The sequence below is a fragment of the Stenotrophomonas rhizophila genome (assembly GCF_020857975.1).
In the GTDB taxonomy this organism is placed as follows: Bacteria; Pseudomonadota; Gammaproteobacteria; order Xanthomonadales; family Xanthomonadaceae; genus Stenotrophomonas; species Stenotrophomonas rhizophila_C.
The window spans coordinates 1-161,520 of the sequence record NZ_JACWUO010000009.1 but is presented as its reverse complement, the minus strand read 5'-3'; the positions used below and the strand labels follow the sequence as shown (position 1 = coordinate 161,520).

Sequence of the window (161,520 nt, the reverse complement as noted above, 5' to 3'; positions counted from 1 at the left end):
CGCAGTTGGCGGCGAAGAAAGATAACATCAGCACCGGACTCTAAACCCGCCCACTACTCAAGCCGGGGGGACGTCGGGGCATCACAAGCAATGGTAAAGCATCATCAAGCAGCGGCGGGCAAGCTGAGGCCGTCAGCAGAGTTCCGCCACAGGCACCCGACTCGGTCAAAGGCATCTTGGCGGCAACCGGTGCAGGGACTAGACAGGCTATTACCAAAGATGCCGCAGTGAACCCAGGATCGGGACAAATCACATGGGACGCAAAAGGACACAAAGAAGGCCAAAACCCGTGCGGTTGTGCAGGATTTCAGCCTTTATAAGACGACATAGGATGTTCAATTGGTGGGCCCACCAGGACTCGAACCTGGAACCAAAGGATTATGAGTCCTCTGCTCTAACCATTGAGCTATAGGCCCTTGCGGCTGCCAAGTGTAGTGGAGGCACAGGGACGCTTGCCACTGCCCGGCGCCGTCACCCCAAACGCTGGCCCATCATCTTCGCCCGCCGGGCGTTCCCGGCCGCCAGTTCCTGCTGGGGCGCTGCGCGCAGCAGTGCCGGGCCGGCCAAGCGCTGCCGGTGGCCATTACCGCCAGGCCAGCCCTCACCGCTCCATCAACTCCATCAACCGCTCCATCGGCGCGCGGTTGCGGTAGACCCCGCGCAGCGTGGCGGCCGGTGCCGGGCAGTGACCGTTGTCGGCCACCACCAGGTGCATGCCCTGCAGCGATACCCGCGTCTGGCAATCGCCCTGTTCGAGCAGGAGTTCGCCGCTGATTTCTTCCGGCGTTGCGCTGCCGATGCGCGCCGAGGCCGCCGCGCCCGCGGCGCCGGGCACGCTCAGCTCGAGCATGTCGCCCTTGAGCACGATGTCGATGGCACGCCCGCCGCTGCCCTCCCAGTGCGCGATCCAGTCGCTGAACTCGTTTTCGGCGCTCTGGCCGGTTTTCATCACGCGCTGTGCCGGCGCCCAGCCGACCACTTCGTTGCCGGGCTCCAGCGATTGCACGCAGTAGTGCTCGTTCCAGCGATTGCCGATCGCCAGGCTGGTGCCCGGTTCGATTTCATCGCCACTGGCGCAGCCGGCGCGCTCCTCATTGAGGCATCCCGAGCCTTCGCCCAGCAGCAGCACCTGGCCCGTGTCCACGACACGGCCGACGGTGTAGTCGAACTGGGTGCTGAAGAAGTCGTCCCGGTTGCACGGCGGTTGCTGCGGCGTGTCGGCCAGTCCGGTGAGGGGAGACAGTGCAAGCAGCAGGAGCAGCGATGTGTTCGGCATTCCATTGACCCGTGGTAAAAAGCGACGCGCATCCTACCGCACTACATCACCCCGACGTGGGTGTCGCGCACAAAACAAACCCCGCTTGCGCGGGGTCTGTGTTTGCTTCAACGCGGGCAGCCTGGGATCAATCGATGTCCAGGAAGCTGCGCAGCTGCTCGGACCGGCTCGGGTGACGCAGCTTGCGCAGCGCCTTGGCTTCGATCTGGCGGATGCGCTCGCGGGTGACGTCGAACTGCTTGCCCACTTCCTCGAGGGTGTGGTCGGTGTTCATGTCGATGCCGAAGCGCATGCGCAGCACCTTGGCTTCCCTCGGGGTGAGGCCGGCCAGCACGTCGCGCACGGTTTCAGACAGGTTGATGTTGGTGGTGTTCTCGATCGGGGACTCCACGTTGGTGTCCTCGATGAAATCGCCCAGATGGGAATCCTCGTCGTCGCCGATCGGGGTTTCCATCGAGATCGGCTCCTTGGCGATCTTCATCACCTTGCGGATCTTGTCTTCGGGCATGTCCATTTCCTTGGCCAGCTCCTCCGGCGTGGCCTCGCGGCCGTACTGCTGGAGCATCTGGCGGGAAATGCGGTTCAACTTGTTGATCGTTTCGATCATGTGCACCGGGATACGGATGGTGCGCGCCTGGTCGGCGATCGAACGGGTGATGGCCTGGCGGATCCACCAGGTCGCATACGTGGAGAACTTGTAACCACGACGGTATTCGAACTTGTCCACCGCCTTCATCAGGCCGATGTTGCCTTCCTGGATCAGGTCGAGGAACTGCAGGCCGCGGTTGGTGTACTTCTTGGCGATGGAGATCACCAGGCGCAGGTTGGCTTCGACCATTTCCTTCTTGGCCTTGCGCGCGCGCGCTTCGCCATAGGCCATGGCACGGCTGATTTCCTTCAGCTCGTCCAGTTCCAGCCAGGTGGCCTTTTCGATGTCGATCGTGGCCTGCTGTTCGGCGATGATCTGGTCCTTGACGTCACGCAGGGCCGAAGACCACTTCTGCTTGCGCTTGAGGGCGTCTTCCACCCATTCCAGGTTGGTCTGGTTGCCTTCCCAGGAACGGATGAAGTCCTTGCGCGGCATGCGCGCGGTCACGGTGGCCAGGTTCAGCACGCGGCGTTCGTGGGACTTGATGTCGGACATGACGTCGCGCAGCTGCTTGACCAGCACATCGGTCAGCGGCAACGGCAGCTTCAGGGTCACAAACACCGCGGCCATGTCGTCGCGCAGCTTGCCCAGCGGCTTGCGGTCGCCCTTGGCGGCGGCCTTCTTGAACGCGGTGTACGCGTCGCTCAGGGCCTGCATGCGGCGCGCGACTTCTTCCGGGTCCGGACCGGTCGGGCCGGCTTCTTCCTCGACGTCGTCGCCGTCTTCTTCGTCGTCGGCGTCGTCCTCGGCATCGTCGCTGGTGTCTTCCGCGACGACCGGGGCCGGCACTTCCTCGACCAGGTCGTTGAAGCCGACGATCACTTCGGCCAGGCGCTTCTTGCCTTCCTTGTGCGCGTCATAGTCGGCCAGCAGCGACTCCACCGACACCGGGAAGGTGCCGAGCGCGGCCTGGACCTGTCCCAGGCCTTCTTCGATGCGCTTGGCGATGGCGATTTCGCCTTCGCGGGTCAGCAGCTCCACGGTACCCATTTCGCGCATGTACATGCGCACCGGGTCGGTGGTGCGGCCACCTTCGGTATCCAGCGCGCTCAGCGCGGCGGCAGCTTCTTCGGCCGCGGTGTCATCGACCTCGCGGTTGCCGGTGTTGCCATCGTTGAGCAACAGGGTTTCGGCATCGGGCGCCACTTCATGGACATCAATGCCCATGCCGTTGATCATGCCGATGATGTCTTCAATCTGCTCCGGGTCGACAATGTCGTCGGGCAGGTGGTCATTGACTTCGGCGTAGGTCAGGTAGCCCTGTTCCAGGCCCTTGCTGATCAGAAGCTTGATGTCGTTTTGCTGGGCAGGACGTTCGTTGGCCATGTAGTGCTCGCGCCACCGGCAGGGAGAGGAATAGAACCTAGCATTATACCAGCCCGGCGCCCCGCCGGCCCGGGCGGTGGTCCCGGCGGTCAGGGTCTGAGCAGGAAGGTCACTGGACCATCGTTGACCAGGCTGACCACCATATGGGCGCCAAACCGGCCGGTTTCCACCCCTGCGGCGTGTTTTTGCCGGCAGATCTCCACCAGTTGGTTGAATCCGCGTTCAGCCTCCGCCGGCGCTGCGGCGGTGCTGAAGCCCGGGCGCATGCCACTGGCGGTGTCGGCGGCCAGGGTGAACTGGCTGACCAGCAGCAGCCCGCCGCCGGTGTCGGCCAGCGACAGGTTCATCTTTCCGCCAGCATCGGCAAAGACCCGGTAGCCCAGCAGCCGGTCGGCCATGCGGGCGATCTGCGCGGCGCCATCGCCCGGCTCCATGCCGACCAGGGCGAGCAATCCCGGGCCGATCCGGCCGACCACGGCACCGTCCACGGCGACGCTGGCCTGGGTGACACGCTGGATCAACACGAGCATCGGCGGGGCTTCCGGGGGTGGGGGCCGGCTACCTTACCGCGCCCGGCCGGCGCCGGGCAGGGCCGCCAGCGGCTAGACTTCACCGTGATGAAACCGCATACCACCGCCCGCCTGGCCTACCGTGCCGCCGCCCTGTTCACCCGCCTGCCCTGGTCCTGGCTGCGCGGCTTTGCCGCCGTGCTGGCCTGGCTGTGGATTCGTCTCAACGCCCGTGAGAGCCGGGTGACCCGGCGCAACCTGGAGCTGGCCTACCCCGACCTGGGCGCGTCGCAGCGCGCGGCCCTGCACCGCGACGTGCTGCGCTCCACCGCGCTGCAGGCGGTGGAGACCCTGCGCCTGTGGACCCAGCCGCGGCAGCGCAACCTGGACTGCCTGGTCCAGCGCCACGGCGAGGCGCTGTACGACGCGGCGCTGGCTGCCGGCAAGGGCGTGATCGTGGCCGCCCCACACTATGGGAACTGGGAACTGCTCAACCAGTGGCTGGCCTCGCGCGGGCAGATCGCCATCGTCTACAAGGCCCCCGACGAAGCGGTGGGCGATGCCTTCCTGCAGCTGGTGCGCGGCGGCGACAACGTGCGCCAGGTGCGTGCCGAAGGGCCGGCGGTGCGCCAGCTGTTCAAGGTGCTCAAGGACGGCGGCGCCACCGGCATCCTGCCCGACCAGCAGCCCAAGGCCGGCGACGGGGTGTTCGCGCCGTTCTTCGGCGTGGAGGCGCTGACCATGACCCTGGTCAACCGGCTGGCCGAGCGCACCGGGGCGACCGTGCTGTATGGCTGGTGCGAACGGATCGGGCCGGACATGCAGTTCGCCCTGCACATCGAACCGGCCCCGCCCAGCGTGGCCGACCCGGACCCGCGCACCGCCGCCAGCGCCCTCAATGCCGGCATCGAGCGCATCGCCCGCCGCGACCCGGCGCAGTACCAGTGGACCTACAAGCGGTACACGCTGCGCCCGCCGGAAAGCGGCGAGGTCGACCCCTACGCCACCGCCGAACACCCGCACTAGAGCGGGTGCGACGATTGGATCCCGGCGCTCGATTGAATCTGTCGGTTCCGGCCCCCACTGTGAACACCATGATGTCCCCCCACGGCCCCTGCCATGTCTGATCCCGCTTCCTCCCTGTTCGGCGACCCGGCCGCGATCCGCTGCGAACGCGCGGTGGGCGAACTGCGCGCCGGGCGGCCGGTGGTGATCGACGATGGCAGCGGCCAGCGGCTGGCCTTCATCGCGCTGGACAGCAGCACCCGCAGCAGTTTCGGCGCCTTCGCCGCGGCCGCAGGGGGGCGCCACTACCTGTTCCTCACCGCCACCCGCGCGCGGGTGCTGGGGGTCAGTGCCGACCACGGCGCCCGGGTGCCGCTGGCCGGGGTGGATTTCGACGCCCTGCCCTCGCTGAGCTACCTGCGCGACCCTGAAACCATGCCGCCGGGCTGGAGCGCCGGCCAGGCGCTGGATGATGGCGCGGTGGAAATCGCCCGGCTCGGGCTGCTGCTGCCGGCCATGGTCGGGGTGCTGCTGGACGCCGGGGACCGCCGTTTCGACGACTGCGCCCAGGTCTCGCTGTGCGACCTGCGGCAGGGTGCCGAGCAGGCCGCCCATGCCTATGAGCTGGTGGCGCGCTCGCCGGTGCCACTGCGCGAGGTGGGCATGACCGAATTTGCGGTGTTCCGCGGCGGGGTGGCCCAGCGCGACCAGGTCGCGATCATCGTCGGCAACCCGGACCTGTCGGCGGTGGTCCCGGTGCGGGTGCATTCCTCATGCCTGACCGGCGACCTGTTCGGGTCGCTCAAGTGCGACTGCGGCGACCAACTGCGGCGCGGCCTGCGCAAGCTCACCGAACTGGGCGGCGGCGTGCTGCTGTACCTGGACCAGGAAGGCCGTGGCACCGGCATTGCCGCCAAGATGCGCGCCTATGGCTACCAGCACGATGGCCTGGACACGATCGACGCCGACGCGCAGCTGGGTTTCGGTGCCGATGAGCGCCGCTACGGCAGCGCGGTGGCGATGCTGCAGGGCCTGGGCGTGAGCCGGGTGCAGCTGCTCAGCAACAACCCGACCAAGGCCCAGCGCCTGCGCAATGCCGGCATCGAGGTGGTCGACTGCATTCCGGTCACCGGCGACATCACCGCCGAGAACGAACATTACCTGCGCACCAAGGCCGAGCGCGCCGGCCACCTGCTCGATGTGGACGCGCTGATCCAGGCCGCGCAATAGCGCGCGGCAACCTGCTACCGTCTGCGCCACGGGCGTTCCACGCTGCAGCATGGCGCCCGGCCTGTTTCCTCCCGCCGAGCGCCCTGACTTGCCCGACCTTGCCGACGCCCTGCCGATGCCCTCCCCGCCACCGCTGCCCGGCGCCGCCGCCGACTGGCAGCCGTTGCCGCTGCGCGCGGCCACCATTGCCGCGGCGGCCGGCGCGATCAGCGGCGCGATCGTGATCGGCGGGGCGCTGGGCGCCGGCTGGGTCATGCTGGAGCTGCCGATGCGCTGGCTGGGCGCGGCGGCGATGCTGGTGGTCGGTGCGCTGGTTGGCGCCGGCTTCGGCTTCCGCCGCCAGCGCCGCACGTTCTGGCGGCTGGATGGGCAAGGCCTGGGCGTGCGCCGCGACCTGATGTGGCAACTGGAAACCCATGTGCCGATCTCGCGCGTGCAACACCTGGACCTGCGCCGCGGCCCGATCGAACGCGGCGCGCGGCTGGCCACGCTGGTGGTGCATACCGCCGGCAGCCGCTTCAGCGCGGTGACCCTGGGCGGGCTGGACAGCACCGATGCCGAGCATCTGCGCGACACCCTGGCCCACCAGCTGGACCAGGACGACGACGCCCTGTGAGCAGCGCAACGCCGGACGATGCCGCGCCGGACCAGCGGCTGCACCCCTGGTCGTGGCTGTTCGTGCTGCTGATGCAGCTGCGCCAGTTCCTGCTGCCGCTGGTGGCGCTGGTGGTGTTCGGCAACCGCGGCGATCGCGATGAAATGTGGAGCTACCTGGCGGCGGTGATCGTGATCGCGGTGCTGGTGGCGATCTCGATCCTGCAGTACCTGACCTACCACTACCGGATCGGCCGCGACGGCATCAGCCTGCGCAGCGGCGTGGTATCGCGCAACCGGCGCGAGATCCCGTTCGCGCGCATCCACAACGTGGTGGTGCACCAGAACCCGCTGCATCGCCTGTTCGGCGTGGCCGAACTGCGCCTGGAATCGGCCGGCGGGCACCGGCCCGAGGCGGAAATGCGCGTACTCAAACTGTCCCAGGCCCTGGCGCTGGAGCAGCTGGTACGCCAGCGCGGACAGGCGCTGGCCGCGCCGGCGCAGGCCAGCGAAGCGGCGGCGGCGCCCGACGATGAGGTGCTGCTGCGGCTGCGCGCCGCCGATGTGGTGCGCATCGGCCTGCTGTCCAACCGCGGCTGGGTGGCGGTGGTGGCCGCGCTGGGTGCGATGTTCCAGTTCTTCCCGCGCGGTGCGGTGTCCGAGGCGATCGAAAACGGTGGCCGCCAGGCGTTCGGCTATGCCAGCCACCTGCATACCGCCGCCTGGGTATGGGCGCTGCTGGCGGCGTTGGCGGTGATCGGTTTCTGGCTGCTGCTGCGGGTGCTGTCGGTGGCGTTGGCGCTGCTGCGCTATCACGGCTTCCAACTGAGCGAACACGAGCGCCGGCTGACCGTGGTCAGCGGCCTGCTGACCCGCCTGCGCAGCAGCGTGGCACGGCGCCGCATCCAGGCCTGGACGCTGCGCGAAAGCGCCCTGCACCGGTGGGCCGGGCGGCGCCAGCTGCGCATCGACATCGCCGCCGGGGTGGCCGTGGAAAACCAGCGCCGCGACCTGCGCGAGCTGGCCCCGCTGGCCACCCCGCAGGCCTGCGATGCGCTGGTGCAGCACTTGCTGCCGCAGCTGCAGTGGCCGCCGCCGCGCTGGCAGCCGGTGCAGCAGCGCGGCTGGTGGCGGCTGTGCCTGGGCGCGCTGCTGTGGCTGCCGCTGGTGGCCGCCGCGGCGGTATGGAACGGGCATGCCTGGGGCGCACTGGCGCTGCTGTGGCTGCCGTGGTCGGCCTTGCGCGCGCACCGGCAGATGGCGCGCATGGGCTATTACCTGGACGATCAGTACGTGGCGGTGCGCGGCGGCTGGTGGCAGCGCTGGTGGCGTTTTGCCGAACTGGACAAGCTGCAGAGCCTGCGCCTGAGCCGCTCGCCGCTGGACCGCTGGCTGGGCACGGCCAGCGTCTGGCTGGACACCGCCGGCGCCACCGGCAGCATCGCCCTGTGCCTGCGCTATCTGCCCGAAGCCGAGGCCCGCGCGGTGCATGCGCAGCTGGGCCACGCGCTGGCGCAGCGGCGCCTGCACTGGTAGCTACCGACCGTTGGTCGGTACACCGTCATCCCGCGGGTCGGTACACCGTCATCGCTTCGCCGGCCCCCAGTACCCCAGTTCACGGCGGATCTGCAGCCCGCGCGTCCACGCCCCGAACGGCTTGCGCTTGAGCGTACCCAGCTCGCCGGCCAGGAAATCCTCGGTGGCCGCGATCACCCGCTCGCTGGAATACCCGTCGCGGTAAGGATGGATGGCATCGGCATAGCGCTGGATTTCGGCGATCAACGCCGGTTCGGGGTCCAGCGCGCGGGCCAGCATCGTCGGCAGCGCGTCCGCATCGTCGAAATCGATCATGTGCGGCTGCGGCACGCGGTTGCGGAAGGTCACCACCGGTTTGTGCTGCACCACGAACTCGGACACGATCGACGAGGTATCCGACACCAGCACATCGGCCGCACGCTGGGCGGCCATCACCTGCTCGGCCTCGACGAAGGCCGCGTTCGGCCCGGCCAGCGCGCGGTAGCGGTCGAACAGTTCCGGCGCGCACTTGGGATGCAGGGTCAGCAGCCAGTAACGTTCGCCACCGGCGATGTCGGCGGCGATCTGCGCATGCAGGTGCGGGGCCGCGCTCAGGCGCTCGGTGAAGGTGGACCCGAACAGGATCACCGGGCGCCCGGCGGCCGGTGCACGCAGCGCAGCGCCGGCCCCGCCGTCGTCGCGGAACAGCGGGTCCAGCTTCGGCCAGCCGGTTTCGGCCACGGCGAAGTGGCCCTCGCGCGCGGCCAGCTCACGGAACGGCGCGGTCGTGGCCGGGCCCTGGGTGCAGTACAGGTCGAACAGCCCGCGCACGCGGAAATGGCCACGCGCACTGTCGCGTTTCTGCACATTGAAGCCGTGGAAGACCTGCACCTTGGCCCCGGCGATGAACGGCGGCACCCAGTTGGCGGCGCTGAACACCGCCCGCGGCCGCAGCGCCAGGGCTTGCCGGAGGTCCACGTTGGGCACCCCCGGCAGGCTGGATCCGGCCGCGCCGTCGGCGAACCAGGCCGACACCGATTGACCGGACGCGTGCAACGCCTGGGCCAGTGGGGCGAGAATGGGCAGCGCATAACGCTCCGTCGCAAACAGCAGGTACTCGGCCATCATGTCCTCCACGACCGCTCCCACTGAACGGCCTCGCATCTCGGCCTGCATTATCGCGTTCAATGAAGCCGACCGCATCGGCGACTGCCTGGCCTCGCTGGCCTTCTGCGACGAGATCATCGTGGTGGACTCCCATTCCACCGATGCCACCGTGGCGATCGCGACCGCCGCCGGGGCATGGGTGCTGCAGCGCCACTTCGATGGCTTCCGCAGCCAGAAGGCGTTCTGCGTCGAGCAGGCCACGCACGACTGGGTGCTGTGCCTGGATGCCGACGAACGCATCAGCGACGACCTGCGCGCGGCGATCCTGGCCGCCCAGGCCAATGGGTTTGCCGGCCACCACGGCTACCGCTTCGCGCGGCTGTCGAACTACTTCGGCAAGTTCCTGCGCCATGGCAACGCCTACCCGGACCGGGTGCTGCGCCTGTTCGACCGCCGCCACGGCGGCTGGCGCGGCAAGCGCGAGATCCACGAGGCGGCCAGCGTCGATGGTGCGGTGGGCACCCTGCGCGGCGACCTGATCCACTACCCGTACCGCTCGCTGGAGCAGCAGCTGCTCAAGACCCAGCGCTATGCGCGGATGATGGCCGAGCACGAATTCGCGCGCGGCAAGCGCGCCACCCTGGCCAAGCTGGTGCTGGCCCCCAGCTGGCGGTTCTGGCGCGGCCTGCTGCTGCGCGGCGGCTTCCGCGATGGCTGGCACGGGCTGGTGTACGCCTATGTGCGGGCCAACTACGTGCGGCAGAAGACCATCATGCTGTGGATGCTGCAGAACGGGCAGCCGGTCAGCGACCCGCCGCGGCGCAGCGACGCCGCCTGAACATCGCTGTGGCAGACTTCACGGGCGTTTTACCCAAGGCCCGCATGAAGATCCTCTATACCAACTTCCATTCCGGCGATGGCGGTGGCCACACCACCTACCTGGTCTCGCTGGCCCGCGCGCTGTCCGGGCGCCACCAGCTGTTCATGGCCGCGCCGGCCGACAGCCGGGTGATCCGCGTGGTCGGCGAGGAAGCCCTCGCCACTGCGCTGCCGGTCGCCTTCAGCAGCGGCCTGCCCACCCTGGGCCAGCAGTGGGCCGATATGCGCCGGCTGCGCGCGCTGGTGGTGGAACAGGGCATCGATATCGTGCATGCCAACGGCGCGCGCGACCACCGGGTGGTGATGGAGGCGGTGGCCGGGCTGCGCCGCCGCCCCAAGCTGGTGTTCACCAAGCACAACAGCAAGCCCAGCAACACCGTGGGCAACGCGCTGCGCGCGCGCTGGGGCACCGACCGGGTGATCGCGGTGTCCGCGCACACCCGCCAGATGCTGCTGGACAGCCCCTACCGGCGCTGCCCGATCGATGTGATCCGCAACGGCGTGGACCTGCAGAAGTTCGTCCCGCCGGCGCCCGCTGCCGGCCAGGCGCTGCGCGCACGCTGGACCAGCGATCCCGACGCGCTGGTGCTGGTCAGCAATGCCGGCACCGACGCGCACAAGGGCTGGATCGACCTGGTCGAGGCCCTGGCCACCCTGCCACCGGCCATGCGCGCGCATATCCACGTGGCCATCGCCGGGCGTGAACCGGACCGGGATCTGCGCGAGCGCGTGGCCGCGCTCGGCCTGGCCGACCAGGTGCATTTCGCCGGGCTGGTCGACGACATCCGGCCGTTCGTGGCCAGCGGCGATGCCGGTTTCGTGCTGTCCTACGACGTGGAAACGATCTCCTTCGCCTGCCGCGAAATGATGGCGATGGGCAAGCCGGTAATGGTCAGCGACTACGCCGGGCTGCCGGAAAACATCGAGCACGGGCTGGACGGCTGGATCGTGCCGGTACGCAACGTGGCCGCGATCGCCTCCCAGGTAGCTGCGTTGTACGAGCAGCGCCAGCGGCTGCCGGCGGTGGGCCAGGCCGCGCGCCAGCGTGCGCTGCGTGCGTTCGGGTTGGACGACTTCAGCCGCCAGACCGAGGCCAGCTACCACGCCGCGCTGCAACCGCGCAGCTGAGCGCAGGTCAGCCGGCCGCCCCCGGCCAGCGCAGCCGTGCCGGGTCGGACAAGGCCAGGAACAGCGCCACCCAGGTGGCGTAGAACGAGGCGGTGCGCATGTCGCGGAACATCATTTCGGTGAAGCCGAACACCATGAAGCCGACGCAGATCATCAAGCCGGCCCCGGCAAACAGCCGCGCCGGGCCATCGTCCAGGCGCAGGCGCCGCAGCAGTACCCAGGCCGGCGAGAGGTACATCAACACCAGGCCCAGCCCGCCCAGCACGCCATAGGTGGCCAGGAAGTACAGCAGGTCGTTGTGGGTCTCGCCAAAATCGCGCGCGACCATCGGCGAGACCAGCTTGGCTTCGGCCAGGTTGCGCAGTTCCTGGCGGAAGCGGTCGCCGCCGCCGATGCCGAACACCGGTTCGCTCTGGATCATGTACCCGGCCGCGCTCCACAGCTGCAGGCGGATGCATACCGAGGTATCGGCCAGGTGGCTGACCTGGCATTGGTCGAACTCGTTCACGCCCAGCTGGATGCGCTGGCGCATGGTGCCGTCGCCGGCCACGATCAGGCCCAGCACGCCCAGCAGCACGGCTGCAGCCAGCGCCTTGTAGCGGTTCAGGCGCCGGCCCTGCACCAGCAGCGCGATGAAGATGAAGAAGGGAATGGCCAGCAGCCCACCACGGGTCTGGGTGGCCAGGAAGCCGCCGACCCCGGCAATGCCGGTGATCAGCTTGAGCGCGAATTCGGTGCGGCGGAACCGGGTGATTCGGTAGCCCAGCAACAGGAATGCCAGCATCGAGAACAACAGGGTCAGGTCGCCGTAGGTCACCGCGTTGAACTGGCGCGTGGCCGGGCGGCCACCGGTGCTCAGCGCCAGCCAGGCGACGTTGAGCACCGCATACCAGATACCCAGCAGCAGGCCGAACAGCGCATGCGCCAGCGTCGCACGCGGAATCCGCAGCGCCGCCGCCAGTACCAGCACCACGGTGAGGAAGCGCACCGCCTTTTCCACTTCCGAGCCCTTCCACAGCCCATGGAACAGCTGGCTGGCCAATACCCCCACCAGCATCACCGCCATGCCCAGGCCCAGCCACACATACTCGCGGCGGTTGGCGCACCAGGCATGGCCCGGCGCCGGGGCACGGACCACCGCCAGCACGACGAAGCTGAGCAGGATCAACAGGTAATAGCCCGCGCTGCCGCCATCCATGGTGGACATCAACAGCACCGGCGACAGCCCCAGCGCGATCGTGAACGCCCATGCCAATACGGGGTTGGCGGCGGCAGGGCGGGAAAGAGGCATGGTCACGTTCTGGGCGGCGCGGCGGGGCAACGGGAAGAAGGGATCACCGGCACAGCACTGCGCCGGGGGGCGGCAGGAAGCGCGCACCGGCATGGCGCCGGGGCCGGCCCGGTGTCAGGCAGGCGGCCGGCATTGTCGCCGATCGACCTGTAATGATCCATGAGGCCGCGCTCATTGCTCGTCCTCGTCCTGGCCCTGTTCGCGCGCGATCCGCGCCAGTTCGGCAGCGCTGGGACGGCATACGCCCCCGAACGCCGGCGCCGGCACCAGCCACCAGCCGCGGCGGTTGGCCACCCCGACCCGCTCGGCCGCGTTGCGGTCGATGCAGCCTAGTACCGCGTCTTCCTGCACCAGCAGCCAACGGCGCTGCGGCTGCTGCGCCTGCCAGGTGCGGGCGTCGTGCAGCTGCCGGTACCAGCGGCGTTTGAAACCGAAGGTGGCCGCCGGGCGGTCGGCCATCAGCAGGTTCTGCTCCTTCCAGGCCACCAGCCCCAGTTCGGCATCCGGCCCGATCCGCTGGCCCACCTGCTGCATCAGGCCGCGCGCCGAACTGGAATCGTTCAGCAGCGGATAGCCGATCAGCCCATAGGTGACCCAGACCCCGGCCAGGATGGAGGCGGCGGCCAGGTGGAACCGGCGCCGCCCGCAGGCCAGCAGGCCGATCACCCCCCAACTGCCCATCGCGATGCCGGCCCAGCCCAGCGCGGCGGTCACGTGCGTGCCCACGCCGCGCTGGCCCATCAGCCGGCGCTCGAAACCCGGGTCGCCGGCCAGCATGCCGATCCCGGCCACCAGCAGCGCCAGCGCCAGCAGTGCGGTGAAGGCGCCCAGCAGCCACTGCACATCGCGCCGGCGCAGCAGGCCCGGCAACAGCGGCGCCAGCGCCAGGCAGAACATCGGCAACGCCGGCAGGATGTAGACGTCACGCTTGCCGTGCGGGATCGAGAAGAACAGCACGATCAGCAGCCACCAGCCCAGCAGCAGCAGGTAGCGCGGATCGCGCCGGCGCAGGCGCCGCCACCAGGCCGGGATCGCCCACGGCAAGGCCAGGATCGCCGGCACCCACATCGACGGCATGGTCGCCAGGAAGTACCACCACGGCTGGTGGTGGTCCCAGGACTGCGCGTAGCGTTTGGCGGTCTGCCGGAACAGGATGTCGTCCAGGTAGGCGCGGTATTCGGTCGAACCGCTGGACAGCGCGGTCCAGGCCATCGGCAGCAACCACAGCAGGGTGGCCAGCACGAACGCCAGCGGCCCCAGCCAGAAGCGCCAGTCGCGCACGTGCAGGCGCACCCGCGGCCAGCCCAGCAGCGACGCCAGCGCGGCCGGCACGATCATCAGCAGCGCGATCACCCCCACGCCCTTGGTGATCACCCCCAGCCCGGCGGCGAACCAGCCCAGCCACCACCAGCGCCACGCCGGCCCGCACAGCAGGTGGCGCAGCAGGCCGTAGTTGGCCAGGGTGATGAACAACACCACCAGCGGGTCGATCTGCGCCTTCTTGGCCTGGAAGCTGAAGTGCACCGCAAACAACAGGGCCCAGGCCGCGTACACCCCGACCCGGCGCGTCCACAGCCGGCGGCCCAGGTCGTACACGCAGGCCAGGGTGCCCAGCGCGGCCAGCAGCGACGGCAGCAGGAATGCCACCCGCCAGTTGCCGAACACGCTGTACAGGCTGGCCTGCCACCACATCAGCATCGGCGGCTTGTCCGAATACAGCTCGGTGCCGCGGTGCGGGAACAGCCAGTCCCCGCTGTCCACCATCTGCTTGGCGACCAGGGCAAAACGCGGCTCGTCCGAGGGCCAGGGATCGCGCAGGCCCAGGCCGGTACCCAGTACCAGCAGGGCCATCAAGGCAAGCAACCAGAACTCTCGTGACGCACGGGTGTTGAGCATGGGACGCATGTCGGGCGGTGGTGGCTCAGCCTTTTTTCAGCAGACGAGCGTAGAAGAATCCGTCGGCGCCGTCTTCCCCCGGCAGGCGCTGGCGCCCGGCCCAGGAGTCGTGGCCGAAGGCGTCGTCCAGCGGCAGGAAGCCGGCGCGCGGGGTCCGTTGCAGGAAGTCCTCCACCTGGAACTGGTTCTCTTCGCGCAGGATCGAGCATGTCGCATACAGCAGGGTGCCGCCGGGGGCGAGCATCCTGAAGCAGGCATCCAGCAGCCGTGCCTGCAGCGCGACCAGCGCCTCGATATCGGCCGGGCGGCGGTGCAGCAGCACGTCGGGCTGGCGGCGGATGATGCCGGTGGCCGAACAGGGGGCGTCGAGCAGGATGCTGTCGAACGGCTGCCCGTCCCACCAGCTGTCCGGGTCGGCGGCATCGGCGGCCCGCACCTGCGCGCCGGCGCCCACGCCGGTACGCGCGAAGGTCTCGCTGATGCGCTTGAGCCGGCGCGGGTCGATGTCCAGCGCCAGCAGCTGCAGGGTCGGGTCGCGTTCGAGCAGGTGCGCGGCCTTGCCGCCCGGCGCGGCGCAGGCATCGAGCACCCGCGCGCCCGGGCGCGGGGCCAGCGCATCGGCCACCTGCTGCGCCGACAGGTCCTGTACCGACAGCGCACCGTCGGCGAAGCCGGGCAACGCCGACACCGCCACCGGTACCGGCAGGCAGATCGCGTCGCTGCCCAGCGCGGCGGCCTCGGCGGCGATGCCGGCCGCTTCCAGCTGCGCCAGCATGGCCTCACGCGTGCCCTGCTGGCGGTTGACCCGCAGCCACAGCGGCGCGGCTACCAGGCTGGCGGCGAAGATCGCCTCGGCCTGCTCCGGCCAATCCTGGTCGATCCTGGCGGCCATCCAGTCGGGGAAGGCCTCGCGTGCCGGCGCGCGCGGAATGCCTTCGCGCTGGGCACGCCGCAGCAGTGCGTTGACCATGCCGGCCTGGCGCTCGCGGCCCATCGCCCGCGCCGCATCCACGGTGGCCGACAGCGCGGCGTGGGCCGGCAGCTGCAGCGCATCGAGCTGGGCGAAACCGACCTGCAGCAGCGCGCGCAGTTCGTCTTCACGCACGCCCAGCGGGCGCGGCATCCATTGCGCCAGGGCGGCGTCATAGGCGCTGCGCCGGCGCAGCACGGCAAAGCACAGCGCTTCCAGCAGGGCGCGGTCGCGGCTGTCATCGAGCTGCGGCAGGGCGTGGGTCAGTTCGGCCTTGAGCGAACGGCCGCGGCCGACCACCTGGGCCAGCACCTTGGCGGCGAGCACGCGGGTGGGCACGCCGGGGGCGAGATGGGCGGCCGGCCTGGCCGGCGTTGCAGGGGGCGGGTTGCTCATCTCAGGCGCCCACGGCCAGGTCGCGGCGGGCGTTGAGGTAATCGGCCGCGGTGATCGCCTTGCCGCCCTCGCGCTGCAGCACGCGCACGCGCAGCGCGCCCTGCCCGCAGGCGATGTCGATGCCGTCGCGGCCGGCGGCCAGCAGCGTGCCGGGGGCACGGCCCTGGTTGTCGGCCAGCGCCACCGCACCATGGATGCGTACCCGCTCGCCGGCCAGCTGGGCCTCGGCGATCGGCCACGGGTTGAACGCACGCACGGTGCGCTCCAGGGCCTGGGCGTCCTGCGCCCAGTCCAGCCGTGCCTCGGCCTTGTCCAGCTTGTGGGCATAGGTCACCCCGGCCTCGGGCTGCGGCTGGGCGATCGGCTTGATCCCCGCCCGCAGCAGGCCCAGGCCATCGGACAGCACCTGCGCGCCGAGCGCGGCCAGGCGGTCGTGCAGCTGGCCGCCGGTCTCGTTGGCACCGATCGCCAGTTGCTGCTGGAGCAGCACCGGGCCGGTGTCCAGGCCGGCCTCCATCTGCATCAGGCACACCCCGGTGTCGCTGTCGCCGGCCTGGATCGCGCGCTGGATCGGCGCGGCGCCGCGCCAGCGCGGCAGCAACGAGGCATGCACGTTCCAGCAACCGTGGGTCGGGATCGCCAGCACCGCCTTGGGCAGGATCAGGCCATAGGCCACCACCACCATCAGGTCCGGCTGCAGGTCGCGCAGCTGCTGCTGGGCTTCGGGGGTCTTCAGCGATTCAGGCTGGAACACCGGAATGCCGCGCGCAATCGCCTCCAGCTTCACCGGCGAGGGCGCCAGGCCACGGCCGCGCCCGGCCGGACGGTCAGGCTGGGTGTAGACGGCCACCACTTCGTGGTGACGGGCGGCAGCGCGCAGGCTGGCTACGGCGAACTCCGGCGTACCGGCAAACACAATCTTCATGGCGACCCCACTTGCAGAAAGAAAAACGGCGCCGTTGGCCGGCGCCGAACAACCCGTTGCGGCGCGCGGTCAGCCCGCGCGGCCGTGCTGGTGACCATCTCAGGCAACGTGCTTGCGCGCCTTGGCCAGCTTCTTGCGCACCATCTCGCGCTTGAGCGGGGACAGGTAATCGATGAACAGCTTGCCGTCCAGGTGGTCCATCTCATGCTGGATGCAGACCGCCAGCACGCCGTCGGTGGTCAGTTCCTGGGCCACGCCCTGGCGGTCAAGGTAGCGCACGGTGATCTGGTTGGCGCGGGTGACGTCGGCAAAGATGCCCGGCACCGACAGGCAGCCTTCCTGGTAGACCTGGCCGCCGTCGTGGGCGGTGATCTCCGGGTTGATGAACACCCGCGGGGTGTCCTTTTCCTCACTGACGTCGATCACCATGAACCGCTTGTGCACGTCCACCTGGCTGGCGGCCAGGCCGATGCCGGGGGCGTCGTACATGGTGTGGAACATGTTGTCGATCAGTTCCTGGAAGGCCGCCGTGGTGACTTCGGCGGCATCGACCAGCGCGGCCTTGGTGCGCAGGCGCGGATCGGGAAACTCGAGAATGGGCAGGATAGCCATGACAAATACCGGTAGGGGGCGCCGGTCAACGCGGCGTATGCGGCAATTCTATCGCCAACGCTTGCCCTGCGCCCCGGTTTCTGGACTATAGTGCGGACACCTGTTGGGGAATCAGGCACTACATCTATGTTTGAACGTACACGTACGGTCGTCGCCGTGGCGATGCTGACCGTTGCCACCTATGCTACCGCCGTTGAAGTGAATGGCGGGCACCCGGAAACCTACGTCGTCCGCAAGGGCGATACCTTGTGGGACATTTCCGCGCGCTTCCTGAAAAAGCCGTGGCTGTGGCCGGAGATCTGGCAGGCCAACCCGCAGGTCAAGAACCCGCATCTCATCTACCCCGGCGACGTACTCAGCCTGGCCTACCTGGACCGCGTCGTGGCCCAGCCCGGCCCGCGCCAGGAGGCCCCGATCAACGGCATCCCGCTGGATCAGGTGGAACCCTTCCTGAAGCAGCTCAGCGTGGTCGACGAGGTCAAGTCGCTGCCGTTCGTGGCCGGCCTGGAAGACAACCGGCTGCGCGCCACCAGCGGCCAGACCGCCTATGTGCGCGGGCTGGACGGGGCCGAAGTGGGCCAACGCTACGCCGTGGTCCGCCCGACCGTGCGCTACGCCCTGCCCAAGCCGACCGAGGACCTGACCGCCAACGGCGATGTCACCCCGGGCAGCGGCAACCTGTGGAAGAACTTCATTGCGCCCAGCAAGCGCAACCAGACGCTGGGCTACGAGCTGGCCCAGGTCAACATCGGCACGGTGACCAAGGTCGCCTCCGGCAACGTGGATGTGACCTCGATCGCCCTGCAGACCCAGATCGGCGGCCGTGAAGTCCGCGTCGGCGACCGCCTGGTCCCGGTCGAGGCCACCCCTTACGACCTGCAGTTCTTCCCGCACGTTCCGGCCGCCCAGACCGAAAGCCTGGACATCCGCGTGCTGGCGGTGACCGACATGTTCCTGGCCGGCGGCCCGCGCGATGTGATCGCCATTTCCGCCGGCAGGGCCGACGGGGTGGACAACGGCACGGTGGTGTCGCTGTGGCGCCAGGGCCGCTTCGTGGCCAACAAGATGAAGTACCCCGGTTCGTCGCGGATGGACGATTCGCTCACCGACGGTGCCGGCCGGATCGCCATGCCCGACGAGTACGCCGCCCACGCGATGGTGTTCCGCACCTTCGACAAGGTCAGCTATGCGCTGGTGATGCAGGGGGTCAAGCCGGTCCAGGTGGGTTATTCGGCCAAGCACCCCGACGCGCAATAAACGCGGCAAATCCCTACGCAACACTCCGACGGCGCCCCAGGGCGCCGTCGGCATTTCAGGCCTAGCCTGAGCTCCATGCCCCCTTCCGCCGCCCACGATCCGGAAGCCCTGCTGCGCCTGATCCTGGCCGGCGGCCCGCTGCCGCCGCGGCAACGCCTGCTGGACGCGCACGGCCAGGCCGAGCAGGCCCTGCGCGCTGGCCCCGCTGCCTGGCGCGCGGCCGGCTGCAGCCCGGAACAATGCGCCGGCCTGGCCCGGCCCGAGCCGGCCGCGCTGCGCCGCGGGCTGGACTGGCTCGCCCGGCCCGGCCAGCACCTGCTGGCGCGTACCGATGCCGACTACCCGGCCCTGCTGCAATCGCCCGACCCGGCGCCGCTGGGCCTGTTCGTGCAGGGCGACCCCAGCCTGCTCTGGCACCCGGCGGTGGCCGTGGTGGGCAGCCGCACCCCCTCGCCCAGCGGCGCCGAGCTGGCCGCCGACTTCGCCGCCGCGTTCGCGCGCTGCGGGCTGTCGGTGGTCAGCGGGCTGGCGGCCGGCATCGACGGCCGCGCCCACCGCGCCGCGCTGGACACCCCCGGCGGGCTGACCGTGGCGGTGGTGGCCACCGGCCTGGACCTCACCTATCCGCCCCGCCATGCCGGGCTGCAGGCGCGCATCGCCGCGCGCGGGGCGCTGGTCAGCGAGTACCCGCCCGGCACCGCCCCTCGGCCCGGGCAGTTCCCGGCGCGCAACCGGATCGTGGCCGGGCTTGGCCTGGGCACGGTGGTGATCGAAGCGGCGCTGCGCTCCGGGGCGCTGATCACCGCCCGGCTGGCGGCCGAGGCCGGGCGCGAGGTGTTCGCCCTGCCCGGCTCGGTGCGCAACCCGCGCGCCCACGGCTGCCACCGGCTGATCCGTGACGGTGCCCTGCTGGTGGAGCACCCCGAGGAGGTCATCGCCGGGCTGGCAGGGGTGGCCCGGGTGCTCGGCCAGGCCTTGCGAACCCGGCTGGGCGCCCCCACTGAACAGGCACGAGCGGCGCCGGGACGCGCCCCGCCCAGTTCCGACCCGGACTACCAGTGCTTGTGGCAGGCACTGGACGACAACCCAACCGGTATGGATTCATTGATCCAGCGCAGCGGATTGACGACGGCCCGGCTGTCGGCCATGCTGCTGGTCATGGAACTGGATGGAAAGGTGGTTGCCGCGCATGGCCGCTACTGTCGAAAACCCTAGTTTCTTCACCTCCACAGCGTCGCTGACGCAGGCCGAGGGGCAATGAAAGAGAGCATTCTGGATGTCCTGCTGTACCTGTTTGAACACTATTTCAGCGAGGACGCGGACCTTGTCCGTGATCGCGACACCCTCCAGAACAGCCTGATCCAGGCCGGATTCAGCCCCACCGAGATCAACAAGGCATTCGACTGGCTCGACGCCCTGGCAGAGCAGCGCCCGGCAGTGACCCTGGCCCGGGTCGATGGCCCGGTGCGGATTTTCCATGGCCCGGAGCTGGACAAGCTTGATGTGGAAGGCCGTGGGTTCCTGATGTTCCTGGAACAGCACGGCATCCTGGACGCCAACCAGCGCGAGCTGGTGCTGGACCGCGCCATGGCCCTGGACCAGGACGAACTGGACCTGGACGACCTCAAGTGGGTGGTGCTGATGGTGCTGTTCAACCAGCCCGGCGCCGAGGCGGCCTATGCCTGGATGGAAACCCAGATGTTCGTGGACGAACCCGAACCGCTCCACTGACCGTACACTGGGCGCCTTGCGCATTCAGGAGCGGACCGGTGAGCCAGTGGTTTTATGCAGAAGGAAACCGCCAGCAGCGTGGGCCGCTGGCGTCTGAAGAGCTGATCGCGCTGTACCAGTCCAGCCGCATCGCGGCCGATACCCTGGTCTGGCGTGACGGCATGGCGCAGTGGCAACCGCTGGGCGAGGTGGCCGACCAGATCGGCCTGGTGATCGCCCCGCCGCCGGCCCCTGCTGCCCCGGAAGCCGACGCCGACAGCCCCGTCGAGGCCGCCGCCGCGCCCGAGCCCGTCCCGGCACCGGTATTGCCGCCGCAGATCCCCGTCCACACCCCGCCCAGCCCGGCCGCTGCGGTGCACGCGGCCGTGCCGCCGCGCAAGGGGCTGTCCGGCTGCGCGATCGCCGCCATCATCGGCGCCGCCGCAGGCGTGGTGCTGCTGGCCATCCTCGGCGTACTGGCGGCCATCGCCATGCCGGCCTACAAGCAGTACACGCTGCGCGCCAAGACCAGTACCGCGGTGGCATCGCTGGCGGTGCTCAAGACCCAGGTCGCCGCCTTCGCCGATGCGCACGGGCAGTGCCCGGTCAACGACGACGAAGGCTTCGGCAGCGCCGAAAGCTATGCCGGCAACGGCCTGGCCGCGGTCCGCATCGGCCGCTTCGACAACCATCACTGCGGCATCGAGGCCGAACTGTCCGCGCCGGGCGAAGCCAAGCTGGACGGCAAGCTGCTGTGGCTGGATTACGACAGCGAGCAGCAGCAGTGGGAATGCACCGCCGAGCCGGATGACACCTTCCTGCCGCTGGAATGCCGCGGCTGATCATTTACGCATGTCCATGGAAGACCCAAAGGGGATCAAAGCAATGACTGAGTGGTATTACGCCGATGGCCAAGAGCGCCAGGGACCGTTGACGGCCGAGGAGCTGCGCCTGCGTTTCCAGCGCGCCCAGATCACCCTGGCCACGCTGGTATGGCGCGAGGGCTATGCGCAGTGGAAGCCGCTGTCCGAAGCGGTGGAAGAGCTGCAGCTGCAGACCCTGGCCGCCGCCGCGGACAACGCCGGCACCGGCATCGACCTGCGCGGCGACTACACCGCCATCGACAATGGCACCGCGCCGTTGCCCGGTACCGGCGGTGGCCTGCATTCGCCGTATACCGCCCCGGCCGCGTCCGCCAGCTACGGCGCAACGGCCGTGGTCGACGGCCATGAAGTGGTCTATGCCGGGTTCTGGAAGCGCTTTGCCGCGGCCAGCATCGATGGCCTGATCATGAGCAGCGTGCTGCTGGTGGTGTTCCTGGTCGGGGTACTGATGTTCGGCGGCTTCGCCAGCTTCACCGGCGGCCTGGGCTCGCCCGACGCGTCGGCCGGCATGGTGATCTTCCTGGTCGTGGGCATCTACATTTTCCCGATCATCGTCCAGGCGCTGTATTTCACCTGGACCCAGGCCTCGCTCAGCCAGGCCTCGCTGGGCAAGCGCGCGGTCGGCATCAAGGTGGTACGCACCGATGGCCAGCGCATGAGCACCGCGCGCAGCTTCGGCCGCTGGGCCGGCATGTTCCTGTCCTACCTGGTCAGCTGCGGTGTCGCCTACCTGGTCTCGGGCATCATGGCCGGCGTGACCATGCGCAAGCAGGCCCTGCACGACCTGGTCTCGGACACGCTGGTGGTGGACAAGTGGGCCTTCACCGAATACCCCGAGCGCCAGCGCCGCGAACTGGGCACGGTGACGCTGGTGGTCATCGGCCTGGCGATCCTGGCGATCGTGGGCTACGTCTGCCTGATGGTGTTCAGCGTGATCATGGCCGCCTCGCAGGCCTGAGCCAGATTGGGGCGGAAGCGGCGCCACGGGGCCCGCGCAGGGTGTGCGCCAGATCACGGTCGTGGCGCAGTCCTCACACCCGGCCGCTTGACACAAGCGGCCCGCTCGTGATCTCTCTCTGATGCAAGAAAGCTGAACGCCCGGCGCATACCCGGGCGTTCGGCTTATGGATATCGCCCGCTGCCCTTCACTAATGCGGCCATTTGCTCCACCCTAGCGCCCTCCCCCGGGCTGCTGCCCACAGAATATCGATGCCATGCCCAAGCACCTGCTCATCGTCGAATCGCCCGCCAAGGCCAAGACGATCAACAAATACCTCGGCAAGGACTTCACCGTCCTGGCCTCGTATGGGCATGTGCGCGACCTGGTGCCCAAGGAGGGCGCGGTCGATCCGGACAACAACTTCGCGATGCGCTACGACCTGATCGAGAAGAACGAGAAGCACGTCGATGCCATCGTCAAGGCCGCCAAGGGCGCCGACGACATCTTCCTGGCCACCGATCCGGATCGCGAGGGTGAGGCGATCAGCTGGCACATCGCCGAAATCCTGAGGGAACGCGGGCTGGTCAAGGACAAGCCGATGCAGCGGGTGGTGTTCACCGAGATCACCCCGCGCGCGATCAAGGAAGCGATGGGCCACCCGCGCGAGATCGCCGGCGACCTGGTCGATGCCCAGCAGGCGCGCCGCGCGCTGGACTACCTGGTCGGCTTCAACCTGTCCCCGGTGCTGTGGCGCAAGGTGCAGCGCGGCCTGTCCGCCGGCCGCGTGCAGAGCCCGGCGCTGCGCATGATCGTCGAGCGCGAGGAGGAGATCGAAGCCTTCATCGCCCGCGAGTACTGGAGCATCGATGCCGCCTGCGCGCATCCTTCGCAGCCGTTCAACGCGCGCCTGATCAAGCTGGACGGCAACAAGTTCGAGCAGTTCACCGTCACCGACGGCGACACCGCCGAAGCGGCGCGGATGCGCATCCAGCAGGCCGCGCAGGGCGCGCTGCACGTCACCGACGTGGCCAGCAAGGAGCGCAAGCGCCGCCCGGCCCCGCCGTTCACCACCTCCACGCTGCAGCAGGAGGCCTCGCGCAAGCTCGGCTTCACCACCCGCAAGACCATGCAGGTGGCGCAGAAGCTGTACGAAGGCATGGCCATCGGCGAGGAAGAAGGCACCGTCGGCCTGATCTCGTACATGCGTACCGACTCGGTCAACCTGTCCCAGGATGCGCTGGCCGAGATCCGCGACGTGATCGCGCGCGACTACGGCATCGGCTCGCTGCCCGACCAGCCCAATACCTACCAGACCAAGTCCAAGAACGCCCAGGAAGCGCATGAAGCGGTGCGCCCGACCTCGGCGTTGCGCACCCCGGCCCAGGTCGCGCGCTTCCTCACCGACGACGAGCGCAAGCTGTACGAGCTGATCTGGAAGCGTGCGGTGGCCTGCCAGATGATCCCGGCCACGCTCAACACGGTCAGCGTGGACCTGTCGGCCGGCAGCGAACACGTGTTCCGCGCCAGCGGCACCACCGTGGTGGTGCCCGGCTTCCTGGCCGTCTACGAAGAAGGCAAGGACACCAAGAGCGCCGAGGACGACGACGAAGGCCGCAAGCTGCCGGCGATGAAGCCCGGCGACCGCGTGCCGCTGGACCGCATCGTCACCGACCAGCACTTCACCCAGCCGCCGCCGCGCTTCACCGAAGCGGCGCTGGTCAAGGCGCTGGAAGAATATGGCATCGGCCGCCCGTCCACCTACGCCTCGATCATCCAGACCCTGCTGTTCCGCAAGTACGTGGAAATGGAAGGCCGCAGCTTCCGTCCGTCCGACGTGGGCCGGGCGGTGTCCAAGTTCCTGTCCAGCCATTTCACCCAGTACGTGGACTACGACTTCACCGCCAAGCTCGAAGACGAGCTCGATGCGGTATCGCGTGGCGAAGAAGACTGGATCCCGTTGATGGCCCGCTTCTGGGAACCGTTCCACAAGCTGGTCGAAGAGAAGAACGAGTCGGTCGACCGCGCCGAAGCCAGTGGCGCGCGCGAACTCGGTACCGACCCCAAGACCGGCAAGCCGGTCAGCGTGCGGCTGGGCCGGTTCGGGCCGTACGCGGCGATCGGCAGCACCGCCGAGGACGCCGAGGACAAGCCCAAGTTCGCCTCGCTGCGCCCCGGCCAGTCGATGCACACCATTTCCCTGGAAGACGCGCTGGAACTGTTCCTGATGCCGCGTGCGCTGGGCCAGGACAAGGATGAGGACGTCAGCGTCGGGATCGGCCGGTTCGGGCCGTTCGCCAAGCGCGGCAGCACCTATGCCTCGCTGAAGAAGGAAGACGATCCCTACACCATCGACCTGGCGCGGGCGGTGTTCCTGATCGAAGAGAAGGAAGAGATCGCGCGCAACCGGATCATCAAGGAATTCGACGGTAGCGAGATCCAGGTGCTGAACGGCCGTTTCGGCCCGTACCTGAGCGACGGCAAGATGAACGGCAAGATCCCCAAGGACCGTGAGCCGGCCTCGCTTACCCTGGCCGAAGTGCAGCAGCTGATGGAAGAAACCGGCAAGCCGGTGCGCAAGGGCTTCGGCAAGAAGGCCGCCAAGAAAGTGGTGGCCAAGAAGGCTGCGGTGAAGAAGGAAGCCGCGCCGAAGAAGGCCGCCGCCAAGAAGGCCCCGGCCAAAAAGGCTGCAACCAAAAAGGCCGCAACCAAGAAGGCGGCCAAGAAAAGCGTTGCCAAGAAGGCGGTAAAAAAGCAGGCCTGACCGAAACCGGGCATCCACGCGCCTCTGCGCTTTGCACCGCGCAGGCGGATAATGCAGGCCCCACCCGGCCTGCTACCGCCATGAACCTATTGACCCTGGACACCGCCCTGCCCGTGCTGCGTGCCGGGGGCGTTATCGCCTACCCGACCGAAGCGGTCTGGGGGCTGGGCTGCGATCCCGGCGCCGAAGCGGCGGTGATGAAACTGCTGCAGCTCAAGCAGCGACCGGTCGAGAAGGGCATGATCCTGGTCGCCGCCGAACTGTCGCAGCTGGAGGGCTGGGTGCGCCTGCAGGCGCTGCCGCCGGCACGCCAGGCCGACGTGCTGGCCAGCTGGCCCGGCGCGCATACCTGGATCCTGCCGGCCGGCCCGCAGGCACCGCGCTGGATCAGCGGCGCGCACAGCGGCATTGCGGTGCGGGTCAGCGCCCACCCGCTGGTGGCGGCGTTGTGCCGGGCCTGGGGCGGCCCGCTGGTGTCCACCAGCGCCAACCTGGCCGGCAAGCCACCGGCACTGACCCGCGCCGGGCTGGACCCGGCCCTGCTGCCGCTGCTCGATGGCGTACTGGACGGGCAGACCGGCGGCCTGGCCCAGCCCACCCCGATCCGCGACGCGCTCACCGGGCAGATCCTGCGCAGTTGAGCCCGGCCCGGGTTTTGCGCGGGTGCCGATAAAGCTGCACACTGCGGCCATGCCCCGTCGTCCTGCCCTCCTGTGCCTGTCCCTGCTGCTGATCGCCGCCAGCCCACCGCTGCTGGCTGCCCAGGACGCCGGCAATGTACGCATCTACCGCTGCGTCAGCAGCACCGGCACGGTATCGCTGCAGGATGCGCCATGCAGCAATGGGCGCCAGGAAGTGCGCGACATGCAGCGCCCGCGCGATCCGCCGCCGCGGGCGGTGCGCAGCGACGCCGACCCGGCCAGCCCGCCGGCCCCGGCCGCGCCGCAACGCGAAGTCCGCCACGTCTATGTGCAGCCGCCGCAGCCGATGTACGAGTGCACCCGCGACGACGGCAGCCGTTACACCAGCGACAACGGCGAGGGCAACCCGCGCTGGGTCGCGATCTGGACCAATGTGTACCGGCCCTATGGCCCCGGCCACGGCCACGGCCACCACCACCGTCCGCCGCCGCCCGACGGCGGCGGCACCCCACCACCGCGCCCGCTGCCGCCGATCATGCCGATGGGCAGCGGCTCGGTCACCTCCAGCGGCGGCGCGCTGTCGGTTTCCGGCGGTGGCGCGCGGGTGGGCGGCAGCGTCAGCATCGGCAGCGGCAGTACCCACTGGCAGGGCGGTGGCCAGGCCTACCCGGGCAGCTACAGCGGCGTGGCGGTGCCGGCCGGCAACGTGCTGGTCCGCGACCAGTGCACGCTGCTGCCGCCCACCGACGTCTGCTCGCGCCTGCGCGACCGCCGCTGGGAATTGATCCGGCGCTACAACAGCGCGCTGCAGAGCGAGCGCACCACGCTGGACCGCGAACAGCGCGGCATCGACGCGCGACTGCAACGCGACTGCAACTAGCGCGGCGTTCTACACTGCGCCGATGAAACCGTGGTGGCTCCTGCTGATCTGTGTCTGCCTGCCGGCCTCGGCCGAGGAGGTGGTGTTCTTCCGCTGCACCGCGGCCAACGACGCGCTGACCATCCAGACCACGCCCTGCCCGCCCGGCAGCAGCCAGCGCATCCAGCGCATGCCCGCGCCCCCGGCGCAGGCGCCGGTGCAGGCGCCAGCCACCAGCGCGGCGACCACGCTGGAACCCACCGCGCTGCCGGCGCTGCAGGCCGGCGCGGACGCCAACGCAGCCGATGCGGGCAACGCCATCCTCGACAGCGACGTGCTGCGCCGCCAGGCCCGGCAGCAGGCCGCGCCACCGGCCCCGGCCGATGCCCCGGCCACGCTGCCGCTGCCGGAAATCTACCAATGCCAGGGCGCCGACGGCAGCCGCTACCTGCACGAACGCGAGCCGGCGCCGCCGCATTGCGTGCTGATGCAGGTCACCGGCCTGGGCGGCAACACCCCCACCAACGCCGCCGGCTGCGAGGTGATCCGCGATCAGTGCCAGGCGGTGCCCGAGCCGCAACGCTGCAGCAGCTGGCAGCAGCGCTTCCGCGACGCCCGCGGCAGCGAACGTTTCGCCGCGCCGGAGAAACGCCCGGCCGCTACCACCGAGCGCGAACGGCTGCAGGCGCTACTGGCCGCCAGCGACTGCGCGGTTCCCGATTGAGGCGGAACCGGGGCGGGTGGCGCGCCTGCGGTAGCGCGGGTTGCCGGCAACACGAACCGACCAACGGTCGGTTGCTACCGGCATCGTTTCCGCGCCGACCAAGGCGGTTCCTGCCCGCGCGCCCACGCCCGGTCGCTGCCGGGCGCTGCGGTCAGAACCCGTAGCGCAGGAAGCCGCCGTCCACCGCGATGCATTCGCCGGTGACATAGCTCGATGCCGGCAGGCACAGGAAGGCCACCGCGGCGGCCACTTCCTCCGGCTCGCCGATCCGGCGCATCGGCGTGCGGTCGATCACCTGCTCGTAGTAGTCCGGGTCCGACAGCGGGCCGGAGGTGCGCCGAGTGCGGATGTACCAGGGCGCCACCGCGTTGACCCGGATCCCGTCCTCGGCCCACTCCACCGCCAGGTTGCGGGTCATCTGGTGCATCGCCGCCTTGGTCATGCCGTACACCGCGCCGCTGCGTACATGGGTCAGGCCGGACACGCTGCCGACGTTGACGATCGCCGAGGCGGCATGCCGGGCCAGCATCGGGTGCGCGTAGCGCGACAGCTCGAAGGCCGAGAACAGGTTGGTCTCGAAGATCCCGCGCCACTCGTCTTCGGTGTATTCGGTGGCCGGCTTGCTGATGTTGCCGCCGGCGTTGTTGATCAGCAGGTGCAGGCCATCGCTGTGGTCTTCGACCCAGTCCAGGATTTCGCGGCGGTCCTCGTCGTCGGACACGTCCGCGGCCAGGCCATGGATCTGGCGGTCGGGATGGGCATCGGTCAACTCGTCGCGGGCCATCTCCAGCGCATCGGCGTCGCGGCCGACGATCAGCAGGTCGGCGCCCAGGCCGGCCAGTTCCCGTGCGATCGCCAGGCCGATGCCGGCACTGGCGCCGGTGATCAATGCGGTCTGTCCATCCAACCGCCAACGTTGCGCGCTCACATGCTTCTCCTGCGTGGGGCCCCGGCCCCGTGGTGCTGCGCGGCACACCATGCGCCACGCGAAGGTCAGGATAGCGCAGCGCCCGCGCCGGGTCGGCCACGGCCGTTGCGCCCATCACACACCGGCTGGCGCAACGGTGCGAAACTGCGCTCCCCGGCCCATCGAGGAGCGCGCCATGAACATCCGAGCTGTCCTGCCACTGGCCACCTTGCTGGCGTTGGCCGGCTGCAACCGCCCGGTGCCGCCGGCACCGGACAAACCGCCGGAACCGCAGGCCGGGGCGCTGCGCGACGCCATGCAGCAGCCGTTGGACAAGGCCAAGGCCGCGCGCGAAACCCTGGAAAAGGCGCCGGATACCCGCGCGGCCGACGAAGCGGAACGGTAGAGCCACCCCACGGGTGGCTGCGCGCGGTATCTGATCGCAAAGAGCATCCACGCATGGCGTGGATCTACGGCGCATGAGCAATTCCCGATGGGATCATCAACCGTGCCAGGATGCACGGAGCATGAGGGAGATCCACGCCGCGCCGTATGAGGGAATGACGCGCGACGGGGATGGACGCGTCGCCACGCGCCTTTCTTCTGCCGCGTTACCCGGGCATGGCGGTCAGCGTGACGACCGCGCGCAGCGCGGCACAGGCATTCGTAGCCGGGACATCGCAAGGGCCTGCATCCCACCAACGTTGAACCCGCGGCGAGGCACAAAAAAGCCCGGCTTGCGCCGGGCTTTTTCCTGTTTCATGCCGCCGTCAGAACCCGCAGAAGCAATAGGCCAGCGCCTTGACCGGGGCGCTGCTGCGCGGGTCGCGGGCGGCGTCTTCGACGAAGCGCAGCTGGGTGTCCAGCTCGGGCATCGAGCGGGCCAGCATCAGCCGTGCCATGCCCGATTCGCCCAGCATCCAGGCACCGGCACGGCTGCCGGCAAAGCCGCTCATGAACTGCGCGAACGGCGTGGCCGCCTTCTCGATGTAACGCACGCGGACCTTGTCGACATCGCCCAGCTTGGCGCGCTTGGCCGCATCGGCGACGGCCGCCTTGAGCCCACCGAATTCGTCCACCAGGCCGCGCTCCCTGGCCTGCGCACCGCTCCACACGCGGCCGCGGGCCACTTCATCGACCGCTTCGACCGGCTTGTTGCGCGCATCGGCGACCTTGCCGGTGAAATCGGCGTAGCCCTTGTTGATCACCGACTGGATCACCTGGCCTACGGCCGGGTCCATCGGGCGGGTGATGTCGAAGGCGCCGGCGAAGCGGGTAGTGCCCACGCCGTCGGTGTGCACGCCGATCTTGTCCAGCGAACGGGCCACGTTCGGGATCATGCCGAAGATGCCGATCGAACCGGTGATGGTCGAGGGGTCGGCATAGATGCGGTCGGCGTTCATGCTGATCCAGTAACCACCGGAGGCGGCCAGATCGCCCATCGACACCACCACCGGCTTACCGGCGGCCTTCAGCGCCACCACTTCGCGGCGGATCTGCTCGGAGGCGAATACTTCGCCGCCCGGCGAATCCACCCGCAGCACCACCGCCTTCACGTCCTTGTCGTCGCGCGCTTCGCGCAGCAGCGCCGAGGTCGACACGCCACCGATACGACCGGCCGGCAGGTCGCCACCGGCGATTTCGCCGGCGGCCACGATCACCGCCACCTGCGGACGCGAATCCACCGGCGAACGGCGGGTATCGAGCACCGACAGGTAGGCATCCAGGTCGACGCTGCGGAAACCGCCGTCGGCGTCTTCATCGGCCACGCCACGGTCGGCGAGCAGGTCCTCGACTTCCTCGCGGGTCTTCAGGCCGTCCACCAGCTTCTGCTGCAGGGCGAACTTGGCCAGGTCGCCACCGGCGGCGGCAATGCCCTCGGGCATGGTGTCGATGCCGGCGCCCAGCTGCGCGGCGTCCAGCTTGCGGGCCTTGGCGATGTCGCCCAGGTAGCGCTGCCACACATCGTTCATCCAGAACAGGTCCGCTTCCTTGGCCTGCGCCGAGGCGGCGTCGAGCACGTACGGCTCGGCGGCGGACTTGTACTCGCCCACCTTGAACAGGTGCACGTCCACGCCCAGCTTGTCCTGCAGGCCGGCGCGGAAATACTGGCGGTAACGGCCCAGGCCCTCCAGCACCACACCGCCCATCGGGTCCAGGTAGACCTCGTTGGCCTGCGCGGCCAGCAGGTACTGCGACTGGCTCATGTTCTCGCTGAACGCCACGACCTGCTTGCCGGAAGCGCGCAGGCCCTGCAACGCGGCCACCACTTCGCGCATCGAGGCGAAGCCGCTGGGCTGCAGCTTGTCCAGTTCCAGCACCACTCGCTCGATCTTCTTGTCATCGCGCGCCGCTTCGATCGCACGGATCAGGTCGCGCAGCTGCACTTCCTCGGCGCTGTTGTCGCCCACGGCCTTGGACAGCGCGCGGCTGACCGGATCGGCGCTGTACTGCTCGACCAGCCGCCCTTCCGGCGCGATCACCAGCGTGGTGCGCTCCTGCAGCGAGGTGCCCGCGCTGGCGCCCTTGCCCATCGCCACCACGAACAGGATCAGCACCAGCAACAGCAGGCCGAAGAACATCAGGTTGAGGATCAGCCTGCGGGTAAAGTTCATCACATCCCACAGCGCGATGAAGAAGCTGGCGACAGGATTGCGACGCGCGGGTTGGTTCATGGGGGAAACTCCAATTGGCTTCTTGCCGTGGTGCCAGCATAGCCGCTGCCGGGCGGGCCGGCATCGGACACAAGTCAGGGGGTCGTCAGGCGGTGCGGTTCGGCACCGTCGGCGTCGGGGGTGGTTGCGACACGGCGGGCGCTGACGCGCAACCGCCAGGCCATCAGGATCGCCGCGGCGGTCAGGCCCAGGATCAGGCCCAGCCACATGCCCTGCGGGCCCATGCCCAGCCCCAGTCCCAGCCCGGCGCCAAGCGGCATGCCCAGGCCCCAATAGGAGAACATGGCGATGAACATCGGCACGCGGGTGTCCTTCAGCCCGCGCAGCGCGCCGGCCGACAGCACCTGGATGCCGTCCGGGAACTGGAACGCGGCGGCATACAGCAGCAGCGTGGAGGCCAGCGCGGCCACGCCCAGGTCGGCGGTATACACCCCGACGATGGCGTCATGGCCCAGCAGCAGCACCAGCGCCGACAGGGTCTGGGTGCCGAGGATGATCAGCAGCCCGGCGATCGCCGCGCGGCGCACGCCCAGGCCGTTGCCGCGGCCGACCGCATGGCCCACGCGCACGGTGGTGGCCTCGGCCACGCCCATCGGGATCATGAAGCACAGCTGGGCCACGTTGATGGCGATCTGGTGCGAGGCCGCTTCGGTCGCGCCCAGCCGCCCGATCAGCAGCGCGGTGACGATGAACAAGCCGCCCTCCATCAGCACGGTGATGCCGATCGGCAGGCCGGTACGCAGCAGGTCCCAGATCGCCGACCAGCGCGGCAGCTCGAAGTGCGAGAACAGCTGCAGGTGGGCGAAGCGCTTGGTCGTCCACAGGTAGCCGGCAAAGCACAGCGCCTGGATCCACATCATCGTCGCCGAGGCGATGCCCAGCCCTTCGGCGCCCATTTCCGGGAAACCGAACTTGCCGTAGCACAGCACGTAACCCAGCGGCGCCAGGATGAGCAGGCCGCCGAAGCCCAGGATCATGGTCGGCAGCGTCCAGTGCATGCCTTCGCTGAGGTAGCGCATGCAGAAGTACAGGGTCAGCGCCGGCCCGCCCCAGCGCACCGCATGCAGGAACGCGGTGGCGCCCGGCACGATGTCCGCGGCGATGCCGAAGGCCGGCAGCAGCGGCGGCACTACGCTGAGGAAGGCGAACATGATCAGCCCCAGGCCCAGCGCCAGCCACAGCGCCTGGCGGAACAGCGGGCCGATCTCGCGGTCGCGGCCGGCGCCATGCAGCTGCGATACCGAGGCGGTCAGCGAAATCAGGGTGCCGATCGGGATCAGCATCGGCAGCCACAGCAGCGCGGTGCCGATGGTGACCGCCGCCAGCGTCTGGGTGCCGTGGTGGCCGGCAATGACGTTGTCGACGAAGGAAATCAGGCCGGTGGAGACATGGCCCAGGACCAGCGGCAGCGCCAGCAGACCGGTGGCGCGCACTTCCTGGGAAAGGCGCGGCGAGGGAGTAACGGTGGACATCGGGATCACGAACGGCAACTGCGGTTGCGCGCGGAGGGCACAGGCACCGGGTTGCGGTGCGCCATCTTACGCGTGCGGCATGGGCAAACCCAGGATCGCGGGTGAATACCGCCGGCTGGCGCAGGCGATCTGTGGCCGGCGTCACCCTGCGCCGATGCCGGCGGTCAGTGCCCCACGTGCTCCTTCAACCACGCATCGCGTGCGCCCGGCGCCAGGGCCAGGAACTGGCTGCGCACCTGGTCGCGTTCCTGCGGCGGCGTGCGCTGGGCAACCAGGCTGAGCTGGGCCAGCTGGTCGATGTTGAGCTGGCGCAGGCTGGCCAGCGCCGCATCGCGCTGCCCGGCCGGCAGGTAACCGAACAGGCCCTGCAGCTTGGGGAACCATTGGCCCAGCTGCGGGCCCAGCAACCAGCCGGCGCGGAAGCGCTGGTCCTGGCTGGCGAACTGCTCACGCAGGGCCTGCTGCCGGGCCGGTGGCAAGGCCGCCATGCGCTGCGCGGCGGCGTGCACGGCGGCGCGTTCGGCGGCGGGCAGGGCCTGCCAGAGGGCATAGCGGTGGCGCAGGTCGGCCAGCTGGGCCGGGTCCAGCGCCGCCGGCGTGGTCGGCATCGCCGGCACCCCGGCCGGTGCCGGCGCAGCGCCCTGCGCTACCGGCAGCGGCAGCGCCACCGATTCGGGGGCAGCGTGCGCGGCCAGCGTCATGCCCAGGCCGAGGGCCAGCAGCAGCGGCTTACTCATCGGCGGTGGTCTCCAGGCCGGCGGCGGCGGGTTCGGGGCGGCTGGGCTGCGGTTGCGATTCATCCACCGGCACCGGCCCGCCGGCGGCGAACCAGGCATACAGGTCGGCATCGCGGGCCAGCCCCAGCTCGGGGTCGGCCAGCATCGCCGCATCGCTGGCGGCATGCGCCGGGTCGGCCGGGGCAGTCACCGGCAGGTCTTCGGCCGGGAGGCGCTCCACCTGCACCGGGCCGGCATCGCCAACGGCGCCCTCAGGCACGCTGGCGGCCGGGCCGGCACCGTCGCGCGCATGCTTCCACCACGCCGCCCCGCCCAGCAGCACGCCGGCGGTGGCCAGCACGATCAACATCCCCTTCCAGGGCAGGCCGCGCCCGCGTCGACGGGGCCGGGCCGACGTGGCCGCGGTCCGGGCCGGGGTCCGCCAGGACGCGGCATCGGGCGCCGCCGCCGTCGCGGCAACCGGTTGCTGCAGGCGCTGCAGGCGCGCCAGCGGCAGCTCGCGCAGGCGCTGCTGCACCTGTTCGGCCAGCGCGCGCCAGCGGCCGGCATCGGGCTGCCCGTGGGCATCGCGGGGACAGGCTTCGGCCAGTGCCTGCTGGTAGTCGGCCACCGGCAGGTCCAGGATCTGCGCGGCGGCCGCCTCGTCCAGGCCGCCGCCGATACGCAGCAGCAGGGCCAGCCGGGCCGGCGGCGCCAGCGCCGGCAGGTGCGCCAGTTCCGGCGGCCACTGGCCGCCGGCGGCCGGGCTGCGGATCGGGTTGCGGTGTGCCAGCAGGATCCAGAAACGGTCCGGCCATTGCGCCATCGGCACGTCGCTGGCGATTCCGGCAAAGGCCCGCATCACCGCGACCAGGGCCTGTTCGGCCACGGTCGGGTCGCCGCATTGCAGCTCGGCCACCACCAGGGCACGGCGCTCAACGCCACGCAGGAACGCCGACAGCGCGCCGGCTGCGGTAGAGGAAACGGGGGCGGTCGCAGCCGTCATAGCAACTCCATCAAGTGCGGAAATGATAGCGATTGCATTGCCTGCCGGGCATGCCGATGTAGGCCGCGCGTGAAGGCCGGCACCTGCCGATGGGGCTGCAACGGGCGCAGGTTGTGCACAGCATCAAGAAAAACCGCTGGGCAACCCCGGTTGTACTGCCCCGCCGCCGTGTTTCAACTTTGTTTCACAGCTATCCATTTGTTTTTATTGAACATTGTTGTGTGGCGATTTTTTGACCAAGTTGAGCCAAAGGTCGGAACTTCCTGACCCAGCGCCCGCGGATCGAGAGTGGCGCACAGACTTATCCACAGAAGATGTGGATAAGCCTGAATCTCCCATCAGAACCTATATTTAGGTGCGATTTAGGTTGCTCCACCCCGCGCCGGGCCGCCCTGCAGAGGCGCCACCCGGGTCCGGTCGGACCGCTACACTGGTCCGATGCCCAGCTCCGATCCGGCCCCTCTCCTGTCGCTCAGCGGCGGCCCCGCGCCCCTGCTGAATGCGCCGACCCTGCGCGTCGCCCTGCCGGTCCCGCTGCCGCAGTGGTTCGACTACGCCCCGCCGCCGGGCCAAGCTCCGCACCCGGGCATGGTCGGGCGCCGGGTGCGGGTGCCGTTCGGCGCGCGCGAACTGGTCGGCGTGGTCGCCGATATCGGGGTGGTCGCCGATGGCGGCACCCTGCGCGCCGCGCTGGACTGGATCGATACCGAGCCGCTGCTGGCCGGCGAACTGTGGGGGTCGCTGCAGTGGCTGGCGCGCTACACCCACGCCCCGCTCGGCGAGGTGGTCAGCACCGCGCTGCCGGCGCCGCTGCGCCGCGGCGAGGCCTTGCCCGACACCCACCGCTGGGGCTGGCAGCTGACTGCCGCCGGGCGCGACCCGGGCACCCGCCTGCGCGCCGGCACCCGCCCGCAGCGGCTGGCCACCTGCCTGGCCGAGGGCGTGGTCGAGGAGGACCAGTTGGATGGGGTGATCGACGACTGGCGTACCGCCGCGCGGGCGCTGGCCAAGCGCGGGCTGGTCGAACGGGTCGCGCTGGAACACCAGGCCGGGCCGCCCAGCACCCGGCCGGGCCCGGTCCCCCATCCAGAACAAGCCGCCGCCATCGCGGCGATCACCGCCACCGACGGCTTCGCCGCGCTGCTGCTCGATGGCGTGACCGGCAGCGGCAAGACCGAGGTCTACCTGCAGGCGATCGTGGCCTGCCTGGCGCGCGGCCGCCAGGCACTGGTGCTGGTGCCGGAGATCGGGCTGACCCCGCAGACCCTGTCGCGCTTCCGCAACCGCCTGGGCATTCCCGTGCATGTGCTGCATTCGGGCTTGAATGACAACGAGCGCGCACGGGTCTGGGCGGCGGCGGCGCGTGGCGAGGCCCAGGTGATCGTCGGCACGCGTTCGGCGGTGTTCACCCCGCTGCCCAATGCCGGGCTGATCGTGGTCGATGAAGAACACGATGGCAGCTACAAGCAGCAGGACGGCATCCGCTACCACGCGCGCGACTTCGCGCTGGTGCGGGCCAAGGCCCTGGGCGTGCCGGTGGTGCTGGGCAGTGCCACCCCGTCGCTGGAATCGCTGCACAACGCCCAGGCCGGGCGCTACGCCCACCTGCGCCTGAAGGTGCGCGCCGGCGAGGCGCGGCCACCGCGGGTGCGGGTGCTGGATGTGCGCAAGCGGCCGCTGCGCGACGGGCTGTCGCCGGAAGTGCTGCAGGGCATCGCCGACCACCTGCAGGCCGGCCACCAGGTGCTGGTATTCAAGAACCGCCGTGGCTATGCGCCGGTGCTGCTGTGCCACGACTGCGGCTGGACCGCGCCCTGCCAACGCTGCGATGCGCCGATGACCGTGCACGCCGGCGGCCGCCGCCTGCAATGCCATCACTGCGGCGCGCGCCAATCGGCCCCGCTGGCCTGCCCCGATTGCGGCAGCCTGGCCCTGCAACCGCAGGGGATCGGCACCGAACGGCTGGAAGAACATCTGCTGCAGGCGTTCGCCGACTATCCGGTGATCCGCATCGACCGCGGCACCACCCACCGCCGCGACGCGCTGGAAACCCAGCTGGCCGCGCTGGGCGACCGCGCCGGCATCCTGGTCGGCACGCAGATCCTGGCCAAGGGCCACGACTTGCCCAAGCTGACCCTGGTGGTGGTGGTGGGGATCGACGAAGGGCTGTTCTCGGCCGATTTCCGCGCCAGCGAGAAACTGGCCCAGCAGTTGATCCAGGTCGCCGGCCGCGCCGGCCGCGCCACCGACCCCGGCGAGGTCTGGCTGCAGACCCACCACCCCGGCCATCCGCTGCTGGAGACCCTGGTCAACGGCGGCTACCACGCCTTCGCCGAGGCCGAACTGCAGCAGCGCGAAGCGGCCGGCTTCCCGCCGTTCGCGCACCTGGCCCTGCTGCGCGCCGAAGCCCAGCAGGTGGAGCATGCCAATGCCATGCTCGCCGCGGTGCGCGCGCTGATCGCCGAGGATGCCGCGGTGGAACGCTACGGTCCGATGCCGGCACCGATGCCGCGCCGCGCCGGCTACCAGCGCACCCAGCTGCTGCTGTCGGCGCCCTCGCGGCGCCCGCTGCATGCCGTGCTCGACCAGATCACCCCGCAGATCCATGCACTGCCGCAGGCGCGCAAGGTGCGCTGGTCGCTGGATGTGGATCCGACGGACCTGTATTGAGGTGCGCCATCGCGTGCGCGCTGACGCCCCACGTTTTGCTGCGCTGGATGCTGCCGCAGCCGTATTGCCCGGACGCGTGGCGACGCGCTCTTCATCACGCGATCGTTGGGGCTATCGGGGCGCGGCATCGCCTTGTCGGCATCCACACCGCGACCTTGGAGGTCAGGTCAGTTCGGTCATCACGCCGCGCTGGTAGGCGGGGCGCTGCTTGAGGCGTTCGTACCAGGCCGCCAGGTGCGGCAGGTCGGGGCGCTGGATCGGCATTTCGAACCACGCATAGGCGAACGCACCCAGCGGGATGTCGCCCATCGCGAACCGTTCGCCGGACAGCCACGGCTGCCGTGCCAGTGCCGCGTCGGCCATCGCCAGCAGTTCGCCCGAGCGCACCAGGGCCGCACCGATGCGTGCCTCGTCGCGGTCGGCCGGGGCGGTGCGCAGCGTGCCCCAGAACAAGTCGCGGAACGCGCCGGAAAAGGTCGAGGTAGTCCAGTCCATCCATTTTTCCGACTGCGCCCGCTCGACCACGTCTTCCGGGTACAGCGTGCCCAGCGCATAGCGCGCGGCCAGGTAACGCACGATGGTGTTGGACTCCCACAGCGGCAGGCCATGGTCTTCGATGACCGGCACCAGCCCGTTGGGATTCATCGCGCGGTACTCCGGCGACTGGGTGCCGCCGAATGCGCCACCGACCTGGATCGACTCGTACGGCACCCCGGTTTCCTCGGCGCACCAGAGCACCTTGCGCACGTTGCTGGAATTGTGGCGGCCCCAGATCTTCAGCATGGTTGGTTTCTCGCGGTTGGATAAGGTAGGCGGCGCCGGGCCGCGCGATGGCGCTACGATACGCCGGTCGGCACACGGTTGGGTTGGCCCTTGGCCAGCCGTTGCACGGCCGACGTTCGATGTCGGCGCGGCAGGCCAACGAAGCCGGCGCCGCAGGCCCCGCGCCATGTCGACAGTTGTCATGCGCCACCGGGCGCGGCGGGATTGTCGGCAGTCGTCTGGCGACCGACCCTACCAGGGGCGGATTGCGCCGCTCCCGCCGTACCTATTTGGCCGGCTTGGCCGCGCTCTTCTTCGGCAGCGCGCGCACGTAGGTGGATTTGCCTTCCTTCTTCATCTCGAACAACCCGGTCGCCGCCAGCAGTTCGCTGAGCTTGCCGTAGCCGTAGTTGCGCGAATCGAACGAGGCCTGGTTGCCGATCTGGCTGCCCACCGGCCCCAGGTGCGACCAGCCATCCTCGGCTTCGGCCGAAGTCACCGCGCGGCGCAGCATCTGCACCAGCCGGGTGTCGTTGCGCAGTTCCGGCCCGCTCTTGCGCGGCCGGGTTTCCTCGTTGTCCTGCTCCAGCTCCGGGTCGGTGGCGTGGCCCTGCCCCAGCGCTTCGAGGTAGGTGAACTTGGAGCAGGCATTGACGAACGGCTCCGGCGTCTTCTTCTCGCCAAACCCATACACCTTGACCCCATCGGTGAGCAGCCGCATCACCAGCGGGGTGAAATCGGCATCGCTGGACACGATCGCAAAGCCATCCAGGTTGCGTGCGTACAGCATGTCCATCGCATCGATCACCATCGCCATGTCCGAGGCGTTCTTGCCGCGGCTGTAGGCGAACTGCTGGATGGGGCGGATCGCATAGGCATGCAGCACCGATTCCCAGCCCTTCAGCCGCGGACTCTTCCAGTTGCCGTAGGCGCGGCGCACATTGGCCACCCCGTAACGGGCCACTTCGGCCAGCACCACGTCAATCTTGGATGAAGGTGCGTTGTCGGCATCGATCAACAAGGCGATGCGCTTTTCCGGTTCGGTCATCGTCATTCTCCAGCACGGGGATGGATCGGCCGCCGGCAAGCGCGACGGCCCCTGAACCCAGTATCGGCCATCCAGGTGAACACCCCGCTTCACGTGCGAGGATAGGCGGTGTCGACCATGAATCCATGGGGCCGGAGGGCCGGCCCCCGCCAAGGAGTCCTTGCATGACCCGCGATCCCCTGCCCCACCTGGTCATCATCGGTGGTGGTTTCGCCGGCCTCTGGGCCACCCGCGCATTGGCCAGGGCGCGCATCCGCATCACCCTGGTGGACCGCCGCAACCACCACCTGTTCCAGCCGCTGCTGTACCAGGTGGCCACCGCCGGGCTGTCGGCGCCGGATATCGCCGCGCCGCTGCGCCACATTCTGGGCGACCAGCGCAACGTCGAAGTGCGCCTGGGCGAGGTCACCGCGATCGACAAGCAGGCCCGGCAGATCACCCTGGCCGACGGCAGCCAGCTCGGCTACGACACCTTGATGCTGTGCACCGGCGCCACCCATGCCTACTTCGGCCACGACGAGTGGGCCGCCGACGCGCCCGGGCTGAAGACCCTGGACGATGCGATCGCGCTGCGCCGCAAGCTGCTGCTGGCCTTCGAGCGCGCCGAAGCCGAACCGGACCCGGCGCGCAAGGCGGCCTGGCTGAGTTTTGCCGTGGTCGGCGGCGGCCCGACCGGGGTGGAGCTGGCCGGCACCCTGGCCGAAATCGCCCGGCACACGCTGCGCAACGAATTCCGTCATATCGACCCGGCCAGCGCCAAGGTGCGGCTGGTGGAAGCCGGACCGCGGGTGCTGTCCACCTTCCCCGAGGTGCTGTCGCTGAAGGCACGCCGCCAGCTGGAAAAACTGGGCGTGGAAGTACTCACCGGCACCCCGGTCAGCGACATCAACAGCGACGGCTTCCAGCTGGGCAACCAGTTCGTGCCGGCACGCACCGTGGTCTGGGCCGCCGGCGTGGCCGCCTCGCCGCTGGCACGCACCCTGGAGGTGCCGCTGGATCGCGCCGGCCGCGTGCCGGTACGGCCGGACCTCACCCTCGACGGCCACCCGGAGATCTTCGTCGCCGGCGACCTGGCCGCGCTCAGCCAGGCCGACGGCAAGCCGGTACCGGGCGTGGCCCCGGCGGCCAAGCAGATGGGCAGGCACGTGGCGGCCATCATCGGCGCGCGGCTGGAAAACAAACCCGCGCCGGGCCCGTTCAAGTACCAGGACTTCGGCAACCTGGCCACGATCGGGCGCATGGCCGCGATCGTGCACCTGGGCCGGTTGCAACTGTCCGGCGTGCTGGCCTGGTGGTTCTGGCTGGCCGCGCACGTGTTCTTCCTGATCGGCTTCCGCAACCGCCTGGTGGTGCTGCTGAACTGGGCCGTGGCGTACTGGAGCTACCAGCGCAGCGCGCGGATCATCTTTGGGGACGACCGCGAGGATCGGCGACCAAGGCAACCGACCGACACCCACCAGGGCCCCACCGCATGAGCAACCTGGAAACCTGCCCGCGCTGTTCAACGCGCTTCGATTCGCGCAAGGCACTGTTTCGCAGCGGCGTGCCGATGTTCTTCAATGCCATCACCGCCCGAAACGTGCAGATGGTGGTGCGCTGCCCGAAATGCGGCTACCGCTTCGACGGGCAGGACGTGCGCCTGTTCGGCTTCCTGCCACCGGAGGGGTTGCGCTGGGTGCTGGTGGGCCTGCTGGCGCTGTGCGTCATCCTGATGTTCGCGCTGCCGCCGCGCTAGGGCGATTACGCACCTGGCAGAATCCCTCCACCCGGGCGGTATCGGCGATCTGCGTGGCCGTCCAGTGCCGGGTGATCCAGAGTACCGATCAGTACCACCGCCAGCAGCAGCCCAGCCCAGGCCTTGCCGGCCGCGCCCACCGCCTATGGCGCCTTCGGTTTGCTGTACCACAGCGCGTTGACGATGATCCAGCGCTCGCCGAACCGGCCCATGTGGAAGTAGTCGACGAACCAGGGCGTTTCCAGCCGCACCGAGCCCGCGTTGCCGGTGACATCGAGCACCTTGCAGCTGCGGTTCCATTGGTCCCGGGGCGTCTTCAACGCGCCCTGCCGGGTAAGCGCCACCAGTTCTTCCTTCGACATCCGGCGCAGGCCCAGGCGCTCGTCCGGGGTGTCGCCGAGGATCGCGCGCTTGGCCAGGTCCGGGTGCAGCGAACGCGCCACCCGGGCCGGATCGCCTTCGAGCTGGCCGTCCACGTAGTCCAGGCAGGTGGCTTCGATCGCGGCACGCGTGGCGGGATCGATGGCGGGGGCGGCAGGTGTAGTAGCGCCGGCAAGGGCGAGCAACAGGGCAAGCGGGGTCATCGCAGGGTTTCCCTCGGGTAAGTGGCGCAGCTCATTCCTCGCGGAACAGCTCCAATTCGGTCAGGCCCAGCTGCATGTACATGAAGGCGGCCGCCTCGTCGCTCATCGGCTCACCCGTGCGAAGACCGTTCAGCCAGGCCGTGATTGCCCCATTGTGCGGGGTGACCGCATCGGCCATCGCCTTCTTCTTCGCCGGGCTCTCCCCCTCCTGCATCATCTCGCGGAGGACGTCGTCGCCGATGCCCCAGTATTCGGCCAGCGGCACCAGGCCACGAAGGTGGGCGGGCACGTTGGCCGGGTCGAGCGGCGTTCGCGCGGCCGCGATGGCATCGGGGCGTAGGCGGCACGGAAGGAATCGGCCGGGGCGATGTCGCCATACCGCAGTGCGTTCACGGGCCTGGCCGCCGATGCGGGCGCGGCGATCACCAGGCCGAGCAGCAGCGCGGGGAGCGACAGGAGCCACGTCGTGCGCGTTCCTGTCAGCGGCTTTCGTTGGAGATCGAACATCCTGGTTCCCTCCCGGTGGTCGGCTGATTGTGGCCTACGCCGTGACGGCGAGCCAGCGTCACGCGCAGCCGGGCAGAGCCCGGCTCTACGGGCTGTCCTGCAGCCACGCCAGCTTGCGCCCGCGTGGCTGGCGCTTGAGCTGCCATTCGGCCTTCGACGCCGCCGCCCGGTCCGGGTAGGCACGCATCGCCAACACCTTCAACGGCGGGTTGGCGCGGGTGTAGCGGGCCCCTTTGCCGGCCAGGTGGGCCTGGAAGCGGGCCTCCACGTCGTTGCTGATGCCGGCGTAGTAGCTGCCGTTGCGGCATTCCAGCAGGTACACATACCAGGGGGCGGGTTCAGCGGGCATACCGGGATTATCGACCAACCGGGGCGCGGCGGCTGCTAGAATCCGCCCCGGATGCAGGAGAGAGGCGCCGCGCTGGCGCCCGCCGAAGGCGCAGGCTCCCATAATCGCTCAGGCCGGTGGCGTGATACGCCACCAACCATGCATCCGACACGCCGATCTGGAGAGAGGTCTTCAATGACCCGCCGAAGGGGCACGTGGCCTTGGCCACCGAACTCTCAGGCAAAAGGACAGCGGGAGCGGCAACGGAATCTCACCCTCACGCCCGTGCACCGCACGGGTGTGCCGGCTGCGTGTTTCCGCCTTCCGCCTGACGTGTCCGGAGTTCCCCATGCTGCTCTCCCTGATCTACCTCATCGCCATTTCCGCCGAAGCCATGACCGGTGCGCTGTCGGCCGGGCGGCGGCGCATGGACCTGTTTGGCGTGATCATCATCGCCTGCGTCACCGCACTGGGCGGTGGCTCGTTGCGCGACATCGTGCTGGGCCACTATCCCCTGGGCTGGGTCAAGCACCCCGAGTACCTGGGCTTCACCATCTGCGCGGCGTTGATCGCCACCTGGGTGGCGCGCTGGATGCATCATTTCCGCCGCACCTTCCTGGTGCTGGACGGGCTGGGGCTGATCTGCTTCACCCTGATCGGCTGCGCGGTGGCACGCGAGGGCGGGCACGCCGCGCCGATCGTGCTGATCGCCGGCATGTTGACCGGCGCCTTCGGCGGGGTACTGCGCGATGTGCTGTGCAACGAGGTGCCGCTGATCTTCCAGAAGGAGCTGTACGCGGTGATCACCCTGCTGACCGGCGCGGCGTGGCTGGTGCTGCTGGAACTGGGCGTATCGCTCAACGCGGCCACGCTGTGGTGCCTGGGCGGCGGCTTCCTGCTGCGCCTGCTGGCGATCCATTTCAAATGGGAAATGCCCAAGTTCGTCTACCGCGACGAGGTGCATTGAACGGGACGTTCAATGCACCGGTAGCGCCCGACCGTTGGTCGGGTGAGGTGGTGTACCGACCAACCGTCGGTACCTAGGCCGCTTCGCTCACCCGCGCCGCCCGCCGTGCCCGCACCGCGCCGGCCAGGCTTTCCAGCACCGCCAGCGAGCTGTCCCAGCCGATGCAGCCATCGGTGATGCTCTGCCCGTAGAACAGCGGCTGGCCCTCGACCAGGTCCTGGCGCCCGGCCACCAGGTGGCTTTCGATCATCACCCCGACGATGCGCTCCTCCCCATCGGCCAGCTGCGCGTTGATGTCGGCGATGACCCTGGGCTGGTTCTCGGGGTTCTTGCTGCTGTTGGCATGGCTGGCGTCGATCATGATGCGCGGTGCCAGCTGCGCCTTGGCCAGGGTCTGGCAGGTTGCCTCGACGTGGGCGGCATCGTAGTTGGGGATCTTGCCGCCGCGCAGGATCACGTGGCAATCCGGGTTGCCGACGGTGGCGACGATGGCGGTGTCGCCCTGCTTGGTCACCGACAGGAAATGATGCGGATTGGACGCTGCGCCGATCGCGTCGGCGGCGATCTTGATGTTGCCGTCGGTACCGTTCTTGAAGCCCACCGGGCACGACAGCCCCGAGGCCAGTTCGCGGTGCACCTGGCTCTCGGTGGTGCGCGCGCCGATCGCGCCCCAGGCGACCAGGTCGGCGATGTACTGCGGGGAGATCACATCGAGGAATTCCACGCCGGCCGGCAGGCCCAGCTTGTTGATGTCGCGCAGCAGGCCGCGCGCCACGCGCAGCCCCTTGTTGATGTTGAAGCTGCCGTCCAGGTCCGGATCGTTGATCAGGCCCTTCCAGCCCACCGTGGTGCGCGGCTTTTCGAAGTACACGCGCATGACGATCTCCAGCTCATCGGCATAGGCATCGCGCAGCGGCTTGAGGCGCTGGGCGTATTCGATGGCGGCCACCGGATCATGGATCGAGCACGGGCCGATCACCACGGCCAGGCGGTCGTCGCGGCCGTGCAGGATCTCGTGCAGGGCCGCGCGCGAGGCGCTGACCGTATCGGAGGCCTGCTCATCGCAGGGCAGCATCGCCAGCAGTTGGGCCGGCGGGGTCAACGGTTCGATCTTGCGGATGCGCAGGTCGTCGGTGTGCGGGGGCATCGGGGAAACTCCTTGGAAGTGGGGGCCCCAGCGCGGCGGCAACAAAAAAGCCGCCAGGTGCGCTGGCGGCTTTCGGGTATGCGTCTGAAGCTTTCTTCAGGGTGAGCGCATGCCTTCCTCCGCCGGTGGCTTCGGAAAGTAATACCAAAAGTAGGAATTGGCGTGGCGTGCGTTCATTGGGGAGTATTGATAGCACAGCTTCTGCGCAGCGCAAAATGTTTCAAACGCAACTGGAACCGCATGTTCAGCCGTCGCCGCTGCCTCGCTTACGCCTTGGGCAGCCCCGCCAACTCGGCCAGGTGCTGCTGCAACCCGCCGGCGGTGCCGGCGACGTGGGTGGTGGTGAAATAGGTGTGCCAGCCGGTTGCTTCGATTGCCGCCAGCAGGGCATCGGCGTCCTGGCGCGCGCTGCACTGCCAGACCGCGTAGAACTGCTCGGCACTGGTATGCGGCACGTTATGGTCCAGCGGGCCCATCGCCAGCGGCGTGATCCGGGTGGGATCCACGTGCTGCATGCCGGCGCCGATGCGGGCGAACAAGGCCGCACGCGACAACGCATCCAGCGCGGTCCAGGCGGGGGTGGCGGTGTAGAGCTCGATCAACATGTACGACATGGCGCTTCCTGGGGTCAGAGCGAGCGCAACGCGCGCTTGCGGATATGGGTGTTGGCCGGATCATCGGCATGGCATTGCTGCCAGCAGGCGCACAGCGCGCGCACCCAGTCGGGCTGGCTCTTGCCGGCGTCGTTCAACCAGTTGCCGACCGCGTCCTGCACATAGCGCGACTGATCGCAGCACAGCGCCTCCAGCAGGCCCTGCGCATGCTGCGGCTCCTGCTTGAACAGGGCGATATGCGCGGCCCATACGCCGCGGGGGCGCAGCGCTTCGCAGGCGAAGCGGCGCACATTGGCCGACGCATCGGCGGTCCACGGCTGCAGATGCGCCAGCACCCGCAGCGGTTCTGCGGCGATGTGCGGGCGCACGGCCAGCCAGGCCCATTCGCGCACGCCAAAATGACCGTCGTCGGCCAGCGCGCGCAATGCATCGAGCTTGTGCTCCAGCGACAGGCGCGGGTCGCTGCCGATCAGGTAGCAGGCCCAGCCGCGCACGGTGTCGCTGCGGTGCTCGCGCCACTGCGCGGCATCGCCCAGTGCATGCGCGCGCAGCAGGGTGGCTGCGCCCTGCATGCGCACGGTGATACCACTGCCGGCGGCCTTGCCCATGCTGGCCAGCGCGGCAGCCGGCAGCGCGGGGGCGACGCTGCCCAGCAGCCTGGCGAAATCCACCGCGAGGATTTCGGCCAGGTGGGTGGTTTCGGCTTGGCCGGCATCGAGCAGGACACGCCGTTGCCGCGACATTGGCTGCGCCGTCATGCCGCCCTGCCCGCGTCGGTGCGCGCCCAGATGCGGCCCAGCAGCCCGCTGAGCACGCTGCGCTCGAGTGCGCTGAGGTCGGCGAACAGATCGCCGATCCATTGGGTGTGCCGGTCGAACAGGTCCGCCGCCAGTGCCGTGCCGGCCGCGCTCAGGCGCACGTTGACCCGGCGCCTGTCGTCCGGATCGGTATGCCGCTCCAGCAGCGCGTCGCGCTCCAGGCCGTCCAGCAGGCCGGTGACGGTGGCGCGGGTGACCCCGGCGCGTTCGGCAAGCTGGTGCGGCGACAGCGGTGCCTGCGCGCCGTGCAGCAGGAACAGCAGCACGAAGCGGCCCTCGCTCAGGCCCAGCGGTGCGAGCCGGTTGGCGCAGTCCTGGTTGATCGCAGCGGCCAGCGACAGCAGCTGGAAGCACTGCTCCAGGCCGGCCAGTTCGGGCTGGCCTCGGCGGCGAAGCTCGGCCAGGAAGGCGTGGTGTTTGGGTTCTAGCACGGGTGTCGGCAATATGATTAGTCGCCTAATCATAGCGCCTATCGCGCCGACTGCAATGCCCCTTGCCGCGCGGCCGCGCAGGACTGCTGCCACCGGCTTTCCATCGCCCACAAAAAACCCCGCCTTGCGGCGGGGTTTTTCTTGTGCGGCCGATGGTGTGTGCCGACCAACGGTCGGCACCTACCGGACCGATGCGTGCCGGCCAGCGGCCGGCGACGGCATCAGAAGTCCATGCCGCCCATGCCACCCATACCGCCCATGCCACCGCCAGCTGCGCCGGCGCCGTCATCCTTCTTCGGGGCATCGGCCACCATGGCTTCGGTGGTGATCATCAGGCCGGCGATCGAGGCGGCGTTCTGCAGCGCCGAACGGGTCACCTTGGTCGGGTCCAGGATGCCGAATTCCAGCATGTCGCCGAATTCGCCGGTGGCCGCGTTGTAGCCGTAGCTGCCGGTGCCTTCCTTGACCTTGTTGACGATGACCGACGGCTCTTCGCCGGCGTTGGCGACGATTTCGCGCAGCGGGGCTTCCATCGCGCGCAGGGCGATCTGGATGCCGTGGTTCTGGTCTTCGTTGGCACCCTTCAGGCCGGCCAGTGCGGTGACCGCACGGACCAGGGCAACGCCGCCGCCCGGCACCACGCCTTCTTCAACGGCTGCACGGGTAGCATGCAGGGCGTCGTCGACGCGGTCCTTCTTTTCCTTCATTTCGATTTCGGTCGAAGCGCCGACCTTGATCACGGCAACGCCGCCGGCCAGCTTGGCCACGCGTTCCTGCAGCTTCTCGCGGTCGTAGTCCGAGGAGGTGTCTTCGATCTGGGTCTTGATCTGGGTCACGCGCGCTTCGATGTTGGCCTTCTCGCCGGCGCCATCGATGATCGTGGTGTTTTCCTTGGAGACCTGCACCTTCTTGGCGCGGCCCAGGTCCTTGAGCGTGGCCTTTTCCAGCGACAGGCCGATTTCCTCGGAGATCACGGTGCCGCCGGTCAGCACGGCCATGTCTTCCAGCATCGCCTTGCGACGGTCGCCGAAGCCCGGTGCCTTGACGGCCACGACCTTGACGATGCCACGGATGGTGTTGACCACCAGGGTCGCCAGCGCTTCGCCTTCGATGTCTTCAGCGATGATCAGCAGCGGCTTGCCGGACTTGGCCACGCCTTCCAGCACGGGCAGCAGGTCGCGCACGTTGGAGATCTTCTTGTCGTGCAGCAGCACGTACGGATCGTCCAGGTCGGCGGTCTGCGACTGCTGGTTGTTGATGAAGTACGGCGACAGGTAGCCGCGGTCGAACTGCATGCCTTCGACCACGTCCAGCTCGTTGTCCAGGCCCGAGCCTTCTTCAACGGTGATCACGCCTTCCTTGGTCACCCGGCGCATCGCTTCGGCGATGATGTTGCCGATCGATTCGTCGGAGTTGGCCGAGATCGTGCCGACCTGGGCGATCGCCTTGTCATCGGTGGTCGGCTTGGAGATGTTCTTCAGCTCGGCGACGGCGGCGATCACGGCCTTGTCGATACCGCGCTTGAGGTCCATCGGGTTCATGCCGGCAGCGACGGCCTTGGCGCCTTCGCGGATCAGGGCCTGGGCCAGCACGGTGGCGGTGGTGGTGCCGTCGCCGGCATCGTCGTTGGTGCGCGAAGCAACTTCCTTCACCATCTGCGCGCCCATGTTCTCGAACTTGTCGGCCAGTTCGATTTCCTTGGCCACGGACACGCCGTCCTTGGTGATGGTCGGGGCGCCGAAGCTCTTTTCGAGCACGACGTTGCGGCCCTTCGGGCCCAGGGTGGCCTTGACGGCATTGGCGAGCACGTTGACGCCGCGCACCATGCGCGAACGGGCATCTTCACCGAAACGAATATCTTTGGCAGCCATTGCGATTACCTTTTCTGTAGAGCCGGGCGCTGCCCGGCCGTATGTAATGAGGAACGAAGAACGACAGCGGCGAACCGGGCACGGCCCGGTTCAACCGGCTCAGCCAACGATGGCGAGCACGTCGTCTTCGCGCAGGACCTTGTACTCGACGCCTTCAGCCTTGTAGCTGCTGCCGGCGTACTGGCCGTAGATGACCTTGTCACCGACCTTCAGCGACGGCGCGCGCACGCTGCCGTTGTCCAGCGGCTTGCCCGGGCCCACGGCCACAACTTCGCCCTTGGTCGACTTTTCCTTGGCGGAATCGGGGATCAAGATGCCACCGGACGAGACTTCGTCGGCTTCGATCGGCTTGACTACGACGCGGTCATGAAGCGGCTTGATACTCATGTGAGACCTCTTAAGTTGTTGATTGGTCTTGGAAAGTCTGGCGGCGTTAGCAGTCACCCAGGGCGACTGCCAACCACGCTCACGAAAAAACCCGACAGTGCGGGACAGAGCAGAGATGAGGCTGGCCGGGAGCCTTTCAAGGGGTAGCCGGCAAATTTTTGCTGCTCCACCCCAACGCCGCAGGTCCAGGCCGCGCCCGCAGGGAGCCGGGGCGGAACACGGCACGGCCGGCCAGACTTCGTCCAACCCGCGGGGCTGACCTGCCATCCGGGCACCGCACCGCCCCCTGTACCGTCATTTTCTTGACGCACGTCTCAATGCTGGTGGCCGATACCGACATATCGATAGATGTGTCATCTGAATTGATTAGATTCGGCCGGCGATACCCAATCACAAGGAGACGTAGATGAGGTTGCTCACACCGCTGTCCCTGGGGTGCCTGCTGGCATTGACCGCCGGCGCTGCCCAGGCAGACGTATTCATCAATGAACTGCATTACGACGACAACACCGCCGCCGGCGACGTCGGCGAGGCGATCGAAGTCGTCGCCACGGCCGGTGAGGACCTCAGCAGCTATCGGCTGTACCTGTACAACGGCAGCACCCCGTCGGCGGCCACCGTATACGCCAACAACCCGGTCCCGGCCGGCACCGCCGCCAGCTGCGGCAAGGCCACCTTGGCCACGCTCACCTACCCCAGCAACGGCCTGCAGAACGGCGCCAACGACGGCATCGCACTGGTCGATGGCAGCGGCAAGGTCATCCAGTTCATCAGTTACGAAGGCACCATCACCGCCGCCGGCGGCCCGGCCGCCGGGCTGACCAGCCAGAACATCCCGGTCAGCGAGAGCAACGGCACCGCCCCGGGCACCTCCCTGCAGCTCACCGGCAGCGGCAGCCAGTACACCCACTTCAGCTGGGCCGCCTCGGCGGCGCAGACCTTCGGTGCCTGCAACGCCGGCCAGAGCTTCAGCGGTAGCGGCGGCACCGGCCCCAACACCCCGCCCTCGGTACGCACCACCACCCCCGAACAGGGCGCCAGCACCTTCCCGGCCGCGGCCGACCTGGACGTCACCTTCAGCGAAACCGTCACCCTGGCCAGCGGCGCCTTCGTCCTGAGCTGCGGCCAGTCCGGCAGCGTGCCGCTGACCCACGCCAGCAGCGGAACCCGCTTCACCCTGTCGACCAACACCGCGCTGGTCGCCGGCGAAGCGTGCCGTTTCGACGTCCGCGCCAGTCGGGTCACCGATGCGCAGGGCGCCCATCCGGCCGCCGATACCCGCATCGCCTTCACCGTGGCCAGCGGCGGCACCGGGCCGGACCCGGATCCGGGCAGCTACTACTCGCGGGTCAATACCAGCTCGCCCAGCCAGCTGCGCTGCTCGCTGCACGAAACCATCAAGGGCCACACCGCCTACCCGTACAGCGGCACGGGGACCAGCACCTGGACCATCCTGGAGATCGCCGACGAGGATCCCAGCAACAGCGGCCGTATCCTGGATGCCTACCGCAACCGCAGCTACACCAAGGTGGCCGACCGCGCCGGCACCGGCAGCGGGCTGACCTACAACCGCGAGCACACCTGGCCGAACTCGCTGGGCTTTGCCAGCACCACCGGCGACAAGGGCCTGCCGTACGCCCCGTACACCGACACCCACATGCTGTACCTGACCGATGCGCAATGGAACGCCGAGCGCGGCAACAAGCCGTTCGCCAAGTGCGACAGCAACTGCGGCGAGCGCGTCACCGAGGCCAACAACGGCTTCGGCGGCGGCAGTGGCGGCTACCCGGGCAATTCCAACTGGGTGCGCACCCCCGACGGCAACACCGGCAGCTTCCAGGTGTGGGGCCATCGCAAGGGCGACATGGCACGGGCGGTGCTGTACATGGCCATCCGCTACGAAGGCGGCAAGGACGCCAGGACCGGCCAGTCCGAGCCGGACCTGGAACTGACCGACGACCGCAGCAAGATCGTCAAGACCTCCGCCTCGCCGGCCTACATGGGGCTGCTGTCGACCCTGATCGACTGGCATCTGTCCGATCCGCCGGATGCGGCCGAACGCGCCCGCAATGAAGTGATCTACAGCTTCCAGGGCAACCGCAACCCGTTCATCGACCACCCCGAATGGGGCACCCCCGGCCTGTTCACCTCGGCCAGGCCGGCCACCTGCCAGCTGGCCAACTGAGCCACCCGGCCGGCGCCATCGCGGCGCCGGCCGGACCCTGCGGCCCCGACGGACCTATACTCGGCGGTCATGTCGACCGTCGATCCCGTCTTCCTGCTGTTCACCACCTGCCCCGACGCGGCCACCGCCACGCGGCTGGCGCACGCACTGGTGGAGGAACGCCTGGCGGCGTGCGTCACCCGCCTGGACGGGGCGCACTCCACTTACCGCTGGCACGGGGAGATCAACGAGGACCATGAGGTCCAGCTGCTGATCAAGACCACCGGCGGCCGCCTGGACGCGGCCATCGCGCGCGTGCAGGCCCTGCATCCGTATGAACTCCCCGAGTGCATCGCGGTCGAAACCCACGCCGGGCTGCCGGCGTACCTGGATTGGATTCGGGCGCAGACCCGTGAGGAAACTGATTGATGACGCTGTTCCGTCGTATTGCCGCGCTGTGCGCGCTGCTCGTGGTGTCCCTGCCGGCGCTGGCCGTCAGCGAGAAGGACCTGCTGCCGGTGGACGAGGCGTTCGCGCTGACCGCCCTGGCGCGTGACCGCGACCGCATCGAGATCAGCTGGAAGATCGCGCCGGGCTACTACCTGTATCGGCACCGCACCACGGCCAAGCCTGCCGCCGGGTTCAGTGCCCAGGCGCTGCAGATGCCGGCCGGCAAGAAACACCACGACGATTTCTTCGGTGAAGTGGAAACCTACCGCGAGCGGCTGACCGCGGTGCTGCCGGGCAAGGCCGCCGATGGCACCGACACGGTGACGCTGGAAGTGCGCTACCAGGGCTGTGCCGATGCCGGGGTGTGCTACCCGCCGCAGAAGCGCAGCGTGCAGGTCAAGCTGCCCGCCGGCAGCGGCGGCAGCGATGCGGTGGCGCCGGCACCGCTGGCGGGCGCTGCGTCCTCGCCGTTCAACAATCCGCTGGCCGGCAATGCCGGCGGTGGCCTGCGCCTGCCCGGCGCGGCCAATGCACAGGCACTGCCACTGCCGTCCGAACGCGCCTTCGGCTTCGATGCGATCGTCGCCAACGGCAACACCGTGCTGCTGCGCTTCACGCCGGCCCCGGGCTATTACCTGTACCGCGATCGCACTTCGTTGAAACTGGAAGGCGCCAGCGGCATCGACGCCGGCAAGCTGCAGTGGCCGGCCGCCAAGTCGCACCGCGACGAGCACTTCGGTGAGGTGGCGGTCTACTTCGACCAGGCCGAGGTCAGGCTGCCGCTGCATCGCAGCCGGGCCGACGCCGCCGAGACCACCCTGGTGGTCACCTTCCAGGGCTGCCAGACCGATGGCATCTGCTACCCACCGATGACGCGCCGGGTGCAGCTGTCGTTGCCGGCCGGCACGGTCAACGCCAGCGCCGGCCAGGCCGCCGCCAGGAACGAGGTGATCGCGCCGCTGCCGGGCCGCGACAAGCGTGCACAGGCGCGCGAGGCCGCCGGGGGCGCCACCCAGCCGATGCTGATCCGCCCCAACCAGCCCGCCGCGGCCGGGCCCGATGGCAACGCCGCGACCCCCGACGCCAGCGCCGACAACGCCCAGCGCACCCGCCCGCCCGGCAACGGTGCCGCGCCCACTACCCTGCTGGCCGCGCTGCTGCTGGCCCTGGCCGGCGGCCTGATCCTCAACCTGATGCCGTGCGTGCTGCCGATCCTGTCGCTGAAGGTGCTGGGCGTGGCGCAGAGTGGCGAAAGCCGCCAGCGCGCGCGCAGCCATGCGCTGTGGTACACCGCCGGCGTGCTGGTGGCCTTTGCCGGCATCGGCGCGCTGGTGCTGGCCCTGCGCGCGGCCGGCCAGGCCGCAGGCTGGGGCTTCCAGCTGCAGCACCCGTGGTTCATCGCCGCGCTGGTGTACCTGATGTTCGCCGTCGGCCTGAGCCTGTCCGGGCTGTTCACCCTGGGCGGCAGCCTGGGCGGGGTCGGCCAGTCGCTGGCCGCACGCAGCGGCCCGGTCGGCGATTTCTTCACCGGCGTGCTGGCCTGCGTGGTGGCCAGCCCGTGCGTGGCGCCGTTCATGGGCCTGCCACTGGCCTATGCGTTCACCGCACCGCCGCTGCCGGCGATGCTGGTGTTCCTGGTGCTGGGCCTGGGCCTGGCGCTGCCGTTCCTGCTGATCGGCTTTGTGCCCTCACTGGCCAAGCGCCTGCCGCGCCCCGGTGCCTGGATGGAAACCCTCAAGCACGTGCTGGCCTTCCCGATGTATGCCACGGCGATCTGGCTGTTGTGGGTGCTGGGCAAGCAGCGCGGCGTGGACGCGATGACCCTGGTGCTGGGCGGCCTGGTAGTGCTGGCACTGGCGTTGTGGTGGTTCGAACGCAGCCGCTGGCGCAGCCAGCGCGTGGCCGGCGCACTGGCCATGCTGCTGCTGATCGCCTCGCTGGTCCCGGTGTGGGGCGTGACCCGCCTGCCGCCGCCGGCCAGGGCGGCGGCGGCGACCAGCGACAACGTGGTGGCCTACGCGCCGCCGCTGCTGGACCGGCTGCGCCAGGACAACCGGGTGGTGTTCGTCAACATGACCGCCGACTGGTGCGTGACCTGCAAGGCCAACGAACGCGCGGTGCTGGGCACCAACGCGTTCCACGACACCCTGCGCCGGACCAACGCGGTGTACATGCGCGGCGACTACACCAATGTCGACCCAGACATCACCGCGTTCCTGGAAGAACACAAGGCAGTCGGCGTGCCGCTGTACGTGGTGTACGGCCCCGGCGCCCCGCCGACCGTGCTGCCGACCGTGCTGACCCAGGCGATCGTCGAAGAAGCCCTGCTGCGCACCGCCCGATGAGCCGCTGGCCGCCGCGCCCGACGGTGGTGGTGGGCGTGCTGGCGGCGCTGCTGGGCGCGGCGGCCGGCGCGTGGTTCTTCAACCGTAGCGTGCCTGCGGCCGCGCCCCTGCCGCCACCGCGCCCGGCCGTGGCCGCCGCGCGGCCCGGCGATGCGCTGCCGGCGATCACCCTGCCCGACCTCGACGGCACGCCGGTGGCGCTGGCAGGTTTCGGCGGCCGCCCGCTGCTGATCAATGTATGGGCCAGCTGGTGCGGCCCGTGCGTGGAGGAGATGCCGGCCCTGGCCGCCTTCGCCGCCACGCAACCGGCCGACGGCGTGCAGGTGCTGGGGCTGGCGCTGGACAGCCGCGACGGCGTCCGCGATTTCCTGGCCCGGGTACCGGTGGGCTACCCGATCGTGCTGGATACCCCCGGCCCGGCCGATGCCAGCGTGCGGCTGGGCAATACCCAGGGCCTGTTGCCGTATTCGGTACTGGTCGGCGCCGACGGGCGCATCCTCAAGCAGAAGCTGGGGCCATTCGGGCCCGGTGAGATCGAGGCCTGGGCCGCGCACTGAGGGGCGGCGACCGGTGGCGTTGCGGCGGCTTCATTCAAACCACCGCCGCAGGAAGGCGGCGGTGGCGCTGCCCTTGGCACGGCTGACCTGCGCCGGCGTACCGGCAGCCACGATAGCGCCGCCCTGCTCGCCCGCACCGGGGCCGACATCGATCACCCAGTCCGCATCGGCCACCACGCGCAGGTCGTGCTCGACCACCACCACTGTGTTGCCGGCATCGACCAGCCCGTGCAGTTGCGCCATCAGCTTGTCCACGTCGGCCGGATGCAGGCCGGTGGTCGGCTCATCCAGCACGTACAGGCTGCTGCCGCGCTGGCTGCGCTGCAGTTCGGTGGCCAGCTTGATCCGCTGCGCTTCGCCGCCGGACAGTTCGGTGGCCGGCTGGCCCAGCCGCAGGTAACCCAGGCCGATATCGTGCAGCAGCTGCAGCACGCGCTGCACCGGTGGCTGGTCGGCAAACAGCAGCAACGCCTCGTCCACCGTCATCGCCAGCACCTGGGCGATGTTGTGGCCCTTCCACGACACCTCCAGGGTCTTGGCGTTGTAGCGCTGGCCGTGGCAGGTCGGGCACGGCGCGTACACGCTGGGCATGAACAGCAGTTCCACATGCACAAAACCCTCGCCCTCGCAGGTGGCGCAACGGCCCTGGGCGACATTGAACGAGAAGCGCCCGGCGCTGTAGCGGCGACTCTTCGCCATTGGCGTAGCGGCGAACAACGTGCGTACGTGATCGAACAACCCGGTATAGGTGGCCAGGTTGGAACGCGGGGTGCGCCCGATCGGTTTCTGGTCGACGTTGACCAGGCGCCTGATCGCGCCGGCGCCGACGTGCAGGCGGCCGCGGGTAGGCGCGATGCGGCTGGGCACCGGCAGCTCGCCGTCGACCTCATCGGCCACCGGCTCATGGCCCAGGTGCGCACCCACCAGCTCCACCAGCGCCTGGCTGACCAGGCTGGACTTGCCCGAGCCGGACACCCCGGTGACCGCGGTGAACGCGCCCAACGGAAACCGCGCGTCCAGCCCGTGCAGGTTGTTGCGGTGGATGCCACGCAGTTCCAGCCAGCCTGCCGGCGTGCGCGGCGTGCGCCGTTGCCCGCGGCCGCTGCCGAACAGGTACGGCGCGGTCAGCGATGCCTTGACCGTGCGCAGCCCTTCCGGCGGCCCGCTGTAGAGCACCTGCCCGCCGTGCTGGCCGGCGCCGGGGCCGACATCGACCAGCCAGTCGGCACGGCGCAGCATGTCCAGGTCGTGCTCCACCACGAACAGCGTATTGCCGGCCGCCTTGAGCTGGTCCAGCGCGCGGTACAGCGCCTGCCCATCGGCCGGATGCAGCCCGGCGGTGGGCTCGTCGAGCACATACACCACGCCGAACAGGCTGGAGCGGATCTGCGTGGCCAGCCGCAGCCGCTGCAGCTCGCCCGGCGACAGCGTCGGGGTGGTGCGGTCCATTGACAGATAGCCCAGGCCCAGCGCCTGCAGCGTGCCGATGCGTTCGACCAGGTCGCCGGCGATGCGCTGGGCGGCGATGCGTTTTTCGGCGGACAGGTCCGGCGTGCGGCGCACGTCGCTGCCGCCGGCATGCCGGTGGCCACCGGCGGCGACCCGCACCGCATCGGCCTTGCGCCCGGAGGCGCGGCTGCGCGGCGCCGCCGTGGCCGGCGCCTGGAAATGGCCGTCGGCGGCCGGGCGCAGCACCTCGGCCATGGCACTGAGCGACAGCTGCGACAGCGCGCCGATATCGTGCCCGGCGAAGGTCACCGACAAGGCCTCGCGCTTGAGCCGCTTGCCGTCGCAAACCGGGCACGCGGTGCCGACCATGTAGCGGGCCACGCGCTTTTTCATCATCGCGCTCTGGGTGCTGGCGAAGGTATGCAGCACGTAGCGGCGCGCCCCGCTGAAGGTGCCCATGTAGCTGGGCTCCTGCTTGCGGCGCAGCGCGGCGCGGGTCTGCGCCGGGGTGAAGCCGGCATACACCGGCACCACCGGTTGTTCGTCGGTGAACAGGATCCAGTCGCGCTGCTTCTTCGGCAGCTCGCGCCAGGGAATGTCCACGTCGTAGCCGAGCGTGACCAGGATGTCGCGCTGGTTCTGCCCGTGCCAGGCCGGCGGCCAGGCGGCGATGGCCCGCTCGCGGATGCTCAGCGACGGGTCGGGCACCATCGACTGCTCGGTCACCTCATACACATGGCCCAGCCCGTGGCAGTTCGGGCAGGCGCCCTGCGGGGTATTGGGCGAGAAGTCCTCGGCGTACAGCATCGGCTGGTCGGCCGGATAGGTGCCGGCCCGCGAATACAGCATGCGCAACAGGCTGGACAGCGTGGTCACGCTGCCCACGCTGGAACGCACGCTGGCGGTGCCGCGCTGCTGCTGCAGGGCCACCGCCGGCGGCAGGCCCTCGATCGCATCCACGTCCGGCACCCCGACCTGGTCGATCAGGCGCCGCGCGTACGGCGACAGCGATTCCAGGTAGCGCCGCTGCGCCTCGGCATACAGCGTGCCGAACGCCAGCGACGACTTGCCGGACCCGGAGATGCCCGAGAACACCACCAGCGCATCGCGCGGGATGTCCACGTCCACATCGCGCAGGTTGTGCTCGCGCGCGCCACGGACGCGGACATAGCCGGATGCATCGGCGCGGGCGCCGGTCTTGTTTCGGGTACTCATCCGCGCAGGATAGTGGCGTCCACCGCACGCGGCCAGTGAAGGCCGCGCAACGGTGGCGTACCGGCCCCGCTACCCGGCGCGCGCCAGCCCGGCGGCAGCGGCGGCGCCCGGCGCCCGGCGCTTCCAGCACGAACGCAGCCACCGCGGCGCGCAACTGCGCCGCCTGGCGCTGCATGGCCTGCGCCGAGGCCGATGCCTCTTCCACCATCGCCGCGTTCTGCTGGGTGCTGCCGTCCATCTGCAGCAGGGTCTGGCCCACCTGTTCGATGCCGGTGCTCTGTTGCTGGGACGCGGCGGAAATGCCGGCCATGATCGTGCTTACCTGCTGCACGCTGCCGACGATGCGGGCCATGGTGGCACCGGCCTGGTCGACCTGGCGGGTGCCGGCAGCGACCGTGCCGACCGAATCCTCGATCAGGCCCTTGATCTGCCGTGCCGCGTCGGCACTGCGCTGGGCCAGCAGCCGCACCTCGCTGGCCACCACCGCGAAACTGCGGCCCTGCTCACCGGCGCGCGCTGCCTCCACCGCCGCGTTCAATGCCAGGATGTTGGTCTGGAAGGCAATGCCGTCGATGACCGCGGTGATGTCGCCGATACGGCGCGAGGATTGCGCGATGTCGTGCATGCTGGCCGCCACCTGCGCCACCGAGGCGCCGCCCTGGCGGGCGATGCCGGTGGCGTCGATGGCCAACTGGTTGGCCTGCTGGGCGGCCTCGGCGTTGTGGCGCACGGTGGCGGTCAGCTGCTCCATCGACGCGGCGGTTTCCTCCAGGTGCGCGGCCTGGCGTTCGGTACGTTCGGCCAGGTCGGCGTTGCCGGCCACGATCTCGCCGGCCGCGCCATTGATCGCGGCCGAGGCCTGCTGGATGCGCGCGACGATGTCGGTCAGCTGCTGCACGCTGGCATTGGCATCGTCGCGCAGCTGCGCGAACACGCCCTGGAACCGGCCCTGCATGCGCACCCGCAGGTCGCCGTGCGCCAGCGCCGACAGCACCGCCTGCAAGCCGGACAGATTGTCCTGGAAGGTATCCAGCAGGCCGTTGATGCTCACCGCCAGGGTATGCACGAAGCCCTGCTTGCCATCCACCACGATGCGGCCGTGCAGGTCGCCATGCGCGGCCGCGTCGACCAGCGCGGCCACTTCGGTTTCCACCGTGGTTTCCAGCGCGCGGCTGCGCCATTCCACCGCCGCGCCGAGCCATTGGCCGTCATCGACGATCGGGTTGATCACCAGCTGGTAACGCGTGCCGGCGTGCTCGATCTCATGGTCGCTGGCATCGGCGCTGTGCAGTGCCCGCGCCAGCCGGGTGAACACCGGGTGCAGCGCCGACGCCGGCTGCCCGCGCCACTGCACCGCATCGATGGCCAGTTCGGCCAGCAGCGCGCGGTTGAGCAGGGCGATACGGCCGTCCGGGTCCAGTACCATCAGCCCGGTCTGCGCGCTGTCCAGCGCCTGGCGGGCCTGCGCGTTGTCGCGCGCGGCCGCGCGTTCGGCCTGGATACGTTCGCGCAGGCGCTGCTGCATGTGCACCAGGCGCTGGGCCAGCTGGCCGATCTCATCGTGCGGGTTGTGCACGGTCAGCTGCGTGTCCAACCTGTCCTCGGCGATGTCCTCGGCAAAGCGCAGGGTGTCGGCGATCGGCTGGCGCACTGCGCGCAGCACCAGCACCAGGCTGGCGATCAGCACCAGCGCCACCACCAGCAGGGTCAGCGCGAACACCACGCCCATCGCCCGCGCCTGCGCCTGCTGGTGGCGGCGTGCCTGCTGCAGCGCCCCGGCCTGGGCGCGCTGCAGCTGCTGCAGCGCCGGGGTGATCTGCGCGGCGGTGTCGGCCAGTGCCTGCGCCTCCACGTCCAGCCCGACCCGCGCGGCGGTATAGGCCAGCAAGGCGCCCTGATAATCGTCCATCCGCGCCGGCAGCTGGTCCTGTGCGGGAAGAGGCAGGCCGGCGCCGGACAGCGTCAGCTCGAACGGCAGCTTGGCCTCGCTGGCACGGTCGGCGTGCGCCGCATCGCCGGTCAGCAGCAACAAGGCTTCCTGGCGTCGCATCGCCTGCCACTGCGCCGCCAACGCCGGGCGCGCGGCGGCGTCCAGCGGCTGCTGGACGGCCTCGGCGGCGGCATCGAGCTGCGCGCGCAGGCCGGCATCGCCACGGCCCATTTCATCGGCACGCGCGTTCAGCGCGGCAATGCCCTCGGCGAATTCGCCGGTGCGCGCAGCCAATGCGTTCAATGCGCCGGCGGCACCGGCGTCGTGGCGCTGCGCCCGCAGCTGCGCCAGCGTCGCCTGCAGGCGTTGCTGGGCCTGCTGCAGCGCCGCGCGGTCGGCATCGGCGAAGCTGATGGCATAGCGGGTCTGCAGGCGCCGCGCCTCGGCAACCTGGGTGGCCAGCGCCGCCGCCGTCGCGGCCTGCTGCTGGTGCGCGGCATAGGTAGCGGCGGCACGCGCGCTGTTGTGGCCGGTCCAGGCATGGACCACGGCCACGCTGACCAGGCCGAACCCGCACACCACCAGGCAGGCCTTGAGCTTGCGCGCCACGCTCAGGCGCTGCAGCATCGCCCATCCGTGACGGGGATCGGGCAGGGAAACACGCCGGCCACCGAAGTGGGCGGCCAGCAGGGACAGGCGGCGGGGGATGGCCGACATCACGCACTCCAGACGGAAGGACGCATCGGTATCGGCCGACCGCGGCCGGACTTGAGGGCCGTATCTGCATCGGCCACCGCGCCACGCTGCGCACAGCGCCCGTTGTAACGGCCGCAGACGACGGCACGATGACGGCGCGGCGGCCACTTCGGCGGCGCGGGCACAGCGCATTTATCGGCCCCGGGAAGTCCGTGATGCCGGTGGGGTGGACGGTGGCTTCACGGGCTTGATGCTGAACTGGTGCCGTTGCCGGGGGAGCAGGCGGGTTGCCCTCCAGCGCACAGGCCAGCCGCAGCCGCCGAGGCACCGCAATGAGCACCGCATTCAAAATCTTCCTGCTGGTCGGGGCCCTGCTGTACGGGCTGCCCGGGATCGTGTGGTGGATCAACCATCGCCGCGCCAAGCGCGCGCGCCAGACGCTGGCAGCCACCGCTGCCGACGCCGCACCGCAATAACACCGACCGGCCTGGCCGGTACCTGCCGCCTGTCGCACGGGTCGGGCTGTGCCACGGCTGCCGCGCTCCACCCCACCGGAATTTCCGCAACGGCAGGCTCGCTGGCATGTCAGCCGGCGCCAGCGGGGCGCGAAAGGCAATCCATGGCACCCGTGTTGACCTGTGGCGCTTGGAGGACGCACGCTGGGCGCCTCTGCCGGGACGGGTACCAAAGGGGCACTGGGCATGGAAGTGAAGCGCGGTTTCGCGGTAGGCGACGTATTGGTCTCGCGGCGTCAGGATGGCGATTGGATGGCGGTGAAGATTCTGGCCGTGGACGCCTGGCCGGATGAGGACGACACGCTGCATTGCCTGGTGTTCCAGCCAACTGCCCAGATGCCGACAGCAGAGTCGTTCCGCTCCCCGGACGATCACGGCTGCCACGGCCCCATCAGCGCAGCCGGGTTCGCCGAGGGTTGGGAGGTGCTGTGCACCTCGCCCGTTGAAGACGACGACATGGTCGGCTTCATCGAGTACCTGAGGATGACCGACTTCCGGCGCTATCTGGAGGTGACCCAGCAGGATGGAGATGCACTTGTCGCGCAGGCAAATGCGCACTATCAGGCCGCGCTTGCCCTGGACAACGACGGTATGAAGCTGGAGGCGATCGACGCCTACACCCAGGCGATCGAGCTGTTCCCGCTCTTCTTTGAAGCCATCGACAATCGCGCCTTCCTGCATATGGAACTTGGCGACTACGCCACCGCGTTGAGCGGCTTCGAAGACTCGCTCCAGGTCAATCCGGACGGAAATTCGGCATTCTTCTCTCGTGGCGAATGCCTGCTGAGGCTGGGCAGGCTGGAGGAAGCGCAGCAGGTATTTGAAGAAGGAAAGCAGCGTTTCCCCGAACACCAGGATATGTACATCCGCTACTTGGCAGAAACCCTGGAGCAGAAGCGGAAGCGGGTAGGCACCGGAGCCGCCGAGGCCGTCGCCAGGTCCACCGTCAAGAAGCGCCCGTGGTGGAAGCCCTGGAACTGACGGCAAACGCCCAGCCCTGCACCGGGCACCCAACCCGGGAGACATCGCCGGCCAGCATGCTTTGAGAGCGGCATCAACGCCTCCACTGGCGCCCAATCCCTGAATCGGGCCGGACGGCAGATCTCAGCGCACGATCAGGTGGGTTTGGCTCGAATCAAGTGGGCTGTCGCCCTTGTCCGAGCCGGACACAGTTCCGCGCACACTGTCGCCGGCGGCCTCCAGCTGTCGAACGATCGCAGCCACCACGCCACGGGTGGATTCCCAGTTCATGCCGGTAATCAGCCGGCCATCGGCTTCCACATGCGATGTGCCGCGGGCCCCATGGTGGAAGCGGCCCTTGCTGCTCCGCAGGCGTTGTTCGATCGAGAACGGAAACGTCTTGTAGTAGGCCGCCCCCCTGTCCTCGAACGCATCGGGATAGCCGGTGACACGCTTGCCGCCGACCAGCGCCGAGCCATCGGACAAGGTCAGGTTCACCAGCCCGGCACTGCCGTGACACACCGCCGAGACGACACCGCCCTGCTGCTCGTAGATGCGCACCGCCAGCGCTTGCAGGCCGGGGTTCTCGGCAACGCCGTACATTGCGGCGCTGCCACCGATATACATCAGCGCGGCGTAGTCGCCGGCGTTCACCTGGTCGGGCCGGCGCGTATTGGCCAGCGCCCACATGAAATCGCCGTCGTAGATCATCGCCTTGTGCTCGGCATTGCGGGTATCGATGTAGGCCAGCGGCACTGCACCGCCTTCGGGGCTGACGAACTGCACGCCGTAGCCGGCCTCACGGAAGCCGGCATAGGCGTGGATCAATTCGGAAAAGCTGTTGCCGGCGCTGAGGCGGGTGCCGGGCATGGTGTCTGTATTCGATACCACCAACAGCACCTGGCGGCCGTGGGCGGGCGCCGATTCGCGGGTCGCAGTCTTGCTGATGACCTGCCACTGCCCGCCCAGCTTCTTCAGCAGGAACAGATCGACGAAGCGGGCCTGGTCCTTGCCGACCAGAATCTCCGCCTTGGCGGTCGCGATGTTGCCGTCGACCTGGACGCCGAGCAGGCGACCGATACGGCCGTTGAACTGTCCCGGGCGCTTGCTGAACCACCCGGCGTACTCGGCGATGCCGACCTCGCGCATGCCATCGGCTCCCTGGCTCAGGTACAGGCGCGCATCCGGGTGGAAGGCGCGCCTGAGCTGTTCGGGCTGGTTGTAGGAACTGCCGTGCAGGTAGTCCTGGATGACGGCGGAGACCTCACGTCCATCGCTGACCGGATCGGCATGCGCCGTTGCACCGCACAGCAGCGCGACGCAGGCGATCGCGACCCCTCTGATGAGACGGGCTGGCAGCGAAGTCACGCCGGCGCCAGCCGGCTTGCAAAGGGGTTCTGACATGGGACGGGGCTCCGATGGATGTGTGCCCCGAACTCTGTCAAATTCCCTTTTGGATCAATACGGTAAAGCGTGTTTTGCGACTGCCAAAACGCGTTTCAGGAGGCCCCGTGCAGGCGTAACTGGGCCTGCCGCCATGCGCCGGGGGTCGTTCCCTCCACCTTGCTGAAGCACCTGTAGAAGGTGGAGGTGGACAGGAATCCGGAGGCCTCCGCCACCTCTTCCATCGATACCGCCGTCTGGGCGCGCAGCACCTGTTTGGCTGCCTCGACCCGGACCTGGGCCAGGTACGGCTTGAACGCGGTCTTGTGGTTGTCGTTGAGCAGCTGCGACAGCCGTGCCGGGGGCATGTTGAGACGCCTCGCCAGTTTGGCCAGGGTCAAACCAGCATCCTTGTACAGACCCTCGTCGACCATCAACGCGTTCAGGGCGCGCAACGCCGCGTCGGCTTCGGTCTGCGCGATCTTGCGGTCACGGTAGGGCTCGGCGGCGGGGCGAGGCGTGCGCAGGGCAAGCGCCACGCTGACGCTCAGGTACAACACCAGCGAGAACGACAGCGCGCCGACGATGTAGGACGTCAACCCGGCCGTGGCGTAGGCCAGCCAGATCACCGCTACGCCCGCGATCACCGAGGCGACATGGGCACGGGTCAGTGCGCCGGGCGCCCCATCGGCGCGACCTTGCCGGGCGGCGTGCAGGAACAGCACCGCGGCCACCAGCAGACACGCCAGCCAACCGGCCTGGATGAAAGCCCAGACCGGCCCGGCCCACAGACGTACGTTATCGGTGTAGGGGTAAGCGAGACCGAACACGGTCGCGAGCACGAGCAGGCCGAGCGCGACCAGCGGATCGTGCCGGGTCTGTCGGCGATCAGGATCGAGCCAGGCGCGCACGAAGCCGACCAGGCAGATGCCGATAAGGAAACAGGCGGTCAGGCCAATCTGCAGGACCAGCTTGGAGATGTCGGGCCAGAAGTAGAACAGCACGGACTTTCCGGTCCGCAGGCTCAGCATCAGCACCAGCGCCGCCAGCCAACGCTGCGCCGGGCGAACGGGTTGACGCAACAGCAGATATACCGACAGGGCCACCCCATTGAAGGCGCCCAGGCCGGCGAAGAAGAACAGCACGTAGGACGCTAGCATGGGGCGCGGATACCCTGGAGGAAGCGGACGGTTCTAACTGGAATCGGCGTCCGGGAGTATGCCCGCTTCGGGTCATGGCGTCCTCAGGGTCAGGCAGGCGTCCAAACTGGCGGGGCGATTTCTGACGTCGGCATTTCCCCCCCTCCCCGGCTACCAGAAGGTGGGCTGATTGTCCTGCATGAGGTCACCATCGCTATCAGGGTTCTGATGCTGGGCGCATGGGGACGGCAGCCACGAGAACAGCGGACCGGCTGACGCCTCGTCTCAGGGGAGTGGGGCGAGATGTCCCGCCGGATGCCCCTATCCTCGCCGGCGTGGATTGAGGGCCGCTTCCGGCCAGAAGCGGACGTTCGAGCAGTCAAGCATCCGGGACGTCGAGTCGCATGCACTCGAATTCCACAAAGCCTGTGCACGGCAGATCGCCAAGTTCAAGCACAAACCCGAGAACCTCGACTAGCCCGGCCGCCTGATCCGCGACTCGGCCACATCCTCGATAGGCGAAACCCTCAATCCGGTCAAGACGCTCGATTGAGCGCTCGGACTTCAGGCTTTCCGGCCAATCCGAAAGGTATGCGGCTGCCACATGTTCAGTCATGCCGTGCAAGAGGTTCGGCACGACTTGCCCGACCGAAAGGTCGCACGGATGGCTGAAGGCGATGATCTCGCCCTTGCCACTGTCCAATGTGACCTCAGCCGAATCCCCATAACGTTGGATCGCCTTTACGACGAGAGTATCCATAAGTCCCCAAGTTCCCATTGCTAATGTCCGCTTTGGGTCGATAGCGGACGTTAGCACCAGCCCAAGCGTCGTGAGAGCCCCGGGGTCCGTTAACGGCCAATAGCGGACTCGCTTATGCACCAGCGAGCGCTTCGCTCATATGGCAATGAGAACTTTACCCGTGACAGATCCCGCCTCAAGTGCCAGGTGCGCTTCAGCGATCCTTTCCAGAGCCACCGTCAAGCCGAAATGGGGCACATAGGCGCCGCTGGCAAGGCACGCGTTGATGTCCCTGATCGCGTTGTCTTTCGCTTCTTGAGGGACCGAATAGATGTATACGAAGCGGAGCACGCATCCGTGCACCATCGCACGCAACAGCGGCAGTGAAAGCGCATCGGTTGCCTGTGCTGTTGCATAAGCGCTGATAACTCCACCGGAGGCGAGGCATGCGAGGTCAAGATCGAGGTTTGCCTTCACATTGACGTCTACGATGCGGTCCACGCCTGCATTCCCGGTATGCGCGTGGATCGCGCCGGCGACATCGTCGTTCAGGCGGTCCAGCACCAGATCGGCTCCGGCCGCCCGGGCAATGATTGCCTGTTCGGGATTCATGACCGTGGCCACGACCCAGGCTCCCGCCCACTTTGCCAGCAGGATGGCGGCGGTGCCGACCACGCCCGCACCACCGTGCACCAACACCCTTCGGCCGTCGATGTCGCCATCGGCGAAGAGGCAGCGATGGGCTGTCAGTGCCGGGATGCCCAGGGATGCACCCACCTCGAAGGAGACATCGTCAGGCAGCGGCACGGCGTGCCCTGACGGCACCACCACGAACGCTGCTGCCGTCCCGCTCGCCCTGCCGTACTGGGCCTCATAGATCCAGACCCGCTGCCCAACACGGCCCACCGCTTCCGCGTCGCCAACCGCATCGATGACACCTGCCCCGTCCTGGTGGGGAATGATGCGTGGAAACGGCATCGGCGAAGAGAACCCGGTGCGGGCCTTGAGGTCGGTGGGATTCAGCCCGGACATGTGCACCCGAACCCGAACTTCGCCTGGTCCGGGTTGCGGGATCGGCAGCTCGGCGACACAAAGCACCTCATCGGCCGGGCCTTGGCGGTCGTAGTACGCAGCTTTCATGGGCTTTCTCTCTGATTGCGAAGGGACTCCCTCCGGGCCAGCACTATCAGAGGCAAGCATCCGTTTTACAACCAGGCACACTTTGTATATATAGGGATACAAAGTATCCCATTGGAGCAGTCATGCCCCGTAGCGCGCCTTCCGAGTACCGATGTGCCGTGGAAATCACCGTCGACATCGCCGGTGGCAAGTGGAAACCGTTGATCGTTCACTACTTGCTGAGCGGCACCAAACGGTTTGGGGAACTGCGAAAGCTGATCGGCGGAGTGACCCAGCGCTCGTTGACCTTGCAGCTGCGCGAGCTTGAAGCAAGCGGCATCGTCCGGCGCGAAGTGTTCGCAGAAGTTCCACCACGCGTGGAATACACGTTGACAGCGCTGGGCACCACGCTGGCGCCTACGCTGGAAGCAATGAAGTCCTGGGGGGAGCACTATCTGGCCAGCAGGGACGGCGGGCAGCAGAAAGCTTGAGCCCTTCTGCGCGCACAGCAGGTAGCGGAGCTGGATCGCGCTATCGACGCGCTTCGGCCTGGCCGTCCTCCGACCAGCCACCGCCGAGCGCCAGGAACAGATCCACCTGGCGGTCGATCAACTGCGCGCGCGACGCGGCCAGCGTTGATTCGGCGTCGGCCAGGGCGGCCTCGGCGGACAGCACATCGATGAAGCCGATCCTGCCGAACCGATACAGTTGCCCCGCCTGGCCGCTGGCGCGGGCCGCATCGTCGCGTGCCCGGGCAAGGCTGCCTTCGCGGTCCACCTCACGGGAATAGGCCGAAAGCGCGGTTTCGGCCTGCCGCAGGGCCTGCAGCACCGCGCCGTCGAACGAGGCCAATGCGGCATCGGCGTCGGCGCCGGCCGCATCGATACGTGCCTTGGCCACCCTGCGATTGGGCCAACGCCATGACAGCAATGGGCCGATGCTTGCGCCGAAGGCATTTGCCGACAGGCCCTGCCGCAGCGGGTTGGCCACGCCTGCCGATGCACCGATGCTCACCTGCGGATAGAGCGCGGCGGTTGCCACCCCGATCGTTGCGGTGGCAGCGGCCAGGCGGCGCTCGGCCGCGCGGATGTCCGGGCGGCGCTGGATCAGCTGCCAGCCATCGCCGACCGGGATGGTCTGGCGCAGGGCAGGCGGCTGCTGGCAACCGGCCACGTCCGGCGGGTAGTCCGCCGGCAGCCGCCCCATCAGCGCGGCCAGTTCGAACAAGGCCGCCTGCCGCTCGGCAACCAGGTGCGGTATCGCGGCCGCGCTTCGGTTGACCGCGGCCCGGGCCCGGCTGACGTCGAATGCGGTCCCGCGCCCGCCTGCCGCGAGCCGGTGGGTGGCATCCAGCGTGGCGCGCTGGGTATCCAGCACCCGCTGCACGGCCGCCAGGGTCAGGTTGGCCGAACAGGTACCGACATAGGCGCGGGTGACCGCCGCAGCGACGGTCACCCGGAGATGGTCGCGGGCCGCTGCAACCGCCTGCGCGTCGGCGCTGGCCGCTTCGATGCCGCGGCGGATGCCGCCGGCCAGGTCCAGCGGATAGGACAGGTTGATGCCGAGCGCATACGCCTGTGGCGAGGACGCGGGCGGCGTGTAGTTCCCGGCATGGGACAGCGTGGCAGACGCGTCCGCGTCGGTGCCTATCGTCCCCTGCGCACGGTACTGGCGCACCATCGCCGAGGCACGCCGGAGATTGGCGTCTGCGGTGCGCAGGTCGGTGTTGGCCCGCAGCGCTTCGGCGACGTAGGCGTCGAGGCGGGGATCGTTGTACAGCTGCCACCAGCGGTCCGGTGGCGCGGCCAGCGTGAACGCCGCCTCCTGGCCCGAGACGAACGCACGCCGGGCCTGCGGGGCGGCGGCAACCGCGCTGGCCGGAAGCTGGTAGTCCGGGCCGGACACGCAGCCGGCCAGCGCCAGCATCATCGCCATCGCCATCGCGCTCAAGCGGGAAACCCTGCCGGTCATTCGCAGGCCTCCGGCGCACGCGGGGTAATGGTCACGCTCGCGGTCCTGCCGACGATGAGCCGGGTTCCCGGAGGGACATCATCGATGCGGATGCGGACCGGAATGCGTTGCGCCAGCCGCACCCACGTATAGGTCGGCGTTACGGCGGGCAGCAGGTTGTGGGTGCTCGCGCGCTGGTCGTCGGCGATACCGGCGGCGATGCTCTCCACATGCCCGCGCAGCTGGCGGCCATCACCCATCAGCCGGGCCACGGCGACGTCGCCTTCGCTGATGCAGTTGAGCCTAGTTTCCTCAAAGTAACCTTCGACCCTAAGGCTGCCGGTATCGATCAGGGCCATGGCCTGTGCGCCGGGCTGCAGGAAGTCGCCGGTGTGCAGGTCCAGGTTGGTCACGATGCCGTCGGTGGTGGCGCGCACCTCGGTCCGCTGCAGGTTCAACAGCGCTACCCGCCGCTCCGCATGTGCCTGCGCCAGGCCCGCCCGCTCGGTATCGACCCTGGCGGCGTTACGCTCGCGGGTTTCGGAGGCGACCAGGTCGCCCAGGGCGTTGTCCCGTTTCGATTCGCGGCGGGCCAGGTCGAGCGTGGCATGCGCGCTGCGCACCGCGGCGTCGGCTTTTTCCAGCGCGGCGGCCGAGCGTGGCTGGTCCAGCAACAGCAGCAGCTGGCCGGCTTTCACCTGCTGGTTGTCGTGCACCAGTACCCGGGTAACCAACCCGCCCATGTCCGAGGCAACGCGCACCACATCGGCGCGCACCCGGCCATCGCGTGTCCACGGCTGCCGTTCGTATCTGCTCCAGACCGACAGGGCCGCGATGACGGCGATGGCGAACACGCCAAGCGTGGCGCTCCAACGCCCGATGACAGCAAGCATGTGCTTCATTTCATTTTCTCAAGCAGGGGGACGAGCCGCACAAGCAACTCCACCAGGATCACGAACAGCGACAGGCCCACCAGCGGCCGATAGGCGAAGAACCGGTACAGGCCAAGACGTGCCAGCAGCCCGGAGGCGATCAATGTCAGCGCCAGCGCGACCAGCGCCACCGCCAGCAGGCCGGGAACAAGAACGCCATCGATGGAAAGATCGGCAACCATCGCATCAGTTCCCGTGGGCGATCAGCGGCGCCAGCAGGTCGCGGCGCAGGTCTGCGAGCAGCGAGAGCAGGCGTTTGGCTTCGGGCTCCCGGCCCGCGATGGCCGCCTCGCGCATGCGCTCAAGCGCGTCCAGCAGGCGCCTGTCCGGGCCCTGCCGGGGAATGGCACGGGTACGGAAATGGACCACCACCGCGTCGATCAACCCGGCGTGGCAGGCGCGGGCACCATGCCCCACCAGGCCCGGACCCAGCGCACGCAGCGCGGCCACCGTGCTTGCCGCGCGCATGTCGGCAAACATCGTCCGCAGGGTGTGGGCTGCGCCTGGCCGGCCGCTCAGGCGCGGGGCAAGCAGCCCGAGCCGGTCCAGCATGCGGCTCAGCCAGTCGCTGGTGATCGGCCCGCGCCCGGAAACGCGGCGCGCGATCTCATGCCTGATCGAACCCAGCAGCCTGGCACGGCTGCGATCGGCATCGAGGGTCTGGAACAGGCGCATGCTGCACAGCGCCGCGGCGGTACCCACGAACAGCGCCACGCTGCTGTTGAGGGCGCCTGCGATATGGATGGCATTGGTTGCGCCCAGGCCGGCGATCAGCGGGAAGGTAAGCACCACTCCCAATGCGACCATCATCAAAGGCGGGCGCGCCAGCAACGAACCGCATACCAGCAGCACCGGCGCCAGGGCGGTGGCCAGGCCCATGAAATCGGACAGCGCCGGGAACACCACCACGCCATAGAGCAGCCCGACCGCTACGCCGATGGACGAGCCGGCCAGATAGCGCATGAGCTGGCCGCCAGGGGCCTCGATGGTTCCAAACAGTACGCACGCCGTGCCAATGATGGACACCGCCGTCGCACCGTCGGACCAGGCCGTGGCAATCCACGCCGCGCAGCTCAGCACGATGCCGATGAAGGCACCGAAGGCAGCGCGCAGGGCAAGGCGGTGATCGCGGTGCAGGACGTGGCCGTGCGCCTTTTCCGCTGCAATCGGCCGCCGCCAGTTCGCGCTGTCGGTGCGCAGCTGGTCTTCCAGCACGCGGCAATCGCGGTGCGCGGCGTCCAGCGCGGAAAGGTCCGCGGCCAGATTGGCCTGCAGCAGTTCGCGCCAACCGCTCGGGTCGGCCGTGGCGTGGGATGGCGGGCCGTGTTCGGCTGCGCGCAGTTCTGCCAGCGAATCGTCCACGGCACTGGACAGCATCAGCACCGCGAGCATCCGCTCATGCAGCGCGCGCAGCAGCGCTGCCTGGGCCGGGCCATGGGCACTGTCGAAGCGCAGGTGGATGGAAAGCGTGTGCAGCTCCAGCAGGTCCACCGCCGCCTTGGCGCGGTCCTCGGCCAGCACTGCGTCCCCGGCACCGGCATGCATATCCTGCGTCCAGCGCTCGGCATCGGACAGGATCGCCGCGACACGCGCCTGGACGCGGTGCCAGACCCGGCGCGGAAGGACCAGCCCATGGACCAGCGTGGCGGCAAGGATGCCGATGGATATTTCCTGCACGCGGGTGATGGCGATGCTGAAGACGTCACCGGGCACCATCACGCTGGGGAACCCGATCAGGCTGGTGGTGTACCCGGCCAGAAGAAAGGCGTAGGAACGCGGGGTCCGGTCGAGCATTGCCAGGTACAGGCACAGCCCCATCCAGGCCGCCAGCGCCACGCTCAGCACCAGCGGCGCGTTGGCCAGGCGCGGCACCAGCAGCACCGTGGCGACCGCACCGCCGATCGTTCCCAGCAGACGGTACAGGCCACGGCTCAGCGTTGCCCCGGACAGCGGCTGGGACACCAGGTAGACGGTGCCGATCACCCAGAACGGGCGGGTCAGGCCGATCCGCAACGACAGATACAGCCCGAGCAGGGCGGCGGCCAGGCACTTGAGGGAGAACAACACGGCTTCCCGGTCGGCCTTCAGCACCGGTGCCTTCAGCAGCGTGGGCAGCGACGGGAGGAAGGAACGGATGGGAGGCGCCGGCGTTTGCATGGGCTCATCGTATTGAACGCCGCGCCTGCCGAATTTCGCTAGAATGCCAATCTCTCGCTAAAACAGGCCAGACGAGTGACCCGCATCGTGCTCCCCGGCTTCGACCTGGACCCGGACCAGACCGATCGGCCGGCGGTTGCCAGCCGGCTGCAGGTGGCCGACCACGACGCCGAGATCCCGGTCCACGAGCACCGCAAGGGGCAGTTGATCCTGGCCCTGCACGGGGCCGTGACCTGCCAGGTCGAACGCGCCCTGTGGATCGTTCCACCGCAGTGCGGGGTATGGATTCCCGGCGGCATGCCGCACAGCAACCGCGCCACCGCCAACGCACGCCTGTGCTATCTGTTCGTCGAACCCGGCGCGGCGGCGCTGCCGCGGCACTGCGTCACGCTGTCCATGTCGCCGATGGTGCGGGAAATGATCCTGCACCTGGCCGACGCCCCGCTCGACTATCCGCGCGGCGGGCATACCGATCGGCTTGCGCGCGTGCTGCTGGACGAACTGGTACAGATGCCGGCCGAGCGGGTGTACCTGCCGATCAGCCATCACCCGAAGGTGCGGGCGCTGGCCGATGCGCTGTCGGCCAATCCGGCCGACCGCAGCACCATCACCCAGTGGGCCAGGCGCTTGGCGCTGGGGGAACGGACGTTGACGCGCCTGATCGCCCACGAAACCGGCCTGTCCTTTGGCCGGTGGCGGCAACAGCTCCACCTGCTCGTCGCCATCCGCGAGCTTGCCGGTGGCGCTCCGGTCCAGCGGGTGTCCGAAAGCCTGGGCTACGAGTCGGTCACTGCCTTCATCACGATGTTCAAGAAGGCGCTTGGGCTGTCGCCCACCCGCTATTTCGCGGCGCGTTCGCAGCATCACCCGGCGGGCGACCCACAGCGGAGGTGAGCCTGCCGCCCAGCCGGGCGCGCATGCCGCTTCCATGCAGGCCCCTTGCACCGACGGGATCAATCCGGCGACCGGCGGCCGCGCCGGTCATCGATCAACGGTGCAGCGCGTCGATGATCAAACCGGTAGCGATTTCCACCAGCAGATACTCGCTGTCGGACTGGCGCACCCAACGTTGACCACGGCCGGGATCGCGCAGCTTGTAGTGCGCGTAATCGTCCACCCAGTAGCGGCGGTCCACTTCGGCCCAGGGCAGGCGCTCGCCACGGCGCCACGCCTTCTTCTGCCAGCCCGGCGGCGGCGCCTTGCGGCTGTGCGGCCCACCGGCGTGGGCCGGGGGGCCATTGCCCTTGGCATGGTGCGGCGGATCGGCCCAGGCCGGGGCAACGGCCAGCATCGCCGCCGTGGTCAATGCAACGCCCAGCAGTCGTACGGTTTTCATGGAAATCTCCCTACCCGGCCGCGGCGTGCGGCGTGTTGGCACCGAATATAGGTCAGGCGATGTGAAAGAAACCAAGCGGCCGCGGGCCGGGGGTTGCGCAATTGAACGCTACCGCCGCGGTCGGCAATACTGGGCCGACGGTACCTACCTCCTGGCCCTGGGCAATGTTTCTCCCGTGACCGAATCGCCGCCCACGCCCGAGCCCCTCGATACCGCGCCCCCCGCCGGCACCGCCGCCGAGGTATTCGGTGTCTTTCTCACGCTGGGGCTGACCGCATTCGGTGGCCCGATCGCGCATGTGGGCTATTTCCGCCAGGAAGTGGTGCAGCGCCGTCGCTGGCTGGACGAGGTCCAGTTCGCGCAGTTGCTGGCCGTCTGCCAGTGCGTGCCGGGGCCGGCCAGCAGCCAGATGGGCCTGGCCATCGGCCTGTTCCGCGCCGGCTGGCGTGGCGCGGTGGCCGCCTTCGTCGCCTTCACCCTGCCCTCGGCGCTGCTGATGTTCGGCGTTGCCGCCCTGGCCTCGCGCCTGGACCATGGCATCGGTGCGGCGGTGGTGCATGGATTGAAACTCGTGGCCGTGGCGGTGGTCGCCCATGGTCTGGTGGGCATGGCACGGCAGTTGGCGCCGGATGCGCCGCGTGCGCTGATCGCTGCCGCCGCGTGTGCGTTGATTGTGCTCACAGGCAATGCCTGGGCGCAGCTGGCAGCGGTTGCGGGCGGCGGCGTGCTGGGTCTTTGGCTGTGCAGGCGGGTGAGCGGTCCGGCGGCGGCGGTGTTTCCGGTGCGCTTTGGCAGCCGAAGCGCAGCGGTGTTCCTGCTCCTGTTCCTGATCGGGCTGGGCGCGGCCCTGGTCCAGCCTTCCTACGGGACACCCACGATGGCCAGCCTTGCCGGCGCGTTCTACCAGGCCGGCGCACTGGTCTTCGGCGGCGGGCATGTCGTCTTGCCGCTGTTGCAGCAGGCCGTGGTCGACACCGGCTGGGTCGGCGCGGATACATTCCTGGCCGGCTACGGCGCGGCCCAGGCGATGCCCGGGCCGATGTTTTCGCTGGCCGCGTTCCTGGGCGCCGAAGTGCCTTTGGGTTTGCCGGCGGCGGCCGGCGCGGCGGTGGCGCTGCTGGCCCTGTTCCTGCCCGGTTTCCTGTTGCTGCTGGCGGTGTTGCCGGTCTGGAGCGGGCTGGCGCGGCGGCGCTGGGCGGCCAGCGCGATGGCCGGGATCGGTGCAGCCGTGGTCGGCCTGCTGGCTGCCGCATTCCATGACCCGGTATGGACGCAGGGCGTGCACACCCCGGCCGACATCGCCATCGCGGTGGTCGGCTTTGCGCTGTTGGCCATCGCCCGGGTGTCGGCGCTATGGGTCGTGCTGTGGGCGGTGACCGCGGCGGTGGCGGTACAACAGGTGCTGTAACGCCAGCGCACGACGCGGCTGCGCGAACCGGCCTGCATCGCGGTGGGCCGGCGCGGGAACGCACCGGCCCACCGCCCGCGCACCGATCATGCGTTGGCAACCGCCTCGGCAACGAAGTCCTGGTAGGTACGCAACGGGCGCCCGAGCAGGGACGCCAGCTGGTCCGCGGTGCCGTCCGCCGCCCGCATGCCGAAGGTCTGGATGCCGGCCATCATCAAGCGCATGTCATAGGCCAGCCACGACGGGGCGTAGGCGGCCAGCTGCGCCTCGAACGCGGCCACATCGTCGCCGCCGTAGGCAACCGCACGCCCCAGCGCCGCGCTCCAGGCCTGCGCCGCCGCAGCCCCGGTGCTGTTTTCCCAGCTGGCCATGGGGCGCATCGCCGCCGACTTCTGCGCGGCCCATCCCGAGGTGGCCATCGAGGTGGTGGCCGAGGACCGCATGGTCGACCTGGTGGAGGAGCAGTTCGATGCCGTGATCCGGATCAACCCCAGCCCGGACAGCAGCCTGGTCGGCCGCTGTTTCGCACGGGACCGGCTGGTGGTGGTCGCCGCCCCCGGGCTGGCGGTGCCGGCGCCCGGCGCGGTCCGGCCGGTGCCGGGCATCGTCGCCTCCACCTTCCAGCCCGGCCCGTGGAACCTGGACCAGGGCCGCCTGATCCTGGAGCCCATTCCGCGGCTGCGGTTCTCCTCGTTCCTGATGATCCGCGACGCGGCCCTGGCCGGCGGCGGCGCGGCGCTGATCCCGCAGTCCATCGCCGGCCATCACCTCGCCCGCGGTGAGCTGGTGCAGTGGGGCGTGCTCACCGGCGCCGAGCCGGCGCTGTGGGTGCTGCATACCTCCAGGCGCCTGGCCGCGCCGAAAGTACGCGCGTTCGTGGATTTCATGTGCGCCAGATACCCGGACATGGCGCTGGTGCTGGAGGGATAGGCGGGCAGGCGTGGCCGTGGCTAATGTCGGCGCGGTAGCGGCGCAAGGCGCGGGCCGAAACGGCCACCAGGAATGCGGTCACATCTCCTCGCCCCACTACCCGGCCGAACCCGCCTGCAGACGCGCCATCGCCCAGGCCACCCCGCGCCACACCACCCATCGGCTCACCGCCGAGATCAGCATCGGCACGCAGGCCACCATCGCCGGCAGCACCGGCCCGAAGACGAAGGTCATTCCCAGCACGAAGCCGAACAGATATTCGGGGCGGTATGCCGGGAGCAGCACGCTGGCAGCCAACACCGCCAGCATCACCTGCGTGGCGGCAGGCTCGCCGCGGGTCACAAAGGCCACCGAGAGCACCAGGCCGGCCGCCAGTGCGCCGACAAAACCGGCAACCGCGGGGACAAGGGCACGCGGTTGTTCGCGCATCCGCCGGGTGACTACCCAGCCGGCCAACGCGCCAAGCAGCGGCAGCACCACTACCCCCCACGCATTGGAGATGGCCGGCAGGCTTGCATCATTGAACAGGTGGTGGCGCAGGATGCCGCCGTGGGTCTGTTCCCAGCCCAGTTGCAGCAGGGCGGCGGCCATGCCTGCCATCACCGCGCACGGCAGCAGCCAACGGGATTCCAGCATTGCCATCGTCGATTCCTTTGCCGGTGATACGGGTTCCGATGCGCGAGCATAGGAAACACGCACCTCCCCTGCATGTGTCGCGCGACATCATGACCAATGGCGGCCATCGTCGCCGCAGTATCGCGCCGTGGAAACCAGCAGCAGGGTGCGCCTGCACACCTTGGCCGAGCGCCTGGACCGACAGCACCAGGTCGCCGTCGGTGTATGGCCGCCAACCATCGCCTCAGCGCAGTACGTCGTCGGCGTCCACCAGTTGCAAGTCGTGCATCTGGTTGAGGTAGGCCTCGTAATAGGGCTTGTGCGATGCACCGACGATGGCCAGCATGCGCATGCCCGGTGCCTGCCCCAGCACATCGCGGATATTGGCGACCATGCGCAGGTTGCGGGTTTCCCAGTAACCCACATAGCCGCGCCCGAAGCCCTGCGGCGAGGGTTCGACCAGCGCCGCGCCGAAGTCGCTGTGATAGGCCTGCAGCGCGGCATCCGCTGCGTTGTAGGCGCGGTAGATCGCCAACAGGCCGTCTGGCTTGCCCAGATCGGCGTGCAGCGGAATGTCCGCAGCGGCGCGGGCCCGGGTGTACGGGTTGTCCCAGGCCTTGGCGATCGCCTCGCCGGCGGCCTTTTCGAGCGCCTTGGGCGTAGGCGAATCGGCGGTATGGTCATCCACCGCCCAGACCCGTTCCAGCCCCAGCCGTGCGGCCAGTGTGGCCGCCACCAGCACCGATTCGTCGCGACGTTGCAGGCGCTTGTCCAGGTAGGCCACCAGCTGTTCGCTCAGGCCGTCGGCGGCAATGCGTTGCCCGATGGGCAGGCGCAGCCATTGCACCAGCGCCGAATTGCGCTCACCGGCGGCCAGCCACACAGCGGCCAACCGCCGCCGCTGTGCCGCACTCGGCGTGGCCGGCCAGGCCGCCAGCAGCCGCTCGGCCTCGGCGTTCGCCGCTGGCACATCCAGTCCGGTGGCGGCCTGCGCCGGGCCGGTATCCACGCAGTAGCTGCCGACGCTGTCGGCATACCGCGCGGGATGGCGGCGCATGAAGTCGCACTGCAGACCGGACACCGCCTCCACCGCGATGGCCTCCGGCTTCCAGGCCGCCAGACGCCCCAGCAACGGCTCCAGCTGGGCCGGCGCGAAGCTGTCCGGCAGTGCCGACAGGTGCGGCGACCCCAGCACCAGCACATGGTTGGGTCGGCCCGCCGGCGGGCCCTTCAGTTGTTCCGGGTGGAAGGTGGGCCGATAGCCAGGGCCGGCGGCCAGCGCGCTGGCGCTGCACAGCCCAAGGATGAACATACTGCCGATGCGTCTGATCATGCCGCCTTCCTGCAATGGCCGATGCCTTGCCCGGACCCGATACTGGTCGACAGACCGGGCGCGGGTAACCCCCGTTGGTCATGGCAACCTTTGCGCGCTTTACTGCATCGCCAGCCGCCGATCAGGGCCGCGCCGGACCGGAAGACGGGATCGGCGCCATCCACGGCCGTGCCCGCGTATTGGAGCCTGTGGCCGAGTGCGGCCAGCAGCGGCTACTGCGCCTGGGCCGCCGGGCCTCGACGCGGCATCACCTTGCGTGAGCCGCCGGACCAGGCACGCCGCACTGCGGGCCAGCACGGCTGGCCCGCAGCCGCGGATGCCTGCGTCACCCCAGGCAATCAGCCGCGGGCGTTCTTCTTTTCGTTCTTCTCCGCCTTCTTTTCCTTCATGGTCTTGGCGGGCTGCTTCTTGGTTTCTTTCTTCTTGTCCAGACTCTTGGCCATTACGGCATTCTCCAGTAGGTTGAGACAGCAGCAGCATGGCACATCCGGGGCCTGCCACCCAGCGGCCGGGGCGCCCATTCATCGCCGCTGCGGGCGGTCCGCGACCGGCCCGTCGCCCGCGCCGGGGTCTGCCGACACCGCCCTGCCCCAAGGCATGCGCCACACTTTCAAACGAACGCTTGAAACACGCGCAACTTCGTCGAACTGGACACGATCAGCAGGTTCCGCCAGACTGCCGCCCTTTCCCGTCGTTCGGCACTCATGGCGAAACTGCTGGTCCTGCATGGCCCCAACCTCAACCTGCTCGGCAGCCGCGAGCCGGGGGTGTATGGGCACACCACGCTGGCGCAGATCGACCAGGCCCTGCTGGCCCAGGCGCAGGCCGCCGGGCATACGCTGGACCGCCTGCAATCCAACGCCGAACACATCCTGGTGGACCGGGTACAGGCTGCCCGTGAAGACGGCACCGCCTTCATCCTGATCAACCCGGCGGCGTTCACGCATACCTCGGTGGCCCTGCGCGATGCGCTGGCCGCGGTGGACGTGCCCTTCATCGAAATCCACCTGTCCAACCCGCATGCGCGCGAGCCGTTCCGCCAGCACAGCTATTTCAGCGACAAGGCGGTCGGGGTGGTCTGTGGTTTCGGCGCGGACAGCTATCGCTATGCGATGGACGCCGCGTTGACCCGGCTGGCGGCTGCGGTCGCGTGATGGCCATCGTGCGCGTCGTTGCCAGCGTTGTGCTGTGGGCCGGCCTGTGCGCCAGCGCTGCGGCGTCCGACCGCCGGGACGAAGGCATCGACTGCGCGCATCCGGTCACCACGATGGAGAGCGACCTGTGCGCCTCGGACGTGGCCGCCGCCGCCGATGTCGAGCTCAATGCCGTCTATCTGCAGGCGCGCCGGCAGCTGCGCAGCCCGGCCGACGGCGGCGCCTGCAGCTGGTGCGGCAACGCCGAGCAGCAGCTGGTGCAGGCGCAGCGCGCCTGGGTGCAGCTGCGCGACCACGACTGTGACGCGGTATACGCCCTCAATTCCGACGGAACGGCGCGCAATGGCGCGCAGATGCGTTGCCTGATCACGCACGCCCGCGACCGCACGCGGCAGCTGCGCGATTTCTACGACTTGCTTTGACCCGAGCGCACCGCGCTTCCCACTACTAACACCACGAGCCAAAGAGGCCCCTATGGATCTCCGCAAAATCAAGAAGCTGATCGACCTGCTGGAAGAGTCGAACCTGGCCGAAATCGAAATCAAGGAAGGCGAAGAATCGGTGCGCCTGTCGCGCGCGCCGGTGTCCGGCTACGGCATGATGCAGGCCCCGCAGATGATGATGGCGCCCGCGCCGGCCCCGGCCCCGGCCCAGGCCGCTGCCCCGGCGATGCCGATGCAGTCGCCGACCGAAGCCTCCACCGGCGGCACCGCCAAGGCCGGCAACGCCCTGCCGGACGGCCACGTGCTGCGCGCGCCGATGGTGGGCACCTTCTACGCCTCGTCCTCGCCGGACAAGCCGGCCTTCGTGTCGGTCGGCCAGGCGGTCAAGGCCGGCGAAACGCTGGCGATCATCGAAGCGATGAAGATGTTCAACCCGATCGAGGCCGACGTCTCCGGCACCATCGTCGCCATCCTGGGCGAAAACGGCCAGCCGGTCGAATTCGACCAGCCGCTGTTCGTGATCGGCTGAGGATTTGCCCATGCTCGACAAAGTCGTCATTGCCAACCGAGGGGAGATCGCACTGCGCATCCTGCGCGCGTGCCATACCCTGGGTATCCGCACGGTCGCCGTGCATTCCACGGTCGACCGCAACCTCAAGCACGTGGCCATGGCCGACGAGTCGGTCTGCATCGGTCCGGCACCGTCCTCGGAGAGCTACCTCAACATTCCGGCGCTGATCGCCGCGGCCGAAGTCACCGACGCCCAGGCGATCCATCCCGGTTACGGCTTCCTGTCGGAAAACGCGGATTTTGCCGAGCGCGTGGAAGAATCCGGCTTCATCTTCATCGGCCCCAGGGCCGAGACCATCCGCCTGATGGGCGACAAGGTGGAAGCGATCCGTGCGATGAAGGCCGCCGGCGTGCCGTGCGTGCCCGGCTCGGGCGGCCCGCTCACCGACGACATCGTGGCCAACACCAAGATCGCCCGTGAGATCGGCTACCCGGTCATCATCAAGGCCTCCGGCGGTGGCGGCGGCCGCGGCATGCGCGTGGTGCATGCCGAGGCATCGTTGAAGGCGGCGATCGAGACCACCAAGTCCGAAGCCAAGGCCGCCTTCAGCAACGACCAGGTGTACATGGAGAAGTTCCTGGAGAATCCGCGCCATGTGGAGATCCAGGTGCTGGCCGACGGCCAGGGCAACGCCATCCACCTGGGCGAACGCGACTGCTCGATGCAGCGCCGCCACCAGAAGGTGGTGGAAGAAGCACCGGCACCGGGCATCAGCGAAGAGATGCGCGAGCAGATCGGCAAGGTCTGCGTGGAAGCCTGCATCCGCATCGGCTACCGCGGCGCGGGTACCTTCGAGTTCCTGTTCGAGGACGGCCGTTTCTACTTCATCGAAATGAACACCCGCGTGCAGGTGGAACATCCGGTGACGGAGATGGTGACCGGCATCGACCTGGTCTGCGAGCAGCTGCGCATCGCCGCCGGCCAGAAGCTGAGCATCAAGCAGAGCGATGTGGTGCTGACCGGCCATGCGATCGAGTGCCGGATCAACGCCGAAGACGCTGAAACCTTCGTGCCCAGCCCCGGCCAGATCACCGCCTTCCATCCGCCCGGTGGCCCCGGCGTGCGCGTGGACACCCATATCTACAGCGGCTACCGCGTACCGCCGAACTACGACTCGATGATCGGCAAGCTGATCGTGCACGGCCCGGACCGCGAAACCGCGATCGCGCGCATGCGCGTGGCGCTGAGCGAGATGGTGGTGGACGGGATCAAGACCAACGTCGCGCTGCAGCAGCGGATCATGCGCGACAAGGGCTTCCAGGCCGGTGGGCAGAACATCCACTACCTGGAAAAGCGCCTGGCCGAACGCAAGAACAAGTCGATCGCGTTGACCTGATCGCCACGTTCAGCGGCACCACGGAAAGGCGGGGATTTCCCCGCCTTTCTGCTTTCTGGCGATCGGCCCAACGCACCGGTAGTGCCGGCCGCTGGCCGGCAACCTCATTCATCCATGGCCCGGTAGTGCCGGCCGCTGGCCGGCAACCTCATTCATCCATGGCCAAGCGCAGCGTCTTGCCTCTCCGCGCGGGAGGAGGACGACATCGCACAAACCACCCGCACGAACCCGGCAATCACCGTCGCAGCCGCCTCCGGGCGGGCCTGCAGCATCAGGTGCGGGCCGTCCAGCGTGGTGCTGGCCTGGGCCGGCAGCAATGCGGACAGGTGGCGCTGGCAGCGCGCCGGCAGCAGGCGGTCGTGCGCGGCATGCAGGCACAGCGTCGGCAGTACCTGTGCACGCGCCTGTGCGGCGACGTCCACGCCGAGTGCGGCCATCGCGCGCCTGCGCAGGACATCGGCATCGACGCTGGCCAGTGCGGCCCCCAGCGCGGTGCGCAGCGCCGGGCTGCTCCAACGCCCGAGCAGCAGCCACGACAGGGCCGGCATCGGCAGCATCCGTACCGGCGCCACATGCAGCAGCGCCTGCAGGCGCCGCCACATCCGCCAGGGCGAGCGCGCAAAAGTGGTGGAGAGGATCAGGCCGCGCAGGCGCGGCGGCGGCGTGGCCGCGATCGCCATGGCCAACGGCCCCGAGAACGACTCGCCCAGCAGCAGGTAATCGGTGCCGGTCGGCAGCGCCTGTTGTATGAAGCCGGCCAATCCAGCGTAGTCCAGCGCGCGGTCCAGCGGATAGGCGATCACCGTGACCGCCACGCCATGCCGCCGTATCGCCGCGCTGAAGGCGGCGTGCTGGCTGCCGGTGGCATCCAGCCCCGGCAGCAGCACCCGCGGCAGCAGGCGCGCGGCCGGCGGGGCCGCCGTGGCATCGCGCGTCAACGCGCGACGTCGGCGGCCGTCACCTGGGAATGCTTGACCGGCTCGGCGCCCAGCGGCGAAGTCGGGTCCATGATCACCATGGTTTCGGTCGAGCCATCCGGCCACACCACCTGGAAGGTGCTGCCGGCCGGCAGCGAGGCGAACGGCATGCCGCTTTGCGCGCGATACACCGCAGCGACCTGGCTGGCCCCGGCACGGCGCACGTCGGCACCGGCCTTCACCGAGGTCAACTGCACCTTGGACAGGCTGCGGTAACGATCCTCGTAGGTATCGATCATCACCAGGCCGACCGCGCCGGCCGAGTACGCCACAAACAACGCCACCCAGAACCAGAATTTGGCGCCATGCAGGATTCGACGGTAGTTCATCGCCTTTTCCTCTGCTTGATCAGTTGTTCCACCAACGCTTTCATCTTCCCCGCACCTTGCCGCGATACCGCGGCGTCATACACGAATGTGCCAAAGTCCTGCCCACCATCGAGCGAACAGATCCCTCCGTTCGCGCAGAAATTGTTCATCAATACGCTGTCCGGCCCGCAGGCCATGCCCAGCTCGCACGCCGCCAGGCGCCATGCCAGTTCGCTGAATTGATCGCCGGCCACCAGCCCATCGAACGCACGGTCGCCGCTGGCGCGGGTGCCCATGCCGGTGGACAAGGCCATGTACGCCTCGGGGTCGCGCGAATCCAGCACGCGCTCGACCAGGCCGCGGCGGTAGCCGGGGCTGTCCTGCAGCGGCTGGCCTTCGGCGAACAGCGAGGCCTCGGCGGCCAGGTTGCCGGCCCGGGCCGCCTGCCGGCGCTGGGTCAGGATCAGCTCGCGGCCCAGGTGGTCGCTGCTGACGAACCCCGAACAGCGCCGTGCCACCCGCTCGCGCGCGGCCACCATCGGCGCCGATGCGCTCATGCCCATGCCGGCCAGCAGGGCGTTGTCCAACGGGTAGCCGCCGGGGTCCATCGCATATACCGCGCAGTAGTCGTAAACGCGGCTGGCCATCCACGCCGCTTCGGCATTGCCGTTGGCCGCCTGCAGCTGCAGGCGCTGGGCATAGGCGAACAGATCGGTGTCGCCTTCGATGTCGGCGCGGATGTCCAGCGCCAGCCCGGAGGGCACCTGGTTGCCGCGTTCGCTGCCGAGCAGTTGCCGCGCCAGCTGCCGGGCCTGTTGCGGCGCGCCGGTGCTCAAGACCCCCTGCACCGGCTCTGCGTCCACGGCAAGCGGCGCCTCCTGGCGCGCCGGGCCACCGGCGCGGTAACCCACCGCCCCCAGCAAGGCCAGGGCCGGTACCACCAGCAGCCAGGTTTTGAGAGGCACAAACGGCATGTGCGGGGCCGGAAGCTGCCCCGGCGGGCAGCGGAACGCCAAGTCTAGCAATGCCTTGGCGCGCTGTCTGGGCGCCACGCCGTGCCGCGTCTCGCCGTACCGGGAGACGCCCCTCCCGGCAGGACGCCGCCGCAATGGTCTAGCATGCACGGTTTTCCGCAGGACTCTCCCCGCCATGCCGTTCCTGGAACTCACCCTCCATTGCACCGAAACCACCCAGCCCCGCTACGAGAATGCGCTGGACGACGTCGGCGCGCTGGCGGTGACCCTGCTCGATGCCGACGCAGACACCAGCAACGAGCGCGCGATCCTGGAACCGGGCGTGGGCGAAACCCCGCTGTGGAACGACCTGGTGCTCACCGCCCTGTTCCCGGCCGAAACCAATGCGCTGGCGTTGCTGGCCGCCCTGGAAGCCTTCGACCCCGGCCTGGACTGGTCCAATGCCAGCTTCGGCACGGTCCAGGATGAAGACTGGGAACGCGCCTGGCTGGACCAGTTCCAGCCGATGGCGTTCGGCGAGCGCACCTGGATCGTGCCGTGGAACCACGCGCTGCCCGAGGCCGCGCAGGCCGCCGATGCCGCCGTGATCCGGCTCGACCCGGGCCTGGCGTTCGGCTCGGGCACCCACCCCACCACGGCGCTGTGCCTGCGCTGGCTGGACGGCCTGGGCGCCGACGGCGTGCTGGCCGGGCAGACCGTGCTCGACTTCGGCTGCGGCTCGGGCATCCTCGCGCTGGCCGCACTGAGGCTGGGTGCCGCCCACGCGGTCGGCGTGGACAACGACCCGCAGGCGGTGATCGCCACCGGCGACAACGCCGAACGCAACGGGCTGCAGGACCGGGTGCAGGTCTACCTGCCCGAGAACGAACCGGCGGCGACCTATCCGGTGGTGGTGGCCAACATCCTGGCCTCGGCGCTGGACGCGCTGGCCGAGGTGCTGGCCGCACGCGTGGCAGCCGGTGGCCGCATCGCCCTGTCGGGCATCCTGCACGGGCAGGAAGGCGAACTGCTGGAACGCTACGCGACGTGGTTCGAGCACCTGGAGGTGGCACAGGACGGCGACTGGATGCGCATCACCGGCATCCGCCGTGCTTGAATAGCTCGTCCCCCGCCCGGTCCTGACGTGATGTCCGAGCCCAAGCCTCCAACGCGCCGCCCATTGGCCACGTTCCTGCGTGCCAGCAGCGACGCCGCGCCCGCCGCCGATCCAGCGGCGCCCGACGTGATGGCCGAACCGCCCCTGGCGCAGCAGGACGTGGACGACCACGACCAGGTGTCGGTGTTCGACCCGCCGCCGGGCGAACATGGCGACGAGCACGGCGAAACCAGCGCGTTCACCACCGCCGAGCCATTGCCGCCGGCGTCCGGCGGCGACGATGACGTCGGGCCGGCAGGCAGCACGCGCCGCGCCGACCCTGACGATACGCTGCGTGCCGCCGCCACCGCGCCCAGCTTCCTGCGCCTGCCCGGCGCGCGCCTGCGTACTCCACGTTGGCAATGGGGCCTGGTCGCCGGCCTGGTCGCGCTGCTGCTGTTGCAGATCGCGGTGGCCGACCGCGCGCGGCTGGCCGCCGATGCCGGCAGCCGGCCGTGGATCGCCGGCCTGTGCGGCGTGCTGCGCTGCAGCCTGCCGGCCTGGCATGAGCCGGCCGCCTTCAGCATGATCAGCCGCGATGTGCGCCCGGTGCCCGGCCAGGCCGGGGCACTGCAGGTGCAGGCCAGCTTCCGCAACGATGCGCGCTGGGCCCAGCCATGGCCGTCGCTGCGGCTGTCGCTGTCCGATGCCGACGGCCGCGTGATCGGCACCGGTGTGTTTGCGCCCCGGCACTATCTGGACCCGGCGGTGAAGGCCGAAAGCGTGCTGGAACCGGGCCAGAGCGCGCAGATCGCCTTCCGCGTGCGCGAGCCGGCCGCCTCCACCGTCGCATTCACCTTCGAATTCCTGTAACCGGCTTTCCTGCCGCCCAGCGTGGCGGGTTGCCGGCGCACGCGCTAGACTGACCTCCACCATTTTTCCGCCAGGGGCTGTCGTCCGCCCCGGCATCTGCACCGGGAATCTCCTTGAACGCTGTCCTTTCTCGTCCTGACAATAGTCGTGGCGCGCCCAAGCCACCGCTGCGCGAACATGTGGCCCAATCGGTCCGGCGTTATCTGCGCGACCTGGATGGATGCGACGCCGACGATGTCTACGAGATCGTGCTGCGTGAAATGGAAATCCCGTTGTTCGTGGAAGTGCTCAACCACTGCGAGGGCAACCAGAGCCGCGCCGCGGCGATGCTGGGCATCCACCGCGCCACCCTGCGCAAGAAGCTGAAGGAATACGGCATCACCACCTGATGCCGCGCATCGACCAACGGTCGATGCCTACCGCGATCACGCACCACCCACGATGCCGCGGTTGCCGGCGTCGCATCGACCGACGATCAATGCCCGCCCTGCCGCACCTGCGGTAGGTGCCGACCGTGGGTCGGCACGCCGCCGCAATCACGCGCTCCAGAAATAGCGCACCAGGTGGAAGAACACCGGTGCGGCGAAACACACCGAGTCCAACCGGTCGAGCATGCCGCCATGCCCCTCGATCATGTGGCCCCAGTCCTTGATGCCGCGGTCGCGCTTGATCGCCGACATCACCAGGCCGCCCCAGAACCCCATCAGGTTGACCACCAGCGACATCCCGAACGCCTGCCACGGCGTGAACGGGGTCAACCACCACAGCGCCGCGCCCAGCGCGCTGGCCGACAGCACCCCGCCGATGAAGCCTTCCACGGTCTTGGATGGCGACAGCTTCGGTGCGATCAGGCGTTTGCCGATCAGCTTGCCCCAGATGTACTGCAGCACGTCCGAGGACTGCACCACGATCACCAGGAAGGCGAACAGCAGCAGGTTGCGCGCCGGCTCCACCCCGGCCAGCTTCAGGTTCAGCAGCGCCGGCACGTGCGAAATGCAGAACACGCAGATCATCAACCCCCACTGCACCTTGGACGTGCGTTCCAGGTAGTCGGTGGTATCGCCACCGATGGTGGCCAGGATCGGCAGGAACAGGAACGCATACACCGGGATCAGCAGCGCGTACATGCCGTACCAGTCGGTCCACACCAGCCAGTACTGCCACGGCAGCACCACATAGAACGCGGCCAGCAGCGCGTAGTAGTCGCCGGCGCGGGTGGGCGTGAGGGTGATGAACTCGCGCAGCGCGAACAGCGACACCACCGCAAACAGCAGCACCACCCCGGTACGCCCGAAGAAGAACGCCAGCGCCACCACCGCGGCCATCACCCACCACGCGCGGATCCGCGACACCAGGTTGGCCAGCACCGTGCTCGGCGCATGCCGCGCGCGCCAGCGCAGGGTTTCGGCGATCAGCGTGGCCACTACCAGCACCGCGGCGATGCCGGCAAACAGCAGCCGGGTCTGCGCATGGGTGGACAGCTGCGCCACCTGGCTGGCCAACGCGGAAAACAGCAGCGGCATCATGCGCGCTGCCTGCGCGGCTGCGGGTCCAGGGCCAGCAGCGACATCCGCGCGCGCTCCAGGAAGCGGTCCTTGTCTTCATCGGCCTTCAGCCGCAGCGGCTCGCCGAAGGTGGTGGTGCACAGCAGTGGCAGCGGCAGCCAGCGGCCCTTGGGCATCACCCGCTTGAGGTTGTCGATCCACACCGGCACGAACTCCAGTTCCGGGCGCTGCCGGGCCAGGTGGTAGATGCCGCTCTTGAACGGCAGCACGCCCTCATCGGTGTTGCGGGTGCCCTCGGGAAACAGGATCAGCGAATTGCCCTCGTCCACCGCCCGGCACAGGCAGGCGATCGGATCGTCATGCCGTTTGGCCGGGTCGCGTTCGATCAGCACGCCGTTGAATACCGCATGGATCAGGTAGCGGCGCAGGCCGTCGCGCTGCCAGTAATCGGCCGCAGCCACCGGCCGCACCTGGCGGCGCAGGCTGTTGGGCAGCGCCGACCAGATCAGCACGAAATCGCCGTGGCTGGCGTGGTTGCCGTAGTACACACGGTGCTCGCTGGACGGCGCGCAGCCCTGCCACAGGGCACGCGCGCCGGTCAGCGCGCGGATGGCGCCACTGCAACCGCGCGCGATCAGGTCAGCAAACATGCCGGGGGCTCCTGCCGGAAGGAATGGTGCCACTACTCATGCCAGGCTCCGCAACAGCAACGCGGCCAGCAAGGCCAGCGCCTGCAGCGCCAGCCACAGGCACTGCCCGCGCAGCAGCGCGCGCATGCCCTGCCAGCGCGCGTCCCAGCCGCGCGTCAGGGCCGGGGCGCGGCGCAATCCCAGCGCATGCAGGGCCGCATCCAGCTGCGCCGGCGCGGCCTGCGGGTCGGCGTCGTCCAGCGCCTGCAGCAGCTGCCGGTCCAGGCCGATGCGCACCGCGTAATAGGCCTGCACCAACCCGGCCAGCAACGACAACGCAGCAGCGGCCACCACCCTTCCCGCGGGCGGCGCCAGCAGCACCAGCAGCAGCGCGGCAGCGGCCAGCAACCACGACACCTGCGCCGGCAACCGCGCCTGCGCCAGCACGGCCGCCATCGCCCGCAGCTGCAGCACCGGGGTCATGCGCGCACCGGGGCCAGGCCCTGCGCTGCGCCCAGCTGCACGGCCTGGTCGATCGCCTGCCGGTGCCGCTCGTGCAGCACGATCCAGGGGCAATCCAGGCCAAGCAGGCGGACCGCGGCCTCGGCGTTGTCGGCGTGCCCGCTGCGGCACAACCAGGTGGCCACCGCCGCGGCGCTGCGCGAATAGCCCAGGGCGCAGCACACCAGTACCTCGCCGCGGCGCTGCCCATGCGCGATCGCCTCGGCGGCACGGTGCAGTGCTTCGGGCGAGGGCGTGGCCAGGTCCAGCATCGGCACGCTGCGGTAATGGCGCGCGCCGGCATGGAACGGCAGTTCGGCACACACATCCACCACGGTAGGCATCGGCAACGCCACGCCGGCCGACGGCATCCGCCCCAGCCAGACGCCATCGATCACCCGGTGCGGGCCCGGCGCACGCCGTGTCCACCAGCGCGAGTTCAACCACGCCGCCAGCAGGTACGGGGCCAGCAACCAGCGCGCCGCCATGCTGTGGCGCCCGTTCTCCTGCTTCTGGAACACCGCCGTGCCCAGCCCGGCATAGGCCAGCGCCACCAGCAGCAGCGACAGCGCCGGCCAGCCCAGCCACAGCGCCCAGCCACCGATGCTCAGCGCCAAGCCGGTGCACAGCGCGCTGCCCAGCGCGTACACCGCCGCCAGGCCCCAGCGCGCCGGCTCCTGCGCGGTGCGCCAGTGGCGCAACGGCGAGGGTCCGTGTGCCGGCCACAGCCACACGCACAGCCAGCCCACCGCCACGCCGGTGGGCACGTCGACGAAATGGTGCTGCCAGGTGGTCAGCACCGAAATGCCGATCAGGGCGAACCACACGTGCAGCGCGGTGCGCCACCAGCCCCGCAGGTGCTGCTCAAAGCGCACCCATAGCACCACCAGCAGCACGATGTGCAGCGACGGGGCCTGGTTGAACGGCTTGTCGAAGCCCAGCAGCACATCGAACAGCCAGCCGAAAACGCCGGCGGTTTCCGGGCGTTCCAGGCTGAAGCGCAGCGGCCACAGCAGGAAGCACCCCACCGCCAGCAGCTGCGCGGTGAACAGGCGGCGGGCGTGCATGTCCAGTTCGGCGCGCCGGGTGCAGATGAAGAACGAAGCCACGTAGAACAGGTCGATCGACCAGTACGGCACGATCGTCCAGGGCTGGAACGGTATCTTCGCTTCCCAGCCGAACACGATGGTGGGCACGTACGGCAGCCGCCCGGCCAGCGTGTTGGCCAGGCCGTAGCTGAGGAAGAAGAACGGCCCCAGCAGCGCCAGCCACAGCAGCGCACGCCGCCACGGACGCGCGCCCTCAGTCATGGCCCACCCGGCGCGCCAGCGATACGGTGAAGATGCCGAAGCGGTCGATGCGCTGGGTGATCTTCTCGAACCCGGCCAGGCGTACCAGTTCGTCCATTTCCTGCTGGGTACGCCGGCGCATCACCCAGGCCGCGCCTTCGCGGTGGCTGGTCAACGCGCGCGCGATGAACTCCAGCTGCGGGTGCCAGGGCTGGCCGGTGTAGACCAGGTAGCCGCCTTCGCGCATCGCCGCGGCAATGCCCTGCAGTGAGCGCGCCACCGCATCGTTGTCGGCGAACAGCTCGTACAGGCCCGACACCGTGGACAGGGTGGGCGCCACCGGCAACGCGGCCAACGACGCGGCGTCGAAGGCATCGCCCTGCTCGAAGGTGGCGATGTCGTCGGCGCCGAAGGCGCTGATCAGTTTGCGCCCGTCGACCACGTTGCGCTCGCTGAAATCGCGCAGGGTGATCGCCGCTGCGCGGTGTTCGCCCTGGGCCAGCGCATCGAGCACGTAGCGGCCATGCCCGGCGGCCACGTCCAGCACCCGCACCGGGTGGCCTTCGCCGCGCAGGTGCAGCGCGGCCAGCTGCAGTAGTTCGCGCACATGGGTGCGGCGGATGCGGATGCCGCGCCAGCCGATCGCATCCAGGTAATTGCGGTCGATCATCCGCCCCAGCGGGCCACGCCCACGGGCCTGGTCGCGGTAGATGTAATCCAGCGTGCTGCCCGAGTCGAAGCCGCTCTCCAGGCCCAGCGCGATGCCTTCGGACAGCTTCCCGCCAACGCGCAGCCCGGCGCGGGTGAAGCGCCAGTACAGATCCTGCAGGCTGTTGCGCTGCGGCGGCCAGGCCAGGATTTCCGCTTCGTCGAAGCTGGGCCCGTGGCGGTGCGCCTGGCGCAGGCTGGGCCGTACCAGGGGCGCGGCGAAGCGCTCGCCGATGAAGCGCCGGATCGCCGCGATCGCCGGGGCGCGGTCGCGCTCGCCGAGGGTGTCGTGGAAAAAGCCGGGCAGCAGGTTGCGTTCCTTGATCGGCGAAGACAGACCCTCGTAGAACCGGTCCTGCGGTGCGCGGTGCACCACGAAATCCGCCCCTGACACCAGCAGCTGGGTCGGCACGGTGATCGCCTGCGCATCGCCGACCACACGCTCGGCCGCCTCGTACAGGCCCAGCAGCACGCGCACCGAAATCGGCCGGGTGATCAGCGGATCGGTGCGGTAGCTCTCCACCCGCGCCGGATCGTGGGTGAGCCATTGCGGCTTGACGTAGCTGTTGACGAAGAAATTGCCACGCAGCTTCTGCATCAGTTTCAGGCCCGGCACCGCCAACGGCACGTACAGCTTGACCTTGAACGCCGGCGAGGCCAGCACCAGCGCGCGCAGCGGCGGGGCGTAATCGTGCACCCAGGTCGCCGCCACCACCGCGCCCACGCTCTGGGCGATGATCACGATGTCCTGTACGGCGATGCGGTGCTGCTGGCCGATCCAGGCGATGAAGCTGTCCAGGTCGCGCACCAGGGCCTCGAAGCCGGGCGCATCGCCGCGCTCGCCCGGCGACTGGCCGTTGCCGCGCGCATCCCAGGCGAACACCGCGGTATCGGGCAGGTCCAGCTCATCGACCAGATGCGCCACCCGGCCCGAGTGTTCGTGCCCGCGGTGCAGCAGCACCAGCGCGCGCGCTGGCGCATCGGCCGCGCTGGCCGGCCAGTGCCGGTAGAACAGTGGTTGGCCATCGAAACTGTGGAACTGCAGCTGTTCCTGTACGCGCATGCATCACTCCGTTGTGCATCCGACGGGATCCGGCCAGGTCAGCCGGTCTCCGCCAATCCTTGCCGGACCCGTCGCCAGCCGGTCAGCACGCACAGTGCCGCCGCCGCCCACGCAATCCAGCCCACCACCGCGCCGTCGATCCAGCCCAGCGCCAGCAGTACGCCCACCACTCCCACTACAAAGGCCCGGTCGCTCTTGCCCATCGGGCCGTCATAGCGACGGCTGGCGCCCACCATCAGCCCCAGCACCCCAGCGTACTCGCAAACCGCGGCCATCCATGTCAGCGCCCACAATGCGGTGGGATCGACCCCCGGCACGCTGAGCAGGCTGAGGTAAAGGGCGGCGTCGGCGACGATGTCGCATAGTTCATTGAGATATGCCCCCAATCGCGACTGTTGGCCGAACTCGCGCGCGAGCATGCCGTCCACGGCGTTGAGGGCCATGCGCAGCAGCATCCACAGGGGCAGTGCGAGGTACAGCAGCGGGTGGGCCGGTGCCCACCAGCACACGGCCGCGGCCACCAGCAGCGACACCAGCGCAGCCGCCACGGTGACGGTGTTGGCGGTGACGCCCGCGCGATACAGGCCGCGTACGCCCGGGCGCAGCAGATCCTGGAAGCGCCCCTTCAATGCATAGATCGACATGCCGTACCGTCCTCCTGACCGTGGCTAATCTACCTGCCCGCGCAGGGGCAGGGAAACGCTCGACGACCGTCTATTCACCCCGCCACCAGCAACTGCCGCCACAGCTGCAGGAAGCGGTCGGAATACCAGTAGCCTTCCTTGCGCATCAGCTGTGTCGGCAATGCCTGGTCCAGCCGGTAACGGCCGGAAAAACGCTGCTCGAACTGACGCTTCAGGCGCGCCGACTGCGCCGGATCGCTGTCCAGCATCGCGCAGGCGAGCAGCCCCAGCCAGCCGTCCACGTCGTCCGGCTCGCGGGTAAAGGCCTGGTCGAACAAGCGCTTGGCATCCTGCGGGCGGCCCAGGTCCAGCAGCATGAACCCATAGTTGCGCTGCGCGTCGATGTTGTCCGGCTGCGCCTGCAGCAGCTGCTGCATGCGCAGGGCAGCCTCGCCGGTGCGGCCCAGGTGGAACAACACATAGCCGGCGTGTTCGAGCAGGGCCGGGTCAGGCTGCGCCTGCTCCGGCTGCGCGCGTTGCAGGGCGTCCAGGCGCACCCACGCCGCCTCGAAGTCGGGCCTGGCCGCCGCCGGGTCGCCTGCCGACAGCGCGGTTGCGGCACGGTTGAACCACGGCCGGTAGTCATCGGGCGCCTCGTCGATGGCGGCCTGCAGCGCGGCACGTGCGCCGGCGGCATCGCCGCTGTCGGTGAGCGCACTGGCCAGGTTGAGGTGGATGCCCATGCGCTGCTCGCGCTGCCCGGCGGCGTCCAGGTCCGGCGCCGACTGCAGTGTCAGCGCGGTGCGGTATTCCAGCACGGCCTTGCGCGGTTGCCTGAGCTGCTGCAGGTACAGGTTGCCCAGGTTGTAGTGCGCATCCAGGCGCGCCGGCTGCAGCCGCATCGCGGCGCGGTAGGCGTCTACCGCCAGGGCATGCTGGCCACTGTCGCCCAGCGCACTGCCCTGGTTGAGGCGCAGGCCATAGTTGTCGGGGAAACGGGCCACGCCGTTGCCGGCCACCACCGCCGCCTCGCGCGTATCGCCCAGCTGCAGCAGCATGGCCGCGTAGTTGATGAAGGCATCGGGCGACAGGTTGCCGGGCAGTTTCACCAGCTGGGCGTAATGGCGCCGCGCCTTGTCGGTCTGCCCGGTGCGGCTGTAGTAGTAGGCCAGGCGCTGCTGGATGTCCAGGTTGCCCGGCTCCAGCTGTGCGGCCCGCAGCAGGTCCTTCTCGGCCGCGTCATCATCGCCGAGTTCGTGCAGCACATTGGCGCGGTTGAGCAGGCCGAGGGTCTTGAGCGGGGCGCGCTGGATGTAGTCGTTGAGCGTATCCAGCGCGCGCTGGTGCTGCCCCAGCCTGGCCTGCGTCACGCCCAGGTTGAGCCAGGCAGTATCCAGGCCGGGATCCAGCCGTACCGCCTGCGCGAACAGGTCCGCCGCGGCCTGCCACTGCCCTGACCGGACCTGCGCCTGGCCCTGGTTGAACAGCAGCTGCGCCTGGTTTTCGGCCGGCAGCGCAGCGGCCTGCGCGGCCACGGCCGCGCTGTCGCCCTTGCCCAGCAGCCAGAGCCGGTTGGTCAGCACCTTCGGATCGCCAGGTTCCTTTGCCAGCGCGCGGTCATAGGCAGCCAGCGCCTCGCGCGTGCGCCCACGCGGTCCTCGGCCACGCCGATGTTGAGCCAGGTATCGGCATCGTCCTTGCCCAGCGCCAGCGCCGCCTTGAAGTCCTGCAGCGCCCCGGCCGCGTCGCCCATGTCCAACCGGGTCACGCCACGGTTGTAGGGATACAGCGGCTCGGTCGGGTCGAGCTGCATCGCCCGCCCATCATCGGCCAGCGATTGGCTGGATCGGCCCAGCGCGTGCTGGGCCAGTGCGCGGTTGCCGTAGTAGCCGGCCACCTGCGGCGATTGCGCGATGGCCTGGTCCAGCAGTTCCACCGCGCGCCGCGGCTGGCCCAGGTGGTGGTAGGCCTGCGCGGCATGGAACGGAATATCGGCATGCTGCCCGGTGCCTTCGGGGTCGCTGCGGTACGCCGCCTCGTAGGCGGCATGCACCTCCAGCATCCGCGCGTTGTCGTGCTGCTGGTTGAGCAGGAACAGGTAATTGCGGAACAGGGTGCTGCTGTGCCCGCCGGCCTGCAGGGCGGCGGCATAGTCGGCCAGTGCCGCCGGCGTGTCGCCTTGCTTGGCCCGCGCAGTTCCACGCAGCTGCAGGCTTTCAGCGTCACCCGGATCCAGCTGCAATGCCTGCGCCGCAGCGGCCAGCACCGCGGCGTTGTCGTCGCTTGCCGCGGCGATATACGCCTTCAGCCGGTACAGGCTGATCTGGCCTGGCGCCAGCGCGATGGCCTGGTCGATCAGGCGCCGGGCCTGCGCCCAGTCCTGCGCTTCATAGGCGTCATAGGCCTGCCGCTCCAGGTCGTCGCTGCCGACGGCCGCATCGGGCAGACCGGCCTGGCCCTGGGCCGGTACCAGCACTTCCACCGCCGGCACGGCGTCTGCGGCAACGGCCGCCTGCTGCGCCGCTGCCGGCCCGGTGACCCCGGCCCATGCCACGATGCCGGCAAGCAGCGGCGCCTTCCATGTTGCTGTCGACACCATGCTGAACCTGCAACTCCCTGGCAGAGCGCCCAGCCTACCCCAGGGCCGCCGACTTGCGGCGGCCCGGTCGGCGGCCCGGCGGGCTGGCAATAGGGCCGCCAACGGCGATATCGCCCCGGCGGCGCCCGGCAGCGGGCCCCACCGCCTACAATATCGGCCCTGCTCCGCTGCCGATTGCCCTGTCCCCATGACTGCTGATCTGTTGCCCGTCCGCCGGGCCCTCCTGTCCGTCTCCGATAAAACCGGCCTGATCGACCTGGCCCGCGCCCTGGCCGCGCGCAACGTCGAACTGCTGTCCACCGGCGGCACCGCCAAGGCGATCCGCGAGGCCGGCCTGGCGGTCAAGGACGTGGCCGAGCTCACCGGCTTCCCGGAAATGATGGACGGCCGGGTCAAGACCCTGCACCCGCTGGTGCACGGTGGCCTGCTGGGCCGCGCCGGGCTGGATGATGCGGTGATGGCCGAACACGGCATCGGCGCGATCGACCTGCTGGTGCTGAACCTGTACCCGTTCGAGTCGGTCACCGCCAAGGCCGACTGCACGCTGGAAGACGCGGTGGAGAACATCGACATCGGCGGCCCGGCAATGCTGCGTTCGGCGGCCAAGAACTTCGCCCGCGTGGCGGTGGCCACCGACCCGGCGCAGTACGCCGAATTGCTGGCCGAACTGGAGGCCAACGACGGCAAGCTGTCGGCCGCCAGGCGCTTCGCCTTCTCGGTGGCCGCCTTCAACCGCGTGGCCCAGTACGACGCGGCGATCGGCAACTACCTGTCGGCGGTGACCGCCAGCGACGCGGCGGTGCCGGTGCGCAGCGAGTTCCCGGCGCAGATGAATTCCAGCTTCGTCAAGGTGATGGACCTGCGCTACGGCGAGAACCCGCACCAGAGCGGCGCGTTCTACCGCGACCTGTACCCGGTGCCGGGCACGCTGGCGACCTTCCAGCAGCTGCAAGGCAAGGAACTGAGCTACAACAACCTGGCCGACGCCGATGCCGCGTGGGAATGCGTGCGCCAGTTCGACGCGCCGGCCTGCGTGATCGTCAAGCACGCCAACCCGTGCGGCGTGGCCGTGGGTGCCGGCAACGGCGATGCCTACGAGCTGGCCTACGCCACCGACCCGACCAGCGCGTTCGGCGGCATCATCGCGTTCAACCAACCGCTGGATGCGGCTACCGCCCGGGTGATCCTGGACCGTCAGTTCGTCGAGGTGCTGATCGCGCCGGACTTCGAGCCGGCCGCGCTGGAATACGCGCAGAAGAAGGCCAACGTGCGCGTGCTGCGCATTCCGCATGGCAAGGGCCGCAACAACTACGACACCAAGCGGGTGGGCTCGGGCCTGCTGATCCAGAGCGCCGACAATCGCGGCATGGCGCGCGACGAACTGAAGGTGGTCAGCAAGCTGGCCCCGACCGAAAAACAGTTCGCCGACCTGCTGTTCGCCTGGAAGGTGGCCAAGTTCGTCAAGTCCAACGCGATCGTCTACGCCAGGGACAACCGCACCATCGGCGTCGGCGCCGGGCAGATGAGCCGGGTCTATTCGGCGCGCATCGCCGGCATCAAGGCCGCCGACGCCAACCTGGTGGTGGAAGGTTCGGTGATGGCCTCCGATGCATTCTTCCCGTTCCGCGACGGCATCGACGCGGCCGCGGCCGCCGGCATCAAGGCGGTGATCCAGCCGGGCGGTTCGATGCGCGACAGCGAAGTGATCGCCGCCGCCGACGAGCATGGCCTGGCCATGGTGTTCACCGGCGTACGTCATTTCCGTCATTGACCCCTGGAGCGACACGGATGTCTGCCATCGCACGCACGCCCCTGATCCTGCTGGCCCTCGCCGGCACCGCCGCATTGGCCGGCTGCAAGCCGGCCGCCGAACCGGCCCCGGCCGCCACGCCCGCACAACAGGCGACGGCGACGGCGGCGCAACCGGCCGCCCATGTCAGCCGCACCGCGCGGCTGCAGGCGTTCCTGGTCAAACGCTATGGCGCCGAGGCGTCGCTGTCGCAGGGCTGGCAGGGCAGCTGGACCCAGGACGGCGCCAGCCGCGCCACCGACTGGCAGGTCTGCGCCGAACAGCCGGTGGTCAGTGGTGACAGCTGGCAGCAGTTGCTGGCCGTGTGCGGCGCGCTCAGCGAGGGCGGCCACGCCGACCCGGGCACCGTCGATTTCTACGTGCTGCGCCCCAGCGGCGAAGGCTTCGAGGTGGTGGCCGAACTCACCGGCGGCACCTACGGCAGCAGCGGCCGCCCCGGCACCGTGCAGGTCATCCGCGCCGGCAGCGATTTCTACGGCTTCCGCAGCGAGAGCGGCTGGTTCGGCCAGGGCCATTCGCTGGAAACGCAGACGCTGATCCTGCCCGGCCCGAAGGGCCTGGTCGATGCCGGTTCGCTGCGCAGCCATATCGACAACGGCGCGGCCTACGACTGCGACGATGCCGAGTTCGCCGAAGACTGCCGCACCCGGGTCTTCAATATCGATTTTTCCTACCGCTTCGACGACAGCGACCGCAGCGCGCGCATCTGGCCGCTGCTGATCGAAGAGACCGGCAGCGAGTGCGGCGGCAAGCCGGTACGCCGCGAGCATCGCTTCAGCCTGGACGCCCAAACCTGGACCTACAGCTTCCCCGAGTCCCTGCAGCGCGAAGGCTGCCGGTGAGGTACCGCCGGCCGTGATGCGCCGCAGTGACCCGCCCCTCCAGCGCCGGTGCCGGTATACGGCGGCGCTGCTGCTGGCGGCGCTGCTGGCCGGCTGCGGCGACCGCACGCCCACGCCCGGACCAGGCAAGCCGCGCCGGGTGCTGGACAGCACCGCTGAAGTAGTGGACACGCTGCACCTGGGCGGCAGCCACGAGCAGCGCCTGCTGGCCTTCCTGCGCAGCCGCTATGGCGCCGCTGCCCGGCTGGATGCGCCCTGGCAGGACCAATGGGACGACACCGACGTGCAGGCGCTGCGCCCGGTCACCCGCCAGGTCTGCGCGCGCGGGACCGTCGACACCGACGGCCACCTGCAGCACCTGCTGGCGGTGTGCCAGGCCCTGGACCAGGCCGCCAGCGTCGAACCCGGCCGGGTCGATCTGTATGTATTGCGCGATGGCGAAGAACACGCGCTGGACAAGGACCACCCCGTCGCCGGCTTGTTCGGCCCGCCGGGCCGGCCGCTGCTGGTGATCGCCCAGCGCCTGCACGGCGAGTACGGTCGCCACGGCGCGCCCGGTACGGTCCAGATCGACCGGCTCGGTCCACAGCGCCACGCCTTCCGCATCACCCACGATGGCTCCGGCCGCGGCCATGCGCAGCGCTCGCGCACCTACGTGGCCGTGCACAACGACCGCCTGCGCGAGGTCGCCCTGCTGCGCGAGCACGTCGACAACCTGGCCACGCCGCACTGCGACGACGCGCCCGATGACTGCGCCGATGCGGCGTTCAATGTCGACTTCACCACCACCGTGGGCGACAGCGACGCGGTGGACGGCTACTGGCCACTCACCGTACGCAGCACCGGCCAGGACTGCACCGGCCCGGCCCACGCCTATGACCACCTGATCTTCGACCCGCGGACCCGGACCTACCCGGTACCCGGCGATCTGCAGCGCGAAGGCTGCGGCGAGGACTGACCCCGGCCGCTGCGCCGGGGCCGATGCAGGCACCGCCGGCACCGCGTAAAATCGCCGTTCTGCCCCCCTTACGCGAGAACTGCATTGAAGATCCTGGTCATCGGCGCCGGCGGCCGCGAACACGCCCTGGCCTGGAAGCTGGCCCAGTCCGCGAAGGTCAGCGAGGTCATCGTCGCCCCCGGCAATGCCGGTACCGCGACCGAGCCGGGCTGCCGCAACGTGGACGTCAAGGTCACCGACCTGGACGGCCTGCTGGCCCTGGTCGCCGCCGAAGGCATCGGGCTGACCGTGGTCGGCCCCGAGGTGCCGCTGGTGGCCGGCGTGGTCGACCGCTTCCGCGCCGCCGGCCACCGCATCTTCGGGCCCACCGCCGCTGCCGCCCAGCTGGAAGGCAGCAAGGCCTACGCCAAGGACTTCCTGGCCCGCCACAACATCCCCACCGCGTTCTATGCGGTGCACACCGAACTGGCACCGGCGCTGGCCTACCTGCGCGAGAAGGGCGCGCCGATCGTGGTCAAGGCCGACGGCCTGGCCGCCGGCAAGGGCGTGATCGTGGCGATGACCCTGGCCGAAGCCGAGGACGCGGTGCGCGACATGCTCTCGGGCAATGCGTTCGGCGATGCCGGCGCGCGCGTGGTGATCGAGGAATTCCTCGACGGCGAGGAAGCGAGCTTCATCTCGATGGTGGACGGCACCACCGCGCTGCCGATGGCCACCTCGCAGGACCACAAGCGCGTGGGCGATGGCGATACCGGCCCCAACACCGGCGGCATGGGCGCCTACTCGCCGGCCCCGGTGGTCACCGAGGCGGTGCATGCGCGGGTGATGCGCGAGGTGGTCAACCCCACCGTGCAGGGCATGATCGCCGACGGCATTCCGTTCACCGGTTTCCTTTACGCCGGTCTGATGATCGATGCCGAGGGCGCGCCGAAGGTGATCGAGTTCAATGTGCGTTTCGGCGACCCGGAAACCCAACCGGTGATGCTGCGCCTGCAGTCGGACCTGGTGGATCTGCTGGAGGCCGCCATCGACGAACGTCTGCACCAGGTACAGGCCCAGTGGGATCCACGCCCCTCGCTGGGCGTGGTGATGGCCGCAGCGCCGTACCCGGAAACCCCCATCACCGGCGAGGTCATCCACGGGCTGGAGGCGGTGCCGGCTGCGGCCAAGGTGTTCCATGCCGGCACCGCGCTGGACGCGCAGGGCCAGGTGGTCAGCGCCGGCGGCCGCGTGCTGTGCGTGGCCGCGCTGGGCGACAGCGTCGCCGATGCACAGGCCAGTGCCTATGCCGGCGTGGCGAAGATCACCTGGGCGCATGAGTTCCACCGCAACGACATCGGCTGGCGCGCGATCGCACGCGGGTAGGTCCGAGCCATGGTCGGACGGCGTAGGTCCGAGCCACGCTCGGACAACACGGTGCCGGAACGCAACGTGTCCGACCTTGGGTCGGGCCTACTGCACGGATCTATCTGGCGATGACCACCGGATTCGCAGGCAGCATCAGCAGCGGCGAAAAATCCACTTTCCAGACCTCCAGCTCATACAGATCGCCCGCGTTGTCGATGGTCAGCGTGGCCATCACTTCCACGCCGTCGATGTCGTTGAACCATATCTGGGCGATGTCCTCGCCAAGCACTCTGGCTTCATTGGCCGATGTGAAGACCAGCCCCTTCATGCCGCCGTCGTCGGCCTCTTCAACGGTAATGCCCGCCAGGGAGTCGAGGTAACCGTCTCCGCACCTGCTGCGCTTCAGCATGAAGGTCAGGAAACACTGCTCGGTAGTCGTCAAACCTCGTGCCATGCCTTCTTCCTACGCTATTGCGCCTTGCAGTACCAACTGTCAGAAGCTGACCACGATGGTCGCATCAAGGGCTTCCAAGGTTCCGGCTTTCAGCCCATCTTGGCGCCACGCGCCTGGATGCCCTGCTGCTCGCGCTGGTCGTGCACCTGCTGCTCCACCTGCAGCGCCTGCAGGCGCTGCTGCTCGCGGCCCACCACATCCAACTGGTGCAGCGATGCCTCCACAGGCGTCTGGACGGCCTGTTCGGTGGGCATCAACGCGCGCTGGTGGGCCGGGTTGTTCGGCTCGCCCTGTACTACAAATACATTGTGAGCGGCTGGATGCTGGGGAGTGGCATTGCTGAGCAGCACATGGTCCACCCGCTCCAGCCCGTTGCTTCTGGCCAGCACCAGCAGGCTGGCGGTCATCCGCTCGCTGCTGGCGTCGAACTCGCGGCCGTGCCTGGCGTCCAGTGCCGCCACGCCGTCACGGACCTGCTGGTAGAGCGCGTGGTCGGGATGGCCTGCCTGCATCGGCGTCAGCGCGGGCGGTGGCGCAACGGCAGGGCCGGGTGCGGCCGACGCTTGCCCCTCGTGCATCTGCGGCGGCTGTCCCGAGGCGCCTCGCCCTGGCGCGTCGGGCGCCGGCGCTTCCGGCTGCAGGTACCGGGCCCGGATCTGCTCATAGGTGGCATTCAACTCATCCCGCACATTGCCGTCGGCGTGGGAGTCGTAGATCAGCCCGTCATGCTTCCACTGGCCCTCGGCCGTGCGCTGGTAGGTGCGCCCATCCGATGCCATGACGTGGTCCGGATGGCTGCGGGTCCAGGCCACCGCATCGGGGATCGGCCCGTGCTGCGACCAGCCCTGCTGCGCGTACGCCTGTTCGTACTGCTGGACATAGGCTGCCGAACTCCGCGCCGCATTGAGCGCGACGGTGGCCTGCGCATATGCGTCCAGTTCGGCCGCCTTGTCCGCACCGGCCACTTCCACCGTTGTCCGCTGGATACCGCGGTCATAACTCTGCAGGACCACTTCGCGCTGCCAGGTGCCGCGTTCGGCATCGCGCTCCCAGGCGCGGGGATAGAGGCTGGGTGTATCGGTGATATCGCCGGCAATGCGGTAGGGATCGACCGGAACATCGGGCTCGGCCAGGCGCAGTGCCACCGCCCGGCTGGAAGCCTTGTAGTTCAGTTCCTGGGTCAGGCCGGCATCGGCCGTGAAGTGCTGGGTTGCCCCGTATATCGGGCGGTCCACCTGGGTGCCAACGGTACCGATCACTTCGCGCGCGCTGCGCGTCCAGCCGGCATCGGGCTGGGTGGGGTCGTAGGTCCAGACATTGCCGAACGTATCGCGCTGGTTGTTGATCCGGTACTTCTCGATCCAGTCCACCACTTCACCGGCGCCCCATGCACCGAGCCCGGCGCCGACGATGCCGGTGACGATCGCCCCGGGCCCGGACTCGATGCCGATCAGCGTGCCGGCCTTGGCACCGACGATCGCGCCGGTCCACCCGCCGACGCTGCGGGCACCGAAGTTCAGCAGCGCCGATTCGGCCCCGGTCGCATTGTCGCGGGCATACAGGTCGGCCACCTTGCGGCCTTCGGTGCCGGCCTCGTAGACCGTGGCGGCGATCCCGCCGACCGTGGCGCCGCGGACCATGTTGGGATGCACCCGGACGGTGTGATCGATGCGCGTGGCTTCTGCGGTTCCGCGGGCCACGCCTTCCACCACCCGCAGGTTGCCGCGTTCGGTGAGCAGCGCCGCGGCGGTGGGTGGAGCGACCCGGGGATGCTGCTGGAGGGTATCGGGCAGGTCCTGGTGCCAGCGGGCCTGGTCGCGCCAGCCATCGCGGGTAAGGTGGGTGATCCGCGGGTTGTGCAGCCGCGCCTCGCGTTCGGCTTCCAGTACCGGGCCTGGTGGACGCGGGTCGGTCCGGCTGTCGTACAGTTCCGCGCCTTCGCGGCTGTAGAGACGGATCGGAATCCCGGTTTCGGCATGAACCTTGTCCAGGTTGCCGGGGAGTGCCGAGTAGACATGGTTGCGGACGTCTTCGGGGACGTAGCGGCCGTAGCCTTCGTCGCCCAGCTTGTCGGCAAAGCGCCGATCCACGCCCAACTCGCTTTCCATGCGATGCGCTACCACCGCACGAACCTCAACCTCGTAGCCTTTTCCGCGGAGTCCATTGATCAGATCAACCGCACCATTGCCGTTGCCCAGCGTCGTGTCAATGATGATGTTCTTGCGACCGTCTATCGCCGCTTCCCGGAGTTCCTTGGCCCAAAGGCTGGCGTCCTTGTGAGTGTGATCAGACCAGGTGTAGGGGTGCTTCCTGCGGAAATTTTCTACCTCAGGATGAGAGTCGCGGAGTTCGTCAGGGTCTACTTTTACGACATCATCAGAAAGCTCGTACTCTGCCGCTTGCGCCAGCCGGCCTTTCCCGGCCCCCGGCTGGCCCGCCAGGATGACGGCCCTTGGTTGCTCATGCGTTTTCGCGTAACCCAGGTTGCTTTCTGGCCATACAACATCATTGAAAACAGCGAAATGATCCAGATTGCTCAACTGGGCTTGGGGCGAGCTCATTTAGAACGCCTCCTTATTCTTCTCGAAGTACTCCCACAGATCGTGCAACCCTTTCATCCCCCCATTTCCAGAGCGCGCCCTGAACATCAATCTGAACTTGTCATCAGCACGCGAGATCATCTCGGAATCACCATCCATCTTGGCGACATTGAGCTCTTCGCGAGCTTCGGATATGAACGTTCCCAGCCTTCCTTCCAGTGCGGATATCGCATCATCAAAAGGCATTAACGGAAGCCGCTTGGATCGCTCCACGGATCGGATAAGCACTTCCTGCAATCGCTCGATATGCCCCGGGTAATCCTTGAGCATTTCGCGCAGCTTCGCTGGAACAGGGGGCGGCGGAAGCGACATGATGGGTGTCCTTTTCATGGAGCGGATGCTTGCGAAACCAGTTTGGCAGATGTGAGGGGAGCGTTCTGCCGATTCCATCAATAAATCTGCAGCCGGTCTTCTTGCGGTAGGCGGCCGTCATTAAGAGAGTTCATTGGAATCCCCCCACACTCGCTGGATGTACTCCCACAGCTCATCCAGATCAGCCATGCCAATGTTGCTGGATCGAGAAAACTCCATGAGACGCTCTTTCTCTTTGGCCTCGGCAATGGCCAATGAATCACCAGACGCCTCCGCCATCTTCAACTCGTCACGGGCCTCAAAAATGAAGGTTTCGAGCCTTCCCTCAAGTGCCGAGATCGCATCATCAAACGGCATCAAAGTAAGCCGCCTGGACCTATCGACGGATCGAACAAGCACCTCCTGCAATCGCTTGATATGCCCCGGGTAGTCCTTGAGCATTTCGCGCAGCTTTGCTGGAACAGGGGGTGGTGGAAGCGACATGATGGATGTTCTTTTCATGGAGCAATCGCCGTATCGGCAGCAACGTCAAGCCGACCATTCAGAGGCTGCATCAGAAGCGATCCTTTGGGCGCTCAAAGTACTCAGCCAAGTCACTAATATCGAGCATTCCGCCGCCCCCACTTCTTGCCATGCGCATCAACTTCCACTTTTCCTGGGCGGCGGCAATGGCCAATGGGTCACCAGACAACTCCGCCACCTTCAACTCGTCGCGCGCTTCAAAGATGAATGTCTCAAGGCCACCCTCCAGAACCCAGATTGCGACTTCAAATGGTGGGGTGGCTTTGGATGGCTTCTCAACTACCGTATTGAGCACCTCCTGCAATCGCTCGATATGCCCGGGATAGTCCTTGAGCATTTCGCGCAATCTTGCTGGAACAGGAGGCGGAGGAACATGCATGACAGGCATCCCTTTCTTCGTGGGGCTGATGCTTGCAAAGAGTGTCGCAGACGTTGAAGGGCTCGTTCTGCAGATTCCATCAATAAATCATGGGCTGGCTTACCAGCACAGCGAATGGTGGGCAGCCAATGAACCGCGTGACATCGGGGTGACCCCAAAACGGGTGGCGGAAATCCCAAGGGGACTGCACAACACCCCATCGCGATGGTGCCCAATGCGGTTGCCATCGGCGGGGTCCGCACGCTGCCGGGCATGCCCCCCTGGCGTGGCGCGGGCATGAAAAAGCCCGGCATTGCCGGGCTTTTTCACTACTACGTCGTGCCACCGGTCAGGCGGTGAACAGCGCCTTCATCTTCTTCAGCGCGTTGGCTTCGACCTGGCGGATACGCTCGGCCGAGACGCCGTATTCGTCGGCCAGTTCCTGCAGCGTCACCTTGCTGTCGGCATCCAGCCAGCGGCGGCGGATGATGTCGCGCGAACGCGCATCCAGTTCGGCCAGGCCTTCGCGCAGCAGCTGCAGCTGGTTGTCTTCGCTGTCGGCACGCTCGTAGGCCATCGACGGGTCTTCGGCGTCGGCCATCAGGTAGGCCGCCGGCGACGGCGGCGCGTTTTCGTTGTCCTCGTCGCTGGGCGCATCGAAACCGATGTCGCGGCCGGACAGGCGCGACTCCATTTCCATCACTTCGCGCTCGGAAACGTTCAGGTCCTTGGCCACCGCGCTGACTTCGGCCGCGTTCAACCAGCCCAGGCGGGTCTTGGACTTGCGCAGGTTGAAGAACAGCTTGCGCTGCGCCTTGGTGGTGGCGACCTTGACGATGCGCCAGTTCTTCAGGATGAACTCGTGCATTTCCGCACGGATCCAATGCACCGCGAAGGACACCAGGCGCACGCCCATGTCCGGGTCGAAACGCTTGACCGCCTTCATCAGGCCGATGTTGCCTTCCTGGATCAGGTCGCCCAGCGCCAGGCCGTAGCCGTTGTAGCCACGGGCAACGTGCACCACGAAGCGCAGGTGGGAATGGACCAGTTCGCGCGCGGCGTCCAGGTCCTGCCCGTCGCGGAAACGGCGGGCCAGGTCCTGCTCGTCATCGACCGACAGCACCGGGATCTGGTGCACGGCACCGATATAGGCGTCCAGCGAACCAAGCGCACTGGGAACCGGGAGATTGTTTGCCACAAGGGCAGTAGAGGTGATCTGGCTCATAGGGCTCATCTTAGCAGTCGGGAACTTGGACTGCTAAAGGACAAAGAAGTTCCAGCGTTCTGCTGATGAAACACTGGCGCGGAATACCCGCTTAACTTAGCGCGAAATGATGACAGTGGCGAGCAGGCTGGAGGCTTCGATGCAACGCTTACAAATCAACTACTTGCCGGGATAAATGGCCCGATCTGGTGTCGTTTTCGCTGAACGGCCTGCCCACGAGCCCCATTCAGATCCATTGGGTTGCCAGCCGTTCAGCCGGACGGCGCCAGGCGTTTCTACCCGGCCACGTCCAGCGCAGCGCGCGGCGGCAGCGACCAGTCGATGCGGCCCAGGTTGCGGCGCGCGAGATAGTCGTTGGCCGCCGAAAAATGCCGGCAACCCAGGAAGCCGCGATGCGCCGACAGCGGCGAAGGATGCGGCGCCTTCAGCACGCGGTGGCGGCCGGTGTCGATGACCTTGCCCTTCTGCTGGGCATAGCTGCCCCACAGCAGGAACACCAGGCCTTCGCGTTCGCGGTTGAGGGTATCCACCACATGGTCGGTGAAACCTTCCCAGCCGCGGCCCTGGTGCGCGCCGGCCTTGCCCTCTTCCACGGTAAGCACCGCGTTGAGCAGCAGCACGCCCCGGCGCGCCCATGGCAGCAGGCAGCCATGGTCCGGGCGCGGAATGCCCAGGTCGGCCTCGATTTCCTTGTAGATGTTCAGCAGCGACGGCGGCACCGGCACCCCGGGCATCACCGAGAAGCTCAGGCCATGGGCCTGGCCACGGCCGTGGTACGGGTCCTGGCCGAGGATGACCACCTTGACCTGGTCGAACGGGGTGGCATCGAAGGCGGCGAAGATCTGCGGCCCCGGCGGGAACACATGCGCCCCGGCGGCCTTGCGCTGGCGCAGGAAGCTGGAAAGCTCGCGCATTTCCGGGCGCAGCAGCCAATCGCCGACACGGGCCTTCCAGCTCGGTTCCAGCTGGATACTGGGTTGTACGTCGTCGTTCATCGCACCACGGGTCTGTCGTTGAGGCGCGCCAGCCGCAGCTGGAACAGCACCTTGGTCACCAGCAGGCGCTCTTCGATCGGCTTCTGCACCAGATCGTTGGCACCGGCCTGCAGCAGGCTGGACTGGTTGTGGGGGTTGCCGTCGCCGGTCATCACCAGCACCGGCAGGCGGCGCTTGCCGTAGCCGAAGTCCACCCGCACCCGCTCGACCACATCGCGGCCGCTGAGCTCGCCCTTCAGGGTGACGTCGGTCAGCACCAGGTCGATGCGGTGGCTGCTGCGGCCCAGCGATTCGGCGGTGAGCAGCGCGAAGGCCTCCTCGGCGGTCATCACGTGCAGCACCCGCAGGCTCTGGCGTTCGAGCATGCGCTTGGTCGCCTCGGCGACCACGCGGCTGTCCTCGACATACAGGATGGTGGCGCCGGGAATGGTTTCCGGCTGCACGTAGCCGCGGATGAAGGTGGCCAGGGCTTCATGGCCCAGCGCCTTGTCGAAATAGTCGGTGACGTATTCGGTGAAGCGGCGCTGCTCCAGGTGCTGCTGCGCATCGCCGGACACCACGATCACCGGCACATAGGCCTGCCCGGCGGTGTCGCGCACGATCCGCGCCAGGGCCAGGCCATCGCCGTCGCTGAGGGTCAGCGAGGTGGTGACCAGGTTGACCGGGCCGGCCGCCAGCGCCGCGCGCGCCTCTTCGATGCTCGCGCAGCCCACCACGTCCACCGCCGGCAGTTCGCGCTGCAGCACATCGGCGATCAGCTTGCGGACCAGCTTGGAGCCGTCGACCACCATCACGCGCGGTGCGTCGTCGGCCAGGTGCTTCAGGGACTGCGGGCGCATGCGGGCCTCAGGTTTCGGTAGGCCGGGTCTGGCGCAGGAAATGTCCCGTCACCAGCCACGCACCCAGCCAGCCCAGCACCACGGTGCCGACCAGCACGAACGATGAATGCAGCAGGTCCAGCCCATGCAGCACGAACGGGCTGGCATAACTTTCCGACAACGCCGCCAGCGGCGGGCGCAACGCCAGCCCGGCCGCACCGATCAGCGCCAGGGCCAGCGCACCGGCGCCCAGGCCGTACCACGCGCCCAGGTACAGGAACGGGCGGCGGATGAAGCCGTCGCTGGCACCAAGCAGCTGCAGCACGCCGATTTCCTCGCGGCGGGCCTGGATGTCCAGGCGCACGGTGTTGCCCACCACCAGCGCCGCGCCCAGCCCCAGCAGTACCGACAACACCTGCACCAGCCGCGTGCCGAAGCCCAGCCAGGCATCCAGGCGCTTGCGCCACAGTGCGTCGTGCTGGACCAGGTCGGCCTGCGGCAGGCCTTCCAGCGATTGCGCCAGGCGCGCATCGTCGGTGCCGGCGCGCGGGGTGACGATCAGCAGGGTCGGCAGCGGGTTGTCGTGCAGTGCATCGATCGCCTCGCCCAGGCCGGCGCCCTCGCGCAGTTCGGCCAGGCCCTGTTCGGGGGTCTGCACGGTGACATTGGCCACGTCGGCACGGCCGCGCAGGGTGTCGGCCACCTGGCCGGCCGCCGCGGCGGTCACGTCGGTCTTCAGGAACAGGTTGATATCGCGCGACTGCTGCACGCTGCCGGCGAAATGCTTGAGGTTGTCCAGCGCGATCGACAGGCCCAGCGGCAATGCCAGCGCCAGCGCCATCACCATCACGGTGAGCAGGGTGGCCCACGGCTTGCGCCAGGCGCGGCCCAGGCTGAACACCACGCTGTGGCCATGGTGGTGCAGCCACACGCCCAGGCGCGACGGTGCCGCAGCGTCCTTGTTGGTGGGTGCGTTCATTCGGCCAGGTCCTGCGGCGAGATGTCGTCGATCAGCTTGCCGTGGTCCAGGATCAGCACGCGCTTGCGCATGTGCCGCAGCAGGGCCAGGTCGTGGCTGACCACCAGCACGCTGGTGCCGCGCTCGGGCAGCTCGGCGAACAGGGCCATGATTTCCGCCGCCAGGGTGGGATCGAGGTTGCCGGTGGGTTCATCGGCCACCAGCAGCTTGGGCTCGCCGACAATCGCGCGGGCGATGCCGACGCGTTGCTGCTCACCGGCCGACAGCTGCGAGGGCAGCGCCTTCTCGCGGTGGCCCAGGCCCATCCGCTCCAGCACCGAACGCACCCGCTTGCCGATCTCGCCACGCCGGGTACCGCGCAGGATCAACGGCAGCGCCACGTTCTCGGCGATGCTGCGGTCCATCAGCAGGCGGTGGTCCTGGTAGACCGCACCGACCTGGCGGCGATGGCGCGGGATGCTGCCGCCGCGCACCTTGAGCAGGTTGCGCTCATCGAAGATCACCGCGCCGCGGCTGGGCCGCTCGTCGAGGTGGATCAACTTGAGCAGGGTGCTCTTGCCGGCACCGGAATGGCCGGTGACGAACAGCATTTCCCCGGGCGCGACATCGAAGCTGACGTCCACCAGTGCCTGGTGGCCGCCGGCGTATTGTTTGCTGACATTGTCAAAACGCAGGACGCTCATTGCCTGATTATGCAGGACGAGGGTGGCTGCGTGGAGGTGGGGTGTCAGACGGCAGGTGCCGATCGTTGGTCGGGGGGAGCGACATCGCATTCGCGCTGTCGCCCCACGGTTCGCTGCGCAAACCGTGGGCCCCGGCTTATCGGCACCCGAGCCCCCGCCGCTTCGCGGCCGCCCCCTTACCAAGGGGAGAGCGACATCGCATTCGCGCTGTCGCCCCACGGTTGGCTGCGCAAACCGTGGACCCCGGCTTATCGGCACCCGAACCCCCGCCGCTTCGCGGCCGCCCCCTTACCAAGGGGGCTGTGCTCCAGACGAGGCATGCCACCGACCAACGATCGGGGGCTACCTGCACCGGGCCTTACGAACCGGACAGCATCCGGCGGATCTTGCGGCCGATGCGGGTCAGGAACGACGCGCTCGGGTCGGCGGCCGGGGTGCCGCGCATCGGCTTGGCGGTGACCTGCACCGGGGTTACCGGGCCGGTGGCTGCCGCGCCTTCGGCGCCTTCGACCGGACGGCCGTGGCGACGGCGGCGACGCTTGCGCGGTGCTCGCTCGCCTTCCACCGCCGGGCTGTCGGCCGCGCTCGGCGCGTCGACCGGGGCCACCACGTCCTGCGGCTTGGCGGCTTCTTCGGCCAGCGGCTGCTCGCCTTCCACGCGCGGCTTGCGCTCACGGCGCGGCTTGCCATCGGCACCGGTGCCGGCGCTGCGCTCGCCCGGACCACGGCGCTCGCCGCGGCCGGCCGACGACGGCTTGCCACCGCGGCTGCTGCTGCCACCGCCACGGCGCTGTTCCTCGGCGGCACGCGCTTCGCGGGCCTCGCGGAAGATCTGGCCGACGCTCTCGTTCTCGTCGCCTTCTTCACCCGGCTCGGCCGGTGCGCGCTCCGGGCGCGGCAGCGAGGTCAGGATTTCGCTGGTGACCGGCTCGACCGGGATCTTCTGCTCGATATAGGCCTCGATGTCCGGCAGGCCCATCGCATAGCGTTCGCAGGCGAAGCTGATCGCATCGCCTTCCTCGCCCAGGCGGGCGGTACGGCCGATGCGGTGCACGTAGTCTTCGGCATCGAACGGCAGGTCGTAGTTGTAGACGTACTTGATGCCGTCGATATGCAGGCCGCGGGCGGCCACGTCGGTGGCCACCAGGATTTCCAGCTGGCCCTTCTGGAAGCGGTTGAGCAGGCTTTCGCGCTTCTTCTGCGGCACATCGCCGGACAGCACGCCGACCCGGTAACCGGCCTTTTCCAGCGAACGCGCCACGCGCTCGACGAATACCTTGGTGTTGACGAACACCATGGTGCGCGCGCCTTCGCTGCGCGACAGCAGGCCCAGCAGCAGCGGGATCTTCTCTTCGTCGGCCGGGAAGTAGATGCGCTGGCGCACCCGCGCGGCGGTGATCGACTCGCTCTCCACCACCAGCTTCTGCGGCTCGTTCATGTGCTCATAGGCCAGCTCCAGCACGCGGTGGCTGAGCGTGGCGCTGAACAGCAGGGTCTGGCGCGTGCTGCGCTCGGGCATGCGTCGCAGCAGGAAGCGGATGTCCTTGATGAAGCCCAGATCGAACATGCGGTCGGCTTCGTCGAGCACGCAGATCTCGCAGGCGTGCAGCGAGACCACCTTGTGCTGCTTGACGTAGTCGATCAGGCGGCCGGGGGTGGCGATGATCACATCCACGCCCTGCTGCAGGATCTCGCGCTGCTTGTCGTAGTCCACCCCGCCGTAGACCAGCGCAAAGCGCAGGCCCAGGTCCGAGCCGAACTTGACCGCGTCCTTGTGGATCTGGATGGCCAGCTCGCGGGTCGGGGCCAGGATCAGCGCGCGCGGGTCTTCCGGCTTGCGGTCGGCCAGTGCCGGACGGGTCAGCAGGCGATTGATCACCGCGACCAGGAACGCCAGGGTTTTGCCGGTACCGGTCTGGGCCTGGCCGGCGACATCGCCCCCGGGCAGTGCCACCGGCAGGGTCAGTGCCTGGATCGGCGTGCAGCGGGTGAAACCAGCCGCCTCCAGGCCCGCAAGCAGGGTCGGATGCAGGTCGAAAGTGGAGAAGGTCAAATCGGTCAGCGGTTTGTCGCTCATGTGTCCGTCTTGGTAAGGCCAGCCCGGCAGAGGTGCGGGTGGCTTGCAATCTTGGGGAGGGCACCGTCGCCTTAGCGGCCCCTGCGCCGGGGAAGGCGGGGCCGGACCTGGGTCCTGGGGCGCCGCACAATGTCCCAGTTTAGCGCAATGTCGGCGGCAAACCGCCGTCGGGCGTCTCAAAACCCGACGAGACAGCAGGCAACGCTCCCGATGCGCGCCGCCGGCCGCGTATTCACCGCGCCTGCCGGCAGTTGAACAGGCCGGCCGGAGGCGCTGGAAGCGGTCGCCTTCGCCCCCTATATAGAACCTGCCAGCTACCGGCACGCGGGGTGGCGATGGCAGGACGCTTCTTTCCAGGGCACGCCTGTCCGCCCGCGACGATAGGGGTACACTGCCCGCCGTGAGCGTCGGGGCAGCCCCTTGACGCACCGCTGGCCGCCCGCGCGGCCAAGAGGCAGCAGACGAAGATGGCGCCGGTCGGCGTCGTCCAGGTTCAACCTCCTCCGGCCCGGCCGGGTGCACTCCAAACGAGAGACCAAGATGAGCGACAAGGTTGTACATGTCGGCGACGCCGACTTCGATAGCGCAGTGCTGAATTCCAAGGAACCGGTGCTGGTCGATTTCTGGGCCGAATGGTGTGGCCCGTGCAAGATGATCGCCCCCGCCCTGGACGAACTGGCCGACGCCTACAACGGCCGCGCCAAGATCGCCAAGGTCAACGTGGACCAGAACCGCGCCCTGGCCGCCAAGTACCACGTGCGCTCGATCCCGATGCTGCTGGTGTTCAAGGACGGTGAAGTCCAGGCGCAGCAGATCGGCGCGGTCGGCAAGGCCCAGCTGGCCGGCATGCTCGACAAGGCCCTGGCCTGATCGACGCAGGCAGCCGGCCCACCCCCGGCTGCCACGCGGGCCCATCGCCCGCATGAATGACCCTGCCCCACCCGGCTTGCGCGCCGCCGCGAGCCGGTGTTAGTGTCGGCATATCCGGCCGCATTCGCGCGCCGCACCTTCTGGACGCCGTTCTCTCCAGATCCTTTCCCAACGTTCGCTGCCCTGCCGGGCGCTCGCACCTTCTAGCGAGGAATCCAGCACTTGTCCGATATCACTACTTCCGAACCCGGGAGCGCCGACGCGCCTGCCGAGAAGCGCGTGCGCAAGCCCCGCGTTGCCAAGGCCGCCACCGCTACCGAGGCAGGCTCCCCCCCCGCACAACATGGCCTGCCCCTGGCTGCCGCGCCTGACGCGCCGGCGCCGGTTGCCGCTTCGTCGGCGCCGCAGCAGCAGGCTCCGGCCGGCGATGCATCGCATGGCCAGGGCGGCGCGCAGCAGGACACCAGCGACGGTGGCCAGCGCAACCCCAATGGCAACAACGCCCCCAAGGGCGGGCAGAACCCGTACCAGGGCCAGGGCCAAAACCAAGGCCAGAACCAAGGTCAGGGCCAAGGCCAAGGTCAGGGCAACCGCCGCGACCGTTTCCGCAATCGCCGCGACCGCAACCGCGGTGGCGATCGCTACAACGACGACGGCATGCCGCAGGACAACAACGAGCCGCAGCAGCCGTTCGTGCGCAGCCAGCAGGCCAACGTGCCCGAAGGCTTCCCGGTCTATTCGCTGAGCGACCTCAAGCGCATGCCGGCGCAGAAGCTGCTGGAAATCGCCGAGCAGCTGCAGATCTCCGAAGGCGTGGCGCGCGCCCGCAAGCAGGACGTGATCTTCGCCCTGCTCAAGGTGCTGACCCGCCATGGCGACGGCGTGGCCGCCGACGGCGTGCTGGAAATCCTGCCGGACGGCTTCGGTTTCCTGCGCGCCGCCGAAGCCAGCTACCTGGCCGGCCCGGACGATACCTACATTTCGCCCAGCCAGATCCGTCGCTTCAACCTGCGCACCGGCGATCATCTGTCCGGTCGCATCCGCTTCCCCAAGGACGGCGAGCGCTACTTCGCGCTGTCGATCGTGGACACCATCAATGGTGAGCCGCTGGAAGCGTCGAAGAACAAGGTGCTGTTCGAGAACCTGACCCCGCTGTTCCCGCGCAAGCGCTTCACCCTGGAACGCGGCAACGGTTCGTCCGAAGACATCACCGGCCGCATCCTCGATCTGATGGCACCGCAGGGCAAGGGACAGCGTTCGCTGATCGTGTCCCAGCCCAAGGCCGGCAAGACGATGATGATGCAGCAGGTGGCCACGGCGATCACCACCAATCATCCGGACGTGCACCTGATCGTGCTGCTGATCGACGAACGCCCGGAAGAAGTGACCGAAATGCAGCGCACCGTGCGCGGCGAAGTCATCAGCTCCACCTTCGACGAGCCGGCCGCCCGTCACGTGCAGGTTGCCGAAATGGTGATCGAGCGTGCCAAGCGCCTGGTCGAGCACAAGAAGGACGTGGTGATCCTGCTCGACTCGATCACCCGCCTGGCGCGCGCCTACAACAACGTGGTGCCCAGCTCCGGCAAGGTGCTCACCGGTGGTGTGGACGCCAACGCCCTGCACCGTCCCAAGCGCTTCTTCGGCGCGGCGCGCAACGTTGAGGAAGGCGGCAGCCTGACCATCATCGCCACCGCGCTGGTCGATACCGGCAGCAAGATGGACGAGGTGATCTACGAAGAGTTCAAGGGCACCGGCAACAGCGAAGTGCACCTGAGCCGCCGCATCTCCGAAAAGCGCGTGTTCCCGGCCATCGACATCAACCGCTCCGGCACCCGCCGCGAAGACCTGCTGATCGAACCGGAACTGCTGCAGAAGATCTGGATCCTGCGCAAGCTGCTGCATCCGATGGATGAAATGGCCGCGATGGAATTCCTGCTCGACAAGATGAAGAACACCAAGTCCAACGACGAGTTCTTCGGTTCGATGAAGCGGTAACTCCACCGAACGCGACACCTTCAGAAACCCGCCATGCGAATGGCGGGTTTTTGTTTGCTGGATTGCCCAGCTTGCCGGCCAGCGACCGGCACTACGATTGCGGGCCGGCCCGTGGCCGCGGCTTCACCCACGCGCCTGCGGAATCCGCAATAATCCGCGGCAAGATCTGTTGTCCGCCCGGGGGCGGGGTCGTCGTGGAACGGGCGCGCAGGCGCGCCGGATCGACGCCACGCAGTGCGCTCCTGACCGCTCCATCGTTGCCGTTCCATCCGCATTCCCGGTTGGCGCAGCACCTGCCGGCTACTCGACCGCATGCCTCCGTTGTCCTCCCGCCTGAACCTGGGAAAATTGATCCTTGGCCTGGCCCTGCTCAGCGCCGTGGTCACCCTGGCCAATACCCTGCACGCCAGTTACCGGGTGCAGCGCGAACAGCTGATCGGCAATACCCTGGAAGCCAACCGGGTATACGCCGGCAAGCTGGCCGAGACCACCCAGAACTTCATCCTGTCGGCACAGCAGCAGCTGGCCTACAGCGCCACCACCCTGGGCCGGCGCGCGCACGACCGCGACGAACTGGCAGCGGAGGCCGCGCGCCTGCAGCTGCAGACCAACAGCTTCAACTCGGTGCTGGTGGTGGATGCGGCCGGCACCGTGCTGGCCACCTCGCCGCAGAGCCTGGCGCTGCAGGGCGTGGTGCTCAACAGCCAGGGCAACGCCGAAGCCCTGGAGCGCCGCGAACCCTACATCAGCAACCCCTACCGGTCGGCCACCGGGCGTCTGCTGGTGGCGATCTCGCACCCGATCTTCAATACCCAGGGCGCGTACCAGGGCTACGTCAGCGGCACCATCTACCTGCGCCAGCGCAGCATCCTGCAGACCCTGCTGGGCAAGCATCACTACCGCGACGGCTCCTACCTGTACGTGGTCGACCGCAACGGCCGCATCCTGTACCACATCGATCCGCAGCGGATCGGCCAGTTCGCGCTGGAGAACCCGGTGGTGCAGGCGGTCAGCCAGGGCCATAGCGGTGCGCAGCAGGTGCGCAACAGCCGCGGCGTGCCCATGCTGGCCGGCTATGCGCCGGTGCCCAGCGTGGGCTGGGGCGTGGTCGCCCAGCGCCCGACCGCGGCCACTCTGGCGCCGCTGTCGCGGCTGATGTCGGCGGTGATCTGGAACGCGATTCCGCTGGGCGTGCTGTCGCTGCTGGTTACCTGGTGGTTCGCGCGGCGCATCTCGCTGCCGCTGTGGCAGCTGGCGCGCAACGTGCAGAACCGCGACACCGGCATCGCCATCGGCCATGTCGCCGGCATCCGCGCCTGGTACTACGAAGTGGCCCACCTCAAGCAGGCGCTGCTGTACAGCTTCAACCTGCTCCAGGACCGGATCGGCAAGCTCAACCGGGCCAGCATGACCGACCCGCTGACCGGCCTGCAGAACCGCCGCGGACTGCAGCAGGGCCTGGAGGACTGGCAGGCGCGCGGGCAGCCGTTCGGGATCGTCGCGCTGGACATCGACCGCTTCAAAGCCATCAACGATCGCTTCGGGCATGCGGTCGGCGATGCGGTGATCCTGCGCATCGCCCAGCTGATGCGCGACGATTCGCGCGATACCGACCTGCTGTGCCGCAACGGCGGCGAGGAGTTCCTGATCCTGCTGCCGGGCATCGACACCGCCACGGCGGCACAGATCGCCGAGCGCCTGCGCAGGCAGGTGGCCGCCGAACATTTCGACGAGGTCGGTGCGGTCACCATTTCGTTGGGCGTGGCCCACTACCCCAGCTACCACGAAGATCCGCTGCAGGCGCTGCGGCTGGCCGACAAGGCGCTGTACATGGCCAAGGAACAGGGCCGCAACCGCACCGTGGTGTATCCGGCCGCCGGACATTCCAGCGCCGGCTGAGGCCGGCAGCCGCCGCGCAGGCCCGTCACCGGCAACACCGTTGCCGCCTCCAGGTACGATTCCTCGTGCTGACGGAGGGCCAGCCTGGCAAAACGACCCTGGCCGGTTTGCGAAAAAAGACTCGTGCGGATCAGCCGCCCAGCGGGGTCAGCAGTTGCGGCCCCTTGCTGGCCGCATCGGCCATGAACACGCCACCGGCCGGCAGCAGGTCGGCATTGGGATCGGCGCCCAGCGCCTTGTCGGCGCGCCACGGCGCCTGCTGGCGCGGGCCGGGAATGTAGGCATCCCATTGGCCGTAGCGCATCTGGTCGCCATGCAGGGCAAATGTCACCGGCACCCGCACGGTCCAGCTGGCATCGTCCTTGTTCTGGCCGGTGGTAGGCGGCTTGAAGGTCCACTTGCGTGCGGCCGCCATCGAGACCCGGGAAAGCGCATCGCGCATCTGGCGCATGATCGCTTCATTGGCCACCGTGCGCAGGTTGACCTGCTCGGTGGCCACATCGATCACCTTGCCGTCGCGTCCCACCTGCAACAGCAGCAGCACATCACCGCGCCCGCCCGATCGATAGACGGCCTCGGGGTAGGACGGCGGCGCAAACGTCAGCCGGGTCACCTCGTCGGTAGCAGCCGCATCGTATTCTTCAAAACTGGCCGCCAGCAGGCTGATCTGCTGCCCGCCATCGGCAAGCATCTTGCCGCCCAGGCGGATGCTGACCGGGCTGCGCGCACGCACCGCGCGACCGTCGACCAGTACTGGCTCGAAACGCCAGGCCTGCACCTGCGCATCGACAAACCGGGCAATCCCCGGGTTGACCTGATCGCGCCGGTCCAGCTGGAAGCCCTCGACCTGGCCTTGCGTGCCGATCTCGATCTGGCCGCTCAGCACCATGGCGGCCTCGGCCTGCGCGCGCACCGCGCGCCGGTTCTGTGCCGCCGCATCGTTGGCCACGGCCATGCCGGCACCGCCGAAGGCGAGGGCCAGCGCAAGAATATGGGATGAACGCATCGCACCTGCTCCTTGTGTGATGGCAGCAAGCCTAGCGCAGCCCTGCCGATCAAGCCAAGCGATGGCTGGCCGCGTACGGCGGGGTGTCCGGAAAATCGCCGGCCGCAAAGCGGGCCTGCAGGCCCTGCCACCACGCCGGGTCGAACAGGTGACCGAAATGTTCGCGCACTGCGGCCAAGTCTGCCGCCGGCAGGCCCATGAACATCCAGAAGCGTTCCGGGAAGACATCGCGCGGGCCGATCTCGAACCACGGCTCGTCGGCCAGGGCCTCCTGCGCATCGCGTGCGGCAGGCCAGGCGCGGAAGTTGCAGTCGGTCACCAGGCACAGCTCGTCGTAATCGTAGAACACCGCCCGGCCATGCCGCGAGACGCCGAAGTTCTTCGGCAGCATGTCGCCGGGGAAGATGTTGTTGCACGCCATGTCGGTGATCGCCTGGGCGTAGTCCAATGCCGCGCCACGCCGCGCCGTTGCCGCCTGCTCGCGCAGGTACAGGTTCAACGGGCGGAAACGGCGCTGCACGTAGCACAGCGCGATCACCAGCTCATCGCCCTCTTCACGGACACCGCCGCTGCACTGGCTGAGCAGTTCCTCGCGCAGCATCGGCGAGAACCGGGCGCGCGGGAAACGCAGGTGCCGGTACGGCTGGGCATCCAGCAGGCGGCCGACGCGGTCCAGGTTGAACACCAGCGCGTATTTTTCCTCGACCTGGTCGCGGGTCATGCGCTTGGGCCAGGCGAACCGGTCGCGGATCAGCTTGAACACCAGCGGGTAGCTGGGCAGGGTGAACACCGCCATCACCATGCCCGGGGTGCCGTCGGCGTGCACCAGCTGCTGGTCCGGGTGGTCGTGGAAATGCCGGAAGAAGGTACGGTAGCGCTCGGTCTTGCCCTGCTTGGCGCGGCCGAGCACGGTGTAGATTTCATCGATCGGCTTGGCCGGCAGCAGGCTGCGCAGGAACACCACCGCATCGCCGACGGTGGCCAGGTCGGCCTGGAAATAGCTGCGCGACACCCCGAACAGATGGGCCACATCGCGGCGCCGGGTCAGCACCGCGTCGGCCCGCAGGCCCTTGTCATCGTTGACCAGCGCGATCACGCACGGCGAGAAGCGATGTTCGCCGAACACACGGCCGACCAGGTAGGCGCGGCGTTCGCGGTAGAACACCGTATCGAGCAACTCGATGCTGCGCGCCGGGTAATCGCCCCAGTGCGCCAGGTCGTCCTGCAGGCGCACGGCGATCGCCGCGGCGCAACGCAGCTGGTGCGCATAGGGGACATCGAAGCGGTAGTCGCCCAGTACCCGCATCAGGGCGTCGGCCGGCCGCGTCGGCGACAGCGTATAGCTGCGCCGCGCCACCGGATGGGTGATCGCATCGGAGGGCTCCACGTCGATCGCCATGAACTCGATCGCCGCATCCACGCCCTGGGTGGCGAACAGGCGCCGTGCCAGGGTGTTGTAGAAGGTCTTGTACAGCTCGGCATCGATCAGCCCGTCCAGCAGCAGCGCATAGGCCGGGTGCACCTGCCGCCACAGCGCGCGGGTGCCGACCGCATCGCCGGCGGCGCGGCGCAGGGCATCCACGGTCTCGGCGATGCAGCGGTCGTACAGGCCGATGCGCTCCACCGCATCCTGCCGCGCCCCGGCCCAGTCACGGGCCTGGAAACGCTCGCGCGCGCGCCGTGTCACCGCCGCGAAGCGCGCATGGTAGGCCTCGAAACCATCGCGGATCAGCATCGCCAGGCGAGCGGCCAGCGCGTTCATCGCAGACCTCGCCGCAGGCAGATTCGACAGGGGCACCCGGGACCACGCATGCATCGGCATCCACATGACCGGCCCCCACCATACGGCAGCGGCTGGTGGCTTGCACAGGGCCTGCGGTGACCACGGCCAACCCGTCGCCCATAACGAGCGATAGCGCGGTACATGGGCGAAGAAAAAAAGCCGCCGGCCGCCACCACACAGCGACCGACGGCGGAGGGAACCTTACAGCGCCAGTTCGGCTTCCACGTCCTGCACCTTGCGCCGCGCCAGCGCCAGGTTGGACTTGTTGCGGTCCAGCACCAGATACAGGAACAGGCCCTTCTTGCGCGAGACCGGGCGCAGGATGTGGTACGCCTTGCCCAGCGAAATCAGGATGTCCTCGATCGTGTCATTGAGGTTGAGCGACGCGGCCGTCTTCATCTTGGCCCGGATCACCTCGGTATTGCCCGCCGCCGCTACTTCCATATCCATCCCCGAACCGGCCTCCCCCAGCAGCATGCCGCTTTCGCAATCCACCAATGCCACTGCCTGCGCACCATCGATGGTCATCAGCGCGTTCAAGGTTTCGTCGAGTCCTGCCATGTTGCACCCCATTGGTTGTCGAGCCCGTTGTGCCCCGGCGGATCGGCTCGTGATCCGCTGAGTTCGGCCATGATGTTGCGGCCACATTCCTTCGCACTCCACAGCACCTTGCCGATCACGCAGCGCGCATCGCATGCGGTCATCAGCAACAGCGGTACCGGCAGCGTCGGCAGCGCGAGCATCAATACCTTGCCCTCGCCTGCCTCCAGCATCAGCACTTCCAGTTCGCCCAGCGACAACTCGCGGCCCACTGCGGCGGCCAGGGCCAGCATCGCGCTGGTCATCGCCGCCAGGCGTTCGCCGTTGCCGTGCCCACCTACCGCCGGCACCACCGCAAAGCCATCGACGCTGGCCAGCACCGCGCTGCGCACGCCGTTGAGCTCGGCAGTGAAGCGGCGCAGGTGGCCAACCAGCCGTTCGCGCAACGCCTCGTCCAGGTGCCGCGCATTGTGTCCATCAGCCATGGGCCATCACCAGCTCGGACGTTTCCATTTCGCTCATCAGCACATCCATCAGGCACAGGCCCTGGTCGCGCTCGCGGGTGTCCACCGGCACCACCGGCAATGCCCGTTCGCCGATTGCGGCGTGTTCGGCGCAGACGTCCAGCGCAAAGCCCGGTGCCAGGTCCAGGTGCGATACCCCGATCACCGCCGGCACCTGCACCGCGTGTTGCCGCAGTACGTCCAGATAGGTGTCCAGTTCGGCCACCGCCGCCTCGCGCCGTGCATCGAGCAGCAGTACCACGCCGCTGGCGCCCTGCAGCAGGATCGGCCACAGGAAATCGAACCGCTGCTGGCCCGGCGTGCCGTACAGGCGCAGGCGGTCGCCATTGGGCAGGTCGATGTCGGCATAGTCCATCGCCACCGTGGTGGAGGCCTTGTCGGCACCGCGACGGTCGCTGTTGGGCACGTCGGTGTCGATCACCGCGCCTTCGGCGATGGCCCGGACCAGGGTCGATTTGCCGCAGCCCATGCTGCCCAGTACCACGATCTTGTATTCGCGCACGTTACTCCCCGCCCCGTCGGCGCAGCCCGCGCCACATGCGTGCCAGCAACGAACCGCCGGCCGCGCCGGCTTCGCGTGCCGCCCAGCTTCCCGATGACGGTGCCTCCAGCGCGGCATAGCCGCACAGGAAGGCCGGGTGGACGAACTCGCGCACGGCCGCGCCGGGCATGTCGAGCAGGCGGCTGCATTCGTCCACGCTGCAGGCGCGCTTGAGCAGCAGCGAGCACAGCCGGAAGCTGTCGTGCTGGTGGGCCAGCACGCGGAAGTCCGGCCAGCGCAGCAGCTTGACCCGCGCGTGCTGCTGCAGCTTCCTGTCCAGGTCCTGCCAGGCGGTCCCCAGCTGCCCCCATTGCCACAACAGCGGGCGCAGCGGCAGGCGTTGCTGTTCGGCCGCCAGCTGCTCGTAGCGGCGTGCGGACAGCCCGTGCAGCGACAGCTCCTCGAACGCGTCGGCCAGGGTCTGTGCCAGCCCGCCGGCGTCGCCGCCGGTGGGCATCACCATCTGGTCGCGGATGAAGTCGATCAGTACCAGCGGTTCGCCGCGCAGGGCCAGCAGCGCGTGGCCCTGGCGGCTCTGCAGGCTGCCGCGCAACGCGCCGGTCACCGCCTTGGCACCGCGGGCCTGGCTGGGTTCTTCGAGCGGGCCCGGAGAGGCGGGCATATGCCAGAGCGCCTGGCGTATCGCGCTGTCGTCCATCGCCGGGGCGTCGTCGCGCTGGCCCATGCGCAGATCGCCGCGCTGGTCTTCAACCCAGAACTGGATGCGCGGATGTTCGCGCACCATGCGCAGCGCCGCGTTGCGCAGTGCCGGGGTGTCCTTGATGACCAGCAGGTCGCAGTCGTCCAGATCGCGGCAGCTGCGTACGCTGCCGGCCGGCAACGAGGACGCATCGCGCAGCCGCTGCAGCAGGGCGTGCTCTCCCTGGATATCCGATCCGACCACCAACACCCTGGCCATGACTGCTCCCCTGTTGCTGGATTCACCCCTCCAGACCCACAGCCTATGTGAACGCCTCCGGGCCGATAGTGATGGGTTGCACAGATTGGATGGGACTACACAAAGGCAGGGGCATTTTCCGACAGAGCACGACGCGACAGGCAAGTTTCATGCCCTCTTGACATAAAGTTGGGCGTTGCACGCCGATGACAGTCGCTGACGGACATCACGCTTTGCGCACCCTTGCCTTCGCACTGCGGCAGGCAAAGAAAAACCCGCGCCGGGGCGCGGGTTCGTCTTCGCTGCAACAGGGACGTGCCGATCAGCCCTTCAGGGTATCCAGCGCGGTGTTGAACGTGCTGCTCGGGCGCATCGCCTTGCTGGCCTTGGCCACGTCCGGGCGATAGTAGCCGCCGATATCGACCGGCTTGCCCTGCACGGCGGCCAGTTCGGCCACGATGGCCCGCTCGTTGTCGGCCAGGACCTTGGCCAGCGGGGCGAAGCGGGCCTTCAGCGCGGCATCGTCGTCCTGCGCGGCCAAGGCCTGGGCCCAGTACAGCGCGATGTAGAAATGGCTGCCGCGGTTGTCGATGCCGCCGAGCTTGCGCGAGGGCGACTTGTCGTTGTCCAGGAACTGGCCGTTGGCCTGGTCCAGGGTACGGGCCAGCACGCTGGCGCCGGCGTTGTCGTACCGGTTGCCCAGGTGCTCCAGCGATGCGGCCAGGGCCAGGAACTCGCCCAGCGAATCCCAGCGCAGGTAGTCTTCTTCGACGAACTGCTGCACGTGCTTGGGCGCCGAGCCGCCGGCACCGGTCTCGAACAGGCCGCCACCGGCCATCAGCGGCACGATCGACAGCATCTTGGCGCTGGTGCCCAGCTCCATGATCGGGAACAGGTCGGTGAGGTAATCGCGCAGCACGTTGCCGGTCACCGAGATGGTGTCCTCGCCCTTGCGGATGCGCTCCAGCGAGAACGCGGTGGCTTCCACCGGGGCCAGGATGCGGATGTCCAGGCCGGTGGTGTCGTGGTCCTTCAGGTAGGTTTCCACCTTGGCGATCACCTGCGCATCGTGCGCACGCGCCGCATCCAGCCAGAACACCGCCGGGGTGCCGCTCAGGCGGGCACGGTTGACCGCCAGCTTGACCCAGTCCTGGATCGGGGCGTCCTTGGTCTGGCACATGCGCCAGATGTCGCCGGCCTGCACGGCGTGCTCGAAGATCACCTTGCCGGTGTCGTCGGTGACGCGCACGCTGCCGTCGGCCGGGATCTGGAAGGTCTTGTCGTGCGAGCCGTATTCCTCGGCCTTCTGCGCCATCAGGCCGACATTGGGCACCGAGCCCATGGTGGCCGGGTCGAACGCGCCGTGGGTGCGGCAGTCGTCGATCACCGCCTGGTACACACCGGCGTAGCAGCGGTCGGGAATGACCGCCTTGGTGTCCTGCAGTTTGCCCTCGGCATTCCACATGCCGCCCGAATCGCGGATCATCGCCGGCATCGAGGCATCGACGATCACGTCGCTGGGCACGTGCAGGTTGGTGATGCCCTTGTCGGAGTTGACCATGGCCAGACCCGGGCGCTTGCCGTACTCGGCAGCCAGGTCGGCCTTGATCGCTTCCTGGGTGGCTTCGGGCAGCTGCGGCAGGCGCGCGTACAGGTCGCCGATGCCGTTGTTGGGATCGAAACCGGCCTGCTTGAGCACCTCGGCGTGCTTGGCCAGCACGTCCTTGTAGAACTCTTCGACGACCACGCCGAACATGATCGGGTCGGAGACCTTCATCATGGTGGCCTTCAGGTGCAGCGAGAACAGCACGCCCTTGGCCTTGGCATCGGCGATCTGCGCCTGCACGAACGACGCCAGCGCATTGCGGCTCATCACCGCGGCGTCGACGATCTCGCCGGCCTTGACCGCGGTCTTGTCCTTGAGCACGACGCTGCTGCCATCGGTCTTGTGCAGTTCGATCTTCAAGCTGCCGGCGGCGGCCAGCGTGGCCGACTTTTCGCTGCCGTAGAAATCGCCGCCGTCCATGTGCGAGACATGCGACTTGGATTCGGTGGACCACTTGCCCATGCGGTGCGGGTGCTTGCGGGCGTAGTTCTTGACCGACAACGGCGCGCGGCGATCGGAATTGCCTTCGCGCAGCACCGGGTTGACCGCGCTGCCCTTGACCTTGTCGTAGCGCGCCTTGATGTCGCGCGAGACGTCGTCGGTGGGCACGTCGGGGTAGTTCGGCAGGGCGAAGCCCTGGTCCTGCAGTTCCTTGATCGCCGCCTTCAGCTGCGGCACCGAGGCGCTGATGTTGGGCAGCTTGATGATATTGGCATCCGGCGTGGTCGCCAGCTGGCCCAGTTCGGCCAGGTGGTCGGTTTCCTTCTGCTCGTCCTTCAGGTAGTCCGGGAACAGCGCCAGGATCCGGCCGGACAGCGAGATGTCACGGGTCTCAACGGCGATGCCGGCGGTGGCGGTGTAGGCCTCGACGATCGGCAGCAGCGACTGGGTGGCCAGGAACGGGGCTTCATCGGTAAGCGTGTAGAGAATCTTGGGCGTATTCGACATGGGGGACTGGTGCTCTCTTGCAGATCTGATGAGTGATGGCCGGCGGCGATGCCGGCCCGCGTGCAACCGTGTCGCGTGCGGGCCACGCAGGGTGCCGGTCCGCACTTTCCCCGTGGATCGCGCCGGCCGGCGCGCGCTGCGGGAAACCCCGGCATTGTCGCGTTTTCAGCCCCCCGGAGCAAAGCCGGGCCATACGCGAACGTACGCAACGCTGTGGTCTGCACTGTGTGGCTTGCCCCGCGCACGATCGCCCCAACGCCGGGCTGGACGGTATCGACTGCAACCACCCGGCCGGTGCGCCCGGATGGAGCCGCAACCGGGAACGGGCCGCCCCTGCCTGGGCCACACGGTGCCAGCGCCCTGCACCCGACCGTGGATCGGCCTGCCGATGTTCTCGTTGACCTGCGCCCATAAAAAAGACGCAGCCTCGCGGCTGCGTCCATCGTGAGCCAGTTGCCGGGAGAGAATCGGCGCGGGCTTACTTGACCTCGAACTCCTGCGGCGTTCCAGCCGCCTTGCCATCTACCGTGACTTCCGCGCGGTACTTGCCCGCCGGCCAGCCCTTGGCATTCTTGAACGTGATATTGGTGGTATCAGCCGCGGTGGTGTTCAGCGTCTGGGAGTTCTCACCGGCCACCTGGCCATCCTGGTAGGTCAGCTTGGCCCCCACGTTGGCGTTGGTCGCCGTGCCGTCGGTGCGCACCGAGACGATGATGTCGTCCTTGGGCGCGAACAGCGCAGTACTCGCTACCGACTTGTCGGCCGCGGCGGTCTTGCCCACGGTGACACCGGTCACGCTCACCGCCGCAGCGGCAGCCATCGGCTCGGGCGCGGACATCGGCGCCGGTGTCGGTTCGGCCGGAGTGGTCGCGGCCGGCTGGGCATTGTTGTCGGCGGTGTCTTCCTTCTTCTTGCAACCGGCCAATGCCACGGTGGCCAGCAGGGCAGCGAGTACGGCAGTACTGATGGACGTCTTCTTCATGAAATTCCTCCCAGGAATCAGTGAACTACAAGCAAGGGTGGCTCAGCCTTTCGGCGGCAAGGTGAGGGTCTGGCCCGGGAAAATCTTGTCCGGGTCGTCCAGCACGTCGCGGTTGGCCTCGAAGATCTTCTGCCAGGCGTTGGCATCGCCCAGTTCCTGTTTGGCGATCTTCGACAGCGAGTCGCCCTTCTGCACGGTGTAGGTGCCTCCGACCTTCTCGGCAGTGGTATCCACCGATGAGGTCACACCGGAGAAATCGGCCTTCTCCACCTTCTGCGCGGTGGTGTCCACGCTGGAGGTGACCCCGGAAAAATCGGCTTTCTTATCGGTACTCATCCACACGCTCCCGTCTTCATTGACGACATGGGAGGCACGGTGTCACAGCCGGTGTTAATGGGGCATGGCGTGGATGTGAAGACGCGACAACGTCTGCCGGGCGTGGGTCGGCCGTCCGGCTCCGGGGGGCCGGGGTTTGATCGGCCGGGCGGGGTGCCTGCATCGGCCGACGGTCGATACCTACCCGCATCGACCAACGGTCGATGCCTACTGGCGCAGGTCGCGTACGGTGCGGGTGGGATGGGCGATGCCCGGGCTGGCCCGCCAGGGGTTGATGTCCAGGCCGCCGCGGCGGGTGTAGCGTGCCTCCACTTCCAGCCATTGCGGGGCGCAACGCTGGGTGATCTCGCTGAAGATGCGCTCCACGCACTGCTCGTGGAACTCGGCATGCTCGCGGTAGCTGACCAGGTACTTCAGCAGCCCCTCGCGGTCGATCTGCGGGCCGTGGTAGCGGATGCTGACGCTGGCCCAGTCCGGCTGGCCGGTGACCGGGCAATTGGATTTCAGCAGTGCCGAGCTCAGGGTCTCGGTCACCAACTGGTCGGCATCGGCGCTGAGGAACTCCGGCGCCGGCGGACCATAGCGTTCGATCGCCACCTCCAGCCCGTCCAGCGACTGGCCCTCGGCGTCCTCGACCAGCACCGGCACCCCGAAGCGCACCGTCACCACCGCACCGGCACAGGCCGACAGGTCGGAGGCGATACAGTGCCGCGCGGCCTCGTCATCGTCGAAGCGGGTGCTGTTGAGCGAATTGAGGTACAGCTTGAACGACTTGGATTCGATCAGGTTCGGCGAGGTACACGGCACGCTGATGGTGGCCACCGCCACCCGCGGCTTGCCGCGCCGGTCCAGCCAGCTCAGCTCATAGGCCTGCCAGCGGTCATGGCCGACGAACGGCAGCGCCGCCTCGTCCAGGCCGATCTCCTCGCGGGCGCCGCGGCGTGGGATGGGGAACAGCAGCGCGGGATCGTACTGCGACGGGTAAGCAACCTCGCGGCCGAGGCTGGAGTCCTGGGGGGTATTCATCCGGGCATTTTACGCCGGTAGGCCTCCGGCGTCCGGCGTCCGGCAATGAACGCACGAGGCCCCGGCGACCAGGGTATTCGTCCCCGGCGCTACGCCGACAGCACAGCAACGGTAGGCGACCACCGTTGGTGGTCGCACCACCCCGACCAACGGCCGGGGCCTACCGCCGGTCGGGTGCCTCAGCCCGCCGCAGGCGCAGCCACCGCGGTTCCGTTCAGATAATCCAGACTCACCTGCAGCAGCGCGCGCAGGCCCACGTCCAGCGCCTTTTCATCGAGCAGGAACTTCGGCGAATGGTTGGCCGGCGCGGTGGCCGGGTCGATCCCCGCGCCGGTGGCGCCGACGAAGAAGAACAGCCCCGGCACCTCCCTGGCATACAGCGAGAAGTCCTCGGCGCCCATCTGCAGCGGCGGCTCGTACACATTGTCCTTGCCCACCACCGCCTGCAGGCTGGGCAGCATCCTGGCGGTCAGCGCCGGGTCGTTGACCGTGGCCGGGTTGCCCTCGGACTCGTAGATGTCCGTCACCGTCTTGGCCCCGTGGGCGGCGGCGGTGTGCTCGGCGACGTTGCGCAGGTCGGCGAAGATCTGCTGGCGCATGCCTTCATCGAAGGTGCGGATGGTGCCCACCATCTCCACCTCGTCGGGGATGATGTTGTAGCGGATGCCGCCCTTGATCGCGCCGAAGGTCAGCACCGCCGGCTGCTTGGACAGGTTGGCACGGCGGCTGACGATGGTCTGTGCGGTGCCGACCAGGTCGGCGCTGGCCACGATCGGGTCCACCCCGTTCCAGGGCGCCGAGCCATGCGTCTGGCGGCCGATCACCTTGATCCCGAACCGGTCCGAAGCCGCCATCAGCGGGCCGCCACGCACCGCGATCTGCCCGGCCGCCACGCTGGAGAACACGTGCAGGCCGAACACCGCCTCCGGCTTGAAGTCCTTGAACAGACCTTCCTTGAGCATCAGCGCCGCACCGCCCTCCTCCGGCGGCGGCGCGCCTTCCTCGGCGGGCTGGAAGACCAGCATCACTTCGCCCGGCAGGTCGTCGCGCATCTTCACCAGCGCCTCGGCCACCCCCAGCAGGGTGGCGGTATGGGCGTCATGGCCGCAGGCATGCATCACCCCCACGGTCTCGCCGCGGTAGGTGCTGGTGGCCTTGGAGGCGAATGGCAGGCCGGTCTGTTCGGTCACCGGCAGCGCGTCCATGTCCGCGCGCAGCGCGATCCGCGGGCCGGGCTTGCCGCCCTTGATGATCGCCACCACGCCATGGCGGGCGATCCCGGTCATGGGCTTGAGCCCCATCGCGCGCAGCTGTTCGGCCACTTTGCCCGAGGTGCGTTCCTCGCGGTTGGACAATTCCGGGTGCTGGTGGAAATCGCGTCGCCAGTCGACCACCTTGGCCTTCAGACGGGCCGCCGCGGCGGTGACTTCCGGGCGTTCGGCGGGGGCGGCCGCGGCCAGCGCGGGGCAGGCAAGCAGCAGGGCGGACAGCAGCAGCGGCAGACGGGGCATTGCGGATCTCCACGGGCGTTCGGGACGGTCGAATCTGAATGTAGGCCATCGGCGCGCCCGGCGCTGTAACTTTCTGCGCCCGCAGGCGTTGCTGCATGGAACCTGGCCGGTCACATCCGGTCTGATCGACCGTCCCATCGGTCATGCATGAAAGGCAACGGTGCACGGGTATGCTTTGCATCCAGTCAACCGGGCCGTCCCTGCCCTCCGCCAGCCTCAGGAGTTTTGAATGTCGCGTTTCTGGAAGATCGTGCTGCTGGTGGCCGCAGTGCTGGTGGTGGCCGTTGTCGGCATGCACATGCTCGGCGGCGACAAGCCCAAGGGCGATGCAGCGGCAACCTCGGCCGGTGCCGACAAGGGCGGCAAGGACGGCCGGGATCGCGACGCCGGACCGGTTCCGGTTACCGTGGTCCAGGCCCTGCGCCAGGACGTGCCGGTCTACGCCAGCGCGTTGGGCACGGTGGCGGCCATGAACACCGTCACGGTGAGCCCGCAGGTCGGCGGCCAGCTGATCAGCCTGAACTTCAAGGAAGGCCAGGAAGTGAAGAAGGGCGACCTGCTCGCGCAGATCGATCCGCGCACCCTGCAGGCCAGCTACGACGAAGCCGCGGCGGCCAAGCGCCAGAACCAGGCCCAGCTGGCCACCGCGCGCTCGAACTACCAGCGCTCCAATTCGCCCGAGTACCGCCAGTACGTGGCCAGGACCGACCTGGACACCCAGCGCAACCAGGTCGCCCAGTTCGAAAGCGCGGTGGCCGCCAACGAGGCCAGCATGCGCGCCGCCCAGGTGCAGCTGCAGTACACCCGGGTCACCGCGCCGATCAGCGGCATCGCCGGGATCCGCGCGGTCGATGCCGGCAACATCGTCAGCGCCGGCACCGCGCTGGTGACGCTGACCCAGATCCATCCGATCCATGTGGTGTTCAACCTGCCCGAGCGCCAACTGCCGGCCGTGCGCCAGGCCCAGGCCGCCGGCGTGGTGGATATCGCCGCGCTGGACCGCAACGATGCGCACGTGCTCACCGACGGCGGCACGCTGGACGTGGTCGACAACCAGATCAGCAGCGACAGCGGCACCTTCCGCGCGCGCGCCCTGTTCGACAACGAAGACAATTCGCTGTGGCCGGGCCAGTTCGTCAATGTCCGCATGCAGCTGCGCACCATCGCCGGCGGCGTGGTGATCCCGACCCAGGCGGTGATGCGCGGCCCGGATGGGGAGTACGTCTATATCGTCAAGCCGGACAGCACCGTGGCCATGCAGACGGTCAAGAGCGGCGTGGAAGTCGGCGACAGCCAGGTGCAGATCACCGACGGCCTGAAGGGTGGCGAGCGGGTCGTGAGCGAAGGCCAGTTCCGGCTCAAGCCGGGCGCCAAGGTCACCGCGCTCAAGCCGGGCGAAACCCCGGCCGCGCCGACCGAAGCCGAGCTCAAGGCCGCCCAGCAGCAGGGTGGCGGTGGACGCCGCGGCGGCGGTCCGCGCTGATCGCGCCCGCCCCACGTTCCTGACGCCGGTCCACCTGCCGGCGTTCGCCTGATCCAACGCAGCACGACGCACCAGCAAGGACCCGCCCGTGGGCTTTTCGACGATTTTCATCCGCCGCCCGATCGCCACTTCGCTGCTGATGGCGGGCCTGCTGCTACTCGGCATCCTCGGCTACCGCCAGCTGCCGGTGTCGGCGCTGCCCGAGATCGATGCGCCCAGCCTGGTGGTGACCACCCAGTACCCCGGCGCCAACGCGGTCACCATGGCTTCGCTGGTGACCACGCCGCTGGAGCGCCAGTTCGGGCAGATCTCCGGGCTGGAGATCATGACCTCCGATTCATCGGCGGGGCTGTCCACGATCATCCTGCAGTTCTCGATGGACCGCGACATCGACATCGCCGCGCAGGACGTGCAGGCCGCGATCCGCCAGGCCACCCTGCCCTCCTCGCTGCCCTACCAGCCGGTCTACAACCGGGTGAACCCGGCCGACGCGGCGATCGTCACCCTCAAGCTCACCTCCGACACGCGGCCGCTGCGCGAGGTCAACAACTACGCCGACTCGATCCTGGCCCAGCGCCTGTCGCAGGTGCAGGGCGTGGGCCTGGTATCGATCGCCGGCAACGTGCGCCCGGCCGTGCGCATCCAGGTCAACCCGGCCCAGCTGTCCAACATGGGCCTGACCCTGGAGGAACTGCGCAGCGCGCTGACCCAGGCCAACGTCAACGCGCCCAAGGGCTCGCTCAACGGCAAGACCCAGTCCTACTCGATCGGCACCAACGACCAGCTGACCAGCGCCGCCGAGTACCGCGACACCATCATCAGCTACAAGAACAGCCGCCCGGTACGCCTGTCCGACGTGGCCAACGTGGTCGACGGGGTGGAGAACGACCAGCTGGCCGCCTGGGCCGATGGCAAGCCGGCGGTGCTGCTGGAAGTGCGCCGCCAGCCCGGCGCCAACATCGTGCAGACCGTCGAGCGCATCCGTGCGCTGTTGCCGCAGCTGCAGAACGTGCTGCCGGCCGACGTGCACCTGGAGATCTTCAACGATCGTACCGAGACCATCCGCGCCTCGGTGCATGAAGTGCAGTTCACCCTGATCCTCACCATCGGCCTGGTGGTCGCGGTGATCTTCGTGTTCCTGCGCCGCCTGTGGGCGACCATCATTCCCTCGGTGGCGGTGCCGCTGTCGCTGGCCGGCACCTTCGGCGTGATGGCGTTCGCCGGCATGTCGCTGGACAACCTGTCGCTGATGGCCCTGGTGGTGGCCACCGGCTTCGTGGTCGACGATGCGATCGTGATGATCGAGAACATCGTGCGTTACATCGAACAGGGCAAGAGCGGCCCGGAAGCGGCCGAGATCGGGGCGCAGCAGATCGGCTTCACCGTGCTCTCGCTGACCATCTCGCTGGTGGCGGTATTCCTGCCGCTGCTGCTGATGCCCGGGGTCACCGGCCGGCTGTTCCACGAATTCGCCTGGGTGCTGAGCATCGCGGTGACGCTGTCGATGCTGATCTCGCTGACGCTCACCCCGATGATGTGCGCTTACCTGCTCAAGCCCGATGCGCTGCCCGAAGGCGAAGACGCGCACGAGCGGGCGGCCGCGTCCGGCAAGGCCACCGTGTGGTCGCGCACCGTCGGCCTGTACGAACGCAGCCTGGACTGGGTGCTCGAGCATCAGCCGCTGACCCTGGCCGTCGCCGCCGGTGCACTGGTGCTGACCGTGGTGCTCTACATCGTGATCCCCAAGGGCCTGCTGCCCGAGCAGGACACCGGCCTGATCACCGGCGTGGTCCAGGCCGACCAGAACATCGCCTTCCCGCAGATGGAGCAGCGCACCAAGGCCGTGGCCGAGGCGCTGCGCGGCGACCCGGCGGTGACCGGCGTGTCGGCCTTCATCGGCGCCGGTACCATGAACCCCACGCTCAACCAGGGCCAGCTGTCGATCGTGCTGAAGGAGCGCGGCGACCGCGACGGGCTTGATGAAATCCTTCCGCGCCTGCAGAAGGCCGTGGCCGGCATCCCCGGCGTGGCGCTGTACCTCAAGCCGGTGCAGGACGTCACCCTGGATACCCGCGTGGCCGCCACCGAGTACCAGTACTCGCTGTCGGACGTGGACAGCGCCCAGGTCGCGCTGCAGGCCACGCGGATGACCGAGGCGCTGCGCCAGCGCCCGGAACTGGCCGACGTGGACAACAACCTGTCCAACCAGGGCCGCGCGCTCGAGCTGACCATCGACCGCGACAAGGCCAGCGTGCTCGGCGTGCCGATGCAGACCATCGACGACACGCTGTACGACGCCTTCGGCCAACGCCAGATCTCGACCATCTTCACCGAGCTCAACCAGTACCGCGTGGTGCTGGAAGTGGCGCCGGAATTCCGCACCAGCACCGCGCTGATGAACCAGCTGGCGGTCGCCTCCAACGGCGCCGGCGCGCTGACCGGCAGCAATGCGACCAACTTCGGCCAGGTGACCTCGTCCAACTCGTCCACCGCCACCGGCATCGGCGCGCAGAACACCGGCATCCCGGTCGGCGCCGGCAACATCATCCCGCTGGCCGCGCTGGCCGAAGGCCGGGTCACCAGCACTCCGCTGGTGGTCAGCCACCAGCAGCAGCTGCCGGCGGTCACGGTGTCGTTCAACATCGCGCCCGGCTACTCGCTGTCCGATGCGGTGAAGGCGATCGAAGAGACCAAGGCCAGCCTGGACATGCCTTCGCAGGTGCACGCGCAGTTCATCGGCAAGGCCGCCGAGTTCACCGGCAGCCAGACCGACGTGGTGTGGCTGCTGCTGGCCTCGCTGGTGCTGATCTACATCGTGCTGGGCGTGCTGTATGAGAGCTACATCCACCCCTTCACCATCATCTCCACCCTGCCCCCGGCCGGCGTCGGCGCGCTGCTGGCGCTGATGGTGTGCGGGCTGCCGTTGTCGGTGGACGGCATCGTCGGCATCGTGCTGCTGATCGGCATCGTCAAGAAGAACGGCATCATGATGGTCGACTTCGCGATCGAGGCCCGCCGCACCGGGGCCAACGCGCATGAAGCGATCCGTCGTGCCTGCCTGCTGCGCTTCCGCCCGATCATGATGACCACCGCTGCCGCGATGCTCGGTGCATTGCCGCTGGCGCTGGGCACCGGCATCGGCTCGGAACTGCGCCGCCCGCTGGGCATCGCCATCGTCGGTGGCCTGCTGCTGTCGCAGCTGGTCACGCTGTACACCACGCCGGTGATCTACCTGTACATGGAACGCTTCTCCGAGCGGCTGCGCCAGCGTCGCGAACAGCGCGCGCTGCGCCGCGGCCATGGCCCGGCGCGGGAGCCGCAGGCGTGATGATGCGCACCGCAGACCGCTGCGGAGGCGTTCGATGAACATCTCCGGCCCGTTCATCCGCCGCCCGATCGGCACCGCCCTGCTGGCCATCGGCCTGTTCGTGGTGGGTGTGATCTGCTACCTGCAGCTGGGCGTCTCGGCGCTGCCGAACATCCAGATCCCGGTGATCTTCGTGCATGCCAACCAGGCCGGCGCGGATGCCACCACGATGGCCTCCACGGTGACCGCGCCGCTGGAGCGCCACCTCGGCCAGCTGCCGGGCATCGACCGCATGCGCTCGTCCAGCTCCGAAGGCAGCTCGCTGGTCTTCATGATCTTCCAGAGCGACCGCGACATCGATTCGGCCGCGCTGGACGTGCAGACCGCGATCAACTCGGCGCAGTCCGACCTGCCCGCCGGGCTGGGCACGCCGATGTTCCAGAAGGCGAACCCGAACGACGACCCGGTCATCGCGATCGCCCTGACCTCGGAAACGCAGTCGGCCGACGACCTCTACAACGTGGCCGATTCGCTGCTGGCCCAGCGCATCCGCCAGATCACCGGCGTGTCCTCGGTGGATATCGCCGGCGCCTCCACGCCGGCCGTGCGCGTGGACGTCAACCTGCGCCTGATGAACGCGCTCGGCCTGACCGCCGATGACCTGCGCAACGCCGTGCGCGCGGCCAACGTGACCTCGCCGACCGGCTTCCTCACCGATGGCAACACCACCACCGCGATCATCGCCAACGACTCCGTCGCGCGCGCGGCCGATTTCGCCCAGCTGGTGATCAAGACCGCCGACGATGGCCGCGTGATCCGCCTGCAGGACATCGCCAACGTCTACGACGGGCAGCAGGACGCCTACCAGGCCGCGTGGTTCAACCACAAACCGGCCGTGGTGATGTACGTGTTCACCCGCGCCGGCGCCAACATCGTGGAGACCGTGGACCGGGTGAAGGCGCAGATCCCGACCCTGCGCGACTACCTGCAGCCGGGCACCACGCTGACCCCGTATTTCGACCGTACCCCGACCATCCGCTCCTCGCTGCATGAAGTGCAGATCACCCTGCTGATCGCACTGGCGATGGTGGTGCTGACCATGGCGCTGTTCCTGCGCCGTCTCGCCCCGACCCTGATCGCCGCGGTGACCGTGCCGCTGTCGCTGGCCGGCGCGGCGCTGGTGATGTACGTGCTGGGCTTCACCCTGAACAACCTGAGCCTGCTGGCGCTGGTGATCGCGATCGGCTTCGTGGTCGATGATGCGATCGTGGTGATCGAGAACATCATGCGCCACCTCGACGAGGGCATGACGCGCATGCAGGCCGCCCTCACCGGCGCGCGCGAGATCGGCTTCACCATCGTCTCGATCACCGCCTCGCTGGTGGCGGTGTTCATCCCGCTGCTGTTCGCCAAGGGCATGATGGGCGCGTTCTTCCGGGAGTTCACCGTCACCCTGGTCGCGGCCATCGTGGTCTCGATGATCATCTCGCTGACCCTGACGCCCGCACTGTGCAGCCGCTTCCTGAGCGCACATGCCGATGCCGGCGCGCCGAGCCGCTTCGGCCGCCTGCTCGATGCCGGCCACGACCGCATGCTGCGCATCTACGTGAAGCTGCTGGATTTCTCGCTGCGCCATGCGCTGCTGCTGTCGCTGACCCCGCTGCTGTTGATCGGTGCGACGGTGTTCCTGTTCGGCGCGGTCAAGAAGGGCGCGTTCCCGGCCCAGGACACCGGCCTGATCTGGGGCCGTGCGAATTCCAGCGCGACCGTCTCCTTCGAGGACATGGTCAACCGCCAGCGGCGCATCACCGACATGCTGATGGCCGACCCGGCGGTGAAGACCGTGGGCGTGCGCCTGGGCAGTGGCCGCCAGGGGTCCAGCGCGCAGTTCAACGTCGAATTGAAGTCGCGCAAGGACGGCCGCCGCGAGACCACCGCGCAGGCCTTGGCCCGCCTGAGCGCGAAGGCCGACCGCTACCCTGACCTGCAGCTGCGCCTGCGCGCGATCCAGGATCTGCCCAGCAACGATGGCGGTGGCGCCAGCCAGGGCGCGCAGTACCGCGTCTCGCTGCAGGGCAACGACCTGGCCCAGCTGCAGGAGTGGCTGCCCAAGCTGCAGGCCGCGCTGAAGAAGAACCCGAAGCTGGCCGACGTCGGCACCGACGTGGATGCAGCCGGCCTGCGCCAGAACATCGTGATCGACCGCGCCAAGGCCGCACGCCTGGGCGTGTCGGTCGGTGCGATCGACGGCGCGCTGTACGGAGCCTTTGGCCAGCGCCAGATCTCCACGATCTACTCGGACATCAACCAGTACAGCGTGGTGGTCAACGCCCTGCCCGAACAGACCGCGACACCCGGGGCGCTGGACCAGATCCACGTGCGTGCCGGCAATGGCGAGATGGTGCCGATCACGGCCGTGGCCGAGCAGGTGCCGGGTCTGGCCCCGTCGCAGATCACCCACGAAAACCAGTACACCACGATGGAGCTGAGCTACAACCTCGCCCCCGGCACCAGCATGGGCGAGGCCAAGGCCATCATCGACAGCACGGTCAACGGCATGCGCATGCCCGGTGACATCCGCCTGGCCGAGGACGCCGGCTTCGGCTTCGATTCGGACCCGATGGCGATGCTGATCCTGGTGATGGCGGCGATCATCACCGTCTACCTGGTGCTGGGCATGCTCTACGAGAGCCTGATCCATCCGGTCACCATCCTCTCCACGCTGCCGGCGGCGGGCGTGGGCGCGCTGCTGGCGCTGTATGGCACCGACACCGAGCTGTCGGTGATCTCGATGATCGCGCTGGTGCTGCTGATCGGCATCGTCAAGAAGAACGCGATCATGATGATCGACTTCGCGGTGGTGGCGCAGCGCGAACATGGCAAGAGCCCGCTGGAAGCCGCACGCGAAGCGAGCATCGTGCGCTTCCGCCCGATCATGATGACCAGCATGGTGGCGATCCTGGCGGCGGTGCCGCTGGCGATCGGCCTGGGCGAAGGCTCCGAACTGCGCCGCCCGCTGGGCATCGCGATGATCGGCGGGCTGCTGTTCTCGCAGAGCCTGACCCTGCTCAGCACCCCGGCGCTGTACGTGATCTTCTCGTGCCTGCGCGAGCGCTGGGTGGCGCGGCGTGCGCGCCGGCGCGAGAAGAAGCTGAGCAAGCGCGCTGGAAGCGCGTAGTGCCGGCCGCCGGCCGGCTCCCCACGATCTGTCCACCCGTTGGTAGTGCCGGCCGCTGGCCGGCTCCCCACGATCTGTCCACCCCCTGGTAGTGCCGGCCGCTGGCCGGCTCCCCACGATCTGTCCACCCCCTGGTAGTGCCGGCCGCTGGCCGGCTCCTCGCACCTCCGTCCAGGATCATGAGAGCCGGCCAGCGGCCGGCACTACCGGGTACGCTCCATCCGGCGCGACGCGACGCTTTTTGACGTTGAACGTTCGACGCTGTCCCCTTCACCCGCTACCGGCAATAATGGGGCCGCCCTGCACGCCGAGCCCGCATGACCGCCCGAGAATCCCGCCTGAGCCGCCTGTGGGCGCATGAAAAGGCCAGCTATGGCCTGCGGGTGTTCATTGCGTTGTCGGTGGCGATGGGCGTGTGCTGGCACCTGGACCAGCTGCCGGCCTTGCCGGGGGTGTTCCTGGGCATCATCGCCAGCGCCATCGCCGAGACCGACGACAACTGGTGGGGCCGGACCAAGTCGGTGGCGCTGTCGCTGCTGTGCTTTGTCGCCGCCGCAGCGGCGGTGGTCGAACTGTTCGCCTGGCCGTGGCTGTTCATCGCCGCGCTGGCCGCCTCCACCTTCGCTCTGACCCTGCTCGGTGCACTGGGCGAACGCTATGCCTCGATCGCCCAGGCCACCGTCACCCTGGCCATCTACACCATGATCGGGCTGGAGCAGCACGGCGCCAGCGACCGCGCCCAGGCCATCACCGCGGTCAGCCACCTGCTGGCCGGCGCGCTCTGGTATGGCCTGCTGTCGATCCTGTGGACGGCGCTGTTCGCCAACCGCCCGGTGCGCGAACGGCTGGCCCGGCTGTACCTGGAACTGGGCCGTTACCTGCAGCTCAAGGCCGACCTGTTCGAACCGGTGCGCGAGGCGGACGTGCAGCAGCGCCAGCTGGCCCTGGCCGAACAGAACCGGCGCGTGGTGGAGGCCCTGAACATCGCCAAGACCGCGATCCTGGCGCGCTTCGGCCGCTCCGGCCGGCCCGGCGTGCAGTCCGGCCTGTACCTGCGCCTGTACTACATGGCCCAGGATTTCCACGAACGCGCCAGCTCCTCGCACTACCCCTACGGCGCGCTGACCGAGGCGTTCTTCCACAGCGACGTGCTGTACCGCTGCCAGCGCCTGCTGGCGCTGCAGGGCGAGGCCTGCGCCAACCTCGGCCTGGCCATCCGCCTGCGCCGGCCGTTCCAGTACGGCGAACGTACCCGCCAGGCCACCGCCGACCTGACCGATTCGCTGGCCTGGCTGCGCGCCCAGCACAACCCGCAATGGCAGCGGCTGCTGTCCTCGCTGGAACTGCTTGGCCACAACCTGCAGAGCATCGAGCGCCGGCTGTCGGACGCGGTGCAGTCCGAATCCACCCTGGACAATGTCGATACGCGCCTGCGCGATACCAACCCGCATACCCTGCGCGAAATGGCGGTGCGCATCCGCCAGCAGCTTACCCCCGGCTCGGTGCTGTTCCGGCATGGCCTGCGCATGGCGCTGGCGCTGGTGGCCGGCTTCGCCGCTATCGCCCTGTTCGATGCACAGAACGGCTCCTGGGTATTGCTGACCATCGTATTCGTATGCCGCCCGCATTTCGGCGCTACCCGGCAACGGCTGGCCCAGCGCATCGCCGGCACCCTGATCGGGCTGGTGCTGACCTGGGCGCTGATGCAGCTGTTCCAGGACCTGCGCATCGAACTGCTGATCGCGTTGCTGTCGGCATTGCTGTTCTTCTTCACCCGCAGCGACCGCTACCTGGTCGCCTCGGCGGCGATCACGGTGATGGCGCTGACCTGCTTCAACCTGATCGGCGACGGTTTCCTGCTGATCTTGCCACGGTTGGTGGACACCCTGCTGGGCTGCGCGATCGCCGCGGCGGCCGCGTTCCTGATCCTGCCCGACTGGCAGGGCCGACGCCTGAACCTGGTGATGGCGCGGGTGCTGGCCAACTGCGCGCGCTACCTGGATGCGGTGCTGGGCCAGTACGGCAGCGGCATGCAGGACGACCTGGCCTACCGCATCGCCCGCCGCGACATGCACAACGCCGACGCGGCGCTGTCCACCGCGTTGTCGAACATGCTGCGCGAACCGGGCCATGTGCGCCGCAACCTGGACGCCGGGTTCCGCTTCCTGGCCTTGTCCAACACCCTGCTCGGGCATTTGTCGGCACTGGGCGCGCACCGCGCGCAGCTGGACAGCTATGCGCAGGATCCACTGGCGCTGTCCGGCGGGGAACGGGTGGAACAGGCCATGCAGCAGATCGCCGCCGCGCTGGAGCAGCGCCAGCCGGTGGACGAGGCCGACAACGACGGCGACCGCGCCCTGGCCGAACAGCTGGAGCAGATCACCGACGCGATGCCGCCCAAGCTGCAGCTGATCCGCACCCAGATGGGGCTGATGCTGCGCCTGCTGCCCAAGCTGCGAGACGCCGCCAACGAGGCCGCACGCACCTTGCGTTGATGGGCCGCAGCGGGGCAGAGCCCCGCTCTACGGCGTAGCGCCGGGCTCTGCCCGGCTGCGTGATAAGGTGCGCCGGTCCGCAAGGAGTTTCCATGTCCGGCCACAGCCAGTTCGCCCTGCTCAAACAGCGTCGTTTCCTGCCGTTTTTCATCGTCCAGTCGCTGGGCGCGTTCAACGACAACGTGTACCGGCAAGCCATCATCGGCCTGCTGTTCTACCTGGGCGTCAGCCAGGAAGAACAGTCGCTGTACACCACGCTGGCGCCGGCGATCTTCATCCTGCCCTACTTCCTGTTCTCGGCCCTGGCCGGCCAGATCGCCGAAAAGCTGGAGAAATCCCGGCTGATCGTGATCACCACCGGCATGGAGATCGCGATCATGTCGCTGGCCGCGGTCGGCTTCCTGACCCAGAGCATGCCGGTACTGCTGGTGGCGCTGTTCTGCACCGGCCTGCAGTCCACCCTGTTCGGGCCGGTCAAGTACTCGGTGCTGCCCTCGGTGCTCAAGCCCGAAGAGCTGACCGGCGGCAACGGCCTGGTCGAGATGGGCACCTCGATGTCGATCCTGACCGGCATGATCAGCGGCGGCAGCATCTTCCTGCTGGCCAGCAGCCATGGGCCGGTGGTGGCGGCCACGGCGGTGATCGCGCTGGCGATCGCCGGCAACATCACCGCACGGATGATCCCCAAGGTCGATGCCGGCGCGCCGGACCTGAAGATCCGCTGGAACCCCATCCCCGAGTCGCTGGCGGTGCTGCGCCTGGCCAGGAAAAAGAAGTCGGTGCGCAACGCCATCCTCGGCGTGTCCTGGTTCTGGTTCGTCGGCACCATGCTGACCTCGCAGCTGCCCACCTATGCGGTGGTCAATCTCGGTGGCAGCTCCAACCTGTACATCTTCGCCCTGGCGCTGTTCTCGGTGGGCACCGGCGTGGGCTCGCTGCTGTGCGAGAAGCTGTCCGGGCGCACGGTGGAAATCGGCCTGGTGCCGCTGGGCGCATTCGGCATGACCGCCTTCATGCTGGACCTGTACTTCGCCCGCGCCGGCACCGCCACCGCGGCCGGACTGAGCGTGTCGGCCTTCGCCGCCGCGCCCGGCAGCCTGCGCATCATCGTCGACCTGGTCGGCATCGGTCTGTTCACCGGTTTCTTCGTGGTACCGCTGTTCGCGCTGATCCAGAGCCGCACCCCGAAGTCGGAGATGTCGCGCGTGTTCGCCGCGCTCAACATCCAGAATTCCGGCTTCATCGTCGGTGCGGCGTTGATCGCCCTGGCCACCCAGAAGTTCCTGCACTGGACCATCCCGCAGCTGTTCCTGGCGCTGGCCATCGCCAATGCGGTGGTGTCCCTCTACATCTTCACCATCGTCCCCGAATTCCTGATGCGCTTCCTCAGCTGGGTGATGGTGCGCACCCTGTACCGGCTGCGCGTGCATGGCGTTGAAGCCAACGTACCCGATGAAGGCGCCGCATTGATCGTGTGCAACCACGTCAGCTACATGGACGCGCTGATCCTGTCGGCGACGATCCCGCGCCCGGTGCGCTTTGTCATGTACTACAAGATCTTCAACATCCCGGTGATGCGCTGGATCTTCCGCACCGCCAAGGCGATCCCGATCGCCGGCGCGCGCGAGGACCCGGCGCTGATGCAGGCCGCCTTCGATGAAGTGGACCGGGCCCTGGCCGATGGCGAGCTGGTCTGCATCTTCCCGGAGGGCGCGCTGACCCGCGACGGCGAGATGGGCCCGTTCAAGTCCGGCGTGGAGAAGATCCTGGAGCGCCGTCCGGTGCCGGTGGTGCCGATGGCGCTGCGCGGGATGTGGGCCAGCATGTGGAGCCGGCGCGACACCCGCCTGGGCCGGATGCGGGTTCCACGCCGCTTCCGCGCGCACCTGGAGGTCGCCGCAGCCCCTGCCGTGCCAGGCCAGGGCGCCAGTGCCGGGCAACTGGAACAATTGGTCAGGCAGCTGCGCGGCGAGCAGGGCTGAGCCGCCGAGGCTGTAATCGCATACATCGCTGCGACGACATCGGTTAGATTACCGTCCAGCCATCCCGCCCACGCTGGCCGGCGTGGGCCGTCACCTGCCGGTAACGCCGCGTGCGGGGATCGGTGTTCCAGCATGCGCTGCGCCGGATCCACCCTGTTGAACGAAAACCCACCCTAGACCCTGGAGCTTGCCCCATGAATGCCACCGCCCCCCTGCCGCCCGCCTCGGGCAGCATCCCGAACCACCTGATCTGGTCGATCGTCGTCACCGTGCTGGCCTTCTTCGTGTGCTGCCTGTCGTGCCTGAGCTTCCCGGGCATCGTCACCGGCATCGTGGCGATCGTGTTTTCCAGCAAGGTCAACGGGCTGCTCAACCAGGGCGACCTGGAAGGCGCGCGCCGCGCGTCCAAGAACGCCAAGATCTGGGCCTGGGTCACCACCGGCTTCCTGATTGCCGGCGTGCTGCTGTTCGTGATCTCGCTGGCCACCATGGGCGTTGATGGCTACATGCAGCAGATGCAGCAGTTCCAGCAGCAGATCGAAAGCGCCAGCTGATGGCCATGCTGCACGGCAGGCGCTGGTTGCTGGCACTGGTCCCACCGGCGGCGATAGCCGCCGGTGCGGGGTTCTGGGTGCTGCGGCACTACGATCCCAACAGTGCGCACAGCCCGTTCCCGCCGTGCAGCTTCCTGGCCGTCACCGGCTACTACTGCATCGGCTGCGGGCTGACCCGCGCGCTGCATGCCTTGGCCCACGGCGATCTGGCCACGGCGTTGTCGATGAACCCGCTGGCGATGGTGATGCTGGCCATTTCGCCGCTGGTGCTGGGCTGGGCGCTGGGCTGGCGCCCACGCTGGCTGCAGCCGCTGATCACCGTGCTGACCAAACCGGCGTTCTGGTTGACCCTGCTGCCGCTGTATTGGATTGCACGCAACCTGCCCTGGGCACCGTTTACCTGGCTGGCACCGGGCGGGTGATCCAAACGGGTAGAGCAGACTGGTAGTCGGCTGCCGTTGCATCAGAAGCAAAAGCATCCGGCCAACGGCCGGCACTACCAAATCAAAAGCAACCGCAGCCGGGCAGAGCCCGGCTCTACGAGCAAAAGCTCGGCTTTCGCGGCAGGTAACAGGCGCATGGCGATGCGTTCATCGGATCGGCGCCCGCCGGTCCGACGGCGCGGCAGAGCCCGGCGCTACGAGCAACCGCAGCCGCCTATCAGGTCACCCAACCGGCGATCACCAGCAGCGCCAGCGCCGCCATCCACAGCAACAGCATCCGCCATACCAGGCTCATCGCATCGCGCAGCTCGGGCAGCCGGCGCCATACCGGCACCATCCCGGCATCGCTGTAATCGTGCGCCTCCTCGCGCAGCTCGGCGCTCACGCTGGCCCGCGCCACCGCGCCCAGGAAGACCGTCGATGCCGCCCACTGGTTGCCATGGGCCTGGCGCCAGGCCTTGTAGGCGGTATCGAAATTGCCGACCAGCGCCATCGACAACGACATCAGCTGCGCCACCGGCCATTCCACCCAGGACAAGGCCACCCGCGCTCCGGCCACGGTGTCCACTGCCGCCAACGCGCGCATCGGGCCCTCGGCCAGCAGCGCCAGCAGGCGGTACGCCAGCGCGCCCACCGGGCCCAGCAGCAGGAACCAGAACAACACCGCGAACCAGCGCCGCAGCGCGTTGAGTACCGTGGCCTCGACCAGCGACGGCAGGTCCTGGTGCATGCTGCCGCCGGCCGACTGCAACTGGGCGATCGCCACATGCCGGGCCGGCGCGTCATCGGCATCGATCACCGCCTCCACGTCGCGGTCCAGGTCGCGCGGGCCCCAGCACATCGCCAGCGTGGCGATGCCCAGCAGCAGCGACGGCAGCCCGAACAGATGACCGTCCAGCGCCCATTGCAGCAGTCCCAGCACCACAACAAGCGGCAGCACCGCCAACAGCCAGCCCTGGCCACTACGCCAGAAGCCGGCCCCGGCCGCGTGCGCGCCCAGCCATTGCAGCCAGCGCCGGTACAGCGCGAACCGGCGCAACGCCACCGCCACGGCAGGCGCCACATGGCCCAGGGCCAAGGCGACCAGCACGGCGACCAGGGTGGTGAACATGTAAGCCTCCGGCTCGGTTTCTGCCCGCTACTATGCCTTGCGGCCCGGCAATTCCCCGGGCCGTTGGTGATGTACGCTGCCACGTGTTCAGCCAGCGGCAACGCCGGGCCGGTATCAGCCGACCTGTTGCCGGTACCAGTGCTCGATCAGGCTGCGCGAAATCGAAATCGGCGGCGACAGGCGGATGCCCTGGCCGTCGTCTTCGACATCCCGGGCCAGCGCCGCGCCGACTTCCTCGGCGGTGAACCAGCGCGCGTCCTCCAGCTCGCCGTCCACGGTCGGCACATCGTCTTCGGCGGTGGCGGCAAAGCCCAGCATCAGCGCCCCGGGGAACGGCCATGGCTGGGTGCCCAGGTAGTGGCACTGGCGCACGCGCACCTTGCTTTCCTCGAACACCTCGCGCACCACGGTCTGTTCCAGCGATTCGCCCGGTTCGACGAAACCGGCCAGCACCGAATAGCGGCGCGGCGCCCAGTTGGCCTGGCGGCCGAGCAGCAGGCGGCCGTTGTTTTCCACCGCCACGATCACCGCCGGGTCGACCCGCGGGTAGTGCTCGATGCCGCATTGCCCGCAGCGGCCGACAAAGCCGCCGCGACTGAACGTGATGGCGCCGCCGCAGACCCCGCAGAAGCGGGTGCGCGACTGCCAGTACGACATCCCGCGCGCATAGCAGAACGCGCTGGCATCGGCCGCCGACCAGCTGGTGGCCGACTCGCGCAGGTCCACCCGCTGCGGGGCGGTGACATCCACCGCGGCTGCTTCCAGCGAGAACCAGGCCTGCTGGCCACGCAGCCCGAGGAAGATCGCGGTGCCCGGGCCGCCGCCGACCTGCGCGCCGGTCAGCGCCAGCGGTTGGCCATCGGCATCGGCCAGGGCGCGGCCATCGGGTTCAAGGACGAGCACCTGCGCCTGCGGCCACAGCCGCGACAACGCATCGGCGTCATCGCGCAGGCTGTCGGCGCGTTCAAGCGGGTCGGTGGTGAAGGCGAAACCGGAAAGCGGCGAAGAAAATCTGGACATCGGCAGAGCCTGCCCAAGTTCGACGACAGTGGCAAGCGGCATCGATCCGTGCGGACCGATGCGTGCGCTGCTTACATGCTGAAACTGGAGCCGCAGCCGCAGGTGGTCTTGGCGTTCGGATTGCGGATCACGAACTGCGCGCCGGTCAGGCTCTCGGTGTAGTCCACCTCGGCGCCCATCAGGTACTGCAGGCTCAGCGGGTCGACCAGCAGGGTGACCCCGTTCGTGTCCACGGCCAGGTCGTCCTCGGCCCGGTTCTCGTCGAACTCGAAACCATACTGGAAGCCCGAACAGCCGCCGCCCTGGATATAGACGCGCAGGGCGAGCGAGGTGCTGGCCTCGTCCCGGATCAGTTCCTTCACTTTGGCCGCAGCGGCCTCGGTGAAGTTCAGCGGACGGTCCAGCGACTGGTAGTTCGGCGCGGGCGCAGGTGCGCCGGGCAGGGAAACAAGCGTGCTCATGCCCCCAGCATGGGGGTGCATGGGCACGCTTTCAAGCACTCACGCGTTCAGGCCATGGCCTCGGCGAGCTTCTTGCGGGCCGCGCCTTCCTTGCCCTTGTCCGCGGCGTCCTCGGCCGGCGGCGGCAGGGCCGCCATCTGGCCGGTACCGTGGATCAGGCGGCCGGTCAGCTGGGCGCCGGCGTTCATTTCCACCACCTGGTAGTGGATGTTGCCGCTGACCCGTGCGGTGGGAGTCAGTTCAACCCGCTCGCTGGCATGGACATCCCCGTCCAGCCGGCCGCTGATCACCACCACCTGGGCGCGGATCTCGCCCTCGATGTTGCCCTGCTCGGCCAGGGTCAGCGTGGCGTTGGCCGCGCCGTCGGCGGCAATCACCTTGCCCAGGATGGTGCCTTCCACATACAGGCCACCACTGAATTCCACGTCGCCGCGGATCACCACCTGCGCGCCGATCAGCGCATCCACGACCAGATGTCCGTCGCGGTTGGACTTGTTGCTGCCAAACATGGGCTTACTCCCCTTCATTCGCCGATGGTGCAGCCGGTGCTCCGGCCTGCTTCCAATCAAAAACCTGGGTGGCGCCCCCTGCACCGGATCCCAGCGTGACCCGCACACGTTGCGGGGTGAAGTCTTTCGGCAGGATGATGCTGCCGGTGAGCTGCTGGAAGTACCGGAAGGAATATTCCTGGCCCGGCACCTTGGTGCGCTGGTGCAGCTCATCCCAGCTGACCGAGGTCAACTTGCCACCTTTGACGCCTTCCACCGTGAAGCGCATCTGCCCCTGGCTGATCGCACCACGGTTCAGGTTCTGGGTCAGCACCACCGCGTACTGCCAGGTGCCGCCGGTTTCCGGGCTGAATTCCACCGAATGGGTGTTCAGGCCCTTGCGCTGGCTGGTCGCCCCGACCAGCCGCTCGTAGAAGGCCACATCGGCGCGCAGGCCGGCGATTTCCTCGTCGCGCTCGCCCAGCGAGGCCTGCACCTCGTTGTTGGCGGCGCGGCTGATGCGGTCCGACGCCTGCAGCGTGGCCTGGCGCTGCTGCAGCTCGACCACCTGCTTGTTCAGGGCTTCGGCGCGGCGTTCGGCGGCGCTCAGCTGGGCACCGACATCGCCGCCGGGGCTGGCCGTCCAGCGCCCCAGCAACACCGCCAGCACCAGGCTGAACAGCCATATCCCGGCCAGAATGGCCAGGCGTCGGCGATCCTGCACGGGCGGCGTGCCGGGCCGGCGGATCTGGATACGGGAAGGCGTCGGGTGGTTCATGGCAGATTTCCGCGGGACCGCCACTGCGGCGATACCGCCACGGCCCCTGTTGGAACGAGCGACTGGCTAGTGTAAGTCAGGGCCGGCCCATTTTCCGTGTTCGGCAGCCCTGCGGCGGTGGCGTTCATCGACGTCATCCCCGATAGTGTGGGCCTGTGCACACTTTACGGCCGGAGCGCGTGCCATGACCGAAGCCCACTTGTTCGTTGTCGGCATCCTGCTGGCCTGGCTGGCCGGCATCCGCGTATACCTGACCGTGTTCGGGGTCGGCCTGGCCGGCCTGCTCGGCTGGGTCGAGCTGCCACCGGCACTGCAGGCCACCGAGTCGTGGTGGGTGCTGGGCACCTCGGCGGCGCTGGCCATCGCCGAATTCGTCGCCGACAAGATTCCCGGGGTGGATTCGGTCTGGGACCTGGTCCAGACCCTGGCCCGGGTCCCGGCCGGCGCATTCCTGGCCGCGGCCACGCTGTCGCCCGATGGCGAACTCGGCGGTACCGCGCTGGTCGCCGGCGCCGGGGTGGCGCTGGCCAGCCACGGACTCAAGGCCGGCACCCGCGCCCTGCTCAATACCTCGCCGGAACCGGCCAGCAACTGGATCGCCTCGGCCGCCGAAGACACCGTGGTGATCGGTGGCCTGGCCCTGGCGCTGGCCCATCCCTGGCTGGCGCTGATCGTGGTGGTGGGCTGCAGCCTGGCCGGGGCGCTGGTGGTCTGGCTGGTCTGGCGCACGCTGTGGAAGGGCATGCGCTGGCTGCTGCGGCAGGCGGGCGAAAACCCGCTGCCCAGCCCCGGCGTGCTGGCCGACCGTGATGCCCCGCCACCGTAAATTGGTTCATGCACGGCATAATTGCGCCGCAGACTGGGAGTACTGATGGCCGTCCACGACAACGCTGTTGCATCCACCCGCGCCGTACGCGCTGAAACCCCGCCCGCCGACCACTGGCAACGCTGGGCCGGTGCAGCCGCGCCCGAGCCGGCGCCCAGCAACGTGGTGCCGCTGACCGCGGGCACGCCGATCAGCGCCACCCCGCCGCCACCGCTGCCGGCCGCCCCGGTGGCCGTGGACGAGGCCCCGCTGCCGCCGCTGGGCCTGGATGCGCCGTACCGGGTGCTGATCGTCGAGGATGACCGTTCGCAGGCGCTGTTCGCGCAGAGCGTGTTGCATGGTGCCGGCATGCAGGCCACCGTGCACAGCGATGCCGAAGGCGTGCAGCAGGCGATCGCCGAGAACCGCCCCGACCTGATCCTGATGGACCTGCACCTGCCCGGCCTGGACGGCATGCGCCTGACCGCGCTGATCCGCCAGCAACCGGGCCAGCAGCTGCTGCCGATCGTGTTCCTCAGCGGCGACCCGGACCCGGAGCGCCAGTTCGAAGTGCTCGACAGCGGCGCCGACGATTTCCTCAGCAAGCCGATCCGCCCGCGCCACCTGATCGCCGCGGTCTCCAACCGGATCCGCCGCGCGCGCGCACAGGCGGCCACCCAGCCCGGCGCGCACGGCGCCCCGGCGATGAACAACCCCGAGACCGGCCTGCCCACCCGCCACCATGTGATGCAGCAGCTGGGCGCGTGCCTGGCCCACCGCGACCATGGCGGCCTGTTCTTCATCGAGGTGGCCAGCGCGCTGGGCCTGCGCGAACGCTACGGCTATGCCGCCTTCGAACGGTTGATGATCCAGGCCGCGCAGCGCCTGGCCGACACCGCGCACCCGCACCTTCTGGCGCGTTTGAACGACAACAGCTTCCTGGTGCTGGCCCGCGGCATCGACGAGGAAGGCCTGGACGCGGTGGCGCGGAACCTGCGCGAACAGCTGTCCGCGCGCGCCTTCGTGATCCGCGACGACGAATCGGTGCACCTGCGCGGGGTGGTCGGCCATGCGCAGCTGTCGCTGGGCTTCAGCGATGCCGGCGCGGCACTGGAAGCGGTCGAACGCACCACCCTGCAGGCGCGCCTGCTCAGTGCCGGCGTGGCCGCGCACGTGCGCCGCGAGGACGTGGCCGCACAGGAACACCTGGCCCTGCTGGAAGGCCAGCTGGAACTGGCCTACCAGCCGATCGTCGCGGTGGCCGGTGGCAACACCGCGCAGTACCAGGTATTGCTGCGGCTGCGCCAGGCCGACGGCAGCGTGCTGGCCGCCGGCCAGGTGATTCCGGCCGCCGAGGCGGCCGGGCGCATCGCCGACCTGGACCAGCAGGTGCTCGACCACGCGCTGGGCCTGCTCGACCTGTACCGCCATGCCACCCAGCCGCTGAGCCTGTTCGTGTCGCAGTCGCTGCGCACGCTGGCCCGCGATGCCTTTGCCGACTGGCTGCTGGAATCGCTGGAACGCCGCCAGATAGACGGCAGCGCGCTGATCATCGATGTGCGCCTGCCCGATGCCCTGATCCACACCGTCACCCTGCAGCAGTTCTGCAACCGCCTGAGCGCGGCCGGGGTGCGCTTCTGCCTGAGCCAGTTCGAACCGGGCAGCGAAGCCGATGCCTTGTTGAGCCAGCTGCCACTGAGTTTCGTGCGCATGGCCGCGCGCTTCTCCAGCAGCCACGCCAACCAGGCCACCCGCGACGAACTGCGCGGTGCGATCGAACTGGCGCACCGCGCCGGGCTGCAGATCATCGGCCAGCAGATCGAAGACCCGCAGGCCGCCGCGGCGATGTGGATGGGCGGGGTCGACTTCATCCAGGGCAACATGGTGCAGTCGGCCGGCAGTGAACTGAATTTCGACTTCCACAACGCGGTGCTGTGACCATGGCGGCCCAGGGACGGGTTCCTGCAGCGCTCTGGCTGGCGGCGATGGCTGCCGCCGTGGCCGCTGCCGGCGCGGCGATGGCCGCCGCCGGCGTCCGCGGCCCGTGGCCGCTGATCGCTGCCGCGGCGGGCGTGCTGGCAGTCATCGGCACGCTGGCCTGTGTCCGCCATTGGCGCGATGCACAGCAGCGCCTGCAGCTGCTGCAGCGGCGCGGCGAGGCGCTGGCCGGCGAGCGCGACCAGTTGCAGCGCGCGGTGCAGCAGCAGGGCGTGCTGGAACAGGAGCTGCTGCGCGCCAAGCAGGCCGCCGAAGCGGCCGCGCTGGCCAAGGGCGAGTTCCTGGCCACGATGAGCCACGAGATCCGCACGCCCCTCAACGGCATCCTGCCGATGCTCGACCTGATCGCGCGCGGCCAGCTCGGCAACGACCAGCGGCAGATGCTGCAGACCGCCACGGTCAGTTCGCAGCAGCTGCTGCGCATCGTCGATGACATCCTCGATTACTCGCGGCTGGAGGCCAAGGGCCTGGACCTGGAAATCACCACGTTCAACCTGCGCGAACTGCTCGAAGGGCTGGTGCAGCTGATGCAGCGCAGCGCCGAGCCCAAGGGCCTGAAGCTGTCGCTGGAACTGGACCCGGCGGTGCGGTTGTCGGTGCGCGGCGATCCGGTGCGGCTGCGCCAGGTGCTGGGCAACCTGCTGGTCAACGCGATCAAGTTCACCGAACGCGGCCAGATCCGCGTGCGCGTACTGCGCCAGGGCGAAACCAGCGCCCAGCACCAGCTGCGCTTCGAGGTGATCGACAGCGGCATCGGCATCGACGATGCGCTGCAGTCGCGGCTGTTCCAGTCCTTCAGCCAGGCCGATGCCTCGACCACGCGCCTGTACGGCGGCACCGGGCTGGGGCTGGCGATCTGCAAGCGCATCATCGACCTGATGCATGGCCGTATCGGGGTCAGTTCCACGCGCGGCCGCGGCGCCACGTTCTGGTTCGAGATTCCGCTGCTGAAGGTGATCGGCGACCTGCCGGCCATGGCCGGCACCACCCGCGCCCTGCTGGTCAGCGAGGACAGCCTGCTGGTGCAGCGCCTGGAGCGGGTGCTGCAGCACCACGATATCCGCCTGCACAGCGTGGACAACGCATCGGCGGCGCTGGACATCCTGCGCGCGCCGCAGCGCCCCGGCATCGAGCCGGAGCTGGCCTGGGTGATCGCCGACACCGATGCACTGCGCCATGGCGCCACCGCGCTGCACCGCGCCGTGCTGCACGATGGCCGCCAGCCGGCGCCGCAGTTGCTGTGGCTGCAGGGCCGCGACGCGCTGCCGCCGCTGCTGCTGGACGCGGCCCGGCAGCTGCCGCGTGATGCCGCCGACAGCGAACTGCACACCCTGCTGCGCCCGGCCATGGCCAGCGCGCGGCCGGCACCGCTGCTGGCCGAACTCGACGCGGCCGTCGACAGCGAAGAGGCCGCCCCGCTGGGCCTGCGCCTGCTGCTGGTCGAGGACAACAGCGTCAACCTGCTGGTCGCCCAGCGCCTGCTGCAGGTACTGGGTTGCGAGGTGGTCACCGCCACCGATGGCGAGCAGGCCTTGCAGCGCCTGCGCGCGCAACGCTTCGACCTGGTGCTGATGGATTGCCAGATGCCGGTGCTGGACGGCTACCAGGCCACCGGCCAGTGGCGTGCGCACGAAGCCGCCGTGGGCGCGCGGCGCCTGCCGATCGTGGCGATGACCGCCAATGCGATGGCCGGCGACCGCGAGCGTTGCCTGCAGGCGGGCATGGACGATTACCTGTCCAAGCCGGTCAACCGCAGCTCGCTGCTGGCCTGCCTGCAACGTTGGCAGGGCGCGGCCGCGCTGGCTGTTGACGGCCCGCTGCCGGCACCGGAGTTGGAGGCGGGGCTGGCCAGCGACGATGGCAGCCCGGACAATCCGTTGCCGGTGCTGGACGCCAGCGTGCTGGATGAATTGTTCGAGGTGATCGGCACCGAGACCGCGCGGATCATCGGCGTATTCCTGGACGACACCCCGCCGTTGATCCGGCAACTGCAGGACGCCTCGATCGCCGCCGACCTGGACCAGCTGCGCGCGCTCGCGCACAGCCTGAAGTCGGCCAGTGCCAATGTCGGGGCCACCGCATTGTCGGTGGCCGCGCGCCGGATCGAACACGATGCGCGCGCCGGCACGCTGGAGCGCCCCGCCGTGGCGGTGGCGCTGCTGATCGCCGAGTTCGCGCGTGCACGGATCGCGCTGGCCGGCTACCAGGCCGGCCTGCACGCACCGCTGCAGGGCTGAATCAGCCTTCCAGCTTGGTCAGCAGGTAGTTCGGTTCGCCGATGCGTTCGATCAGGTCCAGCTGGGTTTCCAGCCAGTCGATATGCTCTTCCTCGGCTTCAAGGAAGGCCACGAACAGCTGGCGGCTGACGTAGTCGGCAATCGCATCGGCATGGGCCACCGCATCGCGCAGGACCACCGCGCCGTCGTTGGCCAGGCTCAGATCGCACTGCAGGATTTCCGGCGGGTTCTCGCCGATGCGCAGCTTGCCCAGCGCCTGGAAATTGGGCAGGCCTTCCAGGAACAGGATGCGGTCGGCCAGTGCATCGGCCTGCTTCATCTCGCGGATCGATTCCTTGTACGCGTGCTCGGCCAGTTCCTTCAGGCCCCAGTTCTTCAGCATCTTGGCGTGCAGGAAGTACTGGTTGATCGCGGTCAGCTGGTTGTAGAGGACCTTGTTGAGAAATTCGATGACCTTGGCGTCGCCCTTCATGAGCTTGCTCCTGCTGCGTGGAATCGCGCGCACTGTAGCGCGTCGCAACAAAGCATGAGGGAACGCGAATCGTGCTCAGTTGCGCGTACCGCGAACTGAGCTTGTCCACGATCCGCAGCGCGGATCGTGGCCCCCGGTGATGCTTCCACAACCCTGCGCCTGGCGGCGCGCCCCCTTGGACTCCAAGAGAGCCCCTCACCCGACAGAAGCGGAGGGCTGAAGGGACAATGCGCGGCACCGCCCGTAGGGCGGTCACGTTCAGGAGCAGGAGACAACGTCGAGCCCGGCAGACGCCAGGGAGCCTTCAGGCGACCTGGGCCAGATCGAGGACCGGCAGTGGCAGGTCGTGGGTGGCGCGGGCCTTGGCCAGCAGGTCGGCGGCCATGTCCAGGCAGGAACCGCAGGTGGCGCCGCAACCGGTGCGCATGGTCAGCTCGGACACGCTCACGACACCGCTGTGCGCGGCTTCGCGGATCTGGTGGTCGGTCACCCCATTGCAGATGCAGACGTACACGTGCGGACTCGGCTGGCAGGCCAGGAACGGCCTGCCGCTATTCCAATCGAAACGAGAATGGTTGTCAATTTCGAAGCTGAATCATTCTCGATACGGTTCAGCGCCCGCCCGGGCCGTGGCGCCTGCTCAGGGGATCCCCGGCTCGGCCTTGGCCTTCTTCGGCCAGTAGCCCCGGTTGGCCGGGCGCTTGCGCGGCCGGTCGTGGCCGGCTGTGTTGCCGGGCATCCAGGCCTCCTGCGCGGACTTGGGCATCGATTCCACCCCGGTCCCGGCTACCCCCCGCGCCAACGGCGCCAGGTGGCGCAGCGCACGCGCATACACGCCACGCTTGAACATCACCACATGTTCGACCGGGTACCAGAAATCGACCCAGCGCCACTGGTCGAATTCGGGGCTGTCGGTGTGGTCCAGACTGACATGGGACTCATCGCCGGACAGGCGCAGCAGGAACCAGACCTGCTTCTGGCCGATGCAGACCTGTTTTTCATTGCGGCGGATGGCCCGTGCCGGCAACCGATAGCGAAGCCACCCCGGCGTGGCGCCGAGCACTTCAACGTGCTCGGGCAGCAGCCCGGTTTCTTCGTGCAACTCGCGATACATGGCTTCAACCGGGGTCTCATCGGTATTCATGCCGCCCTGCGGGAACTGCCAGCCATCCCGGCGCACACGTCGTGCCCAGAAAACCTGCCCATCCTGCCGCATCAGCACAATACCGACGTTCGGTCGGTAGCCGTCCGGATCGATCACGATGCGGACTCCTAGAAAATCTACTGGTCGGGACTGTGCCACGCCGGCTGCCCACTCACAAGCGCGGTGAAAAGGTGTTGACAGATACGCTTGGCATCGCCAGAATTACCGGCTCCCTAGGCTATGTAGCTCAGCCGGTTAGAGCACAGCACTCATAATGCTGGGGTCGGTGGTTCGAGTCCACCCATAGCCACCAAGTTCTGCTTGGTTTCATAGGGAAAAAGTGCAATACTTGCACGCACATATTGCCCCGTCGCCAAGCGGTAAGGCACCTGACTCTGACTCAGGCATTCGGTGGTTCGAATCCATCCGGGGCAGCCAAATAAACAGAAAAAGGCCGATCGAAAGATCGGCCTTTTTCTGTTTATTTGGGCGGCTGGCTGGGCGCATGGCGCCCAGCACCCCAACCTTGCGCAGCAAGGTTGGGGTCAGCCTTGTTTGCCTCCACATCCCCGCGCCTGGCGGCGCGCCCCCTTGTACTCCAAGGGGGCTGCCTCGGCTGATGCCGCACGGGGCGCTGCGCGCCGTTGGAATGCGCGGAACGCCCGCGCTGGTTGGGCCGCATTTCGATCGACTGTACGCAGGCTGGCCACGTGCGATGGCGGCATGACAATGGAACGCATTCGGTAGGCACCGGCCGTTGATCGGTATCCACGTCCGGCCCGAATGCGACGGGTGCATTACACACCCCACAAACGACAAAAGCCCGGCCGAAGCCGGGCTTTTGCGTACCTCCCAGCGGGATCCCGAAGGATCCCACGCCAGGCGCGATGGATCAGCGCTTGGAGAACTGGGTGGCGCGACGTGCCTTGTGCAGGCCGACCTTCTTACGCTCGACTTCACGGGCGTCACGGGTCATGAAGCCAGCCTTGCGCAGCTCGGACTTCAGGGTTTCGTCGTACTCGACCAGCGCACGGGCAATGCCCAGACGGATCGCACCGGCCTGACCGGTGGTACCACCGCCAGCGGCGGTGACCATGATGTCGAAGCTTTCGGTGTTCTTGGTCAGTTCCAGCGGCTGACGCACGATCATGCGTGCAGTCTCACGGCCAAAGAACTCGTCCAGCGGACGGCCGTTGACGGTGATGTTGCCGGCACCCTTGCGCAGGAACACGCGGGCGGTGGAGGACTTGCGGCGGCCGGTGCCGTAGTTTTGCGTGATAGCCATGATTAGATATCCAGAACCTGAGGCTGCTGAGCGGCGTGCGGGTGCTCGGAACCCGAGTACACCTTGAGCTTGCGGTACATGGCGCGGCCCAGCGGGCCCTTCGGCAGCATGCCCTTGACGGCGGTCTCGATGACACGCTCCGGGTGGCGCTCAAGCGCCTGGGCCAGAGTTTCGGTCTTCAGGTTGCCGATGTAGCCGGTGAAGCGGTGGTACAGCTTGTCCTGCAGCTTGTTGCCGGTGACGACAATCTTTTCTGCATTGATGACAACCAGGTAATCACCGGTATCAACGTGGGGGGTGTAAACCGGCTTGTGCTTGCCGCGCAGACGGCGGGCCAGCTCGGTGGACAGACGGCCCAGCGTCTTGCCGGAAGCGTCGACGAGATACCAGTCGCGCTGGACGGTCTCGGACTTTGCAGTGAAAGTGCTCATGAAAGAACTCAAGTAGGTCGGGCTCATTACGGCGCTGTACGGCCGGAACTCTGCCACGCGTTGTGAAGAGGCGGGATTGTACCGGCCCGCCCGGCCACATGCAAGTTGCCCCCTGGCCGGCTTGGCACGGCGGCCCTGCGGGGGCGAGAATCGACGGTCCCCCGCCCCGCCGCACCCCATCATGACCGCTGCCCGCCAGATCACCCCGCTCGATCACCTGCTGACCCAAGCCCAGCGCGCGCTGGACACGGTGTTCGGCAACCCGCCGGCCAGCCGCCCCTACCCGGCGCAGGCCGCCGAGGTGGTCCTGGATGCGGGGCAGCGCCGCCACGCCGCCGGGCTGATGCGGATCAACCATGTCGGCGAGGTCTGCGCGCAGGGCCTGTATTTCGGCCAGGCCGCGGTGGCCCGCGAAGCCCAGACCCGGGCCCACCTGCTGGAGGCGGCCCAGGAAGAGACCGACCACCTGGCCTGGTGCGCCCGGCGCCTGCGCGAGCTGGACAGCCGGCCCAGCCTGTTCAACCCGGTCTGGTACGCCGGCAGCTACACCATCGGCACCTTGGCCGGCCTGCGTGGCGACGGCTGGAACCTGGGCTTTGTAGTGGAAACCGAGCGCCAGGTCGAGGCGCACCTGGAGGAGCACTTGCTCACCCTGCCCGCGGGCGACCTGCGCAGCCGCGAGATCCTGGCCGTGATGAAGGTCGACGAGGCCCGCCATGCCGACCATGCCGAACATGCCGGCGCACGCAGGCTGCCGTTCCCGATCCCGGCGGTGATGGCGCTGGCGTCCAAGGTCATGAAGACGATTGCGTACCGGGTTTGACCGCCGTACCCACCGACGGTGGGTATCTACCGGAGGGGGGCCGTATCGACCAACGGTGGGTACCTACCGGATGGGGGCCGTATCGACCAACGGTCGATACCTACCGCCCGGGGCGCGGCACCCACCGGTAGCGCCCTACCGTTGGTAGGGCGGCGCTCACCCCGACACCAGCTTGAGGCCGATCACGCCGGCCACGATCAGGCCCACGCAGGCCAGCCGCGCCGGCGAGGCGCTGTCGCCGAACAGGGCGATGCCCAGCACGGCCACGCCCAACGCACCGATGCCGGTCCAGATCGCGTAGGCGGTGCCGACCGGGATCGACTTCATCGCCTGGCTCATCAGGTACAGGCTGACCAGCGCCGCAGCGACCGTGGCCAGGGTGGGCAAGGGCTTGCTGAAGCCGTCCGAATACTTCATTCCGATCGCAAAGCCGATTTCGAACAGGCCGGCCAGCAGCAGATAAATCCAGGGCATGGGGGGAGACTCCTAATGGGATGTGGGGGTGAAACGCTGCCGGGAACCTGGGTCGTCGATCCGTGACGGCCGCCCGGCCGGCCACAAGGGGCCGGAAAAACAGAACGGCCCGGTGTTTTCACACCGGACCGTCGTCGGTTGACTTCCGTGGAACCTGTTTTTGCGCAAAACCGGGGTTCCACAGGGCGGGCCGTCCCGCCTGTGCAGCCCCGCCCGGGTCGCCCCGGACGGGTGGTGCGTTGTCGCGTTACTCGGCCAGGTTGCGTCCGTGGAACAGCTCTTCGATCTCCCGGCGCAGCAGCGCCTCGATCTTCATGCGTTCCTTGAACGACAGGTTCTTGGCCTTCTCTTCGAACAGGTACTGGTCCAGGTCGAAGTCCTTCAGGTGCATCTTCGTGTGGAAGATGTTTTCCTGGTAGACGTTGACGTCGAACATCTCGTAGCGCGACTTGATGTTCTTGGCCAGGAAGTTCTGGATCGAGTGGATCTTGTGATCGATGTAGTGCTTCTTGCCCTTCACGTCGCGGGTGAAGCCACGCACGCGGTAATCCATGATCACGATGTCCGATTCCAGGCTCTCGATCAGGTAGTTCAGGGCCTTCAGCGGCGAAATCACCCCACAGGTAGCCACATCGATGTCCGCGCGGAACGTGGCGATGCCTTCCTGCGGATGGGTTTCCGGGTAGGTATGGACGGTGATGTGGCTCTTGTCCATGTGCGCCACCACGGCATCGGAGATCAGCTCCTTGCCGGCCTGCTTCTTGTCGATCACCGGCTCTTCGGAGATCAGGATCGTCACCGAGGCACCCTGGGGGTCGTAGTCCTGGCGGGCCACGTTCAGGATGTTGGCGCCGATGATCTCGGCGACGTCGGTCAGGATCTGAGTCAGCCTATCGGCGTTGTACTCTTCATCAATATATTCGATGTAACGCTGACGCTCCTCTTCGGTGCGGGCGTAACAGACGTCATAGATGTTGAAGCTCAGCGCCTTGGTGAGGTTGTTGAAACCCTGCAGCCTCAGGCGAGGCAACGGCTTGACCACGGCGGTCGATCCTGTGTGTGGTGGGAAAGACGCAATTATGGGGCAAAGTGATCGGGGGCGAAACTTGCATTGAAAGCAATAGCTGTGCTCTGTTTGCCCTTAACAATTCCGATCGTTAAGCTCCCGGGACATAGCCGTGAATTGTTCATGAGCAAAGGGAGCGCCTCAATCGTGTCAACTGTGCGCCTTGCCACAAGTCCATTGGCCCTGGATATAGCAACCATCGACCGCTTCCTGGCCCACAGCCACCGTCGCCGCTATCCCGCCCGTACGGACGTGTTCCGCCCGGGGGACCCGGCTGGCACCCTTTACTACGTGATCAGCGGCTCGGTCTCTATAATTGCTGAGGAAGAGGACGATCGCGAGCTGGTCCTCGGCTACTTCGGTTCAGGTGAGTTCGTCGGCGAGATGGGCCTGTTCGTGGAGTCCGACCGCCGTGAGGTGATCCTGCGCACCCGCACCCCGTGCGAGCTGGCCGAGATCAGCTACGAGAGGCTGCATCAGTTGTTCCTGGGCCCGCTGTCGGCCGATGCCCCGCGCCTGCTGTACTCGATCGGCCAGCAGCTGTCCAAGCGCCTGCTCGACACCAGCAGGAAAGCCAGCCGGCTGGCCTTCCTGGACGTCACCGACCGCATCGTACGCACCCTGCACGACCTGTCGCGCGAGCCGGAGGCGATGACCCACCCGCAGGGCACCCAGTTGCGCGTGTCGCGCCAGGAACTGGCCCGGCTGGTCGGCTGCTCGCGTGAAATGGCCGGCCGCGTGCTCAAGAAGCTGCAGACCGACGGGCTGCTGCATGCCCGCGGCAAGACCGTGGTGCTGTACGGCACGCGTTGATACCCAGCCACGTATCCACCCCGGCCGGGGCCCTCCGATCCCCGCACCGTCGGCGCGCTACCGCGCTCTTCACCTGTCGCCGCTAGGCTGTTGGCATGGAACTTAGCAGCGAATTCTACTGGTTCATCCTGATCGGCCTGGGCGCGCAACTGGTGGATGGCGCGCTGGGCATGGCCTTTGGGCTGATCTCCTCGTCGGTGCTGCTGAGCATGGGCCTGCCGCCAGCGGCGGTCAGCGCCAGCATCCACACCGCCGAGGTCTTCACCACCGGCGCCTCGGGCGTCTCGCACCTGGTGGCCGGCAATGTCGACCGCAGGCTGTTCCTGCGCCTGGCCCTGCCCGGCGCGGCCGGCGGGGTGCTCGGCGCCTATGTGCTGACCCAGCTGCCCGGCGAACTGATCCGTCCGTTCATCTACTGCTATCTGCTGGTGCTGGCGGTGTTCATCCTGCTGCGCGCGGCCGGGCGGCTGGTGCCGGCCCAGGAAGTGCGGCGGGTGGGCGTGCTGGGCTTCGTGGCCGGCCTGCTGGACGCCAGCGGCGGTGGCGGCTGGGGCCCGGTGGCCACCTCCACCCTGCTCGCCCGTGGCGGCCAGGCCCGGACCACGATCGGCACGGTCAACGCGGCCGAGTTCGTGGTCACCCTGTCGGTATCGATCACCTTCCTGCTCACCATGGGCCTGCAGTACCTGAACATCGTCGCCGGCCTGCTGATCGGCGGGATGATGGCCGCCCCGGTGGCCGCGCTGCTGGTCAAGCGGGTCAAGGAACGCTGGGTGCTGGTGGGGGTGGGCGTACTGGTACTGGCCATCAGCCTGTTCCAGATCGGCCAGGCGGTACTGCAATGGCGCGCGGTGCAGGCCTGATGCGACAGCCGGATCGGCCGCCGCACCCGGGATCGCCCGGTTCCTGCCCGCTCAGACCGGGTCGCCGGCGCGGTCCACGCAGCCCCAGTTGAGCACCGGCGTGCCCGGCGGCAGCACCTGGCGGAAGTAGGCCACCCGTGAGGCCTTGGGGTTGACCACTACCGGCGCCCTGGCGGCCAGCAACAGCGGCAGGTCGGCGCTGCTGTCCGAATAGGCGATGGCGATCCCGGCATAGCCGCGCTCGCGCAGCATCCGCATCTTTTCTTCGTTGTGGCAGTGGCGGGTAGCGATCACCGCGCCCAGGCACGGGCCGACCTCGCTGCCGATCACCGGCACGCCCTGGTGGGCGACGAAGGTGAGGATGGCCCGGGCCAGCTCGGGGGGTGCGCCGGTGGCCACCACCACCCGGTCGCCGGCCAGGCGGTGCGCGGCGAACACCTCCAGGGCCACCGGCAGCAGCCGGCGGCGGATGTCGGCCTCGTGGGTGAGCACGTAGCGGTCGATGACCTTGTTGAAGTCGCGCGCGCGGTGCAGGCCGAACGTGGCGATCCACACATAGCCGGAAATGCCGCGGCGGCGGGTGGGCAGCAGCGCCACCAGCGGGCCCAGCACCGGGGTGGCCAGCAGGGCGGCCAGCAGCCGCAGCGGATTGCGCCGGATCAGCCAGGCGAACAGGTGGCTGCCCGAGTCACCGTCGTACAGGGTGTGATCGAAATCGAAGACCACCAGCGGGGCGTCCTCGCGCGGCGTCGGATAGATCGCAGTCATGCGCTGAAGAATAGCTGACGCAGGCCCTCGCCGGGCTCTTCCACGCGCATGAACGCCTCCCCGACCAGGAACGCATGCACGCCGGCGTTGCGCATCAGGCTGACGTCGTCGGCGCCGAGGATGCCGCTTTCGGTGACCAGCAGGCGGTCGCGCGGCACCGCATTGCGCATGTCCAGGGTGGTCTGCAGCGAGACCTCGAAGGTGCGCAGGTTGCGGTTGTTGATGCCGATCAGCGGTACCGGAACCTGGATGGCGCGTTCCAGCTCGTCGATGTCATGCACTTCCACCAGCACGTCCATGCCCAGCTGCATGGCCAGGCCGGACAGCTCGGCCAGCTGGAGGTCGTCCAGTGCCGCCACGATCAGCAGGATGCAGTCGGCACCGAGCACGCGCGCCTCGTAGACCTGGTAGGCGTCGATCACGAAGTCCTTGCGCAGCACCGGCAGCGTGCAGGCCTCGCGCGCCTGCTGCAGGTAGGCATCGCTGCCCTGGAAGAAATCCACGTCGGTCAGCACCGACAGGCAGCTGGCGCCGCCGAACTCGTAGCTGACGGCGATATCGGCCGGATGGAAATCGGCGCGGATCACGCCCTTGGACGGGCTGGCCTTCTTGATCTCGGCGATCACCGCCGGGTTGCCGGCCGCGACCGAGGCACGCAGCGCCTCGGCAAAGCCGCGCACCGGCGGGGCCTGGCCAACCCGCGCGATCAGCGCCTCCAGCGGCACCTGGGCACGGCGTTGGGCGACTTCTTCGGCCTTGCGGGCCAGGATGGTATCGAGGATGTCGCTCATGTCGTTCAGGTCCTTCAGGCCGGCCATTATCGGCCAGACCGGGGTACGGCGCGAACTGCGCGCTCAATCACGGATGCGCTGGGTGGCCGCCACGTACTGGGCCATCCGCGACTTGGCGCTGCCATCGGCGATCGCCGCGCGGGCACGGGCCAGGCCGTCGGCGATGCTGTCGGCCACGCCGGCCACATACAGCGCCGCGCCGGCATTGAGCGCCACGATATCCAGCGCCGGGCCGGGCTGGTTGTCCAATACCGCGCGCAGCATGGCGATGGACTGTTCGGGGTTGTCCACCTTCAGGTTGCGGCTGGCCGACATCGCGATGCCGAAATCCTCCGGGTGGATCTCATATTCGCGTACCTTGCCGTCGCGCAGCTCACCGACCAGGGTGCCGGCGCCGAGCGAGATCTCGTCCATGTTGTCGCGGCCCCACACCACCAGCGCGCGTTCGGCCCCCAGCTCGCGCAGCACGCGCGCCTGGATGCCGACCAGGTCCGGATGGAAGACGCCCATCAGCACATTGGTGGCGCCGACCGGATTGGTCAGCGGGCCGAGGATGTTGAAGATGGTGCGCACGCCCATTTCGCGGCGCACCGGGGCCACCACCTTCATCGCCGGGTGGTGCATCGGCGCGTACATGAAGCCGATCCCGGTCTCGGTGATCGCACGCGCCACCTGTTCCGGGCGCAGGTCGATCACCGCGCCCAGTGCTTCAACCGCATCGGCGCTGCCGGACTTGGACGACACGCTGCGGTTGCCGTGCTTGGCCACCTTGGCCCCGGCGGCAGCCACCACGAACATCGCGCAGGTGGAGATGTTGAAGGTATGCGAGCCATCGCCGCCGGTGCCGACGATGTCGACCAGGTGGGTCTTGTCCGCCACCGGCACCGCCAGCGCCAGCTCGCGCATCACCGTGGCCGCACCGGCGATCTCGCCGACGGTCTCCTTCTTGACCCGCAGGCCGGTGAGGATCGCGGCGGTCATCACCGGCGATACCTCGCCGCGCATCACCTGGCGCATCAGGTCGACCATTTCATCGAAGAAGATTTCGCGGTGCTCGATGGTGCGCTGCAGGGCTTCCTGGGGGGAGAAGGTCATGCGGGGTTCCTTTGCGGTACGGATGCGGCGCCTCAGCGCAGCAGGAAGTTCTTCAGCAGCGCGTGGCCGTGCTCGGTGAGGATCGACTCGGGATGGAACTGCACGCCTTCGACCGGGTACTGGCGATGGCGCAGGCCCATGATTTCCTCGACCGTGCCATCCTCGTTCTCGGTCCAGGCGGTGACTTCCAGGCAGTCCGGCAAGGTGGCCTTGTCCACCACCAGCGAGTGGTAGCGGGTGGCCTGGTAGCGGTCCGGCAGGCCGGCGAACACGCCCTTGCCTTCGTGCCGGATCGCCGACGTCTTGCCGTGCATGATGGTGCCGGCGCGGATCACATCGCCGCCGTAGACCTGGCCGATGCCCTGGTGGCCCAGGCATACGCCCAGGATCGGCGTGGTCGGGCCGAGCCGGTCGATCAGCTGCAGTGACACGCCCGCCTCGTTGGGCGTGCACGGGCCGGGCGAAATCACGATGCGCTCGGGCGCCAGCGCGGCGATTTCATCGACGCTCATGGCGTCGTTGCGCACCACCTTGACCTCGGCGCCCAGCGTCTGCAGGTATTGCACGAGGTTGTAGGTGAAGCTGTCGTAGTTGTCGAGCATCAACAACATAATCAGGATCCGTCGGTAATGAGGAAGATGGCGTACACGTGTTCGGTGATGCTGATCGGCCCGACCTGGACCGATTCGGCCACCCGCGATCCGGAGGCTTCATAGCCTGCCGCCGCTGGAGCAGGCGGCGACGGCGGCGACGGCGGCGACACGATACTGCCCCGCGCAGGCGGCCAGCTGCCCGCCTGCACGCCATAGGCGAAGCTCGGGGCGACATCGGAGATGCTGTAGAGGCCGGTAATGCGGGCGCCATAGGCCTGGGCCAGACCCTGCGCGGACTGCCGGGTCTGAGCGGCGGCCTCGGCCTTGAGTTCGGCGCGCAACGAGGCTTCCTTCGAATAGCCCGGCTGCAACGAACTGATCTGCAGGTCTTCGCTGGCGTTGGTATCGCGCAGGAAGGCCTGCAGCGCGTCGGTGTTGTCGAAACTGCCGCGTACCCGGCGGCTGACGCGCGTGCCGATGAACTCCTGCCGGTTGTTGGCGTAGCGCATTTCCGGCTGGATCATCAGGTTGTCCGCACGCACGGTGTCGGCAACCGCGCGATGGCGCTTGAATGCCGCCAGCACGCTGGCGACATTGTCCTGGACCTGCTTGCGGGCCGTGTCCGGTTGCATATCGGTGGCCTTCACCAACAGGTCCACGGTGAAGCGGTCCGGCATCACCGTCCGTGAGCCTTCGCCCTTCACCAGCAGGTGCGGCTGGGAGGGAACGGTATTGGCCTGCGCCCAGGCCGGTGCGGCGGCCACGGCCAACGTCGTCGACAACAGCAATGCGCTCAACAGCTTCATGCGGTGTTCCTTGTCAGATGGTGCAGCAGGTGCCGCGGCGATGCCGCGGCGCGACGGGCTCACAGGCCCTTGGCGGCCTGGGCGACCGCACGGAACAGCGCGCGGCCCTTGTTCATGGTCTCGTCCCATTCCTTGCCCGGGTCGGAGTCGTAGACGATGCCGGCGCCGGCCTGCACGTGCAGGCGGCCGTCCTTGATCACCGCGGTGCGGATCGCGATGGCGGTGTCGGCATCGCCATGCCAGCCGATGTAGCCGATGCTGCCGGCGTAGACATTGCGCTTGATCGGTTCCAGCTCGCGGATCACTTCCAGCGCGCGGATCTTGGGCGCGCCGCTGACCGTGCCGGCCGGGAAGGTCGCACGCAGCACATCGGCATAGCTCAGGTCGGGCTGCAGCTGGCCGGTGACTTCGCTGACGATGTGCATGACATGGCTGTAGCGTTCGATCACGAACTGCTCGCCCACCTCCACCGTGCCCGCCTTGGACACGCGGCCGGCATCGTTGCGGCCCAGGTCGATCAGCATCAGGTGCTCGGCGCGCTCCTTCGGATCGGCCAGCAGTTCGGCTTCCAGCGCGTTGTCTTCTTCCACGGTGGCGCCACGCGGACGGGTGCCGGCGATCGGGCGCACGGTGACTTCACCATCCTGCAGGCGCACCAGGATCTCCGGTGAGGAGCCCACCACCTGGACCTCGCCGGTATCGAGGAAATACATGTACGGCGAGGGATTGAGCGCACGCAGCGCGCGGTACACGTCCACCGGGCGCGCCTGGAACGGCACGCTCAGGCGCTGGCTGAGCACCACCTGGAAGATGTCGCCAGCGCGGATGTATTCCTTGGATTTTTCCACCGCGGCGATGAAGCCTTCGCGGGTGAATCCGGAGACGAAATCGTTCTCGTCGAGCACATCGCGGGTGATCGGTGCCGGGTAGCCCGCGCCGGGCGCGCGCAGCTTTGCCACCAGCGCATCGAGCCTGGCCTGGGCCTCATCCCAGGCGCCGGGCTGGCCCGGGTCGGCATGCACGATCAGGTACAGGCGGCCCTTGAGGTTGTCGAACACCGCCAGCTCTTCGGACTGCAGCAGCAGGATGTCCGGCGTGCCCAGCTCGTCGCGGCCACGCGGCGGGGCCAGGCGCGGTTCGATGTAGCCGATGCACTCGAAACCGAACCAGCCGACCAAGCCGCCGGTGAAGCCCGGCAGGCCGGCCAGCTTGGGCACCGAGTGGGCGCTGCGCAGCGCCTCGACCTCGGTGAACGGGTCGGCCACCTCACGGGTCTGGACCACTTGGCCGGATTCGCTGATCGTCAGGGTATGGCCGTGGAAGGCATACACCCGGCGCGCCGGCAGGCCGATGATGGAATAGCGCCCGAAGCGTTCGCCGCCCTCGACCGATTCGAACAGATAGGTATGCGGGCCGTCGGCGAGCTTCAGATAGACCGAAAGCGGCGTGTCCAGGTCGGACAGCACTTCGCGGACGACGGGGATGCGGGTGTGGCCTTCAGCGGCCTGCTGCTGGAACTGCTCGAACGTGATCAAGACGACTTTCCTTCCGGGAAACGGCGGTGGCGGGACGGACGACGGCTACAGGCCACCATCGCCACCAGCGGCGAGCGGAAGAAAGGGTATGCGGGGTCGTCAGAATGGACACCCGGCGACTGTACCGCATTGGCGGCACCGGATGGAACCCGGCACCGGCCCTGCGGCCATGCGCAGGCCGGGCGGGACGCGCCCGCTAGCCGGGCTGCAGCGCGGCGTCGGCGCGCGTGGCGGCCAGCAGCGCGCTGTCGGCCGGCAGGTGCATGCGTATCCGGGCGGGCACGCAGGCGATGCGGAAACGACGCGCCTGCACCGGTTCGCCATCCAGGTTGAGGGTGATCGGCTGGGGCGCATCGATCTGCACCCACGCCGCCTGCATGCGCGTGGCCACCTGCTCCAGCGCGCCCTGCTTGCCGCCCTTGACCAGGGCGGCGAAGGTGGCGCCGACCTCGCCACTGAGGTCGGGAATCACGGTGATATCCAGCAGGCCATCGTCGACCAGTGCGTCCGGGCACAGCACCTGGCCACCGCCGGCCTGCCGGCCGTTGCCGATCCCCAGCGCGATGAAGCCACCTTCCCAGCTGAAACCCGGTGCCTGCAGGCGCGCCTGGATCGGATCGATCCGGCCCAGCCGCGAGATCCCGGTGACCAGGTAGGCCAGCCCGCCCAGCATCTTTTTCAGGCCCTCGTCGGTCTCTACCGTCACCTCGGTACCGAAGCCGCCGCTGGCCACGTTGGCGCACCACCAGTGCTTGCCGTCGGCATCGATATCGAGCAGGTCGACCGGGCGGGCCGCGGCGTGCTCGATCAGCGCCAGCGCCTGCAGCGGATCGTCCGGAATGCCGGCGGCGCTGGCGAAATCGTTGGCGGTACCCAGCGGCACCAGGCCCAGCGATGGCAGCGTGGCGGCGTCTTCGTCGCGATGGGCCAGCGTCTGCGCCACTTCGCTCAGGGTGCCATCACCGCCGGCGGCGATGATGGTGTCCACGCCGTGTTCGATCGCCTCGGCCACATGGCGCTCGGCATCGCCGTCTTCCCAGGTCACCCGCACCTCCAGCTGCACGCCGCGCTCGCGCAGCGCGTGCACGGCGTCGCGCAGCGCGTCGTTGCCGGCGGACTTGCCGTTGAGGATCAGGCGCCAATGGGGACGGCTCATACGCTACTTCCAGGGAGTGGGCATCGAAGGCTAGCAGCGCGCGGGGTGGCCGCCGGTGAACGCGCCTCTCCGTTCAGCCCAGAGGAATGACCCCAACCTTCAGAGGATGCTCCTCCGTAAAGAACGGCATATCCACAACGGCTTCGTCCGGCCTGCAGCCCTCCTCGCGCGCCATGTACTTCGGATTCCGCCAGTCGTCGACCACGACGGATCGCACCACGCTGTCGATATCGGGCGTCTCGACATGGTGGCAGCCAAAAGGCAAGCGCCCATGCGAGCGCGATACCAGACTCAAACGCAGCTGACGCGCCTGCATATCGTGCCAATAATAGAAAGTCACAGCGTGGCCATGCAGCTGCGTGGCTCGGTGGGCGGCAATCCTTTGGATCCAGGCTACCAGCGCCCCTGGTTCCGGCACCGATCGACCTGCCTGGGAGAAGCTGCACATGTTGCCCGTGGCTTCGGTATTGATGCAGTCAGAATCGATGACTAGCGGATCTTCGACGGCGAACTGGAACCATTCTTCGAGCAGGCGGGTCTGTTCGTCAGGCTTCATCGTCGGATTCTAGTCAGAATTGAGTGATTGCGTATAGCGGCATTGGCGACAACCCGTGTCACGACGGTGTCATGAGCGATCCGGAGAATGGAAGTCCATAGCAGGGACGACGGATGGAGGCAGGATCAGCCTCCGAGCATTCCCAGGGCCGCATCCGCAAGGGTGCGGCTTTTTTTTTGGTTCTTCGCCTATGTGTGGGACTACAGCCGGCCATTGTCCGGATGCATTGGCATTGGCATTGGCATTGGCATTGGCGTTGGCGTTGGCATTGGCATTGGCATTGGCGTTGCTGTTTCCGCTTCGCGGACAACCTCAAAAGCGTTTCGTGCCCCTGCGGGGCGCGAGTCACTTTCTTGCTCGTGCAAGAAAGTAACCAAAGAACACG

The 161,520-nt window shown here is 68.4% G+C and carries 145 protein-coding genes, 3 tRNA genes, 4 pseudogenes and 2 riboswitches; of the genes and pseudogenes, 59 read left to right on the top strand and 93 right to left on the bottom strand.

Annotated features, from left to right (window positions below; all coding sequences use genetic code 11):
* Positions 1-340: 340 nt before the first annotated feature.
* The 4 genes from IC535_RS11100 to dtd all read right to left on the bottom strand — a co-directional run bounded on the left by IC535_RS11100 (position 341) and on the right by dtd (position 3,781).
* Positions 341-416 (bottom strand) — tRNA-Ile (locus IC535_RS11100).
* A 185-nt stretch (positions 417-601) separates the two neighbouring features.
* The gene (locus IC535_RS11095; RefSeq protein WP_228886016.1) at positions 602-1,276 is read right to left on the bottom strand and encodes a hypothetical protein; all 675 of its coding nucleotides are present in this window, start codon (positions 1,274-1,276) and stop codon (positions 602-604) included.
* A gap of 127 nt (positions 1,277-1,403) precedes the next feature.
* Positions 1,404-3,251 (bottom strand): RNA polymerase sigma factor RpoD, encoded by a 1,848-nt coding sequence (gene rpoD, locus IC535_RS11090; RefSeq protein ID WP_228886015.1) that lies wholly within the window; start codon positions 3,249-3,251, stop codon positions 1,404-1,406.
* 89 nt (positions 3,252-3,340) lie between these two features.
* The gene (gene dtd / locus IC535_RS11085; protein WP_228886014.1) at positions 3,341-3,781 is read right to left on the bottom strand and encodes a D-aminoacyl-tRNA deacylase; all 441 of its coding nucleotides are present in this window, start codon (positions 3,779-3,781) and stop codon (positions 3,341-3,343) included.
* An 87-nt stretch (positions 3,782-3,868) separates the two neighbouring features.
* Between dtd and IC535_RS11080 the strand changes: the two genes are divergently transcribed.
* From IC535_RS11080 to IC535_RS11065, 4 genes are all read left to right on the top strand, one after another.
* On the top strand, positions 3,869-4,786 hold the full coding sequence (locus IC535_RS11080) for a lauroyl acyltransferase (protein WP_228886013.1): 918 nt from the start codon (positions 3,869-3,871) through the stop codon (positions 4,784-4,786).
* Positions 4,787-4,879: 93 nt separating this feature from the next.
* Positions 4,880-5,995 carry a GTP cyclohydrolase II RibA gene (gene ribA / locus IC535_RS11075; RefSeq protein ID WP_228886012.1) on the top strand — a complete coding sequence of 372 codons (1,116 nt, stop codon included), beginning with the start codon at positions 4,880-4,882 and terminating at the stop codon, positions 5,993-5,995.
* A gap of 49 nt (positions 5,996-6,044) precedes the next feature.
* The gene (locus tag IC535_RS11070; RefSeq protein WP_429000376.1) at positions 6,045-6,611 is read left to right on the top strand and encodes a PH domain-containing protein; all 567 of its coding nucleotides are present in this window, start codon (positions 6,045-6,047) and stop codon (positions 6,609-6,611) included.
* Entirely contained in the window at positions 6,608-8,125 is a 1,518-nt protein-coding gene (locus IC535_RS11065; protein ID WP_228886011.1) for a PH domain-containing protein, read from the top strand. Before IC535_RS11070 ends, IC535_RS11065 begins: the two co-directional genes overlap by 4 nt.
* Positions 8,126-8,173: 48 nt before the next feature.
* Here IC535_RS11065 and IC535_RS11060 read toward each other — a convergent pair whose 3' ends face one another.
* Positions 8,174-9,232: a CDP-glycerol glycerophosphotransferase family protein gene (locus IC535_RS11060; protein WP_228886022.1), complete on the bottom strand. Its 1,059-nt coding sequence runs from the start codon at positions 9,230-9,232 to the stop codon at positions 8,174-8,176.
* On the opposite strand from IC535_RS11060, the gene IC535_RS11055 reads away from it, so the two are divergent.
* Positions 9,231-10,049 (top strand): glycosyltransferase family 2 protein, encoded by an 819-nt coding sequence (locus tag IC535_RS11055; RefSeq protein ID WP_228886010.1) that lies wholly within the window; start codon positions 9,231-9,233, stop codon positions 10,047-10,049. The genes IC535_RS11060 and IC535_RS11055 overlap by 2 nt on opposite strands.
* Positions 10,050-10,093: 44 nt before the next feature.
* Positions 10,094-11,218 carry a glycosyltransferase gene (locus IC535_RS11050; protein WP_228886009.1) on the top strand — a complete coding sequence of 375 codons (1,125 nt, stop codon included), beginning with the start codon at positions 10,094-10,096 and terminating at the stop codon, positions 11,216-11,218.
* A gap of 7 nt (positions 11,219-11,225) precedes the next feature.
* Here the strand turns inward: IC535_RS11050 and IC535_RS11045 are convergent, their stop codons facing one another.
* The 5 genes from IC535_RS11045 to def all read right to left on the bottom strand — a co-directional run bounded on the left by IC535_RS11045 (position 11,226) and on the right by def (position 17,308).
* A complete protein-coding gene (locus IC535_RS11045; protein WP_228886008.1) occupies positions 11,226-12,509 on the bottom strand; it encodes an O-antigen ligase family protein in 1,284 nt (427 codons plus the stop codon).
* Between the two features lie 171 nt (positions 12,510-12,680).
* Positions 12,681-14,405 carry an ArnT family glycosyltransferase gene (locus IC535_RS11040; protein WP_228886007.1) on the bottom strand — a complete coding sequence of 575 codons (1,725 nt, stop codon included), beginning with the start codon at positions 14,403-14,405 and terminating at the stop codon, positions 12,681-12,683.
* Positions 14,406-14,430: 25 nt separating this feature from the next.
* The gene (rsmB, locus tag IC535_RS11035) at positions 14,431-15,771 is read right to left on the bottom strand and encodes a 16S rRNA (cytosine(967)-C(5))-methyltransferase RsmB (protein WP_228886006.1); all 1,341 of its coding nucleotides are present in this window, start codon (positions 15,769-15,771) and stop codon (positions 14,431-14,433) included.
* Between the two features lies 1 nt (position 15,772).
* Positions 15,773-16,696: a methionyl-tRNA formyltransferase gene (gene fmt, locus IC535_RS11030; RefSeq protein ID WP_228886005.1), complete on the bottom strand. Its 924-nt coding sequence runs from the start codon at positions 16,694-16,696 to the stop codon at positions 15,773-15,775.
* A gap of 99 nt (positions 16,697-16,795) precedes the next feature.
* Positions 16,796-17,308 (bottom strand): peptide deformylase, encoded by a 513-nt coding sequence (gene def / locus IC535_RS11025; protein ID WP_228886004.1) that lies wholly within the window; start codon positions 17,306-17,308, stop codon positions 16,796-16,798.
* Between the two features lie 126 nt (positions 17,309-17,434).
* On the opposite strand from def, the gene IC535_RS11020 reads away from it, so the two are divergent.
* The 9 genes from IC535_RS11020 to IC535_RS10980 all read left to right on the top strand — a co-directional run bounded on the left by IC535_RS11020 (position 17,435) and on the right by IC535_RS10980 (position 27,084).
* Entirely contained in the window at positions 17,435-18,565 is a 1,131-nt protein-coding gene (locus tag IC535_RS11020) for a LysM peptidoglycan-binding domain-containing protein (protein ID WP_228886003.1), read from the top strand.
* Between the two features lie 75 nt (positions 18,566-18,640).
* Positions 18,641-19,780 carry a DNA-processing protein DprA gene (gene dprA / locus IC535_RS11015; protein WP_228886002.1) on the top strand — a complete coding sequence of 380 codons (1,140 nt, stop codon included), beginning with the start codon at positions 18,641-18,643 and terminating at the stop codon, positions 19,778-19,780.
* A 42-nt stretch (positions 19,781-19,822) separates the two neighbouring features.
* Entirely contained in the window at positions 19,823-20,296 is a 474-nt protein-coding gene (locus IC535_RS11010; RefSeq protein ID WP_228886001.1) for a DUF494 family protein, read from the top strand.
* A gap of 38 nt (positions 20,297-20,334) precedes the next feature.
* Positions 20,335-21,117, top strand: a complete 783-nt coding sequence (locus tag IC535_RS11005) for a GYF domain-containing protein (protein WP_228886000.1) — start codon at positions 20,335-20,337, stop codon at positions 21,115-21,117.
* 43 nt (positions 21,118-21,160) lie between these two features.
* Positions 21,161-22,117: an RDD family protein gene (locus IC535_RS11000; RefSeq protein WP_228885999.1), complete on the top strand. Its 957-nt coding sequence runs from the start codon at positions 21,161-21,163 to the stop codon at positions 22,115-22,117.
* A 256-nt stretch (positions 22,118-22,373) separates the two neighbouring features.
* Positions 22,374-24,860: a DNA topoisomerase I gene (locus tag IC535_RS10995; protein WP_228885998.1), complete on the top strand. Its 2,487-nt coding sequence runs from the start codon at positions 22,374-22,376 to the stop codon at positions 24,858-24,860.
* A gap of 80 nt (positions 24,861-24,940) precedes the next feature.
* Positions 24,941-25,501 carry a Sua5/YciO/YrdC/YwlC family protein gene (locus IC535_RS10990; RefSeq protein ID WP_228885997.1) on the top strand — a complete coding sequence of 187 codons (561 nt, stop codon included), beginning with the start codon at positions 24,941-24,943 and terminating at the stop codon, positions 25,499-25,501.
* A gap of 49 nt (positions 25,502-25,550) precedes the next feature.
* Entirely contained in the window at positions 25,551-26,381 is an 831-nt protein-coding gene (locus IC535_RS10985; protein WP_228885996.1) for a DUF4124 domain-containing protein, read from the top strand.
* Between the two features lie 22 nt (positions 26,382-26,403).
* Positions 26,404-27,084 carry a hypothetical protein gene (locus tag IC535_RS10980; RefSeq protein WP_228885995.1) on the top strand — a complete coding sequence of 227 codons (681 nt, stop codon included), beginning with the start codon at positions 26,404-26,406 and terminating at the stop codon, positions 27,082-27,084.
* A 151-nt stretch (positions 27,085-27,235) separates the two neighbouring features.
* On the opposite strand, the gene IC535_RS10975 is transcribed toward IC535_RS10980, so the two are convergent.
* Entirely contained in the window at positions 27,236-28,012 is a 777-nt protein-coding gene (locus tag IC535_RS10975) for an SDR family oxidoreductase (protein WP_228885994.1), read from the bottom strand.
* Between the two features lie 175 nt (positions 28,013-28,187).
* On the opposite strand from IC535_RS10975, the gene IC535_RS10970 reads away from it, so the two are divergent.
* Entirely contained in the window at positions 28,188-28,397 is a 210-nt protein-coding gene (locus tag IC535_RS10970; RefSeq protein ID WP_228885993.1) for a hypothetical protein, read from the top strand.
* Between the two features lie 364 nt (positions 28,398-28,761).
* On the opposite strand, the gene sppA is transcribed toward IC535_RS10970, so the two are convergent.
* The 4 genes from sppA to IC535_RS10950 all read right to left on the bottom strand — a co-directional run bounded on the left by sppA (position 28,762) and on the right by IC535_RS10950 (position 33,860).
* Positions 28,762-30,666 carry a signal peptide peptidase SppA gene (gene sppA, locus IC535_RS10965; RefSeq protein WP_228885992.1) on the bottom strand — a complete coding sequence of 635 codons (1,905 nt, stop codon included), beginning with the start codon at positions 30,664-30,666 and terminating at the stop codon, positions 28,762-28,764.
* Positions 30,667-30,740: 74 nt separating this feature from the next.
* Positions 30,741-32,138 carry an MATE family efflux transporter gene (locus IC535_RS10960; protein ID WP_228885991.1) on the bottom strand — a complete coding sequence of 466 codons (1,398 nt, stop codon included), beginning with the start codon at positions 32,136-32,138 and terminating at the stop codon, positions 30,741-30,743.
* Positions 32,139-32,302: 164 nt separating this feature from the next.
* Positions 32,303-32,875, bottom strand: a complete 573-nt coding sequence (locus tag IC535_RS10955) for a DUF3106 domain-containing protein (RefSeq protein ID WP_228885990.1) — start codon at positions 32,873-32,875, stop codon at positions 32,303-32,305.
* Entirely contained in the window at positions 32,868-33,860 is a 993-nt protein-coding gene (locus tag IC535_RS10950; protein ID WP_228885989.1) for a hypothetical protein, read from the bottom strand. Before IC535_RS10950 ends, IC535_RS10955 begins: the two co-directional genes overlap by 8 nt.
* Before the next feature lie 438 nt (positions 33,861-34,298).
* Between IC535_RS10950 and IC535_RS10945 the strand changes: the two genes are divergently transcribed.
* Positions 34,299-36,530, top strand: coding sequence for a primosomal protein N' (locus tag IC535_RS10945; protein WP_228885988.1), 2,232 nt, complete (start codon positions 34,299-34,301; stop codon positions 36,528-36,530).
* Between the two features lie 162 nt (positions 36,531-36,692).
* Here IC535_RS10945 and IC535_RS10940 read toward each other — a convergent pair whose 3' ends face one another.
* Positions 36,693-37,313 carry a glutathione S-transferase family protein gene (locus IC535_RS10940; RefSeq protein ID WP_228885987.1) on the bottom strand — a complete coding sequence of 207 codons (621 nt, stop codon included), beginning with the start codon at positions 37,311-37,313 and terminating at the stop codon, positions 36,693-36,695.
* A 265-nt stretch (positions 37,314-37,578) separates the two neighbouring features.
* Positions 37,579-38,346: an NYN domain-containing protein gene (locus tag IC535_RS10935; protein ID WP_228885986.1), complete on the bottom strand. Its 768-nt coding sequence runs from the start codon at positions 38,344-38,346 to the stop codon at positions 37,579-37,581.
* 158 nt (positions 38,347-38,504) lie between these two features.
* Here IC535_RS10935 and IC535_RS10930 point away from each other — a divergent pair, with 158 nt between their 5' ends.
* Positions 38,505-39,815, top strand: a complete 1,311-nt coding sequence (locus IC535_RS10930; RefSeq protein WP_228885985.1) for an NAD(P)/FAD-dependent oxidoreductase — start codon at positions 38,505-38,507, stop codon at positions 39,813-39,815.
* Entirely contained in the window at positions 39,812-40,075 is a 264-nt protein-coding gene (locus IC535_RS10925; RefSeq protein ID WP_228885984.1) for a hypothetical protein, read from the top strand. Before IC535_RS10930 ends, IC535_RS10925 begins: the two co-directional genes overlap by 4 nt.
* A 143-nt stretch (positions 40,076-40,218) precedes the next feature.
* Here IC535_RS10925 and IC535_RS10920 read toward each other — a convergent pair whose 3' ends face one another.
* The 3 genes from IC535_RS10920 to IC535_RS10910 form a co-directional block, all read right to left on the bottom strand.
* The gene (locus tag IC535_RS10920; protein ID WP_228885983.1) at positions 40,219-40,659 is read right to left on the bottom strand and encodes a nuclear transport factor 2 family protein; all 441 of its coding nucleotides are present in this window, start codon (positions 40,657-40,659) and stop codon (positions 40,219-40,221) included.
* 31 nt (positions 40,660-40,690) lie between these two features.
* Entirely contained in the window at positions 40,691-41,122 is a 432-nt protein-coding gene (locus tag IC535_RS10915) for a hypothetical protein (RefSeq protein ID WP_228885982.1), read from the bottom strand.
* 129 nt (positions 41,123-41,251) lie between these two features.
* Complete coding sequence (locus tag IC535_RS10910) at positions 41,252-41,515, bottom strand: GIY-YIG nuclease family protein (protein ID WP_228885981.1); 264 nt, start codon at positions 41,513-41,515, stop codon at positions 41,252-41,254.
* 44 nt (positions 41,516-41,559) lie between these two features.
* Positions 41,560-41,654: riboswitch (glycine riboswitch) on the top strand.
* 8 nt (positions 41,655-41,662) lie between these two features.
* A riboswitch (glycine riboswitch) is annotated at positions 41,663-41,754 on the top strand.
* A gap of 89 nt (positions 41,755-41,843) precedes the next feature.
* Here IC535_RS10910 and IC535_RS10905 point away from each other — a divergent pair.
* Complete coding sequence (locus IC535_RS10905; RefSeq protein ID WP_228885980.1) at positions 41,844-42,461, top strand: trimeric intracellular cation channel family protein; 618 nt, start codon at positions 41,844-41,846, stop codon at positions 42,459-42,461.
* Positions 42,462-42,534: 73 nt separating this feature from the next.
* On the opposite strand, the gene aroG is transcribed toward IC535_RS10905, so the two are convergent.
* The 6 genes from aroG to IC535_RS10875 form a co-directional block, all read right to left on the bottom strand.
* Entirely contained in the window at positions 42,535-43,608 is a 1,074-nt protein-coding gene (aroG, locus tag IC535_RS10900; RefSeq protein ID WP_228885979.1) for a 3-deoxy-7-phosphoheptulonate synthase AroG, read from the bottom strand.
* 266 nt (positions 43,609-43,874) lie between these two features.
* Positions 43,875-44,222 carry a DUF6616 family protein gene (locus IC535_RS10895; protein ID WP_228885978.1) on the bottom strand — a complete coding sequence of 116 codons (348 nt, stop codon included), beginning with the start codon at positions 44,220-44,222 and terminating at the stop codon, positions 43,875-43,877.
* 14 nt (positions 44,223-44,236) lie between these two features.
* Positions 44,237-44,980 carry a DNA alkylation repair protein gene (locus tag IC535_RS10890; protein WP_228885977.1) on the bottom strand — a complete coding sequence of 248 codons (744 nt, stop codon included), beginning with the start codon at positions 44,978-44,980 and terminating at the stop codon, positions 44,237-44,239.
* Positions 44,977-45,471 (bottom strand): MarR family winged helix-turn-helix transcriptional regulator, encoded by a 495-nt coding sequence (locus IC535_RS10885; protein ID WP_228885976.1) that lies wholly within the window; start codon positions 45,469-45,471, stop codon positions 44,977-44,979. The genes IC535_RS10890 and IC535_RS10885 overlap by 4 nt, the downstream gene beginning before the upstream one ends.
* Positions 45,472-45,692: 221 nt before the next feature.
* Positions 45,693-47,342: a chaperonin GroEL gene (gene groL / locus IC535_RS10880; RefSeq protein WP_228885975.1), complete on the bottom strand. Its 1,650-nt coding sequence runs from the start codon at positions 47,340-47,342 to the stop codon at positions 45,693-45,695.
* Between the two features lie 99 nt (positions 47,343-47,441).
* Entirely contained in the window at positions 47,442-47,729 is a 288-nt protein-coding gene (locus IC535_RS10875) for a co-chaperone GroES (RefSeq protein WP_228885974.1), read from the bottom strand.
* Positions 47,730-48,135: 406 nt separating this feature from the next.
* On the opposite strand from IC535_RS10875, the gene IC535_RS10870 reads away from it, so the two are divergent.
* The 4 genes from IC535_RS10870 to IC535_RS10855 all read left to right on the top strand — a co-directional run bounded on the left by IC535_RS10870 (position 48,136) and on the right by IC535_RS10855 (position 53,245).
* Entirely contained in the window at positions 48,136-49,914 is a 1,779-nt protein-coding gene (locus IC535_RS10870) for an endonuclease (RefSeq protein ID WP_228885973.1), read from the top strand.
* A 69-nt stretch (positions 49,915-49,983) separates the two neighbouring features.
* A complete protein-coding gene (gene cutA, locus IC535_RS10865) occupies positions 49,984-50,322 on the top strand; it encodes a divalent-cation tolerance protein CutA (protein WP_228885972.1) in 339 nt (112 codons plus the stop codon).
* The gene (locus tag IC535_RS10860) at positions 50,322-52,688 is read left to right on the top strand and encodes a protein-disulfide reductase DsbD domain-containing protein (protein WP_228885971.1); all 2,367 of its coding nucleotides are present in this window, start codon (positions 50,322-50,324) and stop codon (positions 52,686-52,688) included. The genes cutA and IC535_RS10860 overlap by 1 nt, the downstream gene beginning before the upstream one ends.
* On the top strand, positions 52,685-53,245 hold the full coding sequence (locus IC535_RS10855; RefSeq protein ID WP_228885970.1) for a TlpA family protein disulfide reductase: 561 nt from the start codon (positions 52,685-52,687) through the stop codon (positions 53,243-53,245). The genes IC535_RS10860 and IC535_RS10855 overlap by 4 nt, the downstream gene beginning before the upstream one ends.
* 30 nt (positions 53,246-53,275) lie before the next feature.
* Here IC535_RS10855 and IC535_RS10850 read toward each other — a convergent pair whose 3' ends face one another.
* Positions 53,276-55,909, bottom strand: coding sequence for an excinuclease ABC subunit UvrA (locus IC535_RS10850; protein WP_228885969.1), 2,634 nt, complete (start codon positions 55,907-55,909; stop codon positions 53,276-53,278).
* Between the two features lie 109 nt (positions 55,910-56,018).
* Positions 56,019-58,556, bottom strand: a pseudogene (locus tag IC535_RS18805) (methyl-accepting chemotaxis protein); the annotation flags it as partial.
* 311 nt (positions 58,557-58,867) lie between these two features.
* On the opposite strand from IC535_RS18805, the gene IC535_RS10835 reads away from it, so the two are divergent.
* The gene (locus tag IC535_RS10835) at positions 58,868-59,011 is read left to right on the top strand and encodes a hypothetical protein (RefSeq protein WP_228885968.1); all 144 of its coding nucleotides are present in this window, start codon (positions 58,868-58,870) and stop codon (positions 59,009-59,011) included.
* A gap of 225 nt (positions 59,012-59,236) precedes the next feature.
* Positions 59,237-60,031, top strand: a complete 795-nt coding sequence (locus tag IC535_RS10830; RefSeq protein ID WP_228885967.1) for a tetratricopeptide repeat protein — start codon at positions 59,237-59,239, stop codon at positions 60,029-60,031.
* A gap of 123 nt (positions 60,032-60,154) precedes the next feature.
* On the opposite strand, the gene IC535_RS10825 is transcribed toward IC535_RS10830, so the two are convergent.
* The 4 genes from IC535_RS10825 to IC535_RS10810 form a co-directional block, all read right to left on the bottom strand.
* Positions 60,155-61,414, bottom strand: coding sequence for a nuclear transport factor 2 family protein (locus IC535_RS10825; RefSeq protein ID WP_228885966.1), 1,260 nt, complete (start codon positions 61,412-61,414; stop codon positions 60,155-60,157).
* A gap of 95 nt (positions 61,415-61,509) precedes the next feature.
* Positions 61,510-62,538, bottom strand: a complete 1,029-nt coding sequence (locus tag IC535_RS10820) for a helix-turn-helix domain-containing protein (RefSeq protein WP_228885965.1) — start codon at positions 62,536-62,538, stop codon at positions 61,510-61,512.
* A 373-nt stretch (positions 62,539-62,911) separates the two neighbouring features.
* Complete coding sequence (locus IC535_RS10815) at positions 62,912-63,292, bottom strand: hypothetical protein (RefSeq protein ID WP_228885964.1); 381 nt, start codon at positions 63,290-63,292, stop codon at positions 62,912-62,914.
* Between the two features lie 135 nt (positions 63,293-63,427).
* Positions 63,428-64,411 (bottom strand): NADPH:quinone reductase, encoded by a 984-nt coding sequence (locus tag IC535_RS10810; RefSeq protein WP_228885963.1) that lies wholly within the window; start codon positions 64,409-64,411, stop codon positions 63,428-63,430.
* 158 nt (positions 64,412-64,569) lie between these two features.
* Between IC535_RS10810 and IC535_RS10805 the strand changes: the two genes are divergently transcribed.
* A complete protein-coding gene (locus IC535_RS10805; RefSeq protein ID WP_324250478.1) occupies positions 64,570-64,881 on the top strand; it encodes a winged helix-turn-helix transcriptional regulator in 312 nt (103 codons plus the stop codon).
* Positions 64,882-64,921: 40 nt separating this feature from the next.
* On the opposite strand, the gene IC535_RS10800 is transcribed toward IC535_RS10805, so the two are convergent.
* Genes IC535_RS10800 through IC535_RS10785 form a run of 4 tightly spaced genes read right to left on the bottom strand, consistent with a single transcriptional unit; the run spans position 64,922 to position 69,429 of the window.
* Positions 64,922-66,361, bottom strand: coding sequence for an efflux transporter outer membrane subunit (locus IC535_RS10800; RefSeq protein ID WP_228885961.1), 1,440 nt, complete (start codon positions 66,359-66,361; stop codon positions 64,922-64,924).
* A complete protein-coding gene (locus IC535_RS10795) occupies positions 66,358-67,242 on the bottom strand; it encodes a biotin/lipoyl-binding protein (RefSeq protein WP_306433082.1) in 885 nt (294 codons plus the stop codon). Before IC535_RS10795 ends, IC535_RS10800 begins: the two co-directional genes overlap by 4 nt.
* Positions 67,239-67,454: a DUF1656 domain-containing protein gene (locus tag IC535_RS10790; RefSeq protein WP_228885959.1), complete on the bottom strand. Its 216-nt coding sequence runs from the start codon at positions 67,452-67,454 to the stop codon at positions 67,239-67,241. Before IC535_RS10790 ends, IC535_RS10795 begins: the two co-directional genes overlap by 4 nt.
* 4 nt (positions 67,455-67,458) lie before the next feature.
* The gene (locus IC535_RS10785) at positions 67,459-69,429 is read right to left on the bottom strand and encodes an FUSC family protein (RefSeq protein ID WP_228885958.1); all 1,971 of its coding nucleotides are present in this window, start codon (positions 69,427-69,429) and stop codon (positions 67,459-67,461) included.
* 75 nt (positions 69,430-69,504) lie between these two features.
* Between IC535_RS10785 and IC535_RS10780 the strand changes: the two genes are divergently transcribed.
* Positions 69,505-70,323, top strand: coding sequence for an AraC family transcriptional regulator (locus IC535_RS10780; RefSeq protein ID WP_228885957.1), 819 nt, complete (start codon positions 69,505-69,507; stop codon positions 70,321-70,323).
* 94 nt (positions 70,324-70,417) lie between these two features.
* On the opposite strand, the gene IC535_RS10775 is transcribed toward IC535_RS10780, so the two are convergent.
* Positions 70,418-70,765, bottom strand: coding sequence for an RcnB family protein (locus tag IC535_RS10775; RefSeq protein WP_228885956.1), 348 nt, complete (start codon positions 70,763-70,765; stop codon positions 70,418-70,420).
* A 175-nt stretch (positions 70,766-70,940) separates the two neighbouring features.
* Here IC535_RS10775 and chrA point away from each other — a divergent pair, with 175 nt between their 5' ends.
* The gene (gene chrA / locus IC535_RS10770) at positions 70,941-72,173 is read left to right on the top strand and encodes a chromate efflux transporter (RefSeq protein ID WP_228885955.1); all 1,233 of its coding nucleotides are present in this window, start codon (positions 70,941-70,943) and stop codon (positions 72,171-72,173) included.
* An 86-nt stretch (positions 72,174-72,259) separates the two neighbouring features.
* Here chrA and IC535_RS18800 read toward each other — a convergent pair.
* A pseudogene (locus IC535_RS18800) lies at positions 72,260-72,523 on the bottom strand (NmrA/HSCARG family protein); the annotation flags it as partial.
* On the opposite strand from IC535_RS18800, the pseudogene IC535_RS10765 reads away from it, so the two are divergent.
* A pseudogene (locus tag IC535_RS10765) lies at positions 72,513-73,103 on the top strand (LysR substrate-binding domain-containing protein); the annotation flags it as partial. The pseudogenes IC535_RS18800 and IC535_RS10765 overlap by 11 nt on opposite strands.
* Before the next feature lie 96 nt (positions 73,104-73,199).
* On the opposite strand, the gene IC535_RS10760 reads toward IC535_RS10765, so the two are convergent.
* The gene (locus tag IC535_RS10760; protein WP_228885954.1) at positions 73,200-73,739 is read right to left on the bottom strand and encodes a hypothetical protein; all 540 of its coding nucleotides are present in this window, start codon (positions 73,737-73,739) and stop codon (positions 73,200-73,202) included.
* 223 nt (positions 73,740-73,962) lie between these two features.
* Positions 73,963-75,051 (bottom strand): DUF5694 domain-containing protein, encoded by a 1,089-nt coding sequence (locus IC535_RS10755; protein WP_228885953.1) that lies wholly within the window; start codon positions 75,049-75,051, stop codon positions 73,963-73,965.
* A gap of 704 nt (positions 75,052-75,755) precedes the next feature.
* Here IC535_RS10755 and aroQ point away from each other — a divergent pair.
* Genes aroQ through accC form a run of 4 tightly spaced genes read left to right on the top strand, consistent with a single transcriptional unit; the run spans position 75,756 to position 78,555 of the window.
* A complete protein-coding gene (aroQ, locus tag IC535_RS10750; protein ID WP_228885951.1) occupies positions 75,756-76,205 on the top strand; it encodes a type II 3-dehydroquinate dehydratase in 450 nt (149 codons plus the stop codon).
* Positions 76,205-76,627 (top strand): lysozyme inhibitor LprI family protein, encoded by a 423-nt coding sequence (locus IC535_RS10745; protein WP_228885950.1) that lies wholly within the window; start codon positions 76,205-76,207, stop codon positions 76,625-76,627. The genes aroQ and IC535_RS10745 overlap by 1 nt, the downstream gene beginning before the upstream one ends.
* A gap of 52 nt (positions 76,628-76,679) precedes the next feature.
* Positions 76,680-77,177: an acetyl-CoA carboxylase biotin carboxyl carrier protein gene (accB, locus tag IC535_RS10740; RefSeq protein ID WP_228885949.1), complete on the top strand. Its 498-nt coding sequence runs from the start codon at positions 76,680-76,682 to the stop codon at positions 77,175-77,177.
* A gap of 10 nt (positions 77,178-77,187) precedes the next feature.
* A complete protein-coding gene (accC, locus tag IC535_RS10735) occupies positions 77,188-78,555 on the top strand; it encodes an acetyl-CoA carboxylase biotin carboxylase subunit (protein WP_228885948.1) in 1,368 nt (455 codons plus the stop codon).
* Positions 78,556-78,707: 152 nt separating this feature from the next.
* On the opposite strand, the gene IC535_RS10730 is transcribed toward accC, so the two are convergent.
* Genes IC535_RS10730 through IC535_RS10720 form a run of 3 tightly spaced genes read right to left on the bottom strand, consistent with a single transcriptional unit; the run spans position 78,708 to position 80,814 of the window.
* Positions 78,708-79,493 carry an alpha/beta hydrolase gene (locus tag IC535_RS10730; protein WP_228885947.1) on the bottom strand — a complete coding sequence of 262 codons (786 nt, stop codon included), beginning with the start codon at positions 79,491-79,493 and terminating at the stop codon, positions 78,708-78,710.
* Entirely contained in the window at positions 79,490-79,861 is a 372-nt protein-coding gene (locus tag IC535_RS10725; RefSeq protein ID WP_228885946.1) for a hypothetical protein, read from the bottom strand. The genes IC535_RS10730 and IC535_RS10725 overlap by 4 nt, the downstream gene beginning before the upstream one ends.
* The gene (locus IC535_RS10720; protein WP_228885945.1) at positions 79,858-80,814 is read right to left on the bottom strand and encodes a hypothetical protein; all 957 of its coding nucleotides are present in this window, start codon (positions 80,812-80,814) and stop codon (positions 79,858-79,860) included. The genes IC535_RS10725 and IC535_RS10720 overlap by 4 nt, the downstream gene beginning before the upstream one ends.
* 175 nt (positions 80,815-80,989) lie before the next feature.
* Here IC535_RS10720 and prmA point away from each other — a divergent pair, with 175 nt between their 5' ends.
* From prmA to fis, 3 genes are all read left to right on the top strand, one after another.
* Positions 80,990-81,910: a 50S ribosomal protein L11 methyltransferase gene (gene prmA / locus IC535_RS10715; RefSeq protein ID WP_228885944.1), complete on the top strand. Its 921-nt coding sequence runs from the start codon at positions 80,990-80,992 to the stop codon at positions 81,908-81,910.
* A gap of 30 nt (positions 81,911-81,940) precedes the next feature.
* Entirely contained in the window at positions 81,941-82,762 is an 822-nt protein-coding gene (locus tag IC535_RS10710; RefSeq protein WP_228885943.1) for a DUF3426 domain-containing protein, read from the top strand.
* Positions 82,763-82,875: 113 nt separating this feature from the next.
* Positions 82,876-83,151: a DNA-binding transcriptional regulator Fis gene (fis, locus tag IC535_RS10705; protein WP_123730002.1), complete on the top strand. Its 276-nt coding sequence runs from the start codon at positions 82,876-82,878 to the stop codon at positions 83,149-83,151.
* 147 nt (positions 83,152-83,298) lie between these two features.
* Here the strand turns inward: fis and IC535_RS10700 are convergent, their stop codons facing one another.
* The 8 genes from IC535_RS10700 to IC535_RS10665 all read right to left on the bottom strand — a co-directional run bounded on the left by IC535_RS10700 (position 83,299) and on the right by IC535_RS10665 (position 91,676).
* Positions 83,299-84,288, bottom strand: a complete 990-nt coding sequence (locus tag IC535_RS10700; protein WP_228885942.1) for a phosphatidate cytidylyltransferase — start codon at positions 84,286-84,288, stop codon at positions 83,299-83,301.
* Positions 84,285-84,917 (bottom strand): lysophospholipid acyltransferase family protein, encoded by a 633-nt coding sequence (locus tag IC535_RS10695; protein ID WP_228885941.1) that lies wholly within the window; start codon positions 84,915-84,917, stop codon positions 84,285-84,287. The genes IC535_RS10700 and IC535_RS10695 overlap by 4 nt, the downstream gene beginning before the upstream one ends.
* A gap of 36 nt (positions 84,918-84,953) precedes the next feature.
* Positions 84,954-85,379: a hypothetical protein gene (locus IC535_RS10690; RefSeq protein ID WP_228885940.1), complete on the bottom strand. Its 426-nt coding sequence runs from the start codon at positions 85,377-85,379 to the stop codon at positions 84,954-84,956.
* Positions 85,376-86,707 (bottom strand): phosphatase PAP2/dual specificity phosphatase family protein, encoded by a 1,332-nt coding sequence (locus IC535_RS10685; protein WP_228885939.1) that lies wholly within the window; start codon positions 86,705-86,707, stop codon positions 85,376-85,378. Before IC535_RS10685 ends, IC535_RS10690 begins: the two co-directional genes overlap by 4 nt.
* A complete protein-coding gene (locus IC535_RS10680; RefSeq protein ID WP_228885938.1) occupies positions 86,700-88,457 on the bottom strand; it encodes a bifunctional alpha/beta hydrolase/class I SAM-dependent methyltransferase in 1,758 nt (585 codons plus the stop codon). The genes IC535_RS10685 and IC535_RS10680 overlap by 8 nt, the downstream gene beginning before the upstream one ends.
* A 38-nt stretch (positions 88,458-88,495) precedes the next feature.
* Positions 88,496-89,101: a CDP-alcohol phosphatidyltransferase family protein gene (locus IC535_RS10675; protein ID WP_228885937.1), complete on the bottom strand. Its 606-nt coding sequence runs from the start codon at positions 89,099-89,101 to the stop codon at positions 88,496-88,498.
* 74 nt (positions 89,102-89,175) lie between these two features.
* Positions 89,176-90,663: a tetratricopeptide repeat protein gene (locus IC535_RS10670; RefSeq protein ID WP_228885936.1), complete on the bottom strand. Its 1,488-nt coding sequence runs from the start codon at positions 90,661-90,663 to the stop codon at positions 89,176-89,178.
* Positions 90,657-91,676 (bottom strand): tetratricopeptide repeat protein, encoded by a 1,020-nt coding sequence (locus tag IC535_RS10665; RefSeq protein ID WP_228885935.1) that lies wholly within the window; start codon positions 91,674-91,676, stop codon positions 90,657-90,659. The genes IC535_RS10670 and IC535_RS10665 overlap by 7 nt, the downstream gene beginning before the upstream one ends.
* 190 nt (positions 91,677-91,866) lie before the next feature.
* On the opposite strand from IC535_RS10665, the gene purH reads away from it, so the two are divergent.
* The 4 genes from purH (at position 91,867) to purD (ending at position 96,654) form a co-directional block, all read left to right on the top strand.
* Positions 91,867-93,450, top strand: coding sequence for a bifunctional phosphoribosylaminoimidazolecarboxamide formyltransferase/IMP cyclohydrolase (gene purH, locus IC535_RS10660; RefSeq protein WP_228885934.1), 1,584 nt, complete (start codon positions 91,867-91,869; stop codon positions 93,448-93,450).
* Positions 93,451-93,476: 26 nt separating this feature from the next.
* The gene (locus IC535_RS10655; protein WP_429000378.1) at positions 93,477-94,331 is read left to right on the top strand and encodes a hypothetical protein; all 855 of its coding nucleotides are present in this window, start codon (positions 93,477-93,479) and stop codon (positions 94,329-94,331) included.
* 16 nt (positions 94,332-94,347) lie between these two features.
* Complete coding sequence (locus IC535_RS10650; RefSeq protein ID WP_228958679.1) at positions 94,348-95,289, top strand: hypothetical protein; 942 nt, start codon at positions 94,348-94,350, stop codon at positions 95,287-95,289.
* A gap of 84 nt (positions 95,290-95,373) precedes the next feature.
* Entirely contained in the window at positions 95,374-96,654 is a 1,281-nt protein-coding gene (gene purD / locus IC535_RS10645; RefSeq protein WP_228885931.1) for a phosphoribosylamine--glycine ligase, read from the top strand.
* Between the two features lie 100 nt (positions 96,655-96,754).
* On the opposite strand, the gene IC535_RS10640 is transcribed toward purD, so the two are convergent.
* The 11 genes from IC535_RS10640 to rhlB all read right to left on the bottom strand — a co-directional run bounded on the left by IC535_RS10640 (position 96,755) and on the right by rhlB (position 107,659).
* Positions 96,755-97,090: a DUF6984 family protein gene (locus IC535_RS10640; RefSeq protein ID WP_228885930.1), complete on the bottom strand. Its 336-nt coding sequence runs from the start codon at positions 97,088-97,090 to the stop codon at positions 96,755-96,757.
* An 89-nt stretch (positions 97,091-97,179) separates the two neighbouring features.
* A complete protein-coding gene (locus IC535_RS10635) occupies positions 97,180-99,651 on the bottom strand; it encodes a zeta toxin family protein (RefSeq protein ID WP_228885929.1) in 2,472 nt (823 codons plus the stop codon).
* Positions 99,652-100,002, bottom strand: coding sequence for a hypothetical protein (locus IC535_RS10630; RefSeq protein ID WP_228885928.1), 351 nt, complete (start codon positions 100,000-100,002; stop codon positions 99,652-99,654). It abuts the gene before it with no gap.
* A gap of 120 nt (positions 100,003-100,122) precedes the next feature.
* On the bottom strand, positions 100,123-100,503 hold the full coding sequence (locus IC535_RS10625; RefSeq protein WP_228885927.1) for a hypothetical protein: 381 nt from the start codon (positions 100,501-100,503) through the stop codon (positions 100,123-100,125).
* Positions 100,504-100,555: 52 nt separating this feature from the next.
* Positions 100,556-100,861, bottom strand: a complete 306-nt coding sequence (locus IC535_RS10620; RefSeq protein ID WP_228885926.1) for a hypothetical protein — start codon at positions 100,859-100,861, stop codon at positions 100,556-100,558.
* Positions 100,862-101,231: 370 nt separating this feature from the next.
* Positions 101,232-102,107 (bottom strand): RNA polymerase sigma factor RpoH, encoded by an 876-nt coding sequence (gene rpoH, locus IC535_RS10615; RefSeq protein WP_228885925.1) that lies wholly within the window; start codon positions 102,105-102,107, stop codon positions 101,232-101,234.
* Between the two features lie 275 nt (positions 102,108-102,382).
* Positions 102,383-103,102, bottom strand: coding sequence for a uracil-DNA glycosylase (gene ung, locus IC535_RS10610; RefSeq protein WP_228885924.1), 720 nt, complete (start codon positions 103,100-103,102; stop codon positions 102,383-102,385).
* Positions 103,099-103,941: a response regulator gene (locus tag IC535_RS10605; protein WP_228885923.1), complete on the bottom strand. Its 843-nt coding sequence runs from the start codon at positions 103,939-103,941 to the stop codon at positions 103,099-103,101. The genes ung and IC535_RS10605 overlap by 4 nt, the downstream gene beginning before the upstream one ends.
* A 7-nt stretch (positions 103,942-103,948) precedes the next feature.
* Entirely contained in the window at positions 103,949-104,899 is a 951-nt protein-coding gene (ftsX, locus tag IC535_RS10600) for a permease-like cell division protein FtsX (RefSeq protein ID WP_228885922.1), read from the bottom strand.
* On the bottom strand, positions 104,896-105,582 hold the full coding sequence (gene ftsE / locus IC535_RS10595) for a cell division ATP-binding protein FtsE (RefSeq protein WP_228885921.1): 687 nt from the start codon (positions 105,580-105,582) through the stop codon (positions 104,896-104,898). Before ftsE ends, ftsX begins: the two co-directional genes overlap by 4 nt.
* 358 nt (positions 105,583-105,940) lie before the next feature.
* Positions 105,941-107,659, bottom strand: a complete 1,719-nt coding sequence (gene rhlB / locus IC535_RS10590) for an ATP-dependent RNA helicase RhlB (RefSeq protein WP_228885920.1) — start codon at positions 107,657-107,659, stop codon at positions 105,941-105,943.
* Positions 107,660-108,199: 540 nt separating this feature from the next.
* On the opposite strand from rhlB, the gene trxA reads away from it, so the two are divergent.
* The 3 genes from trxA (at position 108,200) to IC535_RS10575 (ending at position 112,423) form a co-directional block, all read left to right on the top strand.
* Positions 108,200-108,529 (top strand): thioredoxin TrxA, encoded by a 330-nt coding sequence (trxA, locus tag IC535_RS10585; RefSeq protein ID WP_019183509.1) that lies wholly within the window; start codon positions 108,200-108,202, stop codon positions 108,527-108,529.
* A 222-nt stretch (positions 108,530-108,751) separates the two neighbouring features.
* Positions 108,752-110,524 carry a transcription termination factor Rho gene (gene rho / locus IC535_RS10580; RefSeq protein ID WP_228885919.1) on the top strand — a complete coding sequence of 591 codons (1,773 nt, stop codon included), beginning with the start codon at positions 108,752-108,754 and terminating at the stop codon, positions 110,522-110,524.
* Between the two features lie 312 nt (positions 110,525-110,836).
* Positions 110,837-112,423 carry a sensor domain-containing diguanylate cyclase gene (locus tag IC535_RS10575; protein ID WP_228885918.1) on the top strand — a complete coding sequence of 529 codons (1,587 nt, stop codon included), beginning with the start codon at positions 110,837-110,839 and terminating at the stop codon, positions 112,421-112,423.
* Between the two features lie 130 nt (positions 112,424-112,553).
* On the opposite strand, the gene IC535_RS10570 is transcribed toward IC535_RS10575, so the two are convergent.
* The 11 genes and pseudogenes from IC535_RS10570 to IC535_RS10520 form a co-directional block, all read right to left on the bottom strand.
* Entirely contained in the window at positions 112,554-113,429 is an 876-nt protein-coding gene (locus IC535_RS10570; RefSeq protein WP_228885917.1) for a TonB family protein, read from the bottom strand.
* Positions 113,430-113,478: 49 nt separating this feature from the next.
* Positions 113,479-115,191: a bifunctional isocitrate dehydrogenase kinase/phosphatase gene (gene aceK / locus IC535_RS10565; protein ID WP_228885916.1), complete on the bottom strand. Its 1,713-nt coding sequence runs from the start codon at positions 115,189-115,191 to the stop codon at positions 113,479-113,481.
* A 222-nt stretch (positions 115,192-115,413) separates the two neighbouring features.
* Entirely contained in the window at positions 115,414-115,773 is a 360-nt protein-coding gene (locus tag IC535_RS10560; protein ID WP_228885915.1) for a hypothetical protein, read from the bottom strand.
* A 50-nt stretch (positions 115,774-115,823) separates the two neighbouring features.
* Positions 115,824-116,237: pseudogene (locus tag IC535_RS10555) on the bottom strand (roadblock/LC7 domain-containing protein); the annotation flags it as partial.
* Positions 116,230-116,778 carry a GTP-binding protein gene (locus IC535_RS10550; RefSeq protein WP_228885913.1) on the bottom strand — a complete coding sequence of 183 codons (549 nt, stop codon included), beginning with the start codon at positions 116,776-116,778 and terminating at the stop codon, positions 116,230-116,232. The pseudogene IC535_RS10555 and the gene IC535_RS10550, both read right to left, overlap by 8 nt.
* Position 116,779: 1 nt before the next feature.
* Complete coding sequence (locus IC535_RS10545; protein WP_228885912.1) at positions 116,780-117,736, bottom strand: hypothetical protein; 957 nt, start codon at positions 117,734-117,736, stop codon at positions 116,780-116,782.
* A 301-nt stretch (positions 117,737-118,037) separates the two neighbouring features.
* Positions 118,038-120,269, bottom strand: coding sequence for an NADP-dependent isocitrate dehydrogenase (locus IC535_RS10540; protein ID WP_228885911.1), 2,232 nt, complete (start codon positions 120,267-120,269; stop codon positions 118,038-118,040).
* A gap of 478 nt (positions 120,270-120,747) precedes the next feature.
* Positions 120,748-121,251 carry a hypothetical protein gene (locus IC535_RS10535; RefSeq protein ID WP_228885910.1) on the bottom strand — a complete coding sequence of 168 codons (504 nt, stop codon included), beginning with the start codon at positions 121,249-121,251 and terminating at the stop codon, positions 120,748-120,750.
* Positions 121,252-121,293: 42 nt separating this feature from the next.
* Positions 121,294-121,587: a LysM peptidoglycan-binding domain-containing protein gene (locus IC535_RS10530; protein ID WP_228885909.1), complete on the bottom strand. Its 294-nt coding sequence runs from the start codon at positions 121,585-121,587 to the stop codon at positions 121,294-121,296.
* 207 nt (positions 121,588-121,794) lie between these two features.
* Entirely contained in the window at positions 121,795-122,613 is an 819-nt protein-coding gene (queF, locus tag IC535_RS10525; RefSeq protein WP_228885908.1) for an NADPH-dependent 7-cyano-7-deazaguanine reductase QueF, read from the bottom strand.
* Positions 122,614-122,792: 179 nt separating this feature from the next.
* Positions 122,793-124,124 (bottom strand): M20 family metallopeptidase, encoded by a 1,332-nt coding sequence (locus tag IC535_RS10520; RefSeq protein ID WP_228885907.1) that lies wholly within the window; start codon positions 124,122-124,124, stop codon positions 122,793-122,795.
* Positions 124,125-124,353: 229 nt separating this feature from the next.
* Here IC535_RS10520 and IC535_RS10515 point away from each other — a divergent pair, with 229 nt between their 5' ends.
* The 7 genes from IC535_RS10515 (at position 124,354) to IC535_RS10485 (ending at position 137,545) form a co-directional block, all read left to right on the top strand.
* Positions 124,354-125,607 (top strand): efflux RND transporter periplasmic adaptor subunit, encoded by a 1,254-nt coding sequence (locus IC535_RS10515; protein WP_228885906.1) that lies wholly within the window; start codon positions 124,354-124,356, stop codon positions 125,605-125,607.
* An 88-nt stretch (positions 125,608-125,695) separates the two neighbouring features.
* The gene (locus IC535_RS10510; protein ID WP_228885905.1) at positions 125,696-128,935 is read left to right on the top strand and encodes an efflux RND transporter permease subunit; all 3,240 of its coding nucleotides are present in this window, start codon (positions 125,696-125,698) and stop codon (positions 128,933-128,935) included.
* Positions 128,936-128,969: 34 nt separating this feature from the next.
* Complete coding sequence (locus tag IC535_RS10505; RefSeq protein WP_228885904.1) at positions 128,970-132,092, top strand: efflux RND transporter permease subunit; 3,123 nt, start codon at positions 128,970-128,972, stop codon at positions 132,090-132,092.
* Positions 132,093-132,409: 317 nt separating this feature from the next.
* Entirely contained in the window at positions 132,410-134,587 is a 2,178-nt protein-coding gene (gene yccS / locus IC535_RS10500; RefSeq protein ID WP_228885903.1) for a YccS family putative transporter, read from the top strand.
* 92 nt (positions 134,588-134,679) lie between these two features.
* Positions 134,680-136,569, top strand: a complete 1,890-nt coding sequence (locus IC535_RS10495; RefSeq protein WP_228885902.1) for an MFS transporter — start codon at positions 134,680-134,682, stop codon at positions 136,567-136,569.
* Positions 136,570-136,763: 194 nt separating this feature from the next.
* On the top strand, positions 136,764-137,123 hold the full coding sequence (locus IC535_RS10490) for a CD225/dispanin family protein (RefSeq protein WP_228885901.1): 360 nt from the start codon (positions 136,764-136,766) through the stop codon (positions 137,121-137,123).
* Positions 137,123-137,545 (top strand): DUF2752 domain-containing protein, encoded by a 423-nt coding sequence (locus tag IC535_RS10485; protein ID WP_429000374.1) that lies wholly within the window; start codon positions 137,123-137,125, stop codon positions 137,543-137,545. The genes IC535_RS10490 and IC535_RS10485 overlap by 1 nt, the downstream gene beginning before the upstream one ends.
* Before the next feature lie 238 nt (positions 137,546-137,783).
* On the opposite strand, the gene ampE is transcribed toward IC535_RS10485, so the two are convergent.
* The 5 genes from ampE to IC535_RS10460 all read right to left on the bottom strand — a co-directional run bounded on the left by ampE (position 137,784) and on the right by IC535_RS10460 (position 141,424).
* Entirely contained in the window at positions 137,784-138,677 is an 894-nt protein-coding gene (gene ampE / locus IC535_RS10480) for a regulatory signaling modulator protein AmpE (RefSeq protein ID WP_228885900.1), read from the bottom strand.
* A 114-nt stretch (positions 138,678-138,791) separates the two neighbouring features.
* A complete protein-coding gene (nudC, locus tag IC535_RS10475) occupies positions 138,792-139,703 on the bottom strand; it encodes an NAD(+) diphosphatase (RefSeq protein WP_228886020.1) in 912 nt (303 codons plus the stop codon).
* A 65-nt stretch (positions 139,704-139,768) separates the two neighbouring features.
* A complete protein-coding gene (erpA, locus tag IC535_RS10470; protein ID WP_228885899.1) occupies positions 139,769-140,158 on the bottom strand; it encodes an iron-sulfur cluster insertion protein ErpA in 390 nt (129 codons plus the stop codon).
* A 47-nt stretch (positions 140,159-140,205) separates the two neighbouring features.
* Complete coding sequence (locus tag IC535_RS10465; protein WP_228885898.1) at positions 140,206-140,667, bottom strand: bactofilin family protein; 462 nt, start codon at positions 140,665-140,667, stop codon at positions 140,206-140,208.
* 4 nt (positions 140,668-140,671) lie between these two features.
* Entirely contained in the window at positions 140,672-141,424 is a 753-nt protein-coding gene (locus IC535_RS10460) for a DUF6776 family protein (RefSeq protein WP_228885897.1), read from the bottom strand.
* A 184-nt stretch (positions 141,425-141,608) separates the two neighbouring features.
* Between IC535_RS10460 and IC535_RS10455 the strand changes: the two genes are divergently transcribed.
* From IC535_RS10455 to IC535_RS10445, 3 genes are read left to right on the top strand one after another with little or no spacing between them, the layout of a single operon-like run.
* Positions 141,609-142,250, top strand: coding sequence for a DUF4126 domain-containing protein (locus IC535_RS10455; protein WP_228885896.1), 642 nt, complete (start codon positions 141,609-141,611; stop codon positions 142,248-142,250).
* 45 nt (positions 142,251-142,295) lie between these two features.
* Positions 142,296-144,167, top strand: a complete 1,872-nt coding sequence (locus IC535_RS10450; protein WP_228885895.1) for an EAL domain-containing protein — start codon at positions 142,296-142,298, stop codon at positions 144,165-144,167.
* A 38-nt stretch (positions 144,168-144,205) separates the two neighbouring features.
* Positions 144,206-146,464 (top strand): ATP-binding protein, encoded by a 2,259-nt coding sequence (locus IC535_RS10445; protein WP_228886019.1) that lies wholly within the window; start codon positions 144,206-144,208, stop codon positions 146,462-146,464.
* 1 nt (position 146,465) lies between these two features.
* Here the strand turns inward: IC535_RS10445 and bfr are convergent, their stop codons facing one another.
* From bfr to IC535_RS10430, 3 genes are all read right to left on the bottom strand, one after another.
* Positions 146,466-146,936: a bacterioferritin gene (bfr, locus tag IC535_RS10440; RefSeq protein ID WP_228885894.1), complete on the bottom strand. Its 471-nt coding sequence runs from the start codon at positions 146,934-146,936 to the stop codon at positions 146,466-146,468.
* A gap of 304 nt (positions 146,937-147,240) precedes the next feature.
* Positions 147,241-147,450, bottom strand: a complete 210-nt coding sequence (locus IC535_RS10435) for a (2Fe-2S)-binding protein (RefSeq protein WP_228885893.1) — start codon at positions 147,448-147,450, stop codon at positions 147,241-147,243.
* A 126-nt stretch (positions 147,451-147,576) separates the two neighbouring features.
* Positions 147,577-148,197 (bottom strand): RNA pyrophosphohydrolase, encoded by a 621-nt coding sequence (locus IC535_RS10430; RefSeq protein ID WP_228885892.1) that lies wholly within the window; start codon positions 148,195-148,197, stop codon positions 147,577-147,579.
* A 119-nt stretch (positions 148,198-148,316) separates the two neighbouring features.
* On the opposite strand from IC535_RS10430, the gene IC535_RS10425 reads away from it, so the two are divergent.
* Both IC535_RS10425 and IC535_RS10420 read left to right on the top strand, forming a co-directional pair.
* A tRNA-Met gene (locus IC535_RS10425) sits at positions 148,317-148,393 on the top strand.
* Positions 148,394-148,443: 50 nt separating this feature from the next.
* Positions 148,444-148,518, top strand: a tRNA-Gln gene (locus IC535_RS10420).
* A 454-nt stretch (positions 148,519-148,972) separates the two neighbouring features.
* Here IC535_RS10420 and rpsI read toward each other — a convergent pair.
* The gene (gene rpsI, locus IC535_RS10415; RefSeq protein WP_017354549.1) at positions 148,973-149,365 is read right to left on the bottom strand and encodes a 30S ribosomal protein S9; all 393 of its coding nucleotides are present in this window, start codon (positions 149,363-149,365) and stop codon (positions 148,973-148,975) included.
* Positions 149,366-149,367: 2 nt separating this feature from the next.
* Positions 149,368-149,796, bottom strand: coding sequence for a 50S ribosomal protein L13 (gene rplM / locus IC535_RS10410; RefSeq protein ID WP_038685795.1), 429 nt, complete (start codon positions 149,794-149,796; stop codon positions 149,368-149,370).
* A gap of 181 nt (positions 149,797-149,977) precedes the next feature.
* Here rplM and coq7 point away from each other — a divergent pair, with 181 nt between their 5' ends.
* Positions 149,978-150,619, top strand: coding sequence for a 2-polyprenyl-3-methyl-6-methoxy-1,4-benzoquinone monooxygenase (gene coq7 / locus IC535_RS10405; RefSeq protein ID WP_228885891.1), 642 nt, complete (start codon positions 149,978-149,980; stop codon positions 150,617-150,619).
* Between the two features lie 156 nt (positions 150,620-150,775).
* Here the strand turns inward: coq7 and sugE are convergent, their stop codons facing one another.
* Positions 150,776-151,093, bottom strand: a complete 318-nt coding sequence (gene sugE, locus IC535_RS10400; RefSeq protein ID WP_228885890.1) for a quaternary ammonium compound efflux SMR transporter SugE — start codon at positions 151,091-151,093, stop codon at positions 150,776-150,778.
* A 247-nt stretch (positions 151,094-151,340) separates the two neighbouring features.
* Positions 151,341-152,135 (bottom strand): adenosylmethionine decarboxylase, encoded by a 795-nt coding sequence (gene speD / locus IC535_RS10395; protein ID WP_228885889.1) that lies wholly within the window; start codon positions 152,133-152,135, stop codon positions 151,341-151,343.
* Between the two features lie 147 nt (positions 152,136-152,282).
* On the opposite strand from speD, the gene crp reads away from it, so the two are divergent.
* Both crp and IC535_RS10385 read left to right on the top strand, forming a co-directional pair.
* A complete protein-coding gene (crp, locus tag IC535_RS10390; protein WP_228885888.1) occupies positions 152,283-152,972 on the top strand; it encodes a cAMP-activated global transcriptional regulator CRP in 690 nt (229 codons plus the stop codon).
* A gap of 95 nt (positions 152,973-153,067) precedes the next feature.
* Positions 153,068-153,835, top strand: coding sequence for a sulfite exporter TauE/SafE family protein (locus IC535_RS10385; RefSeq protein ID WP_228885887.1), 768 nt, complete (start codon positions 153,068-153,070; stop codon positions 153,833-153,835).
* 51 nt (positions 153,836-153,886) lie between these two features.
* Here the strand turns inward: IC535_RS10385 and IC535_RS10380 are convergent, their stop codons facing one another.
* The 8 genes from IC535_RS10380 to IC535_RS10345 all read right to left on the bottom strand — a co-directional run bounded on the left by IC535_RS10380 (position 153,887) and on the right by IC535_RS10345 (position 161,135).
* The gene (locus tag IC535_RS10380) at positions 153,887-154,603 is read right to left on the bottom strand and encodes a haloacid dehalogenase-like hydrolase (RefSeq protein ID WP_228885886.1); all 717 of its coding nucleotides are present in this window, start codon (positions 154,601-154,603) and stop codon (positions 153,887-153,889) included.
* On the bottom strand, positions 154,600-155,394 hold the full coding sequence (gene trpC / locus IC535_RS10375; protein ID WP_228885885.1) for an indole-3-glycerol phosphate synthase TrpC: 795 nt from the start codon (positions 155,392-155,394) through the stop codon (positions 154,600-154,602). The genes IC535_RS10380 and trpC overlap by 4 nt, the downstream gene beginning before the upstream one ends.
* A 63-nt stretch (positions 155,395-155,457) precedes the next feature.
* On the bottom strand, positions 155,458-156,489 hold the full coding sequence (trpD, locus tag IC535_RS10370; RefSeq protein ID WP_228885884.1) for an anthranilate phosphoribosyltransferase: 1,032 nt from the start codon (positions 156,487-156,489) through the stop codon (positions 155,458-155,460).
* 32 nt (positions 156,490-156,521) lie between these two features.
* The gene (locus IC535_RS10365) at positions 156,522-157,100 is read right to left on the bottom strand and encodes an anthranilate synthase component II (protein WP_228885883.1); all 579 of its coding nucleotides are present in this window, start codon (positions 157,098-157,100) and stop codon (positions 156,522-156,524) included.
* Between the two features lie 2 nt (positions 157,101-157,102).
* Complete coding sequence (locus IC535_RS10360; protein ID WP_228885882.1) at positions 157,103-157,888, bottom strand: SIMPL domain-containing protein; 786 nt, start codon at positions 157,886-157,888, stop codon at positions 157,103-157,105.
* A gap of 59 nt (positions 157,889-157,947) precedes the next feature.
* Complete coding sequence (trpE, locus tag IC535_RS10355; RefSeq protein ID WP_228885881.1) at positions 157,948-159,423, bottom strand: anthranilate synthase component I; 1,476 nt, start codon at positions 159,421-159,423, stop codon at positions 157,948-157,950.
* A 196-nt stretch (positions 159,424-159,619) separates the two neighbouring features.
* The gene (gene yegS / locus IC535_RS10350) at positions 159,620-160,579 is read right to left on the bottom strand and encodes a lipid kinase YegS (protein WP_228885880.1); all 960 of its coding nucleotides are present in this window, start codon (positions 160,577-160,579) and stop codon (positions 159,620-159,622) included.
* A gap of 73 nt (positions 160,580-160,652) precedes the next feature.
* Positions 160,653-161,135, bottom strand: coding sequence for a hypothetical protein (locus IC535_RS10345; protein WP_228885879.1), 483 nt, complete (start codon positions 161,133-161,135; stop codon positions 160,653-160,655).
* Positions 161,136-161,520: the final 385 nt, after the last annotated feature.

Excerpts from the sequence above, each read along its gene's own strand:
- IC535_RS11095 (WP_228886016.1), bottom strand. The coding sequence starts at position 1,276 with ATGCCGAACACATCGCTGCTCCTGCTGCTTGCACTGTCTCCCCTCACC.
- rpoD (WP_228886015.1), bottom strand. The coding sequence starts at position 3,251 with ATGGCCAACGAACGTCCTGCCCAGCAAAACGACATCAAGCTTCTGATC.
- dtd (WP_228886014.1), bottom strand. The coding sequence starts at position 3,781 with ATGCTCGTGTTGATCCAGCGTGTCACCCAGGCCAGCGTCGCCGTGGAC.
- IC535_RS11080 (WP_228886013.1), top strand. The coding sequence starts at position 3,869 with ATGAAACCGCATACCACCGCCCGCCTGGCCTACCGTGCCGCCGCCCTG.
- ribA (WP_228886012.1), top strand. The coding sequence starts at position 4,880 with ATGTCTGATCCCGCTTCCTCCCTGTTCGGCGACCCGGCCGCGATCCGC.
- IC535_RS11070 (WP_429000376.1), top strand. The coding sequence starts at position 6,045 with ATGGCGCCCGGCCTGTTTCCTCCCGCCGAGCGCCCTGACTTGCCCGAC.
- IC535_RS11055 (WP_228886010.1), top strand. The coding sequence starts at position 9,231 with ATGTCCTCCACGACCGCTCCCACTGAACGGCCTCGCATCTCGGCCTGC.
- IC535_RS11060 (WP_228886022.1), bottom strand. The coding sequence starts at position 9,232 with ATGATGGCCGAGTACCTGCTGTTTGCGACGGAGCGTTATGCGCTGCCC.
- IC535_RS11050 (WP_228886009.1), top strand. The coding sequence starts at position 10,094 with ATGAAGATCCTCTATACCAACTTCCATTCCGGCGATGGCGGTGGCCAC.
- IC535_RS11045 (WP_228886008.1), bottom strand. The coding sequence starts at position 12,509 with ATGCCTCTTTCCCGCCCTGCCGCCGCCAACCCCGTATTGGCATGGGCG.
- IC535_RS11040 (WP_228886007.1), bottom strand. The coding sequence starts at position 14,405 with ATGCTCAACACCCGTGCGTCACGAGAGTTCTGGTTGCTTGCCTTGATG.
- rsmB (WP_228886006.1), bottom strand. The coding sequence starts at position 15,771 with ATGAGCAACCCGCCCCCTGCAACGCCGGCCAGGCCGGCCGCCCATCTC.
- fmt (WP_228886005.1), bottom strand. The coding sequence starts at position 16,696 with ATGAAGATTGTGTTTGCCGGTACGCCGGAGTTCGCCGTAGCCAGCCTG.
- def (WP_228886004.1), bottom strand. The coding sequence starts at position 17,308 with ATGGCTATCCTGCCCATTCTCGAGTTTCCCGATCCGCGCCTGCGCACC.
- IC535_RS11020 (WP_228886003.1), top strand. The coding sequence starts at position 17,435 with ATGTTTGAACGTACACGTACGGTCGTCGCCGTGGCGATGCTGACCGTT.
- dprA (WP_228886002.1), top strand. The coding sequence starts at position 18,641 with ATGCCCCCTTCCGCCGCCCACGATCCGGAAGCCCTGCTGCGCCTGATC.
- IC535_RS11010 (WP_228886001.1), top strand. The coding sequence starts at position 19,823 with ATGAAAGAGAGCATTCTGGATGTCCTGCTGTACCTGTTTGAACACTAT.
- IC535_RS11000 (WP_228885999.1), top strand. The coding sequence starts at position 21,161 with ATGACTGAGTGGTATTACGCCGATGGCCAAGAGCGCCAGGGACCGTTG.
- IC535_RS10995 (WP_228885998.1), top strand. The coding sequence starts at position 22,374 with ATGCCCAAGCACCTGCTCATCGTCGAATCGCCCGCCAAGGCCAAGACG.
- IC535_RS10990 (WP_228885997.1), top strand. The coding sequence starts at position 24,941 with ATGAACCTATTGACCCTGGACACCGCCCTGCCCGTGCTGCGTGCCGGG.
- IC535_RS10985 (WP_228885996.1), top strand. The coding sequence starts at position 25,551 with ATGCCCCGTCGTCCTGCCCTCCTGTGCCTGTCCCTGCTGCTGATCGCC.
- IC535_RS10980 (WP_228885995.1), top strand. The coding sequence starts at position 26,404 with ATGAAACCGTGGTGGCTCCTGCTGATCTGTGTCTGCCTGCCGGCCTCG.
- IC535_RS10970 (WP_228885993.1), top strand. The coding sequence starts at position 28,188 with ATGAACATCCGAGCTGTCCTGCCACTGGCCACCTTGCTGGCGTTGGCC.
- sppA (WP_228885992.1), bottom strand. The coding sequence starts at position 30,666 with ATGAACCAACCCGCGCGTCGCAATCCTGTCGCCAGCTTCTTCATCGCG.
- IC535_RS10960 (WP_228885991.1), bottom strand. The coding sequence starts at position 32,138 with ATGTCCACCGTTACTCCCTCGCCGCGCCTTTCCCAGGAAGTGCGCGCC.
- IC535_RS10955 (WP_228885990.1), bottom strand. The coding sequence starts at position 32,875 with ATGAGTAAGCCGCTGCTGCTGGCCCTCGGCCTGGGCATGACGCTGGCC.
- IC535_RS10950 (WP_228885989.1), bottom strand. The coding sequence starts at position 33,860 with ATGACGGCTGCGACCGCCCCCGTTTCCTCTACCGCAGCCGGCGCGCTG.
- IC535_RS10945 (WP_228885988.1), top strand. The coding sequence starts at position 34,299 with ATGCCCAGCTCCGATCCGGCCCCTCTCCTGTCGCTCAGCGGCGGCCCC.
- IC535_RS10940 (WP_228885987.1), bottom strand. The coding sequence starts at position 37,313 with ATGCTGAAGATCTGGGGCCGCCACAATTCCAGCAACGTGCGCAAGGTG.
- IC535_RS10935 (WP_228885986.1), bottom strand. The coding sequence starts at position 38,346 with ATGACGATGACCGAACCGGAAAAGCGCATCGCCTTGTTGATCGATGCC.
- IC535_RS10930 (WP_228885985.1), top strand. The coding sequence starts at position 38,505 with ATGACCCGCGATCCCCTGCCCCACCTGGTCATCATCGGTGGTGGTTTC.
- IC535_RS10925 (WP_228885984.1), top strand. The coding sequence starts at position 39,812 with ATGAGCAACCTGGAAACCTGCCCGCGCTGTTCAACGCGCTTCGATTCG.
- IC535_RS10920 (WP_228885983.1), bottom strand. The coding sequence starts at position 40,659 with ATGACCCCGCTTGCCCTGTTGCTCGCCCTTGCCGGCGCTACTACACCT.
- IC535_RS10910 (WP_228885981.1), bottom strand. The coding sequence starts at position 41,515 with ATGCCCGCTGAACCCGCCCCCTGGTATGTGTACCTGCTGGAATGCCGC.
- IC535_RS10905 (WP_228885980.1), top strand. The coding sequence starts at position 41,844 with ATGCTGCTCTCCCTGATCTACCTCATCGCCATTTCCGCCGAAGCCATG.
- aroG (WP_228885979.1), bottom strand. The coding sequence starts at position 43,608 with ATGCCCCCGCACACCGACGACCTGCGCATCCGCAAGATCGAACCGTTG.
- IC535_RS10895 (WP_228885978.1), bottom strand. The coding sequence starts at position 44,222 with ATGTCGTACATGTTGATCGAGCTCTACACCGCCACCCCCGCCTGGACC.
- IC535_RS10890 (WP_228885977.1), bottom strand. The coding sequence starts at position 44,980 with ATGACGGCGCAGCCAATGTCGCGGCAACGGCGTGTCCTGCTCGATGCC.
- groL (WP_228885975.1), bottom strand. The coding sequence starts at position 47,342 with ATGGCTGCCAAAGATATTCGTTTCGGTGAAGATGCCCGTTCGCGCATG.
- IC535_RS10875 (WP_228885974.1), bottom strand. The coding sequence starts at position 47,729 with ATGAGTATCAAGCCGCTTCATGACCGCGTCGTAGTCAAGCCGATCGAA.
- IC535_RS10870 (WP_228885973.1), top strand. The coding sequence starts at position 48,136 with ATGAGGTTGCTCACACCGCTGTCCCTGGGGTGCCTGCTGGCATTGACC.
- cutA (WP_228885972.1), top strand. The coding sequence starts at position 49,984 with ATGTCGACCGTCGATCCCGTCTTCCTGCTGTTCACCACCTGCCCCGAC.
- IC535_RS10860 (WP_228885971.1), top strand. The coding sequence starts at position 50,322 with ATGACGCTGTTCCGTCGTATTGCCGCGCTGTGCGCGCTGCTCGTGGTG.
- IC535_RS10855 (WP_228885970.1), top strand. The coding sequence starts at position 52,685 with ATGAGCCGCTGGCCGCCGCGCCCGACGGTGGTGGTGGGCGTGCTGGCG.
- IC535_RS10850 (WP_228885969.1), bottom strand. The coding sequence starts at position 55,909 with ATGAGTACCCGAAACAAGACCGGCGCCCGCGCCGATGCATCCGGCTAT.
- IC535_RS10835 (WP_228885968.1), top strand. The coding sequence starts at position 58,868 with ATGAGCACCGCATTCAAAATCTTCCTGCTGGTCGGGGCCCTGCTGTAC.
- IC535_RS10830 (WP_228885967.1), top strand. The coding sequence starts at position 59,237 with ATGGAAGTGAAGCGCGGTTTCGCGGTAGGCGACGTATTGGTCTCGCGG.
- IC535_RS10825 (WP_228885966.1), bottom strand. The coding sequence starts at position 61,414 with ATGTCAGAACCCCTTTGCAAGCCGGCTGGCGCCGGCGTGACTTCGCTG.
- IC535_RS10815 (WP_228885964.1), bottom strand. The coding sequence starts at position 63,292 with ATGGATACTCTCGTCGTAAAGGCGATCCAACGTTATGGGGATTCGGCT.
- IC535_RS10810 (WP_228885963.1), bottom strand. The coding sequence starts at position 64,411 with ATGAAAGCTGCGTACTACGACCGCCAAGGCCCGGCCGATGAGGTGCTT.
- IC535_RS10800 (WP_228885961.1), bottom strand. The coding sequence starts at position 66,361 with ATGACCGGCAGGGTTTCCCGCTTGAGCGCGATGGCGATGGCGATGATG.
- IC535_RS10795 (WP_306433082.1), bottom strand. The coding sequence starts at position 67,242 with ATGAAGCACATGCTTGCTGTCATCGGGCGTTGGAGCGCCACGCTTGGC.
- IC535_RS10790 (WP_228885959.1), bottom strand. The coding sequence starts at position 67,454 with ATGGTTGCCGATCTTTCCATCGATGGCGTTCTTGTTCCCGGCCTGCTG.
- IC535_RS10785 (WP_228885958.1), bottom strand. The coding sequence starts at position 69,429 with ATGCAAACGCCGGCGCCTCCCATCCGTTCCTTCCTCCCGTCGCTGCCC.
- IC535_RS10775 (WP_228885956.1), bottom strand. The coding sequence starts at position 70,765 with ATGAAAACCGTACGACTGCTGGGCGTTGCATTGACCACGGCGGCGATG.
- IC535_RS10760 (WP_228885954.1), bottom strand. The coding sequence starts at position 73,739 with ATGCTGGAATCCCGTTGGCTGCTGCCGTGCGCGGTGATGGCAGGCATG.
- IC535_RS10755 (WP_228885953.1), bottom strand. The coding sequence starts at position 75,051 with ATGATCAGACGCATCGGCAGTATGTTCATCCTTGGGCTGTGCAGCGCC.
- aroQ (WP_228885951.1), top strand. The coding sequence starts at position 75,756 with ATGGCGAAACTGCTGGTCCTGCATGGCCCCAACCTCAACCTGCTCGGC.
- IC535_RS10745 (WP_228885950.1), top strand. The coding sequence starts at position 76,205 with ATGGCCATCGTGCGCGTCGTTGCCAGCGTTGTGCTGTGGGCCGGCCTG.
- accB (WP_228885949.1), top strand. The coding sequence starts at position 76,680 with ATGGATCTCCGCAAAATCAAGAAGCTGATCGACCTGCTGGAAGAGTCG.
- accC (WP_228885948.1), top strand. The coding sequence starts at position 77,188 with ATGCTCGACAAAGTCGTCATTGCCAACCGAGGGGAGATCGCACTGCGC.
- IC535_RS10725 (WP_228885946.1), bottom strand. The coding sequence starts at position 79,861 with ATGAACTACCGTCGAATCCTGCATGGCGCCAAATTCTGGTTCTGGGTG.
- IC535_RS10720 (WP_228885945.1), bottom strand. The coding sequence starts at position 80,814 with ATGCCGTTTGTGCCTCTCAAAACCTGGCTGCTGGTGGTACCGGCCCTG.
- prmA (WP_228885944.1), top strand. The coding sequence starts at position 80,990 with ATGCCGTTCCTGGAACTCACCCTCCATTGCACCGAAACCACCCAGCCC.
- IC535_RS10710 (WP_228885943.1), top strand. The coding sequence starts at position 81,941 with ATGTCCGAGCCCAAGCCTCCAACGCGCCGCCCATTGGCCACGTTCCTG.
- IC535_RS10700 (WP_228885942.1), bottom strand. The coding sequence starts at position 84,288 with ATGATGCCGCTGCTGTTTTCCGCGTTGGCCAGCCAGGTGGCGCAGCTG.
- IC535_RS10695 (WP_228885941.1), bottom strand. The coding sequence starts at position 84,917 with ATGTTTGCTGACCTGATCGCGCGCGGTTGCAGTGGCGCCATCCGCGCG.
- IC535_RS10690 (WP_228885940.1), bottom strand. The coding sequence starts at position 85,379 with ATGACCCCGGTGCTGCAGCTGCGGGCGATGGCGGCCGTGCTGGCGCAG.
- IC535_RS10685 (WP_228885939.1), bottom strand. The coding sequence starts at position 86,707 with ATGACTGAGGGCGCGCGTCCGTGGCGGCGTGCGCTGCTGTGGCTGGCG.
- IC535_RS10680 (WP_228885938.1), bottom strand. The coding sequence starts at position 88,457 with ATGCGCGTACAGGAACAGCTGCAGTTCCACAGTTTCGATGGCCAACCA.
- IC535_RS10675 (WP_228885937.1), bottom strand. The coding sequence starts at position 89,101 with ATGTCGATCTATGCATTGAAGGGGCGCTTCCAGGATCTGCTGCGCCCG.
- purH (WP_228885934.1), top strand. The coding sequence starts at position 91,867 with ATGACTGCTGATCTGTTGCCCGTCCGCCGGGCCCTCCTGTCCGTCTCC.
- IC535_RS10650 (WP_228958679.1), top strand. The coding sequence starts at position 94,348 with ATGCGCCGCAGTGACCCGCCCCTCCAGCGCCGGTGCCGGTATACGGCG.
- IC535_RS10640 (WP_228885930.1), bottom strand. The coding sequence starts at position 97,090 with ATGGCACGAGGTTTGACGACTACCGAGCAGTGTTTCCTGACCTTCATG.
- IC535_RS10635 (WP_228885929.1), bottom strand. The coding sequence starts at position 99,651 with ATGAGCTCGCCCCAAGCCCAGTTGAGCAATCTGGATCATTTCGCTGTT.
- IC535_RS10630 (WP_228885928.1), bottom strand. The coding sequence starts at position 100,002 with ATGTCGCTTCCGCCGCCCCCTGTTCCAGCGAAGCTGCGCGAAATGCTC.
- IC535_RS10625 (WP_228885927.1), bottom strand. The coding sequence starts at position 100,503 with ATGAAAAGAACATCCATCATGTCGCTTCCACCACCCCCTGTTCCAGCA.
- IC535_RS10620 (WP_228885926.1), bottom strand. The coding sequence starts at position 100,861 with ATGCTCAAGGACTATCCCGGGCATATCGAGCGATTGCAGGAGGTGCTC.
- rpoH (WP_228885925.1), bottom strand. The coding sequence starts at position 102,107 with ATGAGCCAGATCACCTCTACTGCCCTTGTGGCAAACAATCTCCCGGTT.
- ung (WP_228885924.1), bottom strand. The coding sequence starts at position 103,102 with ATGAACGACGACGTACAACCCAGTATCCAGCTGGAACCGAGCTGGAAG.
- IC535_RS10605 (WP_228885923.1), bottom strand. The coding sequence starts at position 103,941 with ATGCGCCCGCAGTCCCTGAAGCACCTGGCCGACGACGCACCGCGCGTG.
- ftsX (WP_228885922.1), bottom strand. The coding sequence starts at position 104,899 with ATGAACGCACCCACCAACAAGGACGCTGCGGCACCGTCGCGCCTGGGC.
- ftsE (WP_228885921.1), bottom strand. The coding sequence starts at position 105,582 with ATGAGCGTCCTGCGTTTTGACAATGTCAGCAAACAATACGCCGGCGGC.
- rhlB (WP_228885920.1), bottom strand. The coding sequence starts at position 107,659 with ATGAGCGACAAACCGCTGACCGATTTGACCTTCTCCACTTTCGACCTG.
- trxA (WP_019183509.1), top strand. The coding sequence starts at position 108,200 with ATGAGCGACAAGGTTGTACATGTCGGCGACGCCGACTTCGATAGCGCA.
- IC535_RS10575 (WP_228885918.1), top strand. The coding sequence starts at position 110,837 with ATGCCTCCGTTGTCCTCCCGCCTGAACCTGGGAAAATTGATCCTTGGC.
- IC535_RS10570 (WP_228885917.1), bottom strand. The coding sequence starts at position 113,429 with ATGCGTTCATCCCATATTCTTGCGCTGGCCCTCGCCTTCGGCGGTGCC.
- aceK (WP_228885916.1), bottom strand. The coding sequence starts at position 115,191 with ATGAACGCGCTGGCCGCTCGCCTGGCGATGCTGATCCGCGATGGTTTC.
- IC535_RS10560 (WP_228885915.1), bottom strand. The coding sequence starts at position 115,773 with ATGGCAGGACTCGACGAAACCTTGAACGCGCTGATGACCATCGATGGT.
- IC535_RS10545 (WP_228885912.1), bottom strand. The coding sequence starts at position 117,736 with ATGGCCAGGGTGTTGGTGGTCGGATCGGATATCCAGGGAGAGCACGCC.
- IC535_RS10540 (WP_228885911.1), bottom strand. The coding sequence starts at position 120,269 with ATGTCGAATACGCCCAAGATTCTCTACACGCTTACCGATGAAGCCCCG.
- IC535_RS10535 (WP_228885910.1), bottom strand. The coding sequence starts at position 121,251 with ATGAAGAAGACGTCCATCAGTACTGCCGTACTCGCTGCCCTGCTGGCC.
- IC535_RS10530 (WP_228885909.1), bottom strand. The coding sequence starts at position 121,587 with ATGAGTACCGATAAGAAAGCCGATTTTTCCGGGGTCACCTCCAGCGTG.
- queF (WP_228885908.1), bottom strand. The coding sequence starts at position 122,613 with ATGAATACCCCCCAGGACTCCAGCCTCGGCCGCGAGGTTGCTTACCCG.
- IC535_RS10520 (WP_228885907.1), bottom strand. The coding sequence starts at position 124,124 with ATGCCCCGTCTGCCGCTGCTGCTGTCCGCCCTGCTGCTTGCCTGCCCC.
- IC535_RS10515 (WP_228885906.1), top strand. The coding sequence starts at position 124,354 with ATGTCGCGTTTCTGGAAGATCGTGCTGCTGGTGGCCGCAGTGCTGGTG.
- IC535_RS10505 (WP_228885904.1), top strand. The coding sequence starts at position 128,970 with ATGAACATCTCCGGCCCGTTCATCCGCCGCCCGATCGGCACCGCCCTG.
- yccS (WP_228885903.1), top strand. The coding sequence starts at position 132,410 with ATGACCGCCCGAGAATCCCGCCTGAGCCGCCTGTGGGCGCATGAAAAG.
- IC535_RS10495 (WP_228885902.1), top strand. The coding sequence starts at position 134,680 with ATGTCCGGCCACAGCCAGTTCGCCCTGCTCAAACAGCGTCGTTTCCTG.
- IC535_RS10490 (WP_228885901.1), top strand. The coding sequence starts at position 136,764 with ATGAATGCCACCGCCCCCCTGCCGCCCGCCTCGGGCAGCATCCCGAAC.
- IC535_RS10485 (WP_429000374.1), top strand. The coding sequence starts at position 137,123 with ATGGCCATGCTGCACGGCAGGCGCTGGTTGCTGGCACTGGTCCCACCG.
- ampE (WP_228885900.1), bottom strand. The coding sequence starts at position 138,677 with ATGTTCACCACCCTGGTCGCCGTGCTGGTCGCCTTGGCCCTGGGCCAT.
- erpA (WP_228885899.1), bottom strand. The coding sequence starts at position 140,158 with ATGAGCACGCTTGTTTCCCTGCCCGGCGCACCTGCGCCCGCGCCGAAC.
- IC535_RS10465 (WP_228885898.1), bottom strand. The coding sequence starts at position 140,667 with ATGTTTGGCAGCAACAAGTCCAACCGCGACGGACATCTGGTCGTGGAT.
- IC535_RS10460 (WP_228885897.1), bottom strand. The coding sequence starts at position 141,424 with ATGAACCACCCGACGCCTTCCCGTATCCAGATCCGCCGGCCCGGCACG.
- IC535_RS10455 (WP_228885896.1), top strand. The coding sequence starts at position 141,609 with ATGACCGAAGCCCACTTGTTCGTTGTCGGCATCCTGCTGGCCTGGCTG.
- IC535_RS10450 (WP_228885895.1), top strand. The coding sequence starts at position 142,296 with ATGGCCGTCCACGACAACGCTGTTGCATCCACCCGCGCCGTACGCGCT.
- bfr (WP_228885894.1), bottom strand. The coding sequence starts at position 146,936 with ATGAAGGGCGACGCCAAGGTCATCGAATTTCTCAACAAGGTCCTCTAC.
- rpsI (WP_017354549.1), bottom strand. The coding sequence starts at position 149,365 with ATGGCTATCACGCAAAACTACGGCACCGGCCGCCGCAAGTCCTCCACC.
- rplM (WP_038685795.1), bottom strand. The coding sequence starts at position 149,796 with ATGAGCACTTTCACTGCAAAGTCCGAGACCGTCCAGCGCGACTGGTAT.
- coq7 (WP_228885891.1), top strand. The coding sequence starts at position 149,978 with ATGACCGCTGCCCGCCAGATCACCCCGCTCGATCACCTGCTGACCCAA.
- sugE (WP_228885890.1), bottom strand. The coding sequence starts at position 151,093 with ATGCCCTGGATTTATCTGCTGCTGGCCGGCCTGTTCGAAATCGGCTTT.
- crp (WP_228885888.1), top strand. The coding sequence starts at position 152,283 with ATGAGCAAAGGGAGCGCCTCAATCGTGTCAACTGTGCGCCTTGCCACA.
- IC535_RS10385 (WP_228885887.1), top strand. The coding sequence starts at position 153,068 with ATGGAACTTAGCAGCGAATTCTACTGGTTCATCCTGATCGGCCTGGGC.
- IC535_RS10380 (WP_228885886.1), bottom strand. The coding sequence starts at position 154,603 with ATGACTGCGATCTATCCGACGCCGCGCGAGGACGCCCCGCTGGTGGTC.
- trpC (WP_228885885.1), bottom strand. The coding sequence starts at position 155,394 with ATGAGCGACATCCTCGATACCATCCTGGCCCGCAAGGCCGAAGAAGTC.
- trpD (WP_228885884.1), bottom strand. The coding sequence starts at position 156,489 with ATGACCTTCTCCCCCCAGGAAGCCCTGCAGCGCACCATCGAGCACCGC.
- IC535_RS10365 (WP_228885883.1), bottom strand. The coding sequence starts at position 157,100 with ATGTTGTTGATGCTCGACAACTACGACAGCTTCACCTACAACCTCGTG.
- IC535_RS10360 (WP_228885882.1), bottom strand. The coding sequence starts at position 157,888 with ATGAAGCTGTTGAGCGCATTGCTGTTGTCGACGACGTTGGCCGTGGCC.
- yegS (WP_228885880.1), bottom strand. The coding sequence starts at position 160,579 with ATGAGCCGTCCCCATTGGCGCCTGATCCTCAACGGCAAGTCCGCCGGC.
- IC535_RS10345 (WP_228885879.1), bottom strand. The coding sequence starts at position 161,135 with ATGAAGCCTGACGAACAGACCCGCCTGCTCGAAGAATGGTTCCAGTTC.